A 185,483-nucleotide genomic window follows, 5' to 3' on the forward strand; every position below is an offset into this window, starting at 1 on the left:
AAGATGACTTTTTATGTTAAAATGGATATTTAAATCTTTGCGAGCGTGAGAACCTATTTCTTTTAATTTAGACCCTTGTGAACCAATTAAAATTTGTTTTTGAGAGCGTCTTTCTACCAAAATTAAAACCCATATTTCTAATAAATCTTTACCTAAATGTTGTATTTTTTCAATAACAACTGTAGCTGCATGAGGTACTTCTTCGTGGACATAATAAAGAATTTTTTCTCTAACGATTTCCGACATCAAAAATTCTTTTTTTTGGTCAGTTATAACATCTTTAGGATAATAAGGGACACCTTCATGCATATTTTGGTAAAGACTATCTTTTAATGGTATGATGTTTTGAGATTTAATGGCAGAAATTGGAATCACGTTTTGAAAAGGAAAATGATTTAAATAACTCAAAATAATAGCATCAATTTGAATTTTACTTTTTAAAGAATCTATTTTATTAATCACTAAAAAAATAGGTTTCTTTTTTTTAAAAATCAAAGTTAATAAAGGTTTTTCTTTGGGATGATAAAAATAATCTGTCACAAATAAAATAACATCAACATCACTTACACTTTGAAAAGCGATTTGATTCATTTTTTGATTCAATAAATATTTATATTGGTTAATCCCTGGTGTATCTACGAAAATATATTGGGCATTTGATTCATGACGAATACCAATAATTTTATGACGAGTAGTTTGTGCTTTATCACTAGTAATAGCTAATTTTTGATTTATTAAAGTATTTAAGAGAGTTGATTTTCCAACATTAGGACGCCCTAAAATAGCAATAAATCCAGATTTAAAACTCATATAAAACCTCAAATTTCTATTTTTAGTTGTTTTTACGTTCTAAATTCATTTTTTTTAAAATTTGCTCTTTTAAATGAATCATTTTTTTTAATTCTTCTTCGTTGCGATGTTGATAACCTTTAAGATGCAAAAATCCATGAACTGCTAAAAAAGCAATTTCTCGTTCTAAACTATGCAATAATTTTTGAGCTTGAATTTGAGCTTGTTCAAAACAAATAAAAACATCCCCTAAAGAATCATCTTTTAAATTCGGGTTAAAAGAAAAATCATTGGGAAATGATAAAACATCTGTAACAAAGTCTTTTTTTCGAAAAAAAGCATTCAGTTGTTGTATTTTTTTTTGAGTGACAAAAACAAGATGCATCTTGTTTTGTTCTTTGACTTTACTAAATAATTTAGTTAATAATTGTTGATAAGCGTTAATATCAAAAGAAGTATGGTTATGAATTTGAATTTTCATCGACTTATATTTCCTCATTTGATTTGAAAGTCATAATTTTTCAAAAATAAAAACTAATAAGAGAAAAAAAGCAAAAAAAGCAACTTTTTTCAAGTAGCTTTTTTATTAATTCAAGCACTAACGTTTTTTACCACGCATGCTTTTTTGACGATTTTTTCTTTGTACGCTAGGTTTAATATAATATTTTTTGCGACGTGCTTCCGCTAAAATACCAGATTTAGCGACTTCACGTTTAAATCTACGCAAAGTTTCTTCAATGGTTTCCCCTTTTCGTAAAAAAGTTTTTGACATTAATTCTCCTACCTCCTTTTCAAAAAAACAATAATTTAATTTCCAATTAACCAACCTCAAACAAATCAAGACGACTAATTATATTATATCTTTTTTTATTTTCTTTGTCAACTTTTTATTTAAATATAAACTTTAATAAAGAAAAAAATTTTAATATTTTTCTTCTTTAAAAACAAAAAAAGCTAGATTTAGAATTTAAGTGTTTCTTGTATTTGTTTACTTTTTTGGAATAATTGGAAAAAAAGATAACATTGCTTAATCATATCTTTGATAAAAATTTCATCTTCTTGAACTTCTTTTACTTTGCTGTAATTATTGCTTTGATAAACTAAAAAATAAGCTTTTAAAGCTTCAGAACAATATATTTGAGCTTGAATTTGGGCATAATAAAAAATAGGAATTTTGTTTTCTTGAAAAAAAGCTCGCCAAGTAAAAGTATTTAAGGAAACAGGACATTTTATTTCTAATAAATTTTGTCTTTTTGCATCCCATCCATCTAAAGAGGCAGACATATAATCTTTGACAAAAACTTTAGGTTTAAAATTAAACTGATTGTTTTGATTAAAAAAAGTACGTGCTTGAGGCTCTAAAATGCGACCTTTTTGCATTGATTGGTTATCTTTGAGCTTGATATTAAAAAGCTTTCTTTTAAGTAATTGTGCTCGTGTTTCAAAGGGATTAAGCCCCATGATAGAAGCTACTTCAGAAGCATTAATATATTTTTGGCGATGTTTGTGCCAAGCTAAAGTATTTTGTTCTAATTCGATATGTTTCATAAATTATCTTTCAAAAAAATAATTTTGTTAACTTTTTCAACTTTTTAGTGTCTATATATATGTAAGTAAAAATTAAAAATTATTTTTAACATCATAACCAATTATATCAAAAAATATACAAAAAAACAAGAAAAGTTGAAAAAAATTAAATTTAAAAAAAGTTCAAAAAATCATCGGCAGTCCAAACTTAAAAAACAACCAATTATAATTGGTCTTTCGTGTGCTGGGATTGATATTTTTTCTAATCTTTCATTAAATACTTTATTGATATTCAATCCTGTTTTGGATATGTGATTTTTTTTTATCATCGGTTAATTTATATAACCATTTGGAAATATCTTGATATTTTAATAATTTTGTAATACTATTCGGAAATGGTTGTTTATGTTCTTTGAACCACAAACGCCCTTCAATACAACTTCTTTTTAAATTTGGCCCCGATATACTATAATAAAGCACGTTATAACGTGCTTTTAATAGAGAAGCATATTTATTTTTTTGCATCTTGTAAAGCTTATTTTTGATTTTTAGCATCGGCTTTGCATTCAATAATAACAATTATATTTTTAGAGTTATCTTTAAAATCAATAATAAAATCAGGTTTTTTGTTGCCTAATAGTTTTTTAATTGTTTGATTACTGCTAATTTGTTTGTTAACATAAACTTCTTCTTGATTATAAGTTTGACTAATCAAATCTCTGGTAAAACTTTCAGTTAATCTTTCATTCATTTTTTTGTCCCCTTTTTGAAAATTTTAGTTAAATGTAAACTCCTTTAATTTATTTTTAATTTAAACATTGATATTTTCTCTCTTTCTAATTATTTATTTTCTTTTGTATTAAATTTTTCTGTATAAAGGGTTATATAGCCTTGTTTATGGTTGAAGTGGAGGTAGTAAGTTGTGTCTACATTGCTTATTTTTTCCACATCTCCTAAAGAAGAACCTAGTTTAAATATTTCGTTATCTATGTTAAATAATCGATTTTTTGACGAAATGTAAAATGATGTTGTGATTTTTAATCTTTCAATTTTTTTTAAAAAATGATCCTAGAAAAAGAAAATAATAAGTTTACTTTGAAAAGCTTTTCAAAAATTATTAGAAAAATTTAAGTCATAATTGTTTTTTTAATAAATTATTAATTTTAATAAAAACTTCTAAAAAATTAGATACAAATAACCTAACTTTTTTTCTTTATTAATTTTTTAAGTGTTTTACCGTATTAAAAAATCTCTTTGTTTAAAAAAAAAGCTAATTTTTAAAAAAAGTTAGCTTTTTATAATAATTTTTTTTATAATAAATAATAAAAATAAACAATTAATCTTTAATTGGTCTTTTTTATTTTATTTATTTAAAATAATATCAATAGGTTTTTTACGAGAAATTTTAATAATTTGATAAAAAGTAGATATCAAAGAAATTGTTAAAGTCATAGTAACTAAAATAAAAACAGTTTTGAAATTAAAATCCATAATATTTATCCAAGCTAAATTAGATGTTTTTTTATTTATGAAATTAATAATATAATAAATTAAACTTAGAGATAAAGTACAATTTATTATTGCAATAATTAATACTTCTTTAATAAAAATCGACATAATATCAAATTTATTTGCTCCAATTGCTTTTAAAACCCCAATATCTTTTATTTTATTTTTGATACTATCTGAAATAAAGTTAAACATTAATATAACTGTGAATATAGCATAATTTAACCCTAAAAAACCAAAAATAATCACTAAATATATTAAAATGGGATTTAAAACATTTATAAAAAATATTGTAGGTATATTTTGTAAAGAAAAATTTGATATTTTATTTTCACATATTAAATTTTTTAATTGTTGATCGTTTAATTTTTCTTTATTACCAATTAATCTTTTAACTCCAAAATCCCAATTATTATTTGTATATTCATTGAATAAATTACCAAAAATATTGTTGAATTTTGTTTGAGAAATAAACATTAAATTTTTATTACCTAATTTTTTATCTAATTCATTTAATTTTTGCCCTATCATTCTTTTTAAAAAATTATCGACCAAATTATTATCATTAATATCTTTTTCTTCTTCGAATTTATTAAAATTATATTCTTCATTTTTCAAATCAACTTTTTTGAAATTTATAATATTTAATATTCTATTTTGTTCTTCTGAATCTATAATTTGATCTCTTATATTATTTTCAAGTTCACTTAACAATAAATTAGAAAACAATATATCATTATCTTCAACATGAAATGTTGGTTTTTGATATCCTATATTGTTCCAAAAGTTTTCTGTATTATCAAATATAACGATATCAATTCTTTTATTATCTTTTATAAAAAAATTTTTTATTTTTTCTGTTATTTCATTTTGATTATCACGAAATAAATTATTTAAAGCTTCTTTTATTTCAGAAGAAAAATAATATTCTTCATAAGAGTAAACAGATTGTAAATCCGCTTCAGGATATTTATTTTTTAAAATTTCTATATCTGAATTTGTCATTTTAGAATAAATATTTTTTAATCTAATAATTAATGGTATCTCTGGATTATTTTTCAAAGACATTATAGAAACTTTTTCTTTATCATAAAAATAAAAAGTTAATGCTAATCCGCAAAAAACTAAAGCAAAAACACTTAAAAAAATATTAAAACATAAACTAGTTATTTTTTTTTTAATATTGTTAATTGCTATTTTAAAAGATTTACTAAAAGGTAAACGAGATTTAATACATTTATAAGAATCTTTAATGGATTCTGCGTTTTGTTTTAATTTTAATGTTTCTTCGAAAATATTTTTATTATTTCTAGTTTTGTCATTAATAATTTTTCCGTCCGCTAACTCAATAACACGATCACCATAGTTATATGCAGCTTCTAAATCATGAGAAATAATAATTACTAATTTTTCTTTAGATATTTTTTGGAAAATTTCAAAAATATTTTTGCTTGTTTTACTATCTAAAGCAGCTGTTGGTTCATCTCCTATTATAATCTCGGGATTTTTTATTATAGCTCTAGCAATAGCTACTCTTTGTTTTTGGCCACCAGATAAATCTTTGATGGAACGATCGGATATATTTATTAAATTAACTTTTTCTAAAATTGATTTAATCATTTGATTATTAACTTTTTTACCCTGAAGTTCTAAAGAAATTGAAATATTTTGATAGATTGTAAAATCATCTAATAAATTATAATCTTGAAAAATGAATCCAATTACAGAATTTCTATAATTATCAAAATCATTATCATTAAAATTTTTTGTAGATTTATTTTTAAATAAAATTTCTCCTTCTGTATACTTGTCAAGCCCTCCTAAAATATTCATTAAAGTTGTTTTGCCGCTACCAGATTTACCAACAATAAAAATTAATCCTTTGGAAGGAAAATTTAAATTAATATTATCTAAAGCTAAAAAAGAATATTTTTTTTGTTTATATAATTTTGAAATATTATTAATTTTTAACATTTTCCTAATAATTATTCTCTTTCTTAATGAATTTTTAATATTTTTTATAAATTTATTAAATTTGAATACATTAAATATCGATAATTTACAATATAAAATACATAAATGACAAAGATAAATATTGATAAACTCCACAAAAATAGAACCAGTTGAGAGCAACAATTTTGTCGAAAAAAAATATGATTTTTTTCGAAAAACCAAATTGCTTATTAATTACTATTATTATATCATGAAAACATTTTTTTAAACAACAAAACGAAAATAAAATAATAATATTTATTATTTTTTAAATTTTATATCAAATAACAAGTTTTATTTTATAATAGTATAAAATACTTGTAACACTAAAATATAAATAAAATTATTTTTTTACGTAATTATGTAATAAATAATATTTTTAAAACATTAAAATCAAAATATTGGCTTTTAAGGTATTTTATATTTGTTATTTGAAAAAGAGGGGGGGGTTCACAAATACATCCTAAAACGTCATATAGAGGCAAAATAATTCTTTAAATGGGTGTTTATATTTTTAATTTAAGAATGTGCGCTGTTCCAAAAGTTTAGACACTTTTTATTTTTTAAAATTTCTTTAAGACTAACTATTAAGTTAGTCTTTTTTTTGTTTTAAAGACTAAAAAAATCATTTCATATCTTTTCTAAAAACGTTTTTAGAAAGGATTAAAATGTTAAGACAAAAATTATTTAAAGATTTTTTAAAAAATAAAAAGTGTCTAAACTTTCGGAACACCTCAGATGCATAAGTTCGGTTTGCTTTCACAAAGAGTTAAACGCAAGCATCAATATTATTATAATTTAGCTATTCAAAAAGAAAATAATTTAAAAAATCTTATTAATAATAATTTTCAAGCCGATACACCTTTACAAAGGTTATGTACTGACGTGACTTATATTTTAATTGGTGCCAAAGGTACAAAAATATATGTATCAGCTATTCTTGATTTATACAACCGACAAATTATCAGTTATAACATTGCAACTATCACTGACATTAATTTTATTTTAGAAACTATCAAACCCATTCCTAAAGTAAATCATTTTTGTATCCTACATTGTGATAGGGGTAGTATTTATACCTCCAAAAGATATCAAAAAGCAGTAAAAGATAAAAATATGTATCAAAGTTTTTCAGCAAAAGCAACTCCAACCGAAAATGCATGTATGGAGTACTTTTTGGGCTAATTTAAAAAAAGAGACTCTCCATTACGAAAAAATGAAATACTTAACCGAAAATCAAGTTAAAAATATTATTCATAAATATATGCATTATTATAACTACAAACGAAAAATGAAAATTCTTAATTATTTATCTCCAATTGAATATAAAAAAAATATTTTAAATAATTGCCGTTCTATTTTTGAATGGTTATTTTTTTTGATTTTTTTTAAATTCTTTCAAAAAAAAGTTTAATTAATTTTTATAATATTGATATAGCGCTTAATTTTGCCCCTTAGTGACGTCTTAGGGGGTATATTAATAAAATTCTCAAATACCCCTTTTAAAATCTTATTAAAGGGCAATATTTTTAGTTTTTAATAAACGATAGTATTTATATACAATAATAAATGCCATACATTTTTCTAAATAAGGTCGTTTTGATTTGTTATTTACTTGCGTTTTTTTGCAATGCCATACATTTTTCCAAAATTGCCATACATTGCGAAAAAGCAAGTAAAACACTAGCAAATCGTCCTCGCGGGGATATCTTTTATAATATATATCTTTTATTATACACTTAAATAATGTTATTGTCAATAGTAAAATTAAATGAAAGTTATTTTTTTACGCAATTATGTTAAAAAACTTATTAATTTTTTATGTTTTTTGTACCACTAAAGAACAACAAAAAAATTTTTTTTATGTTGAAATGCGATTTTAGTAGTGTATAATAAAAGTAATAGTAAACATTTTTTTTGAGTCATGTCTTTTTTGTCTCAAAAAGTGTTGTTCTTTATCAGTTCACTTTTCGTGGAGCTTACCATATAGAATTATCCAAAAAAAATAAACCAAAAAAGAATAACATTTTATCCAAATTGTTTATTATTAAAAAATAATCAGTTTGAAATAAATTTTTCTTTAAAATCGTTCTTTTGGGCTACCAACGATTTTTTGAACTTTTCAAATTAAAAATTAAACTTTTAATTGTTTTATAAAAATAAGCATTCAAACCTTTGCTTTCTATTTTTTTGAAAACGAGTACTTTTTCTACTCACAATTTCAAACATTTTTAAAAATAAATCTTTTTTTCTAAAAAATTAATAATTAAAATTCCAATTTGAAACTTCTTTCAAAATTTTTCTAACTATCATTTCTGAAATTGAATCCGCTTTTTTTCGTAAATTTCGTTTTTATCAAAATTTATTTTTTTAAATATGACCGAACTATAAAATATTTAAAATTGATTTTCATTTCTTGAATAAAATCTTTTGTGATTATTTTCATTTTTTCTTATTTCCTCAAATTAAGAAAATCGACAAAAAAAGACTTACGATTTCGTAAGTCTATTACTTGAATAAATTGAAAAAATTTTTAAATTTTGTAGTCAGTACAAAAAATTGACATTTTTGCATATTTATGTTAAAATAAAGTAAGTTAGTTATTTAAATTTAAATATAAGAGTGAGGTATTGATTTAAAAAAAATATGGACGATAGTGATAGTATAAAATTGTTCAAGATAGATAAGATGCATAAAAAAATTATGCGTCGACAAAATGGTTTTTTCATACCAAAGGTTGTTTTTTAAGATGGGGCCAATATTATTGTTAATCATTTTAATTTTATTAAACGCTTTTTTTGCAGCTAGTGAAATATCTTTTATTTCTACTAATGAAAGTAAAATAGAATTAGATATTAAAAAAGGTAACAAAAAAGCTTTAAGAGTTAAAAAAATCAAAGAAAAGCCAACTGCTTTTTTATCTGTTATTCAAATTATGATTCACATCATTACTTTTTTTCAAGGTAATATTGTAACATCCACTTATCTATCTAATAGTCATAATAGTGATGTTCTTAATAAGTGGCTCAAACCTATATTAATAGAAACGATTATTATTGTTGCTTCTATTATTTTTGGTGAATTAATTCCTAAACGTTTAGCGATGAGTGCTCCTTCTAAAACCGCTTATTTTTTTGCTACTCCGATTTTATTAATATCTTGGATTATTAAGCCTTTAGTTTGGATTTTAACTAAAATAAGTAATCTTTTTTTAATGATTTTTGGTATTAACCCAAATAAAAATAATGTTTCAGTTTCGGAAGATGAACTTCGTTTAATGTTAAACTCAAGTTATCGCAAAGGGATTATCGATAAAAACGAAAATAATATGATTCAAAATATTTTTGATTTTGATCATACAGCTATTTTTGAGGTCATGCGTCATCGCACTCAAGTTGTTGCTATTAATGATGATATTACTAAAGAAGAAATGATTGAATTTATTAGAAATCAAAAATATACTCGTTTTCCTGTTTATGAAAATAATATTGATAACATTATAGGTGTTGTTCACATCAAAGATATTTTTAAATATTTAATGTTTCGTACCGATAATGAAATTTTTAATATCAAAAATTTCATTAGAAAACCTTATTTTGTCCCCGATTCTAAAAATACTAGTGAATTGTTTCGCGAAATGCAATCCAATAAAAATCATATAGCAATAGTTATTGATGAACATGGTGGAACAGCAGGTATTATTACTTTTGAAGATTTAATCGAAGAAATCTTAGGTGAAATTTTTGATGAATATGACAAAGATGAAGAAGTAATGATTAAAGAGGTCGACCAAGGGGAATATATTGCTAATGGTTTTTCTAATTTAGAAGAAATTAAAGAAATTATTAAAATCGAGTTTAATAGTGGAGATTATGATACTTTAAGTGGTTTTTTAATCGGACAATTAGGTAGATTCCCTCAAAAAGATGAAAAAATTAAAATCGCTTACAAAGGATACCAATTCGAAGTTTTACAATGCAAAGATAAAGTTATTTCTAAAATTAAAATTTATAAAGATAATCATTATCCCAAAAAAAAATAAATTAAAAAGCAAGTATTTATAAATACTTGCTTTTGTTTTTAACATTATAATAATTCATCAAGGAATTAAAATCTATTCCTTGAATAAATTTGATTATAATTTCTTGAATGTTATCGATATTTTGCAAAATTTGCTTTTGTTTTTCCAAATTAAAAGGGGTTAAAAGATATTGATTTAAAGTAATTTTGGAGTCATAACCAACCCCTATTTTCAATCTTTTAAATTTATTGGTGTTACAAGAATCAATAATATTTCTTAAACCATTATGTCCTGCGTGACCACCTTGAGGTTTTAATTTAATTTCACCTTCTGGCAAACAAATATCATCTAAAATAACTAAAACATCTTCTATTTTAATTTGATATTTATCTAAAATATTTTTAACTACTTTTCCAGATAAATTCATATACATTTGTGGTTTAACCAAAAAAGATATACAGTTATTAAATTGTATTTGATAAATATGAGCTTTACCTGAATTTTGAATAATTTGATATTTATTTTCTTTTAAAAAAGAGTCTAAAACTAAAAATCCTATATTATGACAAGTATTTTTAAATTCTTGTCCTGGATTACCCAAACCAATAATAATTTTCATGATTATGCCTTTTTATTTTTTTGAAAAATGGTTTGTAAAATATTGATTTTCAAAAAACCAAAAAAATATTGGATAGAAAAGAATGGTCAAACAGATCCAAATATAAACTAATTCAATTAACTATGATAGAAATGTTACTAATACCAACCACATAAAACCTAAAAATCGGCTTGTTTTGTTAACACAAGAAAATAGACATTAACACGAAATTAGTTAAATTCACTAAGCAAAATGTTATCGATAGGGAAAATACGGAAATAGAGAAATTTATCTTCCATAAACACGAAATAAATAAACTTATAAGAAAATTTTTAAGATGTTTCTGTGAAATTGTTAATTAGAACCACAGAAACATCAAAACAGCTATTAAATTAACAAAGAGCTAAAATATATATTCTAAATATATTATCTAGCAACTAAATATAATTAAAATGAGTCTAAAAATAATCAAAGTACGTTATAGAAGTAACTTTGAAATCCCTAAAAGTCACAAAATAAATTCTCCCAGCGCACATAAACATCATTTAGTTGATAGGATAAAAGGTAAAAAGACTATTTAATAATCATTGGAGTAAAACTTAAAACAATCAACTAACAAAAAATGAATAACAACCATTACTGCAGCAATAAAAGAAATAAACAGCGATGTGATAGTGTAAAGCAAGACAGCAAATTTTCAAAAGAGAGAGCAATATAGAAAGATGTATGCTTTAAAAGTTTAGAGTGAGACTAATTTATAGTAAAGTGAATAAATGCAAATCTTTCTCACAAACACATCTAATTTAAAATAATTATTTTTTTATATTTTTTAAAATTTTTTCTATATGGAGACCATAAGATAAAGATTTGTCATATTTAAAAATTAAATTAGGTATTTTTCTAAAATTTTTAATTTTTTTGGCTAATTCCATTCGTATAACTACTTTATTTTGCTCAATCATATCAGAAACTAATTTTAAAATATCTGGAGAGTCACTTAAAATAGTATAATAAATATTAGCAAAAGACAAATCTTTGGTTACTTGAACATCGGTTAAATTAATATAACCTATTTGTTCATCTTGAATAATTTCGTTGATTAAAATCAATTCTTTTTTAATGGCGCTAGCCATTCTTTCAGCTGTTGTTACAATCATTTTCTAATTCTCCATTTTGTTTAATTTAGATGTCTCTATTATATCATTGATAATAAAATCGTTAAAACGATCAAGTAAAATACCACATTCATAACCTTGTTTAGAAGATTTAATATTGTCTTTTAAATGTTTCAAAGAGCTAATTTTACCTTTAAATATAACTTCACCATCGCGAATTATTTTAGCAAAATCATTATTATTGATGATACCTTGAGTAACATAACAACCAGCAATATTACCAATTTTACTAATATGGAATATTTTTCTTACTTCGGCTTGTCCTGTGATAACTTCTTCAAAAATAGGTTTTACCATTTGTTTTAATTTTTTTTCAATATCTTCAATGATGCGATAAATGATGTTATGCATAATAATTTTAATTTTTTGGTTTTGAGCTAATTTTAAAACAGAAGATGATATTTTAATATTAAAACCTATTAAAAGACTTTCTGATGATTCAATTAGAGAAATATCTTTTTCAGTGATAGTACCAACCAAAGCACGCAAAATATTAACTTTTAAATCAGAAACTTTGATTTTTTCAATCATCCCGCAAATAGCTTCTAAACTTCCTTGAGTATCTGCTTTTAAAATAATATTAAGTTCTTTGGGCTGCTCTTTTTCAATATTTTGTAAAATACTTGTTAAATCTTGTGGTAATATTGTTTTAGCTAAAATTTGTTGCTTCTTTGTTTTTAATTCAAAAACAATTTTACGCGCTTCTTTTTCGTTAGCGACAACATAAAAAATATCTCCTGCTTGCGGAACTTCTTTTAATCCTGAAACTCTAACTGGTTGAGAAGGCAAAACCTTTTTTAATGATTTTTTATTTTCATCTTCCATAGAACGTATTTTACCAAAAGTATTACCAACAACAACAATATCACTTACTTTTAGGTTGCCATCACTAACAATAAAAGTAGCAACAGGTCCTAAAGATTTATCCAAACTAGCTTCAATAACTGTTCCTTGGGCTAATTTGTGAGAATCTGCTTTTAGATCTTGAATTTCACTTAAAAGCAAAATTATTTCTAATAATTTATCAAGGCCTTCTTTTTTAAGCGCTGAAATAGATATATAAGAGGTTGTCCCCCCCCATTCTTCAGGTAATAAATCAAAATTAGATAATTCTGTCATAATTTGTTGGCTATTATTGTTTGGCTTATCTACTTTATTAAGGGCAACAATAATAGGTATTTTTTCTTTTTGAGCGTGTTTTAAAGCTTCAATTGTTTGAGGCTTAACGCAATCATCAACTGCAACAACTAAAACGCAAATATTTGTTATTTTAGCTCCTCTAGCTCTCATTTTACTAAAAGCTTCATGGCCTGGGGTATCAATAAAAGTTATTTTATTATTTTGATAATCCACTTGATAAGCGCCAATATGCTGAGTAATCCCTCCAAATTCTTGGTCAACAACTCGAGTTTTGCGAATAGCATCCAATAAAGTTGTTTTGCCGTGATCCACATGGCCCATAATGGTGACAATAGGTGGCATTTTTTCTAAAATTGTTTTGTCTTTTGCTTTTTCTTCTATGATTTTTTTAGTTTTGAATTCGTTTACTGTTTTGACTGTTTCTAAAAATTCAACATTACAAACTTTGGCTAAATTTTTAATTGTTTCTTTATCCAAAATTTGATTAACATTGGCTTGTACTCCTGATTGCAATAATTTCTGAATTAAAGAGGCGCTAGAAATACCAAAAGCTTGAGCTATTTGATAAACTTTATCTTCAGGGTTAAAAGAATAAGTTTTATTTCTCAAATCGTTTTTTAAAGTCTTTTTTGTTTCCAATGCTTTGTTATTTTCACGAGACTCTAATTTATTTTTCTTTTTATCAAAGGTCATTGATATCCCTCCTTTTATATTTTCATTAAACAAATCAAGAATCAAAATAGTTAAAAATAATTATTTATCGTTGAAATTATTTAAATTTTCTTTTGAGTTATTTTTCAATAAAACAAATTTTAAAAGAGTTTGATAAATCTCTTCGGGAACACGAGTTTTAAGTTTTTTATCTAAAAGTTTCTTTTTTTGAACTAATTTAACATATTCTATTTTTAGGCTCAAATAAGCTCCTCTTCCTTGTAACTTTTGATCGTAATCAATTGCTACTTCACCTAATTTATCAACATTAACTCTAATCATTTTAATAGGATTTTTGTTTTGTTTAGTAACTATACAAGTCCTTAAAATATTCATCTTTTAATTATATAATTCCTTCTTTTTGAGCTTGCGATAGGGTTTTAATATCGATATTCCATTTAGTTACTTCGACTGCTAATTTAACATTTTTACCTAATTTTCCAATAGCTAAAGAAAATTGATCATCTGGAATAATAGCTAAAGCACACTTATTAACATTATTTTTAATAATAACATCGATACATTGAGCTGGTTTTAAAGCGTTACTAATTAATTCTTTTTGATCTTCACTCCAATTAAACAAATCAATTTTTTCACCTTTTAAAATTTTGATAATATGTTTAATCCGATTGCTATTTTCGCCAATACAAGAACCAATAGCATCAACTTGAGGATCATAAGAAAGCAATCCAATTTTTGTCCGTTCACCAGAAATACGGGCAATTATCATAATTTTTACAATCCCTTCTTGTATTTCAGGAATATTTTCTTCAAAAACTTTGACTACAAGACCGACATGATTATGACTTACAAAAAGTTTAGGCCATTTATTAGTTTTTTTTACTTCCGACAAAAAAACTTGAATTCTTTCGCCTACATGTGGTAGATTATTACTAGAAATTTCTTTTTTTAGCAATAAAGTAGTGATTTCTTTTTCTAATTCTAAATTATAAAATTTTTCGTTTTCGGAAAGAATTTTGGCACTAATCAGTTTACCTTCTTGTTGTTTAAAAAAATGATAAATACTTTCTCTTTTCTTTTTAGTTAGTTCTTCGTTGAATTGGTTTTTAAATTCTTTGATAGCATATAAATTAAATTCTTTAGGATCAACCTTAATTTCAATAACTTGACCTACTCTAGCCTGTAGTTTAATTTTTTGTGCCTCTTCTAAATCAATAGGTGTCCATTCTTTTAAGTTTATAGTGTTAATATTGGTTTCATCAGTAACTATAAATTGTTTATATAAAATCATTTTGCTTTTATCTTCTTTTAAATGAACACGGCAACTTTTAACTCGATGATTTTTTTTACAACCAGCAATCAATCCTTTAGTAAAAGCTTCAACCACTTCTTCCCTCGGTAAATCTCTTTCTTGCACTATTTTATCTAAAAGTTTAAAAAAATTCTTACTAATCAAAACAGTTTCTCCTTTTATTATTTTAGATAGTATATTAAAAAAAAATGTCAAGAAAATAAATTAAAAACAGCTAATAAAATACAAAAGTCGAAAAAAGCAATAACTCAAAAAAGCACTACTCTTATTTTTAACATTTTAACAAATAAAGCAACCTATAATATTATTATATCATGTAAAAGAGACAAATTATATTTTTTAATATAAAAATTAAATAAAATTGATAACGATTTTTTTATATCTTTTTAATATAATAAAAATTAAAAAGATATCTTTTTTTGATCAATATCTTTGAAAGTAAGATGAGGAAAATTACGATTTTTATTTTTAGCCTGTAAACTTTTTAAAATTTCTACCATAACCCAAGTATCTTGTTGACAATATTTTTCTAAAGCTTGATATTTTAGTTGAAATTCTTTTTGGGACATTGAAGGAAAACGAAGATAAGTTATAAAAGCTTCAATTCCGTTTTGAATAGTTAAATTAGAATAAGTAAAATTGCAAAATAAAGGAGCAACTTTTTTAATAGAAAAAGATCCTTGCAACTGTTCGTGATAAAAGTTAATTCCTTGAGCTTCATTTTTATCCATTCCTAAATTTTGATAAAATTTCTCATTGCCTTTTAAAAGATCTTTGAGATCCAATATTCTTGTAATTAAATTATGTAATTGAGTTTTATATTTAGGAAAAAATAAAGCTAATTCCTTTAAACGGCTTGTTTCAAAAGATTTGTGATAAACAATAATCGAGCCATTATCATCTTGAATGGCTTTTAGTAAATTAATAAGTAATTTTTCTCTATGATCTTTATGGTCGGGGGCTAAAAAAGAAATATGATCATGTTCTTTATGACATACACCAGGAATTTTTTCAATATGCAAGGAAAACTGAAAAAGAGATTGACTATAAGGACTTTCACCTGAAAATCTTGGAAAAGGACAAGGAAAAGATTCAAAATCTAAATAATAAAGAGGGTATTTTAATTGTTTTAAACCTAAATTGATTTTTTCAAAATGATAATAAGAAAGTTTGGTTTTGATAGTTTTATATTGAATACGGTTATTAAATCGTTTTAACCATGCAAACGGCAAACTAAGAATTTGATAATAATTTTGTTCAATTAAATCTTTTATTTTTTTGCCTGAAAAACCGAGATGATTATGCAAATAATTAAAAATATTATTTTTATCTGGAATTAATTCAAAAAAAGTCAATATTTTTTGAGGTAAAAAATGAGTTTGTATAGTGGCTTTTTTTTTATTAGCTAAATGTTTGATTAAAAGGTTTTTATCTTGTTTTAATATTTGTTCGCTTTGAGCAGTAATTGCAGTTAAATCAATCAAAGTAATTAAATTTTGGTCTTGAAAGACGTCTTTAATATTATCTAAAATATAATCAGCATTCAAAACTACTAAATAATATTTTCTAATTTTATTTTTTTGTTTTTTGGTAAGGCTATTTTCAATCACTAATCTTTGATAAGTTAAGTCGTATATATATTTACCTACTTGATCATAAGGATTAATAAGGTTTTTAAGTTTTTGTTGATAGTTTTTATCGGTGATGTTTTTAGCAAAGTCGTTAGGGGTTAATATGTTAGGTTTTTCCTGTTCGAAAAAGAGGATTGTTTTTTTGGCTTCATTTTGAAATTTTAATTGTAAAAATTTTTTGCTAGTAGTTGCTTTGGTTTCAAAAATACGAATAGTCTTTTCATCTTCTTGATAACCATCTAAAAAACAATAAAATTGATGTTTTTCTTTTGTCATTTGGAACTTTTGTTGTTGGTAAGTATCCAAAGAATAAATAACATCACCTGTAAAATGTTTTTGTAAATATTTTCCTGCAAGCAATTCTAATTTTTGATAATAAGGTTGCATCGTTGCTAAATGTTTTTGATCTAAATTAACAATTGACTTGTCATCTAATTGGGATTCTAAAAAACTTATCTTTTTATCATAAGTCTCTTCAGTCATTAAATTATGTAATTCATGACCAAATTCACCCAAAAACTGACTTTTATTTTGGTATAAATATTTATAATTAACATATTTCAACACTTTTAAAAACTTAATAAAACGAGTTTTAGAAATATTCATTTTTGATATCCTTTCTTTTACAATTTAACAATATAAAATTTTTTCATTCTTTCGGAAAAATAAACATTTATCAACAAATCAAAAGTTAATTTTATTTTTTCTTTTTTTCAAAATAGTTATTATAAGTTTTTTACTGATTCATTTTTTTTAAAGTTTGTTGGATGGATAAATTAGCTTCTTTTTCTTTTAATCTATTTCTTTTATCGTATTTTTTTTTGCCTTTACCTAAAACGATTTCCACTTTAACTAAATTTTTTTCAAAATAAACTTTTAAAGGAATAACTAAAAAACCTTGAGTTTTAATTTTATTTTGAATTTGAAGAATTTCTTTTTTTTGCAATAAAAGTTTTTTAATTCTTTTTTCATCATACTGTAAAGAACAACTAAAAGGATATTTTAAAACAACCATATTAACTACAAAAATTTCTTCATTTTTAACACAAACATAAGCGTTATTTAAACTTATTTTACCTAATCTAATTGATTTAACTTCGCTACCTAAGAGCTTTATACCAGCATGATATTTTTTCTTTTCTAAAAAAAAATCATAAAATGCTTTTTTATTGGTGATTATTGTTTTCATAATGATAAAATGCACCTTCTTAAAGAATAAATTAAACTTAATAAAATAACAAAAAAACAACCAAAAAAAGATTTGGTTGTTGAATTAATATCACCTTTGAGTTTTGAAAAAATAAAAAACTTCTTTAATTAGGAAAATAAAAATAGTTGACTAATCATTGGATAACTATATTTGTCTTTCCCAATTAGATAATAAAAAAAAGATAAAACCATGATGTAACAATGTTTAATGCTTTTTTAATTTTCGATAAGTTAAAATACTTTTTTCAATTGCTTGCAAAGCTTCTTTTTTTCCTTGGATTGCTTCTATAATCACATTTTTTTTTTCTAATGCTTTATAATTTAGAAAAAAATGTTTTATTTCTGCTAACAAAGAAACAGAAATATCTGATAAATCATAAAAATCTTTAAAAACTACATCCGCCATAGGAACTGCAATGATTTTTTCATCTAATTCGTTATTATCAATCATTTTAATTACTCCCAGCGGACGACATTTTACTAAAGACAAGGAAGCTAAGCTTTCTTGGGCCAAAACTAAGACATCTAAAGGATCATTGTCTTCGCAATGAGTTAAAGGGATGAAACCATAATTGACAGGATAGCGAAAAGAAGTCGTCAAAAAACGATCCAACAATAACATTCCTGTTTCTTTATCGATTTCATATTTTTTTTTGCTTCCTTGAGGAATTTCAATTACTGATATAAATTCTTCTTTAGTAATTCTTTTAGGGTTAATATCGTGCAATATATTCATTTTTAAACCTTTTTTCTTATATTTTTTATTCATAAAAATTATCTTTCGTTAAAAAATGATAAAAAGTAACAAATAATTATAAAAGATACATTAAAATACTACCAGCTATTGCTACATTCAAACTTTCTACTTTTTGCGTTTCAATCTTTAATAAACCATCTGAAAGAGATTCTATTAAAGGTGAAATTCCTGTTCCTTCGTTGCCTAAAACTAAAACCTTCTTTAAATATCTTTGAGATGTTTGAATATCAAAATTAGTTTTATGAGGTGAAGTACTAAATATGCGATAATCTTTATTTTTGAGATTTTCTAAAAAGTTTTTCAAGTTGCCTCTTTGTAAAGCAAGTTCAAATAAAGCCCCTTGACTAACTCTAACCGTTTTTTCGTGATAAAAATCAGCACTATGAAAACTTACAAAAATTTGATGAAAACCAAAAGCAAGGGCGCTTCTCATTAAAGCTCCAAGATTAGCGGGGTCTTGGATATTTTCTAATGCTAAAATTTTATCATTTAACAAATCACTTGCTAAAGGAACGCGACAAAGAGCTATTTGATCAAAAACTGTTTTTGTTTGTGATAATTCTTTCATTAAAATAGGGCTTATCAAAGTGCCTTCTTTTGTTTCTGTAGAAGTATAAATTTCTATTAAAGTATTTTGATATAAAGTTTTTTGAGATTGTTCAATTAAGTGATTTCCATATACTAAAAATTGTTGATATAAATCACGATATTTTTTTAACTTTAATTTTTTTAATTTTTTAAAAGTAGGATTTTGATTTGAAGTAATCATCTAAATCACCTTTGAATCGATTAAAAATTATTTTTTGTTCTGGTTTTTGCTTACAAAAATTATTAATTGCTTCTTTGGTGTCATAAAAACCAAAATCTAAAAGATTAAATTCTAAATTTTCTTCAATTCTTAAAGTAATAATTTGTTCTAAAGATGATTTTAATAATTGATGATAATCAAAAAAATGTTCTTCTTTTTCAACTTTTTTAATAGTTGGTTTGGTAACGGGAGCTAAAGGAAGATAAAGAGTACAGCAATCTTGAAAAGGGCGAATCGAAATATCAAAAGTATCAATATTTTTAGCAATTTCAATAATTTGACTTTTATCCATGGTTGCCAAAGGCCTTAAAATATTGATGTTGGCAACCTGTGAAATTGTTTGCATACTTTCTAAAGTTTGACTAGCTACTTGTCCAACTGATTCTCCATTAATTAAACATAAATGACGATTTATTTGTGCAAATCGATTAGCTAAACGATACATCATCCGACGCATAACATTAATAATGTAGGGGTCTGAAATCTTTTTGCGGATAGTTTCTTGCAAAACCCTAAAAGGAACTAAATGTAATTTAATTTGATTGTTGGCAGAATAACGACTTAAAATTTTAGCCAAATCAATCACTTTTTGTACTGATTCTAAAGGCGTTAAGGGACTTGATTCGAAATGCAATAATTCAATTTCAATTCCTTTTTTCATAGCTAAATAGGCTGCTACCGGAGAATCAATTCCTCCGCTTAAAAAAACAAGCCCTTTGCCAGAAGAAAAATTAGGAAAACCTCCTAAAGCTTTTTTTTGATCATTTTTTAAATAAAGATAAACTTGCTCTTTTCTAACTTCAATATTTAAAATTACTTCTGCTTTTTTAACATCAACTTGTAACAAACCTGGCAAAGATTTTAAAATCAAAGGAGCAACTCTTTGAGTTAATTCTAAACTGGTTAAAAAAAATCTTTTATCTTTTCTTATTGTTTCAATTTTGAATAAAACTGGTTTTTTAATTTTTTCTTTCAATAATAAAGAAGTTTTTTTAACAATATCATCTATATCTTTATTAGCTTGAATCACAACTACGAAAGAAAAAATACCCGAGACATAAGATAATCTTTTCAAAACTTCAACTTCTAAACTTGAACAATAATCTAGATAAGCATAATCTTGTTTAACTTGTAAATTAATATTAGCTAAATGTTTCATTTTGTTTTGTAAAAGTTTTTTTAATTTTTGAATAAAATATTTTTTATTTTTACCTTTTAAAAAAAGCTCTCCAAAACGAATTAAAATTCTTTTTTGTTCCATAAACGGTACCTCAAATCAGTATTTATTGTTAATATGAATAAATAATAGTTATATTTTTGTTTTTTTAAGGTGATTTTGGATCTATTTTGGGTTCAACCAAAAAAAATAATAAAAATATTTTTTTACAATTCAATTATAACATTTTCATTATAATATTTTTAACAATAACTTTACTCGTTGTGATAACAAAAGTTATTGTTGAAAAAATTAAAAAAAGTTCAAAAAAATATAGTCACTGCACTACTTAATTTTAAGTTTTAAAGATTGATTTTAAAATTAAAAATTGTATGAAAAAAAGAAACAGCCCAAAAATGTTTGTATATCTGCAATGACTACGTTTTTTTTGTTTTTGGGTGATTGCTGTTCTTGGACTGGTACCAAAAAACAAAATTTTTTTTTGACAAAAGTTATAATTTGGAGTACAATTAAAATGTAGATGTATCATTTATATAAAAATATTCATTTACTGTATTTAAAAGTTAAAAAATTATTTGATACTAAGATAATCAATAAATTATATTTAATCCAAAAGAAAATTATATTTAATCCAAAGAAATAAGGAGAATTTGCAATGTTAACTAACGTTTATGAACCTCTAAAAGGACAAAAATTAGAAATTCTTGACGTTCAAGGAAACCTCGTTAAACCTGAATTAGAACCAAAAATTGAAAAAGATGTTTTATTAAAAATGTATAAAACTATGGTTTTAGGCAGACAAGCAGATTTGGCGGCTTTAAAATATCAACGCCAAGGAAGAATGGGTAATTATTTACTAAATTCTGGCGCGGAAGCTTCTCAAATTGGTGCTGCTGCTGCTTTAGAACCGCAAGATTGGGTTTCACCTTATTACCGTGATGGTGGTATTTTCTTTTATCGCGGTGTTTCTGTAGAACAATTTTATCTTTATTGGTATGGTAACGAAAAAGGTTCTCAATTAGATCCGAAATTACGTATTTTACCAACTAACATAATTATTGGTTCAAGCGTTAACTTAGGCGCTGGATTGGCTTTTGCAAGCAAATACCAAAATAAAAAAGAAGCTATTATTGCAACTATTGGTGATGGTGGGACCGCTCATGAAGAATTTAATGCTGGTCTTAACTATGCTGCTGTCTTTGAGGTTCCTTTGGTAGTTTTAATTCAAAATAATCAATATTCTATTTCTAATCCTCGTAATAAAGTTTCAAAAACATCAACTTTAGCGCAAAAATGTTATGCTTTTGGAATTCCAGGGATGCAAGTAGATGGAAATGATGTTTTAGCGGTTTATGTAGCAGTCAAAGAAGCTTTAAAACGCGCAAGAAGTGGAGAAGGTCCAATTTTGATTGAAAACATAGCTTATCGACTAGAAGCTCATTCTACCAACGATAACGCTTCTGTTTATCGCAGTAAAGAAGAAGAAAACGAATGGAGAAAAAAAGATCCTATCTTACGTTTTCAAGCGTACTTAATTAAAAAAGGATATCTCAGTTTAGAACAAGTAAAACAAATAGAAGCAGAAGCACAACAAGAAATAGTTTTATCTCACCAAAAAGTAGAACAATATGGGAGCAAAATCAAATTAAGAGAAATTTTTGAACATACTTATGACAAAATGACTCCTCAATTAGAAGAACAATATCAAGAATGCCAAGCTTTTTTTAATCAGAAAGAAGGTAAGTAATCATGGCTTTAATGACATTATTAAAAGCAATTAATCAAACTTTAGATAGTCAATTACAAAAAGATCCTAATATAGTGGTTTTTGGACAGGATGTAGGTAAATTAGGAGGAGTTTTTCGCGTTACTCAAGGATTGCAAGACAAATATGGTGAAAATCGTGTTTTTAATACTCCTATCGCAGAATCAGCTATTATCGGAAGTGCAATTGGTATGGCAATCAATGGTTTAAAACCAATCGCAGAAATTCAATTTGACGGTTTTATTTTTGTTGGTTTAGAAGATTTATTTGCCCATGCAGCCCGTATGCGTAATCGTAGTCGTGGAACTCGCACTGTGCCTATGGTAGTCAGAGTTCCTGTCGGTGGTGGAGTTAAATCTTTAGAACATCACTCCGAAAGTTTAGAAGTGATTTTAGGTTCTGTTCCTGGTTTAAAAGTTGTGATTCCTTCTAATCCCTATGATGCCAAAGGTTTATTGATGGCAGCTATTAATGATCCTGATCCAGTTATTTTTATGGAACCAAAAAGAATTTATCGTGGTTTCAAACAAGAAGTGCCAGAAAATGACTATGAAATTGAAATTGGTAAAGCTAAAATAATTCAAGAAGGTTCAGATATTACAGTTGTTGCTTGGGGAGCTATGGTGATAGAAACTCAATTAGCCATCAAACAACTAAATAATGAAATTTCAGTTGAACTCATCGATTTAAGAAGTATTAACCCTATTGACCGCGAAACTGTAATTGATTCAGTTAAAAAAACGGGTCGTTTTTTAGTAGTACATGAAGCTTGCAAAACTTATGGACCAGCTGGTGAATTGATAACTTTAGTAAATGAAAAAGCTTTTATGCATTTAGAAGCTGCCCCAGCAAGAGTGACTGGTAATGACATTACTATGCCTTTAGCCAAAGCAGAACATCATCAATTTTTAAGTCCTGAAAAAATATCTCACGCTATCCGTAAAGTAGTTTTAGAAGAATAACCACAACAAAGGAGAAAACATGTTTGAATTTAAATTTACTGATGTCGGAGAAGGCATTCATGAAGGAACCATCACAAGGTGGTTTTTTAAAATAGGCGATCCAATTAAAGAAGGTGATATTTTAGTTCAAGTAGAAACAGACAAATTAGACGTTGAACTAACCTCTCCTGTTACAGGTACTATCATTGACATGACTCACAAAGAAGGCGATGTGATTAATGTTGGAGAAATGCTTGTTTTAATTAAAGAACCAGGAGACACTGAAGTAGAAGTTAAACAAACAACAACCGCTTCGATTGCTTCTTCCGCCACAAAAACTGCAGACATAACTGCAATAAAATCAAATCCTAACAACACTAAGAAAGTGTTAGCAACTCCTTTAGTTCGAAGTTTAGCTAAAGAATTAGGAATTAATTTAAACACCATCAAAGGAAGTGGTTTTGGTGGCAAAATCTTAAAAGAGGATATTCTTGCAAGTCAAAAAACTATAGAAAAAACAAAACAAACAACTGCAAAAAGTTCTTTGATGACAGAAGAAACTGAATTAAAAACAGTTAATGCCGCTGAGCAAACAGAAATCATTAAAATTTCACGTTTAAGAAAAGCAATTGCACAAAAAATGGTCCTTTCAAAAAACACCATTCCAGAAACAACTTTAATGGATGAAATTAACATTACTGCTTTAGTTACTTTAAGAAAACAAGCTAAAATACAAGCCGAAAAACAAGGAATTAAACTGACTTTTATGGCTTTTATCATGAAAGCAGTCGCGATTGCTTTGGAAGAATTCCCCATTTTTAATGCTAGTTATGATGATGACAAAGAGGAAATTATTTTAAAAAAAATTATTAATTTAGGAATTGCAGTTGATACTAAAGACGGTTTAATTGTTCCTAATGTCAAAAATGCTAATAAATTAAATCTTTTGGAATTAGCAAAAAACTTACAAGAAGTAGCAAAGGCAACTACCGAAAGAAAAGTTCAATTAGAACAATTACAAAACGGTACTTTTACTATCACTAATTTCGGTTCTTTAGATATTAGTTATGGTACTCCTGTGATTAACTATCCTGAATTAGCTATTTTAGGAGTTGGAAAAATTTCCAAAAAAGCCATTATAGAAAACAATCAAATTATTATTGCTGACATGTTACCACTTTCCCTTGCAATTGACCACCGTATTATTGATGGAGCTGACGGAGGAAGATTTTTAAAACGAATTAAAGAATTGTTAAGTTTACCTACTTTATTACTTTTATCTTAAAATAAGAAAGCATAACGTGAATATGAAAAATTATGATATTTTAATAATTGGGGGAGGTCCCGGAGGATACGTAGCTGCTATCAAAGCAGCTCAATTAGGAGCTAAAGTGGCTTTAATAGAAAAACATAAATTAGGCGGTATTTGTCTTAATTATGGTTGTATCCCTACCAAAGCTTATTTAAAAAGCGCTAAAGTGTATCAAACTATCAAATATGCTCAAGATTTTGGCATTATAATTAGCCAACCTCCAACCTTTAATTGGCTTTCGATTTTGAATCGTAAAAATAAAATTGTTGATCAATTAACTAATGGTATTGCTTTTTTAATGAAAAAAAACAAAATTGATGTTTATAATGGTTTTGCAACTGTTCTTTCTCCTAACAAAATACAAGTTGACGAAAAATTATTAGAAACTAAAAATCTAATTATTGCAACAGGGTCAAGTGCTTTCATTCCTCCGATTCCAGGCGCTTTAGAAACTTATCAAAAAAATATTTTAAAAACTAGTAAAGAATTATTACAATTAGACAAACATCCTCAAAATATCACTATTATCGGTGGTGGAGTAATTGGGGTTGAGTTTGCTACTATTCATAAATCTTTCGGAGCCGATGTTACTATTTTAGAAAGACAAGCAAACATTTTAAATGGCTCAGATAGTGATATTGTCGATGCTTACACCAAAAAATTAAAAGCTGATGGGATTAATATTTTAACCGAAGTAGAAATTAATTCCATTCAGGATCACAAAATAACCTATACTCATAAAAAAATTAAAAGCACAAAAGAAGCAGAAATTATTTTGATGGCTGTAGGAACAAGACCCAACTTAGCCGGATTAGAAAAGATTAATTTAGAAAAAACTAATAACAGCATCATAACTAATGAATTTTTACAAACTTCTCTTCCTGGAGTTTATGCAATTGGTGATGTAAATGGCAAACATATGTTAGCCCACGTAGCCAGTCATGAAGCCATTATCGCTGTGATGCATGCCTTAGGAAAAAGTGAAACTCACGGGATAAATTATTGTCGTATTCCTTCTTGTATTTATGGCTTTCCTGAAATTGCTGCTATCGGAATTACTGAACAAGAAGCTAAAATGAAACAAATTAATTATAAAGTTTCTAAAGTTCCCCTTGCTGCCATCGGTAAAGCTTTAGCTGATGGTGAAAAAGAAGGATTTGCTAAAATAATTGTTGATAAAAAACATTTAGAAATTATTGGAATGCATATTTATGCTTATAATGCCACCGAATTAATTAGTGAAATTGCTGTTGGAATGGAATTAGAAGGAACAGCTTATGAACTTGCACAAGCTATTCATCCTCATCCAACATTATCAGAATTAACCTTTGAAACTCTTTTAGGGGCAATCGATAAACCGATTCATGTTTAAAAAAAGGGTAAGTTCCACAAAATGTTAACAAGAAAAGAATAAAATCTTAAATGATATTAAAAAACTAGTTAATATCGATATTAAAATAATAGGATTCGTTATCCACTTTACTAAAAATTTATGAAATCAGACAAAATAATGAAAATGGTACCGGTATCTCGAAACATTAACACCAATAAAAAATTTAACTTTAATATTTTTTTATTTTTAAGTGGTGGTTGTTGTTGGGCCGGTGCTTTTTTGCCTTTGATTCTCTGCGCTGTTCCGTTTTTTTTAGACAATTTTTTAAATGAAAACAATATTTACTTAGTTTGAAAAGATATGAAATTATTACCTTTTTTTAGTCTTAAAGAACAATTTTAAAATAAAAAATTGTCTAAAAAAAACGGGGAACAGTGCACGCTCGACTTCAATCATTTTTGCTCCTTTTTTTAAGTTTGGGTACAAAAAAAATATCCAAACTGTTTATTTTTGATTAATAAACAATTTGGATATTTTGTGGCTTTTAACTGGTTCACTTTTTTTTGGAGCACTTTAAAAAAAATTTAAAAAAGTATTTGACAAACGTTTCTTTTTTTCTTATAATATAAACATAGTTATGTATTTTATATTTAAAAACTCACTTAGATACGATTTATATTAATTAAAATTGAAAAAAACACACGTCATATTAACATAAAGTGCATAACTAAATTGAACAAAAGAAGGAAATTGATAATAATCTTTTTAAAAAAATAGTTGTTTTTTTATATCATATTTTTTTTCAATAATTTTTTTAATTTCTTTATTATTAGATATAAAAAATGATTAGGAGGTCTTGAATTACTTTCATGACTCAAAAACAAACTTATCTTAAAAAATATTCGAAATTATTACTATTTTTTATAACTATTCTTTTTTTATTTAGCTTTTATAACTTTAAAGTTTATGCTTTTGACCCCAATGATTATAAACCGAATTATAATGAAAAACATTGTAAACAAGAATGGAAACATGAAGGGGGTTCAGTTTTTTCCATTAACTCTCGAGTATTTTATGATATTTCTGGAGTAAAAATGGTACCTTGTAAATCTTATCAAGAGTGGGGTAACACAAAACAATTAGCAAAAGATGGTGTTTTGATTAGTTTAGGATTTTGGCCGGGTGTAGGACATGTTGCTAATTGGATTAATGATGGTGCTGATGTGTTAGGGATTAATGATAGAATTTTTAATAAAAATGATGATAAAATAGCTATGCTCAATGATATAGTTTATTATTATTTAGAACAAGATCCAGGCAAAGGTTTTTTCTTTTTTGATATTAACGAATTAGAAAACATTAAAGAAGTTGATATTGCTTTTTGTGATTGTGATAAACATGTTTTTTTGATCAATGAATTATTGGAAAGCTTTCTTAAGCAAGAAGAGTTAGATACTACATATGTTGACCCTCTTAAAGATACAGAAAAAGGGACAAAACGTTTCTTAGAACAAAAATCTAAAAAGTTAATTGTTAAAAAAATCAATAAAAAAGTAGGTCATAAGATCGCTCAAACAATTATGAAAAAAGCAGCTAAAAAGACCGTTGGAAGGTTTTTTGGTAGAATTTTTATGCCAGGAATAGTTACTGCATACGATAAAGTAGAACAAATTAGAGAATCAGAAAATAACCTTAAAAAAAGAATTAAATTTGATGTTCAAAATAATAGTTATGAAAAAACGAATGGCTTTGTGATTCATTTTGTTTCTGAAAATGAATTAGAAATTTATGAATTAAAACAAAAATATAACGATGAAAGAAATTATAGATTAGTAGAAAGAATAAATATTTCAAACTCTGACCATATGTTAATTAACGTTTTAAAAACTAAAAATAATCAAGAGTTAAATATTTATAGTGGTAAATTGAAATGAAAATATTAACTAAGTTGTTTGATGCTTTATTAAATCCTTCTAAAAAAATAAGACATATGTTAAGGCCTAAAAATAAACATCAAGATATAGATTATGTATTGGGTAAAAAAATCAAATCTTTGCAAACTGAAAAAGCTAACAAGGAAATTTTAAAAGCTACGACTTATCGTAGTGTCTTTATTAAGTTTTTTATTGTTACAACAATTACTTTTTTAACAGCTTTAATCATTTATTTTAAATTTGATTCACCTGAAAGTATATTTAAGTTTATTAAAGAATATAATTTACCTGATTATGGGTCGCCGCATGCAGAAAATTATAAAAGCCGCTTAGTAAGCGATTATGTGGTGTTTGTCTACTTGATAAGTATTAGTTTTGGCTGTATTTGTTGGGCTATCGGTTTTTATTTATATAACCCTTTTTTAAAATTTGCTACATTTATTTTGAGTTTTTGTTTAGGATGTTTTATGGGTTCTATTTTTTTTACGCTTAATTTTTACAGCAACATTAAAGGAATAGCAGCACTCATACCTTCAATAATTACAATCACTTTTTTAACTACTATTTTTATAATTATTTCGATATCTTGTTTATATTATGCTAAAAAAATTTTAGTTACACCTCAAGTGCGCAACTTTACTGTGATGTTTTGTCTTTTTACTTATTTGTCTAGCTCATTTATAATATTATTCAAAATATTTTCTCGTAACCATTTTGACTTTAAAAATAATTGGTGGTATTTATTATTAGTTTTATTGTTAACAATTGCTCAATTAATAGTTGGCGCCTTAACTTGGGTAGTAACATTAAACAGTGTTGATTTATTTGTTGAACAAAAAATACCTCAAAAATATGAGTGGCTTTTAATCAGTGTTTTAGTTTTAGTATTAATTCAAATTTTTTTCTCTATATTGCAAATCATTGTAATAATTATGAGAATGTTAAAGTTAACTAATAAGAAATAAAAAAATAAGAAGTTATTGCCAATAAAACCTATTTTTTATAATACGCCCTTCACAACTAGGAGGGAATTTTGTGTAGTTTTTTTTATAGTGTTTAAAACAAAAATTTAATAATGTGAAAAATAATAAAAAACTATTGACAAATAAAAAATTTATTATATATTAATATAAATATTATATTATAATTTATATACATAAATTCAGACCTTACTTATAATTTCTTTTTTTCTTTTGGTTCTTTTATTTTTTTTAAACATTTTATTATTTTTTGTGTTGTGATTGAATTTTTATGTGTTAAAATATAAGTAATTTAATAAACACATTTTAACCTTCTCGGTACCAAAATGAATTTACGTAAAATAATTATAGTTTCTTTTTTAATATCTTTATTTTTTATTTTTACTATTTTATCAAATATAATTCATTTATCCAAAATTAGGATGCCTTTAGTTAAAGTTCAATTTTTTGCAATTTCAGTTATACCTTTAATTTTTATGGTTATGATTTTAAATTTTTGAATATAGTTTATTAGGAATAATCATCATTTCTTTTTTTATTTATATTAATAGATATATTAATTGTTACCAAAATTATGATTTGTTCGGCTATAAAACTGGTTTTTCTAAATTACAATGGTTATTTTTAGAAGCTTTAGTAAATACTTTTATTCCTTATTTTTCTTATTTATTTTTAATTTTTGCTTTTAATAATAAAATTAAATTTAATTATAAATCAATATTCTTTTTTTTGTTTTTAATTATCATTGTTAAAACTATATCTAGAACTTATGGTAGTTATTATATTTATTATGATGTTATTCGTAGCAATATAAGTAAAATCAAAAATATTAATAATTGGGTTAAACATCAAACATTAAATAATGATTCATCTTTGTTTTTAATTATTATGATTTTGAATTTTATTCCTATTTTTATTAATGATTTATTGAGTTTATTTTGTTGTTTACAAATTTTATTTCAATTGAAAAAGTCAAATTATATAACAATTTTTTGTAGAAAAATAAAAAAGTAAAAAATAATTTATTTTGTAATTTTAGTTGTTTTTTTGTTGTATAATTAAAAGTGTATAATGAGTAATCTTGAAAATAAAAAATAAAGAAAAAAAATCTAAAAAAGGAAGTTTTGTAACAAAATTATGAAAGTTATAATCATTGGTTGCACTCACGCAGGAACTGCTGCTGCTAAAACTATCAAAAAAAACAATCCTCAAACTGATATTGTAGTTTATGAAAGAAATGATAACATTTCTTTTCTTTCCTGTGGACTTGCTTTGTATGTTGGCGGAGTTATCAAAGATAGTCGTGGTCTTTTTTATTCCAATCCTGATGAATTAATCAACATGGGAATCACTACTAAATTAGAACATGATGTTATAAAAGTAGATTTTGAAAAAAAAGAAATCTTAGTCAAAAACTTAGAAAATAAACAAGAGTTTAAAGATAATTATGATAAATTAGTAATTGCAGCTGGTTCTTGGCCTGTTATTCCGCCAATTGAAGGAATGAATAGCAAAAACGTTTTATTATCAAAAAACTTTAATCAAGCTAAAGAAATTATTGCTTACAGCAAAAAAGTTAAAAAAATAACAGTAGTAGGTGCAGGTTATATCGGTATTGAATTAGCAGAAGCTTTTACTTTGAAAAAAAAAGAAGTTGTTTTAATTGATGCTGAACCTCGCATTATGGCTAAATATTTAGATAAAGAGTTTACTGATGTAGCCCAAAAAGAATTAACTAATCATGGAGTTAAATTAGCTTTAGGACAAAGAATAGCTGGTTTCGAAGTGAAAGATAATTTAGTCACTCGCGTTAAAACAGACAAAGATTCTTTTGAAACAGAAATGGTTGTTATGTGCATTAGTTTTAAACCTAACACTCAATTATTTGCTCAATCTTTAAAAATTTCTCCTAATGGGGCTTTAATAATTAATGAATATATGCAAACATCTAATCCTGATGTTTATGCTTGTGGTGATTGTGTTAATGTTTATTACAACCCCAATCAAGAAGTAAAATACATGCCTTTAGCAACTAATGCTGTTAGAATGGGGACTCTTGTAGGTTTAAACTTAATCAAAAATCAAATCAAATATTTAGGAACTCAAGGAACTAGCGGAATCAAAATTATTGATTTAAACATTTCTTCTACTGGTTTAACAGAAACAGTTGCTAAAGATTCAGGAAAAAACTATGACACTGTCACCATTAAAGATGCTAACCGACCTGAATTTATGCCTGAATTTGAAACTGTTACTTTAAAAATTATTTTTGACAAAGATTCTCGTAAAATTTTAGGAGGACAAATTATTTCTCGAATGGATTTAACAGAGAAAATAAATACTTTAAGTGTTTGTATCCAAAACGAAATGACAGTCGAACAGTTAGCTTTTGTTGACTTTTTTTTCCAACCTCACTTTAATAAACCTTGGAGTTTACTCAATTTAGCAGGGTTGAAAGCTTTAGAAAAAAAATCTTCAACAAACATTAAAAAAAAATAATTTTGAAAATGTTTTTCTAAAAACAAACAAAAAAAGGAGTTTTTTTCAAATGCATTTTACTTTGCCTCATCTTCATTTTTCATATGACGCTTTAGAGCCATTTTTAGATAAAAAAACAATGGAACTTCACCACTCTAAACATCATCAAACATATGTTAACAATCTTAATGATGCCTTAAAAAAATACCCTCACATTAATTTTTCTTTAGAAGAGATATTAACTGATTTATCTTTGATTCCTCAAGACATTAGGCAAATAGTCCGTAATAATGGGGGAGGACATTTAAACCATAGTTTATTTTGGAATATTTTAAAATTAAACCATGGAACTTCGCCACAAGGTCTTTTAAAAGATTTAATTAACCGTGATTTTGGTTCTTTAGAATCATTTAAAAACTCTTTTAGAGATGTTTCTAAAAGTATTTTTGGTAGTGGTTGGGCTTGGCTTATTCTTAATCATAAAAATCATTTAGAAATTGTTTCTACTTTCAATCAAGATGTTGTTTTAAACCAAGGAAAACCTCTTTTAGCTTTAGACGTTTGGGAGCATGCTTACTATTTAAATTATCAAAACCGAAGAATTGATTATATTGAAGCTTTTTTTAATGTTATAGACTGGAAACAAGTAGAAACTAACCTTAAAAATAATTATAATGAATAATCAAAAAAGCAATAAAAAAGCAAGATTATTGAGAATTGAAATGATTAAATTATTATATCAATATGATTTTTATAGCAATGATTTATCTTTTCAAAGTAAAGAGTTAGAAAAAGAGATTAAAAGTATTTTTCAAAAAATCATTATAAAACTGCCATGTATTGATGAAATTATTATTAAAAATCTATATAATTATAAGTTAAGTCGTTTAAATAAAGTTGATAAAGCTATTATTCGTTTAGCTACTTTTGAATTGTTAGAAAAAACAATCCCTCATGCCGTAATTATTGATGAAGCAGTAGAATTAACAAAGCAATTTTGTAACTTAAACAACGAAAAACAACATAAATTCAACAATAAATTATTAGATGAAATCAACAAAGAATTACAAATCAAATAAAAATAATCAAAAGGAGACTACTAAAGTCTCTTTTTTTCTTTATTTCAAAAAAACATTAATCATTAAAAAAAGAGATTCTTTTTGTTATAATATCTTTGAGCTTTATAATAAAAAAAATAATTACTAAAAATTAACAATAACAAAATAGTTATAAAGTTTAATTTAAAAATTATACCATGATTAAAAAATTAATCAAAAAGAGATAAAAAATGTTTTTATTAAAACGATTTGAAGAAAAAACAAACGGCCAAAAATTAGAACAAACTCAAACAACTGATATTAAAAAAAACGCTACTCATGAACAAATTATTAAAAAAATGTTATTTTTAATTATGTTTTTTCTTTTGGCTTTTGTTATTTCTTTTGTTATTTTTAAATCATTTAAAATAACATACATAACCACCGAAAACAAATATGGCGAGACGAAAAACGACGTTCCCGATTCAAATTTCTTTATGCAATCATTAGGATTTATCTTTTTAATTACTATGATATCAGGTGTTTTATCATGTTTTCTTTTTGATTTAGCTTGGTTAACGACTCCTATTTTTACTCTTTCTTTAGGTTCATTTTTAGGTATTTTTTCTGATACAACAAGATATTTTGTTCCAGTAACACAAGGAAAACCAACAAATCAAAATAGTATTTTTATTTTCATGAGTGTTTTCATTTTCTTTCTAATGAGTAATTTTTTCATCACTATTTTGCTTTATTATAAAAAATTTCGCAAACAAAAAAACCAAGCAATAGCAAATAAAATTACTTTTGTTGGTGTTAATTTTTGTATCGTTACTATTACTTTTTTGTTGTTGTTTAGTTTTATTGTTGCAATAGTTGATCCAGAAAATATTAAAATTTTTAAAAATGTTTGGGTTATTATTGTTTTATTGATTTTCAGCGGTATTGTCGCAACAAGCTCTCTTGTTATTGCTAGTGCTTTATGTCTTTTAGATGTTATTATCGAAAAACAAATTAACAATAAATACGTAGCTTCTTTAGCTTTTATTTTATTTGTCCTCATGGTATATCCAATTTTTAAAATGTTTTATAACGCGTTTAAAAAAAGAAAATAACTTTTTATTCAAGACAAATAAGTTAAAGGTTATTTTTTTTGTTTATTGAAAAAACAAACACTCTCAAAACTCAAAATCAATTCCAATCAAAACTAAAAGGACTTTAAAAAAATGAACATAACAAAAACCAAAGAAAGGCAACAACGGATTCGTAATTTTTCTATTATTGCTCATATTGACCACGGAAAATCAACTTTAGCTGACCGTATTTTAGAACTAACAGGAACTATTGACAAAAGAATGATGCAAGCCCAAATTCTTGATTCAATGGATTTAGAAAGAGAAAGAGGGATTACCATTAAATTAAATGCTGTCCAAATTATTTATCAAGCTAAAAATAAGCAAGAATATATTATGCATTTAATTGATACTCCTGGTCATGTTGATTTTAGTTATGAAGTTTCACGTTCTTTAGTTGCTTGCGAAGGGGCACTTTTAGTTATTGATGCCGCTCAAGGAATTCAAGCACAAACTTTAGCCAATGTTTATTTAGCCAAAGATAATAATTTAGCGATTATACCTGTTCTTAATAAGGTTGACCTCCCAAGTGCTGATATTCCTAAGGTTAAAGAAGAAATTCAAGAAATCCTTAATATTGATCCAAATCTTGCAATTATTGCTAGTGGCAAAACAGGGATAGGTGTTATTGATATTTTAGAAAGAATTATAACTCATATTAAACCTCCACAAGGTGAAATTCAAAGTCCTTTACAAGCTTTGATTTTTGATTCTTATTTTGACCCTTATAAAGGGGTAGTACCTTCAATTAGAATCATTAATGGAATAATTAAAAAAGGTGATAAAATTATTTTTATGGCAAGCAAGCAAATTTATGAAGTAGTAGAAGTTGGGGTTTATAACCCTAAGCAAATCACCAAAGATTATCTAGCTCCAGGAGATGTTGGTTATTTGACTGCCGCTATCAAAAGTATTAATCATGTAAGAGTGGGAGACACTATTACTTCTTATCACTTACCCGCTTTAAAACCATTGTCAGGATATAAAAAAATGAATTCTGTTGTTTTTTGTGGTCTTTATCCTATCGAAATTAACAAATATGAAGCTTTAAAAGAAGCTTTAGAAAAATTAAAATTAAACGACTCTTCTTTAATTTTTGAACCAGAAAGTTCTTCAGCTTTAGGTCTAGGTTTTCGAACGGGTTTTTTAGGTCTTTTGCATATGGAAATCATCCAAGAACGTATTAGTCGCGAATTCGGAGTTGAAGTAATTGCAACAGCTCCTTCTGTTATTTATCACGTCTACACCCTGAAAGGGGGGAAACTTTTGGTTGATAATCCTTCTAATTTGCCATCCCCACAAACAATTGAAAAAATTGAAGAACCTTTTATTAAAGCAACTATCATCTGTCCTGAAATTTATATTGGTAAAGTGATGGAATTGTCGCAAAAAAAAAGAGGTAGTTTACAAAATATCGAATATATCGATCAACAAAGAACCAAGATAAATTATTTGTTACCTTTTTCAGAAATTATTTATAGTTATTTTGATAAATTAAAATCTCTTACAAAAGGTTATGCTTCTTTCGATTATGAAATTGATGAGTATCAAGTTTCAAAATTGCAAAAAATGGATATTTTGTTAAACGGAGAAATAATAGACGCTTTATCTTTAATAGTTCATAAAGATTTTGCTTATGAAAAAGGGAAAGCTATTTGCGAAACTTTAAAAGAATTTATTCCAAAACAAATGTTTGAGATTCCTATTCAAGCCGCTTTAGGAAAAAAAATTATTGCTCGTGAAACCATTAAAGCTATGCGTAAAGATGTAACAGCTAAACTTTATGGAGGAGATATTACACGTAAAAAAAAATTGCTGGAAAAACAAAAAAAAGGTAAAAAGAAAATGAAAACTTTAGGTAAAGTCGAATTACCACAAAAAGCTTTTTTAGCCATTTTGTCAACTAAATAATTTCATCCTTAATATTATAATACCAAAATAACATTCAAAAGACACTAAACCAAAAATGGCAACCATCCAAAAACAAAAAAATCAAAAAATTGTTAGTAGTCCACAGAAAACAATTCCAAAGAAAAAATAATTTATCCTTTTTATTTCGCTTATAGCCCAGCAAGAATAAATGTTGGTTCTATTTGTTTTAATAATAGCTATAACAAAGGGGTTTCGTAAGTAGTAGTTATGTTGTTTTTAAAAACAAAAATACAAAAATAATAAAAAATGAATTTTTATTTATTGTTTTTAAATTTGAATCTTTTTTAAAATTAATCAAAAAATTAGTTGAATCTTTAAAAGCAACAGTTCGCGGTAAATGTGGTTTTGAAGATTTTTCACGTATTTTAATCCCCGCCCCTTCAATCGAACAAAAAAATAAAATTATTGATTTATCACAAAAAAACAAAAAAAGAAGAAAAAAATTGGAACTACAAATAAAAGAAATCAAAAAAAGTTTGCAAAATAAAATAAATTTTTTTAAAAAAAGGATAAAATCGGTAGCAAATTCAATTAAAATCTTTTTTTAAAACCAAAAAATAATAAAAAGGGATAAAATATCGTATTAATAAAAAAAAATTAATATAAAAAAAGAGGAGGTTAGTTTTGGATAAAGAAAATATTATGAATAAAGAAGATATTCAAAAAATTTTAACTTTCGCTTTAGAACAAGGAGCAGATTTTGCTGAATTATTTTTTGAAAATACTTCTTCTGAAACTCTTAAAGTTATTGGAGAAGAAGTGACTTCTATCAACAATAATAATATTTTTGGAGTGGGGATGCGTTTGTTAAAGGGTTTTGATGAAATTTATGGTTATACTAATCAAATAGATTATGACAGTGTTTTGGTTTTAGTTGAAAAAATGAAACATTCTTTCCAAGGAGCAAAAACATCTGTTATTCCTTTAAAAAAATCACAATCTTTTATCAAAAGTGTTCAAAAACCTTTTGATAGTATTTCTAAAAAAGAAAAAACAAAAAAATTATTAAAATTATCAAAAATAATGAAAAAATATGATTCTAAAATAATTCAATCAATAGTTACTCTCAGTGAAAAAAAACAGCAAGTTTTAATTGCTAACAGTTTAGGGGTTTATCAAAAAGACCAAAGAAATTATATTAGATGTGGTCTAGTTGCAGTAGCTCAATTAGGACAAGAAATGCAAGAAGCTTTTGAAGGACCAGGCCGTTTTATGGGGTTAGAATTTTTTGACCAAATAAATTTAGAAGCAATTGCTCTCAATGTAGCTATTCAAGCGGTTTCTTTGTTGCAAGCTCAACCGTTAAAACCTCAAATCATGCCAGTTGTTATTAATCATGGTTTTGGGGGGGTTATTTTTCATGAAGCATGCGGTCATCCGCTAGAAGCAACTGCTATTGCTAAAGGACTTTCTCCTTTTAGCAATAAAATGAATAAAAAAATCGCTTCCGAAGTAGTAACAGCTTATGATAATGGTAATATTGAAGGGGCTTGGGGTAGACTTAATTTTGACGATGAAGGACGCAAAACTCAAAAAAACCTTTTAATTGAAAAAGGAATTTTAAAAGGATATTTAATTGATTTTCGTAATAGTCGTAAAATGAAAATGGAACCTACCGGTTCTGCTCGTCGACAGTCTTATAAATATCCTCCAACTTCTCGCATGAATTCAACTTATATTGAAAAAGGCAATGAAACCCCAGAACAAATCATTAAAGATACTCCTTATGGTCTTTATGCTAAAAGTTTAGGTGGTGGAACTGTTGTTCCTGCAACAGGAGAATTTAATTTTGTCGTTAATGAAGGTTATTTAATTGAACAAGGTAAATTAACAACTCACGTTAAAGGTGCAATGTTAATTGGATATGGCGCCGATATTTTAAAAAAAATTGATCGTGTTGCTGATGATTTAGTTTTAGGTCAAGGAATGTGTGGTTCTGTTTCTGGTTCTTTACCAGTTGATGTCGGACAACCCACAATTAGAGTCAAAGAAATGATTGTAGGGGGGGGTAAAACATCATGAAAACGACTAAATGGATTTTTCAAGGTTTAAAAGAAGGTTTTGAAGCTTTAGAAATACTTATTCATGAAACAAAAACTTTTAAATTATCTTTAGAACAAGGAAAAATAGATACTTGTGTCCATAGTAATGTTACATCTTTTACAATCAGAGGAATTTACCAAAATCAAAAAGCATCTTTTTACCTAGAAAAAATTGATGATAAAACTTTTTTTGATGCTCTAAAAAAACTTAAAGAAAACTGTCAAATTATTACTTCCAAAGAGCCAGCTTTAATTTTTGAAGGATCAGTAAATTATCCAGAAGTTATAGAAAATAAATTTGATTTTAATCAAATTCCTTTAGATAATAAAATAAAATTATTATTACAATCAGAACAAATTTTATCAAAAAGTATTTATTTACAAAAAATAGACGATCTTATTTATCAAGAAAATTATTATAAAACTACTTTAGTAAATTCTAAAGGGATTAATTTATCACATCAAAATAGTTTTGCTTACTTGTATGCTTCAGGTGTTTTTCAAAAAGAAAAAGACATTGAAAGTTATGGTAAAAGTATTTTGGCAAAAACTTTCGATACATTTGATCCAGTAAAACTAAGTAATCAAATTGTTAATATGGCTGAAAAAAAATTAGGGGGGGGGTCAATTCTATCACAAAAATATCCTGTTGTTTTTTCTAACAAAATGTTTGCCAATCTTTTAGAAAGTTTTAGTGATGTTTTTTCAGGTAACAGTGCTTATCGTAATTTAACTAAATTAAAAAATAAAGTAAATCACTTAATTGCCTCTCCAATAGTCAATATTATTGATGATCCTCTTAATGATAAGGCTTATTTTAAAGAAAAATTCGATGAAGAAGGCGTAGCTTGTCAAACTAAAGCGATAATTTCTCAAGGAATTTTCAAAGGTTTTATCCATAATTTAAAAACTGCTCATCTTTTTAATCAAAAACCTACTGGAAATGGTTTTAGTGGGGGTATTTCTATGATTAATTGTTATTTAGCACCAGGAAATAAAACTTTTAAAGATTTAATTTCAGCCATTAAAAATGGTGTTTACATTACTGATTTAATCGGGATGCATGCAGGCGTTAAAGATGTTAGTGGAGATTTTAGCTTACAAGCTAGCGGTTTTAAAATTGAAAAAGGTAAAATCACAACTCCTGTTAAAATGATTGTTCTTTCTGGTAATTTTTTTGAAATATTAAAAAATATTATTGCCATTGCTAATGATTTTGAATTCCAAACTTCAGGATTTGGCAGTGCTAGTGTCTATGTTGGTGATTTAAGTATTGCTGGCAAAAATTAAATTTTAATATTTTTCTTTTCCTTTATAAATTTTAATCAAGATATTTTATTTAATAAAAAAGAAAGAAGATAAAAAAATATATCAACAAAATCATCTCCTTCAAAAATTTAATTTTGAAAACCTTATTAAATCATTATTTTTTATTAGTAATTTTGTTGTTAGTTGTGTAACTATTTTTTATGTTATTATAGCAGCAATGCATACCGACGGATTGCAAACTCCTTTTATTTTTTCTCATCCAACAATTACTAATATTTTAATTCTTGTTGTCTTTTTTATGAATCTTGCCAAATACAAAGATAATAAAATTTATTATTGGATTACTTTAACTACTTTAATTTCTGCCACCATTACTTTAATTTTTTCTTCCGATGAAATGGCTTCCAATATCAAATTATTAATAGATCGAGATAATATTTTTAATTACTTTTTCCGTTTACATAAAATTATTTTACCATCCTTATACTTAATTTTTTATATTTTCTTAGATAAAAATACTCTTTTCAAAAAAAAGAAGTTTATTAGTCATTTTCATTTATCCTTTAATCTATGTTATATCTATTCAATTATTAGGTAGTTTGTCTTTTATACAAAAAAATAACATTACCCAAGAAAATAAAATACAAAAAAATTTTTCTATAAAAGGTTTTATTTTTAATATCTTAAAAATTGGTTTTTTATTTTTACCGTTAACACCAAGTGTTTTAGGCATCACTTTTATTAAAGAAGAAGTAATGAATAAATCTAAGTTTAGAACAACTTTCTTATGCGTAGGTATTTTTTTAATTACTGTCACTTTAGGTGGTTTTTGGTATCCTTTTCCTTTTGCAAAAAAACACTTATCAGACTTTCAATGATGAAAGTTTTGCTAATGAATTAATAAAAAGTTATTCCAAAGATAAAATAGTTACAGAAGACCTTTCAGAAAATGATACAAGGTAAATTCTAAATAACAATAATACCCAACACAAAGAAGCACCAAAAAAACTTTTTAAAGATAAATACAAACCTTGAAAAAAGTAGATCCGAAGAATTAAAATATGTACAAGAAAATTGGGGCACAATAACAAACAAAAATTATGAATACAAGTATATATGGTTATAATAAAAAAATAATTTACTTATGATCAAAATGGTAATGCTTGTAGACAAAGCCAAAATTGGTTTATTGGGTTAGCATTGGAGTTAATCTTTCTTTTTTTATAATAAAAAAATAATATCATCACACAAAAGTAAAAAAATAATAAAATTAATATTAAAATGAAAAATACCACTCTAAAAAGAGTGGTATTTTTTTTGACTAAAGAAAAACTTTAGAAAAAACTTCACAAACATCTGAAACAGGAATGATATTTAATTTAGTTCTCACTTCTTCAGGAATATCATCAATATCTTTAACATTTTCTTGAGGTATTAAAATAGTGTTAAGTCCACTACGGTTAGCGGCAATGGCTTTTTCTTTCAAACCACCAATTCCCAAAACATCACCTCTCAAAGTGATTTCACCTGTCATTCCTAAACCTTTTTTAATATATTTTTTAGTAATAGCAGAAAACAAGGAAGTAGCAATTGTAATACCAGCTGAAGGGCCATCTTTGGGTATTGCGCCTTCAGGAAGATGTATATGAAAATCATTTTGTAAAAATATCTCATCATCTATAATGCCTAATTTTTGAGCGTTAGCTTTAATAAAACTTAAAGCAGTATAAGCACTTTCTTTAAGAACATCACCTAATTTTCCGGTTAAAAATAATTGTCCTTTGCCTTTATAATAAGTAACTTCCACTTTCAACAATTCTCCACCAAAATAAGTATAAGCTAACCCGTTAGTAGAACCTATTTGCTCTTTTTTTTCAGCTAAAAGATGTAAATATTTTTCTTTCCCTAGATAATCAGAAGTATTTTTAGAAGTGATGATAACTTTTTCTTTTTTATCAATTAAGATTTTTTTAATTGTTTTTCTTGCAAGCTCAGCTAATATTCTATCTAATTCTCTTACGCCAGCTTCTTTGGTATAATGACGAATTAAATAAAGGAAAGTTTCCTCTTCAATGATTAAATTTTGATTAGTAATTCCATGATTTTTTAATTGTTTGGGAAACAGATATTTGGAGGCAATCTCAACTTTATCTTTTTCAGTATAAGAATTTATTTCAATAATTTCCATCCGATCTTTTAAAGGTTCTGGCACATTATCCAAATAATTAGCAGTAGTGATAAAAAGAACTTGCGATAAATCAAATGGTTCCGATAAAAAATGATCCATAAAAGTTTTATTCTGTTGCGGATCTAAAACTTCTAACAAAGCAGATGCCGGATCAAAATTATAATTAGCAATTAATTTATCGATTTCATCCAATAAAAAAACAGGGTTCATTGTTTGGGCTTCTTTAATCCCTGCTAAAATACGTCCTGGCATAGCTCCAATATATGTTTTTCTATGTCCTCTAATTTCTGATTCTTCTTTCATACCACCCAAAGATTGTCTAACAAATTTACGTCCTAAAGATTTTGCAATAGAAAAAGTTAAAGAAGTTTTTCCTACTCCTGGAGGTCCTACTAAACATAAAATATTTTGGGGATTTTTCTTAGTCATAATTTTGACTGCTGCGTATTCTAAAATACGTTCTTTTACTTTTTTTAAACCATAATGATGATGATTAAGGGATTTTTCTATTTGGGATAAATCATCGATATCTTGAGTTGTTTTCCCCCAAGGTAATTCAAGTAAAAAATCAAGATAATTTTTAATCACAAAAGATTCTGCTATCAAAGATGAAGATGATTGATAACGTGACAATTCTTGTAAAGCTTTTTTCTTAATTTCTTCAGGAAGTGGTGTGATTTTAATTTTTTGTCTTAATTCTATAATTTCTTCTTCTTTTTTAACTTTATCACCTAATTCGTTTTGAATAGCTTTCATTTTTTCTCTTAAATAAAATTCTTTTTGGTTTTCGTCAATGCTTTGTTTCACTTTTTCATTAATTTTGTGTTCTAAAGTAATCCCTATAGTTAAAATATCAATATCTCTTAAAATATTGAAAAGCCTTTTGTTAAGGTTGGATTCTTTTAAATATTTGTATTTTTCTAAATTATCAATTCGTAAATTAAAAATAATGATATCAGTTATTTTTTCTGTTTCATGATCAGATTGAATCATTTCTAAAAAATTACTATTATTTTGATTTAACAACGGAAAAGGTTTTTTTAAAATTGTATCAATAACAATTTTCATTAATGCTTTTTCTTCGTTTTTTTCCCCAAAAACAGTATTGATATTTTGATATTCTACTTTTAAAAAAGGTTCTTTGTGTAAAAATTTTTGAATTTTAACTCTTTGCAAAATCCGGAATCTTACTTTAAAATTACCATTAGGAATCTTAACTTTAGTTATTATTTGAGCTACAACAGCATAACGACGAAGATCTATGATTCTTACTTTTCCTTGTAAAGAACCTGTTCTTACTAAAATAGCAATAAATGATTTATTATGTTCCTCTGATTCTTTTAGAGCGTTGATGTATTGTTTTTCTGATATTTCAATCCGAAAATCAACATTAGGCATTGGAACAACTTCATTAATTGCCAAAGCCGGTAATTGCATAAAATTTGCTTGTTCTATTTCTAAAGTAAAATCAACTTTATCTTTTTTAGTTTTAGTTTTCAACTATTTCCGTCTCCTTTTCTAATTTTTTTTATATTCAATAGTTTTTTTAATTTATTGATCAGCAAAAACAACACTTTTCATAACCAGTTTTAAAGCTTCATCCAACAATAAAGATTTTTTTAAAGATTGGGGTTTTAAATTATTCTTAATTTTTTCAAGAGGAAGTTGATTAATTTGACTTAATTGTTGATAACATTTTTCTATTTGTTCTGGAGAAATAATTATATTTTGTTCTAAAGCAATTTGTTCCATAATAAGTTGATATTCCAAATATTTTTTAGCTTGCTCTTGCCAATCTTTTTCCATGGTTTCTTTAGTAATCCCTAAATATTTTTGATATTGTTCTAAAGTTAAATTTTGTTTTTGTAATTTCAATTGAAACTCATTTTGAAGATGTTTTTTTTCTTCTTCAATAATATCTTGAGGAATTGTAAGTTGTGTATTTTTAGTTATTTGATCTATAACTTCTTTTTCCATTTTTATGTCATGTTGTTTCTTTTTTTGTTTCAAAAGATCTTCTTTAATTTTATTCTTAAGTTCTTCTAAAGTTTTAATTTCAGAATATTGCAAAGATACAATCATTTCATCTGTTAACTCAATTTTTTGTTTGGTTTTAATTTCGTGAAGAGTTACCTTAAAAATAACTTTTTGATTAGATAATTTTTTTTGATTATAATCGCTAGGAAAAGTAATTTCTATATTTTTGGTTTCTCCTTTTTTCATTCCTATCATTTGCTCTTCAAAACCAGGAACAAATTGTTTTGAACCAATTTCTAAATTAAAATTTTTAGCAGTTCCACCTTCAAAAGGATTACCGTCAAGCAAACCTTGAAAATCAAAAATAGCCGTGTCTTCTTTTTCTAAGACATCAATTGATTTAGAAATTAATTCTACTTTACTATCGAACAAAGTATTAATTTTAGCAGTTATTTCTTCATCTTTGACTTCTAGATTTTCTTTGTTAATTTTTAGTCCTAAATATGAACCCAAAATAACTTTAGGCTTAACATTAAATTCTAAACTAAAAGTAAAATCTTGCTTTTTTTTGAATTTTTTTTCTTTTAAATCAACTATTTTAGGAATGCCAATACTTTCAAAATCTTTTTTTTCCAAAATGTCTTTATATCTGTTCTGAACAATCCCTTCTAAAGCGTTAGCATATAAATCATCTTTGCCAAAGCGAGTTTCAAAAATTTTTCTTGGAACATGACCTTTTCTAAAACCTTTAATTTCTACTTTATGTTTTATTTTGTCATAAGCCAAAGCGAGATGTTGTTCTAATTCTAAAGTTGAAACCTCAAAACAATATTGGATTTTTTCATCATTAACTTTTTTAATTTCCATTTTTCAATACCTTTTTTTCTAATTTTTTTAAACTTACTTTTTTAACTTTTTATATTTATAATATTTTATTAAGGAAAAAATCAAAAATAATTTTTTTAAAATAAAAAAAGTATACAAAAATATCTATTACTGGAAAATTGGTCTTCATAATTTTTTTGAAACTAAATCACAAACTAAACCGATCAAAGACAAGTGTTTCCTTTGCTTAAAAGATAAAAATATTTTAAAATAAAAATTATTTTTTGGAGTTATTTGATTTTTTAAGAATCTTTAAAAAAATTTAAAAATAATTCTATTGAGTGTAAAATCCATAAATAATTAATAAATATTAAAATAAATCGTCTTCCCTTTCCTAATCATATTATAGCATTAAAAATAACATATTCTATTAAAATATCTTATTTTTTGGCTTTTTTTTAACAAATTTAATGTTTAAATAATTCCAAATTAAACGATAAAAAATTAAAACTTTTAAAAAATAAAAATTTTAGTAAAAATAATATAAAAAAAAATGCTTTTACTAGTTCTAAATTATTATTGTTTGGCTAATGATTTTATTAAATATTGTCCTGTATAGCTTTTTTTATTCTTGCTAATCATTTCAGGAGTTCCTTGCGCCACTATATATCCTCCTTGGTCTCCTCCTTCAGGTCCTAAATCAATAATATAATCAGCATTTTTAATAACATCTAAATTGTGCTCAATGACAATAATAGTGGCTTTTTGATCAACCATTTGATGCAAAACTTCAATTAATTGTTTTACATCTTCTGAATGCAATCCAGTTGTTGGTTCATCTAAAACATATAAAGCGCCTGGAATTACTTTTTTATTTAATTCACTAGCTAATTTAACCCTTTGAGCTTCTCCACCTGATAAAGTTGGTGATGATTGGCCTAATTTCATATAACCTAAACCAACATTTTGCAATATTTCTAATTGAGTTTTAATTTTAGGATGATTTTGAAAAAAAATTACTCCTTCATCAACACTGAAAGCAAGAACTTCAGCAATATTTTTGTTTTTATACTTAATACTTAAAGTTTCTTTGTGGTACCTATTGCCTTTGCAACTTTCACAAACAACATAAACATCTGGTAAAAAGTGCATCGAGATTTTTTTGACACCATCACCAGAACAAGCTTCACATCTACCACCTTTAACATTGAAAGAAAAACGGCCCTTTTGGTAACCTCTAATTTTAGCTTCTTCAGTTTGAGTGTATAAATCTCTAATTTCATTAAAAACACCTGTATAAGTTACAGGATTGCTTCTAGGAGTTCTACCGATAGCTGATTGAGAAATTTCGACTATTTTTGTCACACAATTAAAATCATCAACTACATTATGAAATTCTTTGTTGTTATCACGATTTTTTCGAAATTTTTTTACTTCTAAACCACGCAACAAAACATCATTGACTAAAGTTGATTTACCTGATCCTGAAACACCTGTTACTACTATTAAGGTTTCCATTGGAAAAGAAACATTTATATTTTTTAAATTATTTTTAGAAGCTTTTTTAACTAAGATATTTTGGTTATTTCCTTTCCTTCTAACAGAAGGGATATTAATTGTTATTTTTTTTGATAAATATTTTCCTGTTAAGCTATCAGAATTTTGCATGACTTCTTGTGGGGTGCCTGCTGCTTTTAATTCACCTCCTAAAATACCAGCTTTCGGTCCGATGTCAATTAAATAATCAGCAGCTAACATAGTATCATGATCATGTTCCACCACTATTAAAGAATTCCCCAAATCCCTCATTTTTTTCAAAGAATCAATTAACAAATCATTATCTTTTTGATGTAGTCCAATTGAAGGTTCATCTAAAACATACAAAACTCCTGATAATTTAGACCCAATTTGAGTAGCCAAACGGATTCTTTGGGCTTCTCCCCCTGATAAAGTTGATCCATTTCGCGATAAAGTCAAATATCCTAAGCCAATTTCTTGTAAAAAAGTAAGTCGATGAATAATTTCTTTTAAAGCTAAATGAATGATTTTTGTTTCTTCTACGCCAAAAACTAAACTTTTAATAAAAAGCAACATTTCATTAATTGATAAATTAGTTAATTCATAAATATTTTTGCCATTCAATTTAAAAATTAAAGCTTCTTTATTTAATCTTTTTCCTTTGCAAGTTGGACAATTTTTGTCAACTTCATTGTTACAACGGTATATTTGTAAAATGTTTAAAATCCCTTCAAAAACATGATTTTTATAACAAAATATTTTTTGATCTAGTTTTTTTGAAACAACATATTTCAATGATAAACCAGAAAAAATAATACTTTTTTGTCCATCTTCTAATTGTAATAAAGGAGTATCCATATCAATTTGATAATGACGACACACATTAATTAAGAGTTGTTTTTGATAAATAAAATCATCATTTTCGCTAATATTTTTAAAAATTTTGAGAATAAAATCATTTAAAGATTCATACGAATCGAAAATATCATCATCTGTTTTAACACCAATCCCTTTACAACTAGGACAAGCACCTAAAGGTGTATTAAAAGAAAAAAGTCTAGCTTCACAAACAGGAACATCAAAATCAACTCCTTCTAAATGATAATTACGATTTAATTTTAAAAAAGGAATGTTTTTTTGCTTTGTTTTGGCTAAACCCCAACTTTCAAGTGTAACAAAAACTTTACCTTTAGTTAATTGCAAAGATTGCTCTACAGCTTCAAATAACCTAGTTTGATTTGATTCATTAACTTCCAAACGATCAACCATTACATAAATACTATGATTTTTATTTTTTTCTAAAGATGGAATTTCATCAATTAAATAAATATGATCATTAATCATAACACGATGAAAGCCATCTTGAGAAAGTTTTGAAAATATTTTTTGATGAGTTCCTTTTTGCCTTTCAACGATAGGGGCTAAAATTAAAATCATTTTTTCTTCTTTTTTGTTTGTCAAAAAAGATTGGTTGATTTTTTGAATCATTTGCTCGATTGTTTGTTTTTCTAAAGCAATTTTTTTTAGAGGATGAAAAGGAATGCTCACATTGGCATAAACCACTCTTAAATAATCATAAATTTCTGTAATAGTGCCCACAGTCGAACGAGGATTATGAGAAGTTGTTTTCTGATCAATACTAATAGAAGGGCTTAACCCTTCAATACTATCAACATCAGGTTTTTCAAAATTACCTAAAAATTGTCTAGCATAAGCACTTAATGATTCAACATATCTTCTTTTTCCTTCTTGATATAAAGTATCAAAAGCTAAAGAAGATTTACCTGAACCAGATAAACCAGTAATTACTACAAATTTATTTTTAGGAATATCAATGTTAATATTTTTTAAATTATTTGCACGCGCTCCACGTACCCTGATAAATTCATTATTTTTATTATTATTCATTTGTTTTTTATTTCCTTTATTTTATATATTAAAAAATTAACTTAAACCGAATTATAACGTTTTTTTGAAAAAAATACATATTTAAAAACAAATTCTTATATAATTATAACAAAAAAAGCACTTAAAAAAGTTAAAACAAAAATTTAAACTTAAATTTTGTTTTAATGTTTATAATCTTAAAAATGAATTTTAAACTTTTAACATATTTTTAATATACACAATAAAAAGATAACATTCTAAGGAATTTAAATTTTTAACAACTCTAAATATAACTCATTAGATTTAAATTAAAGCAAAAATTATAACAAAACCAAAAACTTACTTATTTTAATTCCTATAATTATTCAAGAAAATTTATGTTTTTTAAAAATAAATTAATTTTAAAAAACATAAATTTCACATGTTTTTTTATACTCAAAAACAAATTAAAATAAATCATGATAAAATTAGAAATTATATTTTGAAAAAAGGTCATTTTTTTAATAAAATAAAAAATAATACACTAAATATAATTATTTTGTTTTTGGATGATATAATAGAATTAATAGTGATATCTAGTTGAATAGTTACAATAGAAAAGTCACTATGAAATAACTAATGATTCGAACCCACAAATCTATTTTTTTATTAGAATATTCATTAATAAAGAAATAATTAACATAATTTTTTACTTAATCGTTTCAATTAAGCAAGGAGGTTTGTTTTCTTATTTAAATATTTTATTTTTAAAATTTTTAAGTATCAGTTTTTTTGAACAAGATTTTTTCACCCAAGAAAGTATTTTTTATTTAAGAAAGGTTAAAAAAATGAAATTCATAAAAAAAAATGTTTCCAAATCTTTTATGTCTCAGAAATTAATTTCTTTCTTGCTTATTTTCTTTATAATAATTAATTTCTCACTTTTTTTAAATTATGCAATGGGAGAATCACAAGATATTAAGGATGTTTTTGAATTAAATAAAATGCCAATTGAATTAACCGAAATAGAAAAAAACAATCCTAAATGCCAATCAGTTTTAAATAAAATCACAAAAGATAATATCGCAGCATTAAACATTGAAGATTTTATTATACAAAACGAAGGTAATAAAAACTTAATAATTAAACCTATAGATAATAGTCAACAATATCAAGGAACATTAGTTTTTACAACAGAAACTTCAAATGATTCATCAAATCGTGGATCAAATCAAAAACAACCACTTACAAATTTTTTAAAACCTCTATCAACTAAAATCAGTTTAACTGTTACAGAAATCCAAGATCCTGATTTTAGAGAAGATCGTAACAAAAAACAATCTGTTTTAAATAAAGTTTTAAAAGAAGGTCAAAATTTGTCAATAGATGACGTTTGTATAACATACACTAGTTCTTGTCACTTAGTTGTTGCATCAAATGAAGTTTCTAATAAAGTAAAAGGAAGGGTTATATTTAATTATATAGACATTAATAAAAATCAAATTGATTTTTTCTTAAAAGATAAAGAAACTAAAATAATTTTAACAAAAGCAGAAAGTCAAACTCCAACACAACCTATTTTAAATAAATTTTTAAAAACAGTAAATTCATTAACTATCACAGAAGATGTTACTATGTCAATTAATGTTGCAAATAACAAAGTAACCATTACTCCAGAAGCAACTTCTCCTAAAGTAGAAGGTAATAAAGTTGAATTTACTAATGTAGTCGTCAAAAAAGATTTAAGCACCTTTTTAAACGAAACAACAACTAAAATAATTTTAACACAAGAAGAAAAAAATCAAATTTCAACACAACCTATTTTAAATAAATTTTTAAAAACAGTAAATTCATTAACTATCACAGAAGATGTTACTATGTCAATTAATGTTACAAATAACAAAGTAACCATTACTCCAGAAGCAACTTCTCCTAAAGTAGAAGGTAATAAAGTTGAATTTACTAATGTAGTCGTCAAAAAAAATTTAAGCACTTTTTTAAACGAAACAACAACTAAAATAATTTTAACACAAGAAGAAAAAAATCAAATTTCAACACAACCCATTTTAAATAAATTTTTAAAAACAGTAAATTCATTAACTATCACAGAAGATGTTACTATGTCAATTGATGATGCTAGCAAAATAACCATTACTCCAAAAGCAACTTCTCCTAAAGTAGAAGGTAATAAAGTTGAATTTACCAATATATCAGTGCAAACTGAAGAATCAAAACAAAAATTATCAACTATATTACAAACTAAAAATTTAGGTGAATTAAGCGAAAGAAGTATTGAAGCAGTAAGAAAAGCGTTATTAAATAAATTTATCCCGGAATTAACTCAAAAACAAGAAGAAAATTTAAAAATAGAATTAATCGAAGGGGAAAACCAAGCAGATATTTCATCTTCTGATTTTGAAGGTTCTGTAAGGGTAGTATTCACTGTTAAATCATATATAAGATTAATATTGTTTATTACTATAATATTATTATTAACTATAATAATGTTTTTAATGGCCGTCCAAATAATTAAAAAAATAAAAAACAAGTGAAACACAAGTTAAATTCAAATGAATCAACTGATTTTTCTTTATGCTTTTTTTATTTAAGATAAACAATTTTTTTAATTATCATAAAATTAAATCTTTTGTTAAATTATAAAAAGACTAATTTAAAAGTTAGTCTTTTTTACAATTAATCTTGAACTTTTTGATAGTTTTTTTAATTAAACAAATTTTTGAGTTCTGGGTTGAATATTTTATTTTTAATCATTTTAATTTCCTCTAAATAAGGAGCTTTTCCATTAATGTAAGGAGTTTCTAAAATTTTTAGTATTTGACAAAAAGACGGATGATAAATAATTTTCATTAAAGCTTTGAATCCAATTTTCCCAAAACCAATATTTTCATGACGGTCCTTATGACTTTGAAGTTCATTTTTAGAATCATTCAGGTGAATCACTGAAATATTTTCGATTCCTAAAATACTTTCTACATCTTTCAAAAATTGCGTAAAATTATTTTTTAAGTCATAGCCAGCATCAAAAAGATGACAAGTATCAAGGCAAAAAGAAACTCTTTGATGGTTTTTGACTAAATTACGTATTTGCCTTAATTCTTCTAAGTTTTTACCAATTTCAGTCCCTTTACCAGCCATAGTCTCTAAAACAATCTCAATCTTTAAATCATTAGTATTTTCTAAAATAGAATCTATCCCTTGAGCCACCCAGCAAATAGCCTGCTGAAGATCACTTTTTAAAAAATTGCCTGGATGCAAAACCATTTTATTAATCTTCATCGCAGCAAAACGTTTTAATTCTTGTGATAAAAAATCAATAGCAAAATCTCTTTTCTGATGATCACTATTAGCAAGATTAACAATATAAGGAGCATGACCTACAAAATTATTGCAAGATAAATTATTTTGGCTAGCAAGTGACAAAGCAGCTTCAATTTGAAATTTATTTTGTTGAGTTCTAATAGTATTTTGAGGAGCACCAGTATAAACCATTAAACCGTTCGCTTCATAAGATAAAGCAGTTTCGATAGCACCTTTGAAATTATCTGGTTTCTTCATAGGAACATGACTGCCTAAAATCAACATTTTAAATACCTCTTTTTTTCAATCTTGATTTTATTTTTCAACTTTTTTCATTATTTGAGTTTTTTCTTTTAAATGGCGATTTGTTTTTTAGGTTTTGTTTTTTAATGGATGTATTTTTTTGGGGTTTATAAGTTTTATTGGAGGAAAAAGTTTGTATTTTTTTTTGTTTGTTTTTGTTTTTATATTCGGGAATATTTTTGTTATTAGTGTTTTTAATAAGATTTTTTTTACTACTTTTATGATCTAATTGTTTTTTTTCTATTTTATTGTTAATTGTTTCCAAAGATTTAAGATGGGGGTTTTTAATTGATTTTGGTAAAATTTCTCTGATAAAACCTTCTTTCCCTAAAAAAGATTTTTTAAAAATAATTCCCATTTGGATTAATTTATGAATTTTTTCATTTTGTTTGTTATCTTTTGGGTCATATAAAACAATAACTTCGCCTTTTTTACCTATTCTAGCTGTTCTTCCGCTACGATGAAAAAAAAACTCCAGTTGATAAGGTAAATTATAATGAATGACACACGAAGCATCAAAATCAAGTCCTCTTGATGCTAAATCACTTGCAATCACATATTGATATTTTAATTTATGAATAGATTTTAATTCTTGTTTTCTTTGTTTCACACTCAAAGAAGAATTAAAATTTAACATATTAAATTTATGATTGTTTAAAGTTTGAAAAATTAATTCTTGCTCTTTTTTATCGTTGACAAAAACCAAAGCTAAATAAGGATTTAATACTTTTGTTAGTTGAATCAGTGTTTGAAGGCGACTAGTAGTAGTTTCCAAAAGAAAAAAAGTACACTTAGAAATGTTTTGATCAAAAACATCAATAAAATTTGCTTTCCCAAAATAACGATTAATAAAAGGTTTCATTTGAAGAGTGATAGTGGCCGAAAATAATAAAATTTTAGCTTTTAAATGATTAACCAAAGGTTCTAAAGAAGTTAAAAAAGCTTGATCAAACATCATATCGGCTTCATCTAACACCAAATAAGAAACATATTTTAAATTAATTTTTTTTAGTTTAAAAGCGTATTCTAAAATTTTATCAGGAGTAGAAATAATTAAAGAAGGTTGTTTTTTACTAAGTTGTTCTAATGTTTTTTGTTTATCCATCCCACCATAAAAAATTTTGGTAAAATGATTTTTCTCCACCTTTTTTAACATTTCCCAAACTTGAAAAACTAAATCATTAGTCGGTACTAAAATAATAGCTTGAAGAAGGTTTTTTGGGAAATCAATTTTACTTAACAAAGGCAAAAGATAAGCGTGTGTTTTTCCAGTTCCGGTCGGTGCAATACCGACTAAATTACCTGGTTTGTCAAATTGTTGAAAAACTTCTTTTTGAATAGGAGTTAAAGTTTTAAATTTAAGTTGAATTATTTTTTTTTGAATATAATTTTGTAATTGGGACATTTTTTTCCTCGAATCATATATATATATATATATATTATATCAACTAATCTTTTAATTGAGGTGTAATTGATGTTTGATGGTTGATTTTTATTTTTTTAACGACAAAGGTGTATCTTGTATTTACGCTATTTTTTAATTATTTTTTCATTTTTAGTTGTAAAAAAATAATTTTTCAGGTTAAAATAAAAGTGAGGTTTAAGTATTATTTAAAATTTTAAAATATTTTAGATAAATTAAAATAAAGAAGGGGGGGTCTTTTATGAAGCCAAAAAAAAATAATAAAGGTGTGAAAAAAAATAAAATAATAACCAAACAAAAAAAAATGAAATATAAAATAAAAATATCTCATCTTTTTGGTTGGGTTTTGATTATTTTTTTATGTTCAGTGCCTCTAGCGCCTTTTATTTTGTTTGTATTCAATAATTTCTCCAAGTAAATCCAAGTAAAATAAATTTAAAAAAAATTTTAACATGAAACTTTTTTTTAAAATCATAAAAAAATTATGAAAAAAACTATTTTTACAATGAAAATGCCTTTTTGTCTAAAAATATATTAATCTTGTTGTCCAAAGCAACCCCCTAAATAAAAATTAAAAAAATCATTAGCATTTTTTTAAATATTTAAATATTAGTTTATTAATTAAATTTATACTTAAAATTAAAATTAAATAAATGATACTAATCGTTAAGTATCGCCATTGATAGCAATATTTTTTTTGCGCTTGTCAAATAATTCCTGTCAATCCAATACTAGAAAATAACACTGTTTTCTTTAATGTTAACAATAAATTGACTCCAAAATAGAAGGATAAGTTCTTTTAATGCTTTGTTCAAAAATGATATATCTAAAAACTTGAACTTGAGTCATTATTTAAATGATAACTATTAAAGTGATGATAAAAATACCTTTATTAGTGATAAAAAAAATCATTTTTAGTAATTGCTAATGTCAAAAAAATAAAATAAAAGTCCTTGAATCAAAACAGGAACCGCTTGGAAAAACAAAAAAACAACAGTCAATTAAAAAAGAAGATGTTTTTTCACATAACGAAACATTTTGTTTGGGATATATGAGTTAGGATCGAAATATTTAATTTTCACCAATATTAAAGCTAACAAAAATCCTAAAAATAAACCATCAAGTCTAATTATAAAAAATATTAAAAAAGGTTTGCCATAAGAAGGTAAAGAAAATATCATTTTACTTAAAATATTTTTAAATTGAACTTTTTGTTGTAAATGTCACAAATATTGCATAGCTAGTTTAGTAGAGTCATCATAAATCTTTTGTTTTTCTTATTCAGATAATTTTTCTAAAACTTCTTTGACTTTTTTTGAATACTTCCTTCTGTTTGGGTAGTATTTTTTTTGAAAAAAATACCTATAGGTGCCATTTTACAATTTAACTCAACAATCTCTAGTTTTTTATTATCATCATTAATTTGGTGATTATAATTTTCAACAGGAAAAAATAATAAATTCTCATCGATAATATAACCATCAGCACAATCATTAATCACATTAAAAAAACTCTAGCGTTATCAGTTAACGATAATAATGATTCTTTAACGCTGTGATTTTCTATAGGTGATTTTGGTTTTTTTCTTCTTCTTTTATTTTTTTGCATATTCTGAATTTTTTCAAGTAGTTAATTTGATGTTTTTTTGAACATTTTGTAAATCTTTGTCATCAAATGATAAAGTTTTTTCTTGATTAGAATCAAAATAAGGTTTAAATTTATTTTTATTGATTGTTTTAATCAACAACCTCACTTTTACTATATACATTTTTTTCTACGTCATAAGTGTGCGCACGCTCTTCTGTATAATTATAAGTACTACTAACAACATCGTAAACACCATTGTTTAAAGAAGTCCACATTCCATCTTTATCAACGGTTGTCACTTCTAAATCAACATCCATTTTATCAACTAAAGCTTTAAATAAAAGAGCATCTGTTCCAGAAATCTTACCACCATTAGTAGTAGTAATTGCAATTAGGGGGTATCTATCGGTAGAATCAAAACCAGGCAAACCTAAAGTATTAATAATGCCAACTTTTAAACATTTTTTATTGGAAATTTTTTTAGATCTTTTAACAAACAAAAAAATAATGCCCCACAAAGAATAAAAAAAGGGAAATAATAACTATTGTAATTTTAATTAACTTGAAATAATTCTTTTTAACGTAAACATAAATTCTTAAAAAAAATTCACGAAAAGACCCTTATTCCTTTAATATTTTTTTAACTTTTTAATAATAAAAAAAGATATTTTTTTGAATAATTGAAAAATATTTTCAAATCAAAAAAGAACATTTTATAATTACTATTATACCTTAAAAAACGATAAAAAACAAGTAGATTTTTTGCAAAAGAAATATTTAATTTGCATTTTTGACAAACAAACACAAACTTTAACTAAAATTTAAAACAATAGTATAACAAATAAATAATTAAAAAAACACTTTTAAAGGTGGTTTTGATATAAAACATTACTAAAGGTTAAAAAGTTTTTTTGTTTAACAAATCTTTGGTAACAGCAACATCTTTTTGAATTTGCGCTATCAACTCTGAAATATGAGTAAATTTCTTTTCTTTTCTTAAAAAAGATATAAACTCAACTTCAATTATTTGGTTGTATAAAACCTTGTCAAAATTTAAAATATGAATTTCTAAAAGTTTTTTGGTCTCTTTTTCAAAAGTCGGACGCACACCTAAGTTAGCTGTTCCTGCGTATTTTTTACTTTCATAAATGACAAAAACAGCATAAACACCGGGATGAGGTAAGAAAAAATTTGTGTAATCTAAATTAGCTGTTCGAAATCCTAAAAGACGTCCCTTTTGTTGTCCTTCGATAACCTTACCTTGAATTAAATAAGGTTTGCCTAAACAAAAATTAGCTTCTTCAATTTTTCCTTGAATTAAAAGTTTTTTAATATAAGTACTAGATATTTTATGTTGGCAGTTATTATTTTTTGCATAATCCTCAATTACACAAACTTCAAATATTTCACTTAAATCCTGATAATTACCTTTTCTTTGATAGCCAAAACGAGCTTCTTTAGTGATGACAATTCTTTTAACATGATTTTGTTTTAATACATTAATAAAATCATTTTTGGTTAATAAAGCTAATTTTTGAGACCAACGCCATAAAAATAAATAATTAAGCCCTAAAAAACGATAAAAAGCTATTTTTTGGTCTAAAGAAGTTAAAAAAAATTCTTCTTTTTGTTGAAAAAAAGCTTTAGAATTAGGTAAAAAATTAATTAAAGCGTTTTTAGTGTCTTTAAAAGAAATTAATTTTTGCAAAATGTATTGGTGTCCTAAATGGAGGCCATCAAAATCACCAAAAGACAAAGTTAAAGAATCTATTGTATTGAAATTTCGAATCAATAAAGAGTTAATTATTTTCATATGGTTTTATTTTCTTTTTCTTAAATTCATTTATTTTTATAGTTAGTAACAAGCTTTTCTTTATTTTATGGAAATATTTAAAAAAGCACTATCTTTATTTTACACCGAAAAAACTCTTTTACAATCATTTTAAAAATTAATATTAATTTTGGTATAATAAAATTAATGAAGATAATTTTTTTATGGATTAATCGCTAGTTTTTTTTGGAAAAAAATATTGATTTATTAGATAATAAATATAATCGTAATTTTTAATAATGAATTCTAAACTTAATTTAAATATAATAACTTGTTAAAAAGCAAATTAGAAACAAGGATAAAACTTAATTAATGTCATTACTTTTAGAAAAAATAAAAACTTTACCTCTCAATCCTGGTTGTTATCTTTTTAAAAATAAAAACAGCACTATTATTTATGTTGGTAAAGCTAAAAATTTAAAAAAAAGAGTCCAAAGTTATTTTATTAAAGGTCAGCACAACCAAAAAACAACTTTAATGATTAAAGAAACTCAAGATTTTTGTTATATTATTACTAACAACGAACAAGAAGCTTTAATTTTAGAAGCTAATTTGATTAAAAAGCATACTCCTAAATATAATTTTAAACTTTTAGATGATAAAACTTATCCTTATCTTGAAATTACTCAAGAAAAAGACCCTCAATTAAAAATTTCACGCTTTAAAAAAATTCCACAAGAAAAAACTCTTTTTGGTCCTTATCCCAATCTTAAAAGCACCAAAGAAACTTTAAAATTACTGCATCTTTTATATCCTTTAAAAAGATGTTCTCTTTCTACTAAAAAAGCTTGCATTCATTTTCAGATAAATCAATGTTTAGGGGCTTGTAGTGGTAAAATAGTTGATTATAAACCCAATATCAATGCGATTACTAGTTTTTTAAAAGGAGATACCAAAAGTATTTTAAAAAAAATAAATATGAAAATGAAAGCAGCAAGTAAGCAAATGTTTTATGAAAAAGCTCAAGAATATCGTGATATGATTGCTCATATTAAAAATACTACTAAAAAACAAATAATCAGTCACCAAAAAATGAAAAATTGTGATATTTTAGCATACGCTTATAATAACGATCAAATAGCTATTCAAATTTTAAAAATGCAACAAGGCAATATTGTTGACTCTTATCGCAGTGTTTTTTCCTATGTTGGTTATCCCCAAGAAAATATCAACAATTATCTTGCCTTATATTACCAATTTAAACTAAAGCCTGAATTTATTATTACAGGTAAAAACAATCAAAATCAAATTTTTGAAGAAACATATATTCAACAAAAAGAAGCCATTTTGTTTAATGTGAAATTATTAGAAAAAACATTAAAAACCAAAGTAATTGTAGCTCAAAAAGGCGATAAAAAAAAAATATATTTACTAGCTTTAAAAAACGCTAAAAATGATTTATCACAAAATAATTTAATCTATCAAAGCAAAGATCAAGTAACCCAACAAGCTTTAGATGAATTAGCAGTTATTTTTAATCACGACATTAAAAGAATTGATGTTTTTGATAATTCTCAATTATTTGGTCAAGCTTTTATTTCGGTAAGAATTGTTTTTGATAATTTTCATTTGGAAAAAAAACTTTATCGAACTTTTCATATTAAAGACAATTCTCCTAATGAATTTCAAGCTTTTGAAGAAGTCTTAACTAGAACTTATGGCAAAAAAGAAAAAGAAACCTTAATAAAGCCTGATTTAATTTTAATAGATGGTGGCTTTTTACAGTTAAAAACCAGTTTTAAAACTTTAAATAAACTTAATCTTGAAATAGCTTTAGGGGCTTTACAAAAAAACAAAAAACATCAATTAGAATATCTTATAACATCACATGATAAAATTTCCTTATCACAAAAACCAAAATTATTTCCTTTTTTAAAAAGATTAAGCGAAGAAGTTCATCGTTTTGCTGTTAAATTTCACCATAAAACCAAACACAAACTTGATTATCAAACTGCTTTATCTCAAATTAAAGGAATTGGATTAAAGCGTCAAAAAATGATCTTAACTCACTTTACCAGTTTGATGGAGTTAAATAAGGCTTCTTGGAAAGATTTTGAAAAAATAGGGATTTCTAAAAAACTTTTTAAAGCAATTAAAAATAAGATTTAAAAAAATAAACTTCAAACAAAAATTTATATATTGTTGTATTAAATTAATACTAAAGAATTAAAAAGCACTAAAGAAAGAAAATAAAAAAACAATGAACATGTTTAAATTGCAAACTTCTTTAAAACCAAGTGGTGATCAGCCTAAAGCCATTCAAAAATTAGTTAAAGGTTTTGAAAATGGTATTAGAGAACAAATTCTTTTGGGAGCAACAGGAACCGGAAAAACTTTTACTATTGCAAACATTATCCAACATTTGCAACAAAAAACTTTAGTTATTGCCCATAATAAAACTTTAGCAGGACAGCTTTATAATGAATTAAAAGCGATGTTCCCCCACAATCAAGTTGAGTATTTTATTTCTTATTATGATTATTATCAGCCTGAAGCATATATGGCTTCAAGTGATACTTATATTGAAAAAGATTCTAAGATTAATGATGAAATTGATCAATTACGTCACAATGCAATAACTTCCTTACTAAATCGAAAAGATGTCATTGTGGTTGCTTCTGTTTCATGTATTTATGGAGTAGGAGATTTAAAAGATTATCAAGCATCAACTTTATTATTGCAAATAGGTGATCAATATGAAAGAAATCTTTTTTTAAAAAAATTAGTAGAACTAAAATTTCAAAGAAACGAAATTAATTTTATTAGAGGGACTTTTAGAGTGAGAGGTGATATTGTAGAAATTATTCCACCTTCCAACAAAGAAATTGGGACAAGGATTGTTTTTTTTGGTAATGAAATCGAAAAGATACAATTTTTTGAATTGTTAACCGGGAAAGTGATTGATAACCTTAAATTAATTAAAATTTTTCCCGCCAGTCTTTACGCCGTTAATCCCGAGAAAACAAAAGAAAGCGTAAGGAGAATTCGTCAAGAATTAAAAGAACAAATTGCATATTTTGAAAAAGAAAATAATCTTTTAGCAGCCCAAAAAATTAAAATACGTACTTTATATGATTTAGAAATGTTAGCAGAAATAGGACATTGCAATGGGGTTGAAAATTATTCTAGACATTTAGCTTTAAAAGAACAAGGAGAAGCTCCATCTACTTTAATTGATTTTTTTGGTAAAGAATTTTTAACAATTATCGATGAATCACATGTAACCATTCCTCAAATTAAAGGGATGTATTTTGGCGATTTTTCGCGAAAATCCAATTTAGTTAATTATGGTTTTCGTCTTCCTAGTGCTTTAGATAATAGACCTTTAAAATTTGACGAATTTGAAAAAAAAATAGATAAAATTATTTATTTATCAGCCACTCCAGGAGATTATGAACTAACTCGAAAATTACCAATTATCGAACAAATTATTCGTCCTACTTTTGTGCTTGATCCTGAAATTGAAGTTAGAAGCACCAACAACCAAATGGATGATCTTTATTTTGAAATAAAAAAAAGAGTTAAAAATAATCAAAGAGTTTTAATTACTACTTTAACCATTAATATGAGTGAAGATTTAACTGCTTATCTTAAAAATTTAGGGATTAAAGTAACTTATTTGCATAGTGAAATCAAATCCTTACAAAGACTTGAAATTTTAAGAAATTTAAGATTAGGTAAATATGATTGTTTAGTGGGGGTAAATCTCCTAAGAGAAGGACTGGATTTACCCGAAGTCGCTTTAGTAGCTATTTTAGATGCTGATAAACAAGGTTTTTTAAGAAACACAAGAAGTCTAATTCAAACAATCGGAAGAACTGCTCGTAATATTAATGGAAAAGTAATTATGTATGCCGATAATACGAGTCATGCTATGCAATTAGCGATTAAAGAAACTGCTAGAAGAAGGCAAAAGCAACAAGATTATAACCAAAAAAATCAATTAGTGCCATTAGCCCTTAATAAAACTATTTTAGAATCCATTTCACCACAACAAAAAGATAAACTTATAAAAAACAAAGAATTAACAAATAAATTTAAAGATATTAACCAAAAAATAAAAAAATTAACCCATTTAATGAAAGAAGCAGCTAAAAAACTTGATTTTGAAAAAGCGGCCTCCTTAAGGGATGTAATTTTAGATTTAGAAAATAAAAAAGAACAAAAAAAGAAATAAGGTACCGGTATCTCAAAACACTACCACTTGAAAACAAATATCAAGGCGTAAAAATGTTTATTAATTTACTATAATTAAACCAAATAAAATTCAAATTGCAACATAAAAAAAGAAAATGAAAATAAAAAAATAGGTCAAAAAAGGGGGTTGAAAAGATAAAAAGTGAGTAAATAAAAAGAAAATAAGACTAAAAGAAGAAAGTCTAGTCTAAATACTAATATAATTAATATTATATATAATATACAATATTTTTTTTATTTGTCAATAATTTTTTCAAAAAAATTAGTATTCGTTTTTTTTACAAAAAAACTATACAAGACTAGACTAGACTTTTTCTATTTTTTGGTAAGCTCCACGAAAAGTTAACTGATAAAGAACAACACTTTTTGAGACAAAAAAAGACATGACTCAAAAAAAATGTTTACTATTACTTTTATTATACACTGCTAAAATCGAATTTCAACATAAAAAAATAAAATTTTTTTGTTGTTCTTTGGTTGGTACAAAAAAACATAAAAAATTAATAATTTATGTTTTTTAACATAATTGCCTAAAAAAATAACTTTCATTTAATTTTACTATTGACAATAACATTATTTAAGTGTATAATGAAAGATATATATAAAAATATATATCCCCGCGAGGACGATTTGCTAGTATTTTACTTGCTTGTTAGCAATGTATGACAATTTTAGAAAAATGTGTGGCATTGCAAAAAATCGCAAGTAAATAACAAATCAAAACAACCTTATTTAGAAAAAATGTATCGCATTTATTATTATATATAAATACTATCGTTTATTAAAAACTAAAAATATTGCCCTTTAATAAGATTTTAAAAGGAGTATTTGAGAAATTTATTAATATACCCCCTAAGACGTCACCAAGGAGCAAAATTAAGCGCTATATCAATATTATAAAAATTAATTAAACCTTTTTTTTGAAAGAATTTAAAAAAAAATCAAAAAAAATAACCATTCAAAAATAGAACGGCAATTATTTAAAATATTTTTTTTTATATTCGATCGGAGATAAATAATTAAGAATTTTCATTTTTCGTTTGTAGTTATAATAATGCATATATTTATGAATAATATTTTTAACTTGATTTTCGGTTAAGTATTTCATTTTTTCGGGATTTAAAAACAAACTACCTAACAATGCACGTTCAACTTCTAACATCTTTTCCTCCTTTTTTTGCATTTGGGTACAAAAAATACCCAAACTATTTATTTTAATTAATAAATAATTTGGGTATTTTGTTGCTTTAAACCAGTTCACTTTTTTTGGGGCAGTCTACATTTAACCATTTATAATAACTGGTTTTAGAAATTAAAAGCCATTGAGTAAGTTGATTAATGGAAAAGTAATTTTTGTATTCATCAATGATATTTAAATAAAAGGCTCTATTTTTTTTAACAGCTTATGTTAATTTTTTTTGAATCTCTATTTGAATATGCGAATTAGATGCTGATTCTTCTTTTTGATATTTTTACTAAAAGATAATGAAGTTTAATCAATTGATTACAAATATCTTGGTTGTTTTTGTTTTTTAAAAAATCTTCAAATAATTTTTTTCATTATAATTTTTTTTCTTCTAGAAATATATTTTTAGAAAAGATGTGAAATTATTTTAATCCTTTTTTGATAACAAAAAAACTAACTTAATAGTTAGTCTTAAAGATTTTTTAAAAAATAAAAATTGTCTAAAATTTGGAACAGGGAAACCATTTGAACCCAAAAGAATTATTTAGATAACAAAATCGTTTAGAAAAAAAACAGAAGAAAACAATAATGAAATCGAAAATGCAAAAGACGAGCTAAAACAAAAAAATCCTAATTACAATCGTGCCCAAAAACGCTATGAAGAAAAACAAAAACGAAAACGATTTGACTTAATAACTTTTTTTAAACATTTAAAATATAAAATTGTATAATGGTAATATATTCGTATTTCAATATTTGATAATAAACACTATTATCAGAAAGGGAATGAAGTTTATGAATATTAATAATTTTTTAAAAAAACATTTAGTAACTATCGAAATTATTTCACTTCTTGGGATTATTGTTATCATTTGGCTTTACCAAACACAAGAAGAAAAAATAGAAATTGAGAAAATTAGAACAAAATTAATTAATGATTTAACTCAAACACAAACCCAACGGAACCCAAAAATCGAAGAATATCAAAAAACATGCGATGATTATAATCGCCAAATTCAAGAAAGTAAAACTAAATTTCCTTTGTTAAACCCTCAACAAACCAATTTAAAAAAAAATTACGAAGACAAAATAAAAGAAATTAACAAAAAACAACAACCATTTAAATATTTACCAAACCAACCCGAATCAGGTTAGAACAACAAGCCGAAACAACTATGATCGTTTGCAACCCGAAATCTTTAAATTACAAGACGAAGAATTGGAAATAGTTAAACAAATTAGACAAGTTGAAATTAAAATCGGTAAATTAAAAGCCACCCAAGAAAAGCATGAAGGTATATTATCTGACGCCATCAAACTCAAAGATAAAATAAAACACGATTATGATAGTTCAAAAGAACGAAGTAAAAACGACACAATTTCTCAACTCCCTCTACAAAATCACCTCAGCTGAGGGGGAAAGGGATTCACATTTAAATGAATTTATCTAATTTTGTTGATTTTATTAAAACAATATTACTTATAATTAGTAGTATTTCTATTATTAATAATTTCATAGTACCATGTTTTTATATATTATTTAAAAACTATAAAATACGTAAATTAAAAGATAAAAACATACAAGCTAATATTAACCATTAAGAGAAAAAATGTTTTATTCATCTTTTAGTAACTCTTCATTCTTTTTTTTATTTTAATAGTTTTAATTTATGATTTTTACAAAAAAATTATATAATTAAAAAAAACAATTAGAAAAGTAAAACTATAAGATATTACCTAAGTTTAGGGATAAAAAATCAAAGGAGTTATTAATTAACCTTGAAAGTAAAAAAACAATTACACTTATTTAAAATAGTTTTATTAGTTTGTTTAGGGTTGTTATTTGTTATTAACAATAATAATCAAGTTATGGCGATGAATAATAATTCATCACAAAATATTTCAAATGTTAACAATAATATAGATGAATACAATGTCTTTACTAATTTATTATCTATACAAAGAAGAAGAACTCAACAAATAATTAATGCTCTTAACAATAATGTTTCGGAAACAGAAATTAATACTCTATTAAATCGATTTCAACAAATACACGAACAAATAATAACTTATCAACAAAACCAACTCAACAATCAGCAACAAACAACGAGAAATTTTGAACGAAATATGACAAGAATTCAACTTGAAAGAGAACTTTTATTATTAATACAAGAAATGGATACAGCTCTTAATAATACACCAGTTCATGCTTCGTTAGAACAAATTAACGTATTAAGAAATATTCAAATGAAGAATAGACCAAAATCAAAGACAAATAAATATTATAATTCAACAAATTCAAAACAACCAAAATCAACCAAACATTCCCAGAAGACGTTAAATTTAAAATATTTTTTTGTTATGAAAAAGGAGTTATGAATTAATGTTTAAAGTAAAAAAACAATTGCACTTATTTAAAATAGTTTTATTCATTTGTTTAGGCTTATTATTTGTTATTAATAATAATCAAGTTATGGCGATGGATAATTATAATTTAAACGATCAAAATTCAATAAACAATGAAATATATCAACTTTCATTAAAAAAAGAAAACTTATTTAATAAAATTTTACATTGTGATAAAATTAATTTAAAACAACAATTAAAAATTTTAGATCAAGCAATTAAAAAACTTTATCAAAGACTTTCTGTTGTCAATACTCTAAAATATATAAATGAAAAAATTTGGCGTTATTCATACGAACGTAATCAAGTAGCTATAAAAATTTTAAGTAGAACATATCAAGACACAACAATAGAGGAACTCAATAATGAATATCAAGAAATAATCCAAAAAATTAATAATTTGAGACAAAAATATGTTAATTTACAATATAAATTAAATGAATTTCATTAAATCATATTATATAAACTAACCACCCTTCAATCCCTCTATGAAATCACCTTAGCTGAGGAATAAAATATAAAAGGAGTATTTATTAATGTTTAAAGGAAAAAAACAATTACACTTATTTAAAATAGTTTTATTTATGGGTTTAGGGTTATTATTTATTATTAACAATAATAATCAAATCATGGCGATGAATAACGGTCATGCTTCACAAAACAACAATCATACATCAAGAGGTAATAATCATACTGATGATGAATTAGAACAAGCTCGTATTTTACAAAATATGAATTTAGAACAAGGTAGAATAGTTCAACAAATTTTTAATGCTAGAAGCAATAATGTTTCAGAAGCAGATATTTCTTTACTTTGGCATCAACATCGCCAAATCACTCAACAAATTAATAATCACCATATCTCTATGTTTCTCGAAAGACAACATTTATTATTAATACAAGAAATGGATGCAGTTCGAAACAACACTCCACTTTATACTCCTGAAGAAGTAATAAACAGATTAAGAGATATTCAAATAAGAATAGAACAAAACCAAAGACAAATTCAACAAATACAAAACAATCAAAACCAACCAGAGAGATTATGATTACACTTTATAAGACCTTTTAAAACATGAAATTGCCATCTAAGAAGCTTTTGTCTTTTTGGGACGTCCAAGAAAAACCCCACGAAATAAAACCTAAAATACACATAATAATTAGCAACATCTTTGCCAACCAAAACAAGAAAAAAAGATTAATGATTATTTAATCAGAAATAACATTATCAAAGAACCAAAACTCATCAAATTAGGTTGTTATAAAACAACACCTTCTACTTGGTTTGGTTTTACCTTACCATCAAGAACTTTCCATGATGTTCAAATTGACGCCATTTATTTTGACGATGGTATTAGAGTTATGAGTGTATCTCTACAACAAGAGATTCAAAAGTTAAAAATAGAAGATTTATTAAAACTCTCCAATAGTGCTAAAAATATTTATCTCTTTCATTTTGATGTTAAAAAAAACCAAAAAAGTTATCAATTTACCTGAGTCTTTAGAACCTTATCAAGCTATTCGAAATTGGAAAATAAATAATAACTTTGATAATTATGAAGAAGAATACAGTCAAGCAATTAAAAGATGTCCCATTCTTATTGAAACAAATTATAAAAAAATTAATATTTCTTTTAGTGTCAATACTGTTTACCATCTTTTTGAAACCGATAATAAGTTTTATTCACTTTCTTGCACTAACGTTTCTTTAAAAATAGCTGATTTAGCACGCGATTACCTAGAATAGTTAGGTTTTCATGGTTGAGAGGTGCTAGAATTATCAAGGCGCTGGTTTTAATTATACAGGTAAGCCAAGTCTGTACTAAATTTGGCCGTAGCAGTCGTAACCTTTATGATGAAACGCGAAGTTAGTCGTTATTATATTTATGTAAATAATGTTTGGGTTGATGATTGGTATATCGATGATTCTCAATGTATTAGAAGTTGACTTTTTTTTAGATTTTTTATCACCTCCTAAAAAACCCCAAAGAATTAGATTAATTTTTACAAATTAAACAATTACAAAACAAAATCGAAATAATTAAAAACCCAAATACACCTAAACTTGAAAAAAAGGAAATCACATTCAAAGATGTATATGGCATGGAACAAGAGAACAAGAAAAAGAAGAGTTAGAAGATTTAATTTATTATTTCAAAGAAAACAACAATAAATTAGTTAATTACGACCGAATAAAATCCAGAGGATACTTATTGTATGGACCACCTAGAACAGAAAAAATTTTTTTAACGAAAACTTTATGCAATGAAAGTAAAGTCCATTTAATCCAATTTTAACCATCTAAATTAGACAAAACATATATTGGAGAAAGAAACCAAAGAATGGGAAAAAATATGTCAAAAAATTTAAAGGAGATTCTTAATTAATGTTAATTAAATTAAAAAAACATATATTATTATTTAAAATTATTTTATTTATTTTTTTAGGATTATTCTTAATTACTAATCATCAACAAATTATGGCGATGAAAAATGAATCATTGCAAAATAAAACAAATACGGAAAATAAATCACCAAGTATTAATAACAAAGATAAAGTAGTTATAAAATATAAACCTGTAACTAAACAAAACGTTGGAGAATTAGCTAATTATTTTAAAAAAAACCCTCATTTAAAAGATAAATCATTTCAACGTTTAATTAATCATTTGTTTTTAATAAATGAATTACCATTGAAAGATTTTGATTTAGCCTGTTTTAAACCTCCTTTTGATAAAGACTAATTAAATATTTTTAACAAATTTAATTACCTCTACATCATCACCTTCAATAAGAAATATATAAAAAAACCATTAAATAAATACCTTTAAAATAACAATAAAATCTTTTTCGAAAGATTTATTGTTATTTTTTTTAATACAAAATATATCAATAAACAGTTTTATAACATTAAAAGCTTATAATTTAAGATTATGTTAATGAAACAGAAATGAGCTTAGAAATGAGCTTAGAAATGGAGAAAAAATTAAAATCATATTCTTTGGATACCAAATTAAAGGCTGTTATTTTAAAATAAGAAGAGAAAAAATGTAAAGAAATACAAGAGAAATTTAAAATTAAAAATCGTAGTCAAATTTATAAATGGGTTAAAGTGTATGAAAAACTAGGAGCAGAAGGGCTAGAATCACTAATTAAAGGAAAAAATACGCAAATAGAAACAACAGAAGAAATTAATATAATAAAAACAGCAATTAATAAAAAAATTGCTAATAGTTTTAAAAAGAATAGAAAATTGTATTTAGAAATTATTGATGAATATAAAAAAGATATTTCGTTGAATCAATTAACAAAATGGCTCCATATTTCTAAAAATAGTTATTATCGGTGGATAGAACAAAGTAGCAATCCTAGGCCACATAATGATTTAGAAAAAGCTTTATTTCAAATATGTAAACAAAATTCATATATTAATACTGATGGCAAAAGGAAAAGACGCCTTGGATATCGCGTAGTTCATCAAAAATTAATTAATCTTAAATTCAAAATCAATCTTAAAACTGTTTTAAAAATAATGCATAAATTTGGTTTATTATCACAAAGAATTCAACGAAAACCTCAATATTATTATGATTTATCGGTTCAAAAAGAAAATATTTTAAAAAACCTAATTCAAAATAATTTTAAATCAATAAAACCTTTTGAAAAATTATGCACTGATATTACTTATATTATTTTTGGACCGAAAAATAAAAAATTATTTGTTTCAACGATTATGGATTTACACAACCGCGAAATTATAGGGTTTAATATTTCTAAGTTTGCTGATGTTAATTTTGTAATTAATACTTTAACATATCTTCCAAAATTAAAAGAACCTTGTATTATCCATTGTGATAGAGGGAGTGTTTATACTTCCAAGAAATATCAAACTAATTTAAAAGAAAACAATTTGATTGCTAGCTATTCAGCAAAAGGTATGCCAACTGATAATGCATGCATGGAATCATTTTGGGCCAACATGAAACGCGAAACAATTCATTATGAAAAGATACAAAAATTAAATGAATTACAAATTAAAGAAATTATTACTGATTATATTAGATATTATAATATTTATCGCAAAATAAAAGTTTTAAATTGGACGCCAAAAATGCCTAATTATCGTGTTATCTAACCAATAACCAGTGCAGATAAACACTGAAAGAATATGGTGGGCGAGAAAGATGCCTAACTTACTAGGGATTTAACCAACTCCCACACACACGATAATATGTGACATCACGATCTCGGTTTTCGGAACGAAAGAACCAAAAATTATAGCAGAGATCGAAAGCGGATTGAAGGGAAGTTATTACCTAAGATGATATTCCTACGGATATAGCTCTGAAATGAACCTAAGAGAATAAAGGAATGCAATTAGATAGCTCAGAGATAATAGCAAAACACTCTGAAATTAGCTATTTAGATACTATGATACGGAATATCTAAAATTATCAATTAAAAAAGCTAATTATTCACCTAGCCAAACGGTATTTACCTGAGCTAAGGTCATCTCACCTAAAGTAATTGGTCGTAAATTAGAGTAACTTCTATCTCCCCAAAAATCACTAGGTAACTAGTTAAAATATCATTAAGTTGATAGATTCAAGGGAAAAGCAGAACCGTAGAGTAGTCGTAGGAAATTCAAAACTATAACTGGAACGTTATCGCGCACTGACCTACCAAGGAAAGGGATAACAACCCTCGCAAGGCGAAAGGGGAACCAAATCTCTTCACGTCAAACATAATAGATGGGAAAGCAGGTGATCCCAACAAAGACAGACATCACAAAGCGGAGATAGTCTGGAGGATGTAAAGCAAACTCAGAAATGAGAAATGCAATAGAGTAAAACTGTTACCTGGGGGATGAAACAGAGTGATTCCATTAACCCTAAACCCTGAAGGTTTCAATGACGGACTGATGAAAATCAGCAGAGATTTGGAAGCGCCGTGTGCTTGGAAACTTGCTCGCACGGTTGGACGGGGGCCGATTGTAAATAAAACAACAAAGACAAATCGCTGATAAAACGCAATTGATCTATCCGTATATTTATCATCTTTTGTTTAGTTAAAATTTTAATAAATTTAATAATATTGATTTTAAACAACAAATTAAAAATACTTCAAAGACTAATATTTTTTTTCAAAACTGTTTTCATGATATAACAATAGTGATTAATAAGCAATTTGGTTTTTCGCAAAAAATCATATTTTTTTTTCGATAAAATTGTTGCTTTCAACTGGTTCTATTTTGTGGAGCTTATTAAAAAAAGTTTATTTTTTTATTTTTTTTATGTTGCAATTTGTTTTTAACAGTGTATTATAAAAATAATAGTAAATATTTTTTGTAGCCATGTCATTATTGTCTCAAAAATTGTTGTTCTTTATCAGTTCATTTTTTTGTGGAGCTTACCTATGTTAATCTTGTTCAAATAAATTTTCTCGTTTTAATTTAAGATAAAAAGACATAAAAATCCAAACAGTAATAATAAAACAAAACAAATTACTTAAAAAAATACTTAAACCAACCCCTGTCACACCCCAATTTAAAAAATTATGGGAAAATAAGCAAATGAAAAAAATACGCAATATACTTCTTAAAAAATTAATATAAAAAGAAGGAGCTACTTTTTTAAAAGATAACAAAAAATTAAATAAAATAATAGAACCAGAAGATAACCATAAACTAGTTGTTTCAAAAAACAATAATTTACGGAAAGTTTCTCTTTCTAAAACAGGAATTTTCTCCCAAGTTTTATTATTAAAAAAAGGTAAAAAGAACTTATAACCAAAACAGTTAATTAAAGTACCTATTATTGCTAAAACAAACATACAAAAAATAATTTTTTTAAAAGCTGCAAAAACTCGATTAAGATTATTATGTCCCAAATTTTGAGAAATAATAGCATTTTGAGAATCACAAAAAGAATTTAATAAATTATAAAAAACATTATTAATAGTAACTGCTAAAGCTAAATTAGCTCCGATTTGGGCACTATTAAGTTTTTCGGGGCCATTATTATAAAATTCTCTAATAATAATACTTACAATTAATTTTCCTAAACCATAAACACTAATACTCGCGCAAACAGGAATAGCTAGTTTAGCAATTTTTTGTAAAAATTCCTTATCAAAACGTAATTTCTTTAAAACAATTTTAAAGGGGTTTTGATGATCGCAAAATAAAAACCAAAGAGCAAATAAAGTAACAACAGCATTAGAAATAAAAGTAGCCCACGCTAAAGAACTAATTGACTTACCAAAAACATAAAACAAAAAAAAGGATAAAATAACTTTAATAAAAGCATTCAATAAATTCAAAATAAGAGCTACTTTGTTGTTGCCTTTAGCCCGTTCTAAACTTAAAAAAACTGTATTAATAACAATACAAACAAAAGAAACGATAATAAGATTATAATATCTTCTTTGGTCGATATTTACTTGAGGATCTTGATTGATTCCTAAAATTTTATTTAAGATAGGTGTTTGAAAGACAAAAATACATAAAATTGAAAGCACTAAACCAATTAAAATTGATAAAATAAAAGTTTTAGCTAAATAAAGACGCATTTGATCAAGGTTATTTTTACCATAAGCCCGACCTACCAAAATAACTCCCCCTGTAGCTATTGAAATACCGAAAGGAATAATAACTCCTTTAAATAAATGGACACGACTAAGAAAAGTTATTTGCGATGGATCAAAATCATGTCTTTTTAAAATTAAAAGATCGATCGAATCCGAAATATTTTGAAAAACCCAATAAATAATAACAGGGAAAGTAAAATAAAAAATTACTTTCCATAAGTTTCCTTCTAACAAAAATTTTCTATTTCTTTTTTCAGCAATTAAAATTTTGTTTATTTTTTCTGTTTGAACCATTTATAAACCTCCATCTAATGATTTTTTGGTGGTTAACAAACTTTGCAAACGAAAGAAAACACTAATCATTATATCAAAAAAATAATCATTTAAAAAAATAAAAACAGTTTTTTAGTAGTATTTTTATTACATAAAATAAATTAACTATTGTTTTAAATATTTTTAACAGCTACTCTTAATTTAGCTGAGATACTGCGGGAATTATTTTTCTTTTCCTCTTCGCTTGGAACTAAAGCTTTTTTAGTAATAATTCGTAAAGGAGTTGCAGGATAGTTAAGTTTAACAATAGGTAATTTTTTTGGAATTTCCCAAATGCTATTTTTTTTAAAAAAATGTTTAACAATTCTATCTTCTAAAGAATGGAAACTAATAACAACTATACGCCCTTCTTTTTTTAGCAAATCAAGACTTTGCATTAAGGCCTTTTTTAAAACTTCCAATTCTTGGTTAACTTCGATTCGTAAAGCTTGAAAAATTTTTTTAGCACTATGTCCTTTGTGATATCTATAAAACATATCTGTTATAGCAATCAAATCATAAGATTTTTTCAAAGGTCTTCTCTTAATAATTTCTTTTGCAATTAAAGATGCTTTTTTTTCTTCGCCATAAGTTTTAAAGATGTTTTTTAATTTATCAAAAGAATAAAGATTTACAATATCTTGGGCTGTAGTTTTTTTCCTTGTATCAAATCTCATATCTAAAAGGACGTTTTGTAAATAACTAAAACCTCTTTTAGGATCATCAACTTGACAAGAAGATAGCCCTAAATCAAACAAAATTCCATCTAATTGAAAAACACCCCTTTTAGCCAATTCTACTTTTAAATTAACAAAATTACTATGAATAATTTCGATAGGAAAATGAGGTTGTATTTGTTTTTTCATGTTATAACAAGCTTTTAAATCTTGATCAAAAGAATATAAAAAACCATTTTGTAGTTGTTTTACAATAGCTAAAGTATGCCCACCCTGACCTAATGTTGCATCAACATAAACACCATTGGGTTTAATATTTAAAAAAGAGATAACTTCTTTTTTCAAAACTGAAATATGTTTAAAATCCATTAATAACTCCTTAACATAAAAAAAATAGTTAAATTACTTTATCTAAATTGTAATTTAACTTTAATATATTGTTTTATTTATTTAAAAACAAATTTAACTTTATCATGAATAATTTCTTCTAAAGCTTTACCAATTGCTTTATTGCATCTAAGTTCAAATAACGGTTTTTTTTGTTTTTCTATTATATGAGCTATTTTGCTAGCTACATGAACTAATTTATATTTAGAATTAATTTGATCTAATAATTTATCAATCGAAGGATAACTTAAACCATCTTTATTTATTTTTTTATTGTTCAGCATAACCATTGTTCTCCAAAATTTTTAAATAATTACGAATACTGCGTTTAGTTTTTGCATGTTCAGCTCTAATAATTGCAATAATGCGGTCAGCAGCATTAACAACATCATCATTAACAACAATATAATCATATTTATGAGCTAAAGGAAACTCTTTTTTAGCTTTATTGATTCGTTGTTGGATTTTTGCAGTTGGCTCTGTTCCTCTTTTTTTCAATCTTTCATAAAGAGCTTTTTTTTCAGGAGGCACCAAAAAAATAAAAACAGCATTAGGGAATTTTTTTTTTCTTAATTGGGTTGCCCCTTCCACTTCAATTTCTAAAAAAACCTCTTTACCTTCTTTTAAATAATTTTGAATTTGTTTTCGAGGAGTACCATAGTAATGATCAATAAATTTAGCCCATTCTAAAAATTGATTATTTTTAATCCCTAACTCAAATTCTTCTTTATTAAGAAAATAGTAGTCTTTTCCTTCTTGTTCGCCTAATCGAGGACTTCTTGTGGTTGCTGAAATAGAATAAACAAAATTATGATTGTTCATTTCAAATAAAGCTTTTCTAACTGTTGCTTTGCCAACCCCTGAAGGTCCTGAAAGAACTATTAAAAGACCTTTTTGGTTTAATTTCATCTTAACATACCTTTTTTTCAAAAAAATTTGCATCATTTTGGATAAACATTTACTTGAATTGAAGTTTAAAAATCAAATAATAAAAGCAAAGCGAAAGAAAAAAAGTCATTATCACCAAAAAAAATTACCTACAAAAAGATTATAATTTCGATATCATAGACTAAAAAAATAATTAAACAATAATATTTAAAATTTTTAATGGTCCATGAGAAATAACAAAATATTTTTTAGGTGTTTTTTGAGAAAGAAATTTAAAAACTTTTTTATCTTGCAAAGCTAAAGCTTTCATTTGATCCAATGTGATTGTATCCAAAGAAAAACCAAAAGGTAACAGTAAAATAGAACGCATTTTACCATTAACTTGAACAATGAATTGAGATTGCATAACCTCTAAATATTCAGGATTAAATGTAGGCCAAATCATATTTACTAATGTTTCTTCATTTTTTAAAATAACTTGGTTTAACTCTTCTGTCAAATGAGGCGCAATAGGGTTTAACATTTGTAAAAAAATTTGGGCTTGTCCCTTTTCTATTTTTTGACATTTATAAACTTGATTAACAAAAATCATTAATTGACTAATAATTTTATTAAATTTTAATTTTTCATAATTTTGAGTCACTATTTTAAGAGTTTGATGCAATAATTTTTCCAAAATAATATCTTTTTGATCTGTTATTTCAAAAGAAAACATCTGGCAAATTCTATTTAAAAAACGTTGTATCCCTTGAAATCCTTTTTCATTCCAACTTTTAATATCTTCTAAAGGTCCCATAAACATAATGTATAGTCTTAAAACATCTGCACCATATTTTTCCAACATTAAAGAAGCGCTCACACCGTTGCCCTTAGATTTAGACATTTTAGTATGATCGTTTCCTAAAATAATGCCTTGATTTACTAATTTTTGAAAAGGTTCTTTTTGGGAAACTAAACCTAAATCATATAAAAATTTATGCCAAAAACGTGCATATAACAAATGACCGACTGCATGTTCTGTCCCGCCAATATATAAATCCACAGGCAAAAAATAATCTAATAATTTTTTAGCTTCAACTGTATTTAAAGGAATTAAACCTAAATAGTTTTTTAAAATATAGGCAATGTAATACCAAGAGCTACCTGCTAATTGGGTCATAGTATTAGAATCTCTTTGATAGTTTTTACCATCTTTTTCAAAATATAACCAAAAGTATGCTTTTGATAATGGTGATTCTCCTGTACCAGAAGGTTTAATTTTTTCTAAAAAAGGTAATTCCAAAGGCAAAGATTCATCTTCTAAAACATAAATCTTATTAGCTTTATCATAAAAAATAGGTAATGGTTCTGCCCAATATCTTTGACGTGAAAAAACCCAATCATGCAATTTATAAGTGTAATGAGGATGACCTAAACCTTTTTTTTCCAAAAATTGTATCATTTTTATTTGTGCTTGATGATTGTTTAGGCCGTTTAAAAAATCACTATTAATATGAATTCCATCGCTTACAAAAGCTTGTGTTATCTTTTTTTTTGCATTTTTATTGGTTAAACAATCAAAAGTTATCTTTGGTTCAACTACTTGAATCATTTTTAAATGGTGTTTTTGAGCAAACTCAAAATCTTTTTGATCATGGAAAGGCACCCCCATTAAAATTCCTGTACCAAAATGAGGTAAAACATAATCGGCAACCCAAATGGGAATTTTTTCTTCATTACAGGGATTAATAGCATAACTACCCGTAAAAACACCGCTTTTATCTTTGTTAATATCTCTTTCTAAATTTTTTTTTTGTTTGGTGTATTCTAAATAAGCTAAAACTTCTTCTTTATGTTTTATTGTAGTAATTTGTGATAATAATTCATGTTCAGGAGCTACAACTAAAAAAGTAACACCAAAAAGAGTATCTGGACGAGTAGTAAAAGCTTTTAAATAAAAATTTTGGTTAAAAATAGCAAAAGAAACGATAGCACCTTGAGTTTTACCGATCCAATTAATTTGCATTTCTTTGACGTTATAGGGCCAATCAACAAATTCTAAATCAGTTAAAAGTCTTTCGGCATAATCAGTAATTTTTAAAACCCATTGCTTCATTTTTTTTTTAATAACGGGGTGAAATCCTCTTTCAGAAAAAAGACCTTTTTCGTTGGAAATGACTTCTTCGTTTGCAAGAACTGTTCCTAATTCAGGACAAAAATTAACTTCTATATCTTGTAAAACTGCTAATTTTTTTTCATAAAGTTTTTTAAAAATCCATTGAGTCCATTTATAAATATTAGGATCTGAAGTAGCTAATTCTTTATCCCAATCAACACTTTTACCTATTCTTTGAATTTGTTTTTTAAAATTCTTAATATTGTCATAAGTAAAGGTTCTTGGATTTTTACCTGTTTGCAAAGCATATTGTTCTGCGGGCAGTCCAAAAGAATCCCAACCAAAAGGATGAAAAACATTATACTGTTGCATTCTTTTAAAACGACTTACAATATCAGTTGCTGTATAACCTTCAATATGACCGACGTGTAGTCCTTCTGCAGAAGGATAAGGAAACATATCTAAACAATAAAATTTCTTTTGACATGTAATAAATTTTGTCTTAAAAATTTTATTTTTTTGCCAATAGAGTTGCCATTTATATTCTATTTTTTTAAAATCATAATTTAATTTAACCATTATTATAAACCTTCTATATTGTTGTGCATCGATTTTATCATCATCACTAAGAATCAATTTTTTTTATTACAAAACAGTTTTGAATGTCAAAAATTATGATTTCCTTGTTAATATTAATTAGGAAAGATTTTTTTCAATATATATAACTATATCTTCTACTGTCTTAAAATTTTGCAAAGTTGCATCACTAATGCTAATATTAAAAATTTTTTCTATTTCTATTATCAATTCTAAGGCATCCAACGAATCAAGCCCTAAATCTTCTTTAAAACGCGTTTTGTAGGTTATTGAATTGGGTTCTAAAGATAATTGAGTTACCATTAAATTTTTTATTTTTTCTAAAATCATTATTTTTTTGCCCCTTTTTTTAAAAAAAGTAATAGTTATTTAATAATATTATATTCTAAAAAACTTTGCTTAATATGATACATTTTTGTAGTCATAGCCTAAAAAATAAATAAAAATCATTTTCTACCACCACTTAATTAAAAGATTACGGCTCTTATTTAAAAGAAACAAACTAAATTATTTTAGTTTGTTCATTGCAATTATTTAATTTTGTAAATATAATTTTATTGAAACAAAATTATATTTGATTTTTAACTTAAAATGCAAAAGTTTAATGTTTTTTTTTGTCATACATTACTTATTTAAATTAATAAAATATAAAAAACAAAACGATCAAATAAAATTACTTCATGAACTAAATGTATAATTTTATTATCTTTGATGTTGTAATTATAATCTAATTTTTGAATAGTCATTTAATGTTTAAAAGTTATTGCTAAAACAAATTTATCTATTCTTAAGAGTTACTATAATATTAAAATTATTTTTGAACTAAGAGTACCATTAAATATAGAAACTAAATTATTAATTTTTTTGCTCCATGCGAGTATCAGTGTTTTTTCATTTTTTGAATAGCTACAAAAAAATGAAAAAGAGCATAGAAAAAAGATAAAACAGCTAATGTTTTTAAAATAGTATTTCTAGATAATAATTCAGTACCTATTGCATAACTTCCACAACCAAACATAACCAGGTAAAAAGTAAAAGATATATTTTTTTCTTTTTTGAAATATTCAATATGCAAACTAACGAAACTATGAACCAAAACAAGCAAAGCTAAACATTTATTAAAGTTTAAAAAATGAGCAATAAAAGTATGTTCATTCTTAAATGTTTCAACAGAACATAATCCCATTGCTGGCAAAAAAAAACCAGTTAAAATAAGTAAAATAAATAAAATAGTTTCAAAAGCAAAAATAAAACGGCTTTTAGTTAAAGTTTTTTTATATTTGTTAAAAACAACTAAATAAGTAAATAAAAACAAAAGAATACCCAAAAAAATATCTCCCAATTTAATTTTAATTGTAGTGGTGCCTATTGGAAGCTCTGTATCCAAAAAACAAAAAACAGAAACTAAAAATAATAAAATTCCTATAAATATAGAATTTAATCCTTTTTTAATGATTATTTTACTCATGCAAAATTCTCCTTATTTTTTTAGTTTACTTCAAGAATAATTTCTTCAAGCAAGCAAAATTTCAAAATAACTATTTCATCAGTACTTCTTTTAAAAGAGTGATTATTTCTATTTTTTTAAGTTTATAAATGCCAGATATTTGATAATCTTTGGCTAATTGTTTTAACTCAGGAAGCAACATTTTTGATAATTTATCAATAACAAATTTAGAATTATTTTTGGGCAATTTCGCTTTTTTTTCTGCTTCATTTTTTTGTTGTTGTAACTCTTTTTTATTTTTTTCTAATTCTTCTTGTTGTTGTCTTGTTAATTCAAGTTCTTCTTTCTCTGCTTCATTTTTTTGTTGTTGTAATTCTTTTTGTAATTTTACTTCTTGCTGTTTTTCTTCTTCAGTTTTTTGTTTTGTTAATTCTTTTTTAAATTGTTTTAAAGAAGATTGAGCTAATTTCACATAATTAGAAAAAACTTCTGGTTGTTGATATGCTAAATCAGCTAAAACTTTACGATTAACATCAACTTTAGCCAAAACAAGACCATGCATCAAATGAGAATATTTTATTCCTAAAGACATACAACCAGCATTAACGCGAGCAATCCACAATTTACGAAAATCTCTTTTTCTTTGTTTACGATCTCTATAAGAATATTGCAAAGAACGCATAACTTGTTCATGAGCTGTTTTGTAAAGGGTACTTTTAGAACCAAAATAACCTTTAGCCAATTTTAAAACTTTTTTACGACGTTTATGTCTTGCTGGGGTAAAATTAATTTTAGCCATATTTTTTTATTTTTTTAACCTTTCTATAAACCTCTAATAAGGGTTTTAATTCTTTTATAATCAGAATGATCAACAGAAACAACTCCTCTTAATTTTCTATTTTGTTTAGTGGTTTTAGAAGCTGCAAGATGATTTTTATAAGCATGTCCTCTTAATAATTTCTTATTTTTAGTGACTTTAATTCTTTTTTTAAGACCACTATGAGATTTCTTTTTAATCATTTTATTATTAGTTCCTTTCTTCTTTTTTTTGCTTTTGTCATAATTTTAGCTATCTTGTTTAAATTTTTGTTGATGTTAAAATTAACATATGATGATAATTTATTAATTTTTTTTAAAAAACAAAGATAAAACCCGGCAATAACAATTTTTTTTATTTGATTATAATTTTAAAAAATGAAACAATTATTAATTTTGTTAAAATATAAAAAAATAATTTTTATTTTAAAGGAGATAAAATAGTTGTAAATTGATTACCTTGTAATTTCAAAGGACTTTCTATTTGAGCCAAACTATTTAAATCTTGAATAATTTTTTTCAAAATTGCTTCTCCTAATTTAGAATTATTAATCATACGACCGCGGAAACGCATACTAATTTTAATTTTATCACCTTGTTTTAAAAATTTTTGAATTTGCTTTAGTTTAGTATTTAAATCGTTAGTATCAATATTAGGGGTAATCCTAATTTCTTTTAAAACACTAATTTGAGCTTTTTTTTTAGCTTCACGATTTTTTTTTTGCTGATTGTAACGATGTTTTTGATAATCCATCAAACGAGCGACCATAGGAACAGAATCTGCATTAACAACTACAATATCAATTTCTTTTTGTTCCGATAATTTTAAAGCTTCATTTTGATTAAAAATTCCTAATTTTACCCCTTTTTCATCAATAATTAAATATTTACCTTTGGGTATTTTATCATTGTATAATTCTACATTAGAACTTTTTTTTATTTTAGATAATTTAATATTTCAAGCCTCCTTTAATTTAGTATCAATAATTTTGGGATAAGTTTTAAAAAAATATTTCTTCTTAAAAAAAAGAAATGCCTATGATAAAAGCATTTCTCTTAATATAAATAGCATTAAAACTAAAAGTATAAAACAGTGTTTAGCAAAAAAATTAAATGTTTGCGTGCTATTTGCCCAAAAACTATTTTTTCAAGTTTATCAGGCGAGAGAAATACTCTTCTTTTCACATATAAAATAAAAGATCATAAACTTTTTCATAAATTCATAAATATAATCTTTATAAAAATATAACTTACATTTTCAATTATACAATAAAAAAGAATAATTTGTTAATTAATTTCATATAAAATCAAAAAAAATTCAAATTATAATAATTTTTAAAATTTAAACTAATTTTTTAATCGCCTTTTACCTTCTAAAGGTTTATTGAAATATTTTTTTCTTAGGTGATTGTTTTTGTTTGAAATATATAATTTTTTAGATTAGTTTTATTATCTAATATTAACAAAAAAATGACAATTATTTTATTTATTAAATTACTAAAATTAAAAAAATGAAATAAAAAAAGATAAATTAGAAAAGAAATGTTGTTTTTTTTGAAAGTTATAATAAATTAATAAAAGTATATTTTTTATTTAAGGAATACGGTTAGGCGCTGGTTCAAAAAAAACAACTATCTAAACATAAAAAATATCAAAGCTAAATTTTTTTATACAAGAGATAGAAAAAAACTCTTTAAAAATATTTTTTTAATTTACTAAAAGATGATATTTTATTGTTTTCATAGTTTATATTTAAAACAAAAAAAAGACCCTTAAAAAGAGTCTTTTTTATTAATTTGATTTTATGTATTTTCTAGTTTTTTTGTTGTTTCTTGTTTTTTTTATTTATTTCATGAAAAAATACAAAATATTTATCAATTTTTTTTAGTGTTTTATTATATCTTTTGGTTCAAAATTAAAAGTTTTTTTCCAAAGAGTGTCAAATAATAAAAGGACCAAAGGACATAATAATAACCATAAATAATGCTTTAATTCAATATCTTTAGTGTGAAAAATATCACTTAAATAATTAACTTTTGTAATTAAAATAAAGAATACAATTTCAATTAAAATGCCGCAGTATAAACTTTTATTCGGTTTTTTTAAAGTTTGCCAAAAATAAAACTTATCAGAACGACAAGCAAAAGCGTTTCCTACTTGAGTAAAAATAACTGCTCCAAAAGCCATTGTCGAAGCTAATATGAAGTTGTTTTGAGTTGGTTCGTAAATAAAGTAAAACAACCCTAACGAAATCAGACCTTCAACAATCCCTAAAAAACCATAACTTCTTCTTAAGACTTTGCCATCCATTAAATGGTCCTTAGTGCTGCGCGGTTTTTGAGACAATAAACTATTATCTGTTTTTTCGGCGCCTAGTGCAATAGCGGGGATTAAATCAGTTAAAAGATCAATTGCTAAAATTTGTAAAACGTATAAATAAGGTTCTTTTACTCCTAAAAAAGCAATGGCAATAAAAGGGAAAATTTGTGGAATGTTAGAAGCAAAAACATAAGTTATAAATTTTTTGATGTTTGCATAAATACAACGCCCTTCTAAAACCGCTTTGGAAATGGTGGCAAAATTATCATCTAATAAAATCATATCAGCAGCATTACGGGCAACATCAGTTCCTGATTTACCCATAGCAATTCCAATATGAGCTGCTTTTAAAGCTAAAATATCGTTGACTCCATCGCCAGTAACTCCAACTATTTCACCATTTGCACGATAAGCCTGCACGATTTTTAGTTTATGTTTTGGGGTTGTACGCGAAAATATAACAGGTTTTTCTGATTTTAAAATATCTTGCAAATCTTTATCAGTCATTTGGTCTAAATTAAAACCATCTAAACCAATAAAATCATCTTTGATAATTCCTATTTGCTTGCCGATAGCAGCAGCAGTTAAACCATAATCACCTGTAATAATTGTAATTTTGAGTCCTGCTTGAATTAAATTACTAACAGCTTCTTTCACTTCTTCTCTTGGGGGATCATAATTGACAGCAAAACCTAAAAAAACCATATCTTCTTCTAAAGGATTATTTTTTTCAATTTTTTTGTAAGCAAGGGCTAATACACGAAATCCTTGGCTAGCAAAATGATCATTTTGTTTTAAAAAAGATACTTTTTCATGGTCATCGAAAGTACTAACTTTTTTATTTTTGTATTGCATTTGACATTGTTCTAAAACAATATTTGGAGCACCTTTAATGAATAAATATTCTGAATTGGTGTCATATGATGTTTGATGGTTATTTTTTACTAAAACACTCATTTTTTTGCGTTCAGAAGTAAAAGGATTTAATTTTAAAACTTTTATATTATTTCTGATATCCTCCAAATTGTAACCATATTTTTTAGCAGCAATTAGTAAAGCACCTTCAGTCGGATTACCAATTAATTCGAATTGGTGAGGATTTTTTTGGTTAGGAATTAATTTCGCTTCAGAACACAAAACAGCAGCAATTAAAAATTTTTCAATTCCTTTTTGAGCGATGAGGTTATCTTGGGGAATTTTAAACTTAATTTGATCATTATAACCTGAACCATCAAGTTTAATTAAACCATCTGGTGTCATAATTTTTCTTACTGTTAATTGATTTTGGGTTAAAGTCCCTGTTTTATCGGTGCAAATAACAGTAGTAGAACTTAAGGTTTCTAAAGAAGATATTTTTTTAACTAAAGCTTTTTGTTTAGCCATTCTTTGTGAACCAACCGCCAAACTTAAGTTAACTGTTGGCAAAAGTCCTTCGGGAATGTTAGCAACCAACATCCCAACAGCACAAATAAGAGCATTTTTAAAAGATGTTGATGAAAATCCATTTTTACAAAAAGAAATAATAAAAGCAATTGAAGCAGCACAGGAAGCTATAATGCTTACTTTTTTAACGATATGATGCATTTCTTGATCTAAAATACTTTTACCTTTATCAATAGTTTGAGATAAATGAGATACTTCACCAATTTGTGTATCGTTACCGATAGCATAAACAACAGCAAAACAACTACCTTGAGTTACTATTGTTCCTGCGTAAATTAAATTAGGAATTTCTGTAATCGAACAATTATTATTAGTGTTTGGTGATTCGGTACGATTTAAAGGAATGGTTTCTCCTGATAACATTGAATTATCAACAAAAAAACTATTAGCTTCAATGATGCGAGCATCAACTGGTACTTGACTTCCTGTTTCTAAAAAGATAACATCACCAATAGTTAATTCTGTTACATCCATCATCTCTATTTTTTGTTCCCGATAAACTTGTACTTTTTTAGGGATCATTTTTCCCAAAGAAGATAACATTTTATCAGCTTTATATTCTTGTGAAAAAGAAAACAAACCATTAACGATAATCACTAAAATAATCGCTATTCCTATTGGGTTGTGTTCAAGAAAAAAAGCTAAAACAGCAGCAATCCATAATAAAATCGCCATAATAGAAGTAAATTGTTGAATAAATTGTTTCCAAAAATGAAAAGATTTGCTTTGTTTAATAATGTTTTTACCGTGGGTTTTTTGTTTTTCTAAAACTTGTTCATTTGTAAGTCCTTTGAAAGTAGTATTTAAATGTTTTAAGGCATCATCTTTATTAAGGCGACTTATTTGCAAAAGTTTTTCTTTTTTGTCCATATAATTAATATTTCCTTTAGTTAAATTTTAATATTTGATTATTTTTATAAACTATTTTATTAGGGGTAATGGATTTTAATTAAAATAAATTATAGTAAGATTAATTTAAAAGATAAAAAAACTATAAAAACAAGATAATATTTTTAAAAATGATTTTACTTTGTTTTTTGTTATTTTCGATAATTATACCAATAAATTTATCATGAAATTGTTTAATTGCTTTATCAAGCCTGATTAAATTATAACAAAACAAAAAATAAAATCAAGTAATAAACATCAAAAAAAGAAATTATTTTTCCAATTTATCTTATAGCGACAACAACTTTTATTTTTAAAATTAAAAAATAAAAATAAAAATAATATTGTTTTTGTAATGACTACAAAATTTTAATCTAGCAAAAGAATTATTTATTATTAATTTTTTTACTAAAATCAAGAAAGCAAAAAATAAAAAATAGTTTTTGAGATTCAATTATTATTACTTTTTGAAAAAATAAAATTTATCAAACATCAGATTCAAAAAAATTGACACTGTACCAAAAATGGCAACCATCCAAAAACAAAAAAATAAAAAAGTTTATAAAAATTAAATTCAAAAAGTTCAAAAAAATCCATCTATATAAGATGGATTAAGACTAAATTTTGAAAAGGATGAAGAGGAAAGAATATGATTTGCATATTGCAGTTTAAGGATTGGTTTATGTTGAAAAAGTTAGTTAATTAATATAAATTCAAATTTCCGTTGTCTATTTTTATTTGTTGTTCTTGTTGGGTAATTATTGAAAAATCATCTTTGTTTAAAGTTTTGTTTTCTTTAATTTTGCTATATAAAGAATTATTATCTTCTTCTTTTTGAATAAAATCATTTTTTTTGCCTTCTAATATTTTTTTAGCTATTTTATATGATTCTTGAATAATTCCTTCAATTTTCTTAATTTGGTTTTCATTAGGTATAGTTTTGTTTAAAGGGTTAATCCCCGACATATCATCATTTAAAGACATGCCATAAGTAATAACCATTTCTTTAGCCATAATATAAGCTTTCCCCAAATCATTACCACAACCTACACTAATTTTATCATTCTCAAATATTATTTCTTCAGCAGCCCTTCCTCCTAAAGCAACTATAATTTGTTTGATTAAATCCATTTTAGTAGGTAATTTGGTGCTATTTTTAGGAAAAAAAATAGTATAACCGCCAGCTTTGCCTCTCGCTTCAATAGTAACACGATGAACTTCAAAACCTAAAGTTTTGGCCAAAATAGCATGTCCTAATTCATGTGTAATAATTCTTTTTGTTTCCTCATCTGTTCTTGATGATGATGTTTTAGCCCCCATCAAAATAAAATCCATAGCATCGTAAATAATATTTTCTATATTAATTGAATTATTTGAATTTTTGATGTTTTTTTTAACTTCTTTAGCTAAAGCTATAATTTGAGCAGGGGAAAATTTAGCACCATGAATCACTTTGGCAATATCATTAGAGTTTGAATTAATATTTGGAATTTTTTTTTTGAGTAGAAGTTCTGTTGTTTTCAAATCAGGTAAATTTAATAAAATATGTTTTCCTAAGCGTCCTTCTCTTATTAAAGCAGAATCTAAAATATCAATTCTATTAGTAGCACCAATAATGATGGGTTGAGGAGTTTGATCGGAAGAAATAAAACCATCTATTTCAGCTAATAAAGCGTTTAAAGTTTGGTTTTGTTCTTGATTTTTATTATCGTCGTTCGATCTTATACCACCTAAAGCATCAATTTCATCGATAAAAATAAAAAAATACTTTTGATTGGCATTGATAGCAGTTTTTTTAGCGGTTTTAAATAATGATCTAACTCTTGAAGCGCCAACTCCAACATATTTTTCAACAAAATCAGAACCAGTAGTGATAAAAAAAGGAGCCTTTTGGACAACAGAATCAGCTAAACACTTGGCTAAAAAAGTTTTTCCAGTTCCTGGAGGTCCATGTAATAAAATCCCCCCTGGTAAATCTGGATTTAGGTTTTGTTGTGTTAAACCATTAACTACATCGATATATTCTTTAAGTTGATTTTTCACTTCTTCATAACCAATAAAATCATCAATTGATTTAATAAATCTTGTGTTAGGTTTATATTGTTTATCAGCGGCCCAATTTAAGTCTTTTTCTTCTTTTTTTCCTAAAGATTGCTGTAAATCTTGAGCGCCATTGATTAACATTAAAATAAAGATAATCACCAAAATATTAACAATAATACTTAAAACACGAGCTATAATTGATAAATAATCGGGTTTTTTTGGTGGAAAATATGGAAAATAGGGTAATGGTTTTTTTGGTGGTTGCGGTTTTGGTTCATCATCAAATCTTTGGGGTTCCCATTTCATAAATTAACATCCTTTTTTTATTTTATTATTTTATTTTTTAAAAAAATTTTTAATTTTTTTATCTATAATTTAAAAGAAACTTATTATGATGATAAATAACACAAAAAAAAGAAAAATAATTTTAATTATTGCTAATATTGAAATATGCTCACATCTTTAAACTTTAATTTTTTATCAGATTATTTTTGCTTAAAAAGATAAAAATTAAAATTTTTTTAACTTAAAAACATGAAAAAAGTTTAATAAATTAAAAATATTTTTTTAAATTAATACTTAACATTTTATATTTTAACAAATTTTAAAAACATCTCATAAATAAAATGATTTTTATGATATTAATTTCGTTTTTTTATGATATGCTAAAATTAGCAATAAAGAATTATTAATTTTTATTTTATTGATTTAAATTTCTTTATTTTTTTATAATCTTTGCTATTGTTTTATTTTTGATAATTCTAGATAGATTTTAATATTTGTTTTTAAAGAAAACAATTTTTAAAAGAGATTTTATTTTTTTTAAATTAAAAAAATTGCATAGCAAAATTTTTTATTTTTACTAAATTTAAAAAGATAAGATAGGTGTTTGACTATGAAAACATTAATTACTTTAAAAGATTTAACTAAAGTTTTTGATAATCAATTAATTTTACGAGGGATTAATTTAGAGATTAAACAAAATGAATTTGTGACTTTATTAGGACCTTCTGGCTGTGGCAAAACTACTATTTTGCGTATTATTGGTGGTTTTGAAAATCCTAGTAGTGGTGAAGTTTTGTTTCAGCAAAAAAATATTTTAAATGTGGCCGCTCACAAAAGACCAATTAATACGGTTTTTCAAAAATATGCTTTATTTTCTCATTTAAATGTTTTTGAAAACCTCGCTTTTGGTTTACGTTTAAAAGATTTTAATACTCCAAACAAAGAAAAATTAAAAAAGATAGAAGAAAAACACCATGATAACACAAAAGAATTAATTAAAATATGGCAAAAAGAATTAGCTTTAGCTTTAACTTTAGAGCAAAAAAAAGCAACTGATCAAAAATTTAAAGAACAAAAAGAACTTTTAATTCAACAATTTAAAACAACAACTAACTTATTAAAAAAAAGTTTTATTGATTCAAAAAAAAAAGAAATAGAAATTCAAAAAGAAGTTTTTAAATATTTAAAAATCATGGGTTTACAAGGATTAGAAAAAAGAACAATTGAGCAATTATCAGGAGGACAACAACAACGAGTTGCAATTGCAAGAGCCTTAATTAATAAACCGCAAGTTTTATTGTTAGATGAGCCTTTATCTAATCTTGATTTGAAGTTAAAACAAGAAATGCAATATGAACTCAAAGAAATTCAAAAAAATGCTGGTATTACTTTTTTATTTGTCACTCACGATCAAGAAGAAGCTTTTACAATGAGTGATAAAGTAGTTGTTATGAATCACGGAGAAATTCAACAAATAGGCACTCCGCAAGAAATTTATAATGAACCTGCTAACCGTTTTGTAGCTCAATTTGTGGGAGAATCTAATTTAATTCAAGGGGTGATGAAAGATGATAATTTAGTTTACTTTGATCATCAAAATTTTGCTTGTGTTGACAAGGGTTTTCGTAAAAATGAAAAAGTTGATATTGTTATTCGCCCTGAAGATATTGATATTGTTACCAAAGGTCAAGGGTTAATTTCAGGAATTGTTGAATCCGTTGTTTTTAAAGGAGTTCATTGGGAAATTGATGTTAAAACTGACCAAAGAACATATACCATTCAAACAACAGATCATGTGAAAGTTAATAAAGAAGTTGATATTACTTTTAATCCAGAAGATATTCATGTTATGGAGATTTGGCAATGAAAAAAAAAGATTTTTACACTTGTAAAGATAATCAAAAACTATATCTTTTTTTAATTCTACCTTATTATATTCTCTTAATAGGGTTAATTTTTTTACCAATGAGTTTTATTTTTTTTGATTCTTTTCGTGATAATAATGCCCATCATGCTCTTTTTTCTCAGTCTTTAACTTTTGATTATCATAAAGAGTTTTTAACCAATCTTTTTTTTTTGTATGTTTTATTAAGATCAATTGCTATTTCTATTATTGTCACTTTTTTGCTTTTAATTATTGTTTATCCTTTAGCTTATATGATATCACGTTTAAATTTCGTTTTACAAACCTTTTTAGTCATTTTAATTAATGGGACGATGTGGATTAATATGATCATTAAAACTCAAGCTTTAGTCCAAATCTTACAATTAGTACAAAAATCTTTATTAGAAACTAATTTTGCAATGATTTTAGGGTTGATTTATTTATTTTTACCTTTTATGTTTTTACCAATTTACACTGCTATTATCAAAATAAATCCTCAACAAATACAAGCCGCTAAAGATTTAGGAGCAAATGAATGGCAAGTATTTCAAAAAATAATTTGGCCTTTATCTTTGCCTGGAGTAATCGCTAGTGTTTCTTTAGTTTTTTTGCAAGCAGTTACAAACATTATAGCACCGCGTTATTTAGGACCAACCACTCAAATAACTATTGCTGAATTAATCGAAAATAAAACTTTATTAAGTGGTGAAATTAAACAAGCTTGTGCAATTGCCATTTATTTATCTTTAGTTATGTTTTTACTTTTTTATTTTTTTAAAAAAATAAGTTTAAAAGGAGGTTACAATGAAACTTCATTTTAAGCCAAAATTAATCAATATTTTATATATTATCATAGTTTTGGGCTTTATTTATTTACCGATTGCATCTTTAATTATTTTTTCTTTTAATAAAAGTGAAGGAAGAGTTGCTTCTTTGGTTAATTGGCAAGGTTTTAGTTGGCAATGGTATCAAAAACTTTTAGATGATAAAACCATTAAAGCATCTATTATAATCACTTTAAAAATTGCTTTTTTAACCACTATTATATCTACGTTTTTAGGTACTTTTGCAGCCATTAGTTTAGCTCAAAGTTTGAAAAAAAAATGGCGTCATATGATTTTAAATGTTAGTAATTTTTCGATTGTTGTTCCTGAAATTATTACAGCTTTATCTTTATTTGTTGTTTTTGGTTTTCTTCGTTTAGATTCATCTTTTTGGAAAATGCTTTTAGCTCACATTTCTTTTTGTACTCCTTTTGTAGTAATTACTGTTTATCCAAAAGTTATAAGTCTTGATCCTTATTGCCTTGAAGCAGCTTATGATTTAGGTGCAACCCCTTTCAAGGCTTTAACAAAAGTGATTTTACCGCAATTAAAAGGAGCAATGTTAATTGGGGCTACTTTAGCTTTTACTTTATCTTTTGATGATTTTATTATTTCTTATTTTGTGGGTGGGGCAGAATGTCAAAATATTTCATCTTATATTTATAGTCTTAAAGGGACAATTAATCCCACCATTAACGCTTTATCTACCATTTTAATTGTTTTAACTAGTTGCAAAGTTATTCTTAATTTTATGAAACAAAAAAAGGTTGATAGACAAAAATGAAACAACTAACAAAAAAAGTTTTTTTTTATTTTGTTTTTTGCTACATTATGATTTTAATTGTTATTTTTACTGGTAATGTGCAAGCAGCAAAAAACCAAGAAACATCAAAACAAGTATTGACTTTATTTAATTGGGGCGAATTTTTAGATCCTCAAACAATTATTGATTTTGAAAAAGAAACTCAAATTGAAGTTAAACAAGTTTTTTTCTCCTCTAATGAGCTAGCGGTTACTAAAATTAAAAGTCATTTTCAATATGATTTAGCTATTTTAAGTGAATACGCGATTGATCAATTAATCCAAGCTAACTTATTAGAAAACATAGAAAAAAATAAGTTAAAGACCACAGACAAATATTATAATATATATAATGATGAATATAATAATTTAACTAGAACTCAAAATTTTGATGATTATGCAGTTCCTTATTTTTGGGGAAAAGTAGTTCTTGTTTATAACAAAAAGAAAGTACAAGAAAAAGAAATAAAAAAACAAGGTTTTGATATTTTAAAAAAATCCGGTTTAAGAGTTGCTTTATGTAATAATTCGCGTGATGGCTTGATGTTGGGTTTAAAAGCACAAAGTTTATCAATTAATAAAATGACACAAACAAACTTAGAAAAAGCAAAAAAATGGCTCTTAGACCTTAAAAACGAAAAACCGGACTTGGCTTTTATTAACGATCAACTAATTGATCGGATGTCGCAAAAAGGTCGGGAATATTATGATGTTGTTGTGGCTTATTCTGGAGATGCTAATTTTTTAATAGAAAAAAATGACAATTTAGACGTTATATCCCCTGAAAAAGGAACTAATGTTTGGGTTGATGCTTTAATAATGCCTAAAGGAAGTCAAAAAAATTTAGCTTATCAATTTATTAATTTCTTAAGAAACAAAGATAATTACAATAAAAACTTATTATATGTTAAATATGATTCACCTTATGAAAATGCAACAAATAAAATTAAAATTAAAGACAAAGATGAAGTTTATCAATATGACAAAGATCATCAAAAATTAATTAATACTTACTGGAATGATGTTATTGCTTATCCAAATAAAAAAGATTATTGGCTTTTTATTTTTAGTGGATTGATTTTGATAAGTGTTATAATTATTTATTTTGTTAATGGCGGCAAAAGATTTTCATGAAATTTCACAATATTGTCTTTTTGTTTTAAGGGCTCTGAACTAAAAAACAGCAATCATCCAAAAACAAAAAAATAATTTTAAAAGTTTATAAAAATCGCCCCCATTCCAAATTTTAATTTTTTTCAATTAAATCAGAATTATTTTTTACTTTTTGAAAAGTTGAAACTTTATAAAAAAAGAAATAAAACAATTGTTAAACAAAAAAATATTTTTAATAAGTTTTAATATCTTTATTTATTTTTCTTTTCTTTTTTTCAAGTTTAAAGTTTTTTTGATTGATTGGATTTTTTAGTAAATAAAAAAAGCTAGTCTAAAACTAGCTTTTTTTATTTAGTTTTTTTTAACAATTCACTATCTGAATTGTTAGTTTGTAAAAAATCCCATGTAGTTGTGTCGCATTCGACGATACGTTTGATTGTTTTTTCGTCGGAATGGAACCAAATTGTTTTGATTACGGCTACGTCTTTGTTGTGTTCATAGGTGTTACCAAATTGTTTTATTGATTGGAATTGTGTTTTTTTGGTTGAGTCGGTCGGGTTGGAAACAAATTGTTTTACCGTCGGAATAAAAATGGGTTTAGTTTAGAGTACCCCAAAAAAACTGAACCGAAAAATAATAACATTAAATTTTATTTTTTATGCTATTTTGTTTAATTATATATTTAGTAATACCAACTAAAATTAAATAAATAACACTTACAATAAAGAAAGGAGTTATAATATCAAAATTAATAGACATATCTTGTTCTGCTTTCCATATAAGTGTAGTTAAACCAATAATGGAAAATAGAGCAGTATCTTTAATGTTAATAATAAATTGTTGCAAAATATAAGGATAAGTTGTTTTTAAAGCTTGTTCAAAAATAATATAACGAAAAATTTGTTTTGAATTCATTCCTAAAGAAGCTGCTGCTTCAATTTGACCTTGATTTATTAATTCAATATTACGCATCATAATGTTAGTTAAATTCGCCATAGTAATTAATGAAATTACAGTAAAAGCAGCATATACAGATCTTAACACAACGTTATTGTTAAAACTACCTGTTTTAATAAAAATTTTATAAACTATTAAACCTTGAACAGCGATTGGAACTGCATGTAAAAAATGAATTAATTTTTCTAATATAAAATTTATACTTAAATATCCAAAAAAAATTATTTTTTTACTTTTTTTTCTAAAGTTTTTGATAAAAATTTTAAATCTTACTAAAATTAAAGTAAGTAAAAAACCCGTAATTAAGCTATCAATCGCTAACATTAACGATAATAAAAAAGGTTCTTGATATTGAGGTAAAATTAACCATACTTTTTTTATGAAATTGTAATCTTTTTCTTTATTTTTTAGTTTTTGAAGTTCAAGATAATTATTTACAGCTGGTTTTAAAAAATTATTTTCATAATGTTTTGTCATCATGTCAATGTCAGATGATTTCAAGACTTCCTCTAATGCTTTTTTTAAATTTGTTTTCAAAGGAGAATCTTTTTTTGTAAAAATAGCATAATTTGGTTGTTGTAAATTTTTATCCTTTAGAAGGATATGTTTATATGGTAATATCATGGCAGCAATTTGATCTATAACACAAACATCAATTGCTTTATCGTTAAAAGAATCATATAATTTTGCAAGAGTATCACGAAATAATTCATCAGGAGAATTGAATTTAGTTTCATAATCAGGTGATTTTAATGTTTCACTATTATGATAATAAGAATTTTTTAAAGAAGAAATTATGGGTTTATAATTTGGAATTTTTTGAACTTTGGTATGATTTGGGTTTAACTGTAAATCATTTAACTTACTTTCATCACCCACGTTTAAAAACATATCATCTTGTATTAAGGCACTCACTTTGACTTTAGCAAATTCTAAAGCGTCATAATTCTCTTTGCGTTTTTCAGTTGAGTTTAGCGCACCTATCATAATATCAATTTGTCCTTCATTCAAAGCATCACTCATCCCTGAAAGAGAATCAAAATGTTTAACTACTAATTTTTTTCCTAATTTTTGAGCTAGATCTTTTGACAAAAGAATGTCACAACCACTAATATAGTGTCCTTTTTCATAATACATATTATGATTATGCATCATTATCATTACTTATATTTGTATCAGTCTTAAAAGATAAAGGCGGGATAATGCAAGCTCCTATAGTAAAGTGGTTTTTTTCTTTTTTGTATGCACTTAGAAAATATTTTTGAAAAGCAAAATAATTTCCTAAAATTAAAAAAGTAATGATAGAAATAATTTTTAATATTTTTAAATAATTTTTATTGCAATAATCTATTATCTTTTTTATATTCATAAATCACCTTTACTTTCATTTTTTAAAAAAAAATAAAACGGAAAGACAAAAAATTAAAATTCTTCAAAAAAAGCTTTTGATTTGGGATATTTATTGGTTTCAAAAATTTCTTGAGGTTCCCCTTTTTCCACTATTTTCCCTTTTTCTAAAAAACAAATTGTATTAGAAATTTTTTTGGCAAAACGCATTTCATGTGTTATAATTACCAAAGTTATTTTTTTATTGTTAGATAATTTTTGTAAAGTTTTTAAGACTTCTTGGGTAGAATCAGGATCTAATGCTGAAGTTGGTTCATCTAACAAAAGAATTTGCGGTTTCATACATAAAGCGTGGGCGCCAAAGATGCCTAAATATCGTGTTATCTAACCAATAACCAGTGCGATAAACACTGAAAGGAGATAGTCGGTCCGTTAAACGAAAGAATCATGGGTTACAGCAGACTATCAAAGCGGGTTGAGACGAAGTTAGTTAGTCAAGATGATACCGCCACCAAATTGTCCCATGGATAAGCCTGCAATGGCCTAAGAAGAAAAGCAGATGTAATTTGTTAACCTAGTACGCAAACTACCGAAACCGTATAGTCCAGAGTCTATCAATATATAACGCTTGTATTGGATAGTTTATCAACAAAAACAACCTGGAATCTCACCGACAGTCAGGAAAGACATTAAAACATAAGCGGTTACTTCACCTAAAGGACAAAGGTAGATATTTAGAGTAACTTGGAGAATCCTAAAAGCAAGTTATTTAATTAACAGGTCAAGGAATAAATGCTAAGACGCTCAAGGATAAAGAGACTTTTTAGTAGTCGGAGAAGTAAAACTTAGTTTGGAATAACTAAGATAATCGACCTCCCAAGAAGAAGGTTAACAACCCTCATAGGGCAAAAGAAGTCAGTAATTTATTATTTATTCAATGTAATCAAGAGGGGAGTTGATAAATTATGTCAACAACTGTATCACTAGAAACTAAGCTTTCGCGAACATTGAATAAGATTCAATATTGTTCCACAAACAACTATCCTTTAAAAAGGGAATTACAGCAAGGAATGAATAACTTTCATAATACGTTAACGGCGTTCAACAGAATCGCCGCAAACAAAGGTGCGGGTACACCAGGAATTGACAATAAAACCATTGACGGTATCAATTTAGGAAAACTAGAAAGATACCACAAGGAATATGTCAATAACTGTTACAATCCGAACCCTGTTAAAAGAATACTCATTCCCAAAGACAACGATAAGGTTAGACCTCTTGGAATACCTACCATAAAAGATAGGTTGATACAAAAAGGTCTCGAACAACTCTTAAATCCATACTTTGAAAAAATCTTTTCAGAATGGAGCTTTGGATTTAGAACCAAAAAATCTTGTCACGACGCAATAAAACGCGTCAGACAAAGATTTACGGGAATTGATTACATTATCAAAATTGACCTGAAAGGTTATTTTGATACTATCAACCATGAAATTCTTATGAGAACTTTAAATCAGTTCATCAAAAAGAACAAAACCCTTGCAACCATTCATAAATGGTTAAAAGCTGGATTTATGAAAGACGGTATCAAATATGAATCTTTATCTGGTTCTCCCCAAGGAGGAATTATTTCCCCTTTGTTGGCGAATGTATATTTACATTACATTGACCTTAAAATGGATGAACTAATTAAAGAAGGAACACCAATAAGGAAAGCAAACCCAGAATATGGAAAAGCATACCATCAAGGAATGCATCATAAACTGGGGATTGATAGACAAATTAACCTAAATCCAAAAACAAGAGTTGAATATATCCGATATGCCGATGATTTTATCATAGGAATTAAAGGAAAATATGACAAAGCTGAAACTATTAAAAACCAAGTGACTCAATGGCTAGAACAAGATTTAAAACTAACAATTAGTAAAAATAAATCAAAAATTGTAAAAGCCAACAAGGGCACAAGGTTTCTATCCTACATGATTAAGGTAAAACCAACCAGTAGCAAACTCACCAAGAAAACCCACAAAAAATCCCTAAACGGTCGGGTACAAATCCAAGTTCCCAAAGCAAAAGCCAAAGAATATGGATATGAATACAATTGGTTAAAAAGAGAAAAGATTAAGCATGATGAAACATTAGCAAGTAGGGACGAATTAGAAATAATACGCACTTATAAAACAATCGTATGTGGAATCATCCAATACTTTTGCTTAGCTAACAATCTAAATGCATTAACCCATCTAACCTATCTAGCTGAATATAGTTGTTTGAAAACCTTGGCAAGAAAACGGAAAACGTCACTTGCCAGAGTTCGAAAGAAATTTAGTAGAGGCTCAACTTGGGCCATCCCTTATATTAATAAAGGGAAAACCAAGTATGAATCATGGATTGTTTACTCTTGGGATAAAATCAAGAAAATGCGTAGCTATAAGGAAAATCCTGATATTACCATCAACTCATTTATATTCCAAGGCCGTACGAATCTAACCGACCGTCTTAAAGCGGAATGTTGTGAAAAGTGCGGCAAAACAACCCAACTCCACATTCATCATATTGGAACGGTCCGCAACGCGAATCGCAAAAGTATGGTGAATAAAAGTACAAAAGTGTTATGTATGGGTTGTCATCGTAAAATAACAAACCAACAAATGCATGACATCAGATTAAATAAAAAAAGTAAAAGAACAATAAGAATAAATAGCTAATCAGCCGCAAGGTGAAATTAGTTCTGGAAAGAGAGTAAATTATGGAAAGCCGTATGCTTGGAAACTTGCTCGTACGGTTTGGACGGGGGCGGATTGTAGTAGATATAATGGAAAAACAAATCCCATTATTGAGGCGCAATTCATCTATCCGTATGAGCAATAGCAACTCGTTGTTTTTGACCGTTTGATAAAACTTCTACTGGATAATTGACAAAATTTTCTAAACCAACCTCTTTTAATTTTTCTAAAGCTCTTTTTTCTGCTTGTTCACAGCTTAGTTTTAAAACTTTTGTTGGTGCCAAACAACAATTTTCTAAAACACTTCTTCCTTCAAATAAATTAAAACTTTGAAACACCATACCAACTTTAGTTCTTAATTGAGATAAAGATATATTGTTATTTAAAATATTTTGATTATCAATTAAAATAATTCCTTCATCGGGTTTTTCTAATAAATTAAGACATCTTAATAAAGTTGATTTCCCAGAACCAGAGTGCCCAATAATAGTTATAGTTTCTTTATCTTTGATTTTTAAGTTGATGTCTTTTAAAACAAATTTATCATTAAATTTTTTTGTAAACTTTTTATTTCCACTAGATAAAACATAATTATTTATAACCTTTTTCCTCTTAATATTTTTTTATATTTATATTAATAAGTAAAAATAACACAACAATATAACCACTAGAAAAAATATTGATAAAAAAATAATCTTTTCATAAATTAATCAAATATTCATTTACCATATTACAAACAATATAACATAAAAAAATATTTATGTCAACATTATTAATAAAATTATTTTGAAAAAATACGTCATGAACCTTTATTTTCACCAGGAGCTTCAATTATTGTTTACGAAAATGAAAAATATTTATTGCAATTTAGAAATGATTTTAAAATTTGGGGTCTTCATGGTGGAGCGATGGATTTAGGAGAAACAGGTAAAGAAACTGCATTAAGAGAATTAAAAGAAGAAACTAATTTAAAAGCATTAGAAATACACTCTTTTAAAACTTATTCAGGCGAAAAAATAAAAATCATTTACCCTAATGGTGATATTATTTATCCTATTGTTTTGGGTTTTGTAGTTACTGCAACAGAAGGAAAAATCAAGGCTCAAAAAACAGAAGTTAAAAGTTTAAAGTGGTTTGAAGAAAAAGATTTACCAATAGAAAAAATGATGGAAATTGACAAAATGTTTTTAAAAGAATTTATAAAAAATAAAAAAGCTAAACAATTTATTAAATTAAAATACACTGTTTAGCTTAATTTTTTGTTTTAGAGTGGTTGCTGTTTTTTTTGTTTACTTTTTTTGAGTATTAAAATATCTTTTACAGTAAAAAAAGTATTATAATATTTATTGGTTATCAAATGTGTTAGTTAAATATAAAAATAAGGAGAATTTATGCCATACATTAAAATGATAAATGCTTTGGAAATTCTAGATTCAAGAGGAAATCCAACAATTGAGGTTGAAGTAATTACTTTATCAGGAGCTAAAGGGAGATCGTTAATTCCTTCAGGTGCTTCAACCGGAGAGTATGAAGCTGTTGAATTAAGAGATTGTGATTCCAAAAGATTTTTAGGAAAAGGAGTTTTGAAAGCAGTTAAAAATGTGGTTGAAATTATTGGCCCAAATTTACAAGATATTTCTATTTTAGACCAAACTTTAATTGACCAAAACTTAATTAAACTTGATGGTACTCCTAACAAATCTAAATTAGGAGCTAACGCTATTTTAGGTGTTTCTTTAGCTTGTGCAAGGGCAGCTGCCGATTTTTTAGGGTTAGAACTTTATGAATATATCGCAGGGATTTCGCCAAAGCAAATGCCAGTTCCTATGATGAATGTAATTAATGGTGGGGTTCATGCTTCTAATAGTGTTGATTTTCAAGAGTTTATGATTTTGCCAACTGGAGCTCCTAGTTTTAAAGAAGCTTTACGTTATGGAGTTGAAGTTTTTCATCATTTAGGAAAAATTTTAAAAAACAAAGGTTTACCTACTACAGTGGGTGACGAAGGTGGATATGCTCCTAATTTAAGTTCCAACGAAGAAGCATTAAAAATTATTTTAGAAGCAATTAAAAGTGCTGGTTTTATTCCTGGTAAAGATATTTTTTTAGGGATGGATGTTGCAGCTTCTGAATTTTATGATCCAAAAAATAGAAAATATCTTTTAGCTTCAGAAAATAACAAAACTTTCACTAGCGAAGAATTAATTTCTTATTATCAAACTTTAGTCGATAAATATCCAATTCTTTCGATTGAGGACGGTCTTGACCAAAACGATTGGGATGGTTGGAAATTGTTGACTCAAAAATTAGGTGCAAAAATTCAATTAGTTGGTGATGATTTATTTGTCACAAACACTAAAAAAATAAAAGAAGGAATTGACAAAAAAATTGCCAATTCGGTTTTAATTAAGTTAAATCAAATAGGAACTTTGACAGAAACTTTAGAAGCGATTGAAATGGCTAAAATTGCCTCTTATACTGCTGTTATTTCTCATCGTAGTGGTGAGACAGAAGATACTACCATTGCTGATTTAGCTGTAGCTATGAATACTGGCCAAATTAAAACTGGTTCTTGTTCTCGTACTGACCGAATTGCTAAATACAACCAGTTATTGCGAATTGAAAAAAACATGGTTCAGCCATCTTATTTAGGACTAAAAGCTTTTTATAATTTAAAAAAATAAAAAAATTTTAAGCAATTAAGGAAAGAATTTCAAATGAATAAATTTGTTGCTTTACTGATTTTAGATGGTTTGGGTATATCAGAATCAAAAAAAAATAATTCTTTTTATTTAGCTAAAACTCCATATCTTGATTATCTTTTAAAAAATTTTTGTCACACAACACTTCAAGCTTCAGGAGAATCGGTAGGACTTCCTGAAGGGCAAATGGGCAATAGTGAAGTTGGACACTTAAATTTAGGAGCTGGAAGGGTTGTAAATCAATATTTAACACAAATTAATAAATCAATTCGCGATCAATCTTTTTTTCAAAATGAAAAATTTTTAAAAGCAATTGAACACGCCAAAAAAAATAACAGTAAAATACATTTGTTAGGGTTAATTTCTGAAGGGGGAGTGCACGCTCACTTATCTCATTTTAAAGCTTTGTTAGATTTAATGAAAAAACATCAAATGGCAGATCGAACTTATTTACATGCTTTTACCGATGGTAGAGATGATGACCCTCATTCAGGAGTTAAATATATCCAAAAAATGTTAGATTATGACTTTCAAATAGCTTCTGTCAGTGGCAGATATTTTGCTTTAGATCGTGATAATAATTGGGAACGAATTAATTTAGTTTATGATATGTTAACACTAGGTAAAGCTCCTATTGTCAATTCTTCAGTAAAAGGAGTAGAAAAATCTTATCAAAAAGGGGTAACAGATGAATTTATTAAACCTTTTATTGTCAATCTTGATGGTTTAATTAACGACAATGATAGTCTTATTTTTGTTAATTTTCGTTCTGACCGTATGATACGTTTAGCTACTGCTTTTTCCAACCCTAAAATGACTTCTTATTTTCAATCTCCTGACAAAACCCCTTTTGAAGGTAAAAAAATAATGCAAAATCTTTATACTGTTAATATGACTTTTTATTCGCAATATGTCAAAGGCGAAATTGCTTTTCAACCAACAACTTTAAAAAATATTTATGGAGAAGTTATTGCTAATCACGGCTTGCATCAGTTACGTATTGCAGAAACAGAAAAATATCCTCATGTAACTTTCTTTTTTGATGGTGGTAAAGAAGAAAATTATCCTAATATGGATAAAATTGTAATTCCTTCACCGAAAGTTAAAACTTATGATTTAAAACCAGAAATGAGTTCTTTTGAAATTACTGCTACTGCTAAAAAAGCTATTTTATCTCAAAAATATCAAACTATGATTTTAAATTTTGCAAGTCCTGATATGGTAGGACATAGCGGTTCACTTCATGCAACCATTAAAGCTGTTGAAGTAGTGGATCAATGTTTAAAAGAAGTCATTACAGCTATTTTACATATAAAAGGAATTGCTTGTGTTGTAGCTGATCATGGTAATTGCGAACAAATGACAGATTCAAAAGGAAACCCACATACAGCTCATACCACTAATTTAGTCCCTTTTATTATAGTTGGTAATAAATTTAAATTAAGAACCGGCGCTTTATCGGATGTTGCTCCTACTTTATTAGAATTACTTGACATTCCCCAACCCAAAGAAATGACAGGAACTAGTTTGATTGTCAAAGATTAAAATAAAACTAAAAACAAAGGATTTAAAAAGAATGAATAAAAGTAAAATGGTATGTACTTTAGGACCTGCTTGTCAAAGTAAAGAAATTTTAAAACAATTAATTAAAAACGGACTTAATGTTGCTCGTTTTAATTTTTCTCATGCAGATTATAAAAATAGCGAAAAAACTTTAAAAATAATTCAAGAAATTAATCAAGAATTAAATACTTATGTAGCTACTATGTTAGATACTAAAGGACCTGAAATTAGAACTCATGCTTTTGATGGAGAGGTTCAAGTTGAAAAAGATTCTAAAGTAAGGATTGTTTTTGATAAGATAATAGGCACCAAAGAAAAATTTTCGGTTAGTTATTATGAGCTTTTTGATGATGTTCAAGTTGGTGATTTTGTTTTTGTAGATGATGGTTATTTATCTTTAGAAATAATTGAAAAAGATAAACAAAATCGTCAATTAGTAACGCGCGCCAAAAATACTCATATTGTCAAATCACATCGTGGAGTTAATGTTCCTAACATCAAATTAAAAATGCCTTATATTTCTGAAAAAGATTCCCTTGATATTGCTTTTGCTTGTCAAAAAAGATATGATTTTTTAGCCCTTTCTTTTGTTAGAAGTGCTTCTGATGTTTTGGAGGTAAGAAAAATTTTAAAAGAACAACAAAATGATGATATTAAAATTATTTCTAAAATTGAAAACCAAGAAGGGGTTGATAATTTAAAAGAAATTATAGCGGTTTCTGATGGCTTAATGGTTGCTCGTGGTGATTTAGGAATTGAAGTTGCAGGTGAATTAGTGCCTTTATATCAAACTCAAATCATTCAAGAATGTCTTTATGCTGGTAAACCGGTGATTGTAGCTACTCAAATGTTAGAATCTATGCAAAGAAATCCTCGCCCCACAAAAGCTGAAATTAGTGATGTTTGGAATGCTCTTTTAGAAGGAGCTACATCTACTATGTTATCAGGTGAATCAGCTTCAGGACTTTATCCTCAAGAAGCAGTTCAATTTATGGCAAAAATTAATCATAAAACTGAAGAGTATCTTGATTATGATTTATTTTCGAGTTTTTATAATTCTAAAACTAAATCCGAATTTTTAGCTTTTAGCGTCATACAGATGGCTTTGAAAGAACAAATTCAAGCAATTGTTGTTGAAGATGATCTTCTTTATGCTTATGCCTTTGCTAAGTTTCATTCTAAAGTGCCTGTTTTTGTCAAAGTTAAAGATTTAAAATCCAGTACTGCTTTAGCCCTGAATTTTGCTAATTTTCCTTTTGTCACTCAAGAAGAATTAACTACCAAATTAAACATTTTAAAAAATGACATCAAAAATGATTTAGCGATTGCTTTTATTAAAAAAGATACTTTAACTTTAATTTAAATTTAAATGTCAAAAAAGAAGATTGCTAGAAGAAAATGCACTGTTCCAAAACTTTAGACACTTTTTATTTTTTAAAAATTCTTTAAGACTAACTATTAAGTTAGTCTTTTTTTGTTTTAAAGACTAAAAAATAATTTCATATCTTTTCTAAAAACGTTTTTAGAAAGGATTAAAATGTTAAGACAAAAATTATTTAAAGATTTTTTAAAAAATAAAAAGAATTTAGAGGCCCGCAATCAATTAATTGAACTTCATTATCCGTTAGCAAAAAAATTATCAAACAAATTTAATTTCTATCCGCGAGTTTTGACTAAAGAGGATTTATACCAGGAAGGGATTTTAGGTAATATTTAAAAAAAATATCTTTTGAAACTAGCAAATTTAAAAAAGTTTAGACATTTTTTATTTGTAATTTTAATAATTTGTTTGTTTGAAAAGATATGAAATTATCTACTTATTTTTAAGTCTTAAAGAGTAATTTTTAAATAAAAAAATGTCCAAAAAAACGGAACAGCGCAAAACTACGTAAACATTCTTACTTATGTTTTTGTCAAATTAAAAACTAAAATATTTAGATTTTTTTCAACTAAATAATAATTTTAAACTTATCACTTATTTAAATATTAAAAAAACAGCAGATTCAATAAAATCTGCTGTTTAAAATTTATCTTCATAATAAAGGGTTCTTTTTTCTCCTGTTTGTTTGGCGTATAAATCAATTTTTTGAATTCTTTTAATTTTACGAGTTTTCCAAAACAAACCTTTATATTGATATTTATAATAAGGAAATCTTAATTCTAAATCATAGTTATATAGTGAAATAGGAGCTTTAATTTGGCATTTAATAGGAAAAATAGCAACAACTTCGTTGTTATCCTTTTTTTTTAAAACAATGCTGTTAATATTTAAATAAGAAGGACTGTGATAACCCGAACCTTTTTCATAAATAAGATCAGTATAAAAGTTTTCTTGCCAAAAGTTTTGTTCTTTGGTATGGTTTTCATCTTGCCAAAAAATATACATATTTTTTGCCCCATTCCCTAAACTTTTCAAAGCATCTAAGGAATAACAATTATTGGTGTTTTTTCTTGTTCCTTCATCAAAATAAACTAATAAAAGTTTTTCTGGTAATTCATCTCTTAAACGTGAATTAAAACAAACATAAGATTGGTTAATTTGATCATTATAAACACCATAAGAAAGATTTTTAACAAAATTTAAATTATTAAATTTAGCTTTTAACCATTCTAAAGCTTTCTTATAATCACTTGTTTTCCCTAAATAGACATTATAAATCTTCATCTCTTTAATTTGGGATTCCAATTGAGGTTCAAATTTTTTGCAAATATTTAATATTTTAGTTTTATTGTTGGTATAATTAATTTTTAATAAATTAATTTTTTTTTGTGAATTTTGATGTTTATTTGCCAAAGGCTTAAAAAATTGTCTTTTTCGAACGCCTTTTAAATCTATTTTTTTTATTCGTAATTTGTTTTCTGATGGCAATAGTCTCTTCGGTAATGTTGATATCGGATCTTTAATTAGATTTTTGATAAAACCAAAAGAAATCTTATGATTTGCATCTGGGAAAGTTAAAGGATCTTTTTTTTGGGAAGATGGTTGTTTGATGAAAAACAAGCAAAAAAATATGATTGCAAAAAGAGTAAAAAAGAATACTTTAATGTGAATTATTTTTGTTTGAAAAGATGATAAAGCCACTTATTTTATTTTTATTTTCCCTTCTTTATTTATATATTTTTACTTGCTTTTGTTTATGATTATAAAAAAAAGAAAAAAAGAGATTTTTCAACCTCTTTTAAACATTTGTTAATTTTTGTAATTTATTTTTTTGGAAGAGTGAAAAAATATTCCTAATAAAACTAACAAAAGACAAATAACAAAAACAATAACAATGTAAACAATATATTTCTTATTGTGGTTTTGCTGACTAACATTATTTTTTGTTGTTTTAGAAGTTAATATCGGGCTTTCTTCTGGGGTTAATTCGTCTCCAATGTTTTGAATGTTTTTATCGATAATTTCATCACTATCATTTGTTGATGTGATATTTTCATGAATGTTTTCATCGATAATTTTATCACTATCATTTGTTGATGTGATATTTTCATGAATGTTTTCATCGATAATTTTATCACTATCATTTGTTGATGTGATATTTTCATTTGGATTAATTGTTTCAGGATTGGATGTTAAAGGTGATATTTCTAACTTTTTGTTTAAAGCTAATTCTTTAGTTGTTTCTTTTTGTTTTAATTCTTGTTTTCCATTTGTTTCAAAATATTTCTGTGCATTTTGTATAACTTTGGGAGCAATTATTTGTTTATTAATTTTATAATTAAACTGAGTTTTACCTTTGTATTTTAAAGAAACTGCTTTTGCTTTAATAATTAATTTTTCAGAATTTTTGTCAACAAAATCAATTTCGTTTAAATCTAAGTTTGGATTTAAATCAAGAATAGCTGTTTTTAAATCTTCTATTTTTGGAATTTTTCCATCAACTTGATTTAATTTTATTTCACCTAAATTTTTATTTTCAATTAAATCATTTAATTCTTGTTTGATGAAAAAAAAGAGTTCTATTTTACCTTTTATGGTTTTAGAATCTTCTTTGGCTTCAATAAGTGCTTTCCCTTCGTATTCTAAAATTTTTGGGTTAAATTCTGTTGTTTTTGTTTCAATTCTGATATTGCAATTTTTTTTTATTTTAGTGTTTTGGAACTGTGGATTTAATGTTTTAATCCTTGTTGATATTTCTTTAATGTTGGGAGTATTTTCAAAAACACCTAAATTCCTATTAATTGTGCTAATATCCATTAATTTGTCTTCAATAGTTGCTGAAACAAATTGATAATTTACGATAAACAATGTTAGTAATGAAACACTCAAAAAATACTGCCAACCTTTTTGTAAAATTTGAGGTTTGTAATGATTATTATTCAATGATTTCCTTAATATAACTTTCTAATATCTTAGCCTTTTGAAGACTGAAGATCATTATAACAATTTTAAAATAAATTTTACTTTGTTGTAATTTTTAATTTTCTTCAATTATTTTAAAATCCACTAATATTATAACTTAACCTAAATAAAAAAGAAAAACTTTTTTATTTTATGAATATCTTTTTTGAATATAATTATAATTATTTAATATTTTTAATTATTTTTTTGAGATAATTTCTCTAAAGTTAGTTGTATAATATAAATGTGATTGTCTTTTTTAAGAAAATTTTTTTTAAAAAAGATACTTAATGAATAATCAAAAAAATATTTTTAATTAATTATCATCATTTTTTCATCATAGTTTATTTTTTTAATTTATATAAAATAATTTAAAAAAGAGTAAGTACTATTTTATGAAATTTATGGTATTTATTAAAGTAGTATCTAGTTCCGTCGATAAAGATACAAGATTATTTTTGCAAAAAGAATTATCAAAATCAAAAAAATAATGGTTATTATGTTTGTTCGGATAAATCTTTCAAAAAAACATAAGCTATTAAATTTTTTTGTTTAATAATGATATTAAGTTTGTGATTGATATTTCAAAAACTAAAGCATATTTAGAAGAAATTAAAATTTTCCTGAAATCTATTTTTTTATCCTCAATGCTTGATCCACTTTAACCAAAAAAATATTTTTAAAAAATTAATGTTTTGTAAAAATTGTGCGAGGATAATGATGAAAAAAATATTTATCTATCCATTCCATAAAAAATAGCTAAATAGGGTCAAAGTATATTTTGAACTTTTTCAGATCAAGATGCGAATACAAAAATTTTTAAAAATTCAATATATAGTCATATTTTCATTATTTTTGTAACATTCAAACAATTCAAAAAGAGTATGGATGTGTTATATATCCTCAATTAGATGAAAAAATAAAAACAATCTTTAATAAAGAAAAAAACAATAATATTCAATTAAAGAAATATTAAAATAAGATTTTTTTTAACCTATTTTCAAAACTAGATAAAAAAAATTTGTTGTTGAGGAAATGTATTTAGTTATGAAAACTTATTTAGATTTATGTCATTTTATTTTAAAAAACGGATTTGACAAAGAAAATCGCACTAAAACAGGTACTAAAAGTATTTTTGGTTATCAAATGCGTTTTTGTTTGCAAGATGGATTCCCATTGTTAACTACTAAAAAAATGTATTTAAAAGCTATTATTCATGAACTTTTATGGTTTTTAAAAGGGGATACCAATATTTATTATTTAGTCCAAAACAATGTTAATATTTGGAATGAATGGTCTTATCAAAAATATCAAAATTCATCTCATTTTAAAAATGAAACAATGAAAGAATTTATTCAAAAAATTAAAAATAATCCATTTTTTGCCACTTTACATGGTAATTTAGGACCTATTTATGGCAAGCAATGGCGCGATTTTAACGGTTTTGACCAAATTAATTTTTTAATTTCTGAAATAAAAAATAACCCCAATTCAAGGCGTTTAATTCTTAATTCTTGGAACCCTCCAATCTTGCATCAAATGGCTTTACCTCCTTGTCATGTTTTAATGCAATTTTATGTTTTAAAAGGCAAGCTTTCCTTGCAACTTTATCAAAGAAGTGGTGATGTTTTTTTGGGGGTCCCATTTAATATTGCTTCTTATGCTTTATTGCTTTTGATGGTGGCTCAGGTTACTAATTTAGAACTTGGTGAATTTATTCACACTTTGGGAGATGCTCATATTTATCATAATCATTTAAATCAAATAAAAACTCAAATTAAAAGAACTCCAAAAAAACTACCTCAAATGATTTTAAACCCCAATATTAAAGATATTCATAGTTTTCAATTTAGTGATTTTACTTTAAAAAATTATATTTTTGATGATGTTTTGAAAGGTGATATCGCTATATGATTAATTTAATTACAGCTTTTGATAGTAATTATTTAATAGGGGTGGATAATAAACTTCCTTGGAAATATCCTCAAGATTTACATTATTTTAAAAAAATAACTTTGAATCAAGAAGTTTTAATGGGTTATCAAACTTATCTTTCTTTAAAAAGTTATTTTAAAAACAAACCTTTTAATTTCAAAAAAACTTATGTTGCTACTTTTAAAAAAGATTTGCAATTACCAAATTGTGAAGTGGTTTTTGATTTACTAAAATTTTTAAAGACTTTTTCCAGTAAAAAAACCTCTCATCTTTTTGTCATTGGTGGTAGACAAATTTATCAACAAGTTTTACCAATTGTTAATATTTTATATATTACTCATATTTTAAACAGACATAAAGGAAATGTTTATTTTCCACAAGTTAATTGGCAAGAGTTTCAGTTAGTGCAAAAAACTATTGAAACACAATTAATTTTTGCTCTTTATCAAAGAAAAAAGGAATTTTTATTATGTTAACTTTTATCTTTTTTTTAACTACGATTTTAGTGAATTGCTACTTTTTTAAATTGAAACAGTGGTTTTTATTACCTTTTGTTTTTGTTTTATCCTTGATGATGGCTTTTTTAATAACTTTTTTGTTTTTGGTTTTTTGTCTTGCGATAATGTCTTTTTTTCCTCCAAATCATTCTTTTAAAGGGTTTGTTATTCGCAGCTTATCTCGGTGTATTAAAACTTTTTTGCGAATTGAAGTGACAGTTAAAAATAAAAATTTATTCCCTTTAAAAGAAAATATTATTATTTATGCTAACCATAAATCTTATATAGACGCTTTTCTAATCGCAAGTGAACTTCCAAGAACTTTAGCTTTTGCTCCCAAAGATAAATTTTGTTTTCCGGTTTTAACTAAGTGGTTTTTAGATTTAGCTTTTTATTCTTCCGATTGTATGGTTGTATCAAGAGATAATATTAGAAAAACATCTCAAAATTTAATCAATATAATACCTAAAATTAAATTAGGTTTGGCTCTTGTTGTTTTTCCTGAAGGAGGGATGACAAATGTTAACGATGAAAAAGTAACCTCTCTTTTAAGAGGCTCTTTTAAAATATCTTTTAAAAGTGAAGCTTCCATTATTCCTTTAACCGTTAAAGGAGCTAGTCAAATTAAAAATTATTTTTGGTGGCAAAAAAAAAAAGTTGAAATCATTATTCACAAATCATTAAAATATAATGATTATCGGGGCCAAACAACACAACAAATAGCTTTGAATGTTGAAAAAATTATCAATTCTAGTTTTGAATAAATAAAAAAATTACTCATTTGGTTTTTATAATTTGAATTATTTTTTTATCAAAAGCAATAAATTTTAATGTTACAATAAAATAGGTAAATAGTGAATTATTGCTTTCTAAAAATAATATTATTTTAATAAGAAAAGGGGAAAGTTTCAAATGATTGTTTTTCAGGTAACAACTTATTTTAATCCACATTTAAATGATTTATGTTTTTTTGAAGAAAAAAATAGAACCACTAAAAAACTTGTTTCAGCTTTAGAACCTAGTCAAAACCAATCAGGTCCCAAAGATTTGTTTTGTCTTTCTTGGGCTATTTGTTTGTATAAAACTTCTAAAAAAATTTTAGAAGAAAAAGGTTATAAAAATAAAGATTTAAGAATTAAAATAATTTTAGAAATGGGAAAAGACGATAAAGGTTTTTATTTTAAACCAACTGCTATTTTAGGGATAAAAGATATGTTATTGCAAGAAATTGAAGTGATTTTAGTATCTGCTCACAAAAGATGTCCTATTTCACGTTTAATTAGTTCTGACTCCAATGTAAAAGTTAAAGCTACTAATTATGACGAATTAATCACCCAATAAAAAAATATAATAACATCATTTTTCCAAACATTTTTTTAATTTTAATCTATTAAATTGCGCTGTTCCGTTTTTTTGGACATTTTTTTATTTAAAAATTACTCTTTAAAACTTAAAAATAAGTAGATAATTTCATATCTTTTCAAACTAAAGAAATATTGTTTTCATTCAAAAAAGTGTCTAAACTTTTTTGATAATTCGTTAGTTTCAAAAGATATTTTTCAAAAACATTTTACCCTTACACTATATAACTAGGGAAAAAAAGTTAAAAATAAATGTAGAAAATAAAAACAAAGTTATTTTTTTACGCAATTATGTTATTTAGTGGAAAAAATGCGCAAAAAGATAACCTTTTTCAAGGTTGAATATTTAAATAAAAAATATTATCTAAAATTTAAGGAATATTGAGAGGAAGATAAATAATTTAATTTAGCTAAAATCCATTTTTTGTTCCAAAACTTAGGGTAATAATTGATTATTTTTTTAACTTTTTCGGTTGATTTTTGAAATAAAAATGGATTTTGATATTGTAAAATGCTTTTCATTTGGCCAAAAAAGTTTTCAATAATTGCGTTGTCTCATGGGGTGGCTTTACGCGACATGCTTGATTAAAAAACCTTTTTTCGTTAAAGTTTGTTGGACTTTTTGTGATTTGATAAACTGCGTCTTGATCTGAGTGAATGATGCACGGTTTTTTTAATTTAGGTAATTTTTTTGATGGTGTTTAAAATTAATTCTTTGTTTTGGTTCCTTGTTGAAATGTAGGAAGCAATGATTTGGTTATTGAAAGAATCAATGATACAAGAAAAATATAAAAAACCTTGATTGGTTTTGAAATAAGTAATGTCAGTAAAGAGTTTTTGGAGGGGTTTGGTGGAAATAAAATCTTGATTGATTATGTATCAGCTATTCTTGATTTATACAACCGACAAATTATCAGTTATAACATTGCAACTATCACTGACATTAATTTTATTTTAGAAACTATCAAACCCATTCCTAAAGTAAATCATTTTTGTATCCTACATTGTGATAGGGGTAGTATTTATACCTCCAAAAGATATCAAAAAGCAGTAAAAGATAAAAATATGTATCAAAGTTTTTCAGCAAAAGCAACTCCAACCGAAAATGCATGTATGGAGTACTTTTTGGGCTAATTTAAAAAAAGAGACTCTCCATTACGAAAAAATGAAATACTTAACCGAAAATCAAGTTAAAAATATTATTCATAAATATATGCATTATTATAACTACAAACGAAAAATGAAAATTCTTAATTATTTATCTCCGATTGAATATAAAAAAAATATTTTAAATAATTGCCGTTCTATTTTTGAATGGTTATTTTTTTTGATTTTTTTTGAGTCATGTCTTTTTTGTCTCAAAAATTGTTGTTCTTTATCAGTTCACTTTTCGTGGAGCTTACCATTAAATGAGAATTTTTTTATAAAAAATTAAAGTTTTGAATTTGAAATTGATTATTATTTTTCTATTTTTTCTGTAAAAGTTTGGGTTTGATTATTAAAATGAAGTTGATATGTTTTATTAGAAATACCATTTCTGTTTTTGGCAATAATCATCTCATATTTCAATTGTGGCAATTTATTGATAATTGTGTTAGTTTCGCAATATAAAAGCATCACTAAATCAGCATCTTGTTCAATATTTCCTGTATCTTTTAAATCCGTTAATTTAGGTCTTCTTGGAGTGCTACTTTTCGCTGATTCTCGGTTTAATTGAGCAAGACAAAAAATAACAATATTGAGTTTTTTTGCTAATTGTTTTAATTTTTTAGAAATTTTATCTACTGGTTTATCTTGTAATAACTGTAAATAATCAATAAAAACCATATCTAATCCATGAGTTTGTTTAAAGTCATTACATTTAACTTCAATTTCAGAAACTAAAGAGGATTCATCATCAAAAAATAACCGCAATTGTCCTAATGTGTGTGAGGAATAAATGATTGTTTCTTTTTCTTTTTCACTGACTGCTCCTAATCGTAAGCGGCGCATATCAACATTAGAAATAGAACTTAAACTTTTTAAGATTAATTGAGTATTGCTCATTTCTAAACTAAAAATAACTATTTTAGTATTAGAATTTTTGATAATAATGTTAATAGCTAAATTCATCATTAAAGTTGTTTTGCCAACTCCAGGACGAGCTCCTAAAATAATTAATTCTTTTTTTTGAAAACCTAAAGTATCATGATTTAATTGATTAAAACCGGTATCAAACCCCAATAATCCATTTTTACTTGGATTAAAAATAGTTTTTTTTAAAATATCTTCCATTAAATCTTTGGGAGTGGCAAAAAGAGAAGTTGTTTGAGAAATTTGTTCGATTTCTTTTTCTGAACTATCTTTTTTAATTTTTTGAATATAATTATTTATTTCTGATAAGTGGCATAAAGGTGATTTTTGAAGGATTAATGTTAAATAATTTTGAACATTTTTACGTTTAAATTCAGGAATAATAGTTAAAAAAAGGTCAATTTTTTTAAGATCCCAAATTTTTTTTTGTTTGTGAAAATCCAATAAAAGATTATAAATATATTTAACTTTAGGATCGTTAAAATCATGTATATGAATTTTATTTTCTATTGAAGTAAATTGTTTTGGATTTAAAAGTAAAAATTTTAATAAAATATGTTCTGCTGTTTGATTTATCATTATATATCCTTATTTTTTTCTTGAAATATTTTCTATATTCCAAATATACTTTAATACAACATATTTATTTTACATAAAAATTAAATATTTTAATCATTAATCATCTTTTATAATTTCTATCTTGGATATCATCTTTAATTTAATCATTCTAAACTTTTAATTTTTTTTAAAAAAATTCTCTTTTTTTAAGTTTAAATTGTATTTGATTGTTTATTTTTAAAATTATCTTTTTTTTAAAAGATAAACAAATTTTTTTAATTTCTTTGAAAAAATAAAATCTTTTATTTCCTTTAAAAAGTTAAATTAGGTAAAGCTGTTAAATTATATTTATATAAAGCTTGAGTAATTTGGTTTTGATAGAAAGCAGCAATCCCTATCATAGCCGCTTGGTCAGTGCAATATTGAATACTAGGGAAAATTACTTCTAAAGCAGCAAAAGAAGTTTGAAATTTTTTTCTTAAAGTGGAATTCGCAGCCACTCCCCCTGTTACGATTAATTGATGAATCGAATATTTATTTAAAGCTCTTTTGGTTTTAGCAAACAAAACATCAACGATGCTTGCTTGAAAAGAAGCGCATATGTTAGGAATATCAAGTTCATTAATATTTTGTTTTAGCAATAAATTGACTAAGTAACTTTTAAGACCGGAAAAACTAAAATTTAAGTTGTTGTTTTTTAAATAAGGTCTAACGAAATGATAAGTATCTTTACCAATGTTAGCTAATTTGTCAATCAAAGGACCGCCAGGATAACCTAAATGAAGCGCTTTGGCAATTTTATCATATACTTCCCCTACAGCATCATCTAAAGTTGTTCCTAAGACTTCAATTTGACCATGATTTTTGAAATAAAGCAGTTCGGTATGGCCCCCTGAAACTAAAAGAATTAATGCATTTGGTTTGATTTGATGTTCAATTTGAGCCGCATAAAGATGCCCTAAAAGATGGTTGATTCCCAAAAGAGGTTTTTGGTAAGTATAGGCAAAAACATTAGCAGCATTGATACCCACCAACAAAGATCCTATTAAACCAGGGCCTTGAGTGACTGCTACTAAATCAATTTCTTGAGGTGTCATAGTAGCTTTTTTAAAAGCTTTTTCTAAAATTAAAGTGATTACCTCAACATGCTTTCTTGAAGCTATTTCAGGGACTACTCCACCAAAGATTTGATGATCTTTAATTTGAGAAAAAACTATATTAGATAAGATTTTTTTACCATCTTGAGAAATAGCAACGCTTGTTTCATCACAACTTGTTTCAATTGATAAAACATTCATTAACCCTCTCCTTTTTTAATTTTTTTGAAAAAATGATTGCTTTTTAGTTCTTCAAAAGCATAAAACAAAAAAAGATAATAACATTTCAAAACATAATGATTCTTGTAATAGCAAACAATAAGATGAAAATAAAGTTTATTCTTGGAACTTTAGTAAGAAAAAAATCATTCTTAAAATTTTTAAAAAAACAATCTAAAATATTTTACTTTTGATTTTTGACAAAAATCAAACAAAGAAAAAAAGATCTTGTTAAATAAAATTAAAATATAGCTAAAAAATAAGCATTATATTTTAATTTTATTAAGATATAACCCAAATGCTTTATATCCAATGTTGACTGCCACTACAGGCGAAATCACTCCATACATAGAAGTTTTAATTCGAGGATAGCCTAAATCATTAATTTTTTTTAAAAGTTCTTTGGCTTGAATATCTTTGTCAACGTAAACTATTTGTATATCTAATATATTATCATTAGTTTGTTCCTTTAAAACACTTTGGATTAAATAATCAAAACATTTTCGAAAGTTTCTTATTTTTTTATCGATTGTTAAAACACTTTTTTGATATTTAACAATAGGATGGATTTTAAATAAAGTGCCAATAAGAGCTTTAAATTTGCTAATGCGTCCATGATGAGCTAATATTTTTAAGTTTTCAATATAGTATATTAAAAAACCTTGTTCTAATTCTTGTTGAATCTGATGCGCCATTTCTTGATAACTAATTAAAGTATTTTGCTCTAACAATTGAAAGATTCTTTTAAGAGCAAAAATAATCCCAGGGCCGATACTTTCGCTGTCAATCACAGTAATTCTATTTTCATTTAACATCTTTTTAGCTAAAAGAGCGCTGTTGATGGTACCACTTAATTTATGTGATAAAGTAAGACAAAAAATATGTTCGTAACCTAAAGCAAATTGTTTTTGAAAAGCTTGGATAAAAAATTCTGGATTGGGTTGACTAGTTGTTACTTTTTTCTTTTGGTCAATAAAATGAAGTAATGTTTCGTTATCAATTGTGCCATCAACATAGCTTTTACCATCGACCATTACAGTTAAAGGGACTATCGAAACATCTTCAAAAAAATTTTTGCCATAATCACCGCCACAAGTAGAATCCACTACAATACCTAATTTTCTTTTTTTCATTTTATTCCTCCTTGTTTTTTTAATTCATGAAAATAGCAAGATATTCTTGAAGTTTGGTTTTTTCGTTGATCTTGATCATCATCCCTTCTAAAGCAATTGAAATATTACCGGTTTCTTCAGAAACAACAATTGTCATACTGTCTGTAGTTTCACTAATTCCTAAAGCAGCACGATGACGAGAACCAGTTTTTTTGTCAAAATTTTCATCAGCTGATGATAAAGTATAATAAGTACTTGCACACAAGATTTTATCACCTCGAATGATAACAGCTCCATCATGCAAAGGAGTGTTGGGGGTAAAAATATTTAATAAAAGTTCTTTGGAAACATCACCATTGATTAAAATGGCTTTTTGGGCATATTGTTCTAAAATATTATTTTTCTCAATAGTGATTAAAGCTCCTATTTTGCGCGAAGAAAGTTCCATAACAGTTGTCACGATTTCTTTTTGAGTGAAATCACCTCCCATAAAAATATTTCTTCTTTTAGTATTCCAATATTTGTTCCAATTATTTAAAATATTTCTAATATAAGGGGCTTTGATAATAATGATACTAGTTAAAATAAAATTTAATAAAGAATAGTAAAAATGTTCTGAAATAGTTAATTTTAGTGTTTCTCGAAAAAAAATAGAAATTTGAGTATGTTGTTGCTGCAATAAATAAGCCAAAAAAATCCACCATAAAAACAAAAGCATAATCTTTAAAACTTGATATTTAACTAGAAAAAAACTAAAAAAAATAAAAATAAAAGTAAAAGAGAGAAAGAAATTCATAAAAGACCTTTCTTAATAAATTATAGATTAAATTCGTTTTGTTATATTTCAAAAAAATTATTAATTACAACAATTGTTTATTTTTTTTGATAAAAATATTTTTTGCCCAAAACATAACTAAAGAATAAAAAAATAATAAAAAGATTAACAATAACCAAATATCCTTATTTTCCGGTTTAAAAAAATTAAAATCTAATTTAAGAGCTTTTTGAATCAAAGAAATATAAGGAGAAATAGTAACAATAATAAGTCCAACGACAGAACAAATGATGATTAACATCGAAGGAAAATTTTTTTGCTTGTTTTTAGTAAAAAATTTATCAGTTCTTAATAAAAAAAGGGTTAATGTTTGCGACCACATCGAAAAAATGAACCAACTAGTTTGAAATAATGATTCTTGGACTTTTTCTAGAATTTTCATTCCCACTAAAAAAAGAAAATCCACAAAAAAAGAAAGAATACCAAACCAAAGCATAAAATTTTTAATATTTTTAAAATCAAACTTACGAGGTGTTTTTAAATACATTTTGTCAACATTATCAAAAGGAATAGAAAAACAAATTAAATCATAGATCAAATCTAAAAATAAAATTTGTAAAACTAACATCGGTTGAAAGTCTAAAATACAACTAGCTAATAAAATGCTTAAGGAGTTACCAAAATTAGAAGACAAGGTAAATTTAATATATTTAATCGCGTTAGTGTAGGTTTTTCTTCCTTCTAAAATTCCTTTTTCTAAAACATTTAATTCTTTTTCTAAAAGAATAATATCAGCTATTTCTTTAGTGATTTCAGCTCCAGTATTTACACAAATACCTACATCAGCTTTTTGCATTGCAAAAGCATCATTAATGCCATCACCCATAAAAGCAACAATATTACTTTTTTTTTTGAAAAGAGAAACAATCCGAGCTTTTTGTTCAGGAGATAATTTAATAAATAAATGAGTTTTTTGGGCTTCATTGTATAAGGTTTCATCATTTAGTTGGTCAATAATATGACCTTGTAAACAATAAGTTGTATCAATATTTAATTTTTTGGCAATAGTCTTAGTTAAAATTTCATTATCTCCTGTTAAAATTTTGACAATAATGCCTTTTCGATGAAGAGATGCAATTGTTTTTGTTGAACTTTCTTTAATTGGATCTAAAAAAGTAAGTAAACCAATAAGCACCATTTTCTCTTCTTTGATTGGTGTCTGACCTTGAATGATGTTTTTTTGAGCAACCCCAACCACTCGCATTCCTTTTTGATTATAAATGATGGTTTGTTCTAAAACTAATTTTTTATTTTCTAAACTTAAAGGTTTGATTTTTCCTTGAAGTTCAATATGATTACAAATGTTTAAAATTTCTTCAATTGCCCCTTTAGTAATCATTTGTTGTTTTTGATTTTTATCTTCTATGACAACACTCATTTTTCTTCTTTTAAAATCGAAAGGAATTTCATTAACTTTAAAAAATTGTTGTGAAATGTTTGGTAAAGACAAATTATCAAATTTTTTAACGATAGCTTCATCAATTAAACTTTTTAATCCAGTTTGAAAAAAACTATTTAAATAAGCATGTCTTAAAACGCGAATATTTTTTTGACCTTCTAAATTACAAAAATTTTCTAAAAAGATTTGATCTTCAGTTAAAGTTCCTGTTTTATCAGTAAAAAGAACATTCATAGCACCAAAACTAGAAATAGCATTTAAGTTTTTAACAATGACTTTTTTTTTTGATAAAGCAACAATGCCTTTGGAAAAAGATGTTGCAATAATCAAAGGGAGCATTTTAGGAGTTAAACCAAAGGCAATTGTTAAAGTAAATAAAATTGGTTGCAAAAGAGAACGATGGTTTTTTGTTTTCAAAAAATTCAAACAAAAAACTAAAGGTGACATTAAAAAAATACATATAAATAATAATTTAGCAATTTTATTAAGGTTAGCATCTAATTGAGAAATTTCTTTTTTTTGATGAATTTGTTTGTTAATATTGCCTAAATAAGTGTCTTTTCCAGTAAGAATAACAATTCCTACGGCATAACCAGAAATAACTGTTGAACCTGTTAAAGCTAATCTTGGATCTTCTAAAAGATTATCATATTTGTCAAGTGCTTGTGCTTTTTTTTCAACTGGTTCAGATTCACCAGTAAAAGTAGTTGTTTTAACAAAAAAATCTTTAGTTTTTATTAATTTTAAATCAGCAGGAACAATATCCCCTGCAGCAAGCAAAACAAGATCTCCTCTGACAACTTCTTCTAAAGGGATTTCTAATTTTTGATTGTTACGTTTAACAGCAGTAGTATTTTGAACTAATTTTTGTAATTTAGAAGTGATTTTTAAATATTTGTTTTCTTGGGTAAATTGAACTAGAAAAGAACTGACAAACATCATAATAGTAGTAATAATAGCAGTATAGCTGCGTTCATTTGGGTTTGGAATAATAACATCATTAATTAAAGAAACAATCATCAAAATAAGCAAAATAAGACTAAAAGGTGTAATAATCATCTCTATTATTTTTTTAAAACTATTATTTTTGTGTTCTTTTGATAAAAGATTGATACCGTATAAATTTCTTTGTAAAATAATTTGTTTTTCATCTAAACCTTCCCAAGAAGAACCTAAGGTTTTAAAAATTTCTTCACAGTTTTTAAGACTTGTTCTTTTGAGAAAATTAATTGTTTCTTCATGTTTTAAATTCTTTTTTTTCATAATAATTAATGATCCTTTTTTTAGATTTTTTTAAAAGTCTAATAAAAAGTTGAAGTTTTCAAGTTGGTTTTTAAAAACAGCAAAAAAACGAAAAACTAAATAATAATAAGACTTTGTAATTACAAAAAAACACCCTATTTCAAAGGGTGTTTAAGTTATCTATTATAAAATTCGACTATTAATTGTTCATTAATTTCAGATAAAAATTCGTTTCTTTGCGGATATCTGACATATTTACCATTTAATTGTTTGTCTAAAGAAACATAATCTGTACGAACAAATTTATTTTTTAAAACTTCTTCAACAATTTTTAAATTTTTAGATTTTTCTCTTAAAGTAACAGTTTGTCCTGGTTTAAGACGATATGATGCAATATCAACTTTTTTGCCTTCTACTAAAATATGACCATGATTAACTAATTGTCTTGCTTGATCTCTAGTTTTGGCAAAACCCAAACGATAAACAATATTGTCAAGACGTGATTCTAATAAAACTAAAAACATTTCACCATGAATCCCTTTTAATTTTCTGGCTTTTTCAAAAGTATTACGGAATTGTTTCTCTGACACCCCATAAGTAAAACGTAATTTTTGTTTTTCTCTTAATTGTAAACCATAATCGCTTATTTTTACTCTTTTTTGACCATGTTGACCTGGAGCATAAGCTCTTTTTCGTAATTCTTTTCCGGTTTCTGTAATAGAATAATTTAATCGTCTAGAAACTTTCCAAATAGAACCTGTATAACGTGACATTTTTTAAACTCTCCTTTTTTAAGGTAAAGTTTTGTAACTAAATTATTAACAATCACCTACTTTCTTTTCTTTCTCAAACAGCAAAGAATTACTTAGAAAAGCCTCTCAAAGGCAAGGGATTAATTTAATAATTTTAACTACAACTGTTTTACCATCACTAATATTATACAAAAAAATAACTTAATAATCAAGGTGTAGATATGTAATAACATCATTTCTTAAAACTTTTTACAATTTAATCTAGTAATAAACTAACTTTTTAAGTTAGTCTTTTTTTTATAGACTTTCTTAAAATTAAGAAAGAAGTAAAAAAATAAAAACTATTAAAAAAGAAATTTTAAATGAAATAAAATTATCTTTTTGGTAAGCTCCACGAAAAGTGAACTGATAAAGAAAAATTAAATGAATTACAAATTAAAGAAATTATTGCTAATTATATTCAATATTATAATATTTATCGTAAAATGAAAGTATTAAATTATTTATCGCCTTTGGAATATAAAAATAAATATTATCGAAAAAAATTAATTTTTTTATTTTTAACCCTTCATTAGAGAAGGTGTTTTGTGTAGGTTTTTTATAAAAGTTATTATAGAGTGCCCCAAAAAAACTGAACCGAAAAAGAATAACATTTTATCCAAATTGTTTATTATTAAAAAATAAGCAGTTTGGATTTTTTTTGTATCCAAACTAAAAAAGGAGAAATAAAATAAAATGAATATAATCAAAGAAACAACCAATGAATACGGTCGTAGAGTAATCCAAGAAACCAACGAAAAAAACCAATTAATCAAAAAAACCACATTCCGCCCAAACGGCACAACAATTGATTCCATAACTGAATACAACCCACAAACAGGAGCCAAAACCAAAAAAGTAACCTGGTACAGTTTCAATGACAAAATCTATTTCATCGAAGAATTTAACCCCCAAACAGGAGCCAAAACCAAAGCAACCTGGTGCCATAAAGGGCCTTCAAAAACAAAAGTAGACTACATTATACATCGCTTATCATTATAAAAACACCGCTCTTTAAAGAAAGGAGAAAAGATGAAACCATCAACAAAAACATTATCTTTTATTTTTAAATCTTTGTCATTTTGTGTTCTTTTTTTGTATTTGTCATTTCATACTTCTTCTAAATTTTCAATCTTTTTTTGGACGTTTTTTATCTCTCATTTTATAGATAAAATAATTGATTATATTTTTTTGCAACTATACTACTATTATTACTGATTTTTAGGATAGCAACAATTTTAGAAAATTATCAAAACTTCTTAATTTTGAAAAGAAATAGAATAATATTGAAATTAAGAATATTTTAAATAATATTAACCATCTTTGTTTTAATATTTTTTTTAAATAAATATGAATTCTCAATTATATTATCAACAATAATTAAACCATTATTATTAAAATTAATTTGTTTATTATGATTTTCTACCCAAAATAAAAGATTTATAGAATCAATTAATTCTTTTTCATAATTTTTTTGTAAATTAAAATTTACTATTTTTGAATAAAATGTTTGATAAAAATCTTTTTTCTTAATGTGATTACAACTCCGACGGCAAAACAATTGCAGCCATCATCGAATACGACCCCCAAACAGGAAAACCAACCAACCCAAACCACATTCAAATCCGACGGCACAACAATTGCATACATCAACGAATATGCGCTGTTCCGTTTTTTTGGACATTTTTTTATTTAAAAATTACTCTTTAAGACTTAAAAATAAGTAGATAATTTCATATCTTTTCAAACAAACAAATTATTAAAATTACAAATAAAAAGTGTCTAAACTTTTTTTAAATTTGCTAGTTTCAAAAGATATTTTTTTTAAATATTATATCATTTCACTAACTAGCTAGGGAAAAAAAGTGGAAAATCCCCCTAGAAAATAAAATTAAAATTATTTTTTTACGCAATTATGTTGTTTTTAAAAAAAGGTGCAAAAAGATAACCTTTTTCAAGGTTGAATATTTAAATAAAAAATATTATCTAAAATTTAAGAAATATTGAGAGGGAGATAAATAATTTAATTTAGCTAAAAACCATTTAGTATTCCAAAATTTAGGAAATTGATTGATTATTTTTTTAACTTTTTCGGTTGATTTTTGAAATAAAAATGGATTTTGATATTGTAAAATGCTTTTCATTTGGCCGAAAAAATTTTCAATGACTGCGTTGTCCTTTGGATTGGCTTTACGCGACATACTAATTAAAAAACCTTTTTTCGTTAAAGTTTGTTGGATTTTTTGAGATTGATAAACTGTGTCCTGATCAGAGTGAATGATGCATGGATTTTTTAATTTAGGTAATTTTTTAATTGTATTTAAAATTAATTCTTTATTTTGATACTTTGAAGTATGCCAAGAAATAATTTGGTTGTTAAAAGAATCGATAATACAAGAAAAATATAAAAACCCTTGGGAAGTTTTAAAATAAGTGATGTCGGTAAATAGTTTTTGCATGGGATTAGTTGATATAAAGTCTTGATTGATTAGATTGTCTACTACTTTTAATTTAGGTTTTAAATTGTTTTTATAACTATATTTATTTTTTTTAATTCTTAAACGACAACAAAATGCCATTTTCTTTCATAATTGAATAAACTTTTTTCTTGGTAATTATTTCATTAAAGGTTTGTTGATATAAATTAGTGATTTTCCGATGGCCGAAAAAATATTGATTATTTAAACATAAAGCATTAATTCTTTTTTGTTGTAAAAGGTTTTTTTCTTCTTTTTCTTTAATTTTATTTTCGACTTTCAACCAATAATAAGTACTTCTTTTGATTTTGATAGTTTTTAAAATTGTGGTTAAATTTAAACTATTTTTAAATTTTTTGACTAAATTAAAAACTGTTTTTTTATTAGTTTTTTGGGTTGTTTTCATTAGAGTGCACTGTTCCAAAACTTTAGACACTTTTTATTTTTTAAAAAATCTTTAAATAATTTTTGTCTTAACATTTTAATCCTTTCTAAAAACGTTTTTAGAAAAGATATGAAATTATTTTTTAGTCTTTAAAACAAAAAAAGACTAACTTAATAGTTAGTCTTAAAGAATTTTTAAAAAATAAAAAGTGTCTAAAGTTTTGGAACAGTGAATCTCAACAAAGATGGACTCACAAAGCGGAGAAGATCTGGATAATGTAAAACAAACTTAAAAATAGGAAATGCAATAGATAGACTGCTATCTGGGGGATGAAAACAGAGTGATTCCATTAATCCTAAACACGGAAGGTTTCAATGACGGACTGATGAAAATCAGCGGAGTTTATGGAAAGCCGTGTGCTTGGAAACTTGGCTCGCACGGTTTGGATGGGGGCTGATTGTAAATAAAAAAATGACACAAAACACCTAATAAAACGCAATTAATCTATTCGTATACCTGAACTACCTAGTAGAGTATAATTGTTTAAAAACATTGGCAAGGAAACATAAAACTTCAATTGCCAAAGTTCACAAAAAATACTGTATTGGTCTAACCTGGGGAAAATAAAATACAAACACAAAGATAAAACTGATAAGCTTCACAAAAATTATTAATAATAAGTGAAAAAAATGAAAATATAAGATAAACAAAAACCAAGCTAAAAAAATTTGATAACTTTTAAATTAGTAGTATAATATAATTGTGATTATATTTTTTACTAGTTTCTAGTTTCAAGATGCATGATGTTAAAAAGATATTAACTGATATGAAAAACAAAAACAACTAAAAAAATATATAATTAAATTATAAAAAAAGAAAGGTGATAGCAATCTTTTAAATTATAGTGATTTTTGTATTTTGATGATTATTTTTTTATTTTTAATATTTTTTAAACTTATTCTTTTTTACTTTATAGTTGTAGAGGGTGGGGGGGCTTATAAACCAGTTTTTAACCTTCTTGATTCTGAAATAGATTATAATCAAAAACATTTTTTATTAACTACTTATGAAAATGGCTCTTTTAAAGATAAAAATCAGCGTGATTTTTATTCAACCGATAATGTTCCTCGTATTGCCAATAGAGAACGGCTTAATACTAAACAATCAGTTAAAACCAGTTTATCTATGATTTCTATTATAGGTTCTGTAATTGAGGTTGCAGATATTATTGGAATTAGTGATAAAATAGTTGCTGATAAAGAACAAAAAATAGCTAATTTAGTTGATATTGTGGAATTAAATTTATTATTTGATCCTCAAAAAAGGGTTTTTCTTTTTTTTGATGAATCAGAACTCTATAAAATTAAACAAATTAATATTAATTTTTGTAAATATTAAACATTTTGCATTTGATATTAATGATTTATAATGGATGAAATTAGTTTTCCAGATGCTATTAGAAACGATAAACAAAATCATGATATTCAAAATTTTTTAGATAGTGCTAGCGTTTGTCACTGTTTTTTTGTGTTGTTGTATGATGAAAATTTTTTTTAACGATAACATTATGGTTAAAGAAATGATAGAATTCCTAAGTAATGTGGATAAAAATATTAATAATCGCAAAATAACCTTAGAAGAAACTAAAAATATATCGCAAATAGTGAATCAATGGTCTGATAGTTTTAAAAATTAAAAATTAATTATAAAAAAATAACTTTTTATTTAAAATATATAAAAATAAATATTAATGAAAGTGTTTCTTAGGTTAATATAAATGACTTTAAATGAGTTTTTTTCACTATTACCAAAGGGAATAATTGGATTTATCAATATTTTTTATTTTATATATATAAAATACCTAGTCTCAATGAAGTTAATAATTTTTTCTTAAAATATTTTTGGTTTTATATTGTTTTAGAAAAGCATCAAGCAATCGTATCTAAAGTATTTACTTTATGGTTATGTTTGTTATGTTATCCTTTTGTTTCTGCAATATTTTTTTAGTTTGTAAAGTATTGCATTATATCTTTTTATTCTTTAAACACATGTTTTTTAAAAATTAATTAAAAAGTTTGGTGATTTTATGTTCAAAGATATAAGTATAAGTACAATTATTAAATTTATTTTGAAAATATTTTTTTTGATTATTTTCTTTATAATTGTGTTCAGTTATAAAGTAGCTTTTAAAAGACTGCAAAATGGTTTTTTTAGTAATCATTATAAACAAATGAAATCTTAATTAGGAAAGTAAAAAAACAATTATGGATAATTTGAATACTTGGCAATATTTTTTATTACAACATGAAAGTGTTGTTGATAAAATAGTCTATTTGATTATTTGGACTGTTGTAATAGGCTATATCCCTTTTATCTTGTGTATTGTAGATGATTTTTTCAAAATTATTTCCTTTATTAAATCTTTATTTACTGCAAAAAAAAATTAATACAAAAAAAGCTAAATTGTTTATTTTAATAAACAATTTAGCTTTGATATTTTTAATATTTTTTTGTTTTTGGGTGGTTGTCCTTTTTGGTCCAGTGATCTAGTAATAAAAGATATTAATATATATATGATTAAAACGGATATGCGTTGGCATTTTTCTTTTTTAATTATAAACTAAAATAATGTCTTGGTAATTGCTTTTTTTGACTTATAAAATAATCATTTTAACTTATGTAATGGATTTGTTGTTAAAAAAATGGATAATAAGGTTAAGAATAATTAAAAATTTATAAGTCTAAGAAGTGTTAGTTGATTTAAATATGTAAACATTTTATTGCATTTCGATGGTGGTTATTAAGAATAATTTTCATTCATAACAGAAAGTCCTAGATCGATTATAATTAGCAAAAATATATAAAAAACCCCAATAAAACAAATTAAATCATTATCAAATTAAAATCAAAAATAAAAACAGAATATCAAAAAAACTATATGGCAATTCTTTAACTATAAATTAATTAAAATTGCTTGTTGAATTTTTTCATAATCAGAATTTTTTAAACTATCAGTGTGATTTTTAAAAACAATATCAATTTCTTTTTGGCAAAAACGTGGAAGTAGATGAACATGATAATGAAAAACAGTTTGTCCAGCTATTTTACCGTTATTATTCAATAAATTAATTCCTTGAAGTTTAAAAGTTTGGATTAAAGCCTTACTAATTTTATGCACTATTTTAAATAAATGAATGAATACTTTTTCAGGAACTTCTTCAATTTTGTGATATTCGCATTTTGTAACAACTAAAGTATGTCCTTGGGTGGCTTGTGTGATATCTAAAAAAGCAATCACAAGATCATCTTCATACAAAAGATAACTAGGAAGTTCTTTTTTGATGATTTTAGTAAAAATGGTTGACACAATAATTCTCCTTATTTCTCCTCTTTAGCAATATTTGTTAAAATCTTTTAACACTTATCCCTAAAGTAATTTATTTTTTGCAAAAAAATATCCATTAAGAAACACTTAATTTTTATTTTGATAAATATTTTTTAAATTTATGAGTAATGTTTTTAAAGTTGCATTTAGCAATATCTGTTAAAATTTTATTTCCATATTTTTTAACAATTTCAGCAATTTGTTGATCAACAGTACTACCCGATCCTAAGCGCAACTTGCAAGATAATTGATGACTTAATTGATCAATTTCTTGCAAAAAAACATATCTAGCAATAATAGATGCAATGGCAACACTTAAATAATTTATGTCTGCTTTAGTTTTAAATTGTATTTTTTTATAAATCAATTGTTCATCTTTTAAATAATTAAAATAACATTTTTGAGAACAAAATTGATCTAAGACAACTGGAACAAATTTATCAACTTTTCCAATGGTTTGCATAATGGCTTTATTATGCATTAAAGCTTTGATTTGGTTTAAGTTGTTTTCTTTGATTAATGTATTATATTCACTTGGTTTTATTATTATTATGGATTTAATGACGTTGTCTATAATAGAAGGTATTATTTGTCTAATTTTTGCATCTGACATTTGTTTTGATTCTAAGATGGGACTCATTTTTTTGAAAAAATCCACCTTTTCAAGTGAAAGATAGATAGAACAAACGACAACTGGCCCAAAAACATCTCCAGTGCCCACTTCATCACAACCTACAGATTCTAAATAATAAGAGTCTAGATTTTCCCTTTCTTTATTTAAGGAATTTTTAAACGCGTTGGTTAGAGTTTGATCAAACGGCGTTAGATGTTCTATTTGCAATAATTTTTGTAAAAATATCATTTTATGAAAAGCATTAGGTCCTTGGACAAGTAAAGTGCCGTTTTGATAAACAGTTATCGTGTTAGGGCTGTCATGGACAAAAAAATCAATAGTTTTGTTGATACTTTTTTTTTGTAATTGTTTTTCATAATATTTTTTGATTTTAAAAAACTGAATTGAGTTTAATTTTAAAGTATAATTTGACATTTATTTTTCTTATCCTTTGATGTTTTGAGTAAATTTTTTAATAAAAATCATCATTGTTTTTATCGAAAAAAGGTTTATAAAAACTGTTTTTTTCTAAAACAGGAATTGGTTCTGTAAAAGTTTGAATATCAGTTTTTTGTAATGTTTCCTCTAAAACAGTTAATTTAGCGTCGATATTATCGAGATGCCAAATTAAAAGAGCTTCTGCTATTTGAGGTTTTTTGGCTGCTCCATATTCTAAAAGTCCGTGATTAGCGATAAGGATATGTTTTAAAAGCAAAATTTCTTCTGTTTTTTGGTAACCCAACAAATTAGCTTCTCTTTCTAGATCACAAGTAATCATCACTAAATGTCCCAATAACTTCCCTTCTTTTGTGTAATTTTTTTTGTCTACATCAATTTCTTTAATTTTGGCCATATCATGTAAAATAATCCCTGAATATAACAAATCATGATTTAAAAAAGGATAAATTTTTAAAATAATTTCTGCTATTTTTAACATGTTTAAAGTATGATATCCTAAGCCACCATAATAATTATGATGCATTTTTAAGGCTGCTTTAGCGATTAAAAATTGTGTTTTATTACTAAAATATAAATTAGTTGTCACTTCTTTTAAAATCTTGTTTTTTATTTTAGCAAGATATTTTTCTAAATTTGTTGCAATAATTGCAAACGACACAGGAGCGCATTGAAAAAAAGATATAAAAACATCATATAAAGTTTGAGGATCTAGTATTTTTTGCGCCAAAGTAAAATTTTGATTCATAAAAATTAATTCTTCTTTGTCTAAAAGACAAATAGTTTGAAAACAATATATTTTTCCTTGCAAAGGGTTAAGAGTTTCTTTTGCTAATTTAATGTTAATATCTATTTTGTTAGTTAATTGTAAAGTTATATTATGAAAATGATTACCTTGGTTAATACTTGTTACTTTGCCTATAAAATGATTGATTTTATCTTTTTGTTTTGCAATAATATTATTGTTGTTCATATTTTCTTCTCTTTTTTCTTTTTTTCAATAATGAAGTTAAAATGAATATTTAGTTTTTGTTTAGTAATAAAAATTTAATGTTATATTTCGCAATAAAAAATAAAATAATTAATGTTCCAAATGAAATATTTTAAAAGTTTTTTTAAAGTTAATACTTTTGATTTAAAACAAATTCCATTAATACTTCTTTTTGGTTAGGTATTTTTTGATTTAAAACTGCTTGAAGTAATTTTTTTTTGATTTCTTTAATTGGGGGATGTAAGGGATTGATTATTTTTGGTAATATTTCTTTCCAACAAATTTTTAAGTCCTTAATGTCTTTTAAAGGCAAGTTCTTATATGTTTTTTGTATATTGTTTAAATTTTGAGAAAAGAGATGTTTTGATTTTTGATGAGATAAAAGATAATTAATTTTATAAGATAATAGACAATTTTGAAGCCCATATTTAAATAAATTAAATTTCAAGTCTTCAAAGATATTATTACTTAAAATTATTAAGGTTTGGTATTTGTTTTTGTTTTTTGCATTAATAGGCCAAAATAAAAAAATATTTTTATCAAAAGCAAGTGAGATACTCCAAAAAATATTTTCTTCTAAATATCTTTCTATTTTTAGTGTTTTGATTGTAATAATATCTAAAGAAGCAAAAAAAATAATTGATCTTGTGATAGCTTTTAAATATAAATGTGTTTTAGTGTTAATTATTGTTTTGAAACTATTTTGCCAATTAGGATAAGTTATGATTTTTTGTAAATATTCATAAATTCTTTGATAAGAAATTTTGGTTAATAAATGTGATTGTGTTTTCAAAGCTTTTTTAGTTTGATGTTCTATTTTAATGTTTAATTTAGCTTGAAAATAAAAGGCTCTCATAATTCTTAAAGCATCTTTGTAAAAACTTATGAAAGGATTTGAGATGGTACGCAAAATTTTTTGTTCTAAATCTAATTTTCCTGTTGTAAAATCAAAAATTTGCCCTTTTTCATCCATTAACAAAGCATTAATGGTAAAATCTCTTCTAATGATGTCTTTTTGCGCTTCTTGAATGAAAAAAATTTCACTAGGATGACGATTATTAAAATAAACTCCTTCTTCTCTGTAGGTAGTAATTTCAAAATTTTCTTCTTCGAAAATAATTTTAACACTTCCATAATGAGCATAATTTTTGCTTTGAAAAATAACATTAATATCTTGTGATAAAGCATTAGTGGTGATATCAATATCTTGATCGATTTTAATATTCAATAAATAATCTCTAACAGCTCCACCAACAATAAAAGCCTCAAATCCTTGTTTTTTCAATATTTTGATAATTTTTTGAGCTTTTTTAATTTTTTTAAGAGATTCTAAATTTTTCATATTTTTTTATTACTTTTATTTTAAAGTTTTAAAATTAGTTTATCAAACAACTTTAAAAAAATAACCTTTTTTATCTTTTTTATATAATTAATAAAAGACCATCGATTGATGGTCTTCACAATAACAGTAATTAATTTTTTTATCTTTTTAGATCAATCTTTTTTTCTTAATCGTTGAAAAAAGTTTTTCAAAAGTTCTGAACTTTCTTTAGCTAAAAAACCTGATTTAGCAATAATTTTATGGGATAATGGAATATTAAAAGAAGATGTAATACTATCAATACAACCAGTTTTATAATCGTTTGCTCCATAATATAAATGTTTAACCCCAGCCTGTATTAAAGCACCTGCACACATTAAACAAGGTTCTAAAGTAACATAGACAGAAATATCATTTAAATGGCGATTCTTTAATTTTTTATTAGTTTTTATAAGAGCTAAAAATTCAGCGTGACCAAAAAAAATATTTTTTTGTTTGCGATTGTTGTAAGCGCGAGCAATAATTTGATTTTCTAATACAACTACTGCTCCAACGGGTACTTCTTTTTTAGAATATGCCTTACAAGCTTCTTTGAATGCTTCTTTCATAAAAAAAATATCTTTGTCGTTTTGCATCATAAATCATTAAACTAAATCCATTTTTTTATTTTTTATAAATTAATAATATTTTTATCAACATCTAATAAAATATGATGTTGACGGCAACGAGGTTCATGATGTTCACTAGCGCCTATTAAAATCGTAGGATCGCTACTTTTAGCTGGTGTTCCATTGATTAATCTTTGAGTTTTAGTAGCTATTTCTCCACTAACAGCACAAATAGCTGTTACTTTAGTAACAATTTCTGCTAACGCCAACAAATAAGGGATAGGGCCAAAAGGCTTTCTTTTGAAATCAAGATCTAAACCCGCTAAAATAACTTGAATGTTGCGATTAGCTAAATAATCAACAATATCAACAATATCATTATTTAAAAATTGAACTTCATCGATAATAATTAAATCGGTTTTTGGTGTAATAAAAACAAGAATATCGTGACTGTGATCAATTAAAATAGCAGGAATAGTATTTTGATTATGAGAAACAATTTTTCCTTCCGAAGAATAACGATTATCGATGCGAGGTTTAAAGGATAAAATATTTTTTTTCAATTTTTGAGCTTCTTGACTTCGCTTTATCAATGTTTCTGTTTTTCCCGCAAACATAGGTCCACAAATAACCTCAATAAAACCTTGTTCTTTTTTCAACATTACTTAAAAAAACCCTTCTATCAACCTTATTTTATTAGTTTTTTAACAATTTAATTAAATTTATTTTTCAGTTATTTTGGTTATTTTTTTATTTTTAATGTTGTAACGTTTATTGAATTTATCAATTGGACCTGCGGCAACAATAAAAGTCTGTGCTCCGGTGTAAAAAGGATGACAATTAGAACAAGTTTCTATTTTGATATTAGCAACTGTTGTCCCAATTTGATGTTTTTTTGCGCAAGTTGTACAAGAAATGTCAACTGTTTGAAATTGAGGATGTATTTTATTTTTCATATATTTAGAAAGACTCCTGGATAATTATTTGAAAAAATAAGTTAATTTTTATAAAAAGATAATAAAGTTATTTGAAACTTCTAAGCTCTTTGTAATTTAAGTTTTTTTAAAGCTCTGGCAGCAATTTTTATTTTTTGCACTTTTCCTTTTTCATCAATAATTTTAATATTTTGTAAATTACTTTTCCAAATTCTTCTTGTGGCGTTCATAGCATGACTACGACGATTACCAAAAAGAGTAGTTTTACCAGTAACATAACATTTACTCATACATTTATCTCCTTTGTTTATATTTACATATTTATTTTATATATATTTTATTATATCATAATAACTAAAGAGGAGAAATTATTTTTTTCTTATTATTTGCAAAGATCAATTTTTTTTTACAACAATATTGCTAAAAAAGTTAATATAAAAATTATTTATATAATGCAAAGTTGCTCAAAAATATAATAAAAATTATTTATTTTATGTGGATTTTTTTATTTTTTTAACATCAATTATGTATGAGGCGCAATACTCATCATATCCAAACACTAGCACTTTTTATTCTGGTAAGCTCCACGAAAAGTGAACTGATAAAAAACAACACTTTTTGAGACAAAAAAGACATGACTCAAAAAAAATGTTTACTATTACTTTTATTATACACTACTAAAATCGCATTTCAACATAAAAAAATAAAATTTTTTTGTTGTTCTTTAGTTGGTACAAAAAAACATAAAAAATTAATATTTATGTTTTTTAACATAATTGCGTAAAAAAATAATTTTAATTTTATTTTCTAGGGGGATTTTTTACTTTTTTTACCTAACTAGTTACTGTATAGACTGCCCCAAAAAAAGTGAACTGGTTTAAAGCAACAAAATACCCAAATTATTTATTAATTAAAAATAAATAGTTTGGGTATTTTTTGTACCCAAATGCAAAAAAGGAGAAAAGATGTTAGAAGCTGAACGTGCATTGTTAGGTAGTTTGTTTTTAAATCCAGAAAAGATGGATGCTGTGAGAATTTTAATTGAAACTCGCAATTTCACCACATCACAACATCGCTATATATTTGAGGCAATGAAGCACCTACGAAAACTAAATCGCGAGATTGATTACGTTTCTGTTAGTTCTACTTTAGAAACTAATAATAATTTAAACAAAATAGGAGGAATTGACTATTTGATTGAATTAACCGAAGAAACCCCACCAACTCAATATTTAGACACTTATATTGATTTAATCAAAGAAAACACCCTTAAAACTGATTTATTAGATTTAATCAAACATTTACCTATTGAATTATCAAAAACTAAAAATATACATAATTATTTACAAACAGTCAAAAATCAAGTTGAAGGATTTATCCAAAATACTAAATCACCTTTTATTTCTACAAAAACATTAATCCCTTCTCTTCGCCAAAACATTATTACTGATAACGAAGATAACCAGTTTATAGGAATTAAAACAGGTTTTGACAATCTCGATGAATTAGTTTCTGGGTTTAAAAATAAACAATTAATTATTTTAGGCGCAAGAACTGGAATGGGTAAAACCGCTTTTATGCTAAATTTAATCACAAACATTACAAAAAATTTTCATCAAAAACAAGAATTAGAATCAAAACCAAAAAAACAAAATGCAGTAATTTTTAGTTTAGAAATGACATCAGAAGAATTAGGAATTCGTTTAATTTCATCAGTATCACAAGTACCCTTAACAAAACTGCAACACAAAACCTTAAATAAAGAAGATAGATTTGCATTAGCCAAAGCTGAATTTGAATTAACTAAATTAAATATTTTAATTGATGATGATAGAAATAATAAAATTGAAGATATTAAAAACAAATGTCGCCAAATGAAATATACAAAAGGACTTGATGTTGTTTTTATTGATTATTTACACTTATTAAAAGAAGAACAAAATTACAATACCTATCAAGCAACAGCAGTAATTTCGCGTGAACTCAAAAAACTAGCAAGTGAACTTAATATTCCAATCATAGCTTTAAGTCAAATGAATCGCGCGACAAACATAAGAGAAGTCAAATCACCACAATTATCGGATTTAAGAGATTCAGGCACTATCGAACAAGATGCTGATGTTGTAATGTTTTTACACCGCGAAAGTTATTATCAAAAACCAGACAATAACCCATTCACTAATTTAATCATTGCCAAAAACCGCAGTGGACAACTAGGTGAATGTAATTTTAATTTTTACAAACAAATCCAAAAATTTGAAGTTTTAAATTAAAAAAGGAAATAATAAAATGAATCAATTAACTAATTTACATTTCAAAAATATTAATGTTTTTAATAATCAAAATTCATGTGTTAACATAACCAAACAAATATGTCAACCATCTTTTTTTACTAAGCCTTTTAATGAATATATGTTAGAATCTCACAATAATCTAAATAAATATCTAGATAAAAACCAATACAACTCCCAAAGCCAAAAGACAATCCGCGGTAAAATCAATGAATACTTAATTTTGCTTTATCTAAACAACAAGGGAATCATCAATTTATACCCCCAGGCTTACTTGTTTTTCATCCCCGACATCAAATTCGATTTGGTTTTATTCACTAAAACCAAACGGATTATCGCTTTTAATTTCAAAACATGCCTGAGAGACCGATACAAACAAACAATTGTCGAAGCCCAACAATTAAAAAAACTCGACACCCGTTTTGAATTCTATTTATTAACTAACAATACCATTGAATCCCAAAGATTAAACAACAAAATTGCAAATGGCAAAGTTCAAGGAATAAATCAAGTCATTAATCTATTTTCTAACAATGCAAATCAATTCTTACAAAACTTACTTACCAACCAATTCATCTCTTTTTCACCAATTAATTTAATTAAAAAAATGGTGCACTCAAATGACAAATAAATTAATCGTTTTTGAAGGATTAGATGGCAGCGGAAAAACTACTTTAATTAAACAATTAAAAAAATATTTCAAAAACCAAAACAAAAAAGTAATTTTGTGTCAAGGATTAGGAAGTTCTTCAATTGGTAAACCAATTAGAAATTTATTTTTACATCAAACAAATTTATCACCCAATACTAGATTTTTACTTAGTTTAACTAACATGCTCCAAACCCAAGAAGAGCTCATTATTCCTGGTTTATCCAAAAATTACATTGTTTTAGTCGACCGTTGGTATGATTCTTCTTTTGCTTATCAAGGTGATGATATAAATCTTGATTATGGCGACAAAATATTAACTTCAAAATTCATAAATCATTTCTTAATTAAACCTAATTTAACTATTTATCTAGATATTGACCCTACAATAGGGTTAAAAAGAAAACAAACTCAACTCAATCATAAATTAGATTTAATCGAACAAAAACCCTTAATTTATTTTCAAAATGTTCGCAAAAATTACTTAAACCAACACAAATACTGTAATAATCCAAATTGCGAACACGAAAATTGCAATAGTTTTTTAATTAATGCAACACAATCTAAAAATAAAATTTTCAAACAAATAATTAAGATTTTAACCATTAAAAAAATATTTTAAATTTTCAAAAAAAGGTAATAAAAAATGACAAATTCATTAACTTTTTTATCTCAAACAAAAAATTTCATCAAACGCCACCACCTACAAATTGATTTATTAAAAACAATAATTGATAAAAACAACATACAAATCAATAAATTATTTAACCTTTTGCCATCTAAAAACTCTTATTCAGATATTTATTTTGAAATAGAACTAGAAATTCAAGAACTTTTAGCAGACAACGAGGAACTCCAACACAAAATTGAAATCATCCAAGAATATTACATTGTAGGTTTTCAAAAATTGAAAGAAAAATTAATTTCTTTAAATCAACATCAAAGATTGTATGAAATTGATTCAATCCATCTTTACAATCACATTTGTAAAAATATTTTTGAGCTTAATTTTTACTCCCGTGTTTATTTAGATTCATCTTTTTTATATGGGTTAACTTCTTTCACAATTAACATTTTAAAAAAATATAATAAAAATTAAACAAATAGGAGAAATAAAATAAAATGAGTAAAAAAACAAGCAAAAAAATTAAATCATTAACTAAAACCGCCAAACCTTACAGAGAGAAGGTACAAGATTACACAGAGAATGCGCAAGAATACACAGCGGAGGCACAAGAATGCGTATCTTTGACGCAAGAATACACAGCGATGGCACAAAGATACACAACCTATGCGCAAGAATACACAGTAAAAGCACAACAATTAGAAAATGAAATTGAAAGATTAAAAAAGGAAATATAAAAATGAATATAATCAAAGAAACAACCGACAAATATGGTTATAGAATAATCAAAGAAACTAATTCACAAAACCAATTAATCAAAGAAATCGCATTCCGCCCCAACACCGAAACAATTTGGCACATCACCGAATATAACCCCCAAACAGGAAACGAAACCAAATCAACCTACTACAAATCCGACGGCACAACAATTTGGCACATCGACGAATTCGACCCAAAAACAGGAACCAAAACCAAAGAAACCTGGTACAACTCCGACGGAAAAACACTTCATTCCATCACCAAATACGACCTTGAAACAGGTAAAAAAATCAAACACACCAGCTACAAAGAAGATGGTGAATTCCTTTTCATCGCCAAATACGACCCCAAAACAGGTAATCAAATCAAATACACCAGCTACGGCATTCATGCCTCAACCATTAGTTGCATCAAAGAATACAACCCCCAAACAGGAAACGAAACCAAAGAAACCTGGTACAACTCCGACGGAAAAACAATCGACCACATCTACGAATACGACCCTTTCCTCAAAAGAACCTATTACCACGATGACGGTAAGACAATTTGGTATATCACCGAATTCAACTGGTTTGGTTGTTTTTTGGGGTATTGAAGGTGAGTGGCTTTTTCTTATTAGTTCTCTGATTTCCGATTTGATGGTGGGAGTAGCGTAGGCGATAAAGTCGTAACCTAAATCTTGGTAATTATTGAGGGCTTTGATTAATCCTAAAATCCCTTCTTGATATAAATCTTCTTTGGTTAAAACTCGAGGATAATATTTAAATTGATAAGTTAGTTTTTTGACTAAAGATAAATGAAGTTCGATTAATTGATTACGAATTTCTAAATTCTTTTTATTTTTTAAAAAATCTTTAAATAATTTTTGTCTTAACATTTTAATCCTTTCTAAAAACGTTTTTAGAAAAGATATGAAATTATTTTTTAGTCTTGGAAAAGAAAAAAAGACTAACTTAATAGTTAGTCTTAAAGAATTTTTAAAAAACAAAAAGTGTCTAAACTTTTGGAACACCTCAGAGACATCTTTAACTGTATTAACAGATACTTTAACAACACTTTCAACAGCAAGAACTGTTCCTTTACTAATATTTTCAGCTACATCCAAAGGATTTTCTACTTCTTTATAGTTGTTTTCGTTAAAAACATTTTTACCTAATTCATTAAAAACATTAACAGGATAACTAGTTGCTTTTCCAAAAGTTTTCCAAGCTTCTCTAAACTTCCTTTGGCTAAATTATTTACTACTGGAATATCATCAACTACATCAGTACAACTCATTATAAAATCTTCTACTTTGCTAATAACTGCACTAGCTGCTTCTAAAGTATCAGGGTTTTGTTCTAAAATATCACCTACAAGATTAACTAATTGCTCACTTGCAATCCCTGAAGCACCAGTAATTAAAAAATTACCAAAACTTACGTCTTTCACTGCTTTTTTAGTTACTTTTTGGGCTATTTTTTAAAAATTTTTTTGGTGGTAATTTTTTTAATCCTGGTAATTTCCATATTAAATAAAATCCGAGATTATCGTTATTTTTAGCATGTTTTGCTTTTAAAATATCATGATGTTGTAAAAAATCAACTTCTGGCATCCTCCAAAAACAATAAATATGAGAAGAACCATTGCCTAACCATCTTAAATCAACAAAATCATAATTTTTATCTCTTTCGTTTCGAGTGCCACCATCAAAATAAACAGCAATTAAATCATCATCGCTATCTTTGATATACCAATGAATCGAGCCATATTGAGTAGAGTTATAAGAAGGAGAGTTAGAAACAAAACCGTTAAAATTGGGATTGATATATTTTTGAATATAACTTAAAACATCATTGTTATTAGCATTTTGAGGTAAAGCCACGTGAATAATCTCAGTTTTTCTGATGATTCTTTCAGAAAATTCATTATCTCGAAGAGCAAAAACTTGATTTTTAAAAATTAACAAAAAGAAAAAAGATAACAATAAAATAACTTTTTGAGAAAAAACAATTTTTTTCCTAAACATAGAATAAACTTAAACCTCCTAAAAAATTATTTTTTTATTTGATAAAATATTTAATAAAAATGAATAAAATAAAACCAATATTTAAAAAAATAACTAGAATGAAAAATTTATTATCCTAAAAGATTTTTATTGCCTTCTTTCCTTTAATAATTTAATTATATATTTTTTATACAATTGGTTTTTGGTTGACTTTTTTTATATCAGCTCATATTTTTTTAATATCATGTATTTTGAAACTAATAAAAATATATAATCATATATTATTATAACACTAAGTAAAAAAATGTTTAAATAAATTTTGGGTGAAGGGATTATGTGACTAAGAAAATCTAATAAAAAAAGACTTATAAACAATAAGTCTTTTAATTAGTGAAAATGTAAAAAGTTTTGATTTTAATGGAAATTCAAAACATTATTCAAATACTGCTTTTTTTCATTCTAAGTTTTTTATGTATAATAAGTCAAAAAAATAAATAAATATTTCATCTTATTTTTTTAATGAAATAATTTACAATACTTACAATAATATATCAAAATTTTTTTAAATTTAATTATGAAAGCGAAATATTATTTTATAAATAATTTTATCAATAATTTTGACTATTTTAGATGTTATAAAAAAACATAATTTTTATCAACAAATAAATAAAAATTATATCTATTATTATTTCTAGATTAATATTAATTTTTAATATATTCATTATTTGTAATCTCTTTTTATGTAAAAAACGGGCTGCACGCCATCAAAAGGAACCATTTAAAAATTAAATTTGAGGATAAATAAAAAAAAATATTTATTCTCAAAATCAAACTATTTATTAATTGCTTTTATTCTAGCTAAAAAAATAAATTATCAACAAAAAATAAAAATATTTTGAAAATTTTTATCATTATTTTAATAAAGCACTTTTTTTTGTAATGATAAAAAAATACTAATTTAGCAACTACTCTATTCTTTAATTTTTTTATTATTTCTGTAAAAGAACATAAACGCCAATCACACTATAATTGTTTAAAAATACACTTTTAAATTAGCAAATTAATAATTCAATCAGCTTATTATAATCGAAACAATTAGGAAGAGAGAGCGCATAACTAATTCAAAACTTTTTTTTTGTAAATTCTGTTGCTAAAGAACAATATTATAACCAGAAACTGTAATCAGAATTATTAAAAAATTTAAACAAATTATATATTTTGTTTAAAGTTTTCATGTATTTTATTAATTTTTTTTTCATACTCACTGTGTAATTTAGGTCTATAATAAATCAATTTTTTTATTTCTTGCGGTAAATATTGTTGATTAACATAATCATTTGGAAAATCATGAGGATATTTATAACCAAAACCAATACCTAATTTGCTTGCTGAATTATAACTAGTATCTTGTAAATGTTTTGGTATATTAAAAACATTACCTTTTAGAATATCTTCATAAGCTTTATTAGTTGCTAAATAAGCACTATTTGATTTTTCACTTAAACACATTTCGATAATTACTAACCCTAAAGGAATACGTCCTTCTGGTAATCCAATTTGACGAAAAGCATCAATTGCTGTTTTTACATGTACAATAATCATTGGATTGGCTAATCCAATATCTTCATAAGCGGTAATTAACATTCTTCTTAATAAAGCTTCATGATCGCCACTGGCTAATAATCTTGCAAAATAATGTAAAGCTGCATCAACATCGCTACCTCGAATAGATTTTTGTAACGCTGATTTTAAATTATGATGTTCATCGTTATTTTTAAAATTTGTTAAATTAGCTGATGAAGAAATTTGTTTAATAATTTTTGTTGTAATTTGTTCTTTAGGATATAAATGTAAGCACAGTTCTAACATATTTATGGCAATACGTAAATCTCCGTTAGAAAATTGACAAATTAATAATAAAGAATCTTTTAGAATGTTTAATGGTAATTTTTTATTAATAATCAACTTATTCAAGCCTTTTAACATTTCTTCGATCGTAATTCTTTCTAATTTAATGATATTGGCTCTTGAACGAACACTCGGATTAATTACAAAATATGGATTTTCAGTAGTACAAGCAAACATAATTAAATGACCGTTTTCTAAGTATTGTAATAAAATATCTTGACGATCTTTATTCATTCTATGAATTTCTTCTACAATAATAATAAATTTTTTAAAATTTAATGCTTTTTGAATAATTTTTTCTAACTTGGTTTTTTTATCAATTGTAGCATTAAAAATATCATATTCAATTTGTAAATCATTAGCTAATGCCTGGGCAAGGCTGCTTTTTCCAATACCTGGAACACCATAAAAAATTAAAGAACTAGCATAATTATTTTTTAACATTCTCGAAATAATACCGTTTTGATCATTAATAAGATGACTTTGTCCAATGATATCAGTTATTGTTGACGGGCGTAAAGCAAATGCTAATGGTTTTTTAAACATTTTTTTTCCTTTGTGTATTTGAATTTTAATTTAAATTTTTTTATAAATATATTTTATCAAATTTTAATATTAATATTGTAATTATCTGTCCTTTTACTTTTAATGTTGATAAGCGCTTTGGTTCTCGTTCCTTTGGCTAAATTATTTACTACTAGAATATCATCAACTACATCAGTACAACTCATTATAAAATCTTCTACTTTGCTAATAGCTGCACTAGCTGCTTCTAAAGTATCAGGGTTTTGTTCTAAAATATCACCTACAAGATTAACTAATTGCTCGCTTGCAATCCCTGAAGCACCAGTAATTAAAAAATTACCAAAACTTACGTCTTTCACTGCTTTTTTAGTTACTTTTTGGGCTATTTTTTTCATAATTTCTTTAATGGTGAATTTTTTGAGTTTTTTACTTCCCATTATCTTTTGCAACAGAGGATTAGTATTTTTAGCATGTTTTGCTTTTAAAATATCATGATGTTGTAAAAAATCAACTTCTGGCATCCTCCAAAAACAATACATATGAGAAGAACCATTGCCTAACCATCTTAAATCAACAAAATCATAATTTTTATCTCTTTCGTTTCGAGTGCCACCATCAAAATAAACAGCAATTAAATCATCATCGCTATCTTTGATATACCAATGAATCGAGCCATATTGAGTAGAGTTATAAGAAGGAGAGTTAGAAACAAAACCGTTAAAATTGGGATTGATATATTTTTGAATATAACTTAAAACATCATTGTTATTAGCATTTTGAGGTAAAGCCACGTGAATAATCTCAGTTTTTCTGATGATTCTTTCAGAAAATTCATTATCTCGAAGAGCAAAAACTTGATTTTTAAAAATTAACAAAAAGAAAAAAGATAACAATAAAATAACTTTTTGAGAAAAAACAATTTTTTTCCTAAACATAGAATAAACTTAAACCTCCTAAAAAATTATTTTTTTATTTGATAAAATATTTAATAAAAATGAATAAAATAAAACAAATATTTAAAAAAATAACTAGAATGAAAAATTTATTATCCTAAAAGATTTTTGTTACCTTCTTTCCTTTAATAATTTAATTATATATTTTTTATACAATTGGTTTTTGGTTGGGGTTGTTTTTTGATATCAACTCATATCTTTTGAATGTTATTTATTTTGAAACTAATAAATATATATAATCATATATTATTGTAACACTAAATAAAAAAAATGTTTAAATAAATTTTGGGTGAAGGGATTATGTGACTAAGAAAATCTAATAAAAAAAGACTTATAAACAATAAGTCTTTTAATCAGTGAAAATGTAAAAAGTTTTGATTTTAATGGAAATTCAAAACATTATTCAAATACTGCTTTTTTTCATTCTAAGTTTTTTATGTATAATAAGTCAAAAAAATAAATAAATATTTCATCTTATTTTTTTAATGAAATAATTTACAATACTTACAATAATATATCAAAATTTTTTTAAATTTAATTATGAAAGCGAAATATTATTTTATAAATAATTTTATCAATAATTTTGTCTATTTTAGATGTTATAAAAAAACATAATTTTTATCAACAAATAAATAAAAATTATATCTATTATTATTTCTAGATTAATATTAATTTTTAATATATTCATTATTTGTAATCTCTTTTTATGTAAAAAACGGGCTGCACGCCATCAAAAGGAACCATTTAAAAATTAAATTTGAGGATAAATAAAAAAAAAATATTTATTCTCAAAATCAAACTATTTATTAATTGCTTTTATTCTAGCTAAAAAAATAAATTATCAACAAAAAATAAAAATATTTTGAAAATTTTTATCATTATTTTAATAAAGCACTTTTTTTTGTAATGATAAAAAAATACTAATTTAGCAACTACTCTATTCTTTAATTTTTTTATTATTTCTGTAAAAGAACATAAACGCCAATCACACTATAATTGTTTAAAAATACACTTTTAAATTAGCAAATTAATAATTCAATCAGCTTATTATAATCGAAACAATTAGGAAGAGAGAGCGCATAACTAATTCAAAACTTTTTTTGTAAATTCTGTTGCTAAAGAACAATATTATAACCAGAAACTGTAATCAGAATTATTAAAAAATTTAAACAAATTATATATTTTGTTTAAAGTTTTCGTGTATTTTATTAATTTTTTTTTCATACTCACTGTGTAATTTAGGTATATAATAAATTCTTTTTTTTGGATTTATTGTTGATGATAAAATTTTTTCTAATTTACATTTTTTTGGTGGCAATAAGTATTTATTATAATTAACAAAATTATTCGAAGAATTTTGATAATTTTTTAATTTTTCTCTGGATTCTAAATAAGCTTTTTCATAAGCTTTATTAGTCGCTAAATAAGCACTATTTGATTTTTCGCTTAAACACATTTCAATAATTACTAATCCTAAAGGAATACGTCCTTCTGGTAATCCAATTTGACGAAAAGCATCAATTGCTGTTTTTACATGTACAATAATCATTGGATTGGCTAATCCAATATCTTCATAAGCGGTAATTAACATTCTTCTTAATAAAGCTTCATGATCGCCACTGGCTAATAATCTTGCAAAATAATGTAAAGCTGCATCAACATCGCTACCTCGAATAGATTTTTGTAACGCTGATTTTAAATTATGATGTTCATCATTATTTTTAAAATTTGTTAAATTAGCTGATGAAGAAATTTGTTTAATAATTTTTGTTGTAATTTGTTCTTTAGGATATAAATGTAAACATAGTTCTAACATATTTATGGCAATACGTAAATCTCCGTTAGAAAATTGACAAATTAATAATAAAGAATCTTTTAGAATGTTTAATGGTAATTTTTTATTAATAATCAACTTATTCAAGCCTTTTAACATTTCTTCGATCGTAATTCTTTCTAATTTAATGATATTGGCTCTTGAACGAACACTCGGATTAATTACAAAATATGGATTTTCAGTAGTACAAGCAAACATAATTAAATGACCGTTTTCTAAGTATTGTAATAAAATATCTTGACGATCTTTATTCATTCTATGAATTTCTTCTACAATAATAATAAATTTTTTAAAATTTAATGCTTTTTGAATAATTTTTTCTAACTTGGTTTTTTTATCAATTGTAGCATTAAAAATATCATATTCAATTTGTAAATCATTAGCTAATGCCTGGGCAAGGCTGCTTTTTCCAATACCTGGAACACCATAAAAAATTAAAGAACTAGCATAATTATTTTTTAACATTCTCGAAATAATACCGTTTTGATCATTAATAAGATGACTTTGTCCAATGATATCAGTTATTGTTGACGGGCGTAAAGCAAATGCTAATGGTTTTTTAAACATTTTTTTTCCTTTGTGTATTTGAATTTTAATTTAAATTTTTTTATAAATATATTTTATCAAATTTTAATATTAATATTGTAATTATCTGTCCTTTTACTTTTAATGTTGATAAGCGCTTTGGTTCTCGTTCCTTTGGCTAAATTATTTACTACTAGAATATCATCAACTACATCAGTACAACTCATTATAAAATCTTCTACTTTGCTAATAGCTGCACTAGCTGCTTCTAAAGTATCAGGGTTTTGTTCTAAAATATCACCTACAAGATTAACTAATTGCTCGCTTGCAATCCCTGAAGCACCAGTAATTAAAAAATTACCAAAACTTACGTCTTTCACTGCTTTTTTAGTTACTTTTTGGGCTATTTTTTTCATAATTTCTTTAATGGTGAATTTTTTGAGTTTTTTACTTCCCATTATCTTTTGCAACAGAGGATTAGTATTTTTAGCATGTTTTGCTTTTAAAATATCATGATGTTGTAAAAAATCAACTTCTGGCATCCTCCAAAAACAATACATATGAGAAGAACCATTGCCTAACCATCTTAAATCAACAAAATCATAATTTTTATCTCTTTCGTTTCGAGTGCCACCATCAAAATAAACAGCAATTAAATCATCATCGCTATCTTTGATATACCAATGAATCGAGCCATATTGAGTAGAGTTATAAGAAGGAGAGTTAGAAACAAAACCGTTAAAATTGGGATTGATATATTTTTGAATATAACTTAAAACATCATTGTTATTAGCATTTTGAGGTAAAGCCACGTGAATAATCTCAGTTTTTCTGATGATTCTTTCAGAAAATTCATTATCTCGAAGAGCAAAAACTTGATTTTTAAAAATTAACAAAAAGAAAAAAGATAACAATAAAATAACTTTTTGAGAAAAAACAATTTTTTTCCTAAACATAGAATAAACTTAAACCTCCTAAAAAATTATTTTTTTATTTGATAAAATATTTAATAAAAATGAATAAAATAAAACAAATATTTAAAAAAATAACTAGAATGAAAAATTTATTATCCTAAAAGATTTTTGTTACCTTCTTTCCTTTAATAATTTAATTATATATTTTTTATACAATTGGTTTTTGGTTGGGGTTGTTTTTTGATATCAACTCATATCTTTTGAATGTTATTTATTTTGAAACTAATAAATATATATAATCATATATTATTGTAACACTAAATAAAAAAAATGTTTAAATAAATTTTGGGTGAAGGGATTATGTGACTAAGAAAATCTAATAAAAAAAGACTTATAAACAATAAGTCTTTTAATCAGTGAAAATGTAAAAAGTTTTGATTTTAATGGAAATTCAAAACATTATTCAAATACTGCTTTTTTTCATTCTAAGTTTTTTATGTATAATAAGTCAAAAAAATAAATAAATATTTTATCTTATTTTTTTTTAATGAAATAATTTACAATACTTATAATAATATATAAAATTGATAAAAATATTGTCACAAAAGCTTCTAATAAAAACCAAACTAAAAGCCATTCACATTTTTTAGGTATTTTTTGTTCGATAAAACGATCTAGTTGATTTAAAGTATTAACCCAAACTAAACTATATAATATCAAGAAAAATAACGCCTCTAATAATCCTAAAAATAAAACAATTAATTTATTACTCCTTAAAAAAGAAGGCAAAAAAGATGTACCACAAAAAAAACTAATGATAAATAATTTTTTGAGCCAAACATGGAATCTCAAGTTAACTTTTATTTTATTAACTCTATATAAATAGCTTACTAAAAAAAGCACTATAAAACTTATCAAAAATGGTAATAAAACAAATAATACTAAAAAATACCTTAAAATAGTGTTTGATAAAGGCGATGATACAAATGTAGTTGTTAATAATTTATGTTCTGCAAGATAAAAACACGCAAAATATACTCCCCATACAACAGCCAAAAAGATAGAAAATAAAAAACAAATCCAACTAGCAAAAACATATACATCTACAAAACAATAAAATAAAAAACGTATGAAATACAATAAAACTATAATGATTAATGTTGAATACCAAAATGAAAATAATAATGTAATTTCACATTTGAAATTAATTAAAAAACAAATAGTAATAATCGCTGATAAGATGAGAATACCAATCAAACTATATAACCTATAAAAAACACCTTTATGAGATATAACGGCGTCTGATTTAGTTTTTTGCAAAATATTTTCTTTTAATTGGTTAATTTTATGAATGTTTTTTTGAATAAATTTATTTTGTCTTTGATCGTCATGATGGTTATTAATATAAGTTTTGAAATTTTGTTTATAAAACTTACTTGAAGGATTGATCATAAAATCCAAATATTTAGTTTTTGTAATGATATATAAAGCAAGACAACCAACAATAAAATTAATACCTAAATAATAATAATTCATTTTTTTAATTTACCACAATAAACGGTTAAGTTTTTTTGGGGTTCCATTTCTAGACCGTGTTTAGGTTGAATTAAATTTATAAGCATATGGCTAGAATCAGAAAAATTAACTCTCTTAATTAATCTATAAACACTATTATTGTTACTATCTTTCTTTAATTCATACAATTTTAATTCATTTTTGGAAGGAAAACGAAGCACAAACCCTAATGTTTTTTCATAACTATTATTTTTTATATCAAAAAGAATATTTTCTTTTTTAGATGCAAAAGACTCATATTTTTTTTCTGCCATATCAATTGCTTCAAACACCTCAGGAAAAACAATTTTCCCCCAGGTATTTCCAACAACTTTTTTAGTTCCTTTTTTTAAAGCGGTTTTGGCGATAGCATGGCCTACTTTTTGGTTTATTTTTTTCTTAATATAATTTTTATCATCAAAATTAGCTGTTTCTAAAAAATCTGTTAAATTACTGACAAAATCAATAACACTAGTAATGAAAGAAGGAGACATATCACAATCACAAAAAGTGATATCTACTTGTTTTATTTCATTCAATTGACTAGGATCAAAAAAGAAAAAAGCTTTCCCTTGATCATTTAAAGTATAATATCTAACAATATCATTAATCATGGCAACGCCATCATCTTTAAAAATCACAAATTTTATCACCACCGTATTCTTTGGCTATTTGATAACCTGTTTTAATTACTTTAAACAATTTAGCTGGAGGAAAAAAATTCAAACCGATGTTAATAGCAGTACTGGCTATTTGAGTTTTATTAGCATACTCTTGATAAGTTCTGCAAGGAACCATTTTCATTCCTGGAAAATCATAAAACATTCTTGCATTACTAGCAAAAACATGTCCATCTTCGTGTCGCCAAAATTTTGAATTATGTCTTTGACTATAATCTATTTCATAATCATTAGGATTAAAAGATAGTTGATTAGTCCCACCTCCACCATAAGTAATTAAAGCAAAAACAGGAATTAAAGAAATATTTAAAAAAGAAAAGATTAAGAAAATAAAAAATAAAACTTTTATTTTAAAATTTTTAAAAAAATTAAAAGACATAAAACCCCCTAAAAATTATTTTTTTATTTAATAAAATTAAAATATTGTATTTTTTTAAAATAGATAATAATTTATAAAAATTAATATCTCTTTGCAAAAAATTAAAAATAACTAGAATGGAAATTTATTATCCTAAAAGATTTTTATTACCTTCTTTACTTTACTTTAATAATTTAATTATATATTTTTTATACAATTGGTTTTTGGTTGACTTTTTTATATTAGCTCATATCTTTTTAATATCGTGTATTTTGAAAATAGTAAAAATATATAACTACACATAGTATAACACTAAATAAAAAAAATGTTTAATAAATTTCACAAAATGAAATTTTGGTGAAGTGATTATGCGTCTAAGAAAACAAAAAAACGTAATTAAATAGTATTTAAGGTTTTTAAAGTTTTTTGTTTGTTTAATGTTGAAGTTTATTTTTTTCTTAACACTAATAAAACCTAATAAAAAAAAGACTTATAAACAATAAATCTTTTAATCAGTGAAAATGTAAAAAGTTTTAGTTTTGACTTAATAAATTATAAAAATTTATCAATATTAAGAAATAAAAAAAATACCCAAAATGAATTAGGTATTTTTATTTTTAGGAAAGTTATTTGTTGGTTTGAAGTCGTTTCATTTGAATGATCTGATTTTTTTATTTTCTTTACAAAGCCAAGTCATTAAATTGATAAGTTGGGAAGTAAAAGCCCCAATAGCCAAGGATAAAGAAGCTATTTAGTAATCGTAGTAAATTCAAAGTTAATTTTGGAATAAATTAATGCACTGACCTACCTGGGCGAAGGTTAATGACCTTTACAAGGTGAAAATAGCTAGTAATTTCTTTCACATCAAACACAATAGAAGGGAAAGCAGGTTATCATCCCAACAAAACAGACTCACAAAGAGGAGAAAGGTCTAGAGAGGATGTAAAGAAAACTTAGAAACGAGAAATACAATAGATTAAACTGTTATCTGGGGGATGAAACAGAGTGATTCCATTAACCCTAAACCCTGAAGGTTTCAATAACAGACTGATGAAAATCAGCGGAGATTATGGAAAGCCGTGTGCTTGGAAACTTGCTCGCACGGTTTAACAAGGTTGATTGTAAATAACCAAAACATAATCATTCATCGCTATTATATAAAATCATCTACTTAATTTTAAGTTTTAAAGAATAATTTTAAAAGCAAAAGTTGTATTAAAAAAAAAGGAAACACCTCATATATATTAGTTACTTAATTGTAATAATTTATGATAAAGTCTTTTTTCTTCCAAAGTAAGTTTAGTTGGTGTTTTTAAATGAATAACTACATATTGATCGCCTTTACGATAAGAAGAATTAAGATAAGCAATTCCTTGGTTTTTCATACGCAGTTTATTACCTGATTGAATGCCTGCTGGTATTTTTAAATTGACTTCGCCGTAAATAGTAGGAATTAATTTATTAGAACCTAAAACAGCTTCTGGTAAAGTAATAAAAACCTCTAAAATAATATCTTGTCCTTTTCTAATAAATGATTCGTGAAGACGAATTTTAAAAGTAATATATAAATCACCTGCTTTGTTGCTGGAAGGAATAAAATTACCCTTACCATGAATTTGTAAAGACATCCCCTCTTCAATTCCTGCAGGAATCTTAAAGTTAACGGATTGTTTTATTTTTTGACGTTTCTTTCCGTGGCAAGCGTAACATTTATTTTTAATTTGTTGCCCTTTTCCGAGACACTGAGAACATGTTTGTTTAGAACGAATGTTTCCTAAAAAAGTCCTTTGTTCAGTTATAATTTGACCAAAACCATCACAATAACTACATTTAACAATATCACTAGATAATAAAGCTCCTTTACCATGACAAACTTGGCAATCAGCATCCACCATGATATCAATGTTTTTAGAAGTTCCTAAAACTGCATCCATAAAACTAATTGTCATTTCAACTTTTTTATCATAATTAGCTTTTTGAGTGCGTTTGTTGGTACCAAAAAAATCACCAAAAGAACTAAAAATGTTTTCTTCAAAACCTTCAAAACCAGAAAAACCTTGTTGTGTTTGTGAATTATGACCAAAACGATCATAATTAGCTTTTTTATTAGTATCACTTAAAACACTATAAGCTTCTTGAATTTCTTTAAACTTGGTTTCAGCGTTAGCTTCTTTTGAAACATCAGGATGATATTTTTTCGCAAGAGTAAGGTAGGCTTTTTTAATTTCTGTAGGTGTTGACTCTTTATTTAATCCTAAAATTTGATAATAATCTTTTTTTGTCATATTAGTTACTCCAGCCAATAATCAAAACAAAGGGGGTGATTTTACCCCTTTTTTTGATTATTTTGATAGTTTATTTTTCTTCAAAATCTGCATCCACTACTTCATCAACTCCATCTTTTTTGTTAGAAGAAGTTGTTTTTTCTGAAGTATCTGTTTTTTTGTCTTGTTGTTTTTGTTGAGTTTTTTGATAAGCTTTTATAGCAATACTTTGTGATTCTTTTGATAAACTAGCTGTTTTTTCTTTGATTAAGGCGATATCTTCTCCTTGTAAAGCAATTTCTAATTCTTTAATTTGTTGTTCGATTTTTTCTTTTTCTTCAGGAGTTACTTCGGTTTTTAAATCTTCTAAAGATTTTTTAGTTAGGAAAATCATGTTATCAGCTTCATTACGAGTATCAATGCTTTCTTTTTTAATTCGATCTGCTTCGGCGTTTTCTTCCGCTTCGCGAATCATTCTTTTAATTTCTTCTTCTTTTAAAGCTCCACTGCCTGAAATAGTAATGTTTTGTTCTTTTTGAGTTCCTAAATCTTTAGCTTTAACAGAGACAATACCGTTTGCATCAATGTCAAAAGTTACTTCAATTTGAGGAATACCGCGAGGAGCTGAGGGAATGTCTGTTAAACGGAATTGTCCTAAAGTTTTATTATCAGCTGCTAAAGGACGTTCTCCTTGTAAAACATGAATATCTACTGCTGATTGGTTATCTGCTGCAGTAGAAAAAATTTGCTTCTGAGAAGTTGGGATCGTCGTATTTCTTTCAATTAATTTAGTAAAAACATTTCCTAAAGTTTCTATCCCTAAAGAAAGTGGAGTGACATCTAATAGTAAAATATCTTTGACGTCTCCTGATAAAATACCTCCTTGAATAGCAGCACCAATGGCAACTACTTCATCTGGATTAATACTTTTGTTGGGGGTTTTTTTTAATTCATTTTTTACCAATTCTTGCACGGCAGGAATACGAGTAGAACCACCAACTAAAAGAATTTGATCGATTTTTTCAATAGTTAATTTAGCATCACTTAAAGCTTGTTTAACAGGGCCTAAACAACGATCAATTAAATCTTTAGTTAATTCATTAAATTTAGCACGTGTCATATTGTATTCTAAATGCAAAGGTCCAGCAGCACTCATAGTTAAGAAAGGTAAAGAAATTTGACTAGTGGTAACGCCGCTTAATTCTTTTTTAGTTTTTTCAGCAACATCTTTTAAACGTTGCATTGCCATTTTATCTTTCGATAGATCAACTCCATTATCTTTTTTGAATTCTTTGACTAAAAAATCAACAATCCTTAAGTCAAAATCATCACCACCTAAAGTGTTATCACCTGAAGTAGAAAGAACTTCAAAAGTTCCATCTGCTAAATTAAGGATTGAAACGTCAAAAGTTCCACCACCTAAATCAAAAACTAAAATAGTTTGTTCTTTGTTGCCTTTATCAACTCCATAAGCTAAAGCAGCAGCAGTTGGTTCATTGATAATCCGTTTCACATTCAAACCCGCTATTTTACCGGCATCTTTGGTGGCTTGTCTTTGGGAATCATTGAAATAAGCAGGTACTGTAATAACAGCTTCACTTACTTCTGCTCCTAAATATTCTTCGGCGGTTTTTTTAAGATTTGTTAAAATCATAGCACTAATTTCTTGAGGAGTATAATTTTTGCCATTTATCTTAACAGTATAATTAGTTTCTCCTATATGTCTTTTAATAGAACTAATAGTGTTGGGGTTAGTGATTACTTGTCGTTTAGCAATTTCTCCTACCATAATATCGTTGCCTTTAAAAGATACTACTGAAGGAGTTGTTCTTCCGCCTTCGGCATTAGGAATAACTTTTGCTTCCCCGCCTTCCATAATAGCAACACAAGAGTTAGTTGTTCCTAAATCAATTCCTATAATTTTATTAGTTTTTGCCATTTTTATCACTCCATTCATTTACTTGAACCATCGCTGGTCTTAAAATTTTTTCTTTATATAAATAACCTTTTTGTAAAACTTTTAAATTAGTTTTATTCGGTTTTTGAGGATCAGAAATTGTTTCTAAAGCGTGATGTAATGCTGGATCAAAAATGACATTTAACGCTTTAATTTCTTCCACCCCTTCTTCTTGTAAAATATTTTTAATTTGTTGTTGAATCATTTGAAAACCTGATAAATATTTTTTTAATAATTCATTATCAGTAGAAAATTCTAATACTTTTTCTAATTGTTCCAAAGGCAACAACAAATTTGAAATCAAATTACCAGAAGCATATTTTACTTCTTGTGCTTTTTGTTGATGTAGCCTTTTTTTAAAATTAATTAATTCGGCTTGTTTTTTTAAAAGTTCATCATCAAACTCTTTTTTTTGTTGTTCTGTTTGAAATTTTAATTTACTTATTTGTTTTTCTAACTTAAACACTGATTTTTCTGATTTCTTTTTTTCATCTTTTTGATTTTCTTGATTAAGTTGTTCTTGAGTTTCCAAAGGTTGATTTTTTTGTTCTAGATTATTTTCTTTGTTATTTTCGGAAACATTTATTTCTTCTTTTGTTTCTAAAAACATTTTTCTAAACCTCTTCTTTTAATATTTTTGAAAAATTTTATTCCTGGTTTAATTTTGATAAATGAATTGATAAGTATTCTAAAAGAGGAATAATTTTAGGATATTTCATCCAAGAAGGCCCTAAAATAGCAATTGTTCCTCTTTCATTTTCGTTAACAAAGAAAGGAATAGATAAAATCATACAATCTTTTACAGGGGTTAATTGCAATTCATCTGACAACTTAAAAGACAATCCTTCTTGATGGAGCATAATTTTTAACAATTCTTTGCGTTCTAAAAGATTCATAAATTTTTTAATTAATTCTAAATTGCTAAATTCTTTTTTTTCAGCCATCTTAGAAACTCCCGCAAAATACATATTTTCTGAAGCAAATCTGCTAAAAGCTTCAATAAATAAAGCAATTAATTGTTCTTGAAAAATAATATATTTCGCAATAGTTTGTTTAAAAAAATCACTTTGAATAGTTGAAACAGCTTCTGATAAATATTTTCCCACCAACAAATCACTAATAATTTTGACTACATCTTTTAAATAATAAATACTAATCTCTTTTGTTTGATCCAAAGAAATATTTTGATGTTGGACATTACCTTTGTCACTGATAATTAAAATTAAAGCCTGAGTGTAATTTAAAGGAATAAAATCAATTTTAGTGATTTTACTATGATTAAAAACATCAGCTCCAATCGCCATAGCTGTATAACTAGTTAGATTATTAAGTAATTCCAACGCTTCTTTAATCACTTTATCTTTATGAAAACTTTTTTTTTGAATCACTTTATCAATTAAGGGAAACAAACTAGCCACATCGTGATCTCTAGTTAATAAATGGGTTAAATAATAAGTATAACCTTTAAAAGAAGGGATTCTTCCGCTTGAAGTGTGGTTTTTTTTTAAAAAACCTTCTTTTTCTAGTTTTACCATATCATAACGAATAGTAGCACTACAAAACTGAAATTCAGGCAAATGAATTAACGATTTAGAACCTACTGGTTGTCCTTTTTGGGAATAGTTTTCAACTACAGCCTTTAAAATTAATTTTTTTCTATCTGAAAGCACAATCGACACCTCTTAGCACTCAAACTAACGACTGCCAATAATATTATATGATTTTTTTATCACATTGTCAACATCTTTTTTTTCTTAAATAAAATTAAATTTATTTTTTGGGTTATAATTTAACGATAGTGCGCTTAACTACAAAAAATAGACTACCCCAAAAAAAACTGAACTGGTTTAAAGCAACCTTTTACTACAAAAATTACGAAAGAAATTAAAGACGAAGTAAACAAAAAAGTCGAAAAAGTAACTTCTTGGTTCCGCAAATGGTTTTAAGGTAAATTAAAAAGTTAAATATGTTAAAATACTTTTATATTAAAAAGTCTTACAAAGGAATTAATAACCGTGATCAAAAATTAAAAAAATAATCAAATGGTTTTTCTTAATAATTATTTTTCTTGTGGTAATTCTTATTGGTTTTATTATCTTAACCGAAACAGGAGTGATTAAACTCCCTAAAGACCTTATACCTACCTTTCAAGAAACCAAATCAAACCTTATGAAAGAATGGGAAAAAATAGATAGTCGTGGCAAAATAATCCCTATGATTCACATCCATTATATCTTGGATGGCCTTTAATGGGGTTAGTTATTATCAACAACAACTCGCTAATAAAGACAATATTGGATCTTTTCCAATTAATGACCATCCAAGATCGTCTCCAATCCCAAAAAGAACCCTCTAATCTACCAATTTACGTCAAAAACCTCCACCCTTATGACCGTTGGAATGAAGATTGTGATACTTATAACCATAACACTTTAGACGGCTTCGGCGGCTCATCTTTTGATATGGAAGATGACAGTCATTTATATTCAAATATCAATTTCGAAAAACAACAATTCAATGGCCTAGATTATAACAAATTAATCCTTAAATACAAAGGCCCCCAAACACTTCTTACAAAGAAGACAAAGACTACTACCTTGGACGTGCTCGTTTGGTTAATGCAGACTTTAAAGATTCAACCAACTTTGCGCTGTTCCGTTTTTTTGGACATTTTTTTATTTAAAAATTACTCTTTAAGACTTAAAAATAAGTAGATAATTTCATATCTTTTCAAACAAACAAATTATTAAAATTACAAATAAAAAATGTCTAAACTTTTTTTAAATTTGCTAGTTTCAAAAGATATTTTTTTTAAATATTATATCATTTCACTAACTAGCTAGGGAAAAAAAGTGGAAAATCCCCCTAGAAAATAAAATTAAAATTATTTTTTTACGCAATTATGTTGTTTTTAAAAAAAGGTGCAAAAAGATAACCTTTTTCAAGATTGAATATTTAAATAAAAAATATTATCTAAAATTTAAGAAATATTGAGAGGGAGATAAATAATTTAATTTAGCTAAAAACCATTTAGTATTCCAAAATTTAGGAAATTGATTGATTATTTTTTTAACTTTTTCGGTTGATTTTTGAAATAAAAATGGATTTTGATATTGTAAAATGCTTTTCATTTGGCCGAAAAAATTTTCAATGACTGCGTTGTCCTTTGGATTGGCTTTACGCGACATACTAATTAAAAAACCTTTTTTCGTTAAAGTTTGTTGGATTTTTTGAGATTGATAAACTGTGCCCTGATCAGAGTGAATGATGCATGGATTTTTTAATTTAGGTAATTTTTTAATTGTATTTAAAATTAATTCTTTATTTTGATACTTTGAAGTATGCCAAGAAATAATTTGGTTGTTAAAAGAATCGATAATACAAGAAAAATATAAAAACCCTTGGGAAGTTTTAAAATAAGTGATGTCGGTAAATAGTTTTTGCATGGGATTAGTTGATATAAAGTCTTGATTGATTAGATTGTCTACTACTTTTAATTTAGGTTTTAAATTGTTTTTATAACTATATTTATTTTTTTTAATTCTTAAACGACAACAAATGCCATTTTCTTTCATAATTGAATAAACTTTTTTCTTGGTAATTATTTCATTAAAGGTTTGTTGATATAAATTAGTGATTTTCCGATGGCCGAAAAAATATTGATTATTTAAACATAAAGCATTAATTCTTTTTTGTTGTAAAAGGTTTTTTTCTTCTTTTTCTTTAATTTTATTTTCGACTTTCAACCAATAATAATAAGTACTTCTTTTGATTTTGATAGTTTTTAAAATTGTGGTTAAATTTAAACTATTTTTAAATTTTTTGACTAAATTAAAAACTGTTTTTTTATTAGTTTTTTGGGTTGTTTTCATTAGAGTTTGTAATAATTTATTTTTTTGTTTTAATATTTCTTTTGATTTTATATTTTTCATGATTGAAATATCGTTTTCCTTTTTTTTATATCATATACATAAATTATTATAGCTCTAATAATTGTATTTGTTTTTAAAAAAAAGGGGGGTACGCGCAATTTGGGGGGCTCTTTCTTTTTCGTCTTTTTTCTTTTATTATATATACTTATAAATTTTGTTAGCGCTTCAGCGCGTTTAGGGCTTTTGGTTGGTTTTGGATTTAAAAAATCTCTTTTAATAATTGGAAGGGGAAATGGGGAATTATTTTTATATCGAATAATAATAATGATGGGTAAAGGATATAACGATAATATCAAATATCGAGTATCATTATCATTATCGATATAATATATAAAATATCACCCCCCCTTTAATGTTTGGTTTTGGCAAGGAAATTTAACTATTCAAATGGTAACAAAGTGGTAACTGAGTGGTAACAAAGTGGTAACTGAGTGGTAACAAAGTGGTAACCAAAAGGTAATAAAGTGGTAATAATTATTTATTAATTTTTGTTTCTTTTTTATTTAAATTTGATAAATATCCAGATCTAAGCTTTTTAACACGATAGCCTTGTTTATTTTTGGTAATAAATAATTTTATATATTTTAAATCTTCTAACTGATAATAAATAACATTTAATCCTTTTTTATAGTTTGTGTTGATGGGGTTATTGTATTTATCTAGTTTTTTGGTATCTAATTTATATAATTTTAAAGTGTCTAGTTTGTCTACATTTATTTTGCCTATCAATTCTTTAATGTAGTCTTTTTGTTCGTTAAGATAATTAATTTGGAAGATAGGGAAATGCGTTTTAAGGGTATTATTTTGGCTTTTAAGGGGCGTTGTGGGGTTGGTGAGTGTTATATTATTATTATCGTTTTCAGGAGAACGATTTTTGATTATTTCTATTCTATACTTTTTGATTTCTTCTAAGATTTGAGGGTCTACAAAGAGGGTTTGGTTTTTTGGGCGGTAATTTGCTTGTTGATAGGAATTTTTCTTTTTAGAGTGAGAAACAATCGTAATATTTAATAAATCTTGTTTTAATGTTTGTAAAAAGTTTTTAATTTGAACTAAGTCGTTGGGGAGTGATTTTGTTTCCCAACCTCCGATTCTAATTTCTTGGTTTGTGTCGTTTTTCATTTTTTTCTCCTTTTAGATTGTTTTGTTGGCTATAAAAATAATAACCCCTAATTTGCGAAAATAAAACGCAAAATTTAGGGGTATATACGTGTTTATAAGGGTATGTTAATGTGGTTTATATGTGCGAGTGTAATATGTTGGTGAAAAAAAGTAATAATTTAATTAATTACTTCAACTTTGTATTCTCCAAAGAAATGAACGGCTAAATCGACTATGATTTTCTTTTTGGCCTCTTCATAAGTAATGTATGGAGCTAAAAAACATTTTTGATATGCTTCTTTTCCGTATTGACGTAATAAATCATCAACATCTTTACAAGTTTTGTCATAAGGGGGTAAAATGCGTCTAATGATAAGCTCCACAAAAATAGAACCAGTTGAGAGCAACAATTTTGTCGAAAAAAAATATGATTTTTTTCGAAAAACTGCACTGTTCCAAAACTTTAGACACTTTTTATTTTTTAAAAATTCTTTAAGACTAACTATTAAGTTAGTCTTTTTTTGTTTTAAAGACTAAAAAATAATTTCATATCTTTTCTAAAAACGTTTTTAGAAAGGATTAAAATGTTAAGACAAAAATTATTTAAAGATTTTTTAAAAAATAAAAAGAATTTAGAGGCCCGCAATCAATTAATTGAACTTCATTATCCGTTAGCAAAAAAATTATCAAACAAATTTAATTTCTATCCGCGAGTTTTGACTAAAGAGGATTTATACCAGGAAGGGATTTTAGGTTTAATCAAAGCCCTAAATAATTACCATGACTTAGGTTACGACTTTATCGCCTACGCTACTCCCACCATCAAATCGGAAATCCGCGAATTAATAAGAAAAAGCCATTCCCCTTCAATCCCCCAAAAAACCACCAAACCAAGAAATATCAGTTTTAACGAAAACCAACACTCACAACAAACAATTTACGACAAAATCCCCAATCCGCATCAATTATGGTTAAAACAAGTAAAACACGAATTATTAATAAAAAAATTAAAAACCAAACTAAGTAAAAATGAATTCAACGTTATTTGTTTGAGTTTTGGCGTTACTACAAAAAACATTAACGACACACATCAACCAACATATACAAATCAAGAAATAGCTACAAAATTAAATTTAACTTTAAAACAAATAGAAAAATTAAAAGAACACGCCATTCAAAAACTAACCCCAAATAATAAAAAAAATAAGGAGAAAATATAAAAAAATGTTAAACAAAGTTCAATTAATCGGCAATATCGCCCATAACTTAGAAAAACAATACATTAATAGTAGAGATTATATGCCACAAACAAAAGAGGTGCAAGGATACACAGCGATGGCACAAAGCTGCACAACGGAAGCGCAAAAATACACATCGGATGCGCAAGAATGCACAGCGGAGGCGCAAAAATACCCAGAGAATGCGCAAGAATACACAGCGGAGGCACAAAGATACACAACCTATGCGCAAGAATCCACAGCGTTGTCGCAAGAATGCACAGCGAAGGCACAAAATATAATAAATTCTTTACAATCAACTAATCAACCTAAAAATATATCAATTAATTTAACTACAAAAACTATTCCTGATTATTTAACTGGAGGAACAAAATCAGTTCCATATTGTGAAGTCACTTATGATTTACAAGAATTAAAAGACTTTATTAACAAATTAGACTTATCAAACAATTCTCACTTACAAAAAATAAGACAATTTGTAAATGATTATACACAACCAGTGAGTAAACCAATAGAAGAAGGTGATAACGACATGATGTAATTAAAAAGACTAGATTTAAAACCTAGTCTTTTTTAATATGTAAAAAACGCATTTAAAAGGCCTTTAATGGCCTTGTAGATGATAATTAATATAAAATCTAAATTAAAAAAATAAAAGCGATAATTATTTGTAATTTTAAATTAATACCAAAAAAAACTCCAAACTGTCAAAAAGAAAAATTAAATAACAAAACTTGACAAGAAAAGAGCAAGGAGTGACAAAAAAAACAAAGAAACTAAAAAAACTAAAACATTATTATAAATATGTAACAAATATTTTTTCTGATGATTGGTATATTGACGGACATACATGCGGGACTGTTTATTATAATTTTTTAGATACTACTCGACCTCCTCAAAAACCAAAAGAATTAGAATAATTTTTAACTACAATGCCCTAAATGGTTACTCGAAGAAGACAAAGACTTTTTCATGGATGAAGTTAATTGTCCTACAAACAAAAAAAGATGAAGATAATCATGTTATATGTAAAACCTACTACCTCCACTTCAATCCCAAAAAAGCTATATAACCCTTTATACAGAAAAACACAACCTTAAAACATAAAAACCCACAATACACTTAAAACACATTATTTTATCCCTTAATAACATTTTATATAATTATTTGAAGTCCGCCTCAAACAACATTGTTACAAACAATTTAAAGACCAATATTTTGAATAAACAAATATTAAGCAAAACAAATCATAACCAAGACTCTCTTTATGAGAGTCTTTTTTTTATATCCAAAATAAAATTAAAGGAGAATTAAAATGGATAAAAATAGAATAAAAATAGTTAACAAAAATTTTAAAAAATTTCATAATATTTTCGACCGTCTTATTTCAAAATATTATTATAGAAACACCAAAACATTACAAAAAATGGAAAATATGGCTTTAATTGATGTGTTTATTAATAGTTTAGAATTAATATACCTTCAAATTCCTAAAAAACAATTAATTTTCCATTTCAAAAATTGGGACGAAAGTTATTCCACGTTCAGTTTTGAAATTTACGATAATAATTTCATCATTCGTGGGAAAATGGCAGTTTTTTATTTAGAAGATAAAGAAGACATTATTCCCATAATTGAATTAAGCCAACAAGAAATTGGTTTTTTTACTGATTTTAATATACTTATTTTTTTAGATCGAACTGAAAAATTTTGGGACGCAAACTTGAATACAACCATTCAAGAATTAAACAAAGGAAAACAATTTTTGACTCAATCAATCGGAAGTGATGTTGTAATTTTAAAATATGACTCATCCCCCAATTTTAAAACATTAATTTATTCCTTGCATTTCCCTATTTTTAAAAACTAAAACAAACCCTAATTTAGACCTTCAAATTGAAGGTCTTTTTTTATGCCCAAATTAAGATTAAAAGGAGAAAAAATCATGAAATTAATCGTTTTCGAAGGACTTGACGGCAGTGGAAAAACAAGTCTAATAAAAAGCGTGGGCGCCAAAGATGCCTAAATATCGTGTTATCTAACCAATAACCAGTGCGATAAACACTGAAAGGAGATAGTCGGTCCGTTAAACGAAAGAATCATGGGTTACAGCAGACTATCAAAGCGGGTTGAGACGAAGTTAGTTAGTCAAGATGATACCGCCACCAAATTGTCCCATGGATAAGCCTGCAATGGCCTAAGAAGAAAAGCAGATGTAATTTGTTAACCTAGTACGCAAACTACCGAAACCGTATAGTCCAGAGTCTATCAATATATAACGCTTGTATTGGATAGTTTATCAACAAAAACAACCTGGAATCTCACCGACAGTCAGGAAAGACATTAAAACATAAGCGGTTACTTCACCTAAAGGACAAAGGTAGATATTTAGAGTAACTTGGAGAATCCTAAAAGCAAGTTATTTAATTAACAGGTCAAGGAATAAATGCTAAGACGCTCAAGGATAAAGAGACTTTTTAGTAGTCGGAGAAGTAAAACTTAGTTTGGAATAACTAAGATAATCGACCTCCCAAGAAGAAGGTTAACAACCCTCATAGGGCAAAAGAAGTCAGTAATTTATTATTTATTCAATGTAATCAAGAGGGGAGTTGATAAATTATGTCAACAACTGTATCACTAGAAACTAAGCTTTCGCGAACATTGAATAAGATTCAATATTGTTCCACAAACAACTATCCTTTAAAAAGGGAATTACAGCAAGGAATGAATAACTTTCATAATACGTTAACGGCGTTCAACAGAATCGCCGCAAACAAAGGTGCGGGTACACCAGGAATTGACAATAAAACCATTGACGGTATCAATTTAGGAAAACTAGAAAGATACCACAAGGAATATGTCAATAACTGTTACAATCCGAACCCTGTTAAAAGAATACTCATTCCCAAAGACAACGATAAGGTTAGACCTCTTGGAATACCTACCATAAAAGATAGGTTGATACAAAAAGGTCTCGAACAACTCTTAAATCCATACTTTGAAAAAATCTTTTCAGAATGGAGCTTTGGATTTAGAACCAAAAAATCTTGTCACGACGCAATAAAACGCGTCAGACAAAGATTTACGGGAATTGATTACATTATCAAAATTGACCTGAAAGGTTATTTTGATACTATCAACCATGAAATTCTTATGAGAACTTTAAATCAGTTCATCAAAAAGAACAAAACCCTTGCAACCATTCATAAATGGTTAAAAGCTGGATTTATGAAAGACGGTATCAAATATGAATCTTTATCTGGTTCTCCCCAAGGAGGAATTATTTCCCCTTTGTTGGCGAATGTATATTTACATTACATTGACCTTAAAATGGATGAACTAATTAAAGAAGGAACACCAATAAGGAAAGCAAACCCAGAATATGGAAAAGCATACCATCAAGGAATGCATCATAAACTGGGGATTGATAGACAAATTAACCTAAATCCAAAAACAAGAGTTGAATATATCCGATATGCCGATGATTTTATCATAGGAATTAAAGGAAAATATGACAAAGCTGAAACTATTAAAAACCAAGTGACTCAATGGCTAGAACAAGATTTAAAACTAACAATTAGTAAAAATAAATCAAAAATTGTAAAAGCCAACAAGGGCACAAGGTTTCTATCCTACATGATTAAGGTAAAACCAACCAGTAGCAAACTCACCAAGAAAACCCACAAAAAATCCCTAAACGGTCGGGTACAAATCCAAGTTCCCAAAGCAAAAGCCAAAGAATATGGATATGAATACAATTGGTTAAAAAGAGAAAAGATTAAGCATGATGAAACATTAGCAAGTAGGGACGAATTAGAAATAATACGCACTTATAAAACAATCGTATGTGGAATCATCCAATACTTTTGCTTAGCTAACAATCTAAATGCATTAACCCATCTAACCTATCTAGCTGAATATAGTTGTTTGAAAACCTTGGCAAGAAAACGGAAAACGTCACTTGCCAGAGTTCGAAAGAAATTTAGTAGAGGCTCAACTTGGGCCATCCCTTATATTAATAAAGGGAAAACCAAGTATGAATCATGGATTGTTTACTCTTGGGATAAAATCAAGAAAATGCGTAGCTATAAGGAAAATCCTGATATTACCATCAACTCATTTATATTCCAAGGCCGTACGAATCTAACCGACCGTCTTAAAGCGGAATGTTGTGAAAAGTGCGGCAAAACAACCCAACTCCACATTCATCATATTGGAACGGTCCGCAACGCGAATCGCAAAAGTATGGTGAATAAAAGTACAAAAGTGTTATGTATGGGTTGTCATCGTAAAATAACAAACCAACAAATGCATGACATCAGATTAAATAAAAAAAGTAAAAGAACAATAAGAATAAATAGCTAATCAGCCGCAAGGTGAAATTAGTTCTGGAAAGAGAGTAAATTATGGAAAGCCGTATGCTTGGAAACTTGCTCGTACGGTTTGGACGGGGGCGGATTGTAGTAGATATAATGGAAAAACAAATCCCATTATTGAGGCGCAATTCATCTATCCGTATTAAACGTGAATTAAAAAAACAAGGCAAAGAAGTGATTGTTATTCGCGGATTAGGAAGTTCTACAATCGGGAATTCTATACGTGAAACGTTTTTAACACACAACAAATTACACAATTTAACTAGATATTTTTTAAGTTTTGCCAACATGATTCAAACCCAAGAAGAACGCATCAAACCCCACTTAAAAACCCCTAAAATTATTTTAGTTGATCGTTGGTTAGGCTCTAATTTTGCATATCGTGTATATCCTAATCAAATTGATAAAAAATATTATCTTTTTAACAATTTAACTAAATTATTCATTAAACCTGATATCACCGTTTATCTAAAAATTCACCCCCAAATAGGTTTAAAACGTAAATTAAATCAAAACAACCACCAATTAGATGTTATTGAAACTAGTTCCTTAGCTTACTTTCATCAAGTAGAAAAGGGTTATCAGGAATTTTTAAAAAGAAAAAATCTAGGTCCTCAAATTGTTTTAAAAGCGATGGAAGCTAAAAATTCCAACTTCAACACAAAACAAATAATAAAAAAAATAGGAGAAATACCAAATGCCAATAGTCATTAAGAAAAAATGTCAAAACGGCAATTTATATATCCATTATAGTAACGGCAAAATCAAAACTATTAAAAAAGATGGAACTATTCAATGGCGTACTAAAAAAATAAAATTTTACCCCCCGAAAAAGACTCTTTAATTAGAGTCTTTTTTTATTATAGAAAGGGAATTAATCAAATGAAACAATCAACCGATTTGCATTTCAAAAATATTGATATTTTGAAACATCAATCTTTGTGTGTTAACATCACTAAACAAATAAGGGCGCCAAAGATGCCTAAATATCGTGTTATCTAACCAATAACCAGTGCGATAAACACTGAATGGATATGGTCGGTCCGTTAAACGAAAGAATAAGGGATTACAGCAGACCATAAAAGCGGATTGAGACGAAGTAGTTAGTTAAGAGGATACCGCCACCAAATTGTCCCATGGATAAGCCTGAAATGGTCTAAGAAGGAAAGCAGATGTAATCTTAGAACCTAATACGCAAACTACTGAAGCCGTATAGTCCAGAGTCTAACAAGATATATTATTTGTCTTGGTTAGTTTATCTAATTAACAGAAAGCCTGGAATCTCACCGACAGTCAGGAAAGACGTTAAAACATAAGCGGTTACTTCACCTAAAGGACAAAGGTAGATATTTAGAGTAACTTGGAGAATCCTAAAAGCTAGTTATTTAATTAACAAGTCAAGGAATAAATGCCGAGACGCTCAAGGATAAAGAAGCTATTTAATAGTCGTGGATAATTCAAAGTTAACATTGGAATATGCTAACATGATGACCCACCAGGGCGAAGGTTAATAACCTTTACAAGGCGAAAGTAGCTAGTAATTTACTATTTATTCACTGTAATCAAGGAAGGAGTTGATAAATATGTCAACATCTGTTTCAGATGAAACTAAGCTTTCGCGAACATTGAGTAAGATTCTATATTGTTCTACAAATAACTATCCTCTAAAAAGAGAATTACAGCAAGGAATGAATAATCTACATAACACATTAATTGCATTTAACAAAATTGCAACCAACAAAGGCGCGGGTACACCTGGAATTGATGGTAATTCAATTGACAGACTCGATCTTAAAAAATTAGAAAGATATCACAAGGAATACATCAATAACAAGTACAAGCCAAAGCCTGTTAAAAGAATATTCATTCCCAAAGACAACGATAAGGTTAGACCTCTTGGAATACCTACCATAAAAGATAGAATAGTCCAAAAAAGCCTTGAACAACTCTTAACTCCTTATTTTGAAAATCAATTCTTAGAATGGAGTTTTGGATTTAGAACCAAAAAGTCCTGTCTTGATGCAATCAAACGCGTCAAACAGAGATTTCAGGGAATTGATTATATCATCAAAATTGACCTTAAAGGTTATTTTGACACAATCAATCATGAAACTCTTATGAAAACCTTGAGGAAGTTTATACGCAAGAATAAAACTCTTTCAACCATTAATAAGTGGTTAAAAGCTGGGTTCATGAAAGATGGCATCAAGTACGAATCTTTATCTGGTTCTCCACAAGGAGGAATCATTTCCCCATTACTTGCCAATGTATATTTACATTACATTGACATCAAAATGGATGAACTAATTAAAGAAGGGACACCAATAAGGAAAACAAACCCAGGATATAGAAAAGCATACCATCAAGGAATGCATCATAAACTGGGGATTGATAGTCGAATTAACCTAAATCCAAAAACAAGAGTTGAATATATCCGATATGCCGATGATTTTATCATAGGAATTAAAGGAAAATATGACAAAGCTGAAACTATTAAAAACCAAGTGACTCAATGGCTAGAACAAGATTTAAAACTAACAGTTAGTAAAGATAAATCAAAGATTGTAAAAGCCAATAAGAGCACAAGGTTTCTATCCTACATGGTTAAGGTAAATTCAACCAGTAGTAAACTCACCAAAAAAACCCACAAAAAATCCCTAAACGGTCGGGTACAAATCCAAGTTCCCAAAGCAAAAGCCAAGGAATATGGATATGAGTACAATTGGTTAAAAAGAGGAAGGATTAAACATGACGAAACATTAGCAAGTAGGGACGAATTAGAAATAATACGCACTTATAAAACAATCGTACGCGGAATCATCCAATACTTTTGCTTAGCTAACAATCTAAATGCATTAACCCATCTAACCTATCTAGCGGAATATAGTTGTTTGAAAACCTTAGCAAGGAAACGCAAAATGACAATTGCCAAAGTGCGGAAGAAGGTTAATCGTGGTGCAACTTGGTCAATTCCGTATTTAAACAAAGGGAAAACCAAGTATGAGTCATGGACTGTTTACCCTTGGGATAAGATCAAGAAAATGCGTAATTATAAGGAAAATCCCGATATCACCATCAATCCTTATCTATTCCAAGGTCGTACGAATCTAACAGACCGCCTTAAAGCGGAAATATGTGAGAAATGCGGCAAAACAACCCAACTTCAAATCCATCACAGTGGTACGGTTCGCAATGGAAACCGCAAAAGCGTGATGAATAAGAGTACAAAAGTGTTATGCATAGATTGTCATAGAAATATTACGAACCAACAAATGCATGATATCAGATTAAATAACAAAAGTAAAAGAACAAAAAAGGATAAATAGCTAATCAGCCGTAAGGCGAAATTAGTTCTCGAAAGAGAGTAAATTATGGAAAGCCGTATGCTTGGAAACTTGCTCGTACGGTTTGGACGGGGGCTGATTGTAAATAAAACAGCAAACGCAAATCGCTGAATAAGACGCAATTAATCTATCCGTATTCCAACCATCTTTATTCAATAAACCATTTAACGAATACATGATAAAAACCCACAACCTCCTAAACGAATATCTAGATAAAAACCAACACAACTCCCAAAGTAAAAAAGTAATCCGCGGCAACATCAACGAATATTTCATTTTATTATATTTTCAAAACAAGGGAATCATCAATTTATACCCCCAGGCTTACTTGTTTTTCATCCCCGACATCAAATTCGATTTGGTTTTATTCACTAAAACCAAGCGCATAATCGCCTTCAATTTCAAAACATGTTTGCGAGATCGTTATAAACAAGCCATGGTAGAAGGGCAACAATTAAAAAAACTCGATACACGTTTTGAATTCTATTTATTAACTAATAACACTGTGGAAGCTCAAAGATTAAACAAGAAAATCAAACAAGGGAAAATCTTAGGAATTAACCAAGTGATCGATTGTTTTTTGCCCCAAGCTAACATCTTTTTACAAACATTACTGACTAACCAATTCCTCCCTTTTAGCGATATTAACATGATTAAAAATAAAAAATAAGGAGTTAATATAAAATGTTAACCAACGAACAACGCGCCTTGCAACAAGTCATATCTTATATCGAACAAGGCCAATGGGAAAAGTTAAAACTTTACTGCCAAATAATTAACCCCAAAAATCTACTCGACCCCACAAATACCAAAATCTTTAACGCCTTAAAATATTTATTTTTAGAAAAACAAACAACGCATCCCTTTGATAAAATAAAGTCTCAACCCGAGATAATTAAAGAATTAATCACCTATCTTCAAACCCATTTTCCCCAAGATAACTTTACTAAAGAATCACTATCTTTTTTAAGTAATGATGTTAATGAGGAAAACAACCTTGATTTCTTAGACAACCTAAAACACACCTATACCCAAGAAAAACTGTTCCAACAACTCTTAAAAATTATTAGTCCTTCTTTTGAAAATAAAGATCCTTATCACAAACATTTTTATTATCAAGAAATCTTTGATAAATTAAGAAAATTTATGGCTTTTATTCCTCACAAAAACGATAAAACACTCTTTAATTTAAACCAAATGGCCTCTTTGCATCCCGAATTTTTTGACACCGATAATCAAGCAAAACAAAAAATCCAAGAAGAATATTACCGCCTATCAGAAACTTTCAAAGGATTAAATCAAGCCACGAAAGGCTTTAAAAAAGGTCAAATTATCACCATTGGGGGCTATACTGGTTTAGGAAAAACCACTTTTGTCTACAACCTTTTAATAGACATTTCAAAAACCAAACATCAAGAAACAAACAAACATCCAAATATGTTGGTATTTTCTTATGAAATGACCTTAGAAGAAAATTTAAGTCGTTTATTAGCCCACATCACTAAAACTCCATTAGATGTTATTTTAGATAAAAGTTTTGAAGACTCAAACATCACACAACACACCTACACGGAAAGGATGAAGACCGCAAAACAATTATTCGCCAACATAAATTTATCATTCAGTTACGATAAAAGCAAAAACATTGATTATGTAATTGATTTAGTTTATCGCCTCCATTTAGAAAAAAAGGCTGAAATTATCGTTATCGACCATCTCCAAATAACCAAAACAACAAATCACTTAGAAAATGACCGTCTAGCAATTGACGAAATTATGACTAAATTAAAACAATTAGCCATTGAATTAAACATCGTGATTATCATTTTATCTCAATTTTCAAGAGATACATACAACAATTATCAAGGAAAATCACCTGAAATAACTGCTCTAAAAGGTTCAGGTGGCATCGAAACTAACTCCGATATTGTCTTAATGATGACTGAATTCCAACCTAAACTATCCAAAGACAAAGAAAAACCCATCAATATATATAATTCAACCTTAAACGAACTATATTTAGAATCAAAGGACAACGAAAATCAAAAAATCATCGAATTATCTATTAAAAAGAATCGAAGTGGTACCAAAAAGAACTTAGTTTATCACTTTGAGATGAATACACAAACCTTCCAAGAAATCGGTTATGTTTTACCTTATCCATTAGAAAGTTATTAAGGAGTTCATCAATGAATTTTCAAGAACAAATAAAACATATTCAAACCAACTTCCCTATGTCAGTTTTATTAAAAAAACTAAACATTATACCGCCAAACTTCAACACCAAATATCGTTTCCCTTGTCCCATCCATCAAGGCCAAAACCCCACTTGTTGTCATTTAACTTCAGATAACAAAATTCATTGTTGGAAATGTTGTAAAGATTACGATATTGTTGATGTTTATAAGGAAATAAGAGGAACTAGTTCTTTTGAAGAAGCTATTAAAAGAATTTTGAATTTCATGAAAACCGAAGAGTTCAAAAAATTAACCCAGAAACAAAATTCAATAATTAATACATCATCAATCCCCCTCAAATACCAATACCAACCTAAAAAAACCAACATCATCATCAACGAAAAAGAAGTTGAAGCCAAAAAAACACGATTATTAAAAGAAATATCACCTTTATTCAACCAAATTAGAGATTATTATAATTATTTATTAACCACTAATCGCAATAACGCATCTCACCCAGGAATAGAATATTTAACGCAAAAAAGAAAATTAACCCTACAAACCATCAATGAATTTAAACTTGGTTACGCCCCACTATCTAATAAACCCTTATCTTTTCGATTTGTAAATTATTGCAAAAAGAAAAACATTGATACAACAAAACTAGTTGAATATGGCTTTATTAAAGAAAAAATCAATCAAAAAGGCACTAAATACTATCACGATACTTTCCATGGTTCCATAATTATCCCTATCGAAAACGGTTATAATAAAACATTCCATTTTTATCAAAACAACTTTCACGAAGTTTCTTATTTCCAACCAAAATACAAATCCCTAAATAATTTCAGTCAAACACCCACTTTTCATTTCAGCTATCGTTTTTTTGAAGCTTTACCATATATTAAAAAAGTTAAAATAATCATCATCCACGAAGGTTTTTTTGATGTCATTAGTTGTTGGCAAAACAATATTAAAAACACGGTCGGTCTAATTTGCGTCACTCAATTACTTTCTCAATCTCAACTAGAAATTCTCAAAAAAGAAAATATCAAAGTAGTTATCGCTTTAGATAATGATGAAACAGGACAAAAACGCAGCGAAGCCTTAGGAGAACAACTTAAAGAAGCAAATATTTTATATGAAATTAGACGCATTTTACCCCCTTATGACAAAACTTGTAAAGATGTTGATGATTTATTACGTCAATACGGAAAAGAAGCATATCAAAAATGTTTTTTAGCTCCATACATTACTTATGAAGAGGCCAAAAAGAAAATCATAGTCGATTTAGCCGTTCATTTCTTTGGAGAATACAAAGTTGAAGTAATTAATTAAATTATTACTTTTTTTCACCAACATATTACACTCGCACATATAAACCACATTAACATACCCTTATAAACACGTATATACCCCTAAATTTTGCGTTTTATTTTCGCAAATTAGGGGTTATTATTTTTATAGCCAACAAAACAATCTAAAAGGAGAAAAAAATGAAAAACGACACAAACCAAGAAATTAGAATCGGAGGTTGGGAAACAAAATCACTCCCCAACGACTTAGTTCAAATTAAAAACTTTTTACAAACATTAAAACAAGATTTATTAAATATTACGATTGTTTCTCACTCTAAAAAGAAAAATTCCTATCAACAAGCAAATTACCGCCCAAAAAACCAAACCCTCTTTGTAGACCCTCAAATCTTAGAAGAAATCAAAAAGTATAGAATAGAAATAATCAAAAATCGTTCTCCTGAAAACGATAATAATAATATAACACTCACCAACCCCACAACGCCCCTTAAAAGCCAAAATAATACCCTTAAAACGCATTTCCCTATCTTCCAAATTAATTATCTTAACGAACAAAAAGACTACATTAAAGAATTGATAGGCAAAATAAATGTAGACAAACTAGACACTTTAAAATTATATAAATTAGATACCAAAAAACTAGATAAATACAATAACCCCATCAACACAAACTATAAAAAAGGATTAAATGTTATTTATTATCAGTTAGAAGATTTAAAATATATAAAATTATTTATTACCAAAAATAAACAAGGCTATCGTGTTAAAAAGCTTAGATCTGGATATTTATCAAATTTAAATAAAAAAGAAACAAAAATTAATAAATAATTATTACCACTTTATTACCTTTTGGTTACCACTTTGTTACCACTCAGTTACCACTTTGTTACCACTCAGTTACCACTTTGTTACCATTTGAATAGTTAAATTTCCTTGCCAAAACCAAACATTAAAGGGGGGGTGATATTTTATATATTATATCGATAATGATAATGATACTCGATATTTGATATTATCGTTATATCCTTTACCCATCATTATTATTATTCGATATAAAAATAATTCCCCATTTCCCCTTCCAATTATTAAAAGAGATTTTTTAAATCCAAAACCAACCAAAAGCCCTAAACGCGCTGAAGCGCTAACAAAATTTATAAGTATATATAATAAAAGAAAAAAGACGAAAAAGAAAGAGCCCCCCAAATTGCGCGTACCCCCCTTTTTTTTAAAAACAAATACAATTATTAGAGCTATAATAATTTATGTATATGATATAAAAAAAAGGAAAACGATATTTCAATCATGAAAAATATAAAATCAAAAGAAATATTAAAACAAAAAAATAAATTATTACAAACTCTAATGAAAACAACCCAAAAAACTAATAAAAAAACAGTTTTTAATTTAGTCAAAAAATTTAAAAATAGTTTAAATTTAACCACAATTTTAAAAACTATCAAAATCAAAAGAAGTACTTATTATTATTGGTTGAAAGTCGAAAATAAAATTAAAGAAAAAGAAGAAAAAAACCTTTTACAACAAAAAAGAATTAATGCTTTATGTTTAAATAATCAATATTTTTTCGGCCATCGGAAAATCACTAATTTATATCAACAAACCTTTAATGAAATAATTACCAAGAAAAAAGTTTATTCAATTATGAAAGAAAATGGCATTTGTTGTCGTTTAAGAATTAAAAAAAATAAATATAGTTATAAAAACAATTTAAAACCTAAATTAAAAGTAGTAGACAATCTAATCAATCAAGACTTTATATCAACTAATCCCATGCAAAAACTATTTACCGACATCACTTATTTTAAAACTTCCCAAGGGTTTTTATATTTTTCTTGTATTATCGATTCTTTTAACAACCAAATTATTTCTTGGCATACTTCAAAGTATCAAAATAAAGAATTAATTTTAAATACAATTAAAAAATTACCTAAATTAAAAAATCCATGCATCATTCACTCTGATCAGGGCACAGTTTATCAATCTCAAAAAATCCAACAAACTTTAACGAAAAAAGGTTTTTTAATTAGTATGTCGCGTAAAGCCAATCCAAGGGACAACGCAGTCATTGAAAACTTTTTTGGCCAAATGAAAAGCAAAAGCATTTTACAATATCAAAATCCATTTTTATTTCAAAAATCAACCGAAAAAGTTAAAAAAATAATCAATTATTTCCCTAAATTTTGGAATACTAAATGGTTTTTAGCTAAATTAAATTATTCATCTCCCTCTCAATATTCCTTAAATTTTAGATAATATTTTTTATTTAAATATTCAACCTTGAAAAAGGTTATCTTTTTGCACCTTTTTTTAAAAACAACATAATTGCGTAAAAAAATAATTTTAATTTCATTTTCTAGGGGGATTTTCCACTTTTTTTCCCTAGCTAGTTAGTGAAATGATATAATATTTAAAAAAAATATCTTTTGAAACTAGCAAATTTAAAAAAGTTTAGACACTTTTTATTTGTAATTTTAATAATTTGTTTGTTTGAAAAGATATGAAATTATCTACTTATTTTTAAGTCTTAAAGAGTAATTTTTAAATAAAAAAATGTCCAAAAAAACGGAACAGCGCATAAATATAATTGTTTTTTTAATTTAAAAATTAACTTTTTTTTCTCTTTTCTATTTTCTTCTTTTGTATTAAATTTTTCTGTATAAAGGGTTATATAGCCTTTTTTGGGGTTGAGTAGAGGTAGTAGATTTTACATATAACATGATTATCTTCATCTTTTTTTGTTTGTAGGACAATTAACTTCATCCATGAAAAAGTCTTTATCTTCTTCTAGGAGATATTTGGGGCTTTCGTAGTTGAGTTTGGGGTGATAAAATTTTTGTACATTATTTTTTTGAAAGAAATTGTTTCTTTTGAATCTGATTTTGAAAAAGGATTGAGATGCAACATATTTTCTTTATTTTGATTGATGAAACCTTCTGCTAAAATGATTTCATTTTTTTTGTTTTTGGAGTTATCCAAGTTAGATGGTTTTTCTCGCAAAATTAAATAAAAAAACAAAGCTAGAAACAAGCAAAAGAATAGCTAAAACAACAAATAAAAATTTTTTATTTTTTTTAATAAATACTTTTAAATTCATTTTTTTTCTTTTATCTTTTTTATTATATTTCAATAAATATAGCGAATATTTAAATTAACCATTTTACAAATTCAAAAATAATTTAAACTTCACCATTAATTATACACCAAAAAAACAAGTTTAACACTCAAAAAAATTAATTTACTAAGGTTTTTACTTGTTTTTTTGTTATATCTTTATTTTATCAAAATTAGTTAATTGAGGTAATCAAATATAAAAAGAAAAAGATTTTTAGATTTTCACTTAAAAAATAATTAAAAAGAGATTTTGCAAAAATAAATTTTATCTCAAATTATTTTTTGCAAAAAAACTATCTTTTAAAATAGTCTTTTTTTGTATTTTAAAAAATATAAAAAATATACTTTTTTAATTAAAATGGCAAATAGTTTTTATTTAGTGTTTTTATATTTTATTATTACTAGTTTAAACTAATGTTTTAATTTCTTCTCTGGTAATTGTTTCTTGTGCTAACAAAATATTAGCGATTTTATCCAGTAAATCTTTGTTTTCTTTGATAATGGTTTGTGCTTGTTTAAAAGAAGAATCAATAATTTTTTTCATAGCTTCGTGAATCTCTTTTTTATCAGTAAATTCAGAATCTTGCATTAATCCTACATCACTCATACCATATTTAGTTACCATCAGACGAGCATATTTAGTAGAATCTTTAAAATCTTGATAACAACCATCACTAATATTATCATTTCCAAAAATCATTTCTTCAGCTGCTCTACCACCTAAAGAACAAACAATAAAAGCTTGAAGGATTTTTTTTGATGAAAAAAACAATTCTTTTTCCTGCATAAACAAAACATATCCTCCTGCATTTCCACGTGGAACAATGGTAATTTTTTGGATCTTAGGGGCATCTTTTAGTTTCAAAGAAATTACAGCATGTCCTGCTTCGTGATACGCTGTTTCTCTTTTTTCTTCTTCGGTGTATTTTCTTGATTTTTTAGCAGGACCAAACCAAACACGGTCAATCGCTTCTTCTAATTCTATCATTGTAATTAAGTCTTTTGAATTCCGTACTGTTAAAATGGAAGCTTCATTTAAAACAGCTCCTAATTGAGCTCCACTCATACCTTGAGATTGTTTAGCTAATTGATGGAAGTTCACTTCAGGATCTATTTTTTTATTACGAGCGTGAATTTTTAAAATAGCTTCTCTAGCTTTCACATCTGGTAAGTCGACAATAATTTGGCGATCAAATCTGCCAGGACGTAATAAGGCAAAATCTAATATATCAGTTCTATTAGTAGCTGCAATGACAACCACACCTAAAGAGGGGTTAAAACCATCCATTTCAGTTAACAATTGGTTTAAAGTTTGATCTTTTTCAGAAGATCCCCCTGAAGAATTGTCTCCTCTTTTACCACCTAGAGAATCGATTTCATCAATAAATAAGATACAAGGAGCATTATTTATTGCTGCTTTAAATAAATTTCTAATTCTTGCAGCTCCAACTCCGACATACATTTCAACAAATTCAGAACCAGAAGCAAAATAAAAAGGTACTTGAGCTTCACCAGCAACAGCTTTAGCTAATAAAGTTTTTCCGGTTCCTGGAGGACCAGATAACAAAACCCCTTTAGGAATTTTAGCTCCTATATGCAAATATTTTTTCGGTTGTTTTAGAAAATCAACAAGTTCTTTTAATTCTTCTTTTTCTTCTACACTGCCAGCTACATCTTCAAAAGTAATAGTTTTTTGTTTATCTACATGTTCTAAAGTATTATTTTTTTGAGCCCCAGTTTTTCGCATTTGATAAAGATACATGATCCACCAAATCGAGGTTACAGAAGAAATTATTCCCAAAAAAGGACTTGCAACAAAAGAAAATGGTTTTATTACAAAAATTTCCTTATTATTTAAAGTGCTTATTAAATTTGCTTTTTCCTGGCCGATCTCTTTTTCTGAAAGTGCATGTGAAATAGTAGTAAAAAACAAAGTACTATTTACTGTAGTATAATAAACGTCCCCACCCTTAGTTGTAACAATAATTTTATTCATATGTTCTGTTCTCATAATGCTGCCTCCTAACTCAAAAATTTTAATAGATTCTAAAGCCTCAGGTCTATTAGATTCCTTAGAAGGGGCATCTTTTATTTTTTGGATTAATTCATTATGATTACAACGACCATCTTTGTCTTCCCATTGTTGTCTAAATTCAACAAAAAGAAAATATCCCAAAAAAAACACACAAGTTAAAATTAAAAAAAACATTGGTCTTTTTAATATTCTAGTAATTTTTTTTATTGACATATTAATTTCCTTCAAAATCTTTTTAATTTAGATTTTTTTTGATATTTTGTGTAAATAAAATAAATATAAATGATGACAAAAATACTCAAAGTTGTAATTGTTGCATATAATAAAGAACGTGAGATAGTATCAAAATTAGGATTAGCAAGATTTTGAAGTTTGATAACTTTTTTAATTTGTTCTTTTTCATATTTTTCTAAAGAATCTTTTAAATTGATTTGCGAAACATTTGTTTGTTGGTTAATAACAGCAATACGAGCTGCTTCTTGTGTAAAATATTTAATACTTGCTGGACTCATTTTTAATGTAAAACATTTGTCTGTTAATTCTGAAATGTAATCTTGTATTAAGCAATTAGATTCACAACGAATTTTTTTTAAATACATTTCCAATATTAAACAAGTGTTTGGTCTATCAGGTAAATCAATTAAAATCTTTTTTTCTAATCTACCAGGACGAGTCACTGCTGCATCTAAAATATCTTCTTTGTTGGTTATACCAATGACAACAATAGGTTTAGAGTTTGTTTGTAGTCCATCTAATTCCGCTAAAAATTGATCTATAAGGGAATTATGAGCTCTAACAGCTCCTCCGCTATCACCTTCAACAGAACCTCTTACAGATAAAATACTATCAATTTCATCAATAACAATAATAGCGGTTTTATATTGTGATCGTGCTTTTTGAAACATACTTCTTACTTTGGTTTCGCCAACTCCAGGAGAATCTGATATAAATTCAGGACCAACATATTCCTCATAGTGTACTTTATCGCCTAATTCTTCTTTTAACTGTTGAGTTAAATAAGTTTTACCAGTTCCTGGTGGTCCATGTAAAATATATCCTTTAGGTACTGCAGCACCCATATCTACATAATTTTGATAATTTTTAATATTTTCATAGATATGTTTAAATTCATTTTTAACTTCATCGCCAATTATCACATTCGCTAAAAAAGGTCTTTTGCTAAAATTTACTTGTACTTCGCCAGTCCCTTGAGAAGAACTAACTGTGGCATTTGTTTCAATTATGTTATTAATAGTTGCTTTTTGTGGTTCAAACAAACAATTTTTTTCTTTAATAGCATCTTTGATGCCTTTATCATGAACTAATATATTTCCTAAGTTTGTAACTTGTATTATGTCTGATAATCGTTGTTGGATTGCGAAGGTAACTTGCACTTCTCCGCTAAATTGCCCAGAAGTAATTTTTGCTTTTGATGCATTATTAATGATTTCTACGGATAATTGTTCTTGGTTAATTGTTCTATTAGGATTTTTTGAAACGATAGCTTGTTTAATATATCCTTCAGTTTTGTATTGTAACTCACCTAAATCTGTAGTTTGTAATATAGTTGATAAATTGTTGTTATTTTGGGCGTTAACATTATCAACATTGAAACAAAAAAGAAAAAAGATAAAAATCATTATGAAAGATAATAAATTTTTTTTCAAGAAAAAAATCTTTTTGTTGTTATTCATTAATTAAATTTGCCTTTCTGTTTAATTATTTGTTACAAAAAACATGTGTAATGTCATCAATTATTTTCTTTTAGTTCTTCTATTTTTTTTCATATAATAATAGGAACCACCACTTCCAGCACTCAAAACAACAACAATTCCTAAAAGTAACCATAACCATGCAAATGATTCTTTTTTTGGTTCTGTTGTTGGTGTTCTTGTTGATGGGGAATTTTTGCTTGTGGAATTACTTATTGCTGTATCTTGTGTTACTGAGGATGTAAAACTTTGATTATCTGTATTTGTTGTATTGATTTCTGATGAAGTTGTTTGTGAAGATTGAGTCAAGATATAGGGGACTTCAATAACTCCACTATAATTTGAATCTGAAACAATTACAAAGTTTTCATTTTCTGGAAATTCTACTTTTAATGTGGTATTTTCTTGTAATTGAGGATTATTACATTTAATGGCTGCTAAAGCTTCATCATTATTTTTATTATTGATTGTAATTGTTATTTTATTGATTAATAAATTATTTATTGATAAAGTATTTTGTTGCTCTACGACAGGTTTGGGCAAAACAACATAATCATTTGGTAGACCTGTTTTAGGATCGAATGTGAAGATCTGATCAATTGTTTTGCCGTCGGTTTTGAATGTGGTTTGTTTGGTTAGATTTCCTGTTTGTGGGTCGTATTCATTAGTAAATTCAACTTTGTTTTCATCATTTTGGAACTTAGTGTGTTTAATTTTTTTGCCATTTTGAGGATTAATTTTTATAATAATTAAAGGATTTACACCATCGGGTTTATATTTAGTTGCCTTGCAATTATTTGTTTGAGGGTCGAATTCTTGGATGTATTCAATTGTTTTGCCGTTGTCGTCATTATAGTAGGTTTCTTTGATAAGTTCCTCTGTTTCAGGATCGAATTCTTGGATGTATGCAATTGTTGTGCCGTCGGATTGGAATTTAGTTGCTTTGATAAGTTTCTTTGTTTCAGGATCGAATTCTTGGATGTATGCAATTGTTTTGCCGTCGGATTGGAAAAAAGTTTCTTTGATTTTATTGTTATCATTATTATAACCAATATCATAAGTTTGGTCTATATTATAATTGATATCCCCATTATCATCAAAACATCTTGAAGTTAATTGTTTCCCTTGGTTGTTGTAAATTTTAGGTTGCTTATTTAAAAAATTACAACGTTGTTGTAAACTTTCAGAAGTATTTGTAAATTCATTTTCTTGAGGTATTCCTTGGGTTATTTTACCAATTTCTTGAGTATGCTCTTCATCACTATAAAATTGTAATTCTGGATTTTTAAATAAAGCATCTACTGGTTTTTGTTGGCCTGAATCTTCGGAACTCGCAAACACTATATTTACATTTAAAAATAAACAAAATATAAAAATAAAATTAATTATTAAAAAAGAATGTTTTTTTATTAAATTCATTTGCAATCATTAAACCTTTCATTTTAATGCATAAAATTTAAATATAACAATTATTATTTTTGAACCTTTTTTCTTTTATAATTTTAATAAACTATAGCAATAGCAATTTTCAAAAACACAACTACTATTAATTATAATTATACACCAAAAAAAAAAAAAAACAAGTTTAACACTCAGAAAAATTAATTTACTAAGATTTTAACTTGGTTTTTTTACTAATTTTTCATTTTTTTAAAAATTGTTTTTTTATTTTTTTTAACTATAAAAATTTGCCTTCATAAGAATTGTACTTTTTAAAGTTAAAAACTTTATCAAAAAAAATTAGCTAAAATAAAAAAATGTTTTTACAAAAGCAAAAAAAGACCCACTTCTAAAGTGGGTCTTTTACTAATAAAAACAATAAATAAATTTTTATTAGTTTATCATTTGGTTTGCATTTCTTATATGATTTGTTTTTGTTTTTGAATTTTATCAATAATATTTCGATTAGTAACGTTTAAATCAATCTTACCGAAAGAAGTGTTTATGATATCTTCTAATGATAAATTTTTTTCTTTCAATAAAAAAATAAGAGCGTGAAAAAAACAATAACCATCTCCTCTAGTGTCTTTAGGTGTTTGGATAAAAAAATGAAAATTGTTATTTTTCATCCTTAAATCAATAGGGTTATCATCGCAAGAAAAAGAAGATAACAAATGTTTATCATTGATTATTAAATTGAGTTTATGTTTTAATTGTTGTCCTAAAAAATCAAGAGTTCCTTGAATTAAAGAAGTGCTTGCAGTTTGCAAAGAACAATTTAAAACATTGTTTTCAAAAACATCTTTATCTCCTTGTAAAATAAGTAAATAATGTTGTTTAAATCGATCATCTTCTAATCCGTTTACAAATTGATTTAAACCTAAATATGCTAATTTATGGGTTAATTGATCTGATATTTTATTCAAACAAGTTACAGGTTTTTTAATTTTTTGATTTTTATTAACTATTTTTAACAAAAGGTTGACAAAACAAAAAAGAAACAAAATAAAACAAATAAATATTATAATACTTTTTTTAATTATTTTTTTCATTGTTAATTTTTAATATAACTTACTTATTTTTTCTTAATGTTAAGAAAGTTATAATTTTTTAGTTAAGAAAAAAATATTTTTTTAATACGCCTTTAAATTTTCTAATATAAGATAATTATAACACAATAGTATTAATCAACAACATAAAACAAAAGAAGAAACTAAATAATTTAGTTTTTTTGTTAAAATGATGTTTTTTTAGTAATTTGTTCATTTAAACAAATAATAAAATCTTCGATATTTATTTCAGTTTGAGTTGTTTTACCATATTTTCTAAAAGTAAGCACATTTTTAGTAATTTCGTTATCACCAATAACTACTTGATAAGGGATTTTTAATTTTTGAGCTTCTCGAATTTTATAACCTAAAGTTGTTTCTTTTGAATTAATTTCTATCCTAAAACCTTTAGATAATAAAATATCTTTTATTTTTTGAGTATATTCTAAATGCAAAGAAGAAGAGGAAACAGGAATTAAAAGTATTTGCAAAGGAGCAAGCCACAAAGGAAAAATACCTTTATTTTCTTCGATTAAATGAGATAAAAAGCGTTCCAAAGTCGAAACAACAGCACGATGAATCACAACTGGACGACAATGTTTATTATTAGCATCAATAAAAGTTAAATCAAATTTTTGCGGTAATAAAAAATCTAATTGAATGGTTGATAAAGTTTCTTCATTACCTAAAGCAGTAAACACTTGAACATCTATTTTAGGGCCATAAAAAGCAGCTTCGCCGATTGCTTCTTTAAAAGGTAAATTAAGTTCTTCAATTGTATTTTTTAAAATTTTTTCTGCATGTTGCCACATATGATCATCTGGAAAATATTTTTCTTTATCTTGAGGATCGCGATAACTTAAACGAAACTCATATTTTTTAATTTTAAAATCATGATAAACTTCTAAAATTAAATTAATTATTTTTTTTATTTCTTCTTTAATTTGATCGGTTCTTGCAAAAATATGAGCATCATTAAGAGTCATTTCTCTTACTCTTTGCAAACCTGCAACAGCACCTGACTTTTCAAAACGATGCATCATCCCTAATTCAGCGATTCTTAATGGTAATTCTTTATAACTACGAGGGGTTTTTTTATAAATCATCATATGATGTGGACAATTCATCGGTCTTAAAACCAATTGTTCCCCGCTTGCTAATTGCATCACAGGAAACATGTTTTGTGAATAATGTTCTAAATGACCGGAAATACGATAAAGTTCTGTATTAGCCATAATTGGAGTATAGACATGATGATATTGATGCATTACTTCTTTATCAACAATATACCTTTCAACAATACGTCTCAAAGTAGCTCCTTTAGGTAACCAAAAAGGTAAACCTACACCTACTTCTTTAGAAAACATAAATAATTCTAATTCTTTATTAAGTTTTTTATGATCGCGTTCTTTTCTTTCTTTTAACAACTGCAAATAATTAATTAAGCCTTCTTTTTTAAAAAAAGAAGTGCCATAAATACGTGTTAAGGTTTTATTTTTTGCATTTCCTTGAAAATATGATCCAGATATTTTTAAAAGTTTAAAATATTTCATTAGGGAGGTTTTTAAAAGGTGTCCGCCATGGCAAAGATCAATAAATTCCCCTTGTTGACAAATAGTAATGACTTCTTCTTTGTGTTTTTCTAATAAAATCAATTTGTAAGGGTTATTTGCAAAAAGCTGTTTCGCTTTATCATACGTTACTTTTTCCATTGTGATTAAGTGATTTTCTAAAGCAATTTCGTGCATTTTTTTTTCAATTATTATCAAATCTTTTTCTGTAACAGAATGACTTTGAAAATCAATATCATAATAAAATCCTTCTCTAATAGCAGGACCAATTGTTAAAAGAACTTGAGGATAAAGTCTTTGAATTGCGTGAGCCATCAGATGGGTTGTACTATGGTTTAAAACATCTAATGATTTCGGATTTTCTTCGGTCAAAATTTCTAATGTTCCATCCTGCATTAAAGAATAATTAAGTTCAACTAGTTTTTGATTAAAAAGAGCTGCAACTGGTTTTTTAAAAGTAGTTTTTAACAAAGTTTTCCAAATTTCCAAAGGAGTTACTTTCGCAGGAAATGAATGTATTTGATTATTTAAAAGATTAATTTTAATCATAAAATAACCCTTTCTTTGAATTTATTGCTATTTAGATGATTTTTTATACCCAAAAAATATTATAAATTATTTTATACATAGATAATTAAAGTTTTTGCAAATAAACAAATATGTCTTTTTCTAAAGATTTAATAAATGGGGTAATTTCTCGATAAGAAGGCAAAAACAAACTACATGCACGAAGGTGTCCTTTAAAACCATATTTTTTAACAACATTATAAATTTCAGGTCCATTAGAACAAAGACGAACTTTAATTTCTTGATTAGGCATTTCTAAAAAAAGAATATAAAAATAGTAATTTTCTAAATGGGACAACAAATGAACAGCTGAAAAAGCCTCTTCTAAAGTTAAACCAAATTTTTGAATAATCTTTTGAGAAACATGCACATAAACAAAATTTTTTGCAACAACAATATTTTGATAGACATAGCCTTTATATTGTAAAACATTTATTTTGGATTTTTTAATTTTTTTTTCAACCCAAGTAATATCGATGCCATACTTTAATAATTCCGATGCAATTCGAAAAGTATGACTACTAACTCGATGAAAACTAAAATTAAAACTATCAGTTAATATTCCTGCATAAATAGCTAAAGCGCCTGGATAAGTTAATTTTAAATTTAATTTTTCTTTAAGAAGATAAATCATTTCTGAACAAGAACAAAAAGAATCATCAACCCATTCATAATGACCATACTTTTCTATTAAAATATGATGGTCGATTCGAATAATAAATTTACCTAATTTAAATCTTTGATCACTAATGCTTTTTAGTTCACCAGAATCAACTACAAAAACTAAAGCATTCTCATAAAGATTATCAGTTATTTCATCCATTGATCCTAAAAAAGATAAATTAAAGTGTCTTTCTCCTACTGTATAAATTTTTTTTTCAGGAAAAGTAGTTTGCAACATATTTTTTAAACCAAATTGAGATCCATAAGAATCAGCATCTGAATTAATATGTCCATGAATAATAATAGTATCAAAAGCATTAATTTTTTCTTGAATTAATTTCATCTTTTTTCTCTCTTTAATTTTAAAAATTATATTTAATATATTTAATACAAAAAAATAGCTAAAAAATTATATACCATCAATAAAAATAAGATAAAATAGTTATAAAAAAATTAAAAAAACAGGAAGGGTTTAATGTTTTTATTTTCCTAAACAAAATCTAGCAAATAACTCCTTAATTAAATTATTTTCTTGGTTATCACCGATAATTTCTCCTAAAGCTTGATAAGCTTTTGTTAGATCAATTGAATAAATATCAATTGGCATCGATTGCGCAATAGCGTTTTGTAGTTCCTTTAAAGCTTGATGTGCTATTTGAATTTGATTAATGTGCCTAACATTAGAAAAATAATTAAAATCTTTTGGTTGAATAAGCTCTAATTGAAATTTTTGTAAAATAGCTTTTTGTAATGTCAACAAACCGGTTTTTTTTAAACTTGAAACCGAAATGAAATCTTTTAAAAACACAGTTGAAAACATTTTTTGAGATTTAAATTGATCACTATTTAAATCTGCTTTATTGCCTACAATAATGCGAGTTTTTAAATTAGTTAATTGCAATAATTGTTGATCTTCATCTTGTAAAGTATTGCTTTGATCCAAAACTAATAAAATTAATTCTGCTTGTAACAAAAGTTTTTTAGTTCTTGAAATACCTATTTTTTCGATGGGATTTTTTGTTTGATGTATCCCTGCAGTATCAATTAAATGAAGAGTAATCCCTTGACAATTAAAATAAGCATCAACAAAATCTCTTGTAGTTCCTGCGATATCAGAAACAATCGCTTTTGGTTCATTTAACAAAGCATTTAATAAACTTGATTTGCCCACATTAGGACGTCCAATAATTAAAGTTTTAATGCCATCTTTAAGATATCTACTTTTTTGAGAATGGGATAAAATATCTTCTAATTGTTCCATCAAACTAGTCACTTGAGGAACAATAATGTTTTGTGTTATTAACAAAGTATCATCATATTCAGGATAATCAATATTAACTTCAATTTGAGCAATAAGATGCAAAATTTTTTCTCGCAAGTCAATGACTAATTGAGAAGTTTGTTTATGCAATCCCAGATTAGCTATTTTAACAGCGTTTTGATTAGTGGCGTAAATTAAATCCATAATAGAATCAGCTTGCACTAAATCAATTTTGCCATTAAGATAAGCTCTTTGACTAAATTCACCAGGATGAGCCAATCTAATATCTAAAGTTAAAATTCGTTCTAACACCATTTGAGTAATTAAAATGCCACCATGAGTGCTAATTTCAATCACATTTTCACCGGTAAAAGATTGAGGAGCTTTAAAAACCGAAACTAAAACTTCATCTAAAACTGTTTTGTCTTGGTTTAAAATAAAACCATGATAAATGGTGTGAGTTAAAGCTTCTAACAAATTTTTACCTCGAAAAATTTTATTAATTTCTGTAATCGCTTGAGTGCCGCTGACTCTAATTACACTAATCCCCCCTGTTGCTAGGGGGGTTGAGATAGCAGCAATAGTATTGAAAAGCATTTTTTTCTAATGTTTAACCTTTCTTACGCTTAATTATTTCAATCAAAAACTTAAAAACTTTTTTATTTTAATAAAAATCACTTTTATTTTTGTTTTTTTCAAAAACCATAATAGATTCTTGAATCTTTTCAATAAAAAGTTGTATTTGTTCTTTAGAATTTAAAATAGCACCACAAGCTCTTAGGTGACCACCACCTTGAAATTGTTTAGCAATATGATTAATTTCAGGACCACGAGAACGAACACTAACTTTAAAAGTTTTATCTTCTTTTTCCATAAAAAAAGCCCATACTGGATGACCTTCTAAATGACCTAAAATATTAACTAAACTAGCAGCAATGTCAATATTTAAATGAAATTTTTGCAAGATTTCTTGAGGGACGACAAGATAAACAAAGCCTTTAGAAGTGATAGCGTTTTGAAAAATATAAGCTTTATAATGAAACAAAGTTAAATTTTCTTTATTAAGGTGATAAAAAATTTTAGAAACATCTAAATCAAATGCAAGCAAAGAAGAAGCTATTTTTAAAGTGTGTTGATTAACTCTATCAAAACAAAAATTACCAGTGTCAGTAACAATACCTACATACAACGCCAAAGCCCCTCTATTAGTTAACTTCATCTTAAAATTTTGTTTCAAATCAAAAATCATTTGAGAACAAGAGGAATAACTAGGGTCAACCCATTGATAATCACCATATTGATCAGTTAATAAATGATGGTCAATTCTAATAATTTTTTGAGCTAATTTAAATCTAGTATCACTAATTCTTTTTTCTTGGCCACAATCAACTACAATAGCTAAAACATTTTGAAATAAATCATCTCCAATTTGATCCATCGAACCTACAAAAGATAAATAAGGGTTGTTTTCCCCCACTACATAAACTTTTTTATGAGGAAAAGTAACTTTAATAATATCTTTTAAACCTAACTGAGACCCATAACAATCGCCATCTGGTTTAATATGACCATAAATAACGATGTTATCAAAAATTTTAATTTGTTCATAAATAATTTGCATACTTTTCCTTTCTTTATTTAATTTTTTTAAGCAAGAGCTTTTTTTTGGGCTGTTTCAAACAATGCATTAATTTTATTTGCTAGGTCTTTATCATCTTTATCTAACAAAAAACAATCAACTAATAATTGATTTACAACTAATCTTGCAATATAAGATTTTTGAAAAACAGGAGAAAAGAAATAAATTGGTTCTTTTTGTTCTTCTCTTTGTTTTTCATCTTCTTTTCTTTCTTTGTTTAAAAATAATAAAAATTTTGCTTTTAAAAGAGATTTGAGTTCTTCTTTAGATAAAACATCTAATCTTTCTTTTTCTAATATAATTTTTTTATATTCTTCTATTTCTTTTTTAAATTCATCAGTATTTACATAATCTGGTCTTGTAGGAAATTGACTACTTTCTTGTTTAAATAAAATGCTATTTGCTTTTTTGGAAGTTAAATATTTTAAAAATAACCAAGAAGCAAGAACTTCATCTTTGTTTTGTTTATAAAATAAATTAACATTAGCTCCTTGTTGCAAGGTCTTTTTTTTGTCTTTATCAGATTTAGGAAAAGATGTGACACCCACTTGAAAGTTAGCTTTACTTAAATAATCCACCGCATTAGAAGAATTAATATTCATTAAAATATTTTCTTTAAAAAACAAAGGAATAGTGTGATTTTCACCAGATAATTTACGAGTAATTAAATATTTTTTATCATAAAAATGTGTTTTAAAATATTTAACCATTTCTTTAGCTTCATCATTATCAAAATCAACCCCTAATTGATCGCTTTGGGTCGGGGTATTTGTGTATTGAATATTTTTTTGAGCGGAAGTAACGATAAATAAGTTAGATTCGGATTCATAAGAAATAGGAATTTTTTGAGGATCTAATTGTTTAATAACATAACATAAATTTTCTAATTGTTCCCATGTAATATCATCTCTTAATTTACCTAAAAAATTTTTATCATAATCAAAAAAATAATTTTTAATTTCATCTTTAAGGGAGGAGTTTTTAATTCTTTCTTTTAATTTTTTAAAATAAGTTTGATTATAAAACATTAATTCAATATTTTTGGTGAAAGGCAAAGAATACCATTTTTGCTCTTCTTTTCCTAATTTAATTTGTGATTCTTCTTCATAGCTAGCATAAAATATTTTTTGTTCTTTTTGTTCTTTCAATTGTATTTCTTTATTTTCATGCAAAATAAAATCATCAAGAGGAACTAATTTACCTGATTCATAATAATCAACTAAAAAATCAGGATAAGAAACAATTAAATGAGGTTCGTTGTTAGCTGGTAAAGCAACATTTATGTTTTTAGTAAGAGTACCCCAATTACCTTTAAATTCTTCTTTAACTGTGATATTTGGATATTCTTCATTAAATTTTTGAATAAGTTCTTTTAAAATTTCTGGGTTTTTCCATGATTCTAGATTGTGCCAAAAGACAATAGTAAGTTTTTTTTGTTTAAAGTTTTCCCATTTATTTTTATCTTTATACTTTTTAAGTGTTGTTTTTAATTCTTCGTAATGATTTTTTCTTAAATCATTAACTTTGGTTTTAGGAAATAAAATTATAATGTTTAAAAATAGGAAAGCAAAAAGAAAAAAAACAATAATTTTTAAGTTATCCTTTAATACCACTGTGTAACTTACTTTCTAAAATATATTTCTTACAAAAAATAAATAATAAAACTAAAGGAATCGTAATTAAAACAGTAGCTGCCATTTGTTGATTGATTAAAGCTGGTTTTGTTTCAGAATTAAAAAAATCTCTCATTATTACTGTTAATAATTTACCACCAACAAGTTTAGGCCATAAATAAGCATTCCAAGCGGCCACAGCTCTAAAAATAATAATATTAATTAAATTATCTTTTAAAAGGGGAACTAAAATTTTATATAAAAAATTAAAATCACTACTACCATCAATTTTAGCAGATAAATATAATTCTTTAGGTATTTTTTTGATATTTTGTATTAATAAAAAAATATGAAAAAAATTAATTAAAAAAGGTAATACCATAGCAAAATAAACACCACCAGGCAATTGAGAACCATTGCCAGAATCAACCAAACCCAAACGAGCCACAGTTTGATAATTCGTTAAAAACATACTTTCAGTAGTAATCATAGTAGTAACTAAAAAAAGGCCAAAAACAATTTTTTTAGTTTTAAATTTCAAAATACTTAAAGCAAAAGCAGTAATCACAGAAACAAAAAGTCCTAAAATAGTAGAAAAAAAAACCACTAAAATAGTTATTAAAAAAGAGTGAAAAAAAACACCATTCTTATGTGATAAAACATCTACAAAATGTTTAATTGTAAAATTTTTAGGATACCAACTAACATTTAGACTGTCATTTTGAAAAGAAACATTTAACATCCAATAAAAAGGCAAAGCTAAAATAATCGCAATTAAAAATAAAAAAAAATATTTAACAAAAATGAAAAAAAAACATGGTATTTTTTTTTTCAAAATCAATAAATCTAATTGAAGTTTATTCATTTCATTTATTACCTTAAATATTTATTCTCGATTGATTTTTTTTTTAATAAAAAAGAAATTAAAAAGAGTGAAAAAAATAGAAATCAAAAATAAAATAATAGTAGCGGCCGCTCCTTTGGAATAAGAATCAAGAACAGGATTAGATATTTGATGATAAATATAACCAACAATGGTGTTAACTTTCAATTCGTTAGTGCCATAAATACCAACAACAGATTCATACTCTTTAAAAACTTGAATCATAGTTATAATAATTTGATAAAAAACAATTGGAGAAAGCAAAGGAAGAGTAATTTTTCTAAAAATAGTCATTTTAGAGGCACCATCAACCCTAGCAGCATCAAAATAATTTTTACCAATATTTTGTAAACTAACACTAAAAATTAAAATTTGAAAAGGTAAAGATCTCCAAACAACATAAATAACTAAAACAAACATTTTGCTAAAATAAGAAGCAGCGGGATTAATCCAATCTCGCGAAGAATTAAAAAATTGATTAATTAAACCTTCTGAACTATCTTTAAAAGCAAAAATATTATGATAAAAAAGGACTGCAAAAACCATCCCCATAATAACAGAATTAGCTAAATAAGGAAGAAAAAAAACAGTTTGAAAAAATTTTTTCAAAAAACGATTATAAACATTATTTAAACCTAAAGCTATCATCAAAGAAATAAAAATAGAAAGAGGGACTGCGGTTAAAACCAATAAAAAAGTGTTTAAAAGAGCTTTTAAAAAATCTTGATCAACAAAAATATTTCGATAATTTTTAAAATTAAAATAGTAAGAAAAAACATCAGCAAACTTATTATAACCGGAGTCTAAAGAAATTAAAAATGTTTTATTTAAAGTATAAAAATTAAAAATAATTGCAATAATTAAAGCTGGAAACAAATAATACCAATGTTTATATTTCCAATGGTTTTGAGAAATTTTTTTCAAAAATGACACCTAAAAAATCCTATTTTCTGTTTTTTGATCAAAAAGAAAACATTTTTCTTGTTTGATTTGAAATTTAATTTTTTGCTTAGAAATAAAACCTTGAGGAAAAATAATATTTTTACTTTTTTCATCAAAAGCAAGTCGGAAAGTATTATTGACAGCTTGAGGGTGACGAGCTAATAACATTAAATCTCTACCAACACTTTCTAAAAAAAGAGTTTCAATTTCTAAATTTCCATCCTCTGCAAACCAATATCCTTCAGGTCTAATAGCGACATAAATTTTTTGTTTTAAAGTGTTTAAAGATTTATTATTAGAAAAATCAAATAGCAAAGATTTGCCAATATAAACTTTTCCGCAAATAATTTCACCATCAAAAATAGAAATCAAAGGATTACCTAAAAATTTTGCAACAAATAAATTACAAGGATTAGAATAAACTTCTTGAGGTGCGCCTTTTTGTTGTATTTCTCCTTGTTTCATCAAACAAATTTCATCACTAATTGTCATAGCTTCTTCTTGATCATGGGTAACAAAAACGGCAGTAATAGCTGTTTTTCTTTGAATACGTCGAATCTCTTCACGAGTTTTTAAACGAAGTCCTGCATCTAAATTAGATAAAGGTTCATCCAACAGTAAAACTCGTGGTTTTTTAACCAAAGCGCGAGCGATAGCAACACGTTGTTGTTGCCCACCAGATAATTCATGTGGTTTTTTTTCTAAATGCTCTCCAATGCCAACTAATTTAGCAATTTCTTCGACTTTAATTAAAATTTCTTGTGAAGGTATTTTTAAATTTTCCAGAGGAAAGGCAATATTTTGTTGAACTGTCATATGTGGATATAAAGCATAATTTTGAAACACCAAACCAATCCCTCTTTTTTCTATAGGAACATCGGTTACATCTTTATCTCCAAAAAAAATTTTTCCAGAAGAAATAGAATGAAGTCCTGCAATCATATAAAGAGTAGTTGATTTGCCACAACCAGAAGGCCCTAAAAGACTAATTAATTTCCCTTTAGGAATATCAATATCAATTTTATTAACAGCATAAGTTTTTTTTGAAGTTTTTTTATCAACAAAAATTTTAGAAACTTGCTTTAATTTTATACCCATTTTTTATTCCTTTTGTTTTTTTATATATGTGTTATTTTGATGTTTAAATAATTAATTTTAAAAAAAATTGATAAAAAAACAAAAAAAATTAGCAATGATTAAAAAGTTAAATTATGATAAGTTCTTGGAAAAGCAATTACATCTCTAATGTTATCTAAACCTGTTAAAAAAATCATTAACCTTTCAAAACCTAATCCAAAACCAGAATGAATACAACTACCAAACCGACGTAAATCTAAATACCATTCTAAATCTTTTTGTGGTATTTTCATTTGTTTCATTTTTTCGATTAAAGCTGATAAATTTTCTTCTCTTTGAGAACCACCAATAAGTTCTCCAACACGTGGAACTAAAAGATCCATCGCTGCTACTGTTTTTTGATCAGGGTTATTTTTCATATAAAAAGCTTTAATTTCTTTAGGCCAATCAATTACAAAAACTGGTTTTTTAAAATATTTTTCAGTTAAAAATTTTTCATGTTCTGTTGCTAAATCAGAGCCATAAAAAATTTTATTTTCAAAAACAATGTCACTTTTTTCTAAAATTTCAATAGCTTTTTGATATTTAATTACTAAGAATTCTTTTTCTTGAATAATATCAGTTAATTCCTTAACTAAACCTTTTCTAATTGTTTGATCCAAAAAATCAATATCTTTTTTATTTTCCTCGAGACATTTAGCAATAACATATTGTAACATTTCTTGAGCAATTTTTAAATTTTGTTTTAAATCATAAAAAGCCATTTCTGGCTCTAACATCCAAAATTCAGCAGCATGTCTAGGAGTATTAGATTTTTCAGCTCTAAAAGTAGGTCCAAAAGTATAAACTTTATTTAAAGATAACGCCATTGCTTCAGCTTCTAACTGCCCCGTCACTGTTAAAAAAACTTTTTTACCAAAAAAATCTTTTTTATAATCTAATTGTGATGTTTTTTCTTTAAATGAATTTTCTAAATTAAGAGAAGTAAGTTGAAATAATTCTCCCGCTCCTTCGCCATCGTTAGTAGTAATGATAGGAGTATTAACGTGAAAAAAACCTTTTTTATTAAAAAAACTATGTAGGGCTAAAAAAGCAGCACTTCGAATACGAAAAACCGCCCCAAAAAGCTTTGTACGAATTCTTAGATGAGTAACTGTTCTTAAAAATGATTGAGAATGTTTTTTTGGTTGAATTGGATAAGAAAAATCACTTGAACCCAATAAAATAACATTTTGAGCTAAAATTTCAATTTTTTTTTCTTTATTTTCTATTTCTTTTAAAAAACCTTCAACTTTCAAAGAAGCTCCGATTTGCAAAGTATTTTTTATTTTTTCTAAATCAATATCTTTACAAACAATTTGTAGGTTTTCTAAAAAAGTACCATCATTTAATTCTATAAAAATTAAATTTTTTTGAAAACGACAATTTCTAACCCAACCATCAATAATAAGTCTTTTTTGTAAATAAAAATCTGTTTTTTGAAAAATATTTTTAATAGAAACTTTCATTTAGTTTAATCCTTTATTTAAATTTTTTGATTTTAAATGAAAAAGGAACGAACAAAAAACAATAATCCTTATTTTTGAGTTAAAATTAAATAATATTATTAAAAAATTAAAAATCAAGTTAAATCAAAAAAATAATAAACCTAATATTTTTTAATAAAAAAAATATTAAAAAATGTTAAAAGTATAAAAAATTATTCTTTTAAAAAATAATTACAAGCATATTTTATCATTTTTAAATTAATTTTTTAAAGATATTTTAAAAAAATAAAAAATAAAAATTAATAAAGGGGGGGGTTTTAAAATTAGGAAAAATTAAATTTAATTGTTCTTAAACAGTTCAAAAAAGTTCTTAAATTAAATTTTATAATCTTTTTTATTTTATAAAGACTTAATTTTTAATAAAAAAATAAAAATTTTTTTTGTTCCTTTATATGTTACTTTTTTTTAAAAAAACAACGTTTTTTTAAAGTTAGGAAAGGGTTGTTTTTTTGTTCCTAAAAACAATTATTTTTTATGTTATGATTTTATTGAATAATTAAATTTTTTTTGAAAAAATTAAAAAATTAATTATAATAAAAATTAAAAAAATGTTCTTAAATAAGAAAAAATGTTCTTAAAATGTTCTTAAATTTTAATAAAAATATTAACAAAAACAAGACAATTTTATAATTAAGTAAAAAATATCGTCTCTA

General features: G+C 25.9%; 159 protein-coding genes and 10 pseudogenes (1 of these 169 running past the window's edge). 76 read left to right on the forward strand and 93 right to left on the reverse strand.

Annotation, left to right across the window (positions count from 1 at the left end; genetic code table 11):
• The 7 genes from era to PSOL_RS02595 all read right to left on the reverse strand — a co-directional run.
• On the reverse strand, positions 1-810 hold the 5' portion of the coding sequence (gene era / locus PSOL_RS02565; RefSeq protein ID WP_349401808.1) for a GTPase Era. 69 nt of this gene lie to the left of the window's left edge; the window shows 810 of its 879 coding nt (coding positions 1-810); its start codon is at positions 808-810; the stop codon falls past the left edge of the window.
• A 22-nt stretch (positions 811-832) separates the two neighbouring features.
• Positions 833-1,270: an rRNA maturation RNase YbeY gene (ybeY, locus tag PSOL_RS02570; protein WP_349401809.1), complete on the reverse strand. Its 438-nt coding sequence runs from the start codon at positions 1,268-1,270 to the stop codon at positions 833-835.
• A gap of 117 nt (positions 1,271-1,387) precedes the next feature.
• On the reverse strand, positions 1,388-1,561 hold the full coding sequence (gene rpsU, locus PSOL_RS02575) for a 30S ribosomal protein S21 (RefSeq protein ID WP_349401810.1): 174 nt from the start codon (positions 1,559-1,561) through the stop codon (positions 1,388-1,390).
• A 188-nt stretch (positions 1,562-1,749) separates the two neighbouring features.
• Positions 1,750-2,337, reverse strand: a complete 588-nt coding sequence (locus PSOL_RS02580; protein ID WP_349401811.1) for a lambda-exonuclease family protein — start codon at positions 2,335-2,337, stop codon at positions 1,750-1,752.
• Between the two features lie 261 nt (positions 2,338-2,598).
• Positions 2,599-2,841: a hypothetical protein gene (locus tag PSOL_RS02585; protein WP_349401812.1), complete on the reverse strand. Its 243-nt coding sequence runs from the start codon at positions 2,839-2,841 to the stop codon at positions 2,599-2,601.
• Between the two features lie 10 nt (positions 2,842-2,851).
• The gene (locus tag PSOL_RS02590) at positions 2,852-3,067 is read right to left on the reverse strand and encodes a hypothetical protein (protein WP_349401813.1); all 216 of its coding nucleotides are present in this window, start codon (positions 3,065-3,067) and stop codon (positions 2,852-2,854) included.
• A gap of 611 nt (positions 3,068-3,678) precedes the next feature.
• A complete protein-coding gene (locus PSOL_RS02595) occupies positions 3,679-5,799 on the reverse strand; it encodes an ABC transporter ATP-binding protein/permease (RefSeq protein ID WP_349401814.1) in 2,121 nt (706 codons plus the stop codon).
• Positions 5,800-6,555: 756 nt separating this feature from the next.
• Here PSOL_RS02595 and PSOL_RS02600 point away from each other — a divergent pair.
• The 3 genes from PSOL_RS02600 (at position 6,556) to PSOL_RS02610 (ending at position 9,859) form a co-directional block, all read left to right on the forward strand.
• Positions 6,556-7,002 carry a DDE-type integrase/transposase/recombinase gene (locus PSOL_RS02600; RefSeq protein ID WP_349401815.1) on the forward strand — a complete coding sequence of 149 codons (447 nt, stop codon included), beginning with the start codon at positions 6,556-6,558 and terminating at the stop codon, positions 7,000-7,002.
• A gap of 31 nt (positions 7,003-7,033) precedes the next feature.
• Positions 7,034-7,231, forward strand: coding sequence for an IS3 family transposase (locus PSOL_RS02605; protein WP_349401816.1), 198 nt, complete (start codon positions 7,034-7,036; stop codon positions 7,229-7,231).
• A 1,335-nt stretch (positions 7,232-8,566) separates the two neighbouring features.
• The gene (locus PSOL_RS02610; RefSeq protein ID WP_349401817.1) at positions 8,567-9,859 is read left to right on the forward strand and encodes a hemolysin family protein; all 1,293 of its coding nucleotides are present in this window, start codon (positions 8,567-8,569) and stop codon (positions 9,857-9,859) included.
• Between the two features lie 16 nt (positions 9,860-9,875).
• Here PSOL_RS02610 and pth read toward each other — a convergent pair whose 3' ends face one another.
• The 10 genes from pth to thiI all read right to left on the reverse strand — a co-directional run bounded on the left by pth (position 9,876) and on the right by thiI (position 20,401).
• Complete coding sequence (pth, locus tag PSOL_RS02615) at positions 9,876-10,457, reverse strand: aminoacyl-tRNA hydrolase (protein ID WP_349401818.1); 582 nt, start codon at positions 10,455-10,457, stop codon at positions 9,876-9,878.
• A 791-nt stretch (positions 10,458-11,248) separates the two neighbouring features.
• Positions 11,249-11,593 carry a 30S ribosome-binding factor RbfA gene (gene rbfA, locus PSOL_RS02620; RefSeq protein WP_349401819.1) on the reverse strand — a complete coding sequence of 115 codons (345 nt, stop codon included), beginning with the start codon at positions 11,591-11,593 and terminating at the stop codon, positions 11,249-11,251.
• 3 nt (positions 11,594-11,596) lie between these two features.
• Complete coding sequence (gene infB, locus PSOL_RS02625) at positions 11,597-13,444, reverse strand: translation initiation factor IF-2 (RefSeq protein WP_349401820.1); 1,848 nt, start codon at positions 13,442-13,444, stop codon at positions 11,597-11,599.
• Between the two features lie 60 nt (positions 13,445-13,504).
• Positions 13,505-13,798 carry a YlxR family protein gene (locus PSOL_RS02630; protein ID WP_349401821.1) on the reverse strand — a complete coding sequence of 98 codons (294 nt, stop codon included), beginning with the start codon at positions 13,796-13,798 and terminating at the stop codon, positions 13,505-13,507.
• Positions 13,799-13,805: 7 nt separating this feature from the next.
• Positions 13,806-14,879 carry a transcription termination factor NusA gene (nusA, locus tag PSOL_RS02635; protein ID WP_349401822.1) on the reverse strand — a complete coding sequence of 358 codons (1,074 nt, stop codon included), beginning with the start codon at positions 14,877-14,879 and terminating at the stop codon, positions 13,806-13,808.
• 257 nt (positions 14,880-15,136) lie between these two features.
• Complete coding sequence (locus PSOL_RS02640) at positions 15,137-16,972, reverse strand: DUF2779 domain-containing protein (RefSeq protein ID WP_349401823.1); 1,836 nt, start codon at positions 16,970-16,972, stop codon at positions 15,137-15,139.
• Positions 16,973-17,102: 130 nt separating this feature from the next.
• Positions 17,103-17,555, reverse strand: coding sequence for an SsrA-binding protein SmpB (smpB, locus tag PSOL_RS02645; protein ID WP_349401824.1), 453 nt, complete (start codon positions 17,553-17,555; stop codon positions 17,103-17,105).
• 225 nt (positions 17,556-17,780) lie between these two features.
• Positions 17,781-18,311: an inorganic diphosphatase gene (locus PSOL_RS02650; RefSeq protein WP_349402214.1), complete on the reverse strand. Its 531-nt coding sequence runs from the start codon at positions 18,309-18,311 to the stop codon at positions 17,781-17,783.
• Between the two features lie 76 nt (positions 18,312-18,387).
• The gene (locus tag PSOL_RS02655) at positions 18,388-19,101 is read right to left on the reverse strand and encodes a TrmH family RNA methyltransferase (protein ID WP_349401825.1); all 714 of its coding nucleotides are present in this window, start codon (positions 19,099-19,101) and stop codon (positions 18,388-18,390) included.
• Positions 19,070-20,401, reverse strand: coding sequence for a tRNA uracil 4-sulfurtransferase ThiI (thiI, locus tag PSOL_RS02660; protein ID WP_349401826.1), 1,332 nt, complete (start codon positions 20,399-20,401; stop codon positions 19,070-19,072). Before thiI ends, PSOL_RS02655 begins: the two co-directional genes overlap by 32 nt.
• Positions 20,402-20,972: 571 nt before the next feature.
• Between thiI and pdhA the strand changes: the two genes are divergently transcribed.
• From pdhA to PSOL_RS02740, 16 genes are all read left to right on the forward strand, one after another.
• Positions 20,973-22,064 carry a pyruvate dehydrogenase (acetyl-transferring) E1 component subunit alpha gene (gene pdhA / locus PSOL_RS02665; protein WP_349401827.1) on the forward strand — a complete coding sequence of 364 codons (1,092 nt, stop codon included), beginning with the start codon at positions 20,973-20,975 and terminating at the stop codon, positions 22,062-22,064.
• A 2-nt stretch (positions 22,065-22,066) separates the two neighbouring features.
• Positions 22,067-23,044, forward strand: coding sequence for an alpha-ketoacid dehydrogenase subunit beta (locus PSOL_RS02670; protein ID WP_349401828.1), 978 nt, complete (start codon positions 22,067-22,069; stop codon positions 23,042-23,044).
• 19 nt (positions 23,045-23,063) lie between these two features.
• Positions 23,064-24,308 (forward strand): dihydrolipoamide acetyltransferase family protein, encoded by a 1,245-nt coding sequence (locus PSOL_RS02675; protein ID WP_349401829.1) that lies wholly within the window; start codon positions 23,064-23,066, stop codon positions 24,306-24,308.
• Between the two features lie 22 nt (positions 24,309-24,330).
• Positions 24,331-25,707 carry a dihydrolipoyl dehydrogenase gene (lpdA, locus tag PSOL_RS02680; protein WP_349402215.1) on the forward strand — a complete coding sequence of 459 codons (1,377 nt, stop codon included), beginning with the start codon at positions 24,331-24,333 and terminating at the stop codon, positions 25,705-25,707.
• 830 nt (positions 25,708-26,537) lie between these two features.
• Positions 26,538-27,602 (forward strand): hypothetical protein, encoded by a 1,065-nt coding sequence (locus tag PSOL_RS02685; protein ID WP_349401830.1) that lies wholly within the window; start codon positions 26,538-26,540, stop codon positions 27,600-27,602.
• Entirely contained in the window at positions 27,599-28,567 is a 969-nt protein-coding gene (locus PSOL_RS02690) for a Bax inhibitor-1/YccA family membrane protein (protein ID WP_349401831.1), read from the forward strand. Before PSOL_RS02685 ends, PSOL_RS02690 begins: the two co-directional genes overlap by 4 nt.
• A gap of 594 nt (positions 28,568-29,161) precedes the next feature.
• Complete coding sequence (locus PSOL_RS02695; protein WP_349401832.1) at positions 29,162-29,596, forward strand: hypothetical protein; 435 nt, start codon at positions 29,162-29,164, stop codon at positions 29,594-29,596.
• Positions 29,597-29,719: 123 nt separating this feature from the next.
• A complete protein-coding gene (locus PSOL_RS02700) occupies positions 29,720-31,081 on the forward strand; it encodes an FAD-dependent oxidoreductase (protein WP_349401833.1) in 1,362 nt (453 codons plus the stop codon).
• 49 nt (positions 31,082-31,130) lie between these two features.
• Positions 31,131-31,742, forward strand: a complete 612-nt coding sequence (locus PSOL_RS02705) for a superoxide dismutase (RefSeq protein WP_349401834.1) — start codon at positions 31,131-31,133, stop codon at positions 31,740-31,742.
• A complete protein-coding gene (locus PSOL_RS02710) occupies positions 31,735-32,139 on the forward strand; it encodes a transcription antitermination protein NusB (protein ID WP_349401835.1) in 405 nt (134 codons plus the stop codon). The genes PSOL_RS02705 and PSOL_RS02710 overlap by 8 nt, the downstream gene beginning before the upstream one ends.
• 209 nt (positions 32,140-32,348) lie before the next feature.
• Complete coding sequence (locus PSOL_RS02715) at positions 32,349-33,212, forward strand: hypothetical protein (protein WP_349401836.1); 864 nt, start codon at positions 32,349-32,351, stop codon at positions 33,210-33,212.
• Between the two features lie 111 nt (positions 33,213-33,323).
• On the forward strand, positions 33,324-35,141 hold the full coding sequence (gene lepA, locus PSOL_RS02720; protein ID WP_349401837.1) for a translation elongation factor 4: 1,818 nt from the start codon (positions 33,324-33,326) through the stop codon (positions 35,139-35,141).
• A 660-nt stretch (positions 35,142-35,801) separates the two neighbouring features.
• Positions 35,802-37,184, forward strand: coding sequence for a TldD/PmbA family protein (locus PSOL_RS02725; RefSeq protein ID WP_349402216.1), 1,383 nt, complete (start codon positions 35,802-35,804; stop codon positions 37,182-37,184).
• Positions 37,181-38,494 carry a TldD/PmbA family protein gene (locus tag PSOL_RS02730; RefSeq protein WP_349401838.1) on the forward strand — a complete coding sequence of 438 codons (1,314 nt, stop codon included), beginning with the start codon at positions 37,181-37,183 and terminating at the stop codon, positions 38,492-38,494. Before PSOL_RS02725 ends, PSOL_RS02730 begins: the two co-directional genes overlap by 4 nt.
• A gap of 196 nt (positions 38,495-38,690) precedes the next feature.
• Entirely contained in the window at positions 38,691-39,071 is a 381-nt protein-coding gene (locus PSOL_RS02735) for a hypothetical protein (protein ID WP_349401839.1), read from the forward strand.
• Between the two features lies 1 nt (position 39,072).
• A complete protein-coding gene (locus PSOL_RS02740) occupies positions 39,073-39,351 on the forward strand; it encodes a hypothetical protein (RefSeq protein WP_349401840.1) in 279 nt (92 codons plus the stop codon).
• Positions 39,352-39,794: 443 nt separating this feature from the next.
• Here PSOL_RS02740 and lon read toward each other — a convergent pair whose 3' ends face one another.
• The 3 genes from lon to uvrA all read right to left on the reverse strand — a co-directional run bounded on the left by lon (position 39,795) and on the right by uvrA (position 46,889).
• Complete coding sequence (gene lon / locus PSOL_RS02745) at positions 39,795-42,161, reverse strand: endopeptidase La (protein ID WP_434062261.1); 2,367 nt, start codon at positions 42,159-42,161, stop codon at positions 39,795-39,797.
• A 51-nt stretch (positions 42,162-42,212) separates the two neighbouring features.
• A complete protein-coding gene (tig, locus tag PSOL_RS02750) occupies positions 42,213-43,505 on the reverse strand; it encodes a trigger factor (protein WP_349401841.1) in 1,293 nt (430 codons plus the stop codon).
• A 534-nt stretch (positions 43,506-44,039) separates the two neighbouring features.
• The gene (uvrA, locus tag PSOL_RS02755) at positions 44,040-46,889 is read right to left on the reverse strand and encodes an excinuclease ABC subunit UvrA (protein WP_349401842.1); all 2,850 of its coding nucleotides are present in this window, start codon (positions 46,887-46,889) and stop codon (positions 44,040-44,042) included.
• 917 nt (positions 46,890-47,806) lie between these two features.
• Here uvrA and PSOL_RS02760 point away from each other — a divergent pair.
• Positions 47,807-49,399, forward strand: coding sequence for a hypothetical protein (locus tag PSOL_RS02760; protein ID WP_349401843.1), 1,593 nt, complete (start codon positions 47,807-47,809; stop codon positions 49,397-49,399).
• Between the two features lie 169 nt (positions 49,400-49,568).
• Here the strand turns inward: PSOL_RS02760 and PSOL_RS02765 are convergent, their stop codons facing one another.
• The 6 genes from PSOL_RS02765 to ribF form a co-directional block, all read right to left on the reverse strand.
• Positions 49,569-50,450, reverse strand: a complete 882-nt coding sequence (locus tag PSOL_RS02765) for a deoxyribonuclease IV (protein WP_349401844.1) — start codon at positions 50,448-50,450, stop codon at positions 49,569-49,571.
• 37 nt (positions 50,451-50,487) lie between these two features.
• Positions 50,488-51,873, reverse strand: coding sequence for a DEAD/DEAH box helicase (locus tag PSOL_RS02770; RefSeq protein WP_349401845.1), 1,386 nt, complete (start codon positions 51,871-51,873; stop codon positions 50,488-50,490).
• 1,312 nt (positions 51,874-53,185) lie between these two features.
• Entirely contained in the window at positions 53,186-53,392 is a 207-nt protein-coding gene (locus tag PSOL_RS02775; RefSeq protein ID WP_349401846.1) for a hypothetical protein, read from the reverse strand.
• A 120-nt stretch (positions 53,393-53,512) separates the two neighbouring features.
• Positions 53,513-53,635 (reverse strand): hypothetical protein, encoded by a 123-nt coding sequence (locus PSOL_RS02780; protein ID WP_349401847.1) that lies wholly within the window; start codon positions 53,633-53,635, stop codon positions 53,513-53,515.
• Positions 53,628-53,978, reverse strand: a complete 351-nt coding sequence (locus PSOL_RS02785; RefSeq protein ID WP_349401848.1) for a transporter substrate-binding domain-containing protein — start codon at positions 53,976-53,978, stop codon at positions 53,628-53,630. The genes PSOL_RS02780 and PSOL_RS02785 overlap by 8 nt, the downstream gene beginning before the upstream one ends.
• Positions 53,979-54,376: 398 nt before the next feature.
• Positions 54,377-55,291 carry a riboflavin biosynthesis protein RibF gene (gene ribF, locus PSOL_RS02790; protein ID WP_349401849.1) on the reverse strand — a complete coding sequence of 305 codons (915 nt, stop codon included), beginning with the start codon at positions 55,289-55,291 and terminating at the stop codon, positions 54,377-54,379.
• A 330-nt stretch (positions 55,292-55,621) separates the two neighbouring features.
• On the opposite strand from ribF, the gene uvrC reads away from it, so the two are divergent.
• The gene (gene uvrC / locus PSOL_RS02795; RefSeq protein ID WP_349401850.1) at positions 55,622-57,418 is read left to right on the forward strand and encodes an excinuclease ABC subunit UvrC; all 1,797 of its coding nucleotides are present in this window, start codon (positions 55,622-55,624) and stop codon (positions 57,416-57,418) included.
• Between the two features lie 91 nt (positions 57,419-57,509).
• Positions 57,510-59,486, forward strand: a complete 1,977-nt coding sequence (uvrB, locus tag PSOL_RS02800) for an excinuclease ABC subunit UvrB (protein WP_349401851.1) — start codon at positions 57,510-57,512, stop codon at positions 59,484-59,486.
• Between the two features lie 996 nt (positions 59,487-60,482).
• On the opposite strand, the gene PSOL_RS02805 is transcribed toward uvrB, so the two are convergent.
• Complete coding sequence (locus PSOL_RS02805) at positions 60,483-60,668, reverse strand: IS3 family transposase (protein WP_349401852.1); 186 nt, start codon at positions 60,666-60,668, stop codon at positions 60,483-60,485.
• 819 nt (positions 60,669-61,487) lie between these two features.
• On the opposite strand from PSOL_RS02805, the gene PSOL_RS02810 reads away from it, so the two are divergent.
• The 10 genes and pseudogenes from PSOL_RS02810 to PSOL_RS02855 form a co-directional block, all read left to right on the forward strand.
• On the forward strand, positions 61,488-61,847 hold the full coding sequence (locus PSOL_RS02810; RefSeq protein ID WP_349401853.1) for a hypothetical protein: 360 nt from the start codon (positions 61,488-61,490) through the stop codon (positions 61,845-61,847).
• Positions 61,848-61,875: 28 nt separating this feature from the next.
• Complete coding sequence (locus PSOL_RS02815) at positions 61,876-62,106, forward strand: hypothetical protein (RefSeq protein WP_349401854.1); 231 nt, start codon at positions 61,876-61,878, stop codon at positions 62,104-62,106.
• A gap of 365 nt (positions 62,107-62,471) precedes the next feature.
• The gene (locus PSOL_RS02820) at positions 62,472-63,071 is read left to right on the forward strand and encodes an SVM family protein (RefSeq protein WP_349401855.1); all 600 of its coding nucleotides are present in this window, start codon (positions 62,472-62,474) and stop codon (positions 63,069-63,071) included.
• 4 nt (positions 63,072-63,075) lie between these two features.
• Positions 63,076-63,549: an SVM family protein gene (locus tag PSOL_RS02825; RefSeq protein WP_349401856.1), complete on the forward strand. Its 474-nt coding sequence runs from the start codon at positions 63,076-63,078 to the stop codon at positions 63,547-63,549.
• An 85-nt stretch (positions 63,550-63,634) separates the two neighbouring features.
• Positions 63,635-64,147, forward strand: coding sequence for an SVM family protein (locus PSOL_RS02830; protein ID WP_349401857.1), 513 nt, complete (start codon positions 63,635-63,637; stop codon positions 64,145-64,147).
• Positions 64,148-64,173: 26 nt separating this feature from the next.
• A complete protein-coding gene (locus PSOL_RS02835) occupies positions 64,174-64,311 on the forward strand; it encodes a hypothetical protein (RefSeq protein ID WP_349401858.1) in 138 nt (45 codons plus the stop codon).
• A 246-nt stretch (positions 64,312-64,557) separates the two neighbouring features.
• On the forward strand, positions 64,558-64,845 hold the full coding sequence (locus PSOL_RS02840) for a hypothetical protein (RefSeq protein ID WP_349401859.1): 288 nt from the start codon (positions 64,558-64,560) through the stop codon (positions 64,843-64,845).
• Positions 64,846-65,105: 260 nt separating this feature from the next.
• A pseudogene (locus tag PSOL_RS02845) lies at positions 65,106-65,453 on the forward strand (ATP-dependent Zn protease); the annotation flags it as partial.
• Between the two features lie 31 nt (positions 65,454-65,484).
• A complete protein-coding gene (locus PSOL_RS02850) occupies positions 65,485-65,841 on the forward strand; it encodes an SVM family protein (RefSeq protein ID WP_349401860.1) in 357 nt (118 codons plus the stop codon).
• A 308-nt stretch (positions 65,842-66,149) separates the two neighbouring features.
• Positions 66,150-67,232 (forward strand): annotated as a pseudogene (locus PSOL_RS02855) (IS3 family transposase); the annotation flags it as partial.
• Between the two features lie 1,283 nt (positions 67,233-68,515).
• Here PSOL_RS02855 and PSOL_RS02860 read toward each other — a convergent pair.
• The 12 genes from PSOL_RS02860 to PSOL_RS02915 all read right to left on the reverse strand — a co-directional run bounded on the left by PSOL_RS02860 (position 68,516) and on the right by PSOL_RS02915 (position 83,903).
• Complete coding sequence (locus tag PSOL_RS02860) at positions 68,516-69,979, reverse strand: MATE family efflux transporter (RefSeq protein WP_349401861.1); 1,464 nt, start codon at positions 69,977-69,979, stop codon at positions 68,516-68,518.
• 152 nt (positions 69,980-70,131) lie between these two features.
• Entirely contained in the window at positions 70,132-71,043 is a 912-nt protein-coding gene (rsmH, locus tag PSOL_RS02865) for a 16S rRNA (cytosine(1402)-N(4))-methyltransferase RsmH (protein ID WP_349401862.1), read from the reverse strand.
• Between the two features lie 77 nt (positions 71,044-71,120).
• Positions 71,121-71,345, reverse strand: coding sequence for a DNA-directed RNA polymerase subunit omega (gene rpoZ / locus PSOL_RS02870; RefSeq protein WP_349401863.1), 225 nt, complete (start codon positions 71,343-71,345; stop codon positions 71,121-71,123).
• Positions 71,332-71,970: a guanylate kinase gene (gmk, locus tag PSOL_RS02875; protein WP_349401864.1), complete on the reverse strand. Its 639-nt coding sequence runs from the start codon at positions 71,968-71,970 to the stop codon at positions 71,332-71,334. Before gmk ends, rpoZ begins: the two co-directional genes overlap by 14 nt.
• A gap of 172 nt (positions 71,971-72,142) precedes the next feature.
• Positions 72,143-74,623, reverse strand: coding sequence for a leucine--tRNA ligase (gene leuS, locus PSOL_RS02880; RefSeq protein WP_349401865.1), 2,481 nt, complete (start codon positions 74,621-74,623; stop codon positions 72,143-72,145).
• 117 nt (positions 74,624-74,740) lie between these two features.
• Positions 74,741-74,971: an acyl carrier protein gene (gene acpP / locus PSOL_RS02885; protein WP_349401866.1), complete on the reverse strand. Its 231-nt coding sequence runs from the start codon at positions 74,969-74,971 to the stop codon at positions 74,741-74,743.
• Positions 74,972-75,521: 550 nt separating this feature from the next.
• Positions 75,522-76,109, reverse strand: coding sequence for a hypothetical protein (locus tag PSOL_RS02890; RefSeq protein ID WP_349401867.1), 588 nt, complete (start codon positions 76,107-76,109; stop codon positions 75,522-75,524).
• Between the two features lie 70 nt (positions 76,110-76,179).
• Positions 76,180-76,887 carry a 50S ribosomal protein L20 gene (gene rplT, locus PSOL_RS02895; protein ID WP_349401868.1) on the reverse strand — a complete coding sequence of 236 codons (708 nt, stop codon included), beginning with the start codon at positions 76,885-76,887 and terminating at the stop codon, positions 76,180-76,182.
• 23 nt (positions 76,888-76,910) lie between these two features.
• Positions 76,911-77,108: a 50S ribosomal protein L35 gene (gene rpmI, locus PSOL_RS02900; protein ID WP_349401869.1), complete on the reverse strand. Its 198-nt coding sequence runs from the start codon at positions 77,106-77,108 to the stop codon at positions 76,911-76,913.
• Positions 77,109-77,325: 217 nt separating this feature from the next.
• Positions 77,326-77,859 carry a translation initiation factor IF-3 gene (gene infC / locus PSOL_RS02905; protein ID WP_349402219.1) on the reverse strand — a complete coding sequence of 178 codons (534 nt, stop codon included), beginning with the start codon at positions 77,857-77,859 and terminating at the stop codon, positions 77,326-77,328.
• A 929-nt stretch (positions 77,860-78,788) separates the two neighbouring features.
• A complete protein-coding gene (locus PSOL_RS02910; protein ID WP_349401870.1) occupies positions 78,789-81,536 on the reverse strand; it encodes a cation-translocating P-type ATPase in 2,748 nt (915 codons plus the stop codon).
• Positions 81,537-82,256: 720 nt separating this feature from the next.
• The gene (locus PSOL_RS02915; protein WP_349401871.1) at positions 82,257-83,903 is read right to left on the reverse strand and encodes an AAA family ATPase; all 1,647 of its coding nucleotides are present in this window, start codon (positions 83,901-83,903) and stop codon (positions 82,257-82,259) included.
• Between the two features lie 589 nt (positions 83,904-84,492).
• Here PSOL_RS02915 and PSOL_RS02920 point away from each other — a divergent pair.
• Genes PSOL_RS02920 through PSOL_RS02935 form a run of 4 tightly spaced genes read left to right on the forward strand, consistent with a single transcriptional unit; the run spans position 84,493 to position 88,526 of the window.
• The gene (locus tag PSOL_RS02920; protein WP_349401872.1) at positions 84,493-85,749 is read left to right on the forward strand and encodes an ABC transporter ATP-binding protein; all 1,257 of its coding nucleotides are present in this window, start codon (positions 84,493-84,495) and stop codon (positions 85,747-85,749) included.
• Positions 85,746-86,588, forward strand: a complete 843-nt coding sequence (locus PSOL_RS02925) for an ABC transporter permease (RefSeq protein WP_349401873.1) — start codon at positions 85,746-85,748, stop codon at positions 86,586-86,588. The genes PSOL_RS02920 and PSOL_RS02925 overlap by 4 nt, the downstream gene beginning before the upstream one ends.
• Positions 86,572-87,375 (forward strand): ABC transporter permease, encoded by an 804-nt coding sequence (locus PSOL_RS02930; RefSeq protein ID WP_349401874.1) that lies wholly within the window; start codon positions 86,572-86,574, stop codon positions 87,373-87,375. The genes PSOL_RS02925 and PSOL_RS02930 overlap by 17 nt, the downstream gene beginning before the upstream one ends.
• 47 nt (positions 87,376-87,422) lie before the next feature.
• The gene (locus tag PSOL_RS02935) at positions 87,423-88,526 is read left to right on the forward strand and encodes an extracellular solute-binding protein (protein WP_349401875.1); all 1,104 of its coding nucleotides are present in this window, start codon (positions 87,423-87,425) and stop codon (positions 88,524-88,526) included.
• A 326-nt stretch (positions 88,527-88,852) separates the two neighbouring features.
• On the opposite strand, the gene PSOL_RS03425 is transcribed toward PSOL_RS02935, so the two are convergent.
• From PSOL_RS03425 to PSOL_RS02950, 4 genes are read right to left on the reverse strand one after another with little or no spacing between them, the layout of a single operon-like run.
• A complete protein-coding gene (locus PSOL_RS03425; RefSeq protein WP_434062267.1) occupies positions 88,853-89,098 on the reverse strand; it encodes a DUF2963 domain-containing protein in 246 nt (81 codons plus the stop codon).
• Positions 89,099-89,147: 49 nt separating this feature from the next.
• On the reverse strand, positions 89,148-90,614 hold the full coding sequence (locus PSOL_RS02940) for an ABC transporter permease subunit (RefSeq protein WP_349401876.1): 1,467 nt from the start codon (positions 90,612-90,614) through the stop codon (positions 89,148-89,150).
• Positions 90,607-90,831: a hypothetical protein gene (locus PSOL_RS02945; protein ID WP_349401877.1), complete on the reverse strand. Its 225-nt coding sequence runs from the start codon at positions 90,829-90,831 to the stop codon at positions 90,607-90,609. The genes PSOL_RS02940 and PSOL_RS02945 overlap by 8 nt, the downstream gene beginning before the upstream one ends.
• Positions 90,832-90,884: 53 nt before the next feature.
• Positions 90,885-91,193, reverse strand: coding sequence for an AAA family ATPase (locus tag PSOL_RS02950; RefSeq protein ID WP_349402220.1), 309 nt, complete (start codon positions 91,191-91,193; stop codon positions 90,885-90,887).
• A 581-nt stretch (positions 91,194-91,774) separates the two neighbouring features.
• On the opposite strand from PSOL_RS02950, the gene ltrA (PSOL_RS02955) reads away from it, so the two are divergent.
• Positions 91,775-93,520 (forward strand): group II intron reverse transcriptase/maturase, encoded by a 1,746-nt coding sequence (ltrA, locus tag PSOL_RS02955; RefSeq protein ID WP_349401878.1) that lies wholly within the window; start codon positions 91,775-91,777, stop codon positions 93,518-93,520.
• 140 nt (positions 93,521-93,660) lie between these two features.
• Here ltrA (PSOL_RS02955) and PSOL_RS02960 read toward each other — a convergent pair whose 3' ends face one another.
• Positions 93,661-94,155 carry an ATP-binding cassette domain-containing protein gene (locus PSOL_RS02960; RefSeq protein WP_349402221.1) on the reverse strand — a complete coding sequence of 165 codons (495 nt, stop codon included), beginning with the start codon at positions 94,153-94,155 and terminating at the stop codon, positions 93,661-93,663.
• A gap of 177 nt (positions 94,156-94,332) precedes the next feature.
• Between PSOL_RS02960 and PSOL_RS02965 the strand changes: the two genes are divergently transcribed.
• From PSOL_RS02965 to PSOL_RS02985, 5 genes and pseudogenes are all read left to right on the forward strand, one after another.
• Positions 94,333-94,788, forward strand: a complete 456-nt coding sequence (locus PSOL_RS02965; RefSeq protein ID WP_349402222.1) for an NUDIX domain-containing protein — start codon at positions 94,333-94,335, stop codon at positions 94,786-94,788.
• A gap of 141 nt (positions 94,789-94,929) precedes the next feature.
• The gene (gene eno / locus PSOL_RS02970) at positions 94,930-96,222 is read left to right on the forward strand and encodes a phosphopyruvate hydratase (protein ID WP_349401879.1); all 1,293 of its coding nucleotides are present in this window, start codon (positions 94,930-94,932) and stop codon (positions 96,220-96,222) included.
• A 33-nt stretch (positions 96,223-96,255) separates the two neighbouring features.
• Positions 96,256-97,785 carry a 2,3-bisphosphoglycerate-independent phosphoglycerate mutase gene (gene gpmI, locus PSOL_RS02975; RefSeq protein ID WP_349401880.1) on the forward strand — a complete coding sequence of 510 codons (1,530 nt, stop codon included), beginning with the start codon at positions 96,256-96,258 and terminating at the stop codon, positions 97,783-97,785.
• Positions 97,786-97,816: 31 nt separating this feature from the next.
• Entirely contained in the window at positions 97,817-99,166 is a 1,350-nt protein-coding gene (gene pyk / locus PSOL_RS02980) for a pyruvate kinase (protein WP_349401881.1), read from the forward strand.
• Between the two features lie 174 nt (positions 99,167-99,340).
• Positions 99,341-99,517 (forward strand): annotated as a pseudogene (locus tag PSOL_RS02985) (sigma-70 family RNA polymerase sigma factor); the annotation flags it as partial.
• Between the two features lie 306 nt (positions 99,518-99,823).
• Here PSOL_RS02985 and PSOL_RS02990 read toward each other — a convergent pair.
• Positions 99,824-100,804 (reverse strand): hypothetical protein, encoded by a 981-nt coding sequence (locus PSOL_RS02990; protein WP_349401882.1) that lies wholly within the window; start codon positions 100,802-100,804, stop codon positions 99,824-99,826.
• A gap of 189 nt (positions 100,805-100,993) precedes the next feature.
• Complete coding sequence (locus tag PSOL_RS02995) at positions 100,994-102,127, reverse strand: hypothetical protein (RefSeq protein ID WP_349401883.1); 1,134 nt, start codon at positions 102,125-102,127, stop codon at positions 100,994-100,996.
• A gap of 1,065 nt (positions 102,128-103,192) precedes the next feature.
• Between PSOL_RS02995 and PSOL_RS03000 the strand changes: the two genes are divergently transcribed.
• From PSOL_RS03000 to PSOL_RS03015, 4 genes are all read left to right on the forward strand, one after another.
• Entirely contained in the window at positions 103,193-104,059 is an 867-nt protein-coding gene (locus PSOL_RS03000) for a thymidylate synthase (RefSeq protein WP_349401884.1), read from the forward strand.
• Complete coding sequence (locus PSOL_RS03005; protein WP_349401885.1) at positions 104,056-104,556, forward strand: dihydrofolate reductase; 501 nt, start codon at positions 104,056-104,058, stop codon at positions 104,554-104,556. Before PSOL_RS03000 ends, PSOL_RS03005 begins: the two co-directional genes overlap by 4 nt.
• Before the next feature lie 50 nt (positions 104,557-104,606).
• On the forward strand, positions 104,607-105,341 hold the full coding sequence (locus PSOL_RS03010; protein WP_349401886.1) for a lysophospholipid acyltransferase family protein: 735 nt from the start codon (positions 104,607-104,609) through the stop codon (positions 105,339-105,341).
• A gap of 148 nt (positions 105,342-105,489) precedes the next feature.
• A complete protein-coding gene (locus tag PSOL_RS03015; protein ID WP_349401887.1) occupies positions 105,490-105,918 on the forward strand; it encodes an OsmC family protein in 429 nt (142 codons plus the stop codon).
• A gap of 380 nt (positions 105,919-106,298) precedes the next feature.
• Here the strand turns inward: PSOL_RS03015 and PSOL_RS03020 are convergent.
• A pseudogene (locus PSOL_RS03020) lies at positions 106,299-106,814 on the reverse strand (transposase); the annotation flags it as partial.
• Between PSOL_RS03020 and PSOL_RS03025 the strand changes: the two are divergent.
• A complete protein-coding gene (locus PSOL_RS03025) occupies positions 106,803-107,072 on the forward strand; it encodes a hypothetical protein (protein WP_349401888.1) in 270 nt (89 codons plus the stop codon). The pseudogene PSOL_RS03020 and the gene PSOL_RS03025 overlap by 12 nt on opposite strands.
• A 31-nt stretch (positions 107,073-107,103) precedes the next feature.
• The gene (locus PSOL_RS03030) at positions 107,104-107,373 is read left to right on the forward strand and encodes an IS3 family transposase (RefSeq protein WP_349402223.1); all 270 of its coding nucleotides are present in this window, start codon (positions 107,104-107,106) and stop codon (positions 107,371-107,373) included.
• Between the two features lie 23 nt (positions 107,374-107,396).
• Here the strand turns inward: PSOL_RS03030 and PSOL_RS03035 are convergent, their stop codons facing one another.
• The 6 genes from PSOL_RS03035 to rpsD all read right to left on the reverse strand — a co-directional run bounded on the left by PSOL_RS03035 (position 107,397) and on the right by rpsD (position 115,246).
• Positions 107,397-108,590 carry a replicative DNA helicase gene (locus PSOL_RS03035; RefSeq protein WP_349401889.1) on the reverse strand — a complete coding sequence of 398 codons (1,194 nt, stop codon included), beginning with the start codon at positions 108,588-108,590 and terminating at the stop codon, positions 107,397-107,399.
• Positions 108,591-108,880: 290 nt separating this feature from the next.
• Positions 108,881-109,867 carry a tRNA (adenosine(37)-N6)-threonylcarbamoyltransferase complex transferase subunit TsaD gene (tsaD, locus tag PSOL_RS03040; RefSeq protein WP_349401890.1) on the reverse strand — a complete coding sequence of 329 codons (987 nt, stop codon included), beginning with the start codon at positions 109,865-109,867 and terminating at the stop codon, positions 108,881-108,883.
• A 284-nt stretch (positions 109,868-110,151) separates the two neighbouring features.
• On the reverse strand, positions 110,152-111,018 hold the full coding sequence (locus tag PSOL_RS03045; protein WP_349401891.1) for a DegV family protein: 867 nt from the start codon (positions 111,016-111,018) through the stop codon (positions 110,152-110,154).
• A gap of 19 nt (positions 111,019-111,037) precedes the next feature.
• Positions 111,038-111,688 carry a diadenylate cyclase gene (locus tag PSOL_RS03050; protein WP_349401892.1) on the reverse strand — a complete coding sequence of 217 codons (651 nt, stop codon included), beginning with the start codon at positions 111,686-111,688 and terminating at the stop codon, positions 111,038-111,040.
• 169 nt (positions 111,689-111,857) lie between these two features.
• Entirely contained in the window at positions 111,858-114,494 is a 2,637-nt protein-coding gene (mgtA, locus tag PSOL_RS03055; RefSeq protein WP_349401893.1) for a magnesium-translocating P-type ATPase, read from the reverse strand.
• A gap of 155 nt (positions 114,495-114,649) precedes the next feature.
• Positions 114,650-115,246, reverse strand: a complete 597-nt coding sequence (gene rpsD, locus PSOL_RS03060; protein ID WP_349401894.1) for a 30S ribosomal protein S4 — start codon at positions 115,244-115,246, stop codon at positions 114,650-114,652.
• Between the two features lie 422 nt (positions 115,247-115,668).
• Here rpsD and PSOL_RS03065 point away from each other — a divergent pair, with 422 nt between their 5' ends.
• A complete protein-coding gene (locus PSOL_RS03065; RefSeq protein ID WP_349402224.1) occupies positions 115,669-115,800 on the forward strand; it encodes an IS3 family transposase in 132 nt (43 codons plus the stop codon).
• A 160-nt stretch (positions 115,801-115,960) separates the two neighbouring features.
• A complete protein-coding gene (locus PSOL_RS03070) occupies positions 115,961-116,266 on the forward strand; it encodes a DUF2963 domain-containing protein (protein WP_349401895.1) in 306 nt (101 codons plus the stop codon).
• Positions 116,267-116,567: 301 nt separating this feature from the next.
• Here PSOL_RS03070 and PSOL_RS03075 read toward each other — a convergent pair whose 3' ends face one another.
• Entirely contained in the window at positions 116,568-116,825 is a 258-nt protein-coding gene (locus tag PSOL_RS03075) for a hypothetical protein (RefSeq protein ID WP_349401896.1), read from the reverse strand.
• A gap of 63 nt (positions 116,826-116,888) precedes the next feature.
• Between PSOL_RS03075 and PSOL_RS03430 the strand changes: the two are divergent.
• Positions 116,889-116,960, forward strand: a pseudogene (locus PSOL_RS03430) (hypothetical protein); the annotation flags it as partial.
• A 286-nt stretch (positions 116,961-117,246) separates the two neighbouring features.
• Here PSOL_RS03430 and PSOL_RS03085 read toward each other — a convergent pair.
• Positions 117,247-118,147, reverse strand: a pseudogene (locus PSOL_RS03085) (IS3 family transposase).
• 495 nt (positions 118,148-118,642) lie between these two features.
• Here PSOL_RS03085 and PSOL_RS03090 point away from each other — a divergent pair.
• The 4 genes and pseudogenes from PSOL_RS03090 to PSOL_RS03105 form a co-directional block, all read left to right on the forward strand.
• A pseudogene (locus PSOL_RS03090) lies at positions 118,643-118,776 on the forward strand (group II intron reverse transcriptase/maturase); the annotation flags it as partial.
• 271 nt (positions 118,777-119,047) lie between these two features.
• Positions 119,048-119,524: a hypothetical protein gene (locus PSOL_RS03095; protein WP_349401897.1), complete on the forward strand. Its 477-nt coding sequence runs from the start codon at positions 119,048-119,050 to the stop codon at positions 119,522-119,524.
• Positions 119,525-119,663: 139 nt separating this feature from the next.
• On the forward strand, positions 119,664-119,822 hold the full coding sequence (locus PSOL_RS03100) for a hypothetical protein (protein ID WP_349401898.1): 159 nt from the start codon (positions 119,664-119,666) through the stop codon (positions 119,820-119,822).
• A gap of 568 nt (positions 119,823-120,390) precedes the next feature.
• Complete coding sequence (locus PSOL_RS03105; RefSeq protein ID WP_349401899.1) at positions 120,391-120,573, forward strand: hypothetical protein; 183 nt, start codon at positions 120,391-120,393, stop codon at positions 120,571-120,573.
• 506 nt (positions 120,574-121,079) lie between these two features.
• On the opposite strand, the gene PSOL_RS03110 is transcribed toward PSOL_RS03105, so the two are convergent.
• The 8 genes from PSOL_RS03110 to rpmB all read right to left on the reverse strand — a co-directional run bounded on the left by PSOL_RS03110 (position 121,080) and on the right by rpmB (position 126,725).
• A complete protein-coding gene (locus PSOL_RS03110; RefSeq protein WP_349401900.1) occupies positions 121,080-121,493 on the reverse strand; it encodes an HIT family protein in 414 nt (137 codons plus the stop codon).
• Positions 121,494-121,605: 112 nt separating this feature from the next.
• Entirely contained in the window at positions 121,606-122,559 is a 954-nt protein-coding gene (gene rnhC, locus PSOL_RS03115) for a ribonuclease HIII (protein ID WP_349401901.1), read from the reverse strand.
• A 37-nt stretch (positions 122,560-122,596) separates the two neighbouring features.
• Positions 122,597-123,553, reverse strand: a complete 957-nt coding sequence (locus tag PSOL_RS03120) for an HD domain-containing protein (RefSeq protein ID WP_349401902.1) — start codon at positions 123,551-123,553, stop codon at positions 122,597-122,599.
• A gap of 148 nt (positions 123,554-123,701) precedes the next feature.
• Positions 123,702-124,913, reverse strand: coding sequence for a poly(A) polymerase (locus tag PSOL_RS03125; RefSeq protein WP_349401903.1), 1,212 nt, complete (start codon positions 124,911-124,913; stop codon positions 123,702-123,704).
• Between the two features lie 152 nt (positions 124,914-125,065).
• Positions 125,066-125,527: a nucleoside deaminase gene (locus PSOL_RS03130; RefSeq protein ID WP_349401904.1), complete on the reverse strand. Its 462-nt coding sequence runs from the start codon at positions 125,525-125,527 to the stop codon at positions 125,066-125,068.
• Positions 125,528-125,562: 35 nt separating this feature from the next.
• On the reverse strand, positions 125,563-126,162 hold the full coding sequence (locus tag PSOL_RS03135; protein WP_349401905.1) for a thymidine kinase: 600 nt from the start codon (positions 126,160-126,162) through the stop codon (positions 125,563-125,565).
• A 60-nt stretch (positions 126,163-126,222) separates the two neighbouring features.
• On the reverse strand, positions 126,223-126,456 hold the full coding sequence (rpmE, locus tag PSOL_RS03140) for a 50S ribosomal protein L31 (protein ID WP_349401906.1): 234 nt from the start codon (positions 126,454-126,456) through the stop codon (positions 126,223-126,225).
• Positions 126,457-126,536: 80 nt separating this feature from the next.
• The gene (gene rpmB, locus PSOL_RS03145) at positions 126,537-126,725 is read right to left on the reverse strand and encodes a 50S ribosomal protein L28 (protein WP_349401907.1); all 189 of its coding nucleotides are present in this window, start codon (positions 126,723-126,725) and stop codon (positions 126,537-126,539) included.
• A gap of 675 nt (positions 126,726-127,400) precedes the next feature.
• On the opposite strand from rpmB, the gene dnaB reads away from it, so the two are divergent.
• Genes dnaB through PSOL_RS03175 form a run of 6 tightly spaced genes read left to right on the forward strand, consistent with a single transcriptional unit; the run spans position 127,401 to position 131,354 of the window.
• Positions 127,401-128,708, forward strand: a complete 1,308-nt coding sequence (dnaB, locus tag PSOL_RS03150) for a replicative DNA helicase (RefSeq protein ID WP_349401688.1) — start codon at positions 127,401-127,403, stop codon at positions 128,706-128,708.
• 16 nt (positions 128,709-128,724) lie between these two features.
• The gene (locus tag PSOL_RS03155; protein WP_349401908.1) at positions 128,725-129,357 is read left to right on the forward strand and encodes a hypothetical protein; all 633 of its coding nucleotides are present in this window, start codon (positions 128,725-128,727) and stop codon (positions 129,355-129,357) included.
• On the forward strand, positions 129,347-129,997 hold the full coding sequence (tmk, locus tag PSOL_RS03160; protein WP_349401909.1) for a dTMP kinase: 651 nt from the start codon (positions 129,347-129,349) through the stop codon (positions 129,995-129,997). The genes PSOL_RS03155 and tmk overlap by 11 nt, the downstream gene beginning before the upstream one ends.
• Positions 129,998-130,021: 24 nt before the next feature.
• Positions 130,022-130,474, forward strand: coding sequence for a hypothetical protein (locus PSOL_RS03165; RefSeq protein ID WP_349401682.1), 453 nt, complete (start codon positions 130,022-130,024; stop codon positions 130,472-130,474).
• A 23-nt stretch (positions 130,475-130,497) separates the two neighbouring features.
• Positions 130,498-130,737, forward strand: coding sequence for a hypothetical protein (locus tag PSOL_RS03170; RefSeq protein WP_349401910.1), 240 nt, complete (start codon positions 130,498-130,500; stop codon positions 130,735-130,737).
• 2 nt (positions 130,738-130,739) lie between these two features.
• Positions 130,740-131,354, forward strand: a complete 615-nt coding sequence (locus PSOL_RS03175) for a DUF2963 domain-containing protein (protein WP_349401911.1) — start codon at positions 130,740-130,742, stop codon at positions 131,352-131,354.
• Here the strand turns inward: PSOL_RS03175 and PSOL_RS03180 are convergent.
• The 14 genes and pseudogenes from PSOL_RS03180 to hrcA all read right to left on the reverse strand — a co-directional run.
• Positions 131,328-131,636, reverse strand: a pseudogene (locus PSOL_RS03180) (sigma-70 family RNA polymerase sigma factor); the annotation flags it as partial. The gene PSOL_RS03175 and the pseudogene PSOL_RS03180 sit on opposite strands and share 27 nt — an antisense overlap.
• A gap of 275 nt (positions 131,637-131,911) precedes the next feature.
• A complete protein-coding gene (locus tag PSOL_RS03185; RefSeq protein ID WP_349401912.1) occupies positions 131,912-132,190 on the reverse strand; it encodes a hypothetical protein in 279 nt (92 codons plus the stop codon).
• Between the two features lie 7 nt (positions 132,191-132,197).
• Positions 132,198-132,767 (reverse strand): hypothetical protein, encoded by a 570-nt coding sequence (locus PSOL_RS03190; RefSeq protein ID WP_349401913.1) that lies wholly within the window; start codon positions 132,765-132,767, stop codon positions 132,198-132,200.
• A 1,188-nt stretch (positions 132,768-133,955) separates the two neighbouring features.
• Positions 133,956-135,200: a replication-associated recombination protein A gene (locus PSOL_RS03195; RefSeq protein ID WP_349401914.1), complete on the reverse strand. Its 1,245-nt coding sequence runs from the start codon at positions 135,198-135,200 to the stop codon at positions 133,956-133,958.
• A 56-nt stretch (positions 135,201-135,256) separates the two neighbouring features.
• Positions 135,257-136,114 carry a hypothetical protein gene (locus tag PSOL_RS03200; protein ID WP_349401915.1) on the reverse strand — a complete coding sequence of 286 codons (858 nt, stop codon included), beginning with the start codon at positions 136,112-136,114 and terminating at the stop codon, positions 135,257-135,259.
• Positions 136,115-137,306: 1,192 nt separating this feature from the next.
• Positions 137,307-138,533, reverse strand: a complete 1,227-nt coding sequence (locus tag PSOL_RS03205) for an AAA family ATPase (protein WP_349401916.1) — start codon at positions 138,531-138,533, stop codon at positions 137,307-137,309.
• A gap of 56 nt (positions 138,534-138,589) precedes the next feature.
• Entirely contained in the window at positions 138,590-139,447 is an 858-nt protein-coding gene (locus PSOL_RS03210; protein WP_349401915.1) for a hypothetical protein, read from the reverse strand.
• A gap of 492 nt (positions 139,448-139,939) precedes the next feature.
• On the reverse strand, positions 139,940-140,941 hold the full coding sequence (locus tag PSOL_RS03215; RefSeq protein WP_349401917.1) for a hypothetical protein: 1,002 nt from the start codon (positions 140,939-140,941) through the stop codon (positions 139,940-139,942).
• Positions 140,938-141,600: a hypothetical protein gene (locus tag PSOL_RS03220; protein ID WP_349401918.1), complete on the reverse strand. Its 663-nt coding sequence runs from the start codon at positions 141,598-141,600 to the stop codon at positions 140,938-140,940. Before PSOL_RS03220 ends, PSOL_RS03215 begins: the two co-directional genes overlap by 4 nt.
• The gene (locus PSOL_RS03225) at positions 141,590-142,018 is read right to left on the reverse strand and encodes a hypothetical protein (RefSeq protein ID WP_349401919.1); all 429 of its coding nucleotides are present in this window, start codon (positions 142,016-142,018) and stop codon (positions 141,590-141,592) included. The genes PSOL_RS03220 and PSOL_RS03225 overlap by 11 nt, the downstream gene beginning before the upstream one ends.
• 1,223 nt (positions 142,019-143,241) lie before the next feature.
• Entirely contained in the window at positions 143,242-144,282 is a 1,041-nt protein-coding gene (locus tag PSOL_RS03230) for a DnaJ C-terminal domain-containing protein (RefSeq protein WP_349401920.1), read from the reverse strand.
• A gap of 70 nt (positions 144,283-144,352) precedes the next feature.
• A complete protein-coding gene (dnaK, locus tag PSOL_RS03235) occupies positions 144,353-146,200 on the reverse strand; it encodes a molecular chaperone DnaK (protein WP_349401921.1) in 1,848 nt (615 codons plus the stop codon).
• Complete coding sequence (locus PSOL_RS03240) at positions 146,187-146,828, reverse strand: nucleotide exchange factor GrpE (protein WP_349401922.1); 642 nt, start codon at positions 146,826-146,828, stop codon at positions 146,187-146,189. The genes dnaK and PSOL_RS03240 overlap by 14 nt, the downstream gene beginning before the upstream one ends.
• Positions 146,829-146,865: 37 nt before the next feature.
• A complete protein-coding gene (gene hrcA, locus PSOL_RS03245; RefSeq protein WP_434062268.1) occupies positions 146,866-147,888 on the reverse strand; it encodes an HrcA family transcriptional regulator in 1,023 nt (340 codons plus the stop codon).
• A gap of 400 nt (positions 147,889-148,288) precedes the next feature.
• Here hrcA and PSOL_RS03250 point away from each other — a divergent pair, with 400 nt between their 5' ends.
• Together PSOL_RS03250 and PSOL_RS03255 are read left to right on the forward strand one after the other, a co-directional pair.
• Entirely contained in the window at positions 148,289-148,468 is a 180-nt protein-coding gene (locus PSOL_RS03250; protein WP_349401924.1) for a hypothetical protein, read from the forward strand.
• The gene (locus tag PSOL_RS03255; RefSeq protein ID WP_349401925.1) at positions 148,468-148,932 is read left to right on the forward strand and encodes a hypothetical protein; all 465 of its coding nucleotides are present in this window, start codon (positions 148,468-148,470) and stop codon (positions 148,930-148,932) included. Before PSOL_RS03250 ends, PSOL_RS03255 begins: the two co-directional genes overlap by 1 nt.
• Positions 148,933-149,187: 255 nt before the next feature.
• Here PSOL_RS03255 and PSOL_RS03260 read toward each other — a convergent pair whose 3' ends face one another.
• The 3 genes and pseudogenes from PSOL_RS03260 to PSOL_RS03270 all read right to left on the reverse strand — a co-directional run.
• Positions 149,188-150,150 carry an IS3 family transposase gene (locus PSOL_RS03260; RefSeq protein WP_349401926.1) on the reverse strand — a complete coding sequence of 321 codons (963 nt, stop codon included), beginning with the start codon at positions 150,148-150,150 and terminating at the stop codon, positions 149,188-149,190.
• A gap of 474 nt (positions 150,151-150,624) precedes the next feature.
• A complete protein-coding gene (locus PSOL_RS03265) occupies positions 150,625-151,272 on the reverse strand; it encodes a hypothetical protein (RefSeq protein WP_349401927.1) in 648 nt (215 codons plus the stop codon).
• A 158-nt stretch (positions 151,273-151,430) separates the two neighbouring features.
• A pseudogene (locus tag PSOL_RS03270) lies at positions 151,431-151,622 on the reverse strand (toprim domain-containing protein); the annotation flags it as partial.
• Positions 151,623-151,835: 213 nt separating this feature from the next.
• Here PSOL_RS03270 and PSOL_RS03275 point away from each other — a divergent pair.
• From PSOL_RS03275 to PSOL_RS03335, 13 genes and pseudogenes are all read left to right on the forward strand, one after another.
• Positions 151,836-152,471 carry a sigma-70 family RNA polymerase sigma factor gene (locus PSOL_RS03275; protein WP_349401928.1) on the forward strand — a complete coding sequence of 212 codons (636 nt, stop codon included), beginning with the start codon at positions 151,836-151,838 and terminating at the stop codon, positions 152,469-152,471.
• Positions 152,472-152,475: 4 nt separating this feature from the next.
• Positions 152,476-153,030: a hypothetical protein gene (locus PSOL_RS03280; RefSeq protein WP_349401929.1), complete on the forward strand. Its 555-nt coding sequence runs from the start codon at positions 152,476-152,478 to the stop codon at positions 153,028-153,030.
• A 214-nt stretch (positions 153,031-153,244) separates the two neighbouring features.
• Entirely contained in the window at positions 153,245-153,409 is a 165-nt protein-coding gene (locus PSOL_RS03285; protein ID WP_349401930.1) for a hypothetical protein, read from the forward strand.
• Between the two features lie 395 nt (positions 153,410-153,804).
• Entirely contained in the window at positions 153,805-154,359 is a 555-nt protein-coding gene (locus PSOL_RS03290; protein ID WP_349401931.1) for a hypothetical protein, read from the forward strand.
• A 749-nt stretch (positions 154,360-155,108) separates the two neighbouring features.
• Positions 155,109-156,854 carry a group II intron reverse transcriptase/maturase gene (gene ltrA, locus PSOL_RS03295; protein ID WP_349401878.1) on the forward strand — a complete coding sequence of 582 codons (1,746 nt, stop codon included), beginning with the start codon at positions 155,109-155,111 and terminating at the stop codon, positions 156,852-156,854.
• Positions 156,855-156,961: 107 nt separating this feature from the next.
• Positions 156,962-157,579 (forward strand): dTMP kinase, encoded by a 618-nt coding sequence (locus tag PSOL_RS03300; RefSeq protein ID WP_349402227.1) that lies wholly within the window; start codon positions 156,962-156,964, stop codon positions 157,577-157,579.
• Positions 157,563-157,709: a hypothetical protein gene (locus tag PSOL_RS03305; RefSeq protein WP_349401932.1), complete on the forward strand. Its 147-nt coding sequence runs from the start codon at positions 157,563-157,565 to the stop codon at positions 157,707-157,709. Before PSOL_RS03300 ends, PSOL_RS03305 begins: the two co-directional genes overlap by 17 nt.
• A gap of 739 nt (positions 157,710-158,448) precedes the next feature.
• Positions 158,449-160,191, forward strand: a complete 1,743-nt coding sequence (gene ltrA / locus PSOL_RS03310) for a group II intron reverse transcriptase/maturase (RefSeq protein WP_349401933.1) — start codon at positions 158,449-158,451, stop codon at positions 160,189-160,191.
• A gap of 157 nt (positions 160,192-160,348) precedes the next feature.
• Positions 160,349-160,879, forward strand: a pseudogene (locus PSOL_RS03315) (hypothetical protein); the annotation flags it as partial.
• Positions 160,880-160,893: 14 nt separating this feature from the next.
• On the forward strand, positions 160,894-162,387 hold the full coding sequence (locus tag PSOL_RS03320; RefSeq protein ID WP_349401934.1) for a replicative DNA helicase: 1,494 nt from the start codon (positions 160,894-160,896) through the stop codon (positions 162,385-162,387).
• Positions 162,388-162,398: 11 nt separating this feature from the next.
• A complete protein-coding gene (locus tag PSOL_RS03325; RefSeq protein ID WP_349401935.1) occupies positions 162,399-163,724 on the forward strand; it encodes a toprim domain-containing protein in 1,326 nt (441 codons plus the stop codon).
• Between the two features lie 158 nt (positions 163,725-163,882).
• Positions 163,883-164,530, forward strand: coding sequence for a hypothetical protein (locus PSOL_RS03330; protein ID WP_349401927.1), 648 nt, complete (start codon positions 163,883-163,885; stop codon positions 164,528-164,530).
• Positions 164,531-165,004: 474 nt separating this feature from the next.
• Positions 165,005-165,973: an IS3 family transposase gene (locus PSOL_RS03335; RefSeq protein WP_349401936.1), complete on the forward strand. Its 969-nt coding sequence runs from the start codon at positions 165,005-165,007 to the stop codon at positions 165,971-165,973.
• Positions 165,974-167,237: 1,264 nt separating this feature from the next.
• On the opposite strand, the gene ftsH is transcribed toward PSOL_RS03335, so the two are convergent.
• The 13 genes from ftsH to asnS all read right to left on the reverse strand — a co-directional run bounded on the left by ftsH (position 167,238) and on the right by asnS (position 184,791).
• Positions 167,238-169,079, reverse strand: a complete 1,842-nt coding sequence (ftsH, locus tag PSOL_RS03340) for an ATP-dependent zinc metalloprotease FtsH (RefSeq protein ID WP_349401937.1) — start codon at positions 169,077-169,079, stop codon at positions 167,238-167,240.
• 11 nt (positions 169,080-169,090) lie between these two features.
• On the reverse strand, positions 169,091-170,506 hold the full coding sequence (locus PSOL_RS03345) for an AAA family ATPase (RefSeq protein ID WP_349401938.1): 1,416 nt from the start codon (positions 170,504-170,506) through the stop codon (positions 169,091-169,093).
• Positions 170,507-170,620: 114 nt separating this feature from the next.
• Positions 170,621-171,997: a DUF2963 domain-containing protein gene (locus PSOL_RS03350; protein WP_349401939.1), complete on the reverse strand. Its 1,377-nt coding sequence runs from the start codon at positions 171,995-171,997 to the stop codon at positions 170,621-170,623.
• Positions 171,998-172,437: 440 nt separating this feature from the next.
• Positions 172,438-172,995, reverse strand: a complete 558-nt coding sequence (locus PSOL_RS03355; protein ID WP_349401940.1) for a hypothetical protein — start codon at positions 172,993-172,995, stop codon at positions 172,438-172,440.
• A 257-nt stretch (positions 172,996-173,252) separates the two neighbouring features.
• A complete protein-coding gene (gene thrS, locus PSOL_RS03360) occupies positions 173,253-175,187 on the reverse strand; it encodes a threonine--tRNA ligase (RefSeq protein ID WP_349401941.1) in 1,935 nt (644 codons plus the stop codon).
• A gap of 85 nt (positions 175,188-175,272) precedes the next feature.
• Positions 175,273-176,211 (reverse strand): DHH family phosphoesterase, encoded by a 939-nt coding sequence (locus PSOL_RS03365; protein WP_349401942.1) that lies wholly within the window; start codon positions 176,209-176,211, stop codon positions 175,273-175,275.
• A 138-nt stretch (positions 176,212-176,349) separates the two neighbouring features.
• On the reverse strand, positions 176,350-177,726 hold the full coding sequence (gene mnmE, locus PSOL_RS03370; RefSeq protein ID WP_349401943.1) for a tRNA uridine-5-carboxymethylaminomethyl(34) synthesis GTPase MnmE: 1,377 nt from the start codon (positions 177,724-177,726) through the stop codon (positions 176,350-176,352).
• 67 nt (positions 177,727-177,793) lie between these two features.
• Entirely contained in the window at positions 177,794-178,750 is a 957-nt protein-coding gene (locus tag PSOL_RS03375; protein ID WP_349401944.1) for a DHH family phosphoesterase, read from the reverse strand.
• A 26-nt stretch (positions 178,751-178,776) separates the two neighbouring features.
• The gene (locus PSOL_RS03380) at positions 178,777-180,381 is read right to left on the reverse strand and encodes an extracellular solute-binding protein (RefSeq protein ID WP_349401945.1); all 1,605 of its coding nucleotides are present in this window, start codon (positions 180,379-180,381) and stop codon (positions 178,777-178,779) included.
• Positions 180,365-181,246, reverse strand: coding sequence for a carbohydrate ABC transporter permease (locus PSOL_RS03385; RefSeq protein WP_349401946.1), 882 nt, complete (start codon positions 181,244-181,246; stop codon positions 180,365-180,367). The genes PSOL_RS03380 and PSOL_RS03385 overlap by 17 nt, the downstream gene beginning before the upstream one ends.
• A gap of 21 nt (positions 181,247-181,267) precedes the next feature.
• Entirely contained in the window at positions 181,268-182,197 is a 930-nt protein-coding gene (locus PSOL_RS03390) for a carbohydrate ABC transporter permease (protein ID WP_349401947.1), read from the reverse strand.
• Positions 182,198-183,304 (reverse strand): ABC transporter ATP-binding protein, encoded by a 1,107-nt coding sequence (locus tag PSOL_RS03395; protein ID WP_349401948.1) that lies wholly within the window; start codon positions 183,302-183,304, stop codon positions 182,198-182,200.
• A gap of 98 nt (positions 183,305-183,402) precedes the next feature.
• Entirely contained in the window at positions 183,403-184,791 is a 1,389-nt protein-coding gene (gene asnS, locus PSOL_RS03400; protein ID WP_349401949.1) for an asparagine--tRNA ligase, read from the reverse strand.
• Between the last annotated feature and the right edge of the window lie 692 nt (positions 184,792-185,483).

Origin of the sequence: Candidatus Phytoplasma solani (assembly GCF_040126175.1) — a bacterium.
In the GTDB taxonomy this organism is placed as follows: Bacteria; Bacillota_I; Bacilli_A; order Acholeplasmatales; family Acholeplasmataceae; genus Phytoplasma; species Phytoplasma solani_A.

Coding starts and splice junctions, on each gene's coding strand:
- ybeY (WP_349401809.1), bottom strand. CDS start 1,270: ATGAAAATTCAAATTCATAACCATACTTCTTTTGATATTAACGCTTAT.
- rpsU (WP_349401810.1), bottom strand. CDS start 1,561: ATGTCAAAAACTTTTTTACGAAAAGGGGAAACCATTGAAGAAACTTTG.
- PSOL_RS02580 (WP_349401811.1), bottom strand. CDS start 2,337: ATGAAACATATCGAATTAGAACAAAATACTTTAGCTTGGCACAAACAT.
- PSOL_RS02585 (WP_349401812.1), bottom strand. CDS start 2,841: ATGCAAAAAAATAAATATGCTTCTCTATTAAAAGCACGTTATAACGTG.
- PSOL_RS02590 (WP_349401813.1), bottom strand. CDS start 3,067: ATGAATGAAAGATTAACTGAAAGTTTTACCAGAGATTTGATTAGTCAA.
- PSOL_RS02595 (WP_349401814.1), bottom strand. CDS start 5,799: ATGTTAAAAATTAATAATATTTCAAAATTATATAAACAAAAAAAATAT.
- PSOL_RS02600 (WP_349401815.1), top strand. CDS start 6,556: ATGCATAAGTTCGGTTTGCTTTCACAAAGAGTTAAACGCAAGCATCAA.
- PSOL_RS02605 (WP_349401816.1), top strand. CDS start 7,034: ATGAAATACTTAACCGAAAATCAAGTTAAAAATATTATTCATAAATAT.
- PSOL_RS02610 (WP_349401817.1), top strand. CDS start 8,567: ATGGGGCCAATATTATTGTTAATCATTTTAATTTTATTAAACGCTTTT.
- pth (WP_349401818.1), bottom strand. CDS start 10,457: ATGAAAATTATTATTGGTTTGGGTAATCCAGGACAAGAATTTAAAAAT.
- rbfA (WP_349401819.1), bottom strand. CDS start 11,593: ATGATTGTAACAACAGCTGAAAGAATGGCTAGCGCCATTAAAAAAGAA.
- infB (WP_349401820.1), bottom strand. CDS start 13,444: ATGACCTTTGATAAAAAGAAAAATAAATTAGAGTCTCGTGAAAATAAC.
- PSOL_RS02630 (WP_349401821.1), bottom strand. CDS start 13,798: ATGAATATTTTAAGGACTTGTATAGTTACTAAACAAAACAAAAATCCT.
- PSOL_RS02640 (WP_349401823.1), bottom strand. CDS start 16,972: ATGAATATTTCTAAAACTCGTTTTATTAAGTTTTTAAAAGTGTTGAAA.
- smpB (WP_349401824.1), bottom strand. CDS start 17,555: ATGAAAACAATAATCACCAATAAAAAAGCATTTTATGATTTTTTTTTA.
- PSOL_RS02650 (WP_349402214.1), bottom strand. CDS start 18,311: ATGAATATATTGCACGATATTAACCCTAAAAGAATTACTAAAGAAGAA.
- PSOL_RS02655 (WP_349401825.1), bottom strand. CDS start 19,101: ATGATTACTTCAAATCAAAATCCTACTTTTAAAAAATTAAAAAAATTA.
- thiI (WP_349401826.1), bottom strand. CDS start 20,401: ATGGAACAAAAAAGAATTTTAATTCGTTTTGGAGAGCTTTTTTTAAAA.
- pdhA (WP_349401827.1), top strand. CDS start 20,973: ATGTTAACTAACGTTTATGAACCTCTAAAAGGACAAAAATTAGAAATT.
- PSOL_RS02670 (WP_349401828.1), top strand. CDS start 22,067: ATGGCTTTAATGACATTATTAAAAGCAATTAATCAAACTTTAGATAGT.
- PSOL_RS02675 (WP_349401829.1), top strand. CDS start 23,064: ATGTTTGAATTTAAATTTACTGATGTCGGAGAAGGCATTCATGAAGGA.
- lpdA (WP_349402215.1), top strand. CDS start 24,331: ATGAAAAATTATGATATTTTAATAATTGGGGGAGGTCCCGGAGGATAC.
- PSOL_RS02685 (WP_349401830.1), top strand. CDS start 26,538: ATGACTCAAAAACAAACTTATCTTAAAAAATATTCGAAATTATTACTA.
- PSOL_RS02690 (WP_349401831.1), top strand. CDS start 27,599: ATGAAAATATTAACTAAGTTGTTTGATGCTTTATTAAATCCTTCTAAA.
- PSOL_RS02700 (WP_349401833.1), top strand. CDS start 29,720: ATGAAAGTTATAATCATTGGTTGCACTCACGCAGGAACTGCTGCTGCT.
- PSOL_RS02705 (WP_349401834.1), top strand. CDS start 31,131: ATGCATTTTACTTTGCCTCATCTTCATTTTTCATATGACGCTTTAGAG.
- PSOL_RS02710 (WP_349401835.1), top strand. CDS start 31,735: ATGAATAATCAAAAAAGCAATAAAAAAGCAAGATTATTGAGAATTGAA.
- PSOL_RS02715 (WP_349401836.1), top strand. CDS start 32,349: ATGTTTTTATTAAAACGATTTGAAGAAAAAACAAACGGCCAAAAATTA.
- lepA (WP_349401837.1), top strand. CDS start 33,324: ATGAACATAACAAAAACCAAAGAAAGGCAACAACGGATTCGTAATTTT.
- PSOL_RS02730 (WP_349401838.1), top strand. CDS start 37,181: ATGAAAACGACTAAATGGATTTTTCAAGGTTTAAAAGAAGGTTTTGAA.
- PSOL_RS02735 (WP_349401839.1), top strand. CDS start 38,691: ATGCATACCGACGGATTGCAAACTCCTTTTATTTTTTCTCATCCAACA.
- tig (WP_349401841.1), bottom strand. CDS start 43,505: ATGGAAATTAAAAAAGTTAATGATGAAAAAATCCAATATTGTTTTGAG.
- uvrA (WP_349401842.1), bottom strand. CDS start 46,889: ATGAATAATAATAAAAATAATGAATTTATCAGGGTACGTGGAGCGCGT.
- PSOL_RS02760 (WP_349401843.1), top strand. CDS start 47,807: ATGGGAGAATCACAAGATATTAAGGATGTTTTTGAATTAAATAAAATG.
- PSOL_RS02765 (WP_349401844.1), bottom strand. CDS start 50,450: ATGTTGATTTTAGGCAGTCATGTTCCTATGAAGAAACCAGATAATTTC.
- PSOL_RS02770 (WP_349401845.1), bottom strand. CDS start 51,873: ATGTCCCAATTACAAAATTATATTCAAAAAAAAATAATTCAACTTAAA.
- ribF (WP_349401849.1), bottom strand. CDS start 55,291: ATGAAAATAATTAACTCTTTATTGATTCGAAATTTCAATACAATAGAT.
- uvrC (WP_349401850.1), top strand. CDS start 55,622: ATGTCATTACTTTTAGAAAAAATAAAAACTTTACCTCTCAATCCTGGT.
- uvrB (WP_349401851.1), top strand. CDS start 57,510: ATGAACATGTTTAAATTGCAAACTTCTTTAAAACCAAGTGGTGATCAG.
- PSOL_RS02805 (WP_349401852.1), bottom strand. CDS start 60,668: ATGTTAGAAGTTGAACGTGCATTGTTAGGTAGTTTGTTTTTAAATCCC.
- PSOL_RS02810 (WP_349401853.1), top strand. CDS start 61,488: ATGAATATTAATAATTTTTTAAAAAAACATTTAGTAACTATCGAAATT.
- PSOL_RS02825 (WP_349401856.1), top strand. CDS start 63,076: ATGTTTAAAGTAAAAAAACAATTGCACTTATTTAAAATAGTTTTATTC.
- PSOL_RS02830 (WP_349401857.1), top strand. CDS start 63,635: ATGTTTAAAGGAAAAAAACAATTACACTTATTTAAAATAGTTTTATTT.
- PSOL_RS02835 (WP_349401858.1), top strand. CDS start 64,174: ATGAAATTGCCATCTAAGAAGCTTTTGTCTTTTTGGGACGTCCAAGAA.
- PSOL_RS02840 (WP_349401859.1), top strand. CDS start 64,558: ATGTTAAAAAAAACCAAAAAAGTTATCAATTTACCTGAGTCTTTAGAA.
- PSOL_RS02850 (WP_349401860.1), top strand. CDS start 65,485: ATGTTAATTAAATTAAAAAAACATATATTATTATTTAAAATTATTTTA.
- PSOL_RS02860 (WP_349401861.1), bottom strand. CDS start 69,979: ATGGTTCAAACAGAAAAAATAAACAAAATTTTAATTGCTGAAAAAAGA.
- rsmH (WP_349401862.1), bottom strand. CDS start 71,043: ATGGATTTTAAACATATTTCAGTTTTGAAAAAAGAAGTTATCTCTTTT.
- rpoZ (WP_349401863.1), bottom strand. CDS start 71,345: ATGCTGAACAATAAAAAAATAAATAAAGATGGTTTAAGTTATCCTTCG.
- gmk (WP_349401864.1), bottom strand. CDS start 71,970: ATGAAATTAAACCAAAAAGGTCTTTTAATAGTTCTTTCAGGACCTTCA.
- leuS (WP_349401865.1), bottom strand. CDS start 74,623: ATGGTTAAATTAAATTATGATTTTAAAAAAATAGAATATAAATGGCAA.
- acpP (WP_349401866.1), bottom strand. CDS start 74,971: ATGATTTTAGAAAAAATAAAAAATTTAATGGTAACTCAATTATCTTTA.
- PSOL_RS02890 (WP_349401867.1), bottom strand. CDS start 76,109: ATGAGTAAAATAATCATTAAAAAAGGATTAAATTCTATATTTATAGGA.
- rplT (WP_349401868.1), bottom strand. CDS start 76,887: ATGGCTAAAATTAATTTTACCCCAGCAAGACATAAACGTCGTAAAAAA.
- rpmI (WP_349401869.1), bottom strand. CDS start 77,108: ATGATTAAAAAGAAATCTCATAGTGGTCTTAAAAAAAGAATTAAAGTC.
- PSOL_RS02910 (WP_349401870.1), bottom strand. CDS start 81,536: ATGGACAAAAAAGAAAAACTTTTGCAAATAAGTCGCCTTAATAAAGAT.
- PSOL_RS02915 (WP_349401871.1), bottom strand. CDS start 83,903: ATGAAATGGGAACCCCAAAGATTTGATGATGAACCAAAACCGCAACCA.
- PSOL_RS02920 (WP_349401872.1), top strand. CDS start 84,493: ATGAAAACATTAATTACTTTAAAAGATTTAACTAAAGTTTTTGATAAT.
- PSOL_RS02925 (WP_349401873.1), top strand. CDS start 85,746: ATGAAAAAAAAAGATTTTTACACTTGTAAAGATAATCAAAAACTATAT.
- PSOL_RS02930 (WP_349401874.1), top strand. CDS start 86,572: ATGAAACTTCATTTTAAGCCAAAATTAATCAATATTTTATATATTATC.
- PSOL_RS02935 (WP_349401875.1), top strand. CDS start 87,423: ATGATTTTAATTGTTATTTTTACTGGTAATGTGCAAGCAGCAAAAAAC.
- PSOL_RS02940 (WP_349401876.1), bottom strand. CDS start 90,614: ATGCATAATCATAATATGTATTATGAAAAAGGACACTATATTAGTGGT.
- PSOL_RS02945 (WP_349401877.1), bottom strand. CDS start 90,831: ATGAATATAAAAAAGATAATAGATTATTGCAATAAAAATTATTTAAAA.
- ltrA (WP_349401878.1), top strand. CDS start 91,775: ATGTCAACAACTGTATCACTAGAAACTAAGCTTTCGCGAACATTGAAT.
- eno (WP_349401879.1), top strand. CDS start 94,930: ATGCCATACATTAAAATGATAAATGCTTTGGAAATTCTAGATTCAAGA.
- gpmI (WP_349401880.1), top strand. CDS start 96,256: ATGAATAAATTTGTTGCTTTACTGATTTTAGATGGTTTGGGTATATCA.
- pyk (WP_349401881.1), top strand. CDS start 97,817: ATGAATAAAAGTAAAATGGTATGTACTTTAGGACCTGCTTGTCAAAGT.
- PSOL_RS03000 (WP_349401884.1), top strand. CDS start 103,193: ATGAAAACTTATTTAGATTTATGTCATTTTATTTTAAAAAACGGATTT.
- PSOL_RS03005 (WP_349401885.1), top strand. CDS start 104,056: ATGATTAATTTAATTACAGCTTTTGATAGTAATTATTTAATAGGGGTG.
- PSOL_RS03015 (WP_349401887.1), top strand. CDS start 105,490: ATGATTGTTTTTCAGGTAACAACTTATTTTAATCCACATTTAAATGAT.
- PSOL_RS03030 (WP_349402223.1), top strand. CDS start 107,104: ATGAAATACTTAACCGAAAATCAAGTTAAAAATATTATTCATAAATAT.
- PSOL_RS03035 (WP_349401889.1), bottom strand. CDS start 108,590: ATGATAAATCAAACAGCAGAACATATTTTATTAAAATTTTTACTTTTA.
- tsaD (WP_349401890.1), bottom strand. CDS start 109,867: ATGAATGTTTTATCAATTGAAACAAGTTGTGATGAAACAAGCGTTGCT.
- PSOL_RS03045 (WP_349401891.1), bottom strand. CDS start 111,018: ATGAAAAAAAGAAAATTAGGTATTGTAGTGGATTCTACTTGTGGCGGT.
- mgtA (WP_349401893.1), bottom strand. CDS start 114,494: ATGAAAAAAAAGAATTTAAAACATGAAGAAACAATTAATTTTCTCAAA.
- rpsD (WP_349401894.1), bottom strand. CDS start 115,246: ATGTCACGTTATACAGGTTCTATTTGGAAAGTTTCTAGACGATTAAAT.
- PSOL_RS03070 (WP_349401895.1), top strand. CDS start 115,961: ATGAATATAATCAAAGAAACAACCAATGAATACGGTCGTAGAGTAATC.
- PSOL_RS03095 (WP_349401897.1), top strand. CDS start 119,048: ATGATTATTTTTTTATTTTTAATATTTTTTAAACTTATTCTTTTTTAC.
- PSOL_RS03100 (WP_349401898.1), top strand. CDS start 119,664: ATGATGAAAATTTTTTTTAACGATAACATTATGGTTAAAGAAATGATA.
- PSOL_RS03105 (WP_349401899.1), top strand. CDS start 120,391: ATGGATAATTTGAATACTTGGCAATATTTTTTATTACAACATGAAAGT.
- rnhC (WP_349401901.1), bottom strand. CDS start 122,559: ATGTCAAATTATACTTTAAAATTAAACTCAATTCAGTTTTTTAAAATC.
- PSOL_RS03120 (WP_349401902.1), bottom strand. CDS start 123,553: ATGAACAACAATAATATTATTGCAAAACAAAAAGATAAAATCAATCAT.
- PSOL_RS03125 (WP_349401903.1), bottom strand. CDS start 124,913: ATGAAAAATTTAGAATCTCTTAAAAAAATTAAAAAAGCTCAAAAAATT.
- PSOL_RS03130 (WP_349401904.1), bottom strand. CDS start 125,527: ATGCAAAACGACAAAGATATTTTTTTTATGAAAGAAGCATTCAAAGAA.
- PSOL_RS03135 (WP_349401905.1), bottom strand. CDS start 126,162: ATGTTGAAAAAAGAACAAGGTTTTATTGAGGTTATTTGTGGACCTATG.
- rpmE (WP_349401906.1), bottom strand. CDS start 126,456: ATGAAAAATAAAATACATCCTCAATTTCAAACAGTTGACATTTCTTGT.
- rpmB (WP_349401907.1), bottom strand. CDS start 126,725: ATGAGTAAATGTTATGTTACTGGTAAAACTACTCTTTTTGGTAATCGT.
- dnaB (WP_349401688.1), top strand. CDS start 127,401: ATGTTAGAAGCTGAACGTGCATTGTTAGGTAGTTTGTTTTTAAATCCA.
- PSOL_RS03155 (WP_349401908.1), top strand. CDS start 128,725: ATGAATCAATTAACTAATTTACATTTCAAAAATATTAATGTTTTTAAT.
- tmk (WP_349401909.1), top strand. CDS start 129,347: ATGACAAATAAATTAATCGTTTTTGAAGGATTAGATGGCAGCGGAAAA.
- PSOL_RS03165 (WP_349401682.1), top strand. CDS start 130,022: ATGACAAATTCATTAACTTTTTTATCTCAAACAAAAAATTTCATCAAA.
- PSOL_RS03170 (WP_349401910.1), top strand. CDS start 130,498: ATGAGTAAAAAAACAAGCAAAAAAATTAAATCATTAACTAAAACCGCC.
- PSOL_RS03175 (WP_349401911.1), top strand. CDS start 130,740: ATGAATATAATCAAAGAAACAACCGACAAATATGGTTATAGAATAATC.
- PSOL_RS03190 (WP_349401913.1), bottom strand. CDS start 132,767: ATGTTTAGGAAAAAAATTGTTTTTTCTCAAAAAGTTATTTTATTGTTA.
- PSOL_RS03195 (WP_349401914.1), bottom strand. CDS start 135,200: ATGTTTAAAAAACCATTAGCATTTGCTTTACGCCCGTCAACAATAACT.
- PSOL_RS03200 (WP_349401915.1), bottom strand. CDS start 136,114: ATGTTTAGGAAAAAAATTGTTTTTTCTCAAAAAGTTATTTTATTGTTA.
- PSOL_RS03205 (WP_349401916.1), bottom strand. CDS start 138,533: ATGTTTAAAAAACCATTAGCATTTGCTTTACGCCCGTCAACAATAACT.
- PSOL_RS03210 (WP_349401915.1), bottom strand. CDS start 139,447: ATGTTTAGGAAAAAAATTGTTTTTTCTCAAAAAGTTATTTTATTGTTA.
- PSOL_RS03215 (WP_349401917.1), bottom strand. CDS start 140,941: ATGAATTATTATTATTTAGGTATTAATTTTATTGTTGGTTGTCTTGCT.
- PSOL_RS03225 (WP_349401919.1), bottom strand. CDS start 142,018: ATGTCTTTTAATTTTTTTAAAAATTTTAAAATAAAAGTTTTATTTTTT.
- PSOL_RS03230 (WP_349401920.1), bottom strand. CDS start 144,282: ATGACAAAAAAAGATTATTATCAAATTTTAGGATTAAATAAAGAGTCA.
- dnaK (WP_349401921.1), bottom strand. CDS start 146,200: ATGGCAAAAACTAATAAAATTATAGGAATTGATTTAGGAACAACTAAC.
- PSOL_RS03240 (WP_349401922.1), bottom strand. CDS start 146,828: ATGTTTTTAGAAACAAAAGAAGAAATAAATGTTTCCGAAAATAACAAA.
- PSOL_RS03255 (WP_349401925.1), top strand. CDS start 148,468: ATGGGGTTAGTTATTATCAACAACAACTCGCTAATAAAGACAATATTG.
- PSOL_RS03260 (WP_349401926.1), bottom strand. CDS start 150,150: ATGAAAAATATAAAATCAAAAGAAATATTAAAACAAAAAAATAAATTA.
- PSOL_RS03265 (WP_349401927.1), bottom strand. CDS start 151,272: ATGAAAAACGACACAAACCAAGAAATTAGAATCGGAGGTTGGGAAACA.
- PSOL_RS03275 (WP_349401928.1), top strand. CDS start 151,836: ATGTTAAGACAAAAATTATTTAAAGATTTTTTAAAAAATAAAAAGAAT.
- PSOL_RS03280 (WP_349401929.1), top strand. CDS start 152,476: ATGTTAAACAAAGTTCAATTAATCGGCAATATCGCCCATAACTTAGAA.
- PSOL_RS03290 (WP_349401931.1), top strand. CDS start 153,805: ATGGATAAAAATAGAATAAAAATAGTTAACAAAAATTTTAAAAAATTT.
- ltrA (WP_349401878.1), top strand. CDS start 155,109: ATGTCAACAACTGTATCACTAGAAACTAAGCTTTCGCGAACATTGAAT.
- PSOL_RS03300 (WP_349402227.1), top strand. CDS start 156,962: ATGGAAAAACAAATCCCATTATTGAGGCGCAATTCATCTATCCGTATT.
- PSOL_RS03305 (WP_349401932.1), top strand. CDS start 157,563: ATGCCAATAGTCATTAAGAAAAAATGTCAAAACGGCAATTTATATATC.
- ltrA (WP_349401933.1), top strand. CDS start 158,449: ATGTCAACATCTGTTTCAGATGAAACTAAGCTTTCGCGAACATTGAGT.
- PSOL_RS03320 (WP_349401934.1), top strand. CDS start 160,894: ATGTTAACCAACGAACAACGCGCCTTGCAACAAGTCATATCTTATATC.
- PSOL_RS03325 (WP_349401935.1), top strand. CDS start 162,399: ATGAATTTTCAAGAACAAATAAAACATATTCAAACCAACTTCCCTATG.
- PSOL_RS03330 (WP_349401927.1), top strand. CDS start 163,883: ATGAAAAACGACACAAACCAAGAAATTAGAATCGGAGGTTGGGAAACA.
- PSOL_RS03335 (WP_349401936.1), top strand. CDS start 165,005: ATGAAAAATATAAAATCAAAAGAAATATTAAAACAAAAAAATAAATTA.
- ftsH (WP_349401937.1), bottom strand. CDS start 169,079: ATGTCAATAAAAAAAATTACTAGAATATTAAAAAGACCAATGTTTTTT.
- PSOL_RS03345 (WP_349401938.1), bottom strand. CDS start 170,506: ATGATTTTTATCTTTTTTCTTTTTTGTTTCAATGTTGATAATGTTAAC.
- PSOL_RS03350 (WP_349401939.1), bottom strand. CDS start 171,997: ATGAATTTAATAAAAAAACATTCTTTTTTAATAATTAATTTTATTTTT.
- thrS (WP_349401941.1), bottom strand. CDS start 175,187: ATGATTAAAATTAATCTTTTAAATAATCAAATACATTCATTTCCTGCG.
- PSOL_RS03365 (WP_349401942.1), bottom strand. CDS start 176,211: ATGAAATTAATTCAAGAAAAAATTAATGCTTTTGATACTATTATTATT.
- mnmE (WP_349401943.1), bottom strand. CDS start 177,726: ATGCTTTTCAATACTATTGCTGCTATCTCAACCCCCCTAGCAACAGGG.
- PSOL_RS03375 (WP_349401944.1), bottom strand. CDS start 178,750: ATGCAAATTATTTATGAACAAATTAAAATTTTTGATAACATCGTTATT.
- PSOL_RS03385 (WP_349401946.1), bottom strand. CDS start 181,246: ATGAATAAACTTCAATTAGATTTATTGATTTTGAAAAAAAAAATACCA.
- PSOL_RS03395 (WP_349401948.1), bottom strand. CDS start 183,304: ATGGGTATAAAATTAAAGCAAGTTTCTAAAATTTTTGTTGATAAAAAA.
- asnS (WP_349401949.1), bottom strand. CDS start 184,791: ATGAAAGTTTCTATTAAAAATATTTTTCAAAAAACAGATTTTTATTTA.